Annotated in this window: 206 protein-coding genes, 5 tRNA genes and 3 pseudogenes (1 of these 214 cut by a window edge); 123 read left to right on the forward strand and 91 right to left on the reverse strand. The window is 59.0% G+C overall.

Features of this window, described 5'->3' with window-relative positions; translation table 11 throughout:
• Nucleotides 1-16: 16 nt before the first annotated feature.
• On the reverse strand, nucleotides 17-892 hold the full coding sequence (locus BHU62_RS08345; RefSeq protein WP_073531499.1) for a LysR family transcriptional regulator: 876 nt from the start codon (nucleotides 890-892) through the stop codon (nucleotides 17-19).
• 288 nt (nucleotides 893-1,180) lie between these two features.
• Here BHU62_RS08345 and BHU62_RS08350 point away from each other — a divergent pair, with 288 nt between their 5' ends.
• Together BHU62_RS08350 and BHU62_RS08355 are read left to right on the forward strand one after the other, a co-directional pair.
• Nucleotides 1,181-2,416, forward strand: coding sequence for an MFS transporter (locus BHU62_RS08350; protein WP_073531500.1), 1,236 nt, complete (start codon nucleotides 1,181-1,183; stop codon nucleotides 2,414-2,416).
• Nucleotides 2,417-2,546: 130 nt separating this feature from the next.
• A complete protein-coding gene (locus tag BHU62_RS08355; RefSeq protein WP_073531501.1) occupies nucleotides 2,547-3,056 on the forward strand; it encodes a DUF1097 domain-containing protein in 510 nt (169 codons plus the stop codon).
• Here BHU62_RS08355 and BHU62_RS08360 read toward each other — a convergent pair.
• A complete protein-coding gene (locus tag BHU62_RS08360; RefSeq protein ID WP_073531502.1) occupies nucleotides 3,036-4,025 on the reverse strand; it encodes a LacI family DNA-binding transcriptional regulator in 990 nt (329 codons plus the stop codon). The two genes, BHU62_RS08355 and BHU62_RS08360, sit on opposite strands and share 21 nt — an antisense overlap.
• Nucleotides 4,026-4,292: 267 nt before the next feature.
• On the opposite strand from BHU62_RS08360, the gene idnO reads away from it, so the two are divergent.
• From idnO to menE, 8 genes and pseudogenes are all read left to right on the forward strand, one after another.
• A complete protein-coding gene (idnO, locus tag BHU62_RS08365) occupies nucleotides 4,293-5,057 on the forward strand; it encodes a gluconate 5-dehydrogenase (RefSeq protein ID WP_073531503.1) in 765 nt (254 codons plus the stop codon).
• 67 nt (nucleotides 5,058-5,124) lie between these two features.
• Nucleotides 5,125-5,277, forward strand: a pseudogene (locus tag BHU62_RS08370) (alcohol dehydrogenase catalytic domain-containing protein); the annotation flags it as partial.
• 141 nt (nucleotides 5,278-5,418) lie between these two features.
• Nucleotides 5,419-5,730 (forward strand): stress response protein ElaB, encoded by a 312-nt coding sequence (gene elaB / locus BHU62_RS08375; RefSeq protein WP_073531504.1) that lies wholly within the window; start codon nucleotides 5,419-5,421, stop codon nucleotides 5,728-5,730.
• Between the two features lie 392 nt (nucleotides 5,731-6,122).
• Nucleotides 6,123-7,799: a 2-succinyl-5-enolpyruvyl-6-hydroxy-3-cyclohexene-1-carboxylic-acid synthase gene (gene menD, locus BHU62_RS08380; protein ID WP_073531505.1), complete on the forward strand. Its 1,677-nt coding sequence runs from the start codon at nucleotides 6,123-6,125 to the stop codon at nucleotides 7,797-7,799.
• Nucleotides 7,796-8,566 carry a 2-succinyl-6-hydroxy-2,4-cyclohexadiene-1-carboxylate synthase gene (gene menH, locus BHU62_RS08385; protein WP_073531506.1) on the forward strand — a complete coding sequence of 257 codons (771 nt, stop codon included), beginning with the start codon at nucleotides 7,796-7,798 and terminating at the stop codon, nucleotides 8,564-8,566. The genes menD and menH overlap by 4 nt, the downstream gene beginning before the upstream one ends.
• An 11-nt stretch (nucleotides 8,567-8,577) precedes the next feature.
• Nucleotides 8,578-9,435, forward strand: a complete 858-nt coding sequence (gene menB / locus BHU62_RS08390) for a 1,4-dihydroxy-2-naphthoyl-CoA synthase (protein WP_019453706.1) — start codon at nucleotides 8,578-8,580, stop codon at nucleotides 9,433-9,435.
• On the forward strand, nucleotides 9,435-10,418 hold the full coding sequence (menC, locus tag BHU62_RS08395) for an o-succinylbenzoate synthase (protein ID WP_073531507.1): 984 nt from the start codon (nucleotides 9,435-9,437) through the stop codon (nucleotides 10,416-10,418). The genes menB and menC overlap by 1 nt, the downstream gene beginning before the upstream one ends.
• Nucleotides 10,406-11,791: an o-succinylbenzoate--CoA ligase gene (menE, locus tag BHU62_RS08400; protein WP_073531508.1), complete on the forward strand. Its 1,386-nt coding sequence runs from the start codon at nucleotides 10,406-10,408 to the stop codon at nucleotides 11,789-11,791. The genes menC and menE overlap by 13 nt, the downstream gene beginning before the upstream one ends.
• Before the next feature lie 43 nt (nucleotides 11,792-11,834).
• Here the strand turns inward: menE and katA are convergent, their stop codons facing one another.
• Complete coding sequence (gene katA / locus BHU62_RS08405) at nucleotides 11,835-13,271, reverse strand: catalase KatA (protein ID WP_073531509.1); 1,437 nt, start codon at nucleotides 13,269-13,271, stop codon at nucleotides 11,835-11,837.
• 338 nt (nucleotides 13,272-13,609) lie between these two features.
• On the opposite strand from katA, the gene BHU62_RS08410 reads away from it, so the two are divergent.
• Nucleotides 13,610-14,149 (forward strand): YfaZ family outer membrane protein, encoded by a 540-nt coding sequence (locus tag BHU62_RS08410; protein ID WP_073531510.1) that lies wholly within the window; start codon nucleotides 13,610-13,612, stop codon nucleotides 14,147-14,149.
• 49 nt (nucleotides 14,150-14,198) lie between these two features.
• On the opposite strand, the gene tyrP is transcribed toward BHU62_RS08410, so the two are convergent.
• Nucleotides 14,199-15,407, reverse strand: a complete 1,209-nt coding sequence (gene tyrP, locus BHU62_RS08415) for a tyrosine transporter TyrP (protein ID WP_073531511.1) — start codon at nucleotides 15,405-15,407, stop codon at nucleotides 14,199-14,201.
• A 245-nt stretch (nucleotides 15,408-15,652) separates the two neighbouring features.
• Here tyrP and BHU62_RS08420 point away from each other — a divergent pair, with 245 nt between their 5' ends.
• Nucleotides 15,653-16,849 (forward strand): nicotinamide mononucleotide deamidase-related protein YfaY, encoded by a 1,197-nt coding sequence (locus BHU62_RS08420; protein ID WP_073531512.1) that lies wholly within the window; start codon nucleotides 15,653-15,655, stop codon nucleotides 16,847-16,849.
• Here BHU62_RS08420 and BHU62_RS08425 read toward each other — a convergent pair.
• Entirely contained in the window at nucleotides 16,839-18,062 is a 1,224-nt protein-coding gene (locus BHU62_RS08425) for an FAD-dependent oxidoreductase (protein WP_236720653.1), read from the reverse strand. The two genes, BHU62_RS08420 and BHU62_RS08425, sit on opposite strands and share 11 nt — an antisense overlap.
• A 116-nt stretch (nucleotides 18,063-18,178) precedes the next feature.
• Here BHU62_RS08425 and BHU62_RS08430 point away from each other — a divergent pair, with 116 nt between their 5' ends.
• Nucleotides 18,179-19,000: an AraC family transcriptional regulator gene (locus BHU62_RS08430; protein WP_073531676.1), complete on the forward strand. Its 822-nt coding sequence runs from the start codon at nucleotides 18,179-18,181 to the stop codon at nucleotides 18,998-19,000.
• A gap of 247 nt (nucleotides 19,001-19,247) precedes the next feature.
• Nucleotides 19,248-19,400: a Hok/Gef family protein gene (locus BHU62_RS25510; protein WP_004935921.1), complete on the forward strand. Its 153-nt coding sequence runs from the start codon at nucleotides 19,248-19,250 to the stop codon at nucleotides 19,398-19,400.
• 59 nt (nucleotides 19,401-19,459) lie between these two features.
• Here BHU62_RS25510 and yfaE read toward each other — a convergent pair whose 3' ends face one another.
• From yfaE to ubiG, 4 genes are all read right to left on the reverse strand, one after another.
• A complete protein-coding gene (yfaE, locus tag BHU62_RS08440) occupies nucleotides 19,460-19,720 on the reverse strand; it encodes a class I ribonucleotide reductase maintenance protein YfaE (RefSeq protein WP_033653779.1) in 261 nt (86 codons plus the stop codon).
• Nucleotides 19,721-19,723: 3 nt separating this feature from the next.
• Entirely contained in the window at nucleotides 19,724-20,854 is a 1,131-nt protein-coding gene (gene nrdB, locus BHU62_RS08445) for a class Ia ribonucleoside-diphosphate reductase subunit beta (RefSeq protein ID WP_073531514.1), read from the reverse strand.
• 67 nt (nucleotides 20,855-20,921) lie between these two features.
• Complete coding sequence (gene nrdA / locus BHU62_RS08450; RefSeq protein WP_073531515.1) at nucleotides 20,922-23,210, reverse strand: class 1a ribonucleoside-diphosphate reductase subunit alpha; 2,289 nt, start codon at nucleotides 23,208-23,210, stop codon at nucleotides 20,922-20,924.
• A gap of 439 nt (nucleotides 23,211-23,649) precedes the next feature.
• On the reverse strand, nucleotides 23,650-24,375 hold the full coding sequence (gene ubiG, locus BHU62_RS08455; RefSeq protein ID WP_073531677.1) for a bifunctional 2-polyprenyl-6-hydroxyphenol methylase/3-demethylubiquinol 3-O-methyltransferase UbiG: 726 nt from the start codon (nucleotides 24,373-24,375) through the stop codon (nucleotides 23,650-23,652).
• A gap of 212 nt (nucleotides 24,376-24,587) precedes the next feature.
• On the opposite strand from ubiG, the gene gyrA reads away from it, so the two are divergent.
• Complete coding sequence (gene gyrA / locus BHU62_RS08460) at nucleotides 24,588-27,230, forward strand: DNA topoisomerase (ATP-hydrolyzing) subunit A (RefSeq protein ID WP_073531516.1); 2,643 nt, start codon at nucleotides 24,588-24,590, stop codon at nucleotides 27,228-27,230.
• 166 nt (nucleotides 27,231-27,396) lie between these two features.
• The gene (gene rcsC / locus BHU62_RS08465; protein ID WP_073531517.1) at nucleotides 27,397-30,252 is read left to right on the forward strand and encodes a two-component system sensor histidine kinase RcsC; all 2,856 of its coding nucleotides are present in this window, start codon (nucleotides 27,397-27,399) and stop codon (nucleotides 30,250-30,252) included.
• 61 nt (nucleotides 30,253-30,313) lie between these two features.
• Here the strand turns inward: rcsC and rcsB are convergent, their stop codons facing one another.
• The 4 genes from rcsB to BHU62_RS08485 are packed head-to-tail and all read right to left on the reverse strand — an operon-like array spanning nucleotide 30,314 to nucleotide 35,300.
• The gene (rcsB, locus tag BHU62_RS08470) at nucleotides 30,314-30,964 is read right to left on the reverse strand and encodes a response regulator transcription factor RcsB (RefSeq protein WP_019453689.1); all 651 of its coding nucleotides are present in this window, start codon (nucleotides 30,962-30,964) and stop codon (nucleotides 30,314-30,316) included.
• Nucleotides 30,957-33,662: a phosphotransferase RcsD gene (gene rcsD, locus BHU62_RS08475; RefSeq protein WP_073531518.1), complete on the reverse strand. Its 2,706-nt coding sequence runs from the start codon at nucleotides 33,660-33,662 to the stop codon at nucleotides 30,957-30,959. Before rcsD ends, rcsB begins: the two co-directional genes overlap by 8 nt.
• A gap of 21 nt (nucleotides 33,663-33,683) precedes the next feature.
• Nucleotides 33,684-34,838: an MFS transporter gene (locus BHU62_RS08480; RefSeq protein WP_073531519.1), complete on the reverse strand. Its 1,155-nt coding sequence runs from the start codon at nucleotides 34,836-34,838 to the stop codon at nucleotides 33,684-33,686.
• Nucleotides 34,839-34,892: 54 nt separating this feature from the next.
• Complete coding sequence (locus BHU62_RS08485; RefSeq protein ID WP_088776046.1) at nucleotides 34,893-35,300, reverse strand: DUF4186 domain-containing protein; 408 nt, start codon at nucleotides 35,298-35,300, stop codon at nucleotides 34,893-34,895.
• Nucleotides 35,301-35,999: 699 nt separating this feature from the next.
• Here BHU62_RS08485 and ompC point away from each other — a divergent pair.
• On the forward strand, nucleotides 36,000-37,130 hold the full coding sequence (gene ompC, locus BHU62_RS08490) for a porin OmpC (protein WP_073531520.1): 1,131 nt from the start codon (nucleotides 36,000-36,002) through the stop codon (nucleotides 37,128-37,130).
• Between the two features lie 149 nt (nucleotides 37,131-37,279).
• Nucleotides 37,280-37,696 carry a VOC family protein gene (locus BHU62_RS08495; protein WP_073531521.1) on the forward strand — a complete coding sequence of 139 codons (417 nt, stop codon included), beginning with the start codon at nucleotides 37,280-37,282 and terminating at the stop codon, nucleotides 37,694-37,696.
• Here the strand turns inward: BHU62_RS08495 and BHU62_RS08500 are convergent.
• Nucleotides 37,690-38,268: a TetR/AcrR family transcriptional regulator gene (locus BHU62_RS08500; protein ID WP_073531522.1), complete on the reverse strand. Its 579-nt coding sequence runs from the start codon at nucleotides 38,266-38,268 to the stop codon at nucleotides 37,690-37,692. The genes BHU62_RS08495 and BHU62_RS08500 overlap by 7 nt on opposite strands.
• A 108-nt stretch (nucleotides 38,269-38,376) precedes the next feature.
• Here BHU62_RS08500 and BHU62_RS08505 point away from each other — a divergent pair, with 108 nt between their 5' ends.
• The 4 genes from BHU62_RS08505 (at nucleotide 38,377) to BHU62_RS08520 (ending at nucleotide 39,626) form a co-directional block, all read left to right on the forward strand.
• The gene (locus BHU62_RS08505) at nucleotides 38,377-38,844 is read left to right on the forward strand and encodes a DUF1348 family protein (protein ID WP_073531523.1); all 468 of its coding nucleotides are present in this window, start codon (nucleotides 38,377-38,379) and stop codon (nucleotides 38,842-38,844) included.
• Between the two features lie 125 nt (nucleotides 38,845-38,969).
• Complete coding sequence (osmE, locus tag BHU62_RS08510; RefSeq protein ID WP_004935874.1) at nucleotides 38,970-39,299, forward strand: osmotically-inducible lipoprotein OsmE; 330 nt, start codon at nucleotides 38,970-38,972, stop codon at nucleotides 39,297-39,299.
• 157 nt (nucleotides 39,300-39,456) lie between these two features.
• Nucleotides 39,457-39,544 (forward strand) — tRNA-Ser (locus BHU62_RS08515).
• 6 nt (nucleotides 39,545-39,550) lie between these two features.
• Nucleotides 39,551-39,626, forward strand: a tRNA-Thr gene (locus BHU62_RS08520).
• 107 nt (nucleotides 39,627-39,733) lie between these two features.
• Here BHU62_RS08520 and BHU62_RS08525 read toward each other — a convergent pair.
• Together BHU62_RS08525 and BHU62_RS08530 are read right to left on the reverse strand one after the other, a co-directional pair.
• On the reverse strand, nucleotides 39,734-40,882 hold the full coding sequence (locus BHU62_RS08525; RefSeq protein WP_073531679.1) for an acyltransferase family protein: 1,149 nt from the start codon (nucleotides 40,880-40,882) through the stop codon (nucleotides 39,734-39,736).
• A gap of 458 nt (nucleotides 40,883-41,340) precedes the next feature.
• Nucleotides 41,341-42,030, reverse strand: a complete 690-nt coding sequence (locus tag BHU62_RS08530; RefSeq protein WP_073531524.1) for a S24 family peptidase — start codon at nucleotides 42,028-42,030, stop codon at nucleotides 41,341-41,343.
• A gap of 243 nt (nucleotides 42,031-42,273) precedes the next feature.
• On the opposite strand from BHU62_RS08530, the gene BHU62_RS08535 reads away from it, so the two are divergent.
• The 17 genes from BHU62_RS08535 (at nucleotide 42,274) to BHU62_RS25390 (ending at nucleotide 57,786) form a co-directional block, all read left to right on the forward strand.
• Nucleotides 42,274-42,636, forward strand: a complete 363-nt coding sequence (locus BHU62_RS08535) for an antiterminator Q family protein (protein ID WP_073531525.1) — start codon at nucleotides 42,274-42,276, stop codon at nucleotides 42,634-42,636.
• A gap of 688 nt (nucleotides 42,637-43,324) precedes the next feature.
• On the forward strand, nucleotides 43,325-43,645 hold the full coding sequence (locus BHU62_RS08540) for a phage holin family protein (protein ID WP_019453678.1): 321 nt from the start codon (nucleotides 43,325-43,327) through the stop codon (nucleotides 43,643-43,645).
• Nucleotides 43,632-44,072, forward strand: a complete 441-nt coding sequence (locus BHU62_RS08545; RefSeq protein WP_073531526.1) for a lysozyme — start codon at nucleotides 43,632-43,634, stop codon at nucleotides 44,070-44,072. The genes BHU62_RS08540 and BHU62_RS08545 overlap by 14 nt, the downstream gene beginning before the upstream one ends.
• A gap of 57 nt (nucleotides 44,073-44,129) precedes the next feature.
• A complete protein-coding gene (locus BHU62_RS08550) occupies nucleotides 44,130-44,519 on the forward strand; it encodes a hypothetical protein (RefSeq protein ID WP_073531527.1) in 390 nt (129 codons plus the stop codon).
• A 5-nt stretch (nucleotides 44,520-44,524) separates the two neighbouring features.
• Nucleotides 44,525-44,908, forward strand: coding sequence for an HK97-gp10 family putative phage morphogenesis protein (locus BHU62_RS08555; protein ID WP_236720657.1), 384 nt, complete (start codon nucleotides 44,525-44,527; stop codon nucleotides 44,906-44,908).
• 42 nt (nucleotides 44,909-44,950) lie between these two features.
• Nucleotides 44,951-45,406, forward strand: coding sequence for a phage tail protein (locus BHU62_RS08560; protein ID WP_073531529.1), 456 nt, complete (start codon nucleotides 44,951-44,953; stop codon nucleotides 45,404-45,406).
• Nucleotides 45,407-45,532: 126 nt separating this feature from the next.
• A complete protein-coding gene (locus BHU62_RS08565; protein ID WP_025160180.1) occupies nucleotides 45,533-45,898 on the forward strand; it encodes a phage tail protein in 366 nt (121 codons plus the stop codon).
• 17 nt (nucleotides 45,899-45,915) lie between these two features.
• The gene (locus BHU62_RS08570; RefSeq protein WP_004935830.1) at nucleotides 45,916-46,137 is read left to right on the forward strand and encodes a hypothetical protein; all 222 of its coding nucleotides are present in this window, start codon (nucleotides 45,916-45,918) and stop codon (nucleotides 46,135-46,137) included.
• On the forward strand, nucleotides 46,130-48,421 hold the full coding sequence (locus BHU62_RS08575; protein ID WP_073531530.1) for a phage tail tape measure protein: 2,292 nt from the start codon (nucleotides 46,130-46,132) through the stop codon (nucleotides 48,419-48,421). The genes BHU62_RS08570 and BHU62_RS08575 overlap by 8 nt, the downstream gene beginning before the upstream one ends.
• Nucleotides 48,421-48,759, forward strand: coding sequence for a phage tail protein (locus tag BHU62_RS08580; protein WP_033639815.1), 339 nt, complete (start codon nucleotides 48,421-48,423; stop codon nucleotides 48,757-48,759). The genes BHU62_RS08575 and BHU62_RS08580 overlap by 1 nt, the downstream gene beginning before the upstream one ends.
• A gap of 12 nt (nucleotides 48,760-48,771) precedes the next feature.
• Nucleotides 48,772-49,521, forward strand: a complete 750-nt coding sequence (locus BHU62_RS08585; RefSeq protein WP_070915341.1) for a phage minor tail protein L — start codon at nucleotides 48,772-48,774, stop codon at nucleotides 49,519-49,521.
• Between the two features lie 9 nt (nucleotides 49,522-49,530).
• Complete coding sequence (locus BHU62_RS08590; RefSeq protein WP_073531531.1) at nucleotides 49,531-50,235, forward strand: C40 family peptidase; 705 nt, start codon at nucleotides 49,531-49,533, stop codon at nucleotides 50,233-50,235.
• 39 nt (nucleotides 50,236-50,274) lie between these two features.
• Entirely contained in the window at nucleotides 50,275-50,634 is a 360-nt protein-coding gene (locus tag BHU62_RS08595; protein WP_073531532.1) for a hypothetical protein, read from the forward strand.
• A gap of 53 nt (nucleotides 50,635-50,687) precedes the next feature.
• Entirely contained in the window at nucleotides 50,688-51,314 is a 627-nt protein-coding gene (locus tag BHU62_RS08600) for a tail assembly protein (protein WP_078062034.1), read from the forward strand.
• A 53-nt stretch (nucleotides 51,315-51,367) separates the two neighbouring features.
• On the forward strand, nucleotides 51,368-54,949 hold the full coding sequence (locus BHU62_RS08605) for a phage tail tip fiber protein (RefSeq protein WP_073531533.1): 3,582 nt from the start codon (nucleotides 51,368-51,370) through the stop codon (nucleotides 54,947-54,949).
• 45 nt (nucleotides 54,950-54,994) lie between these two features.
• Nucleotides 54,995-56,152 (forward strand): tail fiber domain-containing protein, encoded by a 1,158-nt coding sequence (locus BHU62_RS08610; RefSeq protein WP_073531534.1) that lies wholly within the window; start codon nucleotides 54,995-54,997, stop codon nucleotides 56,150-56,152.
• Nucleotides 56,149-57,786, forward strand: coding sequence for a prophage tail fiber N-terminal domain-containing protein (locus BHU62_RS25390; RefSeq protein ID WP_236720654.1), 1,638 nt, complete (start codon nucleotides 56,149-56,151; stop codon nucleotides 57,784-57,786). Before BHU62_RS08610 ends, BHU62_RS25390 begins: the two co-directional genes overlap by 4 nt.
• A 167-nt stretch (nucleotides 57,787-57,953) precedes the next feature.
• Here BHU62_RS25390 and BHU62_RS08625 read toward each other — a convergent pair whose 3' ends face one another.
• Both BHU62_RS08625 and BHU62_RS25515 read right to left on the reverse strand, forming a co-directional pair.
• Nucleotides 57,954-58,196, reverse strand: a complete 243-nt coding sequence (locus BHU62_RS08625) for a DinI family protein (protein WP_073531535.1) — start codon at nucleotides 58,194-58,196, stop codon at nucleotides 57,954-57,956.
• 299 nt (nucleotides 58,197-58,495) lie between these two features.
• Complete coding sequence (locus BHU62_RS25515; RefSeq protein ID WP_265341099.1) at nucleotides 58,496-58,618, reverse strand: hypothetical protein; 123 nt, start codon at nucleotides 58,616-58,618, stop codon at nucleotides 58,496-58,498.
• 453 nt (nucleotides 58,619-59,071) lie between these two features.
• Here BHU62_RS25515 and BHU62_RS08635 point away from each other — a divergent pair, with 453 nt between their 5' ends.
• Both BHU62_RS08635 and BHU62_RS08640 read left to right on the forward strand, forming a co-directional pair.
• A complete protein-coding gene (locus BHU62_RS08635) occupies nucleotides 59,072-59,725 on the forward strand; it encodes a S24 family peptidase (RefSeq protein ID WP_073531537.1) in 654 nt (217 codons plus the stop codon).
• Entirely contained in the window at nucleotides 59,726-60,214 is a 489-nt protein-coding gene (locus BHU62_RS08640; RefSeq protein ID WP_073531538.1) for a hypothetical protein, read from the forward strand.
• Here BHU62_RS08640 and BHU62_RS08645 read toward each other — a convergent pair.
• The 4 genes from BHU62_RS08645 to ttrS form a co-directional block, all read right to left on the reverse strand.
• A complete protein-coding gene (locus tag BHU62_RS08645; RefSeq protein ID WP_073531539.1) occupies nucleotides 60,207-60,938 on the reverse strand; it encodes a metallophosphoesterase in 732 nt (243 codons plus the stop codon). The genes BHU62_RS08640 and BHU62_RS08645 overlap by 8 nt on opposite strands.
• A 17-nt stretch (nucleotides 60,939-60,955) precedes the next feature.
• On the reverse strand, nucleotides 60,956-61,618 hold the full coding sequence (locus BHU62_RS08650) for a VUT family protein (RefSeq protein WP_073531540.1): 663 nt from the start codon (nucleotides 61,616-61,618) through the stop codon (nucleotides 60,956-60,958).
• 341 nt (nucleotides 61,619-61,959) lie between these two features.
• Nucleotides 61,960-62,559 carry a tetrathionate respiration response regulator TtrR gene (gene ttrR, locus BHU62_RS08655; RefSeq protein ID WP_073531541.1) on the reverse strand — a complete coding sequence of 200 codons (600 nt, stop codon included), beginning with the start codon at nucleotides 62,557-62,559 and terminating at the stop codon, nucleotides 61,960-61,962.
• The gene (gene ttrS, locus BHU62_RS08660; protein ID WP_078062035.1) at nucleotides 62,534-64,285 is read right to left on the reverse strand and encodes a tetrathionate respiration histidine kinase TtrS; all 1,752 of its coding nucleotides are present in this window, start codon (nucleotides 64,283-64,285) and stop codon (nucleotides 62,534-62,536) included. The genes ttrR and ttrS overlap by 26 nt, the downstream gene beginning before the upstream one ends.
• A gap of 196 nt (nucleotides 64,286-64,481) precedes the next feature.
• Between ttrS and ttrB the strand changes: the two genes are divergently transcribed.
• The 11 genes from ttrB (at nucleotide 64,482) to BHU62_RS24880 (ending at nucleotide 74,456) form a co-directional block, all read left to right on the forward strand.
• The gene (gene ttrB, locus BHU62_RS08665; RefSeq protein WP_073531542.1) at nucleotides 64,482-65,219 is read left to right on the forward strand and encodes a tetrathionate reductase subunit TtrB; all 738 of its coding nucleotides are present in this window, start codon (nucleotides 64,482-64,484) and stop codon (nucleotides 65,217-65,219) included.
• Nucleotides 65,216-66,241: a tetrathionate reductase subunit TtrC gene (gene ttrC / locus BHU62_RS08670; RefSeq protein ID WP_073531543.1), complete on the forward strand. Its 1,026-nt coding sequence runs from the start codon at nucleotides 65,216-65,218 to the stop codon at nucleotides 66,239-66,241. Before ttrB ends, ttrC begins: the two co-directional genes overlap by 4 nt.
• On the forward strand, nucleotides 66,234-69,305 hold the full coding sequence (gene ttrA / locus BHU62_RS08675) for a tetrathionate reductase subunit TtrA (protein ID WP_073531544.1): 3,072 nt from the start codon (nucleotides 66,234-66,236) through the stop codon (nucleotides 69,303-69,305). The genes ttrC and ttrA overlap by 8 nt, the downstream gene beginning before the upstream one ends.
• A 163-nt stretch (nucleotides 69,306-69,468) precedes the next feature.
• Nucleotides 69,469-70,470, forward strand: coding sequence for a tyrosine-type recombinase/integrase (locus tag BHU62_RS08680; RefSeq protein WP_236720655.1), 1,002 nt, complete (start codon nucleotides 69,469-69,471; stop codon nucleotides 70,468-70,470).
• Between the two features lie 168 nt (nucleotides 70,471-70,638).
• Nucleotides 70,639-70,992 carry a hypothetical protein gene (locus tag BHU62_RS24865; RefSeq protein ID WP_139282259.1) on the forward strand — a complete coding sequence of 118 codons (354 nt, stop codon included), beginning with the start codon at nucleotides 70,639-70,641 and terminating at the stop codon, nucleotides 70,990-70,992.
• A 1,269-nt stretch (nucleotides 70,993-72,261) separates the two neighbouring features.
• The gene (locus tag BHU62_RS24870; RefSeq protein WP_139282260.1) at nucleotides 72,262-73,005 is read left to right on the forward strand and encodes a hypothetical protein; all 744 of its coding nucleotides are present in this window, start codon (nucleotides 72,262-72,264) and stop codon (nucleotides 73,003-73,005) included.
• Between the two features lie 13 nt (nucleotides 73,006-73,018).
• Nucleotides 73,019-73,231, forward strand: a complete 213-nt coding sequence (locus BHU62_RS24875; RefSeq protein WP_139282261.1) for a hypothetical protein — start codon at nucleotides 73,019-73,021, stop codon at nucleotides 73,229-73,231.
• Nucleotides 73,232-73,240: 9 nt separating this feature from the next.
• Nucleotides 73,241-73,468: a recombinase family protein gene (locus BHU62_RS08690; RefSeq protein WP_071890258.1), complete on the forward strand. Its 228-nt coding sequence runs from the start codon at nucleotides 73,241-73,243 to the stop codon at nucleotides 73,466-73,468.
• Nucleotides 73,458-73,616, forward strand: coding sequence for a hypothetical protein (locus BHU62_RS25215; protein WP_171971304.1), 159 nt, complete (start codon nucleotides 73,458-73,460; stop codon nucleotides 73,614-73,616). The genes BHU62_RS08690 and BHU62_RS25215 overlap by 11 nt, the downstream gene beginning before the upstream one ends.
• Nucleotides 73,616-73,993, forward strand: coding sequence for a hypothetical protein (locus BHU62_RS08695; RefSeq protein ID WP_073531547.1), 378 nt, complete (start codon nucleotides 73,616-73,618; stop codon nucleotides 73,991-73,993). The genes BHU62_RS25215 and BHU62_RS08695 overlap by 1 nt, the downstream gene beginning before the upstream one ends.
• On the forward strand, nucleotides 73,944-74,456 hold the full coding sequence (locus BHU62_RS24880) for a hypothetical protein (RefSeq protein WP_139282262.1): 513 nt from the start codon (nucleotides 73,944-73,946) through the stop codon (nucleotides 74,454-74,456). Before BHU62_RS08695 ends, BHU62_RS24880 begins: the two co-directional genes overlap by 50 nt.
• 560 nt (nucleotides 74,457-75,016) lie before the next feature.
• Here BHU62_RS24880 and BHU62_RS08700 read toward each other — a convergent pair.
• The 3 genes from BHU62_RS08700 to BHU62_RS08710 form a co-directional block, all read right to left on the reverse strand.
• A tRNA-Pro gene (locus BHU62_RS08700) sits at nucleotides 75,017-75,093 on the reverse strand.
• Nucleotides 75,094-75,171: 78 nt separating this feature from the next.
• A complete protein-coding gene (gene yejM / locus BHU62_RS08705; RefSeq protein ID WP_073531548.1) occupies nucleotides 75,172-76,953 on the reverse strand; it encodes an LPS biosynthesis-modulating metalloenzyme YejM in 1,782 nt (593 codons plus the stop codon).
• Between the two features lie 9 nt (nucleotides 76,954-76,962).
• Nucleotides 76,963-77,190, reverse strand: coding sequence for a YejL family protein (locus tag BHU62_RS08710; RefSeq protein WP_004935782.1), 228 nt, complete (start codon nucleotides 77,188-77,190; stop codon nucleotides 76,963-76,965).
• Between the two features lie 212 nt (nucleotides 77,191-77,402).
• Here BHU62_RS08710 and yejK point away from each other — a divergent pair, with 212 nt between their 5' ends.
• The gene (gene yejK / locus BHU62_RS08715; protein ID WP_073531549.1) at nucleotides 77,403-78,410 is read left to right on the forward strand and encodes a nucleoid-associated protein YejK; all 1,008 of its coding nucleotides are present in this window, start codon (nucleotides 77,403-77,405) and stop codon (nucleotides 78,408-78,410) included.
• Between the two features lie 84 nt (nucleotides 78,411-78,494).
• Here yejK and rplY read toward each other — a convergent pair whose 3' ends face one another.
• Both rplY and BHU62_RS08725 read right to left on the reverse strand, forming a co-directional pair.
• Nucleotides 78,495-78,779, reverse strand: coding sequence for a 50S ribosomal protein L25 (gene rplY, locus BHU62_RS08720; protein WP_019453645.1), 285 nt, complete (start codon nucleotides 78,777-78,779; stop codon nucleotides 78,495-78,497).
• 162 nt (nucleotides 78,780-78,941) lie between these two features.
• Nucleotides 78,942-80,699, reverse strand: coding sequence for a DEAD/DEAH box helicase (locus tag BHU62_RS08725; RefSeq protein WP_073531550.1), 1,758 nt, complete (start codon nucleotides 80,697-80,699; stop codon nucleotides 78,942-78,944).
• A gap of 319 nt (nucleotides 80,700-81,018) precedes the next feature.
• On the opposite strand from BHU62_RS08725, the gene rsuA reads away from it, so the two are divergent.
• From rsuA to BHU62_RS08740, 3 genes are all read left to right on the forward strand, one after another.
• Nucleotides 81,019-81,732 carry a 16S rRNA pseudouridine(516) synthase RsuA gene (gene rsuA / locus BHU62_RS08730; protein ID WP_073531551.1) on the forward strand — a complete coding sequence of 238 codons (714 nt, stop codon included), beginning with the start codon at nucleotides 81,019-81,021 and terminating at the stop codon, nucleotides 81,730-81,732.
• A 41-nt stretch (nucleotides 81,733-81,773) separates the two neighbouring features.
• Entirely contained in the window at nucleotides 81,774-82,970 is a 1,197-nt protein-coding gene (locus BHU62_RS08735; RefSeq protein ID WP_073531552.1) for a Bcr/CflA family multidrug efflux MFS transporter, read from the forward strand.
• Between the two features lie 595 nt (nucleotides 82,971-83,565).
• A complete protein-coding gene (locus BHU62_RS08740; protein ID WP_073531553.1) occupies nucleotides 83,566-83,910 on the forward strand; it encodes a YejG family protein in 345 nt (114 codons plus the stop codon).
• A gap of 7 nt (nucleotides 83,911-83,917) precedes the next feature.
• Here the strand turns inward: BHU62_RS08740 and yejF are convergent, their stop codons facing one another.
• The 9 genes from yejF to BHU62_RS08785 all read right to left on the reverse strand — a co-directional run bounded on the left by yejF (nucleotide 83,918) and on the right by BHU62_RS08785 (nucleotide 94,274).
• Entirely contained in the window at nucleotides 83,918-85,519 is a 1,602-nt protein-coding gene (gene yejF, locus BHU62_RS08745) for a microcin C ABC transporter ATP-binding protein YejF (RefSeq protein WP_073531554.1), read from the reverse strand.
• A gap of 1 nt (nucleotide 85,520) precedes the next feature.
• A complete protein-coding gene (locus BHU62_RS08750; RefSeq protein ID WP_073531555.1) occupies nucleotides 85,521-86,546 on the reverse strand; it encodes an ABC transporter permease in 1,026 nt (341 codons plus the stop codon).
• Nucleotides 86,543-87,634, reverse strand: a complete 1,092-nt coding sequence (locus BHU62_RS08755; protein ID WP_073531556.1) for a microcin C ABC transporter permease YejB — start codon at nucleotides 87,632-87,634, stop codon at nucleotides 86,543-86,545. Before BHU62_RS08755 ends, BHU62_RS08750 begins: the two co-directional genes overlap by 4 nt.
• Nucleotides 87,635-87,643: 9 nt before the next feature.
• Nucleotides 87,644-89,452: an extracellular solute-binding protein gene (locus BHU62_RS08760; RefSeq protein WP_073531557.1), complete on the reverse strand. Its 1,809-nt coding sequence runs from the start codon at nucleotides 89,450-89,452 to the stop codon at nucleotides 87,644-87,646.
• Nucleotides 89,453-89,541: 89 nt separating this feature from the next.
• On the reverse strand, nucleotides 89,542-91,128 hold the full coding sequence (locus tag BHU62_RS08765) for a cyclic di-GMP phosphodiesterase (RefSeq protein ID WP_073531558.1): 1,587 nt from the start codon (nucleotides 91,126-91,128) through the stop codon (nucleotides 89,542-89,544).
• A 92-nt stretch (nucleotides 91,129-91,220) separates the two neighbouring features.
• Nucleotides 91,221-91,442: a hypothetical protein gene (locus BHU62_RS24885; RefSeq protein WP_139282263.1), complete on the reverse strand. Its 222-nt coding sequence runs from the start codon at nucleotides 91,440-91,442 to the stop codon at nucleotides 91,221-91,223.
• A gap of 88 nt (nucleotides 91,443-91,530) precedes the next feature.
• A complete protein-coding gene (mepS, locus tag BHU62_RS08770; RefSeq protein WP_073531559.1) occupies nucleotides 91,531-92,106 on the reverse strand; it encodes a bifunctional murein DD-endopeptidase/murein LD-carboxypeptidase in 576 nt (191 codons plus the stop codon).
• Between the two features lie 409 nt (nucleotides 92,107-92,515).
• Entirely contained in the window at nucleotides 92,516-93,226 is a 711-nt protein-coding gene (locus BHU62_RS08780; RefSeq protein ID WP_073531561.1) for a phosphatase PAP2 family protein, read from the reverse strand.
• Between the two features lie 73 nt (nucleotides 93,227-93,299).
• Entirely contained in the window at nucleotides 93,300-94,274 is a 975-nt protein-coding gene (locus BHU62_RS08785) for a CobW family GTP-binding protein (RefSeq protein WP_073531562.1), read from the reverse strand.
• Nucleotides 94,275-94,593: 319 nt separating this feature from the next.
• Here BHU62_RS08785 and BHU62_RS08790 point away from each other — a divergent pair, with 319 nt between their 5' ends.
• The gene (locus BHU62_RS08790; protein ID WP_073531563.1) at nucleotides 94,594-94,902 is read left to right on the forward strand and encodes a type 1 fimbrial protein; all 309 of its coding nucleotides are present in this window, start codon (nucleotides 94,594-94,596) and stop codon (nucleotides 94,900-94,902) included.
• Between the two features lie 190 nt (nucleotides 94,903-95,092).
• Here BHU62_RS08790 and yeiP read toward each other — a convergent pair whose 3' ends face one another.
• On the reverse strand, nucleotides 95,093-95,665 hold the full coding sequence (yeiP, locus tag BHU62_RS08795; RefSeq protein ID WP_004935725.1) for an elongation factor P-like protein YeiP: 573 nt from the start codon (nucleotides 95,663-95,665) through the stop codon (nucleotides 95,093-95,095).
• A gap of 125 nt (nucleotides 95,666-95,790) precedes the next feature.
• Nucleotides 95,791-97,035 (reverse strand): tryptophan permease, encoded by a 1,245-nt coding sequence (gene mtr, locus BHU62_RS08800; protein WP_073531564.1) that lies wholly within the window; start codon nucleotides 97,033-97,035, stop codon nucleotides 95,791-95,793.
• A 261-nt stretch (nucleotides 97,036-97,296) separates the two neighbouring features.
• On the opposite strand from mtr, the gene BHU62_RS08805 reads away from it, so the two are divergent.
• The gene (locus BHU62_RS08805) at nucleotides 97,297-97,551 is read left to right on the forward strand and encodes a YkgJ family cysteine cluster protein (protein ID WP_019453627.1); all 255 of its coding nucleotides are present in this window, start codon (nucleotides 97,297-97,299) and stop codon (nucleotides 97,549-97,551) included.
• Here BHU62_RS08805 and BHU62_RS08810 read toward each other — a convergent pair.
• From BHU62_RS08810 to BHU62_RS08825, 4 genes are all read right to left on the reverse strand, one after another.
• Nucleotides 97,548-98,723, reverse strand: coding sequence for a sugar efflux transporter (locus tag BHU62_RS08810; protein ID WP_073531565.1), 1,176 nt, complete (start codon nucleotides 98,721-98,723; stop codon nucleotides 97,548-97,550). The genes BHU62_RS08805 and BHU62_RS08810 overlap by 4 nt on opposite strands.
• 155 nt (nucleotides 98,724-98,878) lie before the next feature.
• Nucleotides 98,879-101,353 carry a trimethylamine-N-oxide reductase TorA gene (gene torA / locus BHU62_RS08815; protein WP_073531566.1) on the reverse strand — a complete coding sequence of 825 codons (2,475 nt, stop codon included), beginning with the start codon at nucleotides 101,351-101,353 and terminating at the stop codon, nucleotides 98,879-98,881.
• 12 nt (nucleotides 101,354-101,365) lie between these two features.
• Nucleotides 101,366-102,526 (reverse strand): NapC/NirT family cytochrome c, encoded by a 1,161-nt coding sequence (locus BHU62_RS08820; RefSeq protein ID WP_073531567.1) that lies wholly within the window; start codon nucleotides 102,524-102,526, stop codon nucleotides 101,366-101,368.
• 243 nt (nucleotides 102,527-102,769) lie between these two features.
• Entirely contained in the window at nucleotides 102,770-103,192 is a 423-nt protein-coding gene (locus BHU62_RS08825; protein WP_073531568.1) for a nucleotide triphosphate diphosphatase NUDT15, read from the reverse strand.
• A gap of 248 nt (nucleotides 103,193-103,440) precedes the next feature.
• Between BHU62_RS08825 and fruB the strand changes: the two genes are divergently transcribed.
• The 4 genes from fruB to BHU62_RS08850 all read left to right on the forward strand — a co-directional run bounded on the left by fruB (nucleotide 103,441) and on the right by BHU62_RS08850 (nucleotide 107,959).
• On the forward strand, nucleotides 103,441-104,574 hold the full coding sequence (gene fruB, locus BHU62_RS08835) for a fused PTS fructose transporter subunit IIA/HPr protein (RefSeq protein WP_073531570.1): 1,134 nt from the start codon (nucleotides 103,441-103,443) through the stop codon (nucleotides 104,572-104,574).
• Nucleotides 104,571-105,512 (forward strand): 1-phosphofructokinase, encoded by a 942-nt coding sequence (gene fruK, locus BHU62_RS08840; protein WP_073531571.1) that lies wholly within the window; start codon nucleotides 104,571-104,573, stop codon nucleotides 105,510-105,512. The genes fruB and fruK overlap by 4 nt, the downstream gene beginning before the upstream one ends.
• Before the next feature lie 11 nt (nucleotides 105,513-105,523).
• A complete protein-coding gene (gene fruA, locus BHU62_RS08845; protein WP_073531572.1) occupies nucleotides 105,524-107,197 on the forward strand; it encodes a PTS fructose transporter subunit IIBC in 1,674 nt (557 codons plus the stop codon).
• A 162-nt stretch (nucleotides 107,198-107,359) separates the two neighbouring features.
• Nucleotides 107,360-107,959, forward strand: coding sequence for a DJ-1/PfpI family protein (locus BHU62_RS08850; RefSeq protein WP_073531573.1), 600 nt, complete (start codon nucleotides 107,360-107,362; stop codon nucleotides 107,957-107,959).
• 23 nt (nucleotides 107,960-107,982) lie between these two features.
• On the opposite strand, the gene nfo is transcribed toward BHU62_RS08850, so the two are convergent.
• Nucleotides 107,983-108,822, reverse strand: coding sequence for a deoxyribonuclease IV (gene nfo, locus BHU62_RS08855; protein WP_073531574.1), 840 nt, complete (start codon nucleotides 108,820-108,822; stop codon nucleotides 107,983-107,985).
• A gap of 98 nt (nucleotides 108,823-108,920) precedes the next feature.
• A complete protein-coding gene (locus BHU62_RS08860; RefSeq protein WP_073531575.1) occupies nucleotides 108,921-109,994 on the reverse strand; it encodes a YeiH family putative sulfate export transporter in 1,074 nt (357 codons plus the stop codon).
• Between the two features lie 192 nt (nucleotides 109,995-110,186).
• On the opposite strand from BHU62_RS08860, the gene BHU62_RS08865 reads away from it, so the two are divergent.
• The 3 genes from BHU62_RS08865 to BHU62_RS08875 all read left to right on the forward strand — a co-directional run bounded on the left by BHU62_RS08865 (nucleotide 110,187) and on the right by BHU62_RS08875 (nucleotide 113,055).
• Nucleotides 110,187-110,384 carry a hypothetical protein gene (locus tag BHU62_RS08865; protein ID WP_073531576.1) on the forward strand — a complete coding sequence of 66 codons (198 nt, stop codon included), beginning with the start codon at nucleotides 110,187-110,189 and terminating at the stop codon, nucleotides 110,382-110,384.
• Between the two features lie 108 nt (nucleotides 110,385-110,492).
• Entirely contained in the window at nucleotides 110,493-111,359 is an 867-nt protein-coding gene (gene yieE, locus BHU62_RS08870) for a DNA-binding transcriptional regulator YeiE (RefSeq protein WP_073531577.1), read from the forward strand.
• Nucleotides 111,360-111,576: 217 nt separating this feature from the next.
• A complete protein-coding gene (locus BHU62_RS08875; RefSeq protein ID WP_073531578.1) occupies nucleotides 111,577-113,055 on the forward strand; it encodes an amino acid permease in 1,479 nt (492 codons plus the stop codon).
• A 45-nt stretch (nucleotides 113,056-113,100) separates the two neighbouring features.
• Here the strand turns inward: BHU62_RS08875 and BHU62_RS08880 are convergent, their stop codons facing one another.
• On the reverse strand, nucleotides 113,101-114,201 hold the full coding sequence (locus BHU62_RS08880; RefSeq protein ID WP_073531579.1) for a GGDEF domain-containing protein: 1,101 nt from the start codon (nucleotides 114,199-114,201) through the stop codon (nucleotides 113,101-113,103).
• 363 nt (nucleotides 114,202-114,564) lie between these two features.
• Here BHU62_RS08880 and BHU62_RS08885 point away from each other — a divergent pair, with 363 nt between their 5' ends.
• Complete coding sequence (locus BHU62_RS08885; RefSeq protein WP_073531580.1) at nucleotides 114,565-115,647, forward strand: FecCD family ABC transporter permease; 1,083 nt, start codon at nucleotides 114,565-114,567, stop codon at nucleotides 115,645-115,647.
• The gene (locus BHU62_RS08890; protein ID WP_073531581.1) at nucleotides 115,644-116,432 is read left to right on the forward strand and encodes an ABC transporter ATP-binding protein; all 789 of its coding nucleotides are present in this window, start codon (nucleotides 115,644-115,646) and stop codon (nucleotides 116,430-116,432) included. The genes BHU62_RS08885 and BHU62_RS08890 overlap by 4 nt, the downstream gene beginning before the upstream one ends.
• 345 nt (nucleotides 116,433-116,777) lie before the next feature.
• Here the strand turns inward: BHU62_RS08890 and BHU62_RS08895 are convergent, their stop codons facing one another.
• From BHU62_RS08895 to puuR, 5 genes are all read right to left on the reverse strand, one after another.
• Nucleotides 116,778-117,731, reverse strand: coding sequence for a siderophore ABC transporter substrate-binding protein (locus BHU62_RS08895; protein WP_073531582.1), 954 nt, complete (start codon nucleotides 117,729-117,731; stop codon nucleotides 116,778-116,780).
• Nucleotides 117,732-117,786: 55 nt separating this feature from the next.
• Nucleotides 117,787-119,775: a ligand-gated channel protein gene (locus BHU62_RS08900; protein ID WP_073531583.1), complete on the reverse strand. Its 1,989-nt coding sequence runs from the start codon at nucleotides 119,773-119,775 to the stop codon at nucleotides 117,787-117,789.
• A gap of 242 nt (nucleotides 119,776-120,017) precedes the next feature.
• Entirely contained in the window at nucleotides 120,018-121,013 is a 996-nt protein-coding gene (locus BHU62_RS08905) for an ABC transporter permease (RefSeq protein WP_073531584.1), read from the reverse strand.
• The gene (locus BHU62_RS08910) at nucleotides 121,010-122,521 is read right to left on the reverse strand and encodes a sugar ABC transporter ATP-binding protein (protein ID WP_073531585.1); all 1,512 of its coding nucleotides are present in this window, start codon (nucleotides 122,519-122,521) and stop codon (nucleotides 121,010-121,012) included. The genes BHU62_RS08905 and BHU62_RS08910 overlap by 4 nt, the downstream gene beginning before the upstream one ends.
• 156 nt (nucleotides 122,522-122,677) lie before the next feature.
• Complete coding sequence (gene puuR / locus BHU62_RS08915; RefSeq protein WP_055317221.1) at nucleotides 122,678-123,235, reverse strand: HTH-type transcriptional regulator PuuR; 558 nt, start codon at nucleotides 123,233-123,235, stop codon at nucleotides 122,678-122,680.
• Between the two features lie 395 nt (nucleotides 123,236-123,630).
• On the opposite strand from puuR, the gene BHU62_RS08920 reads away from it, so the two are divergent.
• Nucleotides 123,631-125,049, forward strand: a complete 1,419-nt coding sequence (locus tag BHU62_RS08920; RefSeq protein ID WP_073531586.1) for a glutamine synthetase family protein — start codon at nucleotides 123,631-123,633, stop codon at nucleotides 125,047-125,049.
• A gap of 535 nt (nucleotides 125,050-125,584) precedes the next feature.
• Nucleotides 125,585-126,952, forward strand: a complete 1,368-nt coding sequence (locus BHU62_RS08930; protein ID WP_073531588.1) for an APC family permease — start codon at nucleotides 125,585-125,587, stop codon at nucleotides 126,950-126,952.
• 64 nt (nucleotides 126,953-127,016) lie between these two features.
• On the opposite strand, the gene sbcB is transcribed toward BHU62_RS08930, so the two are convergent.
• From sbcB to BHU62_RS08945, 3 genes are all read right to left on the reverse strand, one after another.
• Nucleotides 127,017-128,444: an exodeoxyribonuclease I gene (gene sbcB / locus BHU62_RS08935; protein ID WP_073531589.1), complete on the reverse strand. Its 1,428-nt coding sequence runs from the start codon at nucleotides 128,442-128,444 to the stop codon at nucleotides 127,017-127,019.
• A gap of 90 nt (nucleotides 128,445-128,534) precedes the next feature.
• Nucleotides 128,535-128,723, reverse strand: coding sequence for a DNA polymerase III subunit theta (locus tag BHU62_RS08940; RefSeq protein ID WP_073531590.1), 189 nt, complete (start codon nucleotides 128,721-128,723; stop codon nucleotides 128,535-128,537).
• A 54-nt stretch (nucleotides 128,724-128,777) separates the two neighbouring features.
• The gene (locus BHU62_RS08945; RefSeq protein WP_073531591.1) at nucleotides 128,778-128,981 is read right to left on the reverse strand and encodes a hypothetical protein; all 204 of its coding nucleotides are present in this window, start codon (nucleotides 128,979-128,981) and stop codon (nucleotides 128,778-128,780) included.
• A 258-nt stretch (nucleotides 128,982-129,239) separates the two neighbouring features.
• On the opposite strand from BHU62_RS08945, the gene BHU62_RS08950 reads away from it, so the two are divergent.
• Nucleotides 129,240-130,349, forward strand: coding sequence for an SDR family oxidoreductase (locus BHU62_RS08950; RefSeq protein ID WP_073531592.1), 1,110 nt, complete (start codon nucleotides 129,240-129,242; stop codon nucleotides 130,347-130,349).
• A 36-nt stretch (nucleotides 130,350-130,385) separates the two neighbouring features.
• Here the strand turns inward: BHU62_RS08950 and BHU62_RS08955 are convergent, their stop codons facing one another.
• On the reverse strand, nucleotides 130,386-131,132 hold the full coding sequence (locus BHU62_RS08955; protein WP_019453597.1) for a helix-turn-helix transcriptional regulator: 747 nt from the start codon (nucleotides 131,130-131,132) through the stop codon (nucleotides 130,386-130,388).
• Between the two features lie 176 nt (nucleotides 131,133-131,308).
• Between BHU62_RS08955 and BHU62_RS08960 the strand changes: the two genes are divergently transcribed.
• The 3 genes from BHU62_RS08960 (at nucleotide 131,309) to tmaR (ending at nucleotide 133,716) form a co-directional block, all read left to right on the forward strand.
• Nucleotides 131,309-132,076: an N-acetylmuramoyl-L-alanine amidase gene (locus tag BHU62_RS08960; RefSeq protein ID WP_073531593.1), complete on the forward strand. Its 768-nt coding sequence runs from the start codon at nucleotides 131,309-131,311 to the stop codon at nucleotides 132,074-132,076.
• A 94-nt stretch (nucleotides 132,077-132,170) separates the two neighbouring features.
• Nucleotides 132,171-133,238, forward strand: a complete 1,068-nt coding sequence (locus BHU62_RS08965; protein WP_073531594.1) for an FUSC family protein — start codon at nucleotides 132,171-132,173, stop codon at nucleotides 133,236-133,238.
• A gap of 160 nt (nucleotides 133,239-133,398) precedes the next feature.
• Nucleotides 133,399-133,716 (forward strand): PTS system regulator TmaR, encoded by a 318-nt coding sequence (gene tmaR / locus BHU62_RS08970; RefSeq protein WP_004935612.1) that lies wholly within the window; start codon nucleotides 133,399-133,401, stop codon nucleotides 133,714-133,716.
• Nucleotides 133,717-133,874: 158 nt separating this feature from the next.
• On the opposite strand, the gene BHU62_RS08975 is transcribed toward tmaR, so the two are convergent.
• On the reverse strand, nucleotides 133,875-134,663 hold the full coding sequence (locus BHU62_RS08975; RefSeq protein WP_073531595.1) for an ABC transporter substrate-binding protein: 789 nt from the start codon (nucleotides 134,661-134,663) through the stop codon (nucleotides 133,875-133,877).
• A 1-nt stretch (nucleotide 134,664) separates the two neighbouring features.
• Complete coding sequence (locus BHU62_RS08980; RefSeq protein WP_073531596.1) at nucleotides 134,665-135,867, reverse strand: M20 aminoacylase family protein; 1,203 nt, start codon at nucleotides 135,865-135,867, stop codon at nucleotides 134,665-134,667.
• A gap of 139 nt (nucleotides 135,868-136,006) precedes the next feature.
• Here BHU62_RS08980 and BHU62_RS08985 point away from each other — a divergent pair, with 139 nt between their 5' ends.
• The 8 genes from BHU62_RS08985 (at nucleotide 136,007) to araD (ending at nucleotide 144,933) form a co-directional block, all read left to right on the forward strand.
• On the forward strand, nucleotides 136,007-136,960 hold the full coding sequence (locus tag BHU62_RS08985; protein ID WP_073531597.1) for a LysR family transcriptional regulator: 954 nt from the start codon (nucleotides 136,007-136,009) through the stop codon (nucleotides 136,958-136,960).
• A 283-nt stretch (nucleotides 136,961-137,243) separates the two neighbouring features.
• Entirely contained in the window at nucleotides 137,244-138,311 is a 1,068-nt protein-coding gene (locus BHU62_RS08990) for a zinc-binding dehydrogenase (protein ID WP_073531598.1), read from the forward strand.
• A 135-nt stretch (nucleotides 138,312-138,446) separates the two neighbouring features.
• Nucleotides 138,447-139,364, forward strand: a complete 918-nt coding sequence (locus BHU62_RS08995) for an ABC transporter substrate-binding protein (protein ID WP_073531599.1) — start codon at nucleotides 138,447-138,449, stop codon at nucleotides 139,362-139,364.
• Between the two features lie 54 nt (nucleotides 139,365-139,418).
• Nucleotides 139,419-140,909: a sugar ABC transporter ATP-binding protein gene (locus BHU62_RS09000; protein ID WP_073531600.1), complete on the forward strand. Its 1,491-nt coding sequence runs from the start codon at nucleotides 139,419-139,421 to the stop codon at nucleotides 140,907-140,909.
• Entirely contained in the window at nucleotides 140,906-141,895 is a 990-nt protein-coding gene (locus tag BHU62_RS09005) for an ABC transporter permease (protein ID WP_033647979.1), read from the forward strand. The genes BHU62_RS09000 and BHU62_RS09005 overlap by 4 nt, the downstream gene beginning before the upstream one ends.
• An 8-nt stretch (nucleotides 141,896-141,903) precedes the next feature.
• Entirely contained in the window at nucleotides 141,904-143,391 is a 1,488-nt protein-coding gene (locus tag BHU62_RS09010; RefSeq protein ID WP_073531601.1) for an FGGY-family carbohydrate kinase, read from the forward strand.
• Nucleotides 143,378-144,247: an L-ribulose-5-phosphate 3-epimerase gene (locus BHU62_RS09015; protein WP_073531602.1), complete on the forward strand. Its 870-nt coding sequence runs from the start codon at nucleotides 143,378-143,380 to the stop codon at nucleotides 144,245-144,247. Before BHU62_RS09010 ends, BHU62_RS09015 begins: the two co-directional genes overlap by 14 nt.
• Complete coding sequence (gene araD, locus BHU62_RS09020; protein WP_073531603.1) at nucleotides 144,241-144,933, forward strand: L-ribulose-5-phosphate 4-epimerase; 693 nt, start codon at nucleotides 144,241-144,243, stop codon at nucleotides 144,931-144,933. Before BHU62_RS09015 ends, araD begins: the two co-directional genes overlap by 7 nt.
• A 6-nt stretch (nucleotides 144,934-144,939) precedes the next feature.
• Here araD and BHU62_RS09025 read toward each other — a convergent pair whose 3' ends face one another.
• Complete coding sequence (locus BHU62_RS09025) at nucleotides 144,940-145,944, reverse strand: LacI family DNA-binding transcriptional regulator (RefSeq protein WP_073531604.1); 1,005 nt, start codon at nucleotides 145,942-145,944, stop codon at nucleotides 144,940-144,942.
• Between the two features lie 277 nt (nucleotides 145,945-146,221).
• On the opposite strand from BHU62_RS09025, the gene BHU62_RS24890 reads away from it, so the two are divergent.
• Together BHU62_RS24890 and BHU62_RS09030 are read left to right on the forward strand one after the other, a co-directional pair.
• Nucleotides 146,222-146,467, forward strand: coding sequence for a hypothetical protein (locus BHU62_RS24890; protein ID WP_139282264.1), 246 nt, complete (start codon nucleotides 146,222-146,224; stop codon nucleotides 146,465-146,467).
• Between the two features lie 26 nt (nucleotides 146,468-146,493).
• Nucleotides 146,494-147,144, forward strand: a complete 651-nt coding sequence (locus BHU62_RS09030; protein ID WP_139282265.1) for a hypothetical protein — start codon at nucleotides 146,494-146,496, stop codon at nucleotides 147,142-147,144.
• A gap of 32 nt (nucleotides 147,145-147,176) precedes the next feature.
• Here the strand turns inward: BHU62_RS09030 and BHU62_RS09035 are convergent, their stop codons facing one another.
• The 14 genes and pseudogenes from BHU62_RS09035 to BHU62_RS09100 form a co-directional block, all read right to left on the reverse strand.
• Entirely contained in the window at nucleotides 147,177-147,923 is a 747-nt protein-coding gene (locus BHU62_RS09035) for a PP2C family protein-serine/threonine phosphatase (RefSeq protein WP_073531606.1), read from the reverse strand.
• Between the two features lie 6 nt (nucleotides 147,924-147,929).
• Nucleotides 147,930-148,700: a protein kinase domain-containing protein gene (locus BHU62_RS09040; RefSeq protein ID WP_073531607.1), complete on the reverse strand. Its 771-nt coding sequence runs from the start codon at nucleotides 148,698-148,700 to the stop codon at nucleotides 147,930-147,932.
• 670 nt (nucleotides 148,701-149,370) lie between these two features.
• Nucleotides 149,371-149,799, reverse strand: a pseudogene (locus BHU62_RS09045) (LysR family transcriptional regulator); the annotation flags it as partial.
• 130 nt (nucleotides 149,800-149,929) lie between these two features.
• Nucleotides 149,930-150,277 (reverse strand): DUF3088 domain-containing protein, encoded by a 348-nt coding sequence (locus tag BHU62_RS09050; RefSeq protein WP_073531608.1) that lies wholly within the window; start codon nucleotides 150,275-150,277, stop codon nucleotides 149,930-149,932.
• Nucleotides 150,278-150,442: 165 nt separating this feature from the next.
• Entirely contained in the window at nucleotides 150,443-151,858 is a 1,416-nt protein-coding gene (locus tag BHU62_RS09055; protein ID WP_073531609.1) for a Na+/H+ antiporter NhaC family protein, read from the reverse strand.
• Between the two features lie 21 nt (nucleotides 151,859-151,879).
• Nucleotides 151,880-153,040: a trans-sulfuration enzyme family protein gene (locus BHU62_RS09060; protein WP_073531610.1), complete on the reverse strand. Its 1,161-nt coding sequence runs from the start codon at nucleotides 153,038-153,040 to the stop codon at nucleotides 151,880-151,882.
• Between the two features lie 22 nt (nucleotides 153,041-153,062).
• Complete coding sequence (locus BHU62_RS09065) at nucleotides 153,063-154,373, reverse strand: serine dehydratase subunit alpha family protein (protein ID WP_073531611.1); 1,311 nt, start codon at nucleotides 154,371-154,373, stop codon at nucleotides 153,063-153,065.
• A 604-nt stretch (nucleotides 154,374-154,977) separates the two neighbouring features.
• Nucleotides 154,978-156,057, reverse strand: coding sequence for an LPS export ABC transporter permease LptG (gene lptG / locus BHU62_RS09070; RefSeq protein ID WP_073531612.1), 1,080 nt, complete (start codon nucleotides 156,055-156,057; stop codon nucleotides 154,978-154,980).
• Complete coding sequence (lptF, locus tag BHU62_RS09075; RefSeq protein ID WP_073531613.1) at nucleotides 156,054-157,124, reverse strand: LPS export ABC transporter permease LptF; 1,071 nt, start codon at nucleotides 157,122-157,124, stop codon at nucleotides 156,054-156,056. Before lptF ends, lptG begins: the two co-directional genes overlap by 4 nt.
• A 28-nt stretch (nucleotides 157,125-157,152) precedes the next feature.
• Nucleotides 157,153-157,719: a YtfJ family protein gene (locus tag BHU62_RS09080; protein WP_073531614.1), complete on the reverse strand. Its 567-nt coding sequence runs from the start codon at nucleotides 157,717-157,719 to the stop codon at nucleotides 157,153-157,155.
• A gap of 20 nt (nucleotides 157,720-157,739) precedes the next feature.
• Nucleotides 157,740-158,609 carry a hypothetical protein gene (locus BHU62_RS09085; RefSeq protein WP_073531615.1) on the reverse strand — a complete coding sequence of 290 codons (870 nt, stop codon included), beginning with the start codon at nucleotides 158,607-158,609 and terminating at the stop codon, nucleotides 157,740-157,742.
• The gene (locus tag BHU62_RS09090; protein ID WP_073531616.1) at nucleotides 158,609-159,943 is read right to left on the reverse strand and encodes a lipopolysaccharide biosynthesis protein; all 1,335 of its coding nucleotides are present in this window, start codon (nucleotides 159,941-159,943) and stop codon (nucleotides 158,609-158,611) included. The genes BHU62_RS09085 and BHU62_RS09090 overlap by 1 nt, the downstream gene beginning before the upstream one ends.
• A gap of 72 nt (nucleotides 159,944-160,015) precedes the next feature.
• On the reverse strand, nucleotides 160,016-160,801 hold the full coding sequence (locus tag BHU62_RS09095; protein ID WP_073531617.1) for a hypothetical protein: 786 nt from the start codon (nucleotides 160,799-160,801) through the stop codon (nucleotides 160,016-160,018).
• Between the two features lie 30 nt (nucleotides 160,802-160,831).
• Entirely contained in the window at nucleotides 160,832-161,557 is a 726-nt protein-coding gene (locus BHU62_RS09100; RefSeq protein WP_073531618.1) for a hypothetical protein, read from the reverse strand.
• 371 nt (nucleotides 161,558-161,928) lie between these two features.
• On the opposite strand from BHU62_RS09100, the gene BHU62_RS09105 reads away from it, so the two are divergent.
• Nucleotides 161,929-162,660 (forward strand): ATP-binding protein, encoded by a 732-nt coding sequence (locus tag BHU62_RS09105; RefSeq protein ID WP_073531619.1) that lies wholly within the window; start codon nucleotides 161,929-161,931, stop codon nucleotides 162,658-162,660.
• A gap of 70 nt (nucleotides 162,661-162,730) precedes the next feature.
• Here BHU62_RS09105 and spt read toward each other — a convergent pair whose 3' ends face one another.
• The 4 genes from spt to BHU62_RS09125 are packed head-to-tail and all read right to left on the reverse strand — an operon-like array spanning nucleotide 162,731 to nucleotide 166,832.
• Nucleotides 162,731-163,903 carry a serine palmitoyltransferase gene (gene spt / locus BHU62_RS09110; protein ID WP_073531620.1) on the reverse strand — a complete coding sequence of 391 codons (1,173 nt, stop codon included), beginning with the start codon at nucleotides 163,901-163,903 and terminating at the stop codon, nucleotides 162,731-162,733.
• Complete coding sequence (locus tag BHU62_RS09115) at nucleotides 163,890-164,150, reverse strand: acyl carrier protein (protein ID WP_019453571.1); 261 nt, start codon at nucleotides 164,148-164,150, stop codon at nucleotides 163,890-163,892. The genes spt and BHU62_RS09115 overlap by 14 nt, the downstream gene beginning before the upstream one ends.
• Nucleotides 164,151-164,181: 31 nt before the next feature.
• Nucleotides 164,182-165,096, reverse strand: coding sequence for an NAD-dependent epimerase/dehydratase family protein (locus BHU62_RS09120; protein WP_073531621.1), 915 nt, complete (start codon nucleotides 165,094-165,096; stop codon nucleotides 164,182-164,184).
• Complete coding sequence (locus BHU62_RS09125; protein ID WP_171971305.1) at nucleotides 165,093-166,832, reverse strand: fatty acyl-AMP ligase; 1,740 nt, start codon at nucleotides 166,830-166,832, stop codon at nucleotides 165,093-165,095. The genes BHU62_RS09120 and BHU62_RS09125 overlap by 4 nt, the downstream gene beginning before the upstream one ends.
• A gap of 739 nt (nucleotides 166,833-167,571) precedes the next feature.
• Here BHU62_RS09125 and BHU62_RS09130 point away from each other — a divergent pair.
• From BHU62_RS09130 to BHU62_RS09145, 4 genes are all read left to right on the forward strand, one after another.
• Nucleotides 167,572-168,696: a GNAT family N-acetyltransferase gene (locus BHU62_RS09130; RefSeq protein ID WP_073531623.1), complete on the forward strand. Its 1,125-nt coding sequence runs from the start codon at nucleotides 167,572-167,574 to the stop codon at nucleotides 168,694-168,696.
• A gap of 206 nt (nucleotides 168,697-168,902) precedes the next feature.
• On the forward strand, nucleotides 168,903-169,268 hold the full coding sequence (locus BHU62_RS09135; protein ID WP_073531624.1) for a diacylglycerol kinase: 366 nt from the start codon (nucleotides 168,903-168,905) through the stop codon (nucleotides 169,266-169,268).
• A gap of 321 nt (nucleotides 169,269-169,589) precedes the next feature.
• On the forward strand, nucleotides 169,590-169,943 hold the full coding sequence (locus BHU62_RS09140) for a type II toxin-antitoxin system RelE/ParE family toxin (RefSeq protein ID WP_073531625.1): 354 nt from the start codon (nucleotides 169,590-169,592) through the stop codon (nucleotides 169,941-169,943).
• Nucleotides 169,944-169,947: 4 nt separating this feature from the next.
• The gene (locus tag BHU62_RS09145; protein ID WP_049200011.1) at nucleotides 169,948-170,250 is read left to right on the forward strand and encodes an XRE family transcriptional regulator; all 303 of its coding nucleotides are present in this window, start codon (nucleotides 169,948-169,950) and stop codon (nucleotides 170,248-170,250) included.
• Nucleotides 170,251-170,311: 61 nt separating this feature from the next.
• Here BHU62_RS09145 and BHU62_RS09150 read toward each other — a convergent pair.
• Nucleotides 170,312-170,387, reverse strand: a tRNA-Asn gene (locus tag BHU62_RS09150).
• A gap of 581 nt (nucleotides 170,388-170,968) precedes the next feature.
• Here BHU62_RS09150 and BHU62_RS09155 point away from each other — a divergent pair.
• From BHU62_RS09155 to BHU62_RS09175, 5 genes are all read left to right on the forward strand, one after another.
• Nucleotides 170,969-172,087: a branched-chain amino acid ABC transporter substrate-binding protein gene (locus tag BHU62_RS09155; protein ID WP_073531626.1), complete on the forward strand. Its 1,119-nt coding sequence runs from the start codon at nucleotides 170,969-170,971 to the stop codon at nucleotides 172,085-172,087.
• Between the two features lie 125 nt (nucleotides 172,088-172,212).
• Nucleotides 172,213-173,127 (forward strand): ABC transporter permease subunit, encoded by a 915-nt coding sequence (locus BHU62_RS09160; protein ID WP_073531627.1) that lies wholly within the window; start codon nucleotides 172,213-172,215, stop codon nucleotides 173,125-173,127.
• 10 nt (nucleotides 173,128-173,137) lie between these two features.
• Nucleotides 173,138-174,424, forward strand: a complete 1,287-nt coding sequence (gene livM, locus BHU62_RS09165) for a high-affinity branched-chain amino acid ABC transporter permease LivM (protein WP_073531628.1) — start codon at nucleotides 173,138-173,140, stop codon at nucleotides 174,422-174,424.
• A complete protein-coding gene (locus tag BHU62_RS09170; protein WP_073531629.1) occupies nucleotides 174,421-175,296 on the forward strand; it encodes an ABC transporter ATP-binding protein in 876 nt (291 codons plus the stop codon). The genes livM and BHU62_RS09170 overlap by 4 nt, the downstream gene beginning before the upstream one ends.
• Entirely contained in the window at nucleotides 175,293-176,009 is a 717-nt protein-coding gene (locus tag BHU62_RS09175) for an ABC transporter ATP-binding protein (protein ID WP_073531630.1), read from the forward strand. Before BHU62_RS09170 ends, BHU62_RS09175 begins: the two co-directional genes overlap by 4 nt.
• A gap of 29 nt (nucleotides 176,010-176,038) precedes the next feature.
• Here the strand turns inward: BHU62_RS09175 and BHU62_RS09180 are convergent, their stop codons facing one another.
• Nucleotides 176,039-176,725 carry an aspartyl/asparaginyl beta-hydroxylase domain-containing protein gene (locus BHU62_RS09180; protein WP_073531631.1) on the reverse strand — a complete coding sequence of 229 codons (687 nt, stop codon included), beginning with the start codon at nucleotides 176,723-176,725 and terminating at the stop codon, nucleotides 176,039-176,041.
• Between the two features lie 265 nt (nucleotides 176,726-176,990).
• Between BHU62_RS09180 and BHU62_RS09185 the strand changes: the two genes are divergently transcribed.
• From BHU62_RS09185 to BHU62_RS09205, 5 genes are all read left to right on the forward strand, one after another.
• The gene (locus tag BHU62_RS09185) at nucleotides 176,991-178,181 is read left to right on the forward strand and encodes a sugar transporter (protein ID WP_073531632.1); all 1,191 of its coding nucleotides are present in this window, start codon (nucleotides 176,991-176,993) and stop codon (nucleotides 178,179-178,181) included.
• 151 nt (nucleotides 178,182-178,332) lie between these two features.
• Nucleotides 178,333-179,163 (forward strand): alpha/beta fold hydrolase, encoded by an 831-nt coding sequence (locus BHU62_RS09190; protein WP_073531633.1) that lies wholly within the window; start codon nucleotides 178,333-178,335, stop codon nucleotides 179,161-179,163.
• Nucleotides 179,164-179,172: 9 nt separating this feature from the next.
• Nucleotides 179,173-179,598 carry a DoxX family protein gene (locus BHU62_RS09195; protein ID WP_073531634.1) on the forward strand — a complete coding sequence of 142 codons (426 nt, stop codon included), beginning with the start codon at nucleotides 179,173-179,175 and terminating at the stop codon, nucleotides 179,596-179,598.
• A complete protein-coding gene (locus BHU62_RS09200; RefSeq protein ID WP_073531635.1) occupies nucleotides 179,591-181,198 on the forward strand; it encodes an MFS transporter in 1,608 nt (535 codons plus the stop codon). Before BHU62_RS09195 ends, BHU62_RS09200 begins: the two co-directional genes overlap by 8 nt.
• Nucleotides 181,199-181,294: 96 nt before the next feature.
• Complete coding sequence (locus tag BHU62_RS09205) at nucleotides 181,295-182,359, forward strand: NAD(P)H-dependent flavin oxidoreductase (RefSeq protein WP_073531636.1); 1,065 nt, start codon at nucleotides 181,295-181,297, stop codon at nucleotides 182,357-182,359.
• A gap of 92 nt (nucleotides 182,360-182,451) precedes the next feature.
• Here BHU62_RS09205 and katG read toward each other — a convergent pair whose 3' ends face one another.
• From katG to BHU62_RS09220, 3 genes are all read right to left on the reverse strand, one after another.
• Nucleotides 182,452-184,647 (reverse strand): catalase/peroxidase HPI, encoded by a 2,196-nt coding sequence (gene katG / locus BHU62_RS09210; protein ID WP_073531637.1) that lies wholly within the window; start codon nucleotides 184,645-184,647, stop codon nucleotides 182,452-182,454.
• Nucleotides 184,648-184,906: 259 nt separating this feature from the next.
• The gene (locus BHU62_RS09215) at nucleotides 184,907-186,358 is read right to left on the reverse strand and encodes a coniferyl aldehyde dehydrogenase (RefSeq protein ID WP_236720656.1); all 1,452 of its coding nucleotides are present in this window, start codon (nucleotides 186,356-186,358) and stop codon (nucleotides 184,907-184,909) included.
• Nucleotides 186,359-186,401: 43 nt separating this feature from the next.
• Nucleotides 186,402-186,821 (reverse strand): MerR family transcriptional regulator, encoded by a 420-nt coding sequence (locus BHU62_RS09220; protein WP_073531638.1) that lies wholly within the window; start codon nucleotides 186,819-186,821, stop codon nucleotides 186,402-186,404.
• A gap of 258 nt (nucleotides 186,822-187,079) precedes the next feature.
• Between BHU62_RS09220 and hchA the strand changes: the two genes are divergently transcribed.
• A complete protein-coding gene (gene hchA, locus BHU62_RS09225; protein ID WP_073531639.1) occupies nucleotides 187,080-187,955 on the forward strand; it encodes a glyoxalase III HchA in 876 nt (291 codons plus the stop codon).
• Nucleotides 187,956-188,007: 52 nt separating this feature from the next.
• On the opposite strand, the gene BHU62_RS09230 is transcribed toward hchA, so the two are convergent.
• A complete protein-coding gene (locus BHU62_RS09230) occupies nucleotides 188,008-188,898 on the reverse strand; it encodes a LysR substrate-binding domain-containing protein (RefSeq protein ID WP_073531640.1) in 891 nt (296 codons plus the stop codon).
• A 129-nt stretch (nucleotides 188,899-189,027) separates the two neighbouring features.
• On the opposite strand from BHU62_RS09230, the gene BHU62_RS09235 reads away from it, so the two are divergent.
• The 4 genes from BHU62_RS09235 to BHU62_RS09250 all read left to right on the forward strand — a co-directional run bounded on the left by BHU62_RS09235 (nucleotide 189,028) and on the right by BHU62_RS09250 (nucleotide 194,205).
• Nucleotides 189,028-189,600, forward strand: coding sequence for a hypothetical protein (locus BHU62_RS09235; RefSeq protein WP_073531641.1), 573 nt, complete (start codon nucleotides 189,028-189,030; stop codon nucleotides 189,598-189,600).
• A gap of 194 nt (nucleotides 189,601-189,794) precedes the next feature.
• Nucleotides 189,795-190,058 carry an integrase catalytic domain-containing protein gene (locus BHU62_RS09240; RefSeq protein WP_415915706.1) on the forward strand — a complete coding sequence of 88 codons (264 nt, stop codon included), beginning with the start codon at nucleotides 189,795-189,797 and terminating at the stop codon, nucleotides 190,056-190,058.
• Nucleotides 190,059-190,297: 239 nt separating this feature from the next.
• Nucleotides 190,298-192,499, forward strand: a complete 2,202-nt coding sequence (locus BHU62_RS09245; RefSeq protein ID WP_073531642.1) for a dynamin family protein — start codon at nucleotides 190,298-190,300, stop codon at nucleotides 192,497-192,499.
• Nucleotides 192,499-194,205, forward strand: a complete 1,707-nt coding sequence (locus BHU62_RS09250; protein WP_073531643.1) for a LeoA/HP0731 family dynamin-like GTPase — start codon at nucleotides 192,499-192,501, stop codon at nucleotides 194,203-194,205. The genes BHU62_RS09245 and BHU62_RS09250 overlap by 1 nt, the downstream gene beginning before the upstream one ends.
• Before the next feature lie 326 nt (nucleotides 194,206-194,531).
• On the opposite strand, the pseudogene BHU62_RS09255 reads toward BHU62_RS09250, so the two are convergent.
• The 4 genes and pseudogenes from BHU62_RS09255 to dpiA all read right to left on the reverse strand — a co-directional run bounded on the left by BHU62_RS09255 (nucleotide 194,532) and on the right by dpiA (nucleotide 198,951).
• A pseudogene (locus BHU62_RS09255) lies at nucleotides 194,532-194,769 on the reverse strand (PTS cellobiose transporter subunit IIB).
• A 113-nt stretch (nucleotides 194,770-194,882) separates the two neighbouring features.
• Nucleotides 194,883-194,958, reverse strand: a tRNA-Asn gene (locus tag BHU62_RS09260).
• Between the two features lie 114 nt (nucleotides 194,959-195,072).
• The gene (locus BHU62_RS09265; RefSeq protein WP_073531644.1) at nucleotides 195,073-198,162 is read right to left on the reverse strand and encodes a beta-galactosidase; all 3,090 of its coding nucleotides are present in this window, start codon (nucleotides 198,160-198,162) and stop codon (nucleotides 195,073-195,075) included.
• A gap of 102 nt (nucleotides 198,163-198,264) precedes the next feature.
• Nucleotides 198,265-198,951: a two-component response regulator DpiA gene (gene dpiA, locus BHU62_RS09270; protein WP_021505854.1), complete on the reverse strand. Its 687-nt coding sequence runs from the start codon at nucleotides 198,949-198,951 to the stop codon at nucleotides 198,265-198,267.
• A 313-nt stretch (nucleotides 198,952-199,264) separates the two neighbouring features.
• Between dpiA and citC the strand changes: the two genes are divergently transcribed.
• The 11 genes from citC (at nucleotide 199,265) to dhbA (ending at nucleotide 210,429) form a co-directional block, all read left to right on the forward strand.
• Complete coding sequence (gene citC, locus BHU62_RS09275; protein WP_073531645.1) at nucleotides 199,265-200,335, forward strand: [citrate (pro-3S)-lyase] ligase; 1,071 nt, start codon at nucleotides 199,265-199,267, stop codon at nucleotides 200,333-200,335.
• Nucleotides 200,335-200,643, forward strand: coding sequence for a citrate lyase acyl carrier protein (gene citD, locus BHU62_RS09280; protein ID WP_073531646.1), 309 nt, complete (start codon nucleotides 200,335-200,337; stop codon nucleotides 200,641-200,643). The genes citC and citD overlap by 1 nt, the downstream gene beginning before the upstream one ends.
• Nucleotides 200,627-201,547 carry a citrate (pro-3S)-lyase subunit beta gene (gene citE, locus BHU62_RS09285; protein WP_033651847.1) on the forward strand — a complete coding sequence of 307 codons (921 nt, stop codon included), beginning with the start codon at nucleotides 200,627-200,629 and terminating at the stop codon, nucleotides 201,545-201,547. Before citD ends, citE begins: the two co-directional genes overlap by 17 nt.
• Nucleotides 201,547-203,052: a citrate lyase subunit alpha gene (gene citF, locus BHU62_RS09290; protein WP_073531647.1), complete on the forward strand. Its 1,506-nt coding sequence runs from the start codon at nucleotides 201,547-201,549 to the stop codon at nucleotides 203,050-203,052. The genes citE and citF overlap by 1 nt, the downstream gene beginning before the upstream one ends.
• A gap of 3 nt (nucleotides 203,053-203,055) precedes the next feature.
• Nucleotides 203,056-203,604, forward strand: coding sequence for a citrate lyase holo-[acyl-carrier protein] synthase (citX, locus tag BHU62_RS09295; protein WP_073531648.1), 549 nt, complete (start codon nucleotides 203,056-203,058; stop codon nucleotides 203,602-203,604).
• On the forward strand, nucleotides 203,585-204,469 hold the full coding sequence (gene citG, locus BHU62_RS09300) for a triphosphoribosyl-dephospho-CoA synthase CitG (RefSeq protein ID WP_073531649.1): 885 nt from the start codon (nucleotides 203,585-203,587) through the stop codon (nucleotides 204,467-204,469). Before citX ends, citG begins: the two co-directional genes overlap by 20 nt.
• 25 nt (nucleotides 204,470-204,494) lie before the next feature.
• Complete coding sequence (locus tag BHU62_RS09305; RefSeq protein ID WP_004940821.1) at nucleotides 204,495-205,958, forward strand: anion permease; 1,464 nt, start codon at nucleotides 204,495-204,497, stop codon at nucleotides 205,956-205,958.
• Between the two features lie 146 nt (nucleotides 205,959-206,104).
• Nucleotides 206,105-207,334, forward strand: a complete 1,230-nt coding sequence (agp, locus tag BHU62_RS09310; protein WP_073531650.1) for a bifunctional glucose-1-phosphatase/inositol phosphatase — start codon at nucleotides 206,105-206,107, stop codon at nucleotides 207,332-207,334.
• 162 nt (nucleotides 207,335-207,496) lie between these two features.
• Nucleotides 207,497-208,189, forward strand: coding sequence for a 4'-phosphopantetheinyl transferase family protein (locus BHU62_RS09315; RefSeq protein ID WP_078062037.1), 693 nt, complete (start codon nucleotides 207,497-207,499; stop codon nucleotides 208,187-208,189).
• A gap of 188 nt (nucleotides 208,190-208,377) precedes the next feature.
• Nucleotides 208,378-209,568, forward strand: coding sequence for an isochorismate synthase MenF (locus tag BHU62_RS09320; protein ID WP_073531652.1), 1,191 nt, complete (start codon nucleotides 208,378-208,380; stop codon nucleotides 209,566-209,568).
• A gap of 102 nt (nucleotides 209,569-209,670) precedes the next feature.
• Nucleotides 209,671-210,429: a 2,3-dihydro-2,3-dihydroxybenzoate dehydrogenase gene (gene dhbA, locus BHU62_RS09325; protein ID WP_073531653.1), complete on the forward strand. Its 759-nt coding sequence runs from the start codon at nucleotides 209,671-209,673 to the stop codon at nucleotides 210,427-210,429.
• Nucleotide 210,430: 1 nt separating this feature from the next.
• Here the strand turns inward: dhbA and rarD are convergent, their stop codons facing one another.
• Nucleotides 210,431-211,309 (reverse strand): EamA family transporter RarD, encoded by an 879-nt coding sequence (gene rarD / locus BHU62_RS09330; RefSeq protein WP_073531654.1) that lies wholly within the window; start codon nucleotides 211,307-211,309, stop codon nucleotides 210,431-210,433.
• 139 nt (nucleotides 211,310-211,448) lie between these two features.
• Here rarD and alkB point away from each other — a divergent pair, with 139 nt between their 5' ends.
• Nucleotides 211,449-212,096 (forward strand): DNA oxidative demethylase AlkB, encoded by a 648-nt coding sequence (gene alkB, locus BHU62_RS09335; RefSeq protein WP_073531655.1) that lies wholly within the window; start codon nucleotides 211,449-211,451, stop codon nucleotides 212,094-212,096.
• Here alkB and BHU62_RS09340 read toward each other — a convergent pair.
• Entirely contained in the window at nucleotides 212,079-213,020 is a 942-nt protein-coding gene (locus BHU62_RS09340; protein WP_073531656.1) for a LysR family transcriptional regulator, read from the reverse strand. The genes alkB and BHU62_RS09340 overlap by 18 nt on opposite strands.
• 85 nt (nucleotides 213,021-213,105) lie before the next feature.
• Between BHU62_RS09340 and BHU62_RS09345 the strand changes: the two genes are divergently transcribed.
• Nucleotides 213,106-213,735 carry a hypothetical protein gene (locus BHU62_RS09345; RefSeq protein WP_073531657.1) on the forward strand — a complete coding sequence of 210 codons (630 nt, stop codon included), beginning with the start codon at nucleotides 213,106-213,108 and terminating at the stop codon, nucleotides 213,733-213,735.
• A gap of 16 nt (nucleotides 213,736-213,751) precedes the next feature.
• On the opposite strand, the gene BHU62_RS09350 is transcribed toward BHU62_RS09345, so the two are convergent.
• Nucleotides 213,752-213,994, reverse strand: coding sequence for a hypothetical protein (locus tag BHU62_RS09350; protein ID WP_073531658.1), 243 nt, complete (start codon nucleotides 213,992-213,994; stop codon nucleotides 213,752-213,754).
• A gap of 298 nt (nucleotides 213,995-214,292) precedes the next feature.
• Between BHU62_RS09350 and BHU62_RS09355 the strand changes: the two genes are divergently transcribed.
• Nucleotides 214,293-215,201 carry a sugar glycosyltransferase gene (locus tag BHU62_RS09355; protein ID WP_073531659.1) on the forward strand — a complete coding sequence of 303 codons (909 nt, stop codon included), beginning with the start codon at nucleotides 214,293-214,295 and terminating at the stop codon, nucleotides 215,199-215,201.
• Nucleotides 215,179-216,402, forward strand: a complete 1,224-nt coding sequence (locus tag BHU62_RS09360; protein WP_073531660.1) for an O-antigen ligase family protein — start codon at nucleotides 215,179-215,181, stop codon at nucleotides 216,400-216,402. Before BHU62_RS09355 ends, BHU62_RS09360 begins: the two co-directional genes overlap by 23 nt.
• Here BHU62_RS09360 and BHU62_RS09365 read toward each other — a convergent pair.
• The gene (locus tag BHU62_RS09365) at nucleotides 216,341-217,441 is read right to left on the reverse strand and encodes a glycosyltransferase family 9 protein (RefSeq protein WP_073531661.1); all 1,101 of its coding nucleotides are present in this window, start codon (nucleotides 217,439-217,441) and stop codon (nucleotides 216,341-216,343) included. The genes BHU62_RS09360 and BHU62_RS09365 overlap by 62 nt on opposite strands.
• A gap of 349 nt (nucleotides 217,442-217,790) precedes the next feature.
• Here BHU62_RS09365 and BHU62_RS09370 point away from each other — a divergent pair, with 349 nt between their 5' ends.
• Nucleotides 217,791-218,378, forward strand: a complete 588-nt coding sequence (locus BHU62_RS09370) for a nitroreductase family protein (RefSeq protein ID WP_073531662.1) — start codon at nucleotides 217,791-217,793, stop codon at nucleotides 218,376-218,378.
• A 130-nt stretch (nucleotides 218,379-218,508) separates the two neighbouring features.
• On the forward strand, nucleotides 218,509-218,802 hold the full coding sequence (locus BHU62_RS09375; protein ID WP_073531663.1) for a DUF2623 family protein: 294 nt from the start codon (nucleotides 218,509-218,511) through the stop codon (nucleotides 218,800-218,802).
• 13 nt (nucleotides 218,803-218,815) lie between these two features.
• On the opposite strand, the gene BHU62_RS09380 is transcribed toward BHU62_RS09375, so the two are convergent.
• Nucleotides 218,816-219,385, reverse strand: a complete 570-nt coding sequence (locus BHU62_RS09380; protein WP_073531664.1) for a helix-turn-helix domain-containing protein — start codon at nucleotides 219,383-219,385, stop codon at nucleotides 218,816-218,818.
• A gap of 38 nt (nucleotides 219,386-219,423) precedes the next feature.
• Between BHU62_RS09380 and BHU62_RS09385 the strand changes: the two genes are divergently transcribed.
• On the forward strand, nucleotides 219,424-219,942 hold the full coding sequence (locus BHU62_RS09385; RefSeq protein WP_073531665.1) for a GNAT family N-acetyltransferase: 519 nt from the start codon (nucleotides 219,424-219,426) through the stop codon (nucleotides 219,940-219,942).
• A gap of 17 nt (nucleotides 219,943-219,959) precedes the next feature.
• Nucleotides 219,960-220,400 carry a DMT family transporter gene (locus BHU62_RS09390; RefSeq protein WP_073531666.1) on the forward strand — a complete coding sequence of 147 codons (441 nt, stop codon included), beginning with the start codon at nucleotides 219,960-219,962 and terminating at the stop codon, nucleotides 220,398-220,400.
• 713 nt (nucleotides 220,401-221,113) lie between these two features.
• On the opposite strand, the gene BHU62_RS09395 is transcribed toward BHU62_RS09390, so the two are convergent.
• Nucleotides 221,114-221,326 (reverse strand): helix-turn-helix domain-containing protein, encoded by a 213-nt coding sequence (locus BHU62_RS09395; RefSeq protein WP_073531667.1) that lies wholly within the window; start codon nucleotides 221,324-221,326, stop codon nucleotides 221,114-221,116.
• Nucleotides 221,327-221,896: 570 nt separating this feature from the next.
• On the opposite strand from BHU62_RS09395, the gene clbB reads away from it, so the two are divergent.
• A protein-coding gene (gene clbB, locus BHU62_RS09400) for a colibactin hybrid non-ribosomal peptide synthetase/type I polyketide synthase ClbB (protein ID WP_073531668.1) crosses the window boundary here: on the forward strand, nucleotides 221,897-226,678 show its start. Its footprint extends 4,830 nt past the window's final position; only the first 4,782 of its 9,612 coding nucleotides appear in the window; it begins with the start codon at nucleotides 221,897-221,899; its stop codon lies beyond the right edge, outside the window.

Genomic DNA, 226,678 nt, shown 5'->3' on the forward strand with positions numbered 1-226,678 from the left:
ATGGGCGAAATGGCAGTCAGCCGTAATGAGCGCTAAACGCGGTTTCCAGCGCCTGTATCACCGCGCGCACGCGAGCGGCGCGCTGCACATCGGGGTGTAGCACCAGCCAGATATCCACCCAGTCTTTATTCTCCGGGAACAGGCGCACCAGTTCAGGATCCCTGTCGGCCAGGAAGGCGGAGAGCAGGCCGATGCCCAGTCCGTTGCGGGTAGCGGAACGCAACAGCAGCTGTGAATTGCATTGCAGCACGACGTTGGGATCGTGCAGGGGCTCGCCGCCGAAGTTATTCCAGTGGCGTGGCACCAGTTCGCGCGGGAACATCAGCAGATCGTGGCCGCGTAGCTGCTCGCCCTTGACCGGCATGCCGCGCCGCGCCAGATAATCCTGACTGGCGTACAGGCCCATTTCGATGGTGGCCAGCCGCTTGATGATCAACTCATCGTCATCGGGGCGAGCGCCGCGGATCGCCAGATCTGCGCCGTGGTAAGCGATGTCGGCGATGTTGACTGCCGTCAACAGCGTCACGGTGATCTGCGGGCTGCTTTCGCGCAATGCCGTGAGCGCCGGCATCACGAAGGCCTCCGCCAGAGTGTCGGTGGTGGCGATGCGCACGTTGCCGCTTAGGCTATCGTCGCCGCTGGCGGCTTTACGGCCGATCGCCTGCACCGCATGTTCCATCTTCATCACGTCCGTCAGCATGGCATCGCCCAGCGGGCTGAGGGCGAAAGATTTCGGCGTGCGGATAAACAACTTTGAACCCAGCGCGCTTTCCAGCGCGGTGATGCGGCGGCCTACGGTCGCCTGGTCGACCTGCAGCGCATTGGCGGCTTTACGCAAGGTGCCGCAGCGCGCGACGGCCAAAAAGAAGCGCGCGTCATCCCAATTCATCATGCCATTTCCTCTCTGCGGGCGGGGCCGACACCGCGGGGAGCGCGCCGTGGCCGAGCGATAACAGCCTATATCATAAAGAGTTCTTCCTTCTGTGGGGAAGAGGGAGGCGGCTAACCGCCAACGCATCGCCGGTTATTTCTCCGATGATGCAAGAATGAATCACCCTGATGCATTCTTGACGATACTTCTCCAACGGCCGCAACGCTATGATAAGCGCCGTTCCCGGCCAGACCGGGTGAGACAAGACGTTGATGGCAGGCTGCGTCTGCCGGCTTTGGGAGTTGAATCATGTCAGAAAACACCGCCCTCCAGGATGTTGCGGCGAAAAACGTTCAGACGTCGCGCGCGGCCATTTTAGTGTTCCTGGCGCTGGCGTTGATGTCGGCGTTGCTGAACAGCAGCGCACCGACGCCGCTTTATCCGCTGTATCAACAGCAGCTGGCGCTGAGCTCCGTCAGTCTGACCATCATTTATGGTGCCTATGCCGCCGGCGTGCTGATCTCGCTGTTCGGCGTCGGCAATCTGGCCGGTAAGGTGAAGGATTTGCGCAGCATGATCGTGCCGGCATTGCTGGTGGTGTTGAGCGGCGCGTTGCTGTTTGCACAGGCAGACACCTTTGCCATGATGTTCATTGCGCGGCTGCTGGCCGGCGTGGGCACCGGGGCGTTAACCGGCGCAGCGAACATCGCGTTGGTGCGTTTTGGGCCGCGGGACGGCGGTAAAAATGCCGCGCTGATCGCCACGCTGTCGTTCACTACCGGTTTGGCGCTGGGCCCGATCTTTAGCGGCATCGCATTGCAGACCGGCTTTCACCCGACCTCGCTGCCGTTCATTATCATCATGGCTGTCGCCGCCGTCGCTGCGTTGGGCGTGATGCTGTCGTGGCCGCGCGGTACGGCGCGGACCATGGCCAACGCGACGCCGATTACAGCGGAAAAGAGCGCGCTGCTTGACGGTCTGCGCGCCACCGGCGGCAAATTCTTTGTGTGTGCGGGAGCCTTGTTTATCTGCTGGGCTCTGGCTGCCAGCATTCTGGTGATCGGCCCCGGCGTGGCGGAAACGCTGCTAGGGATGCACGATCGTGGCCTCTTTGGCTATGCGATTGCGGTTTATCTGCTGATCGCCGGCATCAGCCAGATATTGAGCCGCCGGCTCAACGCCCGTCATTCGTTGCTGTTCGGTTGCCTGGCGCAGGCGCTGGCGGTGGCGGTATTCGCTGCGGCGATTCAACTGCACTCGTTGGGGCTGGCTGCGGTGGGGCTGGCGATCGCCGGCTATGCTTACGGCGCCATTTTCGTCGGCAGCGCGACCCTGGTGAACCTGATTTCGCCACCGGCCAGCCATGCGCGCTTGCTTTCACTGTTTTACGTTATCGCTTATATCGCCAACTGGGTGCCGATCTTGCTGGGTGTGGTGATCGACCGTGTCGATCTGCGCCAGGCAACCCACCTGCTGTTCCTGTGCTGCGCCGCAGTGTGCTTGCTGTTGGGATGGATGACGGCCCGCGTGGGTTTCCCGCGCTAATAATTTTGTGACTAAGATCTGTTTTTAATAAAAGAACATTCTTTAATTACATTTATGATGTGATTTTTATCACATAAATTGACCTGCTTTCGGGTAAACTGCGCGCTTTCTTTTTGCTGCGGGTCACTTTATGAACGTTCTTTTCGCCATTGCTGTCACGACCGGTATCCTCTCCGGCGTTTGGGGGTGGGTAGCGGTCAGCCTGGGATTGATAAGCTGGGCCGGTTTTCTCGGCTGCACGGCGTATTTCGCCTGTCCGCAGGGCGGTCTGAAAGGGCTGTTGATCGGTGCGCTAACCTGCTGCAGCGGCGTCTTCTGGGCGATGACGATCATCCATGGCAGCGAGCTGGCACCGCAGTGGGATCTGCTGGGGTATCTGTTGACCGGCGTCGTGGCGTTCCTGATGTGCATTCAGGCCAGGCAGCAGTGGTTGGGGTTCGTGCCCGGCACCTTTATCGGCGCCTGCGCGACCTTCGCCGGCGGCGGTGACTGGCCGCTGGTGACGCTCTCTTTGCTGGTGGGGCTGCTGTTCGGTTATGCGATGAAAAACAGCGGACTGTGGTGGGCGGCGCGCAGCGAGAAAGCCCGTGCAGAGCAGCCGATCGGCCCTAATGCCGGCTCAAACGGTGCCGCCGAGTGAGAGGCGATAGCCCAGATTGTGGCGTTCGGCGCAGGGTTCGCCCGCAATCCGCCGCAGCAGCATTTCACTGGCGGTTTTCCCCATCTCAAAGCGCGGCGTGATCACGCTGGCGATGCCCGGCGTGGTCGCCTGGCCGATATCCAGGCCGTGAAACCCCGATAGCGCAATTTCTTGCGGCACATGCAGGCCAAGACGCAGGCAGGCGTGCAAAACGCCCACCGCCAGATCGTCGTTGGTGCACAGAATGCCGTCCAGCTGCGGGTAGCGCTCGCGCGCCATCGCCAACATGTCGGCGCCGATCGAAATCGAAGAGACCCGATGCGGCGTGATCTGGCGCGGCGTTCTCCCCTGAGCCGCCATGGCGCGGCAATATCCCCGATAGCGTTTATTGTCGCGGGCGTCCGACATGGCGCCAAAGTAGACGATATGCCGTTTGCCGCTGGCGAGCAGCGCTTCGGTCATGTCATACCCCGCCTGTTCATTATCGAACCCTACCGCAATCCGCCCCGGTGGCGCGTCTAAATCCATTACCTGCGCGAGGGGGATTTTGGCGGCGGCGAGGTAGGTCTCCGCGCGCAGGGTATGCGCCGAATCGGTGAGGATCAGCCCGGCGATCGGGTAGCTCAGCAGCTGTGCTATCTGTTCTTCTTCCCGTTGAGGGCTGTAATCGTAGTTTGCCACCAGCGCTTGGTAGCCCTGGGCCTGGGTAACAGATTCGATGCCGGCCAGCAGATCGGCGAAGATCTGGTTGTTAAAGGAGGGGATCAACACGCCGATGCGTGGTTTTCTGCCGGCCTGTGTGGCATCGGCATCGGCGTCGGTGACGTTCAGTTCCCGCATCACCTGCGCAATGCGTTCGGCGGTGCCGGCAGCCACCTTTTCCGGCGTGCGCAGGAAACGGCTGACGGTCATTTTGGTCACGCCGGCCAATTGCGCGATGTCCTGCAACGTAACGCGGGGATGTCTCATTCGGTGGCCTTAACGGGCAGCGCGGCAAGGGTGGATAGCGGTATGTTAACAAATCGATTTGGCGATAACAATGAATGCATTTTCATTAAAAAATACACTTTATCAATTAGATAGATGTTATTCCCCCCGGGTGGCCTGCGTGAGTTCACGTTAAGGGTAACAGGGATTTGTAACATGATTTTCAGTGATGTTGGTCACGTTTTTACCGGTAACAATCAGATGAGATAAGGGCCTGTCCGATGAGAGGCCCGATGGCCGGGAAGTACCATGAACAATCTGTTTTCACTGGATAACAAGACCGTTTTGATCACCGGCGCCTCGCGCGGCCTCGGTTTTCTGCTGGCGCGCGGCCTGGCGCAGCAAGGCGCGCATATTCTGGTCAACGCCACCACCGAAGCGCATGCCCGGCATGCGGCTGACCGCCTGCGCGCCGAAGGGCTGCGTGCCGATGCGGCGGCGTTCGACGTTACTGATTCTCAGGCGGTGCATGCCGCTATCGACCGCGTCGAAGCGGAAATCGGCGCGATAGACGTGCTGATCAACAATGCCGGCATCCAGCGCCGCCACCCGTTCACCGAGTTTCCGGAGCAGGACTGGGACGAGATCATCGCCGTCAACCAAAAGGCAGTATTCATCGTGTCGCAGACCGTGGCGCGTTACATGGTGCAGCGGCGGCGCGGCAAGATAATCAACATCGGTTCGATGCAAAGCGAGCTGGGCCGCGACACCATCACCCCTTATGCGGCGTCCAAGGGTGCGGTGAAAATGTTGACGCGCGGCATGTGCGTGGAACTGGCGCGCTACAACATCCAGGTCAACGGCATCGCCCCCGGTTATTTCAAAACCGAGATGACCCAGACGCTGGCCGACGATCCGGCCTTTACCGCCTGGCTGACCCAGCGCACGCCCGCCGCGCGCTGGGGCGATCCGCAGGAGCTGATCGGCGCAGCGGTGTTTCTGGCCGCCGACGCCTCTGCCTTCGTCAACGGGCAGTTGCTGTTTGTCGATGGCGGCATGTCCGCTGCGGTGTAATCTCTCTTTTGTGGAGCCTTGAAATGAAAATTCAAACCCAGTCCTGCGTGGTCAACGGCAAACATGACGTGGCGGCATCTGCGGCTCGGATCTGCATTACTTTCAGGAGGGCAAGGTCGGCAATTTTCAGGTGCGCCAACCGATGGTGCTGGGACATGAAGCGATCGGCGAGGTAGTCGCCAGCGATTCGCCGCAGCTGCCGGTCGGGCAGAAGGTGGCGCAGGCGCTGACGTTTGCCGGTGGCAAGCGCCTGGTCGCCAAGGTGCAATTGGTGTTTTAGGGCAAAAGTCCGATGGTCGCGGGCGGCGATCCTTGTCTATAGTGTAGGAACGCTTAATTTTTCATCTACGGAGATCTCACGATGGCAAGACATACGGATGCGGAGCAAACTACGCTGGATGACGATCTGAGAATGCTGGCCGAGACGTTGGAAGAGGTGCTGCAATACACCGGCGATCGCGCGGATCAGGCCTACATCGACATCAAGTTACACGCCGAGCAAGCGCTGAGCGAGGTCAAGGCGCGCTGGGTGAATACCGGCGAATCCTACTATGCACGCGCCAAAGAAGCGGCTCATCGCACCGATGACTATGTGCGGGATAAACCGTGGCACAGCGTGGGCATCGGTGCCAGCGTGGGGCTGGTACTGGGGTTGCTGCTGGCTCGGAAATAAATCATGTGGGCGGCGCAGGGCAGGCCGCCTCGTTCTTTTCCTCAGACGATGTTCTCCGCCACGCTTCACTCGGCTGTTTCTTCGATGGCTTTTCCTTATCCCGCCTATACTTCCCGCTAGTCGCCACGAGCAGGCGCCGCTATTCCCCTTGTTTTTGTACGGGCGGATTGAGCCAATGCCGCCGCAGGTGTAAAGTGTTTGTGTGAAAATTGTTTATTTTTTGTGCTAAATCAAATAATTATCTAGTGTAAACACCCAGGGATATACGGCGTTCTTGCGCTGGCGCAAAAGCCGTGAAAATAACACCTCATATAATACAGAGCGTAACTACAGGCGCGGCATCCGTCGGCGGCGCCGGAGACGATCTCTGCTAACTGACTTGTGAGCGAACTATGTCGACAAGTGTTTTTAATCGCCGGTGGGCGGCTGTGCTGCTCGAGGCATTGGCCCGCCATGGGGTGCGGCATGTTTGTATCGCTCCGGGATCGCGCTCCACGCCGCTGACGCTGGCCGCTGCGGCCAACCGATCTTTTATCTGCCACACCCATTTTGATGAACGCGGGCTCGGCCATCTGGCGCTCGGGCTGGCGAAAGCGGCGCGTGAGCCGGTGGCGGTGATCGTCACGTCCGGCACCGCCGCGGCGAACCTTTACCCTTCCTTGATCGAAGCCGGCCTGACCGGCGAGCGGCTGGTGTTTCTCACCGCCGATCGGCCACCGGAACTGATCGACTGCGGCGCCAATCAGGCGATTCGCCAAAGCGGCCTCTACAGCAGTCACCCTACATTGGCGATCGATCTGCCGCGTCCGACGCCGGATATTCCGGCCGCCTGGTTGGCCTCCAGCGTCGACAGCGCGATGGCGCGCTTGCAGCACGGCGCTTTGCATATCAACTGCCCGTTCGCCGAGCCGCTGTACGGCGGCGATGAGCGTCACTATGCCGACTGGTCTGCCGCGCTCGGCGACTGGTGGCAGAGCGATCGTCCGTGGCTGCAGGAGAGCGAGGCGCGCGTGGCGCCGCAGTCACAGCCGGACTGGTTCTTCTGGCGGCAAAAGCGCGGCGTGGTGCTGGCCGGGCGCATGAGCGCGGAAGAGGGCGCGCAGGTGGCCGAATGGGCCGAGACGCTGGGCTGGCCGCTGATCGGCGACGTGCTGTCGCAAACCGGGCAACCGCTGCCCTGTGCCGATTTGTGGCTCGCTCAGCCGCAGGCGCAGCGCATACTGCAAGACGCGCAGCTGGTGGTGCAGTTCGGCGGCAGTCTGACTGGCAAACGCCTGCTGCAGTGGCAGGCGCAGTGTCGGCCGGAAGAGTATTGGCTGATCGACGGTTTGCCGGGGCGGCTCGATCCGGCCCAGCACCGCGGCCGGCGCCTGCGCGCCGACGTGGCGCAGTGGTTGGCGCTGCATCCGGCGCAGCCGCGAATGCCGTGGGCCGCCGGGTTGGCCGTGCTGGCTGATAAGGCGCTGACGGCGGCATGCTCGCATTTGCACGATCGCTTTGGCGAAGCGCAGCTGGCGCACCGCTTGCCGGAACTGCTGCCGGAGAATGGCCAGCTGTTTCTCGGCAACAGCCTGGTGGTGCGGCTGATCGACGCGCTGACGCCGTTGCCCGTCGCCTATCCGGTGTTCAGCAACCGCGGGGCCAGCGGCATCGACGGCCTGATCTCCACCGCTGCCGGCGTGCAGCGCGCGACCGCCAGGCCGACGCTGGCGGTAGTGGGCGACCTTTCCGCGCTGTATGACCTCAATGCGCTGGCGTTACTGCGCCAAGGTTCGGCACCGACGGTGCTGATCGTCGTCAATAACAACGGTGGTCAAATTTTCTCGCTGCTGCCGACGCCGGAAGAGGAGCGTCAGCGCTTTTACTGCATGCCGCAGAACGTCGAGTTCAGCCACGCGGCGGCGATGTTCCAGCTGGGCTACGCGCGGCCGGAGAACTGGGGCCAGCTGCAACAGGCGGTTGAGCAAGGTTGGCGGCGCGGTGGCGCCACGATTATCGAACTGCAGGTGCCGCCGAGCGAGGGGGCCGAGAGCCTGCAATTCCTGGTGCAACAGATGGCGGTGCAATGATGCTGGCAACGCGAATTTTGCAGCAGGGCGAAGCGGGCCGTCCGTGGCTGGTATGGCTACATGGCCTGCTCGGCAACAACAATGAATGGCGAGTGATCGCCGCGCGCTGCCCGGAGTGGCCGTCGCTGGCCATCGATCTGCCCGGCCACGGCGATTCCGTGGCGGTGAGCTGCCGTGGCTTCGACGACATCAGCGCGCAGATCGCCGCGACGCTGCAGCTGCGCAATATCGAACGCTATTGGCTGGTGGGTTACTCGCTCGGCGGGCGCATCGCCATGTATCACGCTTGCCATGGCCGCCGTGACGGCCTGCAGGGCGTGATCGTCGAGGGCGGCAACCCGGGGCTGGAGGACGAAGAACAGCGCCGCCAGCGTTGCGAGCAGGATGCGCTGTGGGCGGCGCGTTTTCGCAGTGAGCCGATCGCTGAGGTCCTGGCGGACTGGTATCAGCAGCCGGTATTCAAAGAGCTCAACCACGTGCACCGTCAGGCGCTGATCGCCGCGCGCTCGGTCAACAGCGGCCCGGCGATCGCCGACATGCTCGAAGCCACGTCGCTCGGGCGGCAGCCTTATCTGGCGCCGCAGCTGCGCCAACTGACGGTGCCGCTGCGGGTGTTGTGCGGTGAAAACGACCCCAAATTTCAACGGCTGGCGCGCGACGCCGGGTTGCCGTTGCGCATCGTGCCGCAGGCCGGGCACAACGCGCACCTGGCCAATCCGCAGGATTTCGTCGCCGAGCTGCAGACCTTTCTCGTTAACCCTGGTTAAAGGAACCGAACATGCTTTATCCGAATGAAGAACAGCTGTATGCCGCCATCGCCTGGCAGGATTGCACCGGCGATTTTGAAGACATTCTGTATCACAAGTCCGCCGACGGCATCGCCAAGATCACCATTAACCGGCCGCAGGTGCGTAACGCGTTTCGCCCGCAAACGGTCAAAGAGATGATCGACGCGCTGGCCAACGCCCGTTACGACGACGGCATCGGCGTTATTATTCTTACCGGCGCCGGCGATAAGGCCTTCTGCTCCGGCGGCGATCAGAAAGTGCGCGGCGACTACGGCGGCTATCGCGACGACAGCGGCGTGCATCACCTCAACGTGCTGGACTTTCAGCGCCAGATCCGCACCTGCCCGAAACCGGTGGTGGCGATGGTGGCCGGCTACTCGATCGGCGGCGGCCACGTGCTGCACATGATGTGCGATCTGACCATTGCGGCGGATAACGCCATCTTCGGCCAGACCGGTCCGAAAGTGGGGTCGTTCGACGGCGGCTGGGGCGCGTCTTACATGGCGCGCATCGTCGGCCAGAAGAAGGCGCGCGAAATCTGGTTCCTGTGCCGCCAGTACGACGCTGCCGCCGCGCTGGACATGGGCCTGGTCAACACCGTGGTGCCGCTGGCCGAGCTGGAAAAAGAGACGGTGCGCTGGTGCCGCGAAATGCTGCAGAACAGCCCGATGGCGCTGCGCTGTCTGAAGGCGGCGTTGAACGCCGACTGCGACGGCCAGGCCGGTTTGCAGGAGCTGGCGGGCAACGCCACCATGTTGTTCTACATGACCGATGAAGGGCAGGAAGGGCGCAACGCGTTCAACGAGAAGCGTCAGCCGGACTTCAGCAAATTCAAGCGTAATCCGTAATGAGCGGGGCAAACCGCAGCGCGGCGCTTTACCGTTACAGCCTGCCGATGGAGGCGGGCGTGGTACTGCGCAATCAGCGGTTGAAAACGCGTGACGGATTGGTGGTGCAGCTGCGTCAAGGAGATGGCGAAGGCTGGGGTGAGATCGCGCCGCTGCCGGAATTCAGCCGAGAAACGTCGGCGCAGGCCGAACAGGCCGCGCTGGCGTGGCTGCAAGCCTGGCTGGCGGGCAACGAACCGGATGACAGCGCGCTGCCCTCGGTGGCCTTTGGGCTCAGCTGTGCGCAGGCCGAACTGGAACAGCGCTTGCCGATGCAGGCGGATTTCCGCAAGGCGCCGCTGTGTACCGGTGATCCCGACGAGCTGTTCGAGATATTGAGCGCCTTGCCGGGCGAGAAAGTCGCCAAGGTGAAAGTGGGGCTGTATGAGGCGGTGCGCGACGGCATGATCGTCAACGTACTGTTGGAGGCGCTGCCGGATCTACGGCTGCGGCTGGACGCCAACCGCAGCTGGACCCGCGCCAAAGCCGACGGCTTCGCCAAATACGTCAACCCGGCGCTGCGCGATCGCATCGCCTTTTTGGAGGAACCCTGCAAGACCCGCGATGAATCGCGCGATTTCGCGCGGGAGACCGGTATCGCCATCGCCTGGGATGAGAGTGTGCGCGAGGCGGACTTTGTGGTGCAGGCCGAGCCGGGCGTGGCGGCCATCGTGATTAAGCCGACGCTGGTCGGCAGCCTGGCGCGTTGTCGAACGTTGGTGGCGCAGGCGCACGCTGCGGGGCTGACGGCGGTGATCAGCTCCAGTATCGAATCCAGCCTGGGGTTGACCCAACTGGCGCGCATCGCCCGCTGGTTGACGCCGGACACCGTGCCGGGGCTGGACACGCTGGGGCTGATGCAGGCGCAGGTGCTGCGCCCGTGGCCGGACAGCGCATTGCCGCTGCTGGATGTCTCGGCGCTGGAGTGCCTATGGCGCCGTTAAGCGATTGGCCGTGGCGGCACTGGGCGCGTCTTCAGCCACAGGCGACGGCGCTGATGCTCGGCGAACAGCCGCTGAGCTGGCTGGCGTTGCAAAGCCAGGTGGATGAGCTGGCGGCGGATTTCCAGCATCAGGGCGTGGAGCCGGGCTGCGGCGTGGCGCTGTGCGGCAAAAACAGCTATCCGCTGCTGTTGGCCTATTTGGCGCTGCTGCAATGCGGCGCGCGCCTGTTGCCGCTCAATCCTGCCTTGCCGACCCCGCTGCTGGCGCAGCTGTTGCCGGAATTGGACATGATCTTTGTCTTCGGCCCGGATCCGTTACCGGCGTTGCCGGCCAAGCTTATCCGGTTGACGCCACCTTCGACCGAACCGCGTTGGCCACATTTGCCGGTGTGGGATGCGCAGCGCCTGGCGACGCTGACGCTGACCTCCGGTTCCAGCGGTCTGCCGAAGGCGGCGGCCCACAGCTACGCCAATCATCTGGCCAGCGCCGCCGGGGTGTTGCAGCTGATGGATTTTCAGCGCGAGGATTGCTGGCTGCTGTCGCTGCCGCTGTTTCACGTCTCCGGGCAGGGTATCGTCTGGCGTTGGCTGGCGGCGGGCGCCCGGCTGGCGGTGCGCGAGATGCAGCCGCTGGCGGAGGCGTTGGCGGGATGCACCCATGCCTCGCTGGTGCCGACGCAGCTCTGGCGGCTGCTGGCGCAACCGTTGGCAGGCGTGACGTTGAAGGAAGTGCTGCTCGGTGGCGCGATGATCCCCGTGGATCTGACCGAACGGGCGGAAGCGGCGGGGATCCGCTGCTGGTGCGGCTACGGCCTGACCGAACTGGCTTCCACGGTGTGTGCCAAACGCGCCGATGCGCGGCCGGGGGTTGGCCTGCCGCTCGGCGGCCGCGAGATCAAACTGGTGGACGAAGAGGTCTGGGTCCGTGCCGACAGCCTGGCGCTCGGCTACTGGCGCCATGGTCATCTGCAGCCGCTGGCCGATGAACAGGGCTGGTTTGCGACCCGCGATCGCGGCGTGATGTCCGAGGGGGAGCTGCGCATTCTCGGCCGACTGGACAATCTGTTTTTCAGCGGCGGTGAGGGGGTGCAGCCGGAGGATATCGAACGCGTGCTGGCCGCGCATCCGCAGATCACGCAGGCGTTTGTGGTGCCGGTGGCGGACGCCGAATTCGGCCAGCGCCCGGTGGCGGTGTTCGACGGCGAACCGTCGTTGTCGCTGGCGGCGCTGCTCGACTGGTCACAGGATAAGCTGGCCAATTTTCAGCGTCCGATGGCGCTGTTCCCATTGCCTGATGAGCTGAAAAACGGCGGCATCAAGATTTCTCGTCGTCAGCTGCAACAGTGGGTGACGGAACAGATATCCCAGGCATAAAAAAGCCGCCCGATAGGGCGGCTGGGCAGATGACGGCGACGGGTTATTTCAGCCCCAATGCCTTGGCGACGCCGGCGCCGTAGTCCGGATGCACTTTGGCGAACAGATCGACCTGACGGCGCTGGATCTGCTCCGGTACCTGCGACAGTTCGCCGGCGATGCGGGTGAACATGCGCTGGTGCTCTTCGGCGCTCAGCAGGTTGAACAGTGCGCGCGGCTGGCTGTAGTAATCGTCGTCTTCACGATGATTCCAATGGTCGGCTGCGCCTTCAATACTGAGCGGCGGCTCGCTGAAGTCCGGTTGCTCCTGGAACAGGCCGAAGCTGTTCGGTTCGTAGGTGGCGCCGTTGCCGCTGTTGCCGTCCACGCGCATCGCGCCGTCGCGATGGTAGTTGTGGAACGGACATTTGGCGCCGTTCACCGGGATCTGGTGATGGTTGACGCCCAGGCGGTAACGGTGCGCGTCGCCATAAGAGAACAGGCGGCCCTGCAGCATCTTATCCGGTGAGAAACCGACGCCCGGCACGACGTTGGCGGGGTTCATCGCCACTTGTTCGACTTCGGAGAAATAGTTGGCGGGGTTGCGGTTCAGCTCGAAATAACCGACGTCGATCAACGGGTAGTCGCCGTGCGGCCACACTTTGGTCAGATCAAACGGGTTATATGGCGTTTGCGAGGCTTCGCGTTCCGGCATGATCTGGATCTGCAGCTTCCAGCGCGGGAAGTCGCCGCGCTTGATGGCGTCGAACAGGTCGCGCTGCGAGCTTTCGCGATCCTTGGCGATGATCGCTTCCGCTTCTTCATCCATCAGGTTTTCAATGCCTTGCTCGCAGCGGAAGTGGAATTTCACCCAGAAGCGCTCGTTGGCGGCATTGATAAAGCTGAAGGTGTGGCTGCCGAAGCCGTGCATGTGGCGATAAGACTTCGGAATGCCACGATCGCTGAAGTCGATGGTCAACTGGTGCAGCGACTCCGGCAGGTGGGAGAAGAAGTCCCACTTGTACACCGGGTTGCGCAGGTTGGTGTGCGGGTCGCGTTTCACCACGTGGTTGAGATCGGGGAATTTGAGCGGGTCGCGCAGGTAGAACACCGGCGTGTCGTTGCCGACCAGATCCCAGTTGCCTTCTTCGGTATAGAACTTCATGGCGAAGCCGCGAATGTCACGTTCGGCGTCGGCGGCGCCGCGTTCACCGGCCACGGTGGAGAAGCGGATAAACATGTCGGTCTGCTTGCCGACTTCGGAGAAGATCTTCGCACGCGTGTAGCGGGTGATGTCGTGAGTGACGGTAAAGGTGCCGTAGGCGCCGGAACCCTTGGCATGCATGCGGCGCTCGGGGATAACCTCGCGGTCGAAGTGGGCCAGTTTTTCCAGGAACCAGACGTCCTGCAACAACATCGGGCCGCGTTTGCCTGCGGTGATCACGTTATTGTTATCGACAACCGGGGCACCGGCTGCGGTGGTCAGTCCTTTCTTGCTCATCACTTGCTCCTTATCGTAGTGCACTTGAGTAAAGACTCGGGCGGTTTAAGCGTTCATTAGCATAGTCCCTTGGCGGGGCTTCTTCCCCTGACCTTGGTCAAAGCCACTACTAGTTCTAGCCCTATTGCAAAGTGGCGGCAAATAGGTCTCGGTTATCGTTGGCATCGCCGTGGTGCATGGAGGGATTTATTTGCAAAAATTTACATTTATTTGATTATTGAAGAATTTTTTCTTAATTAGTCCTTAAATCCTCATTGCGCTTTGGTATAGACTCGTGACGTTATTATTATGCGTTGATTCGATCATTCGGTACGGATGACAAACCAGAGGGAAAGAAGATGAAAAAGACTTGGGTCGCGTGCGCGGCAGGATTGCTGTTTGTGACCGGCGCGGCGAACGCCATCAGCGTGTCGGGCGAGGCCGGGCAGCACTACACCAACCTGGGTGTTGGCATGAGCACCGGCTCTTCCGGCCTGGGCCTGACCGGCAACTGGGTGCGCAGCGACCACGACGGCAACGTCGGCAGCCTGGGGTTGAACTTCGGCGTGCCGTTGGGGCCGTTGACGGCGACGGTGGGCGCCAAAGCGCTGTACCTCAGCCCGAAAGACGGGAAGAGCGGCGGGGCGGTGGCACTGGGCGGCGGCCTGGATTGGGAGATTAACCGTTACTTCAGCCTGCACGGCGAAGGTTACTTTGCCCCTGAATCCTTCACCAGCGGCGTGAAAGCGTATAGCGAAGCCAGCGGCGGCTTGCGCTGGAAGTTCCGTCCGCTGAGCGTGGACGTGGGTTACCGTTACATGCAGATGGAAGGCAAAGACGGGCGTCGCGATAATACTCTGGCCGACGGCCCTTACGTCGGCGTCGGTCTGAGCTTCTGACGCTACGAAAAAAGGGGCCATTTCGGCCCCTTTATCCTTTCTGTTTCGCTTACCCGACCGCCGGCAGCATGCCGCTGGCGATGCCCAATTGGATGGCGATCACCGTAATCCCGCAGACAAACACCAACGCCAGTGCAGGGGTACCGCCCCAGACGCGATACTGCGCCTGATGCTTTTGGCGCGTTTTCCACACCAGCAGTGAAGGCAGCAGCAACGCCAGCACCGACAGGGCGATGGCGGCGAATCCCAGTGCCAGCACGAAGCCGCGCGGGTAAAACAGCGCGAAGGCCAGTGGCGGCAGGAAGGTGATGGCACCGGTTTGCAGGCGGCCGCGCACGTTGTCTTGCCGCTTGAACAGGTCGGCCAGGAAATCGAACAGCCCGAGCGCCACGCCGAGGAACGAGGTCGCCAGCGCCAGATCGGCGAACAGGTGCACTGCCAGTTCAACATGCGGCGAAGCCACCGCGTCGCGCACCGCCTGCAACAGGCCGTTTAGCCCCGCTTGCTGTGCCAGGATGCCGACGAAGGTGTCGGAACTGATGCTACCCAGCGTCGCCAACTGCCAGAAGATGTAGGCCATCAGCGGGATCGCGCTGCCAATGATGAACACCCAACGCAGTTTGCGAATATTGCCGCCCATGTAGTTGACGACGCTCGGCACGCTGCCGTGGAAACCGAATGAGGTGAAGATCACCGGAATGGCCGACAGCGCCAAACCTTGTTCCAGCGGCAGCGTCATCAGATTGGTTTGGTGGATGTTCGGCAACATCAGGCCAAGCATCACCACCAGAAACACCACCTTGGCGCTAAACAGGATACGGTTGAACAAATCGACCGAATGGGTACCGATGCACACCACGCCGCCGGCCACCAGGGTGAACAGCAGGACGCCGAGCGAAACCGGGAAGTCCTGTGAAGTCCATTGGCTGATGCTGGTGGCGAGCAGTTCACCGGCGCCGCTGATATAGGCGGCGGTGAGGGCGTACATCAGAAACATCATGCTGAAGCTGGTCAGCCACTGGCCGCCGCCGCCGAGATAACGTTTGGCGAGCGTGCCCAGACCGGTATCCGCTTGCTCATGCTGATAAACCTCTACCAGTAGCAGCGCGGTGTAACACATCAACAGCCACAGCCCGACCAGTAAGGCCAGCGTAACGCCGAAACCGACGCCGGCCGCTGCCAGTGGCATCGCCAGCATCCCGGCGCCAATGGTGGTGCCCGCCACGATAAAAACACTGCCAAGAGTGCGATTCTTCACGTTTTTTCTCTATCAGCCAAAAGATTTGGGAAATTATAGGTAACGATTTCTGAGGATGGCAGGATAGTGGAAGCCCTAATTTGTGTCAAACCGACGTTACGCAAGGTGTAATTTAATGTTTACATCTCTGGGTGCGGCATCGCGTGTGAGGTGCAGGCCGATGACTGAAATTATCCGACGGCAGCTAGTGAAAAGTTATTTACGGGCTTCTATAGTGGAATGACCAAAAAATGTGGGAGAGATCAATGTTAAGGGTGGAGATGCTCAGCACCGGCGATGAGGTGCTGCACGGGCAAATTATTGATACCAACGCCGCCTGGCTGGCGGACTACCTGTTCCAGCAGGGCGTACCGATGAGCGGGCGTGAAACGGTAGGGGACAGCCTCTCCGCTTTGATCGAAATCCTGCAGGAACGGAGCCATATCGCCGATGTGCTGATCGTCAATGGCGGCTTGGGGCCGACCAGCGACGATCTCAGCGCGTTGGCCGCCGCCAAAGCCTGCGGCGTGCCGCTGGTGGAACGGGCGGACTGGCTGGCGCGCATGGAAGCCTATTTCGCCGAACGCGGGCGGCCGATGGCCCCTTCCAACCGCAAGCAGGCGCAGATCCCGGCCAACGCGGAAATGCTGGATAACCCGGTGGGCACCGCCTGCGGTTTCGCGTTGCAGCTGAACAAATGCCAGATGTTCTTCACCCCTGGCGTGCCTTCCGAATTCAAAGTGATGGTCGAGCAGCAAATTGTGCCGCGCTTGCGTCAGCGCTTCACCTTGCCGGCACCGCCTCTGTGCCTGCGTCTGACCACTTTCGGCACGTCCGAAAGCGATTTGGCCGCCGAGCTGGACGGCATGCCGCTGCCGCCGGAGGTGGTGCTGGGTTATCGTTCATCCAGCCCAATCATCGAACTGAAGCTGACCGGGCCGGAAAGCCGGCGTGCGGAAATGGAGCTGGCCTGGCAGCGCGTGCGCGAGGTGGCGGGGGACAACTGCATCTTTGAAGGCACCGCCGGGTTGCCGGCGACGCTGACACAGCGCCTGAATCAGCAAGGGCTGAAGCTGGCGTTGAGCGAGCAATTCAGCGGCGGGTTGATCAATCTGCAGCTGCAGAGCGAAGGTGCCCCGCTGGCAGGGGGCGAGCTGTTGCCGGCGCACTGTATCGAAACGCTGGAAACGACGCTGGCGCGCGCCCGCTCGCTGGCGGAGCTGACCGGTGCGCCGTTGGCGTTGGCGGTCAGCGCCATGCGTGATGAGCAGGTGAGCATCGCGCTGCATACGCCGCGCGGCGGCATTGGCCAGACCGTGCGTTATCGCGCGTCGCGCCACGGCCTGCGGCTGCGTCAGGAGTCGGTGGCGATGCTGGCGTTGGATATGCTGCGCCGCTGGCTGAACGGCAGCCAGGCGTGCGGTAAAAACGCCTGGCTGGAGGTGGTGGAAATTATCGAGTGACGGTGGTCGGCGCTGAGCTGCCGGCTTCACTGCTCTGCAGCAGCCGTTCGGACGCCAGGCGTGACAGGCGTATCGCCGCCGCGCCCCGCGTTTGCAGATCTGCGGCATAGGCCCTGAGCGCCAGCGCGGCACTGCCGGCCTGCGCCAGATGCGTCGCCAGGCTGGCGGCGTCCGCCAGCGCGGTGTTGGCGCCGAGCCCGCCCGCCGGACTCATGGCGTGTACGGCGTCGCCGAGAAAGGCGATACGTTCGCTGTGCCACACCGGCATCTCCGCCGTGACCTGCACCGCCCGCAGGCTGAGCGACAGGGGATCCGCCAGCGCTAACGCCGTTTGCAAAGCCGGGGCCCATCCCTGCGAGATATGCCGTACGCGCGCCTGCAGCGCGGCACTATCTTCCGTTCGCGCCGGCCCGCCTAGCCGCTCGGCCGATCCGATACAGGCCCAATAGAGGTAGTCGTCGACCGGCGAGAGTTGGCAATCGGGCGCGTAGTCGGCCGCCAGCTGCACCATGGGTGCCTGAAAGCGCATCGGTTCAACCACCAGCGATAAACCGTCGGCGAAGATGACCGACACGCCATGCAGCAGCTCGGGTGCCAACCGGGAGCGGGTCATCGCATCGAGCGGCGTTTTACCGTAGAGGGTGACCGCGCCGCTGTCTTCAGGCTCTGCGGCGGGCAAACAGCGCCGCCGCACCAGCGAGTTGACACCGTCGGCGGCGATCAGCACATCGACCCGCACTTGCTCGCCGTTGGCGAACTGAAGTTCCACGCCCTGCGGCGTTTGTGCAAATTCACGCAGGGTATAGCCGAAGCGCACCCGGTCTTGCAGACCGGCTAGCAGGATTTCGCGCAGCGTTTGCCGATGCACGCCGAGATCGCCGCTCGGTTCCTGCGCCTGCCGCGGGCTGGAGGGCAGCCAGTGCTCGGGGCGTCGGGCGTTGAGCGGGGCAAGCTGCGGATCCCATAGATTGCTCTCGCCGCTGTTTTGCGCGCTGGCGGCGCAGAGCAACCGGAAGTGCGCCGGCGGCAGACAGGCGGCTAGCGCCTGCTGGCCCGACGGATCGATGCGCAGCCGGTAGCCCTGACCGCGTGCCTGCGGCGTGGCGTCGCGTTCAAACACCGTGGCGTGGATACCGAAGCGGCGCAGCCCCTGAGCCAGACACAGACCGCCGGGCCCGGCGCCGATAATGCCAATGCTGAGTGTTGTCATCATGTTTCCTCGTGAGTCAGTGGCCACAGACGGTTGCGGCCGGAAGCATTTCATTATGTCGGTGCGGGGAAAGGCAGGTATAACGGTACCTGGACTAAAAATAGTGATTAGTGGCCAATATGCGCGATAACCCTCAACCTACCCACGATGACTGCAGCGAATGGCGGGCGGGCCCCTGGCTGATTGCCCTTGGTGGCCGCGATACGGCAGGCCGGGAGTACCGGCTGGGCACGCGTGAATACGACTGGCATCAACATATACGCGGGCAGTTGCTGTGCGTCGAAAGCGGTTTGCTGCATGTACGCACGGCGCAGGGCGATTGGGTACTGCCGCCGCAGCGGGCGGGCTGGATCCCGCCGGCGACGGAACATCGGGTGCAGGTCTGCGGTGCGCTGAGCGGCTGGAGTTTGCTGCTGGCGCCGGCGGCCTGCGCCGACCTGGCGAATAAACCGTGCGTTATCGGCATCAGCGCCGTGCTACAGGCGCTGGCTCGGCGGGCGGAAACCTGGGACAAGCGCAGTGCGCTCACTCCGGAACAGGAGCGAATGGCGCAGGTGATGCGGGATGAGATACGTCTGGCGCCGACGGAACCGCTGCATTTGCCGATGTCGCCCCATCCGCGCCTGGCCGGCGTTCTGCAGGCTTTGCTGGCGCAGCCGGGGAGCGAACGTTCGCTGGAAGCCTGGGCCAAATGGGGGGCGATGTCGCCACGCACGCTGCGGCGGCTGATGATCGTTGAAACGGGGCTGAGTTTTGCCCAGTGGCGTCAGCAGGCACGGTTGTCATATGCATTGGCGAAGCTGGCCGAAGGTGAAACGGTGCTGCAGATCTCAGAAACGCTGGGATATGCCTCGCCGAGCAATTTTATCGCCATGTTTCGCAAAGCCTTTGGCGATTCTCCGGCGCGTTATTTTTCCGCATCGGCAGGAAAGGGGGGCTAAACAGACCGGTGGTGAGGGGGGATGCTGTAGTGACGGTTATATATCCCTGATTAATCATAATCTTATAGGGGATATTCGCGGCGAGGGAATGCTGTTACTCTTTTGGCGGGTGCTTGAGACTGTTCGTCTTGGGCATTGTGTGACAAGGCGGATAGATGAAAGCCCCAGACTGACTCTCAATCAGAATGGGGCTGCACATACCGCCTAGACACCGGTATGGTAGCCCCTTCACAGCAAGGAGGCAAGCATGCGCTTAAGGCATGTGTTTCATTCGTTAACCGTTGTATGTATTACGGTTTTGTTATTTATCTGGATGATAAGAGACTCGCTGTGCGAGCTGAAAATCTACCAGGAAAATATCACTATCCTGATCAGGTTGGCGTGTGAGGTGAAGCGGTAATCATAGGGCGGGGGCAACCCCGCCTTCTGGTCTCCAGGCGCGGTTTCCGGCACCCGACTTTACATTTCCAGCTCGATATCCGTCAGTGGCATACAGCAGCAGGGCAGGATCTCGCCGGCGTTGATAAACGCCAGCGGCTGTTGGCGGTAGGCCACTTCGCCTTTCACCAGTTTCAGGCGGCAGGCACCGCAATAGCCGGAGCGGCATTGGTACTCCACCTGCACGTCGTGCAGTTCCAGCACGTCGAGCAGGCAGTTTTCACTGTTGGGGCAGGAGAGCTGCGTGCCGGCGGCGCGCAGCGTTACGATTGGCGTCGCCATCGCTTACAGTTCGAAGTCGCTCAGGTCGTCGGCGTTGATCTCCGAGTCGATCTGGCCAACCAGGTAGGAGCTCACTTCCACTTCCTGCGGTGCCACCTGTACGTTGTCAGACACCAACCAGGCGTTGATCCACGGGATCGGGTTGGAGCGGGTCTCGAACGGCAGACCGAGGCCGACCGCCTGCATGCGGATATTGGTGATGTACTCCACATACTGGCACAGGATGTCTTTGTTCAGGCCGATCATCGAGCCGTCGCGGAACAGGTATTCCGCCCACTCTTTTTCCTGCTGGGCGGCCAGCACGAACAGATCGTAGCACTGCTGCTGGCATTCCTCGGCGATCTCCGCCATTTCCGGATCGTCGGCGCCGGAACGCATCAGGTTCAGCATGTGCTGGGTGCCGGTCAGGTGCAGCGCTTCGTCGCGGGCGATCAGCTTGATGATCTTGGCGTTGCCTTCCATCAGTTCGCGCTCGGCGAACGCGAAGGAGCAGGCGAAGCTGACGTAGAAGCGGATCGCTTCCAGCGCGTTGACGCTCATCAGGCACAGATACAGCTGCTTCTTCAGCGCACGCAGATTGACGGTGACGGTGTTACCGTTCACCTGGTGGGTGCCTTCACCCAGCAGGTGATAGTAGCTGGTCATCTCGATCAGATCGTCGTAGTAGCCGGAAATGTCTTTCGCGCGCTTCTTGATCTCTTCGTTGGTGACGATGTCGTCAAACACCAGCGCCGGATCGTTGACGATATTGCGGATGATATGGGTGTAGGAACGGGAGTGGATGGTCTCGGAGAACGACCAAGTTTCCACCCAGGTTTCCAGCTCAGGGATCGAGATCAGCGGCAGCAGGGCGACGTTCGGGCTGCGGCCCTGGATGGAGTCCAGCAGCGTCTGGTATTTCAGGTTGCTGATGAAGATGTGCTTCTCGTGCTCCGGCAGTGCCTGGTAATCGATGCGATCGCGGGAGACGTCAACCTCTTCCGGGCGCCAGAAGAAGGAGAGCTGTTTTTCGATCAGTTTTTCGAAGATTTCATGCTTTTGCTGGTCGAAACGCGCAACGTTTACCGACTGGCCGAAGAACATCGGCTCTTGCAGCTGGTCGTTTTTGGTCTGAGAAAAAGTGGTGTAAGCCATAAGCCTGAATCCATCGTAACGTGGCTAAATGAAGGGGCCGGAAAATTCCGGCCCGCTAGGTCAAACTTTAGATCTTGCAGGCGCCGCTTTCGCAGTCGTCATCACCGGCTTTGGCAGGCTGCAAATCTTCCTGGGCGTCTTCCGCACCGTCGCGGGTATTTTGGTAGTACAGCGTTTTTACGCCGAACTTGTAGGTGGTGAGCAGGTCTTTCAACAGCTGCTTCATCGGCACCTTGCCGCCCGGGAAGCGACTTGGATCGTAGTTGGTATTGGCGGAGATCGACTGGTCGATGAATTTCTGCATCAGGCCGACCAGCTGCAGATAACCGTCGTTGCTCGGCATTTCCCACAGCAACTCGTAGTTGTCTTTCAGGCGCTCATACTCCGGCACCACCTGGCGCAGGATGCCGTCTTTCGACGCTTTGATGCTGATGTGGCCGCGTGGCGGCTCGATGCCGTTGGTGGCGTTGGAAATCTGCGAAGAGGTTTCCGAAGGCATCAGAGCGGACAGCGTCGAGTTGCGCAGGCCGGTTTCCTGGATCTCTTTACGCAGGGTTTCCCAGTCGTAGTGCAGCGGTTCGCTGCAAACGACGTCCAGATCTTTCTTGTAGGTGTCGATCGGCAGGATGCCCTGCGAATAGGTGGTTTCTTTGAACCACGGGCAGGCGCCTTGTTCCTGAGCCAAACGGTTGGAGGCTTTCAGCAGGTAGTACTGAATGGCTTCAAACGTTCTGTGGGTCAGGTTGTTGGCGCTGCCGTCGGAGTAACGCACGCCGTTCTTCGCCAGGTAATAGGCGAAGTTGATCACGCCGATGCCCAGGGTACGACGGCCCATCGCGCCGCGGTGGGCGGCCTTGATCGGGTAATCCTGGTAATCCAGCAGGGCGTCGAGAGAACGCACCGCCAGGGTCGCCAGCTCTTCCAGATCGTCCAGGCTGTCGATTGCGCCCAGGTTGAAGGCGGACAGGGTGCACAGCGCGATCTCGCCGTTTTCGTCGTTGACGTCATCCAGCGGCTTGGTCGGCAGCGCGATTTCCAGGCACAGGTTGGACTGACGCACCGGCGCGATCTGCGGATCGAACGGGCTGTGGGTGTTGCAGTGGTCGACGTTCTGGATGTAGATGCGGCCGGTAGAGGCGCGCTCTTGCATCATCAGCGAGAACAGCTCAACCGCTTTCACGCGTTTCTGGCGAATGCTGTCGTCTTTCTCGTACTGGGTGTACAGGCGCTCGAATTCGTCCTGATCGGCGAAGAACGCATCGTACAGCCCCGGCACGTCGGACGGGCTGAACAGGGTGATGTCTTCGCCCTTGATCAGGCGCTGGTACATCAGGCGGTTCAGCTGCACGCCGTAGTCCATGTGGCGCACGCGGTTGCCTTCAACGCCGCGGTTGTTTTTCAACACCAGCAGGCTTTCCACTTCCAGATGCCACATCGGGTAGAACAGCGTCGCAGCGCCACCGCGCACGCCGCCCTGCGAGCAGGATTTGACGGCGGTCTGGAAATGTTTGTAGAACGGGATGCAGCCGGTATGGAAGGCTTCACCGCCACGGATCGGGCTGCCCAGCGCGCGGATGCGGCCGGCGTTGATGCCGATGCCGGCGCGTTGCGAAACGTATTTCACAATGGCACTGGAGGTGGCGTTGATGGAATCCAGGCTGTCGCCGCACTCGATCAGCACGCAGGAGCTGAACTGGCGGGTAGGGGTGCGCACGCCGGACATGATCGGCGTAGGCAGCGAAATCTTGAAGGTGGAAATCGCGTCGTAGAAACGTTTGACGTAATCCAGACGGGTTTCACGCGGGTAGTTGGAGAACAGGCAAGCAGACACCAACATGTACAGGAACTGGGCGCTTTCGTAGATCTCGCCGCTGACGCGGTTCTGCACCAGATACTTGCCTTCCAGCTGCTTGACGGCAGCATAGGAGAAGTTCATGTCGCGCCAGTGATCGATAAAGGAGTCCATCTGCTCGAACTCTTCAGCGCTGTAGTCTTCCAGCAGATGTTTATCGTACTTGCCCATCTCTACCATGCGGATCACGTGATCGTGCAGCTTTGGCGGCTCGAACTGGCCGTAAGCCTTTTTACGCAGGTGGAAGATCGCCAGGCGAGCGGCCAGATACTGATAGTCCGGCGCATCGCGGGAAATCAGGTCGGCAGCGGCTTTGATGATGGTTTCGTGAATGTCGGCAGTTTTGATGCCGTCATAAAACTGAATGTGTGAACGCAACTCTACTTGAGAAACCGAGACGTTGTGTAATCCTTCTGCGGCCCAATCGATGACCCGGTGGATTTTGTCGAGGTTGATGCGCTCTTTACGGCCATCGCGTTTAGTTACAAGCAGACTTTGGTTCATGTGGTGTTTTACCTGTCCGTATGGTGCCCCTAAGCAGAAAGTGTAGTCGCTCTGCTCAGTATGTAAACACTATATATAGGGGTTGTATGTCGGTGAGGTAACAAGATAGTGAGAAAAAAGGGCGTTTGCAAGTGAACAAAACCGGCCTAATTTGTGGATAACTTGGGGGTGAAATGTAACTTGCCGCGCGAAGCGCGCGCCGTGACTGGCGCGACAAGCTTGTCAATATCCGCATTCAGATTTTACTGAAAAACTGAAAAAGCCGATCGTTTGGCGCTTTATTAAACGTTAGAAAAAAACGGCATATTGATCTGATTTAATATTCTAAAAAACTGTTTACAACGGCTATTTTGATCGAAGTTGCGGAAATTAGGCATTTTTCCTAATGCGCCGCTGGCGCCGTACCCCGGCAAGGCAGGGCCGGCGCGGTTTACAGCGTTCAGCCTTCGTGCTGGGTATGTACCATGTAGTTCACGTCAACGTTGCGCCCAAGCTTGAAATGATCGGTGATCGGGTTGTAATGCAGGCCGATCATGTGCTTTTCGCGCAGCGGCGTGCCGTCAATCCAGCCGATCAGTTCGGAAGGGCGAATAAACTTCTTATGATCGTGGGTGCCCTGTGGCACCATCTTCAGCACGTACTCCGCGCCGATTACCGCCATCAGCCAGGCTTTGGTGTTGCGGTTGATGGTAGAGAAGAACACGTGGCCGCCCGGTTTCACCAGCTGGGCGCAGGCGCGTACCACCGAGGCAGGATCGGGCACGTGCTCCAGCATCTCCATGCAGGTGACCACGTCGTAGCGCTGTGGGTTGGCCTGCGCGTGGCTTTCCACCGTTTCCTGTACATAGGTGACGCTCATGCCGCTTTCCAGCGCGTGCAAACGGGCGACCTGCAGCGGTTCCGCACCCATGTCCAGGCCGGTCACCTGTGCGCCCTCGCGCGCCATGCTTTCCGCCAGAATGCCGCCGCCGCAGCCCACGTCGAGCACCTGCTTGTCAAAAATGCCGCCGGCACGCTGCATGATGTAATTCAGGCGCAGCGGGTTGATGCGGTGCAGCGGTTTGAACTCGCCTTCCAGATCCCACCAGCGGGAGGCGACGGCCTCGAACTTGGCGATTTCCTGGTGGTCAACGTTTTGCACTTGGCTGGATGATTCTGCGTTCATGGGCTGGTCTGGCTCCTTGTTCTCGTTGCGCGGATTATACATGTTCCGGCGCGGCATCGTCTGCGCCGATGCGTTTTTAGCGCACTTATCTGCACAATTTCCGTGAAACAGCGGCGGTTATTTCCCCGTAAAGCGCGCTTTGTGATATAGTTTTACACCTTTGCCACTATGGCAGCGGGCAGATGAATCATTAGTAGAGGGATAGCAGCTCCATGAGCGACCTTGCCAGAGAAATCACACCGGTAAACATCGAAGACGAGCTGAAAAACTCGTATCTGGACTACGCGATGTCCGTTATTGTCGGACGTGCGCTGCCAGATGTTCGTGATGGACTGAAGCCGGTTCACCGCCGCGTTCTGTACGCGATGAGTGTATTGGGTAACGACTGGAATAAACCATACAAGAAATCGGCCCGTGTCGTCGGGGACGTGATCGGTAAATATCACCCGCACGGTGACAGCGCGGTTTACGACACTATCGTGCGTATGGCTCAGCCGTTTTCACTGCGCTACATGCTGGTGGACGGTCAGGGTAACTTCGGCTCCGTCGACGGCGACTCCGCCGCGGCGATGCGTTACACCGAAGTGCGCATGTCCAAGATTGCTCACGAACTGCTGGCGGATCTGGAAAAAGAGACCGTCGACTTCGTGCCTAACTATGATGGCACCGAGCAGATCCCGGCCGTGATGCCGACCAAGATCCCGAACCTGCTGGTCAACGGCTCGTCGGGCATCGCCGTGGGCATGGCCACCAACATTCCGCCGCACAACCTGTCTGAAGTCGTCAACGGCTGCCTGGCCTATATCGACGATGAAAACATCAGCATCGAAGGGTTGATGGAGCACATCCCGGGGCCAGACTTCCCGACGGCGGCGATCATCAACGGCCGTCGCGGCATTGAAGAGGCCTATCGCACCGGGCGCGGCAAAATCTACCTGCGCGCGCGCGCGGAAGTGGAAGCAGACGCCAAAACTGGTCGCGAAACCATCATCGTTCACGAGATCCCGTATCAGGTGAACAAGGCGCGTCTGATCGAGAAGATCGCCGAGCTGGTGAAAGAAAAGCGCGTGGAAGGCATCAGCGCGCTGCGTGACGAGTCCGATAAAGACGGCATGCGCATCGTGATTGAAGTGAAACGCGACGCGGTCGGCGAAGTGGTGCTCAACAACCTGTATGCGCTGACGCAACTGCAGGTTACCTTCGGCATCAACATGGTGGCGCTGCATCAGGGCCAGCCTAAGCTGCTGAACCTGAAAGACATTCTCGAAGCCTTCGTGCGTCACCGCCGCGAAGTGGTCACCCGTCGCACCATCTTCGAACTGCGTAAGGCCCGCGACCGCGCCCATATCCTGGAAGCGCTGGCTATCGCGCTGGCCAACATCGATCCGATCATCGAGCTGATTCGCCGCGCGCCGACCCCGGCCGAAGCGAAAACCGCGTTGGTGGCGCAGCCGTGGGATCTGGGCAACGTGAGCGCCATGCTGGAGCGCGCTGGTGACAACGCCGCCCGCCCTGAGTGGCTGGAGCCGGAGTTCGGCATTCGCGACGGCAAATACTACCTGACCGAGCAGCAGGCTCAGGCGATTCTGGATCTGCGTCTGCAGAAACTGACCGGCCTGGAACACGAGAAGCTGCTGGACGAATATAAAGAGCTGCTCAACTTTATCGCCGAGCTGATCTTTATTCTGGAAAGCCCAGAGCGCCTGATGGAAGTGATCCGCGAAGAGCTGGTGGCCATCAAAGAGCAGTACAACGACGGCCGCCGCACCGAGATCACCGCCAATACTTCCGACATCAACATCGAAGACCTGATCAATCAGGAAGACGTGGTGGTAACCCTGTCGCACCAGGGCTACGTGAAGTATCAGCCGCTGTCCGACTATGAAGCGCAGCGCCGCGGCGGCAAAGGCAAGTCCGCCGCGCGTATTAAAGAAGAAGACTTTATCGATCGTCTGCTGGTGGCCAACACCCACGATACGATCCTGTGCTTCTCCAGCCGTGGCCGTCTGTACTGGATGAAGGTGTACCAACTGCCTGAAGCCAGCCGCGGCGCGCGCGGTCGCCCAATCGTCAACCTGCTGCCGCTGGAAGCCGATGAGCGCATCACCGCGATTCTGCCGGTACGCGAGTACGAAGAAGGGCGCCACGTGTTCATGGCAACCGCCAGCGGTACCGTGAAGAAAACCGCGCTGACCGAGTTCAGCCGTCCGCGCAGCGCCGGCATCATCGCCGTCAACCTCAACGAGGGCGACGAACTGATCGGTGTCGATCTGACCGACGGCAGCAACGAAGTGATGCTGTTCTCCGCTAACGGTAAAGTGGTGCGCTTCCCGGAAACGCAGGTGCGTTCGATGGGCCGTACCGCCACCGGTGTGCGCGGCATCAACCTCGGCGAAGGCGACAGCGTGATCTCACTGATCGTGCCGCGCGGCGAGGGTGACATCCTGACCGTCACGCAAAACGGCTTCGGTAAGCGTACCGCCGTGACCGAGTATCCGACCAAGTCGCGCGCCACCCAAGGGGTTATCTCCATCAAGGTGAGCGAGCGCAACGGCCAGGTCGTGGGCGCTGTGCAGGTGGAAACCAGCGACCAGATCATGATGATCACCGATGCCGGCACGCTGGTGCGTACCCGCGTGTCGGAAGTCAGCGTGGTGGGCCGTAACACCCAAGGTGTAACGCTGATCCGCACCGCGGATGACGAGAACGTCGTCGGTCTGCAGCGCGTGGCCGAGCCGGTGGAAGACGAAGAGCTGGACAGCCTGGAACCGGGTGCGGAAGCCGTGGAAGAAGACACCACGCCGCTGGACGATGGCGACGACGCGGCTGAGCCGATGGACGACGACAACGTCTAAACAAGGTGAGGGCGTCGGCATGCCGACACCGTAATGCACTGAGACAAAAGGGCCTGGCAGCGATGCTAGGCCCTTTTTCAGTTATATGGTTTAATTGGCGCACCGAGCCGCCGGCCGCTGCGCCGGCGACAACGCGCGCCGCCCCTGACTTTCGTATGGTATCCGATTGAAATACTTAGCCTCTTTTCGAACTACGCTGAAGATATCCCGCTATCTGTTCCGGGTGCTGGCGATTTTGCTGTGGTCGTTGGGGGCGCTGCTCACCACTTTCTACATTCTGAATATCCTGCATCAAAAAGAGTCGGACATCCGGCAGGAGTACAATCTCAATTTCGATCAGGCGCAGGGTTACATTCGCCATTCTGCCGACATCATTCGTGATATCAAGTATATGGCCGAGAATCGACTCAACGGCTCGGTCAGCAGCATGGACATGTTCAGCGGGATGTTTCCCGGCAAGAGCAGCCCATCGCAATTCTTTCCGCTGTACCCGGAATCCAACTGCGCGCTGAGCACCACCTACCGCAGTTCGCTCGATTCGCTGAGTGGCCTGATCCAGTATTGGAAAGAGAACTTCGTGGCGGCCTACGATCTCAATCGGGTGTTCTTCATCGATGGCGACAGCCTGTGCATGGCGGAGTTCGGTGGCGGTAACGCGACCGCCAATCGGGAGAACGTGCTGAAGTCGCTGCACGAGCGCATTCTGAAATACCGCAACGCCAAGACACTGGACAAAGACAATAACCTGTATTGGATCAGCCCCAGTGCGCAGCGGCCGGACGTGGGTTACCTGTATGTGCTGACACCGATTTATATCGGCAACAAGCTGGAGGCGCTGCTGGGCATCGAGCAAACCGTCCGGCTGGAGGATTTCGTCACCGCCGGCAACCTGCCGATCGGCGTCACGCTGCTGGATGAAAACAACGAACCGGTGCTGCGCCTGGCGGATGGCGATCGCTATGCCGCTTCGCTCAACAGCTACCCTGCCGAGCATGCCTACTTCGGCTATGTCGACAATTACCGCGACCTGATCCTGAAAAAAGCGTTGCCCCCTTCTTCACTGAGCATCGTTTATGCGCTGCCGGTGAAAAGCGTGGTAGAACGTTTCAAGATGCTGATCCTCAACGCGCTGTTGTTGAACCTGCTGTCGGCCATTGTGCTGTTCACGCTGGCGTGGCTGTTTGAGCGCAAGATGTTCCTGCCGGCAGAGGACAACGCCTTCCGGCTGGAAGAGCATGAGCAGTTCAACCGCAAGATAGTCGCCTCGGCGCCGGTGGGTATCTGCATACTGCGCATCAGCGACGGCACCAATATCCTGAGTAACGAATTGGCGCACAACTACATCAACCTGTTGACCCATGAAGACCGCGATCGCATTACGCGCATCATTTGCGAACAGCAGGCGAATTTCGTCGATGTGATGACCAGCAACAACAACAACCTGCAGATCAGCTTTGTCCACTCGCGCTACCGTAACGAAGAGGTGGCGATCTGCGTGCTGGTGGACGTCAGCGCGCGCGTGAAGATGGAAGAGTCTCTGCAGGAGATGGCGGCAGCGGCGGAGCAGGCCAGCCAGTCTAAATCGATGTTCCTGGCCACCGTCAGCCATGAGCTGCGCACGCCGCTGTACGGCATTATCGGCAACCTCGACCTGTTGCAGACCAAGGCGTTGCCGCAAGGGGTGGATCGGCTGGTCAACGCGATGAACAACTCTTCCGGCCTGCTGCTGAAGATCATCAGCGATATTCTCGACTTCTCCAAGATCGAATCCGAGCAGCTGAAGATCGAACCGCGTGAATTCTCTTGCCTGGAGGTGATCACCCATATCGCCGGCAACTATTTGCCGCTGGTGGTGAAGAAGCGTCTGGGATTGTACTGCTTTATCGAACAGAACGTGCCGGAGCGTATCTTCGGCGATCCGGTGCGCTTGCAGCAGGTGCTGTCCAATCTGGTGAACAACGCCATCAAATTCACCGATACCGGCTGTATCGTGTTGCAGGTTTGCACCCGCGGCAGCTACCTGGAGTTCAGCGTGCGTGATACCGGCGTCGGCATCCCGGAGAAGGAGATCTCGCGCCTGTTCGATCCGTTCTTCCAGGTCGGCACCGGCGTACAGCGGCACTTCCAGGGCACCGGCCTGGGGTTGGCAATCTGTGAAAAGCTGATCAACCTGATGGACGGCGATATCTCCGTCGAGTCCGAGCCGGGGTTGGGCAGCCTGTTCAGCATCCGCATTCCGCTGTTCAACGCCCAGTTCCCGATCCCGCAGGCCAGCGATACCTGGCAGGGCCGTCGGCTGTGGCTGGCTATCCGCAACCAGCGGCTGGAAAGCTATCTGATGGCGATTCTGGGCGGCTATGGCGCCGATATCCAGCGCTATGACGGGCAGGAGACCGCCGCCGGGGAAGTGATGCTCAGCGATTACCCGCTGATGTTGGACATGCCGCTGCTGGCCCAGATCCAATTCTCTACCGAGCACATCGGCCCGTCGCTGGAAACCCGGCCGGGCTATTGGATGCACAGCACTTCCACGCCGCGTGAGACGCTGACCTTGCTTAACCGATTGTTCGGCGTCGGCGCGGCAGAGGCGCTGGTGCAGCTGCCGGTGCCCGCCAAGGCCAGCGCGGCGGACAACGGCGATATTCATCTGCTGGTGGTCGATGATCATCCTATCAACCGCCGCCTGTTGTCCGATCAGTTGGGATCGTTGGGGTATCAGGTGGTGACCGCCAACGACGGCGTCGACGCGCTCGGCGTGCTGAAGCAGCACCACGTCGATATCGTGCTGACCGACGTCAATATGCCGAATATGGACGGCTATCGCCTGACGCAGGAACTGCGGCAGATGCAGTTCAGCGCGCCGGTGATCGGCGTGACGGCGAACGCGTTGGCGGAGGAAAAACAGCGCTGTATCGAGGCAGGCATGGATAACTGCCTGTCGAAACCGGTCACGCTGGAGACGCTGGAGCAGACGTTGGCCTATTACAGCCAACAGGTGCGCCGCAGCCGCAGCGGGGCCTGAAAAGCAAACAGGCACGGCGAATGCCGTGCCTGTTTGGCGTTAACCTGCCGTGAGGCGGGATTTACTCTTTGTCCAGCGGCGTCATGCTGACGGAGGAGAGGTAGTTGAGCAGGGCGATGTCGTTTTCGACGCCCAGTTTCATCATCGCCGATTTCTTCTGGCTGCTGATGGTTTTGATGCTGCGGTTGAGTTTCTTGGCGATTTCGGTAACCAGGAAACCTTCGGCGAACAGGCGCAGTACTTCGCTCTCTTTCGGCGACAGACGTTTGTCGCCATACCCGCTGGCGCTGATTTTCTCCAGCAGTTTGGAGACGCTTTCCGGCGTGAACTTCTTGCCTTTCTGCAAGGCGGCCAGCGCCTTCGGCAGATCGGTCGGCGCGCCCTGTTTCAGCACGATGCCTTCGATATCCAGATCCAATACCGCGCTCAGGATCGCCGGGTTGTTGTTCATGGTCAGCACGATGATCGACAACTGCGGATAGTGGCGCTTGATGTATTTAATCAGCGTGATGCCGTCGCCATACTTGTCACCCGGCATCGACAGATCGGTGATCAGTACGTTGGCGTCCAGCTTGGACAGATTGTTGATCAGTGCGGTTGAGTCTTCGAACTCCCCAACGACATTCACCCATTCAATTTGCTCAAGTGACTTCCGGATGCCAAACAGTACGATAGGATGGTCATCAGCAATAATTACGTTCAGGTTATTCATGTTGTTGGCTACCTTGCTTCAGCAGTCTGCTGACGAAAAAATCAATCTGACTGATGTTATTCTCGATCTCGGGCGCATCACCTTCTGCGATACGCTGTTCTAACGATTCGCACAGCTGCTTGCCGGGAAGCAGATTTAACATGGCAAACACGCCTTTCAGGCGGTGTGCGGTTTGCGACAGCGCATTGAAATCACTGCTGCCCGCCTCAGTATACAGTTTTTTGACATCATCGGGTACTGTATCGACAAACAGCCCATAGTAATCGCTTGATTTCAATTGTTTTTCATAGAGTTGGATATCTTCTGCGCTCAATGAAAGCGGGCTTTCTTCCTGTTCCAGCGCGGCCATTTGCTGTTCGATCAGCATCAGCACGGCGTCGATTAATGCGCCGTTCAGGTTATAGTTCACTCGAATGTAGCGTTTGTCCAGCGCTTGCCAACCCGGTTCATCGGTCGCCAGCAACAGCGTGTAATCATCGGCGCGCTGCGGGTTATCCGTCAGCAGCACATCATAATCGCGATTGACCGCGCGATCTTCGGCGACGAGGCAGTCGGCACCGTAGGCCTGTAGCAGGCGGGTCACGATGCCACGCACTTCATCCGAGGTGACATCCAGCAGGGCAGTCACGCCGTCGAGCAGCTTTTCCTGATCCTGCGGCTCTTTTTTCTCCATTTCCATGGCGACGCGGATGGTATAGCGGGTGCCGATATCCACTTTGCTGCGAATGTCCAACTGGCCGTTAAGCTTCTTGCACAGCTGATTGCACAGGAAGAAGGTGAGGCCGGAACCGTGGTTGAAGCGATCCACCAGCGTCTGGCTGAGGAACGGATAGTTGAGGTTGCTGATCTCCTCGTTGGAGATGCCGGAGCCGGTGTCGTTGATTTGGAAGATCAGACGGTCCGGGCGCTCGGGCTCATGATCGATCACCAGGGAAATCTTGCCGCACGCGGTGGTGATAATCGCATAGTGCACCAGCAGCGAAATTACCTTGCGCAGCGCATTGGCGTCGCCGATGTAGTTTTGATCGACACCCAGCTGGAAATGCTTGAACAGCGCCAGCCCTTTTTGGTTGAGGGCCGGCAGGGCCTCCAGCAGCACGTCGTCGAGCATCGCTGCCGGGTTGAACGGTTCACGCGTAGGTTGCCAGTCCTGGGTTTCCAACCGGGTCAGCAGGGTGATGTTATCGATCAATCCCAGCACCGAAGCCGACTCCGCCGTCAACTGGTTCAGCAGCGCTTGCTGTTGCTCCTCATCATCCGGTTGGCTGCGCAGGCGATCCACCAGATCGTGCATTTGGCGCACCGGCTGATTCAACTCGATGCCCAGGTTGTGCAGCATCAGCTTGCGTGCCTGAACGTTTTTGTCGTATTCGCGCCGCGCCTGTTGCAAGCGCTTGTTCACCATCACCTCTTTATCCTGATCGTGCATCAGGAACAGGTAAGTGTCCGGCGACAGCTGGCTGCGGAAAATGCGGATTTCATACACCTCATTGTTGACCGTCGCCTGGATCACGCCGTGGTGCTGTTCGGCCATATGAGCGATTTTTTGCAGGCTGAGGTGCGGCAGCAGGTGTTCGGCGATTTTGTTGCTGGCGATCACCGTATTGCTGGCGAAGCTGTAGACCAGCAGGCCGGAGGGCAGGCTGGAGACGATCTCCTGGTTCAGCGCGCGTTCGGCCTCCAGTTCGACCGCCATGTTTTCGCTCGGACGGATGTACTGACGGCGGATAAAGTAGATGCTCAGCATCGACAGCGCCAGCAGCAGCAGGTTGATCGCGATCAGCCAGATGTTGTTGCGCAGCAGATCGATGGCCAGGTTAATGACCGAAACGCGATACACCACCTTCAGCGGTGCATTGGGCAAGGCGGCGCTGAACTCCACCCAGCCGCCGCTCATCACGGCATGGGTACCGAGAGCGGTTTCCGCCGGGATGGCGTTGTCATCGATGTCGATGTCGTCCGGCAGCAGCAGGAAATTGGCGCGGGCCAGATTGGCCGGAATGATGTCGTTGATCGGCAAGTCGAAGGCGATCACCGTCGCCAGATGCCCCGGCTGGTTGAAGGTGGTACGGATCGAGAACGAATAGGCGTTCTGGAAGCGTTGTTTGCGCAGATCGGAAAAGCTCTCGCGCTCGTCGAGCATATTGGCCTGTTGCAGCATCTCGGCACGGCGTTCGTCCGCCGAGGTGGTCAGGTAGCTTTCCCGAAAGCGCGAAGCCAGCTCTTTAAGCGGCTGCGTCGTGATCAGACTGAGGCTGTTGTCCTGGCCATTGAGGTAATACATGGCGTAGTTCTCGGTCTTGGCGCCCCAGCGGGTGTCCAGGTAGTCCGAGATGTTGGCGATCATCGCCAGCGTGTTATCGTCATGGCTGCCGAAAATCACCGCATCGGTTTTCTTGTGCGGTTTCTCGACATAATAGACGTCGGGCCGCAGGCGGGTTTCCTGCAGGCTGGGATCGGCGTTCGGCGCGGAGGCATTGCCGAATTTTTCATAGACCTGATAGGTAATGTAGCGGTAGCTGTCGATGCGCCTTTGCAGCGAACCGGCGATGCTGTTCAGCGTGTACTTCTTTTCCGCCAGCCAGGCGTTGGTGTAGTTGTAACCATACAGGCCGACGCCAATCGTCAGCAGCACGATAAACAGCAGGAAGCAGCGTGTGATGTTGCTGGAGCTAATGGTCAGTTGTTTATTTTGCATAGTGGGCTGCGCATTCCTGAATCAGCGAGTGACGGCCTTGGCGCTGGCCGTCACCGCCAACAGCAGGGCGGCAACGCAGGCGAAGGCCATCGTCAGGCTGGAAAACTGGGCGATAAAACCGATCAGCGCCGGGCCGGCCAGAATTCCGGCATAGCCGACGGTCGTGACGGAGGCGATCGCCAGGTTGGCCGGCATGTCGCGCTGGTTGCCTGCGGCGCTGAACAGAATCGGCACGACGTTCGAGGCGCCCAGGCCGACCAGCATGAAACCGACCAATGAAACGGTAGCGTGATTGAAAGCGATGGCCAGGCTCAGGCCGAGCGCCGCGCACAGACTGCCCAGCAGCAGCACCCGGTAGCGGCCCAGCGAGTTCACCACCCGATCGCCATTGAGCCTGCCGAGCGTCATGGTAATGGAAAACAGCGCATAGCCCAGGCCCGCCTGGCTGTGTTCGACGTCGCGCAGGGTGGTGAGGAACAGCGCGCTCCAGTCGAGCATCGATCCTTCCGCCAGAAACATGATAAAGCACAGAATGCCGATAAACATCACCCAACCGCGCGGCAACACGAACATCGGCCCGCCGTCGTCGGCGCCGCTCTCGCGCAGCAGATGGCGGCTGGCGAGCGCCAGCAGCGCGATCACCGCCAGTACGGTGAGCAGGGTGGAGTGCAGCGGGGTCAACCCCAGCCACAGCAGCGCGCTGACGCCCCCGGCGCCGGCAATGCCGCCGATGCTGAAGAAGCCGTGAAAGCCGGACATCATCGCCTTGCCGCTGGCGCGTTCGACGATCACCGCCTGAACGTTCATCGCCACATCGATCATGCCGATCGCCGCACCGAACAGCAGCAGCGCCACGGCCATGCCGCTGAGGGAATCCATCAGCGCCAGCAGCGGCAAATCGATGCACAATCCCAGCCCCGCCATCAGGATCACCGCGCGGCAGCCCAGTTTACCGGTCAGAAAACCGGTCAGCGGCATCGCCAGCATGGAGCCGGCGCCGATGCACAACAGCAGCAAGCCGAGTGAGCCGTCATCGATGCCGATACGCGTTTTGGCGAAGGGGACCAGCGGCGCCCAGGCGGCCATGCCGAGGCCGGCGACGAAGAAGGCCAGGCGGGTGGCGATCTGTTGAGGAACGCCGGGCGTTTGCTGTTCATTGCACAAGGTGGCTGTCATGTAAGCGTCAGGATCTAGGGTCAAAAAGGGGCTGAAAGTTACTGACAGTTTTTATCACAATCCGCGATCCGGGTCGAAAAGATTCGCGCCTTGTTCATCCCTGGCACCGCCTCTGCGCACCAACCACAGGGCGATCACCCGGGCAATATAGTCCTTCTGCCGTTGGTCCAGCGCGACGCCCTGCGGCATGCCGTGCCATTTTTCCAGACAGCCGCGGCAGCAGGTAGCGGTGGCGTGCTGGGCGACGAATACCGGATGGCCGCGCATGGGCGTCTGCTTGCCATCATTTTTAGGGTGGGCTGCGGCCAGGCGACGGTCGATAAAATCGCGGGCATGGCTGAGGATCAGCGGTAAACCTTTGTCGTCGAGATAGGCCTGGTCTTTGGGATTCAAACGAAATCTGGCGCGGAATGGGGAACTTTGCAGCCGCCGCCACAACGCGTCGGGTTGAAATGGCATCATGACTTATTTGTTCTGGTTGAGAGCGTGCTTTTATTCAGGTTACCAGAAGTGAATCTCTGCGGCGAATTTTGCCTGTGATGGGAAATATCGGGGGAGTAAAGCACGAAATGAAAAGCAAGCTCAATTTGTAGACTAAAATAAGGAAAAAGATTAGCAATTAGTGCGGAAGTCAATTAATGAAACTATATCATGATGTTATTTGTTTGCCTGCTATTTGTGCGAGTTGAAATTGTGAGGGAAGTATGGAGGGAAATAAAAAACCGGCCAGAAGCCGGTTAAAGGAATGCAGAAATTATCTTCGGATAATGAAGGTAATAATGAAAATAATGATGATAGCGGGATGATTATAGCGGCTGTGCATGGACGGCGTTTTGGCACAATGTGCTTATTGCTCGGCCCAATTGTATGGCTGGCTTGTTTTTCTTAAAGATATGTATAACTAGATGATTTTTTATCAATTAATCTATTCTTTGTCTTTAAGTGCTTTATTTTGTTTGTCGGTAATGTTTTGTGAAAGTTCGCGCGTATTTACATTTTGAAACCTTTATTAATTACAATGAAACACTATCGGATACTTGGTATCATTTTCTTTCTGGATTAATATAACCCTTGTTACCAGAATGGTAATGCACAGTCGTGCTAATAATGCTCGAAAAGGGCAGTGGCCGTAGCTCGACATAATTAACGAGGATAATAACGATGAAACTTCGAGTACTCTCTCTGATGGTACCCGCACTGCTGGTTGCAGGCACAGCAGGCGCGGCGGAAATCTACAACAAAGACGGTAATAAACTGGATTTGTACGGTAAAGTCGACGGTCTTCACTATTTCTCCAGCAACAACGGCTCCGATGGCGATATGTCCTATATGCGTTTTGGCCTGCGCGGCGAAACGCAAATCAGCGACCAGCTGACCGGCTACGGCCAGTGGGAATATCAGGCGAACCTGAACCACGCTGAAAGCCAGGACAACAAGAACTTCACCCGTTACGGCTTCGCCGGTCTGAAATTTGGCGACTACGGCTCCTTCGACTATGGCCGTAACACCGGCGTGCTGTACGACGTCGCGGCTTACACCGACTTGCAGCCTGAGTTCGACGGCTCGACCTACGGCGCCGATCAGTTCATGTTCCAGCGCTCCAGCGGCCTGGCGACCTACCGCAACAACGGCTTCTTCGGCTTGGTTGACGGCCTGAACTTTGCCCTGCAGTACCAGGGTAAAAACGGCAGCAGTAAAGAGACCAACAATGGCCGTGACGTGCTGGGCCAGAATGGCGAAGGCTACGGCATGTCGATGAGCTATGACATGGGTTACGGCATCAGCGCCGCGGGTGCCTTCTTCAACTCTCGTCGTACCAGCGAGCAAAACGGCGGTGGCGGCTACCAAAACATCATGGGCCGTGGCGACAAGGCGGAAGGTTACTCCGGCGGTCTGAAATATGACGCCAACGATACTTACCTGGCCGTGATGTTCACCCAGTCCTACAACGCGGCGCGCTTCGGCAGTTCTACCAGTGATGTGTTCGGTTACGCCAACAAGGCGCAGAGCTTCGAAGCCTATGCGCATTACCAGTTCGACTTCGGTCTGCGTCCGTTCGTGGGCTATAACCAGACCAAAGGTAAAGACCTGGGCCGTGCCGGCAACGGTAAGGACTATGGCGATCAAGATCTGGTCAAATTCGTCGATCTGGGCGCGACCTACTTCTTCAACAAAAACATGTCCACCTATGTTGACTACAAAATCAACCTGCTGGACAACAACGACTTCACCCAAGCTGCCGGTATCAACACCGACAACGTGGTTGCCGTGGGCCTGGTTTACCAGTTCTAAGCATCAGCGTGTGAATGTCATAGCGCGGCCTTCTGGCCGCGTTTTTTTTGCCTATAAAGCACGGATTGATCCGTTGTCGGCACGGGAAGCGATTCGGATCGCCTCCGCTCGGCCTACGCTGTCCGTACAGCAAACAGAGTGGAGGTGATATGGAACTCAAGATCGATAAGGTGATAGAAACGGTGCTGTACGTCAGCGATATTGAACGCGCGCACGCTTTCTATCGAGAGGTGCTGAATTTGCCGGTGATGGTCGCCAATGAGCGGTTTCGTGCCTATAACGTCGGCGATCAAAGCGTATTGCTGCTGTTTATCGAAGGTGATTCGCTGCGCGGGGCGCACTATCCGACCGGGTTTATTCCCGCGCACGATGGTGTGGGGCCGGCGCATATCGGGCTGGCGGTGGCGAAAGAACAACTGCCGCACTGGGAGCGGCATCTGGCGGCGAACGGTGTGGAGATTGAAGGGCGGATGCGCTGGGAGCACGGCGGAGAGAGCATTTATTTTCGCGATCCCGATGCCCATCTGTTGGAACTGGTAACGCCGGGCATCTGGGCCAATTATTGATCGAATCCGCTTTGCGCCAGCATTTCCAGTGTGGCATTCAGCACCTGTAGCGTTGCCTGCGGTTGCCGCTCTATCTGCACCCTGACGATGGCACCGTCGATCAGCATCGCCAGCATCGACGCCCGCTGTTCCCGTTGCGGACCGGTGGGCAGGTGACGCGCCAGTTCATCCGCCATCTGCCGCTTATGCTGACTGGCGATTGACAGACTTTCCGGCAGCAGGTCGGCGATTTCCACCGCCGTATTGATAAACGCACAGCCGCGGAAGCGCGGATCGGCGAACCATTCCGCCAGGCAGGGCGCCAGCGCCGGCAACAGCCCACCGGTCTGCGCCACATGGCGCGCCAACGAGGCGCTGAACCAGGTTAGCCACTGCTGATGGCGATAGGCCAAAAATGCCGTAATCAAGTCGTTCTTGCTGGGAAAATGGCGATAAAACGTTACCTTGGTCACCCCCGATTCCTTGATGATGCGATCGATGCCGGTGGCGCGGATCCCTTCCTGATAAAACAGATCGTGCGCCGTCAGCAGAATGCGCTGGCGGGCGGGCAAGGCGTTGAGCTCGGCGGTCATCATTTTTCTCCCGGGATATTTGCATGCGATTGTAGACAACTCTGTCTACCTGCGCTAGCGTAATGATGTAGACAGAGTTGTCTACATGCGTTCACTCAGGAGATGAATATGAGCATGAAACCCCCATTGCCGCCTTTTACCCGTGAGTCGGCAGTCGAGAAAGTGCGGCTGGCGGAGGATGCCTGGAACAGCCGCGATCCCGAGCGCGTGTCGCAGGTGTATTCCCTCGATACCCATTGGCGCAACCGCGCAGAGTTTGTCGATGGTCGTGCGGCGGTGGTCGGCTTTCTGCAGCGCAAATGGGCGAAAGAGCTGGAATATCGGCTGATTAAGGAACTGTGGGCGTTTGACGGCGCGCGCATCGCGGTGCGTTTCGCCTATGAATGGCGCGACGACTCCGGCAACTGGTATCGCAGCTTCGGCAACGAGAACTGGGAGTTCAATCAGGACGGGTTGATGATCAACCGCCATGCCTGCATCAACGACATGCCGATCCACGAACAGGACCGGCGTTTTCATTGGCCGCTCGGTCGGCGCCCGGACGATGTTCCGGCCCTGAGTGACTTCGGATTCTGAATCCGTTGCCGCGCAAAGGGTGCCCACCGAAGGGAAAGCGCACCGATCGACAAAGGAGAATTTGTAGAAAAGCCTTCCCACTTCTAGACTTAGGGGACAGCAAACGCACTCCAAGAGGACAAGCTATGACGAAGAAGTTGGTTTTGGCCGTCGGCACTGCGGCGGTATTTTCCATTCTTGCCGGCTGCACCGCCTATGACCGCGCAACCAGTTATGTCAATGAACCGGTGGTCAGCGATGTCAAAGTCGGGATGACCAAGCAGCAGGTGCGGGCGATTGCCGGTCCGCCGTCGACTTCCGCCACGTTGATCCATGCGCAGGGCACCTGCGATACCTATGCGGTGGCGCCGCGCGACGGCAAGGTGCAAACGTACTTTGTCAGCTACAACGATACGGGCCATGTGATGAACAAGGGCTATCAAACCTGTTCAGACTACGATTCGCAGCCAAAATAATCGCGTTTTGGTCGAACAAAAAAGCCTCGCTTGCGCGGGGCTTTTCATTTTTTAAGCGTTTAAGGCCTGAAGTTTAGGCAAATAGACCATCGATGCCATTTTTTTGCATGAAAACGATAGACATTTCATAACGGTATCGCTAATATCAGCGCCCATTGGAAGGATGGCCGAGTGGTTTAAGGCAACGGTCTTGAAAACCGTCGAGTGTAACAGCTCCCAGAGTTCGAATCTCTGTCCTTCCGCCAAATTCAGCCGGCTTAGCTCAGTAGGTAGAGCAACTGACTTGTAATCAGTAGGTCACCAGTTCGATTCCGGTAGCCGGCACCATGACAGAGGCCCCAGCAGAGATGCTGGGGCTTTTTGTTATGGATTTTTTTGGGAAAGCGCCACGGGAATGAATTCCACTGGTGGCGCTGAAATCAACCGATAAGCAATTACGGCAGAACGACGGCTTTTGTTTGGTTGCTTCTGAGCAGCATCTTGCCGAGCTTGATGCCTGGTTTCTCAACAAAGTGATACAGCAACGTTGCGATACCATAGGTGACCGGGAGAATGATCCCAGATGCAACAATGAACCTCATTACTGAAGAGAGTTCGGCAAACGATGTGTTTGAGAGCAAATAGGCGACGACCGGTATCACTATCAATAAGTGAAGCAAGTAAACTGAGTATGAAACATCCCCCAGGAATACGCTGAAGCGGTTTGTCAGGAACCACCGAGGCAAGCGCAATGCATGCCCCCATTTGCTGTCTTCGCTCCGAGCCCAAAGAATCATGACCATCATTAAGGTCATACCTATCTGAGCGAGCAAATAGAATTTATAAAATTCTTTTGGCAAATAGGCGCTGCCCAGTACCGCCAACAAAGCAAAAGCGACATATCTAACGCTCTGTCTGCGAACGGACTCAGCAATCAGCATGCCTGCGATAAACACGTTCAGCTTGATGAGGATCATGGAGGGCATAGGGAACGCAGCAAAATAGCCCGGTAGTAAGAACTTGGCCAGCCCGCACAGCAGAACTATGGCGAGACATGCACGAGCAAATCCCAGTTTCAAGACGGCTAACATGATGAATGGGAAAAGAAAATAGAACTGCATTTCCAATCCGATACTCCAGTCGGGTAGTGCCGTATTGAAAGAGTAATCAGGCAGGAAGCCAAACATAAAGGTGACGTGTGTGAACACGTTCAAAAATGTATGGTCGCTATAGCGTGAAGCGTTGGTTTGCGTTTCGCTGTAGAAGTGGCCGATGATGTCTCTGGCCTCACCAAAATAGCTACCAAGAGCGATCGCCAGTACGAGCAAAACATAGTAAAGCGGCGCGATGCGAAAGAACCGCCGAGTCCAAAATTTTTTAAACGTCGACGCGTCGGTCCAGGGTTCATGTTCCTTACGCTCAACATAATTCTTGGCCATCAGATAGCCGGAAAGCAGGATGAAGAGATCTACGCCGATAGCCGGGTCAGAAAGAATGGGGAGGTGGAAGCTGGTTAAAATACAAATATGGCCCAAAACAACCCAGAGTGATGCCAGGCCGCGTAATCCTTCAAGTTCCTGTGACCACTTTTTAGCAGGTTGCATCATAAGGATAAATCTCTAAATGGTTTTTCATTAGTTATTCCAATGGGTTAGTGAATTTTTGCTATTGTAGCATGGGATATGTGACGAGTTTAGCGTCGGATTCTGAATGTAAACGGCGGATAACGCGGGCTTTTTTTCAAAATGCGCCAATATATTGAAATTATTGAATTATTTTAGCAATATCGGTGTGCATCATAGTTAATAATTGTCTATGAAATAGTAACATATTGTTTTTAGCTGTCGATGCTTTGAGGGGGAACAGCAGTGAAGCCGGCAGACAAAGTATGGCCATGCTGCCTTGCTGGTATAGAAAGGGGCTGTTGGCGTGAGGCTCAAATTTGGCCATTGCAGGGGGTTACGGTTGACGCCGCTTATCAAATATCAGTGGCCTGCCACTGATCCGCTTCTTCGAACATCTCTTCCAACATCCGGTTCAACTCGCTGTCGGCGCGGCCTGCTCACAACCTTGCGGAAGGTAACCAGGCACCGAGCACTATCCCGATAATCTCGTACTCATCGGCATTCAACGCCGGATAACCGGGCATGGCCGTTGTAAGCCATCGATGCCCGGCGTCTTCGACATACGTTTTAAAGGTCAGCTCTGCACTGTGGCTGTGTTTCGCTATCACCTTATCGCCGGATACAAATTCGGTTACGCCGGCGGTGACGGGTTCTACGAGTATCAATGCGCCTTTTGGGTAATTGGCACAGGCAGAGCCGCTCATCGTGTCATCTTGCACCGGCAGCCAGTAGGCCTGAGCGCTGCACTGCACCATAGCAGGGTAGTGGACGGTAGCGCCTTTGCGCTGCTGTTCGTGAGACAACGGCAATGTCCACGTCAGCAGCGGAAGCGTTTTAACATGGGCTTTTGTGGCCTTCGGCCTGATGGCGCGTTGCTCGGTTTTTTCCAGACCGTCCAGCCAACCGATTTGCACGGCGAAGTATTGTTCAATCCTTCGCGCCATGTCGCCACTGATGCCTTTTTTTCCTTTCTTGCCAGGCGGATAGAGCAGACGGGAAACATAGTCTGCGGCAATGCCAAGCGCCTCGGCAAGGCGCTTTTGGCCCCCTACGCCAAGGTTATCGATCAGGATAGCCAGGCGTTTTCGCCGCATCTCCTGCATGTGCATTTTCTGCTCGTCGTTCATGAGGCCATCGTACCTAAATTTACCTGTGGGTAAACGGCTTTTTGGTATTGAAAAAAAAATACCTCTGGGTATACTTAATACTGTTTATTTATACAGTATTCAGAGCGATATCCCTCGACGAGTGTTCTGGGTGGACCGGCTGTTGCGCGTTAGCGCACAGCGAACAGCAGGGCGGCTCGACCGACGTCGATAGTCGACACGGAGTCGTTGGCGATGTGGCAAACGCCCGAAGGAGGCGGAAACATGCGAGATGTGAACGAAGTTTTAGAACGCTGGGGCGTATGGGCCAGGGACAACAGCGGCATTGATTATTCCCCCATTGCCGCCGGGTTCAAAGGGCTGTTGTCCTACAAATCGAATGGTGAGCTCTCCTGCTGCGATGATGATGGCCTGGTGATCGACGGCTGCGTTGGCAGATTGAAGAAATACAAACCGGAAGAGTTCGACCTCGTCATCGCACACCATGTTTATGGCATATCCCTGCGCAAGATTGCCCTGAAGAGAAAGTGTTCAGACGGCACGATACGCAAAGAGATGCAAACGGCGGAGGGATTTATCGGCGGATGCCTGGCAATGTTGGATATAAAGTTGAGTATGGATCGCTGAAACTGCTGCCGTTGAAATTGATGGCTTATTTCTCATTTCACTATGACATCAGGAATAGCAATGGCGGATGACATTTCTTGCGTGCCGCAATAATTTAAAAAAAGACTCACGCGTACGCAAATAAGTCTGTAATCTGATAAAACTGAGTTGTTACCGGCGCCGCCGCACGATAAATAAAACCTCGCTCCGGCGGGGTTTTATTTTTTATCATAAAAGACTCACGCGTACGCAAATAAGCCTGTAATCTGATAAAACTGAGTTGTTGCCGGCACCGCTGCACGATAGATAAACCTCGCTCCGGCGGGGTTTTATTTTTTTCATAAAAGACTCACGCGTACGCAAATAAGTCTGTAATCTGATAAAACTGAATCGTTGCCGGCACCGCCGTACGATAAATAAACCTCGCTCCGACGGGGTTTTTCATTTTTAACCTCCTTGTCAAAACGGTCAATCACTCACTGCATAATGACTGCCATTGAATGACCACGACGGGAGGCTAATCCCTCTTCTTTATAAAACAGTGCAACCTTATTTACCTGCCCAGGTTGAGCAGGACGGATAAGCCATTTTCGACAGCGGTAATGGCCGTTTTTTAAATAGAACAGGAATGACTGATAGGGGCGCCGTATTTAGCCGCTCTTTTCCATGACTCCCGAAGATCGGGCTATGCCCCGGTAAGGGGAGGGTGATGATTATGCCTTGGAAAAATGAACCAAACATCCTTTCAATGCTGCTTGCTTTCGGCATGACGCTGCTGGGGGCGATCGCCAGTTATTCCTTCAAGGTTTTGAACGGCGAAACCTTTAGCTGGAGGACGCTGTTCTTGCAGCTGTTCGTCTCTATTTTCGCCGGTTTGACCATGGTGATGATTGCACTGCATTACGACTGGCCTTCGGAGGTGATGGGCGGCGTATGCGGCATGGCGGGGTGGTCGGGAGCATCGCTGATTAAGGCATTGGAACGCCGATTTCTCAATAAAGCGTCAGGAGGAAATCATGAAGATAAGTGACGATGGCATGGCGCTGATTAAGCGTTTCGAAGGCTTGCGGTTGCAGGCTTATCAGGACTCGGTCGGCGTTTGGACCATCGGCTACGGTTGGACCCAGCCGGTAGCAGGACGAAAAGTAGGGGCCGGCATGGCGATCGATGCCGCAACGGCCGAGCGTTTGCTGGTATGCGGCGTCGCCCAATTCGAGCAAGGCGTCGAACGGCGGGTGGCGGTGACGATCACGCAGGGGCAGTTCGATGCGCTGGTGAGCTTTGCCTATAACCTGGGCCTGCGCGCGCTGGAGAACTCGACGTTGCTGCGCCGGCTGAACGCCGGCGATCGGCAGGGGGCGGCCGACGAGTTCGGCCGATGGGTGAACGCGGGCGGCGTGCGGCTCGATGGGCTGGTTGCCCGGCGCGCGGCGGAACGCGCGCTGTTCCTTTCCTGATGCCCGAATGCGTCGGCAGAACGATTCAACCCTCAAAACGACGGAGATCTTGCCCAAATGATTGAAGATGAAATCCAACGCTCGCTGGCCGCGCTAACCCACCTGGCGGTGCATCCGCTGATCTTGCCTGATCCGCAGCAAGAAGGTGTGACCTATCAGAAAATCAGCGATCTGAAGGTGAACACCGGTCTGGTTGACAGCTCGCTGGTGCAGAGCCGTTTTCAGATCGTGCTGTACGTGATCGACGATTACTCCCGGCTGATCGCTCTGGATAAGGCGGTTTTGAACGCCTGGGAAGGGGTTCGGCATGGCCATATCGGCCAATGGCCGGTGCAGGCGGTTACGCGCAGCACCCTTTTGCAGAGCGCCACGCCCCTGGCGGATAACCGCGTTCAGTATCGGATGGCGCGCGATTACCTCATTACCCATTCCGAGGTGGCGGTGTGATCGCCATGAACGTTTCCGGCATGGCGGAATTGGCTCGCCGATTGGAAACGATTCGGCGCGAGGTCACCAACCACATTCTGCCGGAGGCCGGCCACGCCGCGTTAGCCCCGGTCCTTGGCACTATGCGGCAGTGCGCCGATCGTGGGGTGCCAAAAAGCGAGCCATCGCTGAGCGCCGGTATCGCGATACGGCCGATCGTTACCGGATGGAACGCGGTGACGTTGCGCGTCGGCCCCAGTAAACAGCATTACCACAGAGCTCTGGCGCAGGAGTACGGCACGGCAACGCAAGCTGCCGCCCCGTTTATTCGCCCTGCGCTGGATCACCATAAGCACCAAGTGTTACGCATCCTGGCGGCTAACGTCCGCTATGGCATCGAAAACCGGTAGCGACCGCTACCATCCTTCATCAAAAAGAGAGAGAGAAAAACTATGGCTGATAAAACTTCGCCAGAATACGCCATGCTGCCTGCCGGCACTATCGTCAAATGGGGCACCGTTGGGGTGGCTCCCACGGCCATGAAGGCGCTGACCAACTGTAAAGCGGTGGGTGAAATGGGGCAGACCGGCGGTTTTGTCGATTGCACCACGCTGCTGGATACCGCCAAGCAGTTTATTTCCGACCTGCCGGAAGGCGCGGAGAAATCCATCGGTTTCATCGACGATCCGTCCAACGCTGATTTCGCGGCGCTGCTGAATGCGGCGGACAAGCGTGAAACGGTGCAGTTCTACGTCGAGCTGCCGAATGGCCGTACCTCCACCTCCATCCTGTCGCTGTCCGGCTGGAAAATGAATGAGATCACCGCCCCGGCGAGCGAAGTCATTCAGATTACCGTTCAGGGCAAGCAAAACAGCAACACCTGGGGCTCGATCACCCCAAAGGTGTGACGCACCGACGGATCACGCTGGGTTAACGCCTGAGGGCGTGCGGCGCGATCGCTTCCGCCGCGGGCCACGTGGCCTGCGGCAACCTGCTTATATACAGAGTAAACCGAGTTGAACAAGGAAAAACCGATGACTGAGAAATACGATCTGAAAGCGCTGAAAGCGGCGTTGCTGAAATCCGACGACCACGTGATCGAAACGCAGATCTTTGGCGCCAAAGCCTTTATCCGCCGCCTGAAAGCCGCGGAACTGCAGGAAAATGAAGACGGCATGAAGGCCGCCATCGACAGCGGCGACATGAACAAAGCCGCACAGCTCAACGTGCAGCTGCTGCTGTCTTGCCTGATGACGCCGGACGGCAAACGCATCCCGGCCGGCGCCTTACCGAGCGTAGACGATCTGCTGGCGGCGCACGACAACCCGACGCTGGTCGAAGCCATCGGCGCCGTCAAGCGCCATGCGGTCGGCAGCCTGGAGGAAGCGGAAAAAAACTGACTGACTCGCCCTGGCTGATGTTGGTGTTCCAACTGGCCGATCGCTGGGGTGAGTCGGATCCTCGCAAGATCGCCGCGATGCCGGCGCATATCCTGAATCACTGGCGGGCATACTTCAAACTGCAAGGCATGACGGCCGATGCGGCGGAGAGTGCCCCCGTTCATCAATCCGGTCAGCCCGCGCAAAGCAGTATTGATATGCAGTGTGCTGACGTTATGCGAGTGCTGGGAAATGGCTGATACCGCACAGTTGGTCGTCGGGTTGCAACTGAATGACACCAACTTTAAAAACAAACTGACGGCGGCTTACCGTACCGCCGGGGAACAATCCGCCAAATTTAACCGCCAGGCTCAGCAGGATGCGAAGAAGACCGACGAGTCGTATCAACGCATCGGCGGCACGCTTGGTGGCCTGGCGGGGAAACTGGCGGGGCTGGCCGGCGTTGAGCTATCGCTGCAGGGGCTCGCCGCCACCTCGCGCCAGTATGGGCAGGTGCTCACCGAACTCTCTTCCATCACCGTCGCCGCGACGGCGCAGATGAAGCAGCTGGACGACGCGGCCCGTCAGGCGAGCAGTGCTTCCGGCGATGGCGGCAGCCGCGCGGAGGAGATGCTGAAGCTGGCCGGCGGCCTGAATGACAGCGCGGCGGCCTGGCGCGATCAGGCGGCGGCGGCGCGCGGGGCGGCGCAGGCGACGGCCGGCGTCGGTTCTGCCTCTCGCGTCGCCAACATCGCGCTGGGTGCGCTTGGTGGCCCGGTCGGTGTCGCCATTCAGGCGGGGTTGGCGATGCTGTACTTCCATGAGCAAAACAAATTGGCCCGCGAGTCGGCTTTGGCATTGAAAGATGTGGCGGCCGAGACGGGCGAAGATCTCAGTAAACTCTCCAAGGCAAAGCTCGCCGTCAAAATTGATACCTTCGACGATCAGTTAAAGACGCTCAGTGAGGAAAAAACCAAGATCGAGAACCAGCTGGCGCGTAGGAGCGATATCCGACTTGCTCTCTTAGAGCGCCGAAGCAAAGGGATGTTGGGATTCCTCTACTCTGATCCAAAAGAGGTGAGAAAAGAACGAAACGCCTTGCAAGCGCAGTTGGAAGATATCATTAAGGGCGAGAAAGCGATCCGGCTCCGGCGAAACAACGCCGTCAATGCACAGAATGGCAACGACAGCCATGTTGAGACCAAACCTGATAAGCCTAAGAGCCATCAAGCAAGCGTCACTCCTGTCGGTCGTATTTTTAGCGATAACGGCAAGCAGCAGTCTCTTGAGCAGTACCAACAGCTGCGTCAGGAAATCGAGCAGGCGCATCTGAGCAGCCTCGACAAAATCACTCAGGATGAACAAAGCGCGCAGGCCAAGCTGGTGTCAGCGGCCAAGGCGGCCGGTGCCGGGCAGGCCGATGTGCAGCGGGCGATGGCGCTGAACGCCGAGAAGTATCAGCGGCAGCGGCAACAGCTGGCTGAGCAGTACGCACCAGGGCAGGCGGCGGTACGCAAAGAGCAAGAGGTCGGCAAGGAGCTGAAGGCGTTGTATGACGGGCGGCTGTTGACCGAACGCGAATACCAGACTGCCAGCCGGATGCAGCAGCAAGATACGATGCGCCAGCGGCTGAAGGCTGAAACCGACGCGCTCGCCGCGCCGCGTATGAACATTGCCGGTGATGTGGATCCTGCCGTTCGCCTTAACAACCAACTGGCGCAGCAGCAGGCGCAATACCAGGCCTACTACCAGCAAGGTATTCTGGATAAACAGCGCTATGAACAGCTGATGCAGGCGGCGACGCAGGAATCGTCGGACGCTCAGTACCAGCAGGCGCTGAGTCTGTTCGGCGGGCAGAGCCGCGTGCACAAGATGGCGCTGGGGCTGGTGGATATGACGCGGGAACGGACCTCCGGCATGATGTTCGATCTGCTGACCGGGACGCAAAACTTTAAGCAAAGCATTCTCGGTTTGATGACCTCCATGACGCAGTCCATCATTCAGCAACTGATCGATCTGGCGATGCAGGCGCTGTTAACCAGAACTTTTCTCTCTACCTTTATGAACATCGGCGGCGGTTTGCTGGGCGGGGCGGCAAGCGCTGGCGCGGGCACGGCCGGTTCAGGCGCGATGGGTATGCCGACCGGTTGGCAAGGCTATGTCCCTAACGCCAAGGGCGGCGTGTACGCCTCGCCTTCGCTGAGCGCATTCAGCGGCCAGATCGTCAGCAATCCCACGTTGTTCGCGTTTGCCAGAGGCGCCGGTTTAATGGGCGAAGCCGGGCCGGAGGCCATCATGCCGCTCAAGCGCGGCGCGGATGGTTCGCTCGGCGTGCGGGCGATCGGCGGTGGCCAGCAGTCTGCGGCGGCGCCGAATGTCTACATCACCATCGAGAACGGCGGCAACTTCAGCTCGCAGGCCGATCCGGGATGGGGCGAGTTCGGTAAACAAATGGGCAATATCGCCGCGCAGGAAAGCCAGAAGGTGATCAACCGTAACCTGATGCCGGGCCAACCGATTTGGAAAGCAATCAAGGGGATGTAATGGGCATTCAGACATTTGAATTTCCGGCGCGCGTCAATGCCGCCGGCGATACGCGTTTTCGCGTCAGAAAGGCGCAGTTCGGCGACGGCTATGCGCAGGTTTCCGGCGATGGCATTAACCCGATCGTGCGCTCCTGGGATCTGACCTTTGTCGGCAAGTATGACTACATCACGCCGATCATCGTCTTTCTGGAAAACCATCACGGGGTGAAGTCCTTCCAATGGACGCCACCAACTCAGGTTCCCGGCCTGTACCGCTGCGAGGGCTATAAGCCGGTCGCCATGGGCGGGGACAACTATTCACTGACGGCCACGTTTACCGAGGCCTTCCACGTTTAACCGGGGGAGACGATGCTGAATTCAGATTTGCAAAAGCTGGAGCCGGGCAACCGCATCCGCCTGATTGAGGTAGACGGCACCCGGTTTGGCGCCGATATTCTGCGCTTTCATTGCGATACCCTGCCTTTTACGCCGCAAGAGTTGGCTGCCGCCGGCGGTGATGAAACCAAACTGCCGGCGAAATCGGTCTGGTGGCAGGGGCAGGAGTACGGCCCGTGGCCGTTTAGCGTCGAAGGGCTGGAGATCTCCGCCGACAGCCAGGGCAATGCGCCGAAGCTGTCAGTCGCCAATATCAATGGCCTGATCAGTGCGCTCTGCCTGCAGTTTGAGGACATGGCGCAGGCCAAGGTGCGGATCCACGACACGCTGGTGCACTACCTTGACGCCCGCAACTTCCCGCAGGGGAACCCTTCGGCCGATCCGCTGCAGGAAAAGCTGCAGGTGTTCTACATCGATCGCAAGGCGACGGAAAGCGACGAAGCGGTGGAGTTCGAGCTCTCCAGCCCGGCGGACCTGCGGGGATTGCGCATCCCGACCCGGCAAATCCACAGCCTGTGCACCTGGTGCTCGCGCGGCGGCTATCGCACCGGCAAGGGCTGCGATTACGCCGGTAGCCGTTACTTTGACGACAAGGGAAACCCGGTGGATGACCCGAGCCTGGATCGCTGCGGCGGGCTGCTGAGCGACTGCCAAAAACGCTTTGGCGAGCACGAGCCGCTGCCGTTCGGTGGCTTCCCCGGCGCGGCGTTAATCCGGCAGTAGGGGGCGAGCATGAAAGAAAAAACCTCGGCGGCCATTATGGCGCACGCCAGGGCCGAGTACCCGCGCGAATGCTGCGGCGTGGTGGCGCAAAAGTCCCGCGTGGAGCGTTATTTCCCGTGCCGCAACCTGGCGGACAACCCCACCGAGCAGTTTCATCTGGCACCGGAAGACTACGTGGCCGCCGCCGAATGGGGCACCATCACCCTCATCGTGCACAGCCACCCGGACGCCACTACGCAGCCGAGTGAACTGGACAAGGCGCAGTGCGACGCGATGGAGCTGCCCTGGGCGATCGCCAGCTGGCCGGAGGGGGACCTGCGCACCATTTTTCCGCGCGGCGAACTGCCGCTGGTGAGCCGCCAGTTCGTGCTGGGGCATACCGACTGTTGGGGGCTGATCATGAGCTACTTCCGGCAGGAGCACGGCATAACGCTTCAGGATTACCGCGTTGATTATCCGTGGTGGGAACGGGGTGAAAACCGCTATCTGGATAACTGGCATGCGTGCGGCTTTCGCGAGTTCGATGGCCCACCGCAGCCAGGAGATATGGCGATCATGCAGGTTTCGGCGCCGGTGGCCAACCACGCCGGCATTCTGCTGGCTGATGGCCTGTTGCTGCACCACATGTACGGCATGCTCAGTCAGCGGGTGCCTTACGGCGGCTACTGGAAGGAGAGAACGGTGAAGGTGTTGCGGCATAGAGAAATGATGTAATTCTCTGTTAAGATGAAAAAAATAACAGAGGGAATACTGATGAAAAAAATACTCTTGCCCATCACGTTGCTGATGCTGACAGGTTGCGCAAATCCAGAACTAACAAAAAAGGTTACTGCTGAATTTACATCTAAAAAGGATGTGAAGAATTTATCCGTTTGCATCGCTGAGAAATCAGACATGAGAACATTTAATGGTATGCGCATTGAAACAACAGAAAAGCCAGCCAGGGACGGTGGTGTTTCTTTAGCTCTGATTAATGGTGGTGGGTATATCGATATTCTTGATAAAGGAATGCAGCGTCAGGTTATTTATAGAGGTGAAGCTGCAGAAACCCCGTGGGGTAAGCTTACAAACAGGAAGAATGATGTGATTTCAGACATTAATTCGTGTTTGTAATTTAATGAATGTAAAACTGACCCGCGAACAGGCGGGTTTTTTATGGAGTGATTATGGCCTTCGTTAACGTCTCAGTAAGAACGGTTAAATTCCACGGGCCGATGGTTAAACTGTTTGGGGGAGAGTTTAAGTATCGAGCCATGACGGTTCCGAAAGCGATTGATGCAATGAGGAATTTACTTCCAGGGTTTGAGCGCTACATGCTTGAAGCTCATAATCGTGGATTAACATTTTCTATATTTGTTGGGAAGCGAAATGTAAGCCAGGATGAGTTGGAGTTAACCCAAGGTACTGATGATATTCATATTGTTCCGGTGGTTATTGGCAGTAAGAGAGCCGGGTTATTTCAAACAATATTGGGGGTGGCGCTGGTTGCCACTGCTGCATATTTTACTGGAGGCGCTGCTATTGGAATGGGAGCGGGGTTTTCTAGTGCTGGTGCATGGGGGTCTGCTTCATTAGTTGGCGCTTCCCTTGCTCTCGGCGGCGTCGTCCAAATGCTCTCCCCGCAAATGGGCGGGCTGCGCATGCGGCAAGGCCCGGAAAATAAACCGAGCTATGCCTTTGGCGGGCCAGTCAACACCACGGCGCAGGGCAACCCCGTCGGCGTGCTGTACGGCACGCGTGAAATTGGTGGGGCGATTATCTCCGCAGGTATTTATACCGAAGACCAGCAATAACGACATCCGTTTGAACAGACAGCCGCAATAGCGGCTTTTTTTATGGGCGAAATATGGCACAGAAAATTATCCGTGGGCGAAAAGGTGGCGGCGGTGGCGGCCACACGCCGGTAGAATCGCCGGACAGCATTCAGTCGATCGCCAGAGCGAAGATGTTGTTCGCATTGGGCGAAGGGGAGTTTGCCGGCGGGCTGGATGGCACAAACATTTTTGTTGACGGCACGCCGGTATTGGGCAGCGACGGAACGGAAAACTTTCCCGGTTTCCGCTGGGAATTCCGCCCTGGTTCGCAGGCGCAGGAATATATCCAGGGCATTCCCGCCGTTGAGAATGAGATCTCGGTCGGCAGCGAACTGAAAAGCGGCGCGCCGTGGGTGCGTTCCGTCTCTAACCTGCAACTTTCCGCCGTTCGCCTGCGCCTGGGGTGGCCCATGCTGCAAAAGCAGGCGGACAACGGCGACGTCAACGGCTATCGCATCGAGTATGCCATCGACGTGGCGACCGACGGCGGCAGCTACCGGGAGGTGTTAACGGCGGCGATTGACGATAAAACCACCTCGCTGTATGAACGCTCGCACCGTATCAACTTGCCGAAGGCCAGCACGGGATGGCAGCTGCGCGTGCGCCGGTTGACGCCTAACGCCAACAGCGCCCGGATCGCCGACCGTATGAACATCGAGGCGCTGACCGAAGTCATCGACGCCAAGCTGCGCTACCCGAACACCGCGTTGCTGTACGTTGAGTTCGACTCAAAGCAGTTCCCCAACATCCCGAAGATCAGCTGCAAACCGCGCGGCCGCCTGATCCGCGTGCCGGACAACTACGATCCGCAAACGCGCAGCTATACCGGCATCTGGAGCGGCGGCTTTAAGTGGGCCTACAGCGATAACCCGGCGTGGGTGTTTTACGACATTATTTTAGCCGAGCGCTTTGGCCTGGGCGATCGCATCGATGCTTCCCAGGTCTCCGAGTCCGAACTGTATCGCATCGCGCAGTATTGCGATCAGCTGGTGCCGGACGGGCGAGGCGGCGAAGGCATGGAGCCGCGTTTTACCTGCAACGTTTATCTGCAGTCGCGGGAAGAGGCCTGGACGGTGCTGAGCGATTTGGCTGGCATCTTCCGCGGCATGACCTATTGGGGGCAAAACCAAATGGTCGCCCTGGCGGACATGCCGCGCGATATGGATTTCACTTACACCCGCGCCAACGTCATCGACGGCAAGTTTACCTACTCGTCCGCCAGCGAACGCACCCGCTACAGCACCGCGATGGTCAGCTGGTCCGATCCGGGCAACCATTACGCCGATGCGATAGAGGCTGTATTCGACAGCGATCTGGTGCGCCGCTACGATGTGAATCAGACCGAACTGACGGCCATCGGCTGCACCACACCGAGCGAAGCGAACCGCCGTGGCCGCTGGGCGCTGTTGACCAACAGCAAGGATCGCACGGTCAGTTTCTCCGTGGGGCTGGACGGCATGATCCCCATGCCCGGGCACATCGTCGGCGTGGCGGACCAGATGCTGGCCGGGCGGGTGATTGGCGGGCGCCTCAGCGGCGCGGACGGTCGCAAACTGACGCTGGACAGGAAGCCGGGTGCCAAAGCCGGCGATCGCCTGATCGTCAACCTGCCATCCGGCCGGGCGCAGGCGCGCACCGTGCAGGCGGTGAATGAACGTGTGGTGACCGTCACCACGGCCTACAGCGAGGCACCGGCGCCGGAAGCCGCCTGGTCCATCGACGCGGACGATCTGGCGGTGCAGCTTTACCGCGTAGTGGGCATTGCCGATAACGGCGACAACACCTATACCGTCAACGCTGCGGAACACGATCCGAACAAGTACGCCCGCATCGATACCGGCGCACGCATCGACGATCGCCCGATCTCCATCATTCCGCCCGGCGTGCAGGCGCCGCCGAAAAACATCACCATCGACAGCTACTCCTCCGTGAGCCAGGGTATCGCCATTACCACCCTGCGCGCCGCCTGGGGCGCGGTTGAAAATGCCATCGCCTATGAGGCCGAGTGGCGCAAAGATAACGGCAACTGGGTGTCGGTGCCGCGCACCTCGGCGCTCAGCTTTGAAGTGCCGGGGATTTACGCCGGTCGTTATCGGGTGCGCGTGCGGGCCATCAACGCCAGCAATGTGTCGTCTGTCTGGGCAACGTCGGTGGAAACTGACCTCAAGGGCAAAGAGGGTAAGCCGCCGATGCCGCTCGGCTTCAAGGCATCGCCTCTGTTGTGGGGCATCCAGCTCGACTGGGCGTTCCCCACCGGCGCAGAAGATACGCTGAAAACTGAAATTCAGTATGCGGACAACGCCGCCGGGAATAACGCGATGCTGCTGGCCGATATCCCGTATCCGTTGCACACCTACGCCATGACTGGGTTGAAGGCGGGGCAGGGCTTCTGGTTCCGCGCGCGGCTGCAAGACCGCACGGGCAATCAGGGGGACTGGACCGGCTGGGCCGCCGGACAAGCGAACGCAGACGCCGGCGATTACCTCGAGAACATCGGCGACGATCTCCTGACCGCGAAAGACGGCGAGCGGCTGGTGGGCGATATCGACACCAACATCGACGCCATCTTGCAGAATGCGCTGGCCAACAACGCGACGGTGGATCACCAGTGGGCGCAGTACGGCACGGTGCGCGCCGATATCATGGTGGTGAAAACCACCATCGCGGAGGTCGATCGCGGGCTGGCCGAGATGAAAACCCAGGTGCAGGCACAGATTGACGACGTAGCGGCGGTGCTGGAAGACAAACTGACGGCGACGGTAGACGCCGACGGCGCCACGGCCATCCACACGCTGAAAGCGGGCGTGCGGGTAAACGGCACCTTCTACAATGCCGGCATGTCGATCGCGGTATTGGCGGAAAACGGCAGGCCGGTCACCACCCGCGTGGGCTTTAACGCCAATCAGTTCGTGCTGATGAGCGGCAACAACAGTAATCAGTATTCGCCGTTTGCCGTGGTGGATGGGCAGGTGTTTATTAGCGACGCGTTTATTCGCAATGGCACTATCGATAGCGCCAAGATCGCACAGCATATCCAGTCTTCTAATTGGATTAACGGGCAGCGCGGCTGGGCGATAAATAAAGATGGTGGAGCACAATTCCATAACATTACTGCCCGCGGGGCAATATATGCCGACACTGGTGAGTTTAAAAATGGTGTGATTGGTAACTGTCGAATCCTCGAAAACTGTTCTATTGAGGGGAAACTATCCGCTGCAAATATCGAAGGTGCCATTATGGATGGCTCAATGCTAAGCTGGGGAAGTGGTTATACTAACGATAGTAGAGTGTTGCGGTTTGCTGGCAACAATGTCATCCCTGTTCGTATCTATGGGCAAATAAAGATAACTCGAGGTGGTAGAGGTTCGCCACATATTTATGGTGGGATTAGGAAGAATAAAACGTCTGGCCGTTTCTTACCCGAGTCATCTGATGGTTTATCTTATGATAAAAGCTCGGTTTCTTTCGTTTATATAGATGAGTTGGTGGGTAAATCTGAGTCTGTATTTTGGCAGCTTGCGGTTGGTGAAGTTGATCAGGGAAATTACCAATCAACAAGTTTTGCGGTAAATATATTCTCAACACCTCAGTATACAGCATTCGGATTGGAATGATTGCCATTGTATATTCGAACTTTTCCCTAGAAATCAGGAGGCATCATGCCATTAGGCAGCATTACATTAATGAATAATTCCCCCCTCATTCGTGGGACAGGAACAACATTTAACACTGAGCTAAAAAGCGGTGACTTCATCGTCAGCACCGTTGGTGGCATTACCTACACACTGCCGGTAAAAACGATTGATAGCGCCGCACAAGCAACGCTGGTTAAAGCCTATGACGGCCCAACGCAGGCTGGCGCAGCATGGTATGCCGTGCCGCGCGATGCGATGAACTCGATTACGGCCCAACTGGCCGCCGAGACGGCGAAAGCCTTGCGAGGGCTGAACCTCGATAAAGAGAATTGGCAGCAGGTCTTCAGCAATACCGGGAATATTACCGTTAAGTTGCCGGATGGTAGCACCTATAGCGGCCCGGCTTGGAATAATATTGAAGCTTCACTCAATAATAAGTTAGACAAGACGATTAGCACTGCCCAGGAAATTAAAGGCTCACTGTCTTTACAGGGATCTGTTGTGACGGGGCAAACGGCAAATCTTGATGTGGGTGGATATTCACGCTTCCGTAGGTCAACGACATTTGATGATGCAATTTTTTCTCCTAAAGGACTCATTGCGGATGGGAAAAATAATGAATCCCCCTCAGTCATCTGTAATCGCACATCAACTGCCATGGCAGGACAAGTAACAGGAGGTACTTTTTTATCAACGCTGACGCAAAACGGTTTGAAAACCGCAATGGTCATGGCGTTACGTCGAGAAATTGGCATTGAAGACTATGGGTATATTTCATATCAGGACTATGCCGGGAATTGGCATGAGGCTCGCTGGTTGGCTAGTGGGCACATTAACAACATGACAGGGAGTTGGGTGACAGGGTCCGATCGCCGTATCAAAACTGATATTGAAGTTATTAGCGATCCAATTTCACTTATCCGAGATTTGAAACTTTATTCTTTCAATCGTGATGGTAAGCCATTGATAGGAGGGATTGCTCAGGAAATTGAAAAAACGATGCCTTTATTAATCAGTGATGGCGGCTCTATCACCTTGAAAGATGGTAGAAATATCGAAAATGTAAAGTCTGTCGATTATTCAACGCTGGGGTATGTGGCCCTTGCTGCACTGAATCAGGCTCTGGACAGAATTGATCGCCAGGATGAGTTAATCAAAGAACTAATGGAGAAAGTGCAATGACAATAATCAGCGGCGTATTAAAAGGGCCTTACGGCGATCCTCGTTCTGGCGTGGCCATTACTATGCGCGCAGTAAAAACTTCGTCAACGGTATTGAGCCTGGCCAAATCCCAATCGGTGACTGATGATGGCGGTAAATACTCTCTGGCCATGGAGCCGGGTGCTTACGAGGTCATCATCTCTGTGTATGGCGCGCAACCGGAGCGGGTGGGAACCATCGAGGTTTATAACGACTCTTTGCCCGGTACGCTCAATGATTTCCTGCGTCGTCCCGGCGAAAGCGACATCACACCGGAAATTGTGCAAACCGTCGATCGCTTGCGTGCTGAGGCTGCGTTGTCAGCAGATAACGCAGCCGCATCTGCAGCGTTGGCAAAAGTCAGTGAAAACAACGCGAGTAAAATAGTGGCTGATGCTCTGACAAAATCGACGTCATCAGCGCAAACAGTGGCGAGCGCCGTGGAGTTCAAGCAGGGTATTACATCTACCGGCGATCAGCAGATGCGAGCAGGGAACACGACGGCAAATGTTTTATTACGATTCCGCGATGTAAATAACGCTGAAAAGGGAGCGGTATACTGCAATACGGAGTCAGGGGATATGACTATTCGCTTTGGCGGGATGGCGTATTCAATGGTTTGCAAAGGGGATGGATCGGTAAATATTCCAAGCACATTGTCGATCGCTGGAAAAAAAGCAATTCGAGCGGGAGATTCTGTTCAAATTATGCCGCCCCGCATAAATGGCCCTACTGGCGGGCGGCGATACTGTAAAATTGCAGAGAGCCCTATAACGGCCACTGGATCTACAGGTGTTCACTTTGCCATCGTCGGTGGGCGAAATTACGGTGCACCTGGTATGGACATCAAATATGTGTCTTTTACTGCGCGGGGAGCTTCAACGACAGCGCTACATGTACGCGGTCTTGAAGTGCTTTCTTTAGGACTTACCCCCAGCAGCGGGGATATCGAATTGGGAGCAATGTATAACGCAACGAGCGCCCGTTGGGAGCTATGGGTTTCAGGCCCGGCATTTAATATCCCCAATATCATGTTGCTCGCTAGCCTTCGTGATAACCCCATGTTGGACGTTATCCCCATGGAAGACTACAAATGGCAGACAGAACGGCCTGAGGGCTATAAATCCTACGCTATAAAAAACACTTACTCAGATTATAACGTTACCGTAGACGCCAATGGGTTCCTGAAGGCGGCCTCGCCGATCGCCAGATTGTCCGCTGCGCCTGAGCATATGCAGGCCGATTATCTGGGCGGTGGCTTTGCTCAGGCAGGGTGCGTGGCCGTTAACGGCGAGGCGGCAGGGGTGAGCGCGGAGCGAATCTCCACCGGCGTTTATCAGCTGAATGGTTCGCTGGGGTTGGCAGAGGAGGGCTGGACCATCGAGGTGCCGCAGGATGTCAACGGCAACCGCCTGTGCTTTGTGGAAACCGCCACCGATAGCGATGGCGTCATTACGGTGAAGGTCAGCAAACGCCGTTTCGACATCGATACCGCAGCGATCGTGGCCGGCGAAGCGATGGATATCCCTGAAGGGCGCTGGATCGATCTGCGCCTCGCCATGCCGGTGTGCGGCGAGACGGAGGCGCTGCCGCCGGAAACCGACGCGGTTTCATAAGACAAAGCGGATGCCAGGCAAATAACGCCGGGGCAATAGGCCATCCGGCGGCTATCGCACCGGTGCCGGCATTATCGCCGGCAGGTTCGGGCGGACGCACCGCCCGTTCCGCTCTGCAGGGTTCTCGCTGAGTGAGAGTTTTCCCCTGAGCATACCGTGATTTCCCGTCAAATATCAGTGACCAGCCACTGATCCGCTTCTTCGAACATCTCTTCCAACATTCGGTTCAACTTTTCACGGTCGCTTTTGCTGGCGTCGGAGTTCAGGCCGTTGGCCTGCATCGGCTTCACGCGCACTTCGGCTTCAGGAAACAGCGCATGCACGCGTTTTTCCAGCTCGTTGCGGATAATCTCGGCGGCGTTGGGCAGCCCATCGACGTTGCGTTTGTCGTACACCAATTCTACAAACATGACTCACCTGTAAACACTGATTTAATATACAGTATTCTGGCCTGAGCCAAGCAGGTTGGCAAGAGGGGGGAACGGAATTTTGCATCGCGCATTATTCCTGTGCAATGAGTGGCAAATGGATCCCCCGTTCCGTCAGGCTGGCGCCGGCATTATCATGAGCGACGCAACTTTCCCCCTTGTTCAATACCCAAGGCGGTGGCGCCAGGCTGGGGGGGCCCTGGTGTTGGAAGCCCGACGCCACCTGTCTGCTCACTGTCTTGGTGGTAATCTTCCCCCTGGATACCGGCAAGCTTTTGTGTTCACTGTCCCGTATTGTTCAGCATGCCGATCTTGATGCGGTGGGGGCGGCCCTTCATAACCTGGCGCAGGTCAACCAACCCGCCGTTGATGCATGGCAAGCGGTAGGTTCGGGGGGCGGTCATTAATCGCGCGTCGATAGAGGGGCCGTTTGCGAAGAGAAAAATCCCTGGTGTTGGGTATAGCAGCTTCCTGATCGCTCCATGAAGCATTCATTTTTCTTTACCTTTAAAAGCACAGATCCCGGATAGGTTTTAATACCCTGGTTGACTTCTCAGCTTTAAATAGCTGTAGGCTAATTATTTAAATCTTGAGCTTCTTTCCTCGCTGACCATGCCGCGAACAGGGCAGTGTGCATGGCAAATTGATAAATAACTCAAATCATTTATTTGGCAACCAATCCCGCTCCATGAAGTTCTGCTTTGCTTTTAAATGGTTTTAAATCATGATTTTATGTATTTTTATGCGAGCCTGCTGTATGCAATGCGTGCAGTATTATTGTCATGAATGCCATGAAAATGGTTTAATGCTCTTTAGTTAACTTTAATGATGCTAAAGTATAGGTTTGAAATATTATAATGCAACAAAACAACATTAAAATATCAGAAGAAAATGGTATGTCATTGAAAATGATAGGGGAAAACCTAACTTATCTCATGCGTATGCATGGGGTTGACGCCAGCCGACTTAGCATTGAAACAGGGATCGGTATTGCCACTATCAACAATCTGAGGAAAGGCGTCGGGAATCCCACGATCGCAACGCTTGCGTCAATTGGTGAATTTTTCAGCGTAAAAATAGGGGAGCTGACTGACAAGGATTTAAGCGTCACAGGGGAGACCAAACACAATGTGAGATCGCTACCACTCATTAGCTACAGTGATATAGAGCGTTTTCTGGCCAACGCGATCAGCACGACAGATACCTATACGACAGAAGTGGATGACAGTACAGACGATTCACTGTTTGTGGTAGAGATAACGAATAATTCACTGTCGCCTGAATTAGATCGCGGAACGTATTGTGTTATTTCCCTCAATGAACAATTTTGTGATGGCGATATCGTTTTGGTTAAGCTGAAAAATTATCCAATCTGTTTAAGACGAGTTTTTGTTTCTGACGACGACTTGTTGTTTACAAACATCTCATTAGATTCAGATAGCAGTGTAAAATCCTATAGCGATTATGCGATCGTCGGTGTTTTATTGAAAACGATAAAGAGGCTGAAATAAATGGATTTATTTAACATAATGAGAAGGTTAAGAAAGATATACTCTCCCAGTTATCTATATACGTTAGACCGAAGTGTGACGCGAACCGCTGATGGATATTGGCTGTTCAAAGAGTTTGGCACCCATACTTTCGTGAAAAAAAACTGGCGGCAACTCGTTGAGGGTGACTTCCTAAGGCACGTTAATCCGAAAGACATTGCCTTTATCGCCGAAACCGAGTCTAAAATAAAAATCGCCTCGGCCAAACTGTCGATTCATGAAGAGAAACGGAACTGTATGTGGACGTTGAAAAACGATGTTGACTCGATATCAATATCAGGTGCGGACTTTCTAAGGGATCGCGAACTTGTCGACAAAACCGAGTCATTAGATGCGACAAAAATAGCATTCTATGCCGGAGTAAAGGAAGGCAGAGCACTCTCTGCCTCATTAAAAAATGCCAAGCAAACTGATAAAGCTAAAAAAACGATACTGACTTTGATTAAATAAACCAGGGTTCGACGTGTATATGCTCATCGAACGTAATCACGCTAAACGCCGAATTGTCTATGCTGCTGACATCGCTTGTGCCATTTTTCCATTGCGAACAAATCGCAGGGGAAACAGAGACTAAGGTTTCCCCCAGTTTTCTTTGGAATAACGTATGTGCATGGCCTGAACCGATAAACTTAACGTTTAACCGTTGGCAGAGGCTCAACAGATCTTCGGCATTGCTTAACATACAGCTATCAACGATGGGTGTGCCTACAGGAATGGGGTGATGGTGCAAGAAGACGGCGACCTTTTTATTGCCACTCGCGGTTATGGCTTTTTCAAGCGTTTCGAGCGACTGCTGCGAGACCCTGCCGAAATCTTCATTATCAACCACCGAGTCGATGCTGAGAATGCGCCATTCTTCATCTTCAAACGCGTTTATATCATAGTTGCCACCCTGTTTGCGGCCCACATCGGCCAGGTTCTTTTTGCTGTCGTGGTTGCCTGGGAACAGATAAAAAGGTAATGAAGCGCGGTTCATTATCTTAAAGAAGCTTTCATAAGAAGGGATGTCGCCATCATGAGAGATGTCACCCGTCACAATGATTAAGTCAGCATTTATTTTATTGGCATTGGCGTTAATGAAATCAATGGCTCTATCGAAATTAGCAAGATGCTTCGAAGCCAGTGCGCTTTCATTCGGCATAATATGTATATCACTAATCTGAATTACTTTCATGCTATGACCTGTCGATGTTATTTAAATGGGTTGTACGACGTGCCCCAATCATAATGATCGGTGTTTTCTATTCTTTTAACGAACTCGACTAAGGTAATAGCGAGCGGCAGTAATACAATGGAGACGACAACCTTATAAGACCAGGTTGTACTTATAATGTTAACCAACTCCATGAAGGTGTATTTTCCTGAAAGGCTGATCGGGTAGGCCGTTAACAACAATGCGGCCTGTGTAGACATGGAACCCACAATATATCGGATAAAGAAGTACTTGCCGGAGAAGATAATCTTCATCTTGGAAATGATAAAGCCATTGACGAAATACGAGATAGGAACGGACACCCAGGTGCCTATCATAACACGCCAAAACTCATGATATAAAGCGTGGTAGTTTGTCGCTATCGCGTTGTTCTCCGGCTGAATCAGGGCAGAGAGGTTAAGTATTATGACATATAAGCTTTGGCAAAACACCATGATCCATATTGCTCTTACCGATAATTTATAGCCGTAAACCTCAGTAAGCAGTGTTGATATCAAAAAACACAGGGAGAATACAATGCCGCTTGCGGTTATTTTGAAGCCATATATATCAAAAACTTTATAAACTAAAGTGTCGCAGGTGATCATGATGGTTACGGTCAGGCCAACAAAAAAGCCATAGAGCTTGAGATTTCCTTGCATCCTTATTCCTTTATGTAGTCCGTGTTCTTCTGTTATTAATTATCCATGCCTATTTAAAGCGTAAACTCGGTGGCCAGATAGCGGCGTAATGATGTCCGGGCAATGCCACATAGCCATCATTTCTCTTCATTCGAAATAAAATGTCCTCTTTCCCACTCGTGTTCCCGGCAGGCGAAAGCGCCATGCTGGGTTTTGCGTAGAATGCTGATGGCCTGTTCGCCGGAAAGAGGCTATCCTACCGCAAATCATTAATATTTTTAATGAATATATTACCTGGGTCGCGCTGTGTCAATCAAGGAAGGTGGGACACAAGATGTGCGTTTGATGAGGGCCTTCTGCATTCATTCCTGAGTCGTGAGCGGCAAAGCCTGCAGCTGAATCACCAGCTCCGCCAGGCTGGCGGCCTGCATTTTTTCCATCACTTTCGCCCGATGGACTTCAACGGTGCGCAGCGCAATATTCAGCCGCTCCGCCATTTCCCGATTCATCATGCCACGCACCACCAGATGCGCGATCTCACGCTCCTTAGGCGTGAGCGTCCGGTAGCGGCCGAAGGTTTCATGGCGGTGCCAGGCCTCGGTCGAGATGCTCTGCGCCCGTTCGAGGGCGGCAACCAGCGGCTCCGCGGCGATCGGTTTTTGCAGGAAGTCCACCGCGCCGTACTTCATCTGTTCCACCGCCATCGGCACGTCGCCATGGCCGGACAGGAACACCACCGCCAGCGTGCTGCCGCGGCGGCGCAGCTCGCCGTAGGTCTGGTGGCCGTCGAGCTTCGGCATCCGCATGTCCAGCAAGACAACGCCGGGCTGAAACAGCTCGGCCTGCGCCAAAAAGTCGACGCTGTCATTCCAGCAGCGCGCGGCGTAGCCGAGGCTGGTCAGCAAAAAGTGGCAGGCGTCGGTGACGGCAACGTCATCATCCACCAGATGAATTAGCGACATGGTTTTCCTTATTGTTCAATATGAAATGCAGCGTTACGCGCAGCCCGTTACGGCTGTCGGGGGCGGGGTGATTCATCAGGCGGATCTCGCCGCCGGCATAGCGCACCAGGCGCCGACAAATGGCTAGCCCCAAGCCCATACCGGTGGTTTTGGTGGTGTTGAAGGGACGAAAAGCCTGTTCCAACCCGGCCGGCGTCATGCCGCCCGCATTGTCCTGCAGATGCAGCTCAAGCGCCCGTTCGCCCTCGGCGGCGGAAAGCCAGACGGCATCGGCACCGGCCTGCGCCGCATTCAGCAGCAGGTTCGCCAACAGCTGTTCCAACAGCGCCGGCGGCAGTGTGAGCGTCAGCGAAGGCGGCACGTTGGCGAACAGCCTCAGGTTGGGGTAGCGTTGCGTCAGGCGCAGCAGCGACCACACCCGCTCGGCGGTCTCGTTCAGCGCGGTGGGGCGCCAGCTCGCTTGGTCTACCGCCTCAGTCGGGGGCTGTATCCACTGGCGCAGGTTATGAATCGTCTCACCGCCGCGCTGCGCCTGTCGGTCGATATTTTCCAACGGGACTATCAATGGATGCCCGGCGTCCGCCCGGCGCAGCTGGATCAGGCACCCTTGCGCATAGTGGCGAATGGCCGCCAGCGGCTGGTTGAGCTCGTGTGCGAAACCGGAGGCCATCTCCCCCAGCACGTTCAGCTGCCGGGCATTTTCCAATGCCTGTTCCTGATGGCGCAACTGTTCACCGGCGCGGAGCAGCTGTTGCCCGCGCCGCCGCACCAGCAGTGCGATCCAGATATGATTGACGATCAACAGCGCCAGCGTCGCCAGCGTCAGGCCGACGGCCAGCTGATGCTGGATCAGCCAACTCTTGATATCCAGCCACAGCCGTCGCTGTTCCGGGTGTTGATTGACGGCGCGCAGCAGTGCCTCTACCTCGCTGGTCGAGGCCGGCGCGCCCCACAGGAAGGGGGACTGCGGTGGCGCGGTCAGCAACGCTCTCGCCACGGCATCCACCAACGGGTTATCCAGGCCGGGCAGGGCGGCGAACGACCAGTTGGGGTAAAGCGGCGTGCTGGTGACGCAGGGAACTGACGTGGCCTGTTGCAACAGCGGGCGAAAATCTGCCTGGTTGATCAGGCCTTCCCGGTCCATTTTCTCCACCAGGCAGACCGGCACGATGGCGGCCTGAATGGCGCGCTCGCGCAACAAATAGAGCAGGGCATCGGCAGGAAAGCCGGTAAAGCGCAGGTGGAAATCGCGTTCGGGCCGCATGCCGGCGTCGCTGAGCGCCTTATAGCCGGTCAGATAGCCACCGAAGGCCTGCGGATCGATAGCGCCCACCGTTTTGCCCATCAGCGCCTGTGGCGTCGTGATGTCGCTGTCACGGCGCACCAAAATTACGCTGCCGATGATATTGCCCGTTTCCCGATCGCCGTTGGCGGCGCGCAACGACGCCAGCCAGCGCAAATGATAGTGGCTGTTCAGTTGCACAAACTGTGCCGGATTGGTGACCACAAACTGCACGCTGCCCTGATTGACCGCCTCGCGCATCTGCGCCAGATCGAGCGGCTGCAGGCGGAAACGTTCGCCGCTGACGCTGCCGTTGAGCCTGTCGATCAGCGGCTGCCAGTCGCGGACGGTCGCCGCATCGCCGCGCATGGCCAGCACGCCGACTGACCATTCCCCGCCCTGCGCCGTCGCGCACAGCCCGAGACTCAACAACAGTAATAACACGACCCTCACGGCCCCTCCTGATGGGCAATTTGCCTACCGACACTTGTTTTAGATCAACGTTGGGTTCGGTATGTGGTTAACCACAATAGAGCTGAGCCCGGCGTCATTTTTACACTGTAAATCATCGACATTGTTTATTCATCTAACGGGTATCAATAGCGTGACCGAGGTGATGCCCAGGGTGTGGGAGAGGCGAATGGACGTCAGTAAACGGCAGTTTTTGCAACGGTTGGGGGTGTTGACCGCGGGGGCTTCGCTGATCCCCGTGGCGGAGGCGGGTCTGGCGCTGGCGCCGGCCCGGCGCGAGGGGGATAGCCGCCGCCGCTACGCCATGTTGATCGATCTGCGGCGCTGCATAGGGTGCCAGGCCTGTACCGTGAGCTGCGCCATTGAAAACCAGACGCCGCACGGCGAGTTTCGCACCACGGTGAATCAATACCAGGTCAGCCTGGAAGGCGAAGAGGTGGCGACCAACGTGCTGCTGCCCAGGCTGTGCAACCACTGCGACAACCCGCCCTGCGTACCGGTGTGCCCGGTGCAGGCCACCTTCCAGCGCGAGGATGGGATCGTGGTGGTCGACAACAAACGCTGCGTGGGGTGCGCCTATTGCGTGCAGGCTTGCCCGTACGATGCCCGGTTTATCAATCACGCCACTCAGACGGCAGACAAATGCACCTTCTGCGTGCACCGGTTGGAGGCGGGATTGCTGCCGGCATGCGTGGAGTCATGCGTGGGGGGGGCGCGGATCATCGGCGACATGCGCGATCCGCACAGCACGCTAAGCAAGATGCTGCGGCGTCACGAGGCCGAGATCAAAGTCCTCAAACCGGAGAATCAAACCGCGCCCCACGTGTTTTATCTGGGGCTGGATGACGCCTTCGTCACGCCGTTGCCGGGAAGGGCGCAGGTCGCTTTGTGGGGGGAAGGAATATGAGCCGCCAACTGATGATTGCAGAGGTGCTGAGCCAGCCGCAGGCGATTAGCTGGCTGCCGTGGGCCGTGCAATATTTCTTCTTTATCGGCATCGCCGCCTGCGCCGCGTTGCTGGCCTGCGTATGGCGCTGGCGCGGTGGGGACAACGCCGCACGCCTGGAGCGCACGGCGCTGTTTATCGGGTTGACGTGCGCCATCACCGCGCCGCTGGCGCTGACCGCCGATCTGCATCAAACCGCCCGTTTCTGGCATTTCTACGCCTACCCGACGCCCTGGTCGTGGATGCCGTGGGGCGCGCTGTTCTTGCCGCTGTTTACCCTGTTGATCGGCCTGTGGTTTATCGCGATCGAATTTACGCGGCTGACGGGCAGACCGCTGGCGTTGCTCTGTGGGATCGCGCCAGCCTGCGCGTTGGTGGCTATCGGCCTGCTGTTGTACACCGGGCGTGAGGTTTCCGTCGTGCGTGCCCGTCCGATCTGGTTCAGCTACGGCTTCCCGATCGTGATGTTCCTTAGTGCGCTGCAGGCGCTCTTGGCCCTGTTGCTGTTGGCGATGCGCGATCGGCCTGGTCTGCAAGCATCGCTGGCGCGCGGATCGCTGCTGACGTTGTTGTTGCTTGGCGGTGCGGTCCTGCTGTGGATTGGCGGCGATACGTTATCCGGTGAGGCAGTACGCCACTGGCTGCATACGCAGGCGATGGCGCGTCATTACGCTGCCGGGTGGATTGCGCTGTGGGCGCTGACGCTGGCGTGCACGGCCTGGGCCGGCTATCGACGCTTGCCGCGCGGCGGCGCGCCGTTGCTGGCCGCTCTCGCGCTGGGGCTGAGCTGGCTGATGCGCTGGACGCTGTTGATCGAAGTGCAGACCATCCCGAAATACAACGCGTCTTACAACCCCTACAGCCTGCCGCTTGGCACCGATGGCTTACTGGCGATCGTCGGCACCTTCGGACTGTGGCTGGCGTTAATGATTATGGTGCACGAAGCACAGGCGTTTTTACTGCGGAGAAAACAACATGGCTAAACTCACCCGGCGTCAATGGTTGAAAGTCGGTCTGGCCTTCGGCGGGCTGTCCGCCTTCGGCCTGAGCTATCGCGACGTCGCCAAACGGGCGATAGACGGCCTGATCCACGGCACCTCCGGGCGCGTGACGCTGGATCGCATCAACGGCAACTCCCTGCCGCCTGAAGGGCGAGTGATGTCTGAATGGCAAGGCAATCCGCAGCAGGCCATCTCGATGACCCAGTGTTTCGGCTGTTGGACGCAATGTGGCGTGCGGGTGCGAGTAGATAGGCAGGCCGACCGGGTATTGCGCATCGCCGGCAACCCTTATCACCCGCTGTCTCAGGAACGGCACGTCGACTATGCGTTGCCGCTGCAAGCGGCGCTGGCGCAGCTGGGTGGCGAAAGCGGCCTCGATGCCCGCTCCACCGCCTGCGCGCGCGGCGCGACGCTGCTGGAAGGGCTTTACAGCCCGTTGCGCGTGCTGGAGCCGATGAAGCGCGTCGGCAAACGCGGCGAAGGCAAATGGCGGCGCATCAGCTTTGAACAACTGATCGCCGAAGTGGTGGAGGGCGGCGATCTGTTCGGCGAGGGCCATGTGGACGGCCTGCGGGCGATCCGCGATCTGGAAACGCCGATCGACGCCCGACAGCCAGGGTTGGGGCCGAAAGCCAACCAGCTGCTGGTGACCAACGCCGGTGACGACGGGCGCGACAGCTTTCTGCGGCGTTTTGCCCAGAACAGTTTCGGCAGCAAAAACTTTGGCGCGCACGGCGCGTACTGCGGGCTGGCCTACCGCGCCGGTTCCGGCGCGCTGATGAACGATCTGGACAAGAACCCGCATGTGAAACCGGACTGGGAGCAGGTTGAGTTCGCGCTATTTATGGGTACCTCGCCGGCGCAGTCCGGTAACCCGTTCAAGCGCCAGGCCCGACAGTTGGCCAGCGCCAGATTGCGTGGCGAGTTCCGCTATGCAGTGGTGGCGCCGGCACTGCCGCTGACTACTACGCTGGCGGACGATCATGGCCATTGGATCCCGGTGCTGCCGGGCACCGACTCGGCGTTGGCGATGGCGATGATCCGTTGGATCATCGATAACCGGCGCTACCAGGCTGACTATCTCGCCATCCCGTCGGAGGCCGCCATGCAGCGCGCCGGTGAGAAGAGCTGGACCAACGCCACGCATCTGGTGATCGCCGACAGCGAGCACCCGTTGGCGGGCCAGCATTTGACGCGCGCTCATCTGAACGGCGCCGAGTCGGCGTCGCCGCTGGTGGCCAACGGCGCGGGGGAACTGGTGGCGGCCGACGAGTGCGATAGCGCTGAACTGCTGGTGACCCGCACGGTGGCGCTGCATGACGGCACGCAGGTGGTGGTGAAGAGCGGTTTCCAGTGTCTGAAAGAGGCCGCCGACAAGCTGTCGCCGGAGGCGTACAGCCGGGAATGTGGCGTGCCGGTGGCGCGTATCGCAGCGCTGGCCGAGGCTTTTACCGCCCACGGGCGCAAGGCAGCGGTGATCGCGCATGGCGGGATGATGGCGGCGAACGGCTTTTACAATACCTGGTCGGTGATGATGCTCAATGTGCTGATCGGTAACCTGAGCCTGGAGGGCGGGGTGTTCGTCGGCGGCGGCAAATTTAACGGCTTCGCTGAGGGGCCGCGCTATAACCTGGTTGATTTTCCCGGCATGGTAAAACCGAAGGGGCTGAATATCGCGCGCAGCAAGGCCGCTTATGAAGCCTCCGACGAATACCGCGAGAAAGTGGCGGCGGGCGTTTCGCCTTGGCCGGCCAAGGCGCCTTGGTATCCGTTCGTCGCCGGGCAGCTGACCGAACTGCTGACGTCGGCGCTGGTGGGTCATCCGTATGGGCTGAAGGCCTGGATCTCGAACATGACCAACCCTTTGTACGGTATCGCCGGGTTGCGCGGCGTGGCGGAGGAACGGCTGAAAGATCCGGCGCGTTTGCCGCTGTTTATCGCCATCGATGCCTTTATCAACGAAACGACGGCGCTGGCCGACTATATCATTCCGGACACCCATAACTTTGAGAGCTGGGGATTCAGCGCCCCCTGGGGCGGCGTCGCCAGCAAGGCCACCACCGCGCGCTGGCCGATAGTGACGCCGGCGACCGCCAAAACGGCGGAAGGACGGCCGATTTCCATGGAGGCGTTTTGCATCGCCGTCGCCAAACGCCTGGCGCTGCCAGGGTTCGGCGATCGTGCCATCGGCGACGCTCAGGGCGGGCTGTTGCCGCTCAACGGTGCTGAGGATTACTATCTGCGCGCCGCCGCCAACGTCGCGTTTGCCGGCAAGGCGCCGGTACCGGCCGCGAGGGCGGAAGAGCTGGCGCTGAGCGGCGTCGATCGCTTGTTGCCGCAGCTTGCGCAGACGCTGCACCCCGATGAAATCGACCGTGTGGCGTTTATCTACAGCCGCGGTGGCCGGTTCGCCAGTCATGACACCGGTCGTCGCGACGGCAGCGTGGGCAATCGCTGGGAGAAACCGCTGCAGATCTGGAATGCGGAGGTGGCGAAACATCGGCATGCGATCACCGGCGAACGTTTCAGCGGCTGCCCAACCTGCTATCCGGCACGTTTGTCGGACGGCCGTGCGGTGGAGGAACTCTATCCTGAACGGCAGTGGCCGCTGCGGCTGATGTCCTTCAAATCCAATGTGATGAGCAGCTCCACCGCCGTGATCCGGCACTTGCACGACGTGAAGCCGGTGAATCTGGTGGCGCTGAACCCGGCGGATGGGGCGCGTTTCGGCATTCAACACGGCGACCGGGTACGCATCAGCACACCGGGCGGCAGCCGGGAAGCGCGCATCAGTTTGCTGGCCGGGGTCATGCCCGGCGTGATCGCGGTGGAACACGGCTACGGCCACCGGGAGATGGGGGCCAGCCAGCACTACCTGGACGGCGAGCCGTTGGCGATGGATGAGCGCATTGCCAACGGCATCAACCTCAACGATCTGGGGTTTGCCGACCCGACGCGCGAAGTGCCGAACACTTGGCTGGATTGGGTGACTGGCGCCGCGGTGCGCCAAGGCATTCCGGCGGCGATTGTCAAACTGTCCGCGTAAACGACAGACGAAAAAAAACCTGCTGTAACAGCAGGTTTTCTTAAATTTGGTCGGCATGAGAGGATTCGAACCTCCGACCCCCGACACCCCATGACTCATAAAACTCATGGAATGGTTAGTACATTCATATAGATAGGTCATGTATAAAGCAGGATTAATGCACATGGCTACCATCCGTAAACTCCCTTCTGGTAAGTGGAACGCTCAAGTAAGAATCAAGGGACACCCTACACAAACCAAAACATTTTTCACGATAGAAGAGGCTGAGCAGTGGTCATCTGATTGTGAAAAGAAGTTTAAGAAGTCAGAAAGCACTATCAAAGCGCTGTCCCCTGTCTATCTCGAAGAGGTGTTAACCAAGAATGGAAAGCAAAGGGGGGGCTATGACTCCATCCGAAACCGGTTGATGAATCTTGATAGGTTCTTTGACTCCACTCCCCTTGAGAAGATTACCAGTGAGAATGTAGCTACATACAAAGTGGAACGTTTGAAGAAAGCAGCTAATGGCACTGTACGGCTTGAGTTACAGCTTCTTTCAAGATTCTTGCGTTGGGCTGCCTCAGAGAAGGGAGTAGCCTGCAATGATGTTGTGAAGCCTGTTCGACTACCGGAAGCGGGTAAGCCAAGAGATAAGATACTTACGCCTATGCAATACCAGATGATCCTTGAGCGGGTGGATACTTGTAGGAGTAGGTTGCAGGGAATGAGTGAGGCTAAAGCTATCATCATTCTTGCGTGGGAGACGGCTATGCGTAGAGGAGAGATCTTAGCGTTAACGCCTGCCATGATTGACTTTAGGCAGAGGGTGATACATCTGGCCGATCATCAAACAAAGAACGCAGAAGCAAGGGATGTGCCTCTCTCTTCTGCTGCGCTGGATTTGCTGAAATCTCTGTGTGAAGGGAAGGAGGGGGAAAGGTATCGATATATCAAGTTGTTTAGCTTACGCCCTTACTCTGTGAGCCAAGCATTCAGGAGAGCATGTAAGGAGTCAAGAATTGAAGGTGTATGCTTCCACTCCCTGCGTCATACATGTATCACTAGATACGCAGAGAAAGGGCTTAACACAATGCAGCTACAGTGTATCTCAGGACATAAGGACATCACTATGTTAGCCAGATATAGCCACATCAAGGCGAGTAGCGTTGCTGCGTTGATGGAGTAACTTATTGATATAAAAGGGCAGGGTGATTCCTGCCTTTGTTTTACCTGTAGCAATGTGATCGATTTCAACGATCGGTTTTGCGTTATCGATCTATTAATCCTATTTGACCAGAATGAATCCTATACTTGATCCTAATCCTTTAAGTCAGTTCATTGGGTTATGTTGCTTATGATTAACATTTTGTTGTACTTGTTATCTGGTTTGTCTGTGTTGTATGCATTCCCTGCTATGTTTATGAATGTTGGCGTGTTGGCTAAATCAAAACGAGTTGAAGAAGATGATGCTAGGTCGTTTCTTAGATGGAATGCATTTAAATCAGTGATGATGGGAATAGCATTGCTGTGCTTTGGCCTTTATATCAATCCTTCATTTAACTCTATTGGGGTTATAAATTTCATAGGGGCATTGGGAGTAATAATAGGAGTGTCTTCGCTGATTTCTTTTATAGAAACAAAGAATAGATCTGTAGGCGTAATTACATTGGTTCTACTGGTGTTCGGCTTATGGGGCTTATACCGATGAATATCAAGCGGTATGAGTAATGTTGGGGGAAATACAATGCTAAAGCGTGCTTCATTCCTTATTGGTTTTTTGTTAGGCATTTTTTTGAAAAGGTGGAGGGTTGTCTTTGTGATTGTCCTGCTCCTGATTGGTATAGCGCAAATGTTAACAGTGGCGCAGATGGGAGAATTGAGATGCTCAGGACTGGATTACATCATTCTTGGTGATTTTAATGACGCTTGTAAAATGCATAGGGCATGGCGTAGCAATTAAATATTGCCTTGATTTGATCTTTATAAAGTGTTATCCATGAATGCGTAGTTCGTGACGCGGAGTGGTGCAGGAAGTAATCACGCTGATAGTTAGTTGGCTCTCATCCCCTAAGAATGCTAGTTGCGACTGAGGAGGAAGGGGAGTATCTAGGCTCTAGAGCGGTGAACCCTCAAAATACCATAGCCCACAGAAAGAGGTCGTCTCTTAAAGGCACTCATATAATTGCAGCAAACTACATGCTCTTTGACAATGTGAGGTAGTGTTTCCCGTTAGCCGTAGGCTTGAACGGAACAACTCATTCATTCAATGATTACTAGCATCGTAGGAGAAGAGAGGGTTTTTTAGGGAATAAGCTTCTGAATGAGCTAACATTACCTCTGTTGTCATCTGGCTTCTGTAAGCCCCTCTATTGAATTTAAAATACAAATCCATCCTACAACCCTGGGTTAGGCTTAAAACCTTGCTATGGCCTTTATATGAGGTTTACAGGGTTGAGCCTAATCCCAGTGTGCGCAGCCATGCTGCGGGACAAACATAAGCATACGCAAGTAAAAAAATATCTTAAAGATTTACATCTAAGACAACAAGTTACAGTAAGAACAGCTAGACACTAACAAAAATATTTCTCTACGCATACACATTTTTCTTAAAAAAAGACTTATATATAATATGGAACTATTAATTTTCCTACTCATGCCTTTAAAGTACATACTGACTATCATGCTTATAACAGCGTTAATACGCTTAGCTATTCATTATTGATTCATTTAGCGAAGCCTTGCAGGCTGAGTGTTTTTCATGCGTTCTTTTATTTCTTTGATCTTTGCCGCTAGCGAGTTACCGGGAGGTAATGAGCAAGGCGTTATCTTCACGCTATCCCTTTATGCATTCACATCACGTTAACGTTTCACGTTCCCGTCTCTGTTCATGCGAGACTTGTTGTTAACGCCAGTTAACAGTGAACGCAGAAAGTAAATCACTTATAATACTACATCCGAAATAAAATAGGATATAACAATGATAAAATGGTTAGGTGATATAGCTGTAGATACAACAACGGGAGAGATCTTAGATTATAATCTATCACTTTGTACAAATGAAGATGTTAGCACAATAGCTAAAAGTGTTGTAGATGAGCTGTTTTTGAATGGTGTATATACTACATCCGAAATAAATAGAGAGACTAGGGGTAGAAAGCCTAAGCAGATTGATAACCCTCTCATGGGTTACTTTTCTGGATTACATTGGAATGAAGATATAGGTAGGTATGATATGCCATATCTATTGGATGACATCATCTATGGTGCCTGCAATAACCATGCAGTGAATACAAGGATTCCTGTTAATCAGCTGATTACAGTGATGGCGCATCTGTCTCTATTATCTACCCAATCTATACAAGAGATGTTAAGTAAACGCAGGGTGATAAAAGATCAGGGTGTTCTAGGAGATCGTTATTGTAGGAGTATCCTCGCTGCATGTGAGTCATTGATTAAGTCAATGCATTATTACATAGAGCAAGGGAAGTTAGATCTGTCTGGTAATGCTACATTCTCCTTTGATATGGACGCTAAGAATTATAATAAATATCAATATTCTCCTACATATACTATCGGGTTGCGCCCTTTTACTCGAGGGGAGCGGGAACATATTAGACACCTATCTTATATAGGGATGACGTCAAAAATAAAGATGTTTATTGAGGTGTTGAGTCAACAGACTAAGCAATGGATAGATAGGTCTGGTCATTTGTTTAAATAATTAATGGTGAAAAATGTTTACTGAACAATGTAGGGCACGAACTAAGAAGTATGATGAGAAACTAAAACCCATTATAGAAGAGCTTCTTGAATACGGTTTTGGTGTAACAGCTTTAGCAAATGCGCTTAATAAAAAAGAAATTCCTTCTCCACAAGGGAGAAAGCAAACTGCTGCGTCAGTAAGACTTATGCTAAAGAGAATGGGACTATCTGTTATCAGGGACTAAGGAGGGGGGATGTATAAAGAAATACGCAATAAGAAAATGCAAGTTTATGATGCGAAAGTGAGAGTAATACTTGAAGAGTTGATTGAGTATGGATATGGATATAAATCCCTTGCTAACGCTCTAAATGAAAAAGGTGTTCTAAGCATAAAGGGGAAGCGTTGGACTCCTGATAGTGTGAGACATACTTTATCTCGACTAGGGCTAAGAACATTAGGAGGCGTTCTCAATGATTTATAATGAGTGGCCAATAGCGTCTCATCGCTTTAAGAAGTTTATCACACCTGTTGATGCTTTTGCTAATTACTGGCGAGAGGAGTATATGCAAAAGCTTTCAATTGTTGGTGTTTATAATATAAATAAAAAATATTCATTGGTAACTAAATAATGACTGATATTTTTGAATCTAATAATCAAGAAAGTTTTGTTGATGGCGTTAAGCGAGATTTAATCTTTCAAGGATATTCTGAGGAAGACGCCGAAGCAATCATTGCGGACACATTGAAGCGTGTAGAAGAGCAGAACAAGGCGAAAGAATATGCTCCTTTGAAAGAAGGTGTTAATGATAAAAAGATGGCAGCCTATTGGGCAGCCTTACGCCAACAAAATCTTCAAAACTTCGGTATTACTGAAAGTGTCTCACCTTCAAAGAGTGCTGTTGAAACCTTTAAAGCAAATATGAAGGCAAAAAACTCTGCATCTTTGCTGCGCAATAATGCAAAAGCTGCTGAGTGGTTTAGGAATCAAAAGCAAAAAAACACTTAACTTCTTTGGTTGTTTGATGAATAGAAACTATATGGTTAACACTCGCTTTGGAAAGAAGAAGACGCTGAAACCCGATAGTAATGATAAAGTTTTTACATCGTTCAGCGGCACAAATACTTTCAGTTATAAAGGTATTGTTGTTGTAAAGAAAGGGGGATGCTACACAGCTAAAGAAGCAAAGCTACAAGGTTACGCATCAAGATTTTTATCAGGAGTGTTCACCGATGCACGTTCTTTAGCCCTCGCTTTTGATTCAGCCCTCTCTGATGTGGACAAAGATAAGCACTACGCTCTGCGTGCTAAGAACCAGAACATACAATGCCCACATTGCCGGTCAATCTACCTGCTCTACAAATCAATGCAGTCTGAGCAGTATGGGGAAGTTTATATTGAATGCCCCCATTGTCAGGAAGTCCATCCTTCGGATAGCGTGAGCAGAGTGACTGACGATAAAATTTACTAGAAAGCAAGAGGGTGCAATGTCCTTTCGCCGTTGTATGCTCTGATACTCCACCTAACCGCTCCATTTGTTCAGTAATTTCTCATCTCCCATAAAGGCTATGGAGAATGCTACGGCGTTCTCTATGCCTTACCCCATCATTAGTAGTATTCCCCCGATAGGCTAATTTCTGCTAGATACATTTAAGGCAGAATGCACTGTAGATGCTTCCCCCCTAGTCCCCCTTATCCCCCCGTAGACAATCCTTCCCTACAAATTTAATGACCCCGTGTCTCATGTAGTCTGTATTACTTGCTTTACCTTCAATGCGTTAGGTTGATTCGTTCACATTGCGTTAGTGCATATGGCATGTAGCGCAGCCTGGTAGCTGCCTATGAGCATAGCGAATAGGAGGAGACTGGAGCAGGGCGACAGGCGAGACAGGGGAAGGAACTTGTGACGCTCCCTGTTAACCGTCATGGATTGATATGAGCATGTGCATTTGGCTATTGCACATGTGCAGTGTTCTGCATAAAGTAAAAGGGCTAACCTTTCGATTAACCCCTTGACCTATTTGGAATGTTTGGTCGGCATGAGAGGATTCGAACCTCCGACCCCCGACACCCCATGACGGTGCGCTACCAGGCTGCGCTACATGCCGACGCTATGGCAAATCATACTACCGATTCCCGATGTTAATGCAAGCGCCTCGCCACTTGATTGCTTTAGTTTTAAGCAGTTAGTTGGCGATAAAACGTTTTACATCGGTCAGCACCTGTAGCAGCAGGGCAAGCTGCGGTTTCTCGCCTTTTATTTCCTCGCCGTTCTGATCGTAGACGCGATAGTTGCCGTTGTTGTCCAGCATCAGCGTCTGCGTTGGCGTGGTGATCACCAGCTGGTTGTTGTCACCGGTGGCGATCCAGTTATTGCGGCGCTGGGCGGTGAACAGATCCTCGCCCTGTGAATAATCTTTCGGGGCGCTCTTCACGTGCAGCAACCGTTGCATCAGCGTGCGCATCACGTCGTTATGGCCGGTCAGCTTGTTGATGGTCTGCGCCGGCGTGCCCGGCCAGTGGATCACCAGCGGCACCTGCAGCTGTGCCTGGTTGAAGCCGGTGCCGGCGCCCCATTGGTCTTTGCCGCTGTCGTTGAATTCGACGCCGTGCTCGGCGGTGATCACCACCACGGTTTTATCCAGCAGGCCGCGTTGTTTCAGGGTGCTCAGCACCTGGGCGATCTGAGCGTCCACGTCTTGCGCACCGCGGCGGTAGCGTTGGATAAAGTCGGCCGGTGCCGGGGTTTTCTCGCCTTCGGCCGGCTCGGCGCCACTGAAGTTGATATAGGAGAACCACGGCTCTTTGTCGCCCTGATCCGTCAGCCAGCGTTGCCACTGCTGCGTGGTTTGCGCATCGCTTTGCGGCGCCGGCGTCGGCAGCGAGAAATCGGTCAATAAAGCCTGGCGATACAGGCTGGCGTTGAAGCCGTCGGAGGAGAACAGCCCCAGTTGGTAGCCTTGATCGCCGAGCGCATTGATCAGCGCCGACGGCTTGCGGCCGGCGAGCACGCTGTCCAGATAGGTCGGGGAAATGCCGTAGAACAGGCCAAACAGCCCGGTATCGGCATGGTTGCCTGAGCTGTAGTGATCGTTGAAACGCACGTTTTCCTGCGCGAAACGCGTCAGCGCCGGCATGTCCTGCGCCACGTCTTTGGCGCGAATACCGTCCACCACGATCATCAGCAGGTTATAGCCGCTGCCTTTATCGCCGTAGCTGAGATCGCTGAGCGGGTATTCCACCGCCACCGCTTCCGGGTTGCCCTGTTGCACCAGGCGGCGCTCATATTCTTGCTGATCGAGCAGGCCGTGTTTTTCGAGGAACTTGCGCGCAGTCATCGGGTACGAAAGCGGCAGGTTGGCGCGCTGCATGGTGATGGGGCGATAGAAGTTGGCGTCGGCCCAGATGTAAATCAGGTGCGAGGCGAAAAAGGCGCTGATAAACAGCGCCGCCAGCGGCTTGCCGAAACGGCGGCGGTTCAGGCTGCGCAGCTTCTGCCAGCTCCAGGTGCCGAACAGCATCTCCACCAGGAAGATCACCGGCACGCAAATGAACATCAGCTGCCAGTCGCGCGACAGCTCGCTTTGGTCCGGGTTGACCACCAGATCCCACACCACCGGATTGAGGTGCAGGTGGAAATGGGAAAACACCTCGCTGTCGACCAGCAACAGCGTAAGCCCGGCGGTGGCCAACGCGGCGGAAATAAATCGCAGCAGCCGCTGCGACATCACCACGAAGGTGAGCGGGAAGATCACCAGCAAATAGCCGGCGAACACGATAAAGCTGAAATGCCCCAGCAGGCTGACCAGAGCATAGACCCGGCCCAGCAGGGAGGAGGGCCAGTCGGTGACAAACAGGTAGCGGCTGCCCAGCCCAAGGGCGAGCAGGATGTTGAATAAGGCGAACCAGTGCCCCCAGCTGATCATCTGGGAGACTTTTTCACGATAACGCTGACGGTTTGTCACCATAAGTCAATATTAATGCGCTTTATCTTCACGGACAGAAGCCTGCAGGGCTTCCGCGAACGATCTCGCCAGGGTTTTCCGCTGCGCGGGGGCAACGCTGGTGTTGATCAAATTAGTGACCATGTTGCCCAGCACCATCAGGGAAAGATCGGTGGGGGTATGGTGTTTTTCCAGAACATTGACCAGCTCTGAGAGCAGTTGTTCAACGTGTTCGTCACTGTAACGGGATGATTGTGGCATAAAATTGCGCTTAGTAATCTGCAAAGTGCTCTATCTTACCGTATAGGACAGTGATTTTCCGCTCTTTTATCACTTCCCTTTATTCGCGTAAGGGTTCGCCCGCAGCGGCGCGGCTCATCGTTGCGCCGTTCCGGTTTGCCGCGGTTTTTTTAGTATTGCAGGGCGGGGCCTTCAGTGTTTGAATACGCGCCTAAAGAACAGGAGGATTTACCATGAGTCTGGATATCGACCAGATCGCTCTGCACCAGTTGGTGAAACGCGACGAGCAAACGCTGGACGTGGTGCTGCGCGATTCCTTGCTACCCGCCAACGCGGCGGTGGAAGAAATGATGGCGGAACTGCATCGCGTCTATAGCGCCAAGAGCAAGGCCTTCGGCTTGTTCAACGAAGGCAGCGAACTGGCGGAAGCGCTGCGCACCTGCCGCAAGGACGATAAAGACTTTCTGGCCTTCAGCCGCGCGGCAACCGGCCGTCTGCGCGACGAACTGTCGAAGTATCCCTTCGCCGAAGGCGGCGTGGTGCTGTTCGGGCAATACCGTTATCTGGCGGTGGAGTACCTGTTGATCGCGGTGCTGAACAGCCGCAACAGCATGCGCGTCAACGAAGAGCTGGATATCAACACTACGCACTATCTGGACATCAACAACGCCGACATCGTCGCGCGCATCGATCTGACCGAGTGGGAAACCAACCCGGAATCCACCCGCTACCTGACCTTCCTGCGCGGGCGCGTGGGCCGCAAGGTCGCCGACTTCTTCATGGATTTCCTGGCGGCGGCGGAAGGGCTGGACACCAAGGCGCAAAACCGCGGCCTGCTGCAGGCGGTGGACGACTACTGCGCCGATGCGCAACTGGACAAGAATGAGCGCCAGTCGGTGCGCCAGCAGGTGTACAGCTACTGCAACGAACAGCTGCAGGCGGGCGAAGAGATCGAACTGCAGGCGCTGTCGCAGGAGCTGTCGCCGGTGGGCGAGAAAGACTTCATGCAATTCTCCAGCGATCAGGGGTATCAGCTGGAAGAGAGCTTCCCGGCGGATCGCGGTACGCTGCGCCAGCTGACCAAGTTCGCCGGCAGCGGCGGCGGCATCAGCCTGAACTTCGACGCGATGCTGTTGGGCGAGCGCATTTTCTGGGACGCGGCCACCGACACGCTGACCATCAGAGGCACGCCGCCGAACCTGCGCGATCAGCTGCAGCGCCGGACCGGTAGCGGCAAGTAAGTTTGCCGAACCGCAGACAATAAAAAACGCCGCAATTGCGGCGTTCTTTATTTCGGCGTCCCGAAAGGTTCGAAAACGTAGCGATTAAACGCGAACGAAGTCGATGTGAGCCAGTTTTGGCTTGAACGGGTGACGCTGTACAGCCTGAACCTTAACTTTGGTTTCTTTACCGTCGATAACCAGAGTTACTGCTTCGCTGTAGAATTCTGGTTTAGCTTCCATGTTCTTAACAGAATCATGGTCCAATTCGATGGAAACTGCAGCTTCTTTGCCACCGTAAACGATAGCTGGGAATTTGTTTGCTGCACGCAGGCGGCGGCTCGCACCTTTACCCTGGTCTTTACGTACTTCTACATTGATAGTGAACATTGTTTTTTCTCTTAAAAGAAAATTTACCCTGCTACAGGCGACCCAAGTAGCAAGTTCGGAAACCCGCTTTAACACTGGGCAGGCCCAGGTAAAGCGCGCGGCATTTTAACGGAAAGCCGCCCGTAGGGCAATGAAAACCTGCCCGAGATCGCCGCGTTCCGCTCAGGCCAGCTGGTTGGCGCGGCGGAAACGGCCTTGATAATCGAACACTTTCTCGCGCACTTGCCAGAATTGCCCGCGTTTGCGCGCCACCACGAAATCCGGATGGCGCAGCGCCTGCTGTTGCGCCAGCACGTCGGCGGCGGTGTGCCAGGCGAACGGCACGCCCGGCGCGCGCTGGTGCGGGCGCAGGAACAGCATCTCAAACGCTTTGCGCTGCGCCGGCGTCTGCAGGCGGAAGCGCTCGCTGGTGCTGGTGCCGTCTTCATCGTAATAGGTGGCCTTCAGCCATTCGCCCTTGTCGTCGCGGCCGCTGTGCAGTTCCATGCCGCCGCAGCGCAGCACCAGGGCATCTTTCAGTTTCAACGCCGCCTTCAGCATGTCGTCCGGGTCGACCAGCACCTCCTGGCACTGATGGCAGCGGCGCGCGGCGATGTCGTTCTCTGCGCCGCAGTGCGGACAGCTCTTGAAACGGAAGCGGTAATCGCACTGCTCGCGGTGGCCGTCGTCGTCTTCCAGCCAACCCTGACAGCGGCGGCCGTAGTGCTCGATGATGTCGCCGTTTTCGGTACACTTGCCCCAGAACAGGTTGGCGAAGCCGCAGGCCGGGCAAAACACCTGCACCGGTTGGCTGTCGCCGTGCGGCTTGCTGACACCGACCTCCGGCGTGAACAGGTCGTGCGGGTTGCCGGCGTAGTCGAGGATCAGGCAATCCTGCTTGCCGGGCGCCAGCCGCAGCCCGCGTCCGACGATCTGCTGGTACAGGCTGACGGATTCGGTCGGGCGCAGGATGGCGATCAGATCGACGTGCGGCGCGTCGAAGCCGGTGGTCAACACCGCCACGTTGACCAGATAGCGCAGTTGCTGCTGTTTGAACGCCTCGATCAGCGCATCGCGCTCGGCGGGCGGCGTTTCGGCGCTGACCAGCGCGGCCTCGCCGTTCGGCAGCAGGCCGTGGATCTCGCGGGCATGCTCGACGGTGGCGGCGAAAATCATCACCCCTTTGCGGTCTTCGGCGTACTCCACGATTTGGCTGATGATGTGCGGCGTGACGCGGTTTTGCCGCTTCAGCTCGCGGTTCAGATCCGCTTCGCTGAACAGACCGTTGCTCCTGGCCTCCAGCCGGCTGAAATCGTACTGCACGATCGGCATGTCCAGCCGCTCCGGCGGCACCAGAAAGCCGTTTTTAATCATGTAGCGCAGCGGCAGCTCGTAGATGCAGTCGCGAAACAGGCTGGTGCCGTCACCGCGGGTAAAACCGTGGTAGTGGTACTGATAGATCCAGCCCTTGCCCAGCCGGTAAGGCGTGGCGGTTAGCCCCAGCAGCCGCAGCTGCGGGTTGGTTTTCTGCAAATGCTGGATGATTTGTTGGTATTGGCTGTCGTCGTCGTCGCTGATGCGGTGGCATTCATCGACGATCAGCAGCGAAAAGGCGCCGTCGAACAGCGGCAGGTTGCGCGCCACCGATTGCACGCTGCCGAACACCACCTTGCCGGCGCTCTCTTTCTGCTGCAGGCCGGCGGCGAAGATGTCCGCTTCCAGACCGTAGGCGCAGTATTTGGCGTGGTTTTGCGCCACCAGTTCCTTGACGTGTGCCAGCACCAGCACCCGTCCGCGGGCGCGCTTCGCCAGCTCGGCGATCACCAGGCTTTTGCCGGCGCCGGTCGGCAGCACGATCAACGCCGGTTCGGGGTGCCGCCGGAAATGATTGATGGTGGCTTCGACCGCTTCCAGTTGGTAAGGGCGTAGGGTAAAGGCCATAAATTAACGCCGTGGGTTGAGATGGGCCGCCGGGAGCACGTTTTGTAACCTTTGATCCCGCAGAAACAGTGACATTTTACTCCCCAGACGGCCGAAAAATTTCTATTATTATGCCTTCTGAGCGCACGCGGTGCGAGAAGCGCGAAAATTACCCCTGTTGGGAGACGCTTTCCGCCGTTATACTCGTGTGACAGCAATCGCTGTTCCCCCACGCGATTTCCCCCTCGAACCTGCCATTTGCACCCGGTGCAACGGTGGGGCGTCATATTTTGGCAATACGATCAATGCGATCATAACAACGACAGGCAAAACAGATCCAATGCGACTGGACAAGTTTTTATCTCAGCAGTTAGGCATCAGCCGTGCGCTGGTAGCGCGCGAACTTCGGGCTAAACGCGTCACCGTGGACGGTGAAGTGGTGAAAAGCGGGGCGCTCAAACTGGCCCCGGAACAAGAGGTGGCGTTCGACGGCAACCCGCTGCAGCAGCAGAACGGCCCGCGCTACTTCATGCTCAACAAGCCGCAGGGCTATGTCTGTTCCACCGACGATCCCGATCACCCGACGGTGCTGTACTTCCTCGACGAGCCGGTCGCGTACAAACTGCACGCCGCCGGGCGTTTGGATATCGACACCACCGGTTTGGTGCTGATGACCGACGACGGCCAGTGGTCGCACCGCGTCACTTCGCCGCGTCACCATTGCGAGAAAACCTATCTGGTGACGTTGGAGCACCCGCTGGCGGAAGACACCGCGCAGCGCTTCGCCGAAGGGGTGCAACTGCACAACGAAAAGGACCTGACGCGCCCGGCAACGCTGGAGCAGATCGAAGAGCGCGTGGTGCGCCTGACCATCAGCGAAGGGCGCTACCACCAGGTGAAGCGTATGTTCGCTGCGGTCGGCAACCGGGTGATCGAGTTGCACCGCGAGCGTATCGGCGCCATCGTGCTGGATGACGACCTGGCGCCGGGGGAATACCGCCCGCTGACCGAAGAAGAGATCGCCAGCGTGGGCGCGCCGCACCTGCGGGACTGATAACCGATCATTGATTGCGGCCGATTAAGGAGTCGTCGAACGTGCAACAGAACCGAACCTCTCATCTCGGTTTGATTTTCATTCTGGGCCTGCTGTCCATGCTGATGCCGTTGGCCATCGACATGTACCTGCCCAGCATGCCGGTGATCGCCGCCCAGTTCGGCGTCGAGTCCGGCAGCGTGCAGATGACGCTCAGCGCCTATATGCTCGGCTTCGCCTTTGGGCAGCTGTTCTATGGGCCGATGTCGGACAGCATCGGCCGCAAGCCGGTGATCCTGTGGGGAACGCTGATCTTCGCCATCGCCGGCTGCGCCTGCGCCATGGCGCAATCGATCGATCAGCTGATCGGCCTGCGCTTCCTGCACGGTCTGGCCGCCGCCGCCGCCAGCGTGGTGATCAACGCCCTGATGCGCGATATGTTCACCAAGGACGAGTTCTCGCGCATGATGTCGTTCGTCATTCTGGTGATGACCATCGCGCCGCTGCTGGCGCCGATGATCGGCGGCGCGTTGTTGCTGTGGTTCAGCTGGCACGCCATCTTCTGGACCATGGGCGCTGCGGCGTTGATCGGTTCGCTGCTGGTGGCGCTGTTTATCAAGGAGACGCTGCCGAAAGAGCGGCGGCAGCGGTTCCATCTGCGTACCACGCTGGGCAACTTCGGTTCGCTGTTCCGTCATAAGCGGGTGCTGAGCTACATGTTGGCCAGCGCCTTCTCGTTCGCCGGCATGTTCTCGTTCCTCAGCGCCGGGCCGTTCGTCTATATCGAACTGAACCACGTTTCGCCGCAGCACTTCGGCTACTACTTCGCGCTGAACATCGTCTTTTTGTTCCTGACGACGCTGATCAACAGCCGCAACGTACGGCGGCTTGGCGCGGTCAAGATGTTCAAGCTGGGGTTGCTGGTGCAGCTGGCGATGGGGTTGTGGCTGCTGGCGGTGAGCGCCGTCGGCCTGGGGTTCTGGGCGCTGGTGATCGGCGTGGCAGTCTACCTGGGGTGCATCGCGATGATCTCTTCCAACGCCATGGCGGTGATCCTGGATGATTTCCCGCATATGGCGGGCACCGCGTCTTCTCTGGCCGGCACGCTGCGCTTCAGCATTGGCGCGCTGGTGGGCGCAGTGCTGTCGATGGCGCCAGGCAAAAGCGCCTGGCCGATGGTCACCTCGATGGCGCTGTGCAGCATCGTGGCGGTGCTGTTTTATCTGTATGCCAGCCGGCCGCGCGATCGCGCGGTCTGACGTTCTCCGGGGGCGGGGCGCGATGTGCAGCCCCGCTTCGTCAAAGGGTTGCGCCTGGTCATTTTTCGGTACAACCGGCAATAAAAAATTTGCTGCTAAATATATGCGTGCTAATTAATGCGGCATTTCCTCGCCTGTGTGCTTTTTGTTAAATAATTCCGCCGCCGCATCGCCCGATATAGACCGGGAAGTGCGGCGTTCTGTCGGCTGGCCGATGCGAACGGTTTGCATTAGGGTTGATGCAAATCAAGGCATTAGCACGGACAGATACGCTAACGTAGCAGGCCAAATGTTTCGTCAATGTAAAAATATGGCGACGAAAAAGTAGTCGCATTGCAAGAAAAAAGAGTTGAGATCGCTGCGGGAAAGGGTTACATATAACGCAAAAATGCGAGCTGAGTCGCAAAATGCCGTGAAATAACACCGCACGGCGCGCCAAAAACGGCACGACATCAGCGCGCACGGGGTCAGGTTAATTGCTTGCGACAAAATTTACATTTAAATAACATTTGTGCGCGGCAGAGTCGGTGGTCAACGGCTATAACTTAACCCTGTCAGGTAAACGTGTTTCACCTTTTCAAACTAGGGATTTCATGTGGAGAGTATCCAACTTTCGGTAGTGCATCGCTTGCCGCAAAGTTATCGTTGGCTATCCGGTTTCACCGGCGTGAAGGTAGAACCGATTCCGTTTACCGGAATAGACGAGGATAACAACCTGATTGGGCTGAAGTTACTCAGCCATGAAGGGGCTGCGGCCTGGCAGGTGATGCAACAGCTCAATCTGTCGCTGCAGGAGATTCAGGTCGACTGCGCGATCGTGGAATGGGAAGGGGAACCTTGCCTGTTCGTGCAGCACAGCGACGAGAGCGCCACCATGTGCCGCCTGAAAAACGTCGGTGCGGCGATCGCCGAACCGCTCAGCGCGCAATACCCTTTCTGAATCGCCGCTAATCCGCCAACTGCAGCAGTTGACGGGTATAGTCGGCCGCCGGCGCTGCGAAAATCGCCTGGCAGTCACCCTGTTCAACCACTTCCCCCTGTCGCAGCACGATGACCTGGTGGCATAGCGAACGCACCACCTGCAGGTCATGGCTGATAAACAGATAAGCCAGCCGATGGCGTTGCTGCAGCGATTTCAGCAGCGTCAGGATCTGCGCCTGCACCGATTTATCCAGCGAAGAGGTCGGCTCGTCGAGGATCAGCAGCTGCGGCTGCAGGATCAGCGCGCGCGCGATGGCGATGCGTTGGCGCTGGCCGCCGGAAAACTCGGTGGGGTAGCGGTGGCGCAACTGCGGATCCAGGCCGACCTCCTGCAGCGCCTCGATCACCCGCTGTTCCCGTTGTTCGGCGCTCAGCCGCTGATGCACTTCCAGCCCTTCGGCGATGATTTGCTGTACGTTCAGACGTGGATTCAGGGCGGAATAGGGATCCTGGAAGACGATTTGCATCCGGCTGCGGTACGGCAGCATCTGCTTCATGTTGAGCTGATGCAACGGCTCGCCGTCGAACCAAATGGCCCCCTGCGAAGCCAGCAGGCGCAACAGCGCCAGCCCGGTGGTGCTTTTACCCGAGCCGGACTCGCCCACCAATCCCACGCTTTCCCCGGCGCGCAGCTCGAAATTCAATGATTTCAGCGCATAGTGATAATCCACCGTGCGGCGCAACAGGCCGCGCCGAATGGGAAAGCGCACCTGCAGATCTTCCACCTTGAGCAGCGGCCGCTCGTCGCCGGGGCGCCCGTTAGGCAACGGCAGCGGTTCGCCGACGTCCTCGGCGGCCAGCAGTTGCTGCGTATAGGGATGTTGCGGTTGGTTGAACAGCTGCGCGCGGCCGTTTTGCTCCACGCAGCGCCCCTGGCGCATCACCGCCACGTTGTCCGCCAGGCGGCGCACGATATTCAGGTTGTGGGTGATGAACAACAGCCCCATGCCCATCTCTTGCTTCAGCTCTTGCAGCAGCGTCAGGATCTGCGCCTGGATAGTCACGTCGAGCGCGGTGGTGGGCTCGTCGGCGATCAGCAGTTTCGGGCGGGTCAACACCGCCATGGCGATCATCACCCGTTGGCGTTCACCGCCGGACAGCTGATGTGGGTAGTCCTGCAGCCGGCTTTTGGCCTGGCGGATGCCGACACGCTCCAGGCAGTCGACGATCTCTGCGCGCGCGGCTTCGCGCCGCAGGCCACGGTGCAGCATCAGCACTTCCGCCAGCTGTTTCTCGATGGTGTGCAACGGGTTGAGCGACACCATCGGTTCTTGAAAGATCATCGCGATCTGGTTGCCGCGCACCTTGCGCAGTTCTGCTTCCGGCGCGTGCAGCAACGAGCCGCCGTTAAACAGGATATCGCCGGCAGGGTAAACCACCGGCGGTGCAGGCAGCAGGCGCAGTATCGACAGTGCGGTGACGCTTTTGCCGGAGCCGGATTCACCCACCAGCGCCAGCGTTTCCGCCGGCGCTATTTGCAGCGAGAGTTCGTTGACCACCGGCGTGACGGTGTCGCCCTGGCGGAAGGCGATGCTGAGATCCTGGATTGCGAGCAGAGGAGTGGCCATATCAATGCGCCTTGCTGGGGTCAAAGGCGTCGCGCACCGCTTCGCCGATAAAGATTAATAATGACAGCAGCACCGCCAGCACCAGGAAGGCGGTGATGCCGAGCCACGGCGCCTGCAGATTGTTTTTGCCTTGCAGCAGCAGTTCGCCGAGCGACGGCGAACCGATCGGCAGACCGAAGCCGAGGAAATCGAGCGATGTCAGCGTGGTGATCGAACCGCAGAGGATGAACGGCAGGAAGGTCAGCGTCGCCACCATGGCGTTGGGCAGCATGTGGCGCGACATGATCACGCGATCCGGCACGCCCATAGCGCGCGCGGCGCGGATGTAATCGTAGTTGCGGGTGCGCAGGAACTCGGCGCGCACCACGCCCACCAGGCTCATCCAGCTGAACAGAATGGTGATGCCGAGTAGCCACCAGAAATTGGGCTGGACGATGCTCGACAGCAAAATGATCAGAAACAGCGTCGGCATGCCCGACCACACCTCGATAAAGCGCTGCCCCCACAGGTCGAAACGCCCGCCGTAATACCCCTGCGTCGCGCCGACGCACACGCCGATCAGGCTGGAAAACAGCGTCAGCGCCAGACCGAACAGCATTGAAATGCGAAAACCGTACAGTACTCGGGCCAGCACGTCGCCGCCGTTGCTGTCGGTGCCCAGCAGATTGTGGCGCGTGGGGGGCGAAGGGAACGGCACCTCGGTGGCGAAGTTGATGGTGTCGTAGCTGAAACGGATCGGCGCCCAGACCGCCCAGCCGTGCCGTTCTATTTGCTGCTGGACGAACGGATCCTGATAGTCGGCTTCGGTGTTCAGTTCCCCGCCGAACGTGGTTTCGCTGTAGTTGATCATAAACGGCAGGTACAGCCGGTTTTCGTAGCGTACCAGCAGCGGTTTGTCGTTGGCGATCAGGTCGGCGGCCAGGCTCAGAGTGAACAGCACCAAAAAGATCCACAGCGACCCGTAGCCGCGGCGGTTGCGGCGAAAGCGTGCCCAGCGCGCCTGGTTGATCGGGCTAAGGCGGCTCATTGGCGGGCCTCGAAGTCAATGCGCGGATCGACCAGGGTGTAGGTGATATCGCTGAGGATGTTCAACAGCAGGCCGATCAGCGTGAAGATATACAACGTGCCGAACATCACCGGGTAGTCGCGCTGCAGCGTGGCGTCGTAGCCCAGCAGCCCCAGGCCGTTGAGCGAGAACATCACCTCGATCAGCAGCGAACCGGTGAAGAACATGCTGATAAAGGTGGCCGGAAAACCGGCGATCACCAACAGCATGGCGTTGCGGAACACGTGGCGGTACAGGATCTTTTTCTCATCCAGCCCCTTGGCGCGAGCGGTGGTGACGTACTGCTTGCGGATCTCGTCGAGGAACGAGTTCTTGGTCAGCATGGTCAGGGTGGCGAAGCCGCCGATCACCGTCGCCAGCACCGGCAGGGTGATGTGCCACAGATAATCGGCGATCTTCGCCGGCCAGGAGAGGGTGGCGAAGTTGCTGGACACCAGGCCGCGCAGCGGGAACCAGTCGAGATAACTGCCACCGGCGAACAGCACGATCATCAGGATGGCGAACAGGAAAGCCGGAATGGCGTAGCCGATGATGATCAGCGTGCTGCTCCAGGTATCGAACGCGCTGCCGTTGTGGACGGCCTTGCGGATGCCGAGCGGGATCGACACCAGGTAGATGATCAGCGTACTCCAAAGGCCCAGCGTGATGGAGACCGGCAGGCTCTGGCCGATCAGCTGCATCACCGACGCGCCGCGAAACAGGCTGTCACCGAAATCGAAGCGCATATAGTTCCACAGCATGGTGAAGTAGCGCTCGTGCAGCGGTTTGTCGAAGCCGTAGCGTTGGGTGATCTCGGCGATCACCTCCGGATCCAGGCCGCGTGAGCCGCGGTATTGGCTGTCGCCGGCCGCGACGTTCGCCCGGGTGTGGCCCAGACCTTCACTTACCCCGCCACTGCCGAAGCCACTGCCCTGGCCCAGCTCGATGGTGGCGATGGCTTGATCGACCGGGCCGCCGGGGGCGATTTGCACGATAAAAAAGTTGATGGTGATGATCGCCCACAGCGTGGGGATCACCAGTAACAGTCTGCGTATCAGATAGGCCGCCATCCCGACTCCTTATTGCCGCTGAGCCGGTAAGCGCGCCGCCTTGTTGACGTCGTACCACCAGTTGTCGAAGCCGATCGCGTAGGCCGGGCGGATCGGCGGCGTGGAGAATTTGTCCCAATAGGCGTAGCGATCGTGGTTGGAATACCACATCGGCAGCATGTATCGGTTCCAGGTCAACACCCGATCCAGCGCGCGGCCGAGCGGCAGCAGGGCTTTCTCGTCGCCCTGGTGGGCGGCGATTTGCCTGACCAGGCTATCGACCGCCGGATCTTTGACGCCGGCCGTGTTGTAGCTGGAATCGATATACTGCGAATCCCACAAAATCTGCAGATCGGCGCTAGGGAATGGCATCGCCATGTACACCGTCGACATCATGTCGAAATCGCGCTCGCGCATGCGGCGGGTGTACTGCGATGCGTCGATCTCGCGAATTTGCATATCGATGCCCAGCCGTTGCAGGTTGTGGCGGAACGGTAGCACGTACTGGAAATTGCTGCCGCTCAGCAACATCAGTTCGAAGGTGAACGGCTGACCGGTTTTGGCGCTGACCAGCTTTTGATTTTTGACCACCCAGCCGGCCTCTTTCAGCAGTTGGGTCGCCTTCAGCAGGTTTTGCCGGTCGTTGCCGCTGCCGTCGGATGCGGGCGGCTGGTAAATGCTGGTGAACACCTCCGGCGGCACCTGAGCCTTGAGGGGCGCCAGCAAGGCCAGTTCGGCGGCGTCCGGGTAGCTGCGGGCGGCGTAGGCGGTGTTTTGGAAATAGCTGTCGGTGCGTTGATAGGCGTTGTAATACAGCGCCTTGTTCATCCAGTTAAAGTCGAAGGCCAGGCCGATCGCTTCCCGCACCCGCCGATCGGCGAACAGCGGCTTTTGCAGGTTAAACGCCATCCAGCGGGTGTTCTGCGCCGCCTGATTGACCTCGTCTTGCTTGATGATGTAGTTGCGCGCGAAGTTGCCGCCCTGATACTGGGTGGCCCAGCTCTTGGGGGAGGGCTCGATGCGGAAATCGTAAGCGCCGGCCTTGAAGGCTTCCAGTGCCACTTTATCGTCCAGGTAATAGTCGTAGCGAATGCTGTCGAAATTGTAGCGGCCGCGGTTCACCGGCAGGTTGGCGGCCCAGTAGTCGCGTACCCGTTGGTAGGTAATGTACTGGCCGAGGCGGTAATCGCCGATTTTGTACGGGCCGCTGGCGAGCGGCGGAGTGCTGAGCGGCTCGTTGAGCTTATGATTTTTCCAAAAGCTTTCCGGCAACACGCGCAGGCTCAGCAGGCTGAGGATTTGCTCGCGGTTCACCTTTGGCAGCTCGATGCGTACCGTTAATCGGGAAATGGCCTTGACCGTGACACCTTTGTAATAGGAACGAAACTGCGGCACGCCTTCCGCCATGAATTTGTTGAAGGTGAAGGCCACGTCGGCGGCGGTGATTGGGCTACCGTCCTGGAAGCGGGCGCGCGCGTTGATATCCAACTCCATCCAGCGCATATCGGCCGGGAAGCGGGCCGACTCGGCAATCAGCGGATAATAGCTGCCGGGTTCGTCATCGGAGTTGGTGAACAGCGTATCGTACAGCTCCAGGGTCCGCTCGCCGGGCACGCCGCGGGTGGCGAAGCGGTTGAAGTTGTCATAGGTGCCGATGGCCGCCAGCCGCACGTCGCCGCCTTTGGGCGCCGCCGGATTAACGTAGTCGAAATAGCTGAAGTCGGTGGCGTATTTCGGCTCACCAAGAAGGGCGAAAGCGTAGCTTTCGTTGAGGGCTTCGGCCTGCAGACCGAAGCTCAGTGCCGAGAGCACCAAAGCAGCGAAAATGCGCACGGACATCAGACGGTAAGCTCCTGCTGTGGAATGAAGTACAACCTGCGCCCAGCATAACATTCTTCGGGCGGGCGCAGGGTAAAGATGCTCAAAGATTAACTATTTTTCGCCTGATAATCAAAGACCTGATGGGCATTGCAGTAAGCGGCGAAATTGTCGATGCTCAACGGCTTACTGAAGTAGTAACCCTGCATGAAGTTGACGCCGTGTTCTTGCAGGAACTGCATCTGCTCGGCGGTCTCCACGCCTTCGGCCACCGTCAGCATCTTCAGCTTCTTCGCCAGCGAGATCACCGCATCCAGCACCGGCGCGGTGACCGTGTCTTGGCCGATGGTATTGACGAAGCCGCGGTCGATCTTCAGGTAATCCATGGTAAAGCGCTCAAGATAGATCAGCGCGCTATGGCCGGTGCCGAAATCGTCTACCGCGATCTCGATGCCTTGTTTATGCAGCCAGTCGAACTCCGCCAGCGCGCTTTCTTCTTCCACCATGCCGCGTTCGGTGATTTCAAACACCAGCGTAAAGTAGTGGCACGGCAACTGTGCCAGCAGCTCAAACACGTCCTGATGGAACGACGGCTCGCTGAGATGGGCAGGCGAAATATTGAGGCCGAGCTTGGCACCCTGCGGCAACGCGTTGGCGAGCTGTGGCGCATCTTCGGCGATCAGCTTGAACAGATGGCGGGTGAGCGGCACGATCAGGCCGTTGCTCTCGGCGTAGGGGATAAAGACATCGGGCGGGATGCGCCCCTCGATCGGGTGTTGCCAGCGGATCAACGCTTCCAGCCCGCCGATGCTGTTGCTGCCGGTATGAAACACCGGCTGGTATTCGATAAAGAACTCGTTGCGTTTGATGCCGCGCAGCAGCGCGCGTTCCGGGCTTTGTCGCAACAGCAGCATATAGTAGCAGAGTACGCCGATCATCATCGACAGCACCAGGCTGCCCAGTAGCGTCAGGCGAATGTCGTTGGGCCGCAGCTTTTCGTTATAAAACATGATGGTCAGCGGCAGATTGGGCAGCGTCAGGTAATCCGCCTTGCCTTTCGGCAGTTGAGCGACCGGCATCAGGTTCGGGCTGAACGTGGTTAGCGCGCGGTCGCCCATAACGATAGCGATGCCCGGCGCCTGTTCGTCATGCGAGGTGAACAGCAGGTAGGGCATCAGATCGATATCCAGCGTGGCGAGAATGCCGGTGGCCTGATCGCCGGGATGCCGCAGCCAAACGGCGACCGCCGGTTTGTTAGGCACGATCGGTGTACCCTGCTGCAGCTTGAAGTCCAGGCGCAGCGTCCAGTCGATGTCTTGGTACAGGGTTTTCATCGGCAGCATCATGTCGCCGGTGGCGGAGGAGCAATAAGCGTAACCGTCTTTCACCAACAGGAAGGTGCGCACGCCGCTGGTAAAGGCCGCCTGGTAAGTAATGTCCGACTGGCTGGAGAGACAAGGTTTGTCCAACAACGGCATCATCTTCTGCATGACGTCCATCAGGTGCGAGATATAACCCTGCGTGAATTTTTGCGTACGCGCTTCCACTTTGTGCTGATATTGCGTGCGCTGATGGTTAATCAAAGAAAGTGTGACTGTTGTGAATAACGTAAAAAATACCAGGGCGGCGATGCCGCTTTTAGCCAGGCTGCGCTGTCGGTGCGACACGCTGCGGGCGAATGCCCTTTTCAAGCCCATAACCGAGCCCTCAGCAACAGGTCTTCATGATTATCGCGCAGCAGCTTAATGGATTGTGCCAACGGCTTTTTTTTCATTTTTGCCTTTTTATCCTATACCCAGCCGGCGGCGCTGTTTAAATGTGACGCGTCGCCGACAAAAATATATTGCGCATATTTTAAGCGGCAACAATTTAAATAACGCCGGGGCGTCATTGCCGTCATCTGACGATAATAGGCGAGTTTTTCCTCGCCGGGGTGATTTCCTGTCAACAGTTTATCAAAATAATGGCGGGCGGCGGCGTTCAGCAGAGAGGGGAGAGGGAGGATGCGCACTCCAGACCTGTACGACAGCCAAAAAAAACGCCGCCCGTAGGCGGCGCTTATCGCTCGTTTGGTATTCAGGATCTTCAGGGATGCGCCGTCAGCCGTTACTCAGCACCCGGCGCGCTTCTCGATAACGCTTATCCCAGTAGTTATCGGTCAGCTTGGAAATCATGACACCACTGCTGGTGGAGGCATGAACGAATTGATCGTTACCTAAATAGATGCCGACATGCCGCCCGGTGGAACCGGCACGGAACAGCACCAAATCACCGGCGCGCAGCTTGGTGCGCTGAATTTTCTTGCCGAGATCTTCCTGTTCATAGGTTGAGCGCGGTAAATCCATACCAAATTGTTCGCGGAAGGTGCGCTGCACAAACGCCGAGCAATCGATGCCGCGTTTGGTGTCACCGCCTAAGCGGTAGCGAACGCCTTTCCAGTCCGCGTACTGATCCATAATCTTTGACTTGACGTCAACGTTGCGGACCATTGCTTCGAATTCATCCTGAGAGGCTTGCAGTAAAAGACCGTCTTTGTCATTAACTGCACGCATCTCAGTTTGTGCGTTACTCAAGTTCGAAGTGTGGGTCGAGCTACACGCTGAGAGCATAATCGCAGCGGCGATTGCAGGGACTACCCGCAAAAAATATCTCAGAAACGGTTGAGATTTGACCATTGTTGTTGTTTTCCCTTGAAGTCCTTAACGACGAAAGTCGCTACCTGAAAAATGCCAAACGGAACGAGCCTAATCTGCACCTGTCGCATCGACAATCAGTTACCGTTGAAAACGTGCAGGAACGCACATTTTTATCGGATTCCGTACTGATTCGACTTAAACCAGGCACAAACGCATCCGAGATTACCGGAACAAATAGGGGATTGCGAGTCTTTTTCCCGTCTTTTTTATATGAATTTGTGATGTAACATAATGTAAATCTTCATATAAAAAGCGCCAATTGTCTGATGTATGAATCTGGCGTGAAATCAGGTTGCAAAAGCGTTAACGGACAGTGGCGGAAATTTGCCTGCGGCGGCGGGGCTGCGGACGGGAGGCAGCGCCTCCCGGGATAAGTCATAGATGCAGGTTATGGCTGGCCGGGGCAGTGCGTGCCGGGCAGCAGACGGTTCAATCGATTAACAATCCGGTCGCTGCAAGGCGTCATCAGCACCCAACTGGCGCCGACCAGGACAACGGACAGCGAGCCTACGGCGATATCGGTAAACCAGTGTGCGCCAATCATCACGCGGGGCAATGAAAAGACCAGGGTGATCAGCAGGGCAACGGCGAAGGCGCCGCGGCCGAAATAACGCAGCATAAAGCAGGAAAAAATAATCAGCATCATGCCGTGATCGCCGGGGAAGCTGTCGCCGGACGCGTCCTTGGTGGGGATGCCGGTCAGCTCGCTGACGCGATTGATATTGTCGAAGGTCAGCGTTGGGCTGGGATGCTTCACCGGCAACAGGTGGCCAAGCTGGTTCAGCACCACGGCGGTCAGCAGCATTACCACGCCGGTGATCACCAGACGGCGGCGGCCGGCGGCGTCCTGTTTCAGGTAGAAGTACAGATACAGCAGGCCCATGGCGAGCAGTGAGATCGCATCGAACGCGCGGTTATTGGTGATGGCGACCAGATGTAAAAATGCCGGGTCGGTGGCCAGATGGCGGTTAAAGAAGAAGAAGATTGCCGAATCCAGCGTAAACCAGCCGCCGTGATTGGCCGGCAGGAACCAGGACAGAAACAGCGCAACGCCCAGTAAGTTGAAGAAGAGAATGAAGGGTAAATTGCGGCGTGTCATGAAATAACCTGTTGGAAAAAATGAAAACAAAACCCGGCCGCCCTGCAGCGACCGGGGGGCAACGGTACGGGGTTTAACTTAAACGAATCTTAAACAAGGCGGATTGCAGGGCGTTCCAATCGGCATTTTCGCTGTGGATCAGCTCAATTCGGCTGTCGAGCGGCGCTACCGGGCGGGTTTCGATGCTGAGATCCTGCCCCTGGCGGTTGATGAGCAGCGTGCCTTCGGCGATGCGTACCACGCCTTTGGCGCGTTCGACCGGCGCCAGCCGCACCCATTCCATAAAGCCAACGGTGTCGAACTGGGTGTCGCCGTCAAAAATCCAGCCGCAGCTGGTGAAGCCTTGCCCCTGGTTCAGCGCACGGCGCCAGCGGGCGTTCTCCGGCAGCCGCAGCGCCGCCAGCCCTTGCGTTTTCGCCTGCCCATGATGATGCTGCGCGTCCGGCAATTCTGTGCGATTTGTGCGTGGACGCGCCAACAGCGCGACATCCGCCTCGCCTTGCGCGATGGCGTAGCAGGGGCGCTGCAACGGATCCTGCGCCGCCCACGCCTCTAGCGCCAGCCGGTCTTCCGGCTGATAGGTATCGCTTTTGCTGGCTAAAATAATGTCGGCCGCGGCCAACTGATCGCGGAAGTTTTCGTTGTCGCGGTAGCGGGGCTGGCTGAGCTGACGGGCATCCAGCAGACATAACGTGGCCTGCAGATCGATCCAGCCGGCATAGCTCTCTTGGGTCAGTAGCGCCAGGATTTGCTTCGGGTGCCCGAGCCCGGTCGGCTCGATCAACAGCCGGTCCGGTTTGGCCTGTTGCAGCAGCATATTCAAGCCCACCTGCATCGGCAGGCCGTTGACGCAGCACATGCAGCCGCCGGGGATCTCTTTCAGCACAGCGCCGCTGTCCGCCAGCAGCGCGCCGTCGATGCCGATCTCGCCGAATTCGTTGACCAATACCGCCCAGCGTTCGTGCTCGGGTTTATGGGCCAGCAAATGGCGGATGGTGGTGGTTTTACCGCTGCCGAGGAAGCCGGTAATCAGATTGGTTTTGGTCATCAATAATTCCTGAATGCAATAATTAATCTGCTTGATAAATGAGCGATATTGCGTGGGCAGCGACGCGGCCGCTATTTAATTTGTGCTCCATCTCGCAAATTCTGCACGTCAACATGCGCTTTTCAAACGACAAAATCCATCTTTAGTGGCAAGAAAATTCGTAGATAAAACCATGCATTAGACAGGGTTAAGGCTTGTTAGTAGCTTGTTTTTACTTTGTTAATTACCCGATTAACGATCAAATCGTTCCCCTTTCCTTGCGATTATTCCGAACAAGATCCTCTATGGTTAAATTGGCTTAACTAAAAATGAGGTTGCCATGAATACCTTTCGGTTATTTTTGATCGTAGGAATGTTGTTTTCATGGACGGCAGTGAGTCATGCAGGAGTTGCCGGCGGGGTAATTCGCTTCGTCGGTTCTATCGTTGAAAGTCCTTGCACGGTCAATATTGCAGATTCTAAGGCGAATACGCAATGTTACCGCAACGGCCGGCATTATCAGGCCCAGCAAGCGTTGTCAGGTTTTGATACTACACGCAAAGAACTTCCGCTCAATCTAGGCACAACCGAAATGAAGTGGGTAGACCAACAGAAAAAACTTGCTGTTATGACGGTCGTTTATCGTTAAGTCGTTCCGCCATGCCGGCGTAACGTTACGCCGGCATGGTTATCCTCAGACCTGCAGGCCCCTCACCGCACCGCCCACACCTTCGACCGTCACCACTTATGCAAACGCAGTAGGCTCCGCCTGCCGTGCTTTCACCGCATTGCCGTAGCGGAAAATGAAACGGGGCCGATATCGGCCCCGTTGGCGTCGACTAGTCGGCGCGGCTCATATAGCGGCGTTCGGCGATATGAATGCGGATTTTGTCGCCGGCACTGAGGTATTCCGGCACGTGGATCACCAGGCCGGTCGCCATGGTGGCCGGTTTGTTGCGGGCGCTGGCGGAAGCGCCTTTGATGCCCGGCGCGGTCTCGACGATTTCCATATCCACGGTCTGCGGCAACTCCAGCGCCAGCACCTGGCCGTCCAGCGTCAGCACCTGCATGCCCGGCAGGCCACCTTCCGGAATGAACAGCAGCTCGTCTTCGATCTGGTCTTTCTTGAAGATGTACGGGGTGTAGTCCTCGTCATCCATAAACACGTATTCTTCGCCGTCGATATAGGAGAAGTTCACCTTGCGGCGCGACAGGGAAATGGTGTCCAGGATATCGTCGCCCTTGAAGCGCTCTTCCACTTTCAGGCCGGTACGCACGTCGGAGAAGCGCATTTTGTACAGGGTGCTGGCGCCGCGGGCGCTCGGGCTCTGCACGTCGATGTCTTTCACCAGCAGCAGCTTGCCGTTGTAGCTGATCGCCATGCCGCGTTTAATTTCGTTAGCTCTTGCCATTTCAATTCATCCGCAATGAAGAGTATTAGAGAAGTTGCGACAAGGTACTCGCGCCGCCGATTTCAGGCAATAGCCCGGCGTAAAAACAGTGCGGGAAAGGGGGGCGAGCGCCCTCCCGTCAAGGATTACTGGAATACCGGCAGCAGGCCGAACAGCGACAGAATATGCGCAGCGGCGTTGATCAGCCCGAACAGGATGACGAACAGGATCACGCCGTTGCCGCCCGGAGCACGGTAGCCCGCCTGCGGATGGCGGCGGCGGCTGGCGCGCGCCATCAGCGCCGGCACGATCACCGCCCAGACGGTGGCCGCCAGCCCGGCGAAGCCGATGGCGTACAGGAAACCGTTCGGGAACAGCAGTGCGGCCAGGGTCGGCGGCACGAAGGTCACCAGCGCGGTCTTGCTGCGCCCGACGGCATCGTCCTTGAACTTGCAGAAGTCAGCCAGGTAGTCGAACAGGCCGAGCGACACCCCAAGGAACGAGCTGGCCAGCGCCATATAGGAGAAGGCGTTCAGCAGTTGGCTGACGGCCTGGCTGCTGGAGACGTTGCCCATTTGCTTGAGCAGGCTGCCGATGTTTCCGCCTTCGGCGATCACCTGCTTAAAGGCGTCGCGCGCGATATTGCCCTGAATCACATACTGCCACAGGATGTAGATCGCCAGCGCCAGCAGGGTGCCGTATACCAGGCTGCGCACCACGGAGCCGCTGTCCTTGTGGTAGTACTTCACCAACCCGGGAATGTTGCCGTGGTAGCCGAACGAGGTCAGCAGGTAAGGCAGCGCCGCCAGGGCGTAAGGCAGATAGCTGGCCTGGTCATCGCCGGTGTTGAACAGCACTGCGGGCTGCACGTGGGTAAACATGTCGCCCACCGACATCACGAAGGTGATCACCATGCCGCCGATCAGAATGGTGCTCAGGCGGTCGACCGCACGGGTGGAGAGCCAGACGATAAACGCCACGACCAGCGCGAACACCAGGCCGGCGGTGGTCTGGCCGACGCCGACGACGCCTTCCAGCGTGTGGGCGATGATCGAGCCGCCGGCGGAGATATAGGCGTAGGTCAGGATATACAGCACGAACGCCACCGACAGGCCGTTCACGGCGTTCCAGCCTTTACCCAGCAGGTCCTTGACCATGGTATTGAAGCTGGCGCCGCTCGGGTAATGCAGCGTGGCTTCGAGGATCATCAGGCCGGAAAGCAACATGCAGGCCCAGGTATACACCAGCAGCGCGACGGAGCCGCTGAACCAGACACCGGAAGTGACGATCGGAATGGAAAACATGCCGGCGCCAACGGCGGTACCGGCAATGATCATCGCGCCGCCGAGTACTGAAGGGCGGGACAGCTTCTGGATGGTGTCCGTAGACATGCGTGCTCCTGGGATGGGTTCTTTTGTACTAGCTCAATGGTACATGGGTGTATGACGCATGTAAAGCAGGGGAGTTGCACGTTTCACGCGTTTTTTTCTTTAAATCAAGGTTTGTTGGGCGTTTTTTCACCATGGTGTGAAGCCGGCCGGCGCAGGGTGATGCGTGTAAAGATCGCCGGGATGCAGGGATTCTGCTGGCGGCCGCTGCGCGCGGCTGCTATTGTCGCGCTTCTTTTCCCCAGCCCACCAGGAGTAGCGCTGATGGACTGTCGCAGCGACTGCGGCGCCTGCTGTATCGCGCCGTCAATATCCAGCCCGATCCCCGGCATGCCGAACGGCAAGCCCGCCAATACCCGCTGCATTCATTTGGATGAACAGTTGCGCTGTGGTCTGTTTCATTCGCCGTTACGGCCGAAGGTGTGCGGCAGCCTGCAGCCGAGTCGCGACATGTGCCACGATCACCGCGATCAGGCGTTGATCTACCTTGCCAGGCTGGAAGCGGACACCGCACCCTAAGCGTCTTTCAACCGCCACAGGCACAGCGTGGCACCCACCGTCATCGCCAGTGCGGCGTAAAACACCGCATGGTAGTTCCAGATTTCCGCCACCGCACCGGCGATCGAGCCGGCGATGATCCAGCCCACCCGGGTGGTGTTGGTGAACAGCGTGGTGGCGGCCCCGGCCTGGCCGGGCATCAAATCCTGAAAATAGAGCATGCCGATCCCCGCCAGCACGCCGATAAACGCCGCATTCAGCAGTTGCAGGGCGATGAGCTGCCAACTGCCGGTGATAAACAGCAGGCCGCAGTAGAACAACACGCCGGCGATCACTGCCACCCGCATCAGGAAACGCTTGCCGCAGCGCTTAGCCACCAAGCCGGCGAGCAGCATAATCGGGATCTCCAGCCCGGCGGCGGCACCCATCAACACCCCGGCCAGCCGCTCCGGCAGCCGCAGTTCGTGCACCACGTACAGCGGCATGTTGATCAGATACATGCTGTTGGCGGTCCACATCAGGGTGCAGGCGGCGAACAGCAGCAGCGAATCGCGACGATGCTGCCGCGGGGCGGCCAGTGGGGCGCCCGTCGCCGCGCTTTTCGGCATCGAAGGCAACAGCTTCCACACCAGCAGACCGCACAGCACGAAGGCTGCCGCACCCGCCAGATACATGGCCTTAAAGCCGAAACCCAGCGCCAACGCGAAGGCGATCGGCGGGCCGATCACCCAGGCGAGGGAGACCTGCGCGCGCATCACGGAAGTGAACATCACCGCCTCGCGGCCGGTGCGGTCGGCATGCTCGCGCGCCAGCGCAAACATCTGCGGGTTGGCGGTGGAGCCGAAGCTGGTCAGCACCACGCCGACGATCAGCAGCAGGTAATAGTCGCGGTTCCAGGCGAACAGGGTGAAACCCAGCGCGCCCAGCATGCAGCAAAGGAAGATCAGCGATTTGCGATCGCCTTTTTTATCCGAACGGCTGGCGAGAAACTGGCTGACCAGAATGCCGATCACCGCGCTACCGGTAAAGAACAGCCCGACCAGCGCCGGCCGCACCTTGACCTCGGTCTCCAGAAACAGGCTCAGCGTCGGGGTTTGCAAGGCGCCGGCGATGCCGGTGAGAAACGCCACCGCCAAAAAGGCCAGCGAGGTGAAATCGGGCGCGCGTCGCGTTACTGCTGAGGAAGTTGGCATGGCGGTCGAGAAATCGTCAAAAGTGGGAGGTCGCGCGCATCATACGCCCGTTGAAATGAAACGCAAACCGCTATCCCTCAGCGAAGGGTAAACGGATATTGCGTGCGGCGGCGAGAAAAAAGGGGCGCGTTGCGCCCCCCTTGCTTGCCGGTAAATCAGGCGCCTTCCGGCACCGCGTGTGCGGTATTTTTCAGCACTGGCCCCTGATACTTCTCGATCTGCAACTGTGCCATCTGCCCGCAGTTGCCCTGCGCCAGGCTGGAAGAGCCGATGTCGAAGGTCAGGCAGTTGACGTTGCCGTTCTTGCACAGCGAACCGGGCTGCGCCGGATCGGCCGGATCGAACCAGGCGCCTTCGCTGATGCGCACCACGCCGGGCCGTACGTCTTCGCTGACTACCGCGCCCACCAGGATCTGCCCGCGATCGTTGAATGCCCGCACCAGGTCGCCGCCGGTGATGCCGCGCGGCTGCGCGTCCTGCGGGTGGATCAGGATCGCTTCACGATCCGCCACCGCGTATTTCTCGCGCAGCGGCGTGTTGTCGAGCTGGGAGTGCAACCGGTTGGTCGGGTGCGCGGTATTGAGCGACAGCGGATATTTGGCCGCTTCCGGCCCGCGATACCACTCGTGCGGCGGCATCCAGGTCGGGATGCCGGGGCAATCCTCATAATGCATTTTGGCGATGGCGTCGGAGTAGATCTCGATCTTGCCCGACGGCGTGCCCAGCGGGTTCAGCAGCGGGTTGTCGCGATAGTCGGCGAAGCGCACCCACTGCTTGTTGGCCTCCGGCACCGGGAAGCGCACGTAGTTGTTGGATTGCCAGAACATGTCGAACGGCGGCAGCGCCACCCGGGCGGCGCGCGCCTGGTTCTTCATGTCGTCATACATGCCTTTCAGCCACTGGGTTTCGTCCTTGCCTTCGGTAAAGGCCTCCTGCACGCCCAGTTTCGCCGCCATCGCCGCGAAGATGTCGAAGTCGCTGCGCGACTCGTGCTGCGGCGGTACGCATCGGTGCATCGGGAACACATAGAGCTGCGAATAATCGCCGCCCATCTCCAGATCGTTGCGCTCGTAGCTGGTGGTGGCCGGCAGCACGATGTCGGCATGCTTGGCGGTGGCGGTCCAGTAAGGCTCGTTGACCACGATGGTGTCCGGCCGCTGCCAGGCTTTGACCAGGTTGTTGGTGTCCTGATGCTGGTGGAAGGTGTTGCCGCCCGCCACATACACCATTTTCACCTCGGGGTAGGTGACTTTGGCGCCGTTGAAGTCGATGGTTTTGCCCGGGTTGCTCAGGCATTCGGCGATGCGCGCCACCGGGATCGGCGCCGGCGAGTTCTTCGGCGCGTTGCCGGCGGAGATGCCGGCGATGATGCCGCCCTTGGCGGTCGGGCTGCCGCCGGACGAATAGTGGTAGCTGAAGCCGAAGCCGCCGCCCGGCAGGCCGATCTGGCCGAGCATCGCCGCCACCGTCACCAGCAGCCAGTGTTGCTGTTCGCCGTGGTGCTGGCGCTGAATGCCCCAGCCGCCCATGATCATGGTGCGGTGCTTCGCCATCTCGCGCGCCAGTCCGCGCAGCGTGTCGGCATCGACGCCGCTGATGTCGGCCGCCCATTCGGCGGTTTTCTCTACGCCGTCGCTCTCGCCCAGCAGGTAGGCCTGGAACTTGTCGAAGCCGACGGTATAGGTGTTCAGGAAGTCCGGATTATGCAGCTTCTCGGTCAGCAGCGTATGGGCGATGCCGATCAGCATGGCGCCGTCGGTGTAAGGACGCGGGGCGATCCACTGCGCGTTGATGAACTTGGCGCTGTCGCTGTGCACCGGATCGATGCTGATCACCCGGGTGCCTTTTTTCTTCAGCGCTTCGAAACCGGTCTGGCCGACGTGATCCGGCACGTTCCAGCTGTTTTTCAGCGTGACCATCGGGTTGCAGCCCCACAGGATCACCAGCTCGCTGTTCTCGATCACGTTCGGCCAGGCGGTCTGCTGTTCGTAGACCTCCATCGAACCGACCACGTGCGACATGATCACCTGCGCCGCGCCGGTGGAGTAGTCGCCGGCGTAGCCGAGGAAGCCGCCGGTCAGGTTCATCAGGCGCTGCAGCAGCGTGCGGCTGTTGTGCAGCATGCCGACGCTTTTCCAGCCGTAGGAACCGGCGTAGATCGACTGCGGCCCGTGGTCTTTTTGCAGGCGAGTGATCTCATTGCACACCAGTTCAGTCGCTTTGTCCCAGCTGACGCGCACCCACTCGTCGCGGCCACGCAGCTCGGTGCGGCTGCCGGGGCCGCCCTCCAGCCAGCTTTTACGCACCATCGGGTATTTGATGCGGTTCTCGGCGTGCACTTGATAAGGCGCCATGGTGATCAGTTCATTGGGGTACGGATCGTCCTGCACCGGCTGCACGCCGACCATCTTGCCGTCTTGCACGATGGCTTCAAATGCGCCCCAGTGGGCGCCGGTCAGAATACCTTTCTGCGCCTGGCGCAAGACGATGAACTGCGGCAGCGCTTCGCTGATGGCCTGCGCCAGCGCCGCTTTGGGCCATAACCCCGCCAACAGCGGGACGGCGGTCAGCGCGGCGGCGCCGGTCAGGAAGCGGCGACGGCTCATTTTTAACGGTTGTTGGTTGCTCATTGCGCTTCTCCCTTAAAGCTTGGCCGGTGCGGCAGGTGGCATGTCGCTGGCGTGTTTTTGTACGTATTGCGTCAGTACGCGCAGCTGTTCCTGCGTCAGCGAGGTGCGCGGCGCCATGCCTTTGATAACGCCGATCCATTGGTTGGCGTTGAAGCGATCGAGCGCGGTCAGCCCGTGGCAGCCGGTGCAGTTGGCCGACATCATGTCCGCGGCGTAGCGCCAGATTTTTTGCTGATCGTCGATCAGCTGTTTGCGCGGCAGCCACACCTGCAGGGAGACCTGATGCCAGACCAGGCCGGTTTCGGCATCGGTCTGGGTGGAGGTGGTCTTCAGCTGTTTGCGCGCGTCTTCACCCAGCAGCACGCTGAGGATGCGTTTGCCCTGCGCGGCGTAGAACACTTCGCCGACCCCGTCTTGCTGCCAGCCGCTCACGGTGGCCAGCACGTTGTCGCCATCCTGTTTCACCACCTGCACTTCGGTGGACGGCATCAGGTTGCCGGCGTTGTGGCTGTCGCCTGCGTTGAGGAAGAACGGCTCGGTGGCGATGGTGTAGAGGGTGGTGGCGCCCGGTGCGGTCAGCGCCGCGGCCTTCGCCAGCTCGGCGGCGCCGGCCTGGGTTTCGCCGCTCATGTCCGGCAGGATGTGGGCCACGCCTTTATGGCAGTCGATGCAGGTTTCGCCTTGCTTGATCGCCACCGGGTGCTGCAGGCGGGCTTCAGGGCGCTGGGCGGTGATGTCCATGGCGTCGAAGCTGTGGCAGGAGCGGCAGGTGGCAGAGTCGTTTTCTTTCAGGGTTTTCCAGACCGATTGCGCCATCGCCAGCTTGTGCGCTTCGTATTTTTCCGGCGTATCGATGGTGCCGACCATCTCGCCGTAAATGTCTTTCACCGCGCGGATTTTGGTCCACAGGTAATCGATCGGCTGATGAGGCACGTGGCAGTCGGCGCATTCGGCGCGAATGCCCTTGGTGTTTTGGAAGTGGACGCTACCCTGATATTCGGCCAGCGGCTGTTGCATGGTGTGGCAGGAAACGCAGAAGGCGGTATCGCTGGTTTTATGGAAGACGGTGGCGGTGCCGGCCAACAGCGCCGCACCAAGGATAATCCCCAGCAACAAGAGCCAAAGCCATCCCCACCGGCGCTTTTTTTCAAAGCCAGTCAGTTTTTTGCTCATGATAAACCCGTTTATAATTATGAATTTAACGTAAGATCTTGCCAAAAGGCCGCCGACCGGAGGTCAGAATGCCGCGTCGATTGCAGGGGTAATGATAGAAGAGGGTTAACCCCATAGGGTTATCCGTAGTCAAAAAAAGGGCATATATCGCAAAAAATAGCGTTATATTCTGAGTTATATAGCGGTTGGGCTGTACGGCAGAGGAAGCGAGCGCAGAGAGGGGGGAGAGCGCTCGCGCTGGGGTCAGGCCGCCGGCTGGTAGGGGTGGCCGCTCAACCACAGGCGAATGGCGGTGCGGCTGGCTTCGAAATGCGGCTCCGGCAGGGCGTCGGGCGCGCACCAGCGCCACTCGGCGCATTTCTCGGGCTCCTTCAGCTCGGCTTCACCGCCGGGGTGCTCCACCAGCAGGCAAATAGACACCGTGTGTTTGCCTTCGGCGCGCCAGGTTTGCAGGTTGTTGCTGACACCGACGAAGCGCGGCGGATCGATGCGCAGCCCAGTCTCTTCGGCGATTTCACGCTGGGCGCACTGCTCGAAGGTTTCGCCGGGATCCAGATGCCCGCCGGGGATCGACCAGAAGGGCGCGTGCTGGCCGCAGCGTTTTCCCAACAAAATCTCGCCTTGCGGGTTGACGATGATCACCCCGACGCCCGTCACTACGTTCATGCTTTTCTCCGTCAGCAAAGTTTCAGCAACAGTATGTCATTTTGCCCCGGCGCTGGCCAATGCGCTGGCGAAAGTGTGCGTAAGCTCAAAAATCTGCAATGGAGAAAGGGAGAAAGCTTGCTTTCGTCCCGCGCTGCTCACACACTCCTTGAAACGTTTCAGCGTTATCCGGCCGCTTTGGGCGAGCGGGTAACGCTCCTTTTTCTCAATAAAGCTGAAACGATTCAATTCAGCAGGAGAGGAGAATCATGTTCCAGTTGTCACCGCAAGACATTCATCTGGGCGCCGCTGCCGCCGGCAAGCAGGAGGCCATCCGTCAGGTGGCCGCCGCCCTGACCGAATCCGGCTGCGTCAGCACCGGCTACGTGGACGGCATGCTGCAGCGCGAACTGCAGACCTCCACCTATCTGGGCAACGGCATCGCCATCCCGCACGGCACCACCGATACCCGCGATCTGGTGTTGAAAACCGGCGTGCAGGTGTTCCAGTTCCCGCAGGGCATCGCGTGGGGCGAAGGCCAGACCGCCTATGTGGCGATCGGCATTGCCGCCCGTTCCGACGAGCATTTGGCGCTGCTGCGCCAGCTGACCCATGTACTGAGCGATGACGGCGTGGCGGAGCGATTGGCGAAAACCACCTCTGCGGAAGAGCTGCGCAGCCTGCTGATGGGCGAGCAACAGAGCGCCGAATTCCAGTTCGACGTTTCGCTGATTGCGCTCGACGTCGCCGCCGACAGCCTGATGACGCTGCAGGCGCTGAACGCCGGCCGGCTGCAAAAGGCCGGTGCGGTCAATGCGCAGTTCGTCAGTGATGTCATCACCCGCAAGCCGCTGAATCTGGGGCAGGGCATCTGGCTGAGCGACAGCGTCGAAGGCAACCTGGCCAGCGCGGCCACCGTCAGCCGCCCGGCGCAGGCTTTCGAGGAAGACGGCGAGCCGGTGGCGCTGCTGCTGACGGTGTCGGTCGCCGACGCGCAGCCGCTGGCGGTGCTCAACTACCTCAGCGATTTGCTGCTGGCCAACAAAGCTGAACGTTTGCTGAAGGCGGATGCCGCCGGGGTGCTGGCGCTGCTGACCAGCGAAGTAGCCGAGGAGAGCAGCGTGCTGAGCGCCGAGTTCGTGATCCGCAACGAGCACGGCCTGCATGCGCGGCCGGGCACGGCGCTGGTCAACGTGATCAAAAGTTTTAACAGTGACATCACCGTCACCAACCTGGACGGCAGCGGCAAGCCGGCCAACGGGCGCAGCCTGATGAAGGTGGTGGCGCTGGGCGTGAAGAAAGGGCATCACCTGCGCTTTACCGCCAATGGAGAAGATGCTGAAGCCGCGCTGAAGGCGATCGGCGAAGCGATTAATGAAGGACTGGGCGAGGGCGCAGCATGAGCAGAAGAGTAGCAACGATCACCTTGAACCCGGCGTACGATCTGGTGGGCTTTTGCCCGGAGATCGAGCGCGGGGAAGTCAACCGGGTAAAAACCGCCGGCCTGCACGCCGCCGGCAAGGGTATCAACGTCGCCAAGGTGTTGAAAGATTTAGGCATCGACGTCACCGTCGGCGGCTTCCTGGGCAAAGACAATCAGGACGGTTTCCAGTTGCTGTTCAGCGATCTGGGGATCGCCAACCGTTTTCAGGTGGTGCCGGGCCGCACCCGCATCAACGTCAAGCTGACGGAAAAAGACGGTGAAGTGACCGACTTCAACTTCTCCGGTTTTGAAGTGACGCCGCAGGATTGGGATCGCTTCGTCAGCGACTCGCTGAGCTGGCTGGGTCAGTTCGATATGGTGGCGGTGAGCGGCAGCCTGCCGGCCGGCGTCGATCCTGACGCCTTTACCGACTGGATGACCCAGCTGCGCGCCAAATGCCCGTGCATCATTTTCGACAGCAGCCGCGAAGCGCTGGTCGCCGGGCTGAAGGCCTCGCCGTGGCTGGTCAAACCGAATCGCCGCGAGCTGGAAATTTGGGCCGGCCGCCCGTTGCCGACGCTGGCGGACGTGGTCGAGGCCGCACATGCGCTGCGCGAGCAGGGTATCGCTCACGTGGTGATCTCCCTCGGCGCGGAAGGCGCGCTGTGGGTCAACGCCTCCGGCGCCTGGATCGCCAAGCCGCCGTCCTGTGAGGTGGTCAGCACCGTGGGCGCCGGCGATTCGATGGTCGGTGGCCTGATTTACGGCCTGCTGATGCGCGAATCCAGCGAGCACACCCTGCGTCTGGCCACGGCGGTGGCGGCGCTGGCGGTCAGCCAGAGCAACGTCGGTGTGACCGATCGTCCCCAGTTGGCCGCGATGATGGCGCGCGTCGATCTGAAACCTTTCAATCAATAGCAGGAGGCAGAATGAAAACGCTGCTGATGGTAGACAGTTCGCTGGGGCAGGCCCGTGGCCACCTGGCGAAACGCATGCTGGAGGCCGCCGCGGCCAAAACCGGCCTGACGCTGGTCGAGTCGCTGCAGGACGCTGAACGGGTGGTGGTGGCGGGGCAGGCTGCTCCTGCTGACGCCGGGCTGAACGGCAAATGGGTGTATGTGGGCGATGTCGAGCTGGCGGTGCGCGAGCCGGAAGCTTTCCTGGCGCGGGCCAACGCCGAGGCTGAAACCTATCAGGCACCGCAGGCGCAGGCCGCCGGGCAAAAACGCATCGTGGCGATCACCGCCTGCCCGACCGGCGTGGCGCACACCTTTATGGCGGCTGAGGCCATTGAAAGCGAAGCGAAGAAGCGCGGCTGGTGGGTGAAGGTGGAAACGCGCGGCTCCGTCGGCGCCGGCAACGCCATCACCCCGGAAGAAGTGGCGGCGGCAGATCTGGTGATCGTCGCGGCGGATATCGAGGTGGATCTGGACAAGTTTGCCGGTAAGCCGATGTATCGCACCTCCACCGGCCTGGCGTTGAAGAAAACCGCTCAGGAACTGGACAAGGCGCAGGCCGAAGCCGAGGTGTTCCAGCCGCAGCAGCGCGGCGGCGCGGCGCCGGCGGGCAAGAAGAAAGAGGGCAACGGCCCGTACCGCCACCTGCTGACCGGTGTCTCCTACATGTTGCCGATGGTGGTGGCCGGCGGCCTGTGCATTGCGCTGTCGTTCGTGTTCGGCATCAAGGCGTTTGAGGTCAAAGGCACGCTGGCGGCGGCGTTGATGCAGATCGGCGGCGGCTCCGCCTTTGCGCTGATGGTGCCGGTATTGGCCGGTTTCATCGCCTTTTCCATCGCCGATCGTCCGGGGCTGACGCCGGGCCTGATCGGCGGCATGCTGGCGGTGAGCACCGGCGCCGGGTTCCTCGGCGGCATCATCGCCGGTTTCCTGGCGGGCTACGTTGCCAGGGCGATCAGCAGCAAGCTGCGCTTGCCGCAGAGCATGGAAGCGCTGAAGCCGATCCTGATCATTCCGCTGGTGGCCAGCCTGATCACCGGTCTTATCATGATTTACGTGGTCGGCACGCCGGTCGCGAAAATCATGGAAGGCCTGACCCATTGGCTGCAATCGCTGGGCACCGCCAACGCGGTGCTGTTGGGCGCGATTCTCGGCGCGATGATGTGCACCGATATGGGCGGCCCGGTGAACAAGGCGGCCTACGCCTTCGGCGTGGCGCTGCTCAGCTCCTCGGTGTATGCGCCGATGGCGGCGATCATGGCCGCCGGTATGGTGCCGCCGCTGGCGATGGGCCTGGCGACGCTGCTGGCGCGCAGCAAGTTCGAGAAATCCGAACGGGAAGGCGGCAAAGCGGCGCTGGTGCTGGGCCTGTGCTTTATCTCTGAAGGGGCCATTCCGTTCGCGGCCCGTGACCCGATGCGCGTGCTGCCGTGCTGCATTGCCGGCGGGGCGTTGACCGGTGCGCTGTCGATGGCGTTCGGCGCCAAGCTGATGGCACCGCACGGCGGGCTGTTTGTGCTGCTGATCCCGGGCGCGATCACGCCGGTGCTGCTGTACCTGGTGGCGATCGCCGCCGGAACGCTGCTGGCGGGCGTGGCTTACGCCCTGCTGAAACGCGCTGAAACGTCGGCCGCCGCCGCGGCGTAACTGACGCTGATACCGCCAAAACGCGCAGCCTTGAGCTGCGCGTTTTTGTTTGTGCGATAAGCAGTTAGCACGATTTGCTCCTGGCTAAAAATCACAATGATTTCTAAGATGGAAGCTCGGCGTTGCGCCTGAGAACCAAGCATGAATCAAGGAGATTAATCAGTGGCTACAGCTAAAAAAGTTGCGCTTATCCTGACGCCCGGTTTTGCCGACTGGGAATATGCGCTTATCGCCGGCGTTGGCGGGCCGTTTTATGGGCTGGACGTGGCATTTTTTGCGCCGCAGGTCGGAAAGTTTCGCTCCCAGGGCGGGCTGACGGTAGAGGTTGAAAAAAGCGTAGCCGAATTGGCGGATTGGCACCCTGATGCGGTCGTGGTGGTCGGCGGCACCCTGTGGGAAACCGAACGGGCGCCGGATATCAGCGCGTTGCTCAACGAGCAGCTGCAACGCGGCGCGACTCTGGCGGGCATTTGCGGTGGGACGTTGGCTCTGGCGCGGGCCGGCCTGCTGAACGGCAGGGCGCATACCTCCAACGACGCCGCTTTCTTAACGCGCCATGCCGAGAACTACATTGGGGAACGTCATTTTGTCGCGAGCGCCGCCGCCGTCGTGGATGACCGTGTCATTACGGCACCGGGATCGGCACCGGTCAGCTTTACCACCGCCGTGTTCAGGGCTGCGGGCCTGGATGAAGAGACGCTGCACCAGTTCTGCGCCATGCTGGCGGCGGAGCACGCGGTGGGGGAAACCGCTCGCGCTTAGGCGAGCGGCGAGGCATTTACGCTTTACTGTTGCGCCTTCAGCCAGGCGATCTCTTCCGCCCAGATATCCGGGTTCACCGTCTCCAGAATCAGCGGGATGTTGTCGAAACGCGGATCGCGCATGATGTAGCTGAACACCGTTTTGCCGATGTTGCCTTCACCCAGGCTGTGGTGGCGGTCGACGCGGCTGTTGAATTCGCTTTTGGCGTCGTTCAGGTGCATGCCGCGCAGGTAGTTGAAGCCAACGATGTCGCCGAGCTGTTTAAAGGTGTGCTCGCAGGTTTCTTCGGTGCGCAGATCGTAACCGGCGGCGAAGGCGTGGCAGGTATCGATGCAGACGCCGACGCGGCTCTTGTCTTCCACGCCGTCGATGATCGCCGCCAGATGCTCGAACTTGAAGCCCAGATTGCTGCCCTGGCCGGCAGTGTTTTCGATCACCGCCGTTACGCCGGCGGTTTTATCCAGCGCGATGTTGATCGACTCTGCGATGCGCGCCAGGCACTTGTCTTCATCGATTTGCAACAGGTGGCTGCCCGGGTGGAAGTTCAGCAGCGTCAGCCCCAGCTGTTCGCAGCGTTGCAGCTCGTCGATGAACGCTTCGCGCGATTTTTCCAACGCGTCGGTCACCGGGTGGCCCAGGTTGATCAGGTAACTGTCGTGCGGCAGGATTTGCCCCGGCCCGAAGCCGTACTGCGCGCAGGCGCTCTTGAACTTATCGATCACGTCGGCGGCCAGCGGTGCGGCCTTCCATTGACGCTGATTTTTGGTGAACAGGGCGAACGCGGTCGCCTCCAATTCGTGCGCGCGGATAACCGCTTGATCCACGCCGCCTGACGCGCTGACATGTGCCCCGACAAACTTCATCTTCATTCTCCTGTGTTATCGGTGACATTATGGCATTGATGGCGGGCGGATTGAATGGCGGAAAAGAATCGGCCCGCTGAAGCGGGCCACCGAGGGGATCAGAGCAGGTGTTGCACCAGCTGGTTTATCGCGCCACCGCCGACCAGCAACCAGACGAACAGCAGCGTGGCCAGCAGAATCGGTTTCACCCCGGCCTGGCGCACGGCGCTGATGTGGGTGGTCAATCCCAGTGCCGCCATCGCCATCGCCAGCATCCAGGTGTCGGCGGTGATCAGGTGCCGTACCAGCGTGGCCGGCAGCAGGTTGAAGGAGTTCAGCCCGGCGACGGCGATAAACAGCACGGCGAACCACGGGATGGTGATGGCGGATTTTTCCGCCTTGCCGGCGTTGCCGCGGCTGATGTAGCCCGACAGCAGCAGCAGGAACGGCGCCAGCATCATCACGCGGATCATTTTGGCGATCACCGCGGCATTTTCGGCGTCAGGCCCGATGGCGTGCCCGGCGGCGACCACCTGAGCCACTTCGTGGATGGTGGAACCGGCGTAGATGCCGAAGGTTTCCTGGCTGAACGGCAGCCACTGGAAGTGTTCATTCAGCTGATACAGCCACGGGTAGGCGAAGATCGCCAGGGTGCCGAACACCACCACGGTCGAGACCGCCACCGCCACTTTGCTGGAATCGGCCTTCAGCACCGGCTCGGTGGCCATCACCGCCGCCGCGCCGCAGATGCTGCTGCCGGCGCCGATCAGCATCGCGGTCTGGCTGTCGATGCCGAACACTTTCTTGCCGAGCCAGCAGGCCAGCAGGAAGGTGGTGGTCAGGGTCAGCGCGTCGATGATGATGCCGCTGGCGCCCACGTCGGCGATCTGTTGAAAGGTCAGCCGGAAACCGTAAAGGATAATACCCAGGCGCAGCAGGCGCTGTTTGGCCAGCTGTACGCCGCTATGACAAGCGGTCTGCAGCCGGGGATACAGCGTGTTGCCCACCAGAATGCCGAGCAGGATTGCCAGCGTCAGCGCCCCCAGGCCCAGCTCCGCCACCCAGGGAATGTCGCCGGCCCAGACGGCCAGCGCGGTGAGCGCGCCGGTCAGCAGTAGCCCCGGCACCAGCCGCGGCAGGCCGAACAGCGGAAAGCGTCGCTCGGGATAAGTATGAGTGGTATCAGTCGCCATAAAGTCAGTCCTTCAGTCTGTTTCTTGCCGCTAAGAGTACGTTTGGGCTGAATAAAAGAGAAATTGATTATATATTTATAACCTATCTGAATAAGTGGTATTGGGTCAGGCATTGGCATCAGGCCGCATTGTGGCTAGGGTGAGGAGGAACGGCGAGCTGCCGTCAATTTTCCAACTGAACAGGAGCAGGCGATGGATACCGACGATCAACGCAGAGAGCAGGTCGATCAGGAAGTGGGGCGCGCGGTGCGACGTTTGATTGAAGAAAACAAAACGCTCGATCGCGACAATCTCGTGGCAATGCTGCGATTAATACTGCGAGACGAAACCGGCACGCCGCGCGAGGCGGTGCTGGCCGCCGCGTCGCAGCTGGTCGCTTTGGGCAAGTAGCGCGCCGCTCTAGGCCACAAACGGGGCAGCCTTTGCCGGGCTGCCCACGCATTGTTGACATCATGTTGTGGTTCTCTTGCAGGACCCTCTTTCAATACCGGGACGGCTATGCATATCACGTTGCGTCAACTGGAAGTCTTCACCGAAGTGCTGAAAAGCGGTTCGACCACTCAGGCCTCGGTGGTGCTGGCGCTGTCGCAGTCGGCGGTCAGCGCGGCGCTGGCGGATCTGGAGGGGCAGCTGGGCGTGCAGCTGTTTGACCGCGTCGGCAAACGGCTGGTGATCAACGAGCACGGCCGGTTGTTGTATCCCAAGGCGCTGGCGCTGTTGGAACAGGCGGGGGAGATCGAGCAGCTGTTTCGCCATGACGGTGGGGCGTTGCGCATCGCCGCCAGCAGCACCATCGGCAACTATATGCTGCCGGAGATGATCGCCCGCTATCGCCGGGACTTTCCGGCTGCGCCGCTGGAGCTGAACGTCGGCAACAGCCAGGACGTGATCGTGGCGGTGGCGGATTTCCGCGTCGATCTGGGGCTGATCGAAGGGCCTTGCCATATGCCGGAGCTGGTGACCCAGCCGTGGCTGGAGGATGAGCTGGTGGTGTTCGCCGCGCCCGACAACCCGCTGACCCGGCAGCCGCCGACGTTGGCGGCATTGGCCGATGCGCCGTGGATCCTGCGCGAACGCGGCTCGGGCACCCGCGAGGTGTTGGATCACCTGCTGTTGGCGCACCTGCCGCATTTCCAGCTGGTGATGGAGCTGGGCAACTCGGAGGCGATCAAACACGCGGTGCGGCACGGCATCGGCATCAGCTGCTTGTCGCGGCGAGTGGTGGCTGAACAATTGGCCAGCGGCGCGTTGGTGGAACTGCCGGTACCGCTGGCGCCGCTGCGGCGCACTCTGTACCTGATTCGCCATCGCCAAAAGCACGTCTCCAACGCGTTACAGCGTTTTCTCAGCTATTGCGCCCTGTAACCGCCGTCGCGCAAATTCCTCTGTCGCCGCGCAGGCCGGCAAAAGCATAAAAACCTGCGCGCGCTCACATTAATGAGAGTAAGTAAGGCCATAAGGGCCGCGGCTAATAATTGCCTCTGAATTATGAAGCTATCTTATATCAGTGCAATGTTGCTAGTTCACCGGCGGGTATTTGTTACAATCCGCCCTCATTTTTCAAAGAGCAGATAGGGTACGAATGGCTCAGCAGGATATAAAAACATCGGGGCAGCAAGCACCCGGATTGCGCCGCGAGCTGAAAGCCCGGCATTTGACCATGATCGCCATCGGCGGCTCCATCGGCACCGGCCTGTTCGTCGCCTCGGGGGCCACGGTTTCTCAGGCTGGCCCCGGCGGGGCGCTGCTGTCTTACGCCTTGATCGGTTTGATGGTGTACTTCCTGATGACCAGCCTGGGCGAACTGGCGGCCTTTATGCCGGTTTCCGGTTCATTCTCCACCTACGGCGCCAAATACGTGGAAGAAGGCTTCGGCTTCGCGCTGGGCTGGAACTACTGGTACAACTGGGCGGTGACCATCGCCGTTGACCTGGTGGCCTCACAGTTGGTGATGAACTACTGGTTCCCGGACACCCCCGGCTGGATCTGGAGCGCGCTGTTCCTCGGCCTGATGTTCCTGCTGAACTACATTTCGGTGAAAGGGTTCGGCGAGGCAGAATACTGGTTCGCGCTGATCAAAGTCAGCACCGTGATTATCTTCATCGCCGTCGGCGTGTTGATGATTGTCGGCATACTGAAGGGCGGTGAGCACGCCGGTTGGCAAAACTGGACGGTGGGCGACGCGCCGTTCGCCGGCGGCTTCTCGGCGATGATCGGCGTGGCGATGATCGTCGGCTTCTCGTTCCAGGGCACTGAACTGATCGGCATCGCGGCCGGCGAATCGGAAAACCCGGGTAAAAACATCCCGCGTGCGGTGCGTCAGGTGTTCTGGCGTATCCTGCTGTTCTATATCTTCGCCATTCTGATCATCAGCCTGATCATCCCTTATACCGATCCGAGCCTGCTGCGCAACGACGTGAAAGACATCAGCGTCAGCCCGTTCACCCTGGTGTTCCAACATGCCGGGCTGCTGTCGGCGGCGGCGGTGATGAACGCGGTGATTCTGACGGCGGTGCTGTCTGCCGGTAACTCGGGCATGTACGCCTCCACCCGCATGCTGTATACCCTGGCTGCGGAAGGCAAGGCACCGCGCATCTTCGCCAAGCTGTCGAAAGGCGGCGTGCCGCGCAATGCGCTGTACGCGACCTGCGTGGTGGCCGGGCTGTGCTTCCTGACCTCGATGTTCGGCAACCAGTCGGTTTACCTGTGGCTGCTGAATACCTCCGGCATGACCGGCTTCATCGCCTGGTTGGGCATCGCCATCAGCCATTATCGCTTCCGTCGCGGTTACATGCTGCAGGGGCGCGATCTGAATGACTTGCCGTACCGTTCCGGGTTCTTCCCGCTGGGGCCGATCTTCGCCTTCGTGCTGTGCCTGATCATTACCCTGGGCCAGAACTACCAGGCCTTCCTGCAAGACAAGATCGATTGGTACGGCGTGACCGCGACCTATATCGGCATTCCGCTGTTCCTGCTGATCTGGTTCGGTTACAAGCTGTCGCGCGGCACTCGTGTCGTGAAGTACAGCGAAATGGAATTCCCGAAGATGAACGTGAAGTAATTTTCGGTGCATGACGCGCGGCGGGGATCCCCGCCGCGTTTGGTTTTACTTTCTCCCGCCTTTCGCTTCCGCCAGCGCCTGCTGCGCCGAGCTCATCAAGCCGTCCACCGTCGCGTAATCCTGCGTCAGCGCCAGAATGCCGGCGTTAAGCTGCATGTTCACCTCGCCGAACGCGCCAAAATCGTAGGGCGCCTCCAACGGCGGCACAATGCGCGCCAGGAATTCGCTTTCCGCGCCGTAAGGCAGATCGTGCACCAGAATCAAAAACAGGCCGCCGGTATAACGGCAGACGTAGTCGCTGGGGCGGATCAGCGTCTTGAGACGCACGCCGACGGTACGCAGCACGTCGTCGCCGATCTGGACGCCGTGGCTTTGGTAGAGCGCCGCCAGCGGGCCGAACTCAAGAATGAACAGGTGGGAGATCGGTTGCGCCGTGCCGGGGCGACAGATGTCGCGCATCACCGCCTCGCCGCCCGCGCGGTTGAGGAAGCCGGTCAGGCGATCGCGGTGGGACGCCTGCTGTTTTTCCCAGGCCAGCGTGACGCGTTGCACCAGTTGGCGGTGGTAGCGAACGATGATGCCGTGCGCCAGCACCAGCCACAGCGGCGCGAGGTCGGCGAGGAGAAACAGGTTTTGCACGCGCGACAGCGGCGCTGCCAGCAGGTAGGGCAAGGTCAGCGCGATGACCTCCAACAGCGCAAAGCGTGGGGCGGCGGCGTGGCGCTGCATCAGCCAGCAGGCCAGGGCGGTCACCGTCAGCCCGGCGAACAGAATCAGCACGAAACGGCCCGACAGCATCGCCAGAGCGGCGCTGGCGCCGACCAGCACCGCCCACAGCAACACCATCACCAGCATGGCGTTCGGCCAGGTGGGTTGACGCCGGCGCGCCAGCCAGCCGCGCCCGGCGGTCAGCAGCAGCAACAACAGCAATAGGCCGATGCCGAGCAGCCGCTGGTTCAGCCAGGCGTAACCGACCAACAGCGCCGCCGGCGCCGCGGCGTTCAGCCAGGGCGTGAGCGGAGAGGGGGTCAGCGTGAGCCGCAGCTGGCGTTGAAACGGCTCGTCATCGGCATGCAGCGGGCTGTGCAACAGCCAGTTCAGCAGAGCCGGGCGTTTGGGCGTTATCGCCGGAGATGGACTTCTCATTACAGCCTCGTCAATAAGGCCGCCCTTGCGGCGGCCTGAAAGTTTTTTGCACGCGCGGTGCTTTGGTTTTGGATTCTATGTGGTTTTTTCATCATTTGTCAGAGTCTGGTCGGATCAGGAATAATTTTCAGAATAATGAACCTAATGGCCGTTAACGAGAGAAAAGCGACGGGCTGAAAAATGGCGAGTAAAAACAAATTATTACATTTTGACAACGCCGTTTTTACCTATAGATATGATTGATAAGTATTATCGTTTGCTTTATTGTTAACGGCTGCGCGCAGGCTGTCGCCGCGCACTTTCCGGTTTACGGCGGGCGTTTTCGCGCCGCTGTCATGATGGTTGTAACAGGTATCCTAACTAATGAGCGTATCCACCGATCCCATGACTGAAGCCAAGGGGCAATCCGACGCCGGCGTGATGGGGCGTTATCAGCATATTCTTCGCCATCGCCTGTTGATGATGGGCGTGTTGGCATTGGCGATCATGGGGTCGCTGCTGCTGGACTTCACCATGGGGCCGTCTGGCCTGTCGCTGTCCTCTTTGTGGCAAACGTTGCTCGATCCCGCCGCGGCCGATGCCGGTACGCGGGTGATCGTCTGGGACATCCGCCTGCCCTATGCGCTGATGGCGGTGGTGGTGGGCTTTGCGCTCGGCCTGGCCGGTGCGGAAATGCAAACCATCCTGAATAACCCGTTGGCCAGCCCCTTTACTCTCGGCGTGTCTTCCGCCGCGGCGTTCGGCGCCGCGTTGGCAATCGTTCTGGGCATCGGCATTCCGGGCATTCCCGATCAGTGGTTTATCTCCGCCAACGCCTTTATCTTCGCGCTGTTCGCCGCGCTGATGCTGGACGGTATCACGCGCTGGACGCGGGTCGCCACCTCCGGTGTGGTGCTGTTCGGCATCGCGCTGGTGTTTACCTTCAACGCACTGGTGTCGATGATGCAGTTCATCGCCAGCGAGGACACGCTGCAAGGGCTGGTGTTCTGGACGATGGGCAGCCTGGCGCGCGCCTCGTGGGACAAACTGGGTATCCTGTTCGGGGTATTCGCCGTACTGCTGCCGCTGTCGATGATGAGCTCGTGGAAACTGACCGCGCTGCGTCTGGGTGAAGACCGGGCGGTGAGCTTCGGCATCGACGTGCGCCGTCTGCGGCTGGCCACGCTGCTGCGCATCAGCATTCTTTCCGCGCTGGCGGTGGCGTTCGTCGGGCCGATCGGCTTTATCGGCCTGGTGGCGCCGCACATCGCCCGCATGATCTTCGGCGAAGATCACCGCTTCTATCTGCCGGCCAGCGCGCTGATCGGCGCGTTGGTGCTGTCGATGGCCTCGGTGGCGTCGAAGAATTTGGTGCCCGGTGTGATCATCCCGGTGGGTATCGTCACGTCGCTGGTCGGGGTGCCGTTCTTCCTGAGTATTATTTTGCGTCACCGGGGGAACGTATGAGCCAGGGCTTGCGGATAGAAAATTTCTCGGCGGGTTACCCGAAACGCCAGGTGATCGCCGATCTCTCGGTGCCGATGCTGCCGCGCGGGCAAATCACCGTGTTGCTGGGGCCGAACGGCAGCGGAAAATCGACGCTGCTGCGCTCGCTGGCCGGGCTGAACCCGGCGCAGGGCAAGCTGTGGCTGGACGACGGCGATCTGATGCAGATGCCGTTCGCCCGCCGGGCGGAGAAAGTGGTGTATCTGCCGCAGTCGCTGCCAGCCGGGGTGCATCTGCACGTGCTGGAATCGATCATCGTGGCGCAGCGCGCCTCGGGCGGCCGCAGCAACGCCGGCAGCGAAGCGGAAGTGATGGCCCTGCTGGAACAGTTGGGCATCGCCCATCTGGCGCTGAGCTATCTCGATCAGCTGTCCGGCGGCCAGAAACAGCTGGTGGGGTTGGCGCAGTCGCTGATCCGTCAACCGTCGCTGCTGCTGTTGGATGAGCCGCTGAGCGCGCTCGATCTCAACTATCAGTTCCACGTGATGGATTTGGTGCGCCGCGAAACCCGCAAGCGCAATATCGTGACGGTGGTGGTGGTACACGACATCAACATCGCGCTGCGCCACGGCGACCACGTGCTGATGCTGCAGGATGGCGATCTGATCGCCGACGGCGCGCCGGAGCAGGTGATTACGCCGCAGAGCCTGGCGCGGGTCTATGGCGTGCGCGGGCGCATCGAGCGCTGTTCGCAGGGTTCGCCGCAGGTGTTGATAGACGGCCTGGTGAATCAGCCGACCATTTAACCCAAGAAAAAGCCCGGCATGGCCGTAATGCTTGTCAGTTAGCTTTTTTCTGAAGATGTCGGTGATGTTTTCGGTCGATAAAAGTGAGATGCTCCATGAGACTCATGCGCCTCGACCGAGCAAGGGAGCGTAGGTGCGATCCCTTGCAACCTGTGCCTTTGCCAACGTTACTCAGCCCATCCCTGGACCTCGCCCCTTCGGGGCCCCTCCAATTGCCGTTCATCGGAGTTGCAGAGAAATTCGGGATATTTACGGCAATTTCTTCTGCACTGAACGTACAGAGACCGGATAAAAAAATGCCAGTCAGGCTTAGCTGACCAGCATTGCGGCATCGCCGGGCTTTTTTTATCGCGCAGCGTGGTTCAAGGCCTCACTCACGCGTTCGACGACGTGCTGGGCGGTGACGATGCCGCCGGACAGATAAACTTCGGCCGCCGGTAGGTAAACCACCTGGCCTTTTTTCACCGCCGCGGTCTTCTTCAGCGCGGTGGTGGTGAGAACCTTCTGCGGCGCTACCGCGTTCGGCCGCCCAGTCGCCGCATCGCGATCGATGATGAACAGCCAGTCCGGGTTCAGCTTGGCCACTTGTTCAGGCGTCAGCTTGTTGCCGCGCACGTCTTTTTCGTCGGACTGCAGTGCGGACGAGAAGCCGAGGGTGTCATAGACGAAGCTGAAACGGCTTTTGGGGGCGTAGGCGCTGATTTTGCCGCCGGAGAACAGTACCACCAGCCCGCGCCCGGCCTGGGCGGCCTGCGGTTTGACCGCTGCGATCTGCGCATCCAGCTTATCTACCGCCGCCTGCGCCTGCTGCTGTTTATCGAACAGCTCGCCCAGCTGCAGAGTACGCTGTTTCAGGCTGCCCAACTGATCCTGCTGATCGACGGACATATTCAGCGTTGGTGCCAGCGCGTTCAGCTCGTCATAGGCTTTGGATGCGCGGCCGGCGATCAGGATCAGATCCGGTTTGGCGGCGCGCAGCACGGCCATATTCGGCTCGAACAGGGTACCGGCATTGAGGTATTTGTCGTCCTGATAGCGCTTCAGGCTATCCGGCAAATTCTTGCGGTTGCCGGGCAGCGCCAGCGGCTCGACGCCCAACAGCTGCAGCGTTTCCAGCGAAGCGTAATCCAGCACGACGATGCGCTGCGGGTGTTTCTTCACCTCGGTGCTGCCGTTCAGGTGCTGGACGTTGACCGTCACCGGCGTCTGGGCTATCGGCGTGTCGGTTTTGCTATGGCAACCCGCCAGCGCCATAGCGGCCAGCAGGGCGATCATCAGGGGGGATCGGCGTAATGTCATGGGGCTTCCTCAGTGTGATGGAATCAAAAGGGCGCGCAGCGCGCGCCCAGGGGCATCAGAAGTTGTAGGTCATGCCGACGGTGTAACGGCGGCCGTCCAGCGTGGTGCGGTAGTGGTCATAATCCACGGTTTTGTCGAGGATGTTGTAGACCCCGCCGGTCAGCTGCAGGTTCTTCGCCGCCTGATAGCTCAGGCCGGCATCGACGAAGGTGTAGGACGGCGTGCTGGTCTCCATCGAGGTGCGGCTCAGATAGTCTGAGGTGCGGCTGCGGAAGTTGACGCGCGACCACAGGCTGAGGTCTTGCGTGGCCTGCCAGTCCAGCACGGTGTTCAGCATGTGCTTCGGCATCTGGTTGAGCGCTTTACCCTGGAACTCGCCGCTCTTCTGCTCGGAGGCGGTGTAGGTATAGTTGGTGTTCCACTTCCAGTCTTTATTGATCTGCCAGCCGAAGGTGGCTTCTACGCCGCGCATATTGGCTTTGTCGACGTTGACGCGATCGCTGATAAAGTCATAGACATCGTTGCCGATCTTGCAGTCCGGCGTGTCTTCGCAGCGGCGCACTTCGGTGATCTTGTTTTTGAAATCGGTGTTGAAGACCGTCACGCCGGCGTTGACGCCTTTCAGGTTGTCCCACATCAGGCCGATCTCTTCGCTCAGGCTCTTCTCTGGCTGCAGATCCGGGTTGCCGACGATAATGCCGTTACGCACGCCGCCGCCGGTGACCTGGCCCCAGCTGGCGGAGGATTGGCGCAGATCCGGCGAACGGTAGCCGGCGGACACGCCGCCTTTCATCGTCCACTGCTCGGTCAGGTGCCACACGCCGTACATGCGCGGCGACCAGTGGCTGCCGAAGTTCTGATCGCGGTCCATACGGATGCCGCTGGTCAGGCTGAAGTCGTTGGTCAGCGCCCATTCGTCTTCGGCGAACAGCGCCCAGCTCCAGCGCGTCAGCTGGTTGACGTCTTTTGCCGAGCTGAGCTGGTTGCCGCTGTCGCCCAGTTTTTCGTAGCGGTACTGGCCGCCGAGGTTCAGCATGTGGGAGCCCAGCTCGAACTGGTTCTGGGTGTTGAAGATGGTGTTGTACATCTTCATCTTGCGCCCCGGGTTATTGGTCTCTTCCCGCTGAACGTAGCTGGTGGAGTTGCCGAAGTCGTAATAACCGTTGTGGGTCAGTGAGTAGTTGGTGCGCGTGTAGAGATCTTCGCCGCGAGAGGTCGGCTTGCACTTGCCTTTGCTGCAGCGTTCCGTCACCACCGATTTGCCCGGCGTGCTGTTACGATCCTGCAGCGAGCGACCGATTTCGAAGTCGAATTCGTTTTTCTCGTCCGGCGTCAGCGTGAACACCGCGGTGCCGCTGCGCATACGTTGTTCGTTGTAACCGTTGGCGATTTTATCTTCGGCGCGGCGCGACAGCAGGCCGTTGACCCGCAGGCCAAGCAGGCCTTCAATCAGCGGGCCGGCCGCGTAGGCGTTGGTCTGGAACAGATCGCCGGAGTCGCGGTTTTCCTGAAGGGTGGCGTCGCCGTGCAGCGAGCCTTTCCACTCGGTGCGGGAGGTCTTGCGGGTGATGACGTTGATGACGCCGCCCATGGCGTCGGAACCGTACAGCGAAGACATCGGCCCGCGCACCACTTCGATGCGCTCGATGGCTTCCATCGGCGGCAGCCAGCCCTGTTCGATGCCGGCGTTGTCGCTGTTCGGACGGGTACCGCGGGTGTCAACGCGTTTGCCGTCCACCAGGATCAGCGTGTACTTGGAGGACATGCCGCGGATGCTGATGTCGCTGCTGCTGGCGCCGCCGGTGACGACAACGCCCGGCACGTCTTTCAGCGCGTCGGTGACGTCGCGGTAAGCTTTATCTTCGATTTGCTGGCGTGGGATCACCGAGATGGAGGCGGCGGAATCCTGAATTTTTTGCTGGAAGCCGGAGGCGGTGACGACCATGGTGTCCTGGGCGCTGTCCTGCGGCGCGGCCAGTGCGGCGGTGGCGCTGAAGGAGGCGATCACCAAGGCGGCGAGTTTGCTGTAACGTGGCGTTTCCATGAGGTAAACCTTTCCTGGTTTGAAGTGAAAGTAATTAACCAACTGAATTTCTAATGAAATTATTCATAGTTCGCTGAGAAATTCATCGCTTCGTCAGCGTTGCGTGAGGCTATTGTAAGGATTTTTTACTGAATGTAAACGCTAATGATAATTCATATCATTTGTATGCTGGTTTGAGTGGCGGGAAAGGTAACCGGATGAATTAAAGGGAAAAGCGGCGCAACGAGCGTGCGCCGAAGGGATTAACGTTTTTGGATGTAGGTGATGGCCAGCGCCAGCGCCAACACCAGGCCTTTGATAATGTCCATGGCGTAGTAGGGGACCGACAGCATCACCAGGCCGTTTTGCAGCACGCCGAGGATCACCGCGCCGATCAGGGTGCCGAGCGCATTGGGTTTGCCGGCGCCGGCCAGGGAGAAGCCGATATAGGCCGCCGCCACCGCATCCATCAGATAGCCGCTGCCGGCGTTGACCTGCGAAGAGCCGATACGTGACGCCAGCAAGATGCCGCCAAGCGCCGCCAGCCAAGCAGAAATGACGTAAGCGGCAACCCTGTAACGCACGGTGCGGATACCCGACAGGCGCGCGGCCTCGGGGTTGCCGCCGATGGCATACATGCGGCGGCCATGCTTGGTCAGCGACAGGAACAGCTGCACCGCTACGGTGACCGCCAGCATGATCAGCACGATCACCGGCACCTGGCCGAGGGCGGAAAACACCTCCGGGATCAGGCCTTCAGCCATGTCGCCATTCGGCAGCACCATGTTTTGGGTGATGGAACCGCCGTAGCTGTAGGTCATCGCCACGCCCTGGATCACGAACAGGCTGGCCAGCGTCGCCAGCATATCGGGGATTTTGAACACCACGATCAGCAGGGCGTTGAACAGGCCGACCAGCGTGCACAGCAGCAGCGTCACCACGATGGCGCCGGTGGTGCCGAACCCGTGCCAGACGAACAGCGAAATCACCAGCGCGTTGGCCAGCGAGGCGGTCGAGCCGACCGACAGATCGAAACCGCCGACCGACAGCGAAATCGACACACCGATGGCGATCACCGTCACGATGGCGATCGAGCGCAGGATATTGATGATGTTGCTGGCATCGAGAAAGTTGTCCGACGCCAGGCCAAACAGGGCGATCAACGCCGCGACGGTCAGCAGCATGCCCCATTTGTAGAGGAAATCGAACAGCTGTTGACGCCAGGGCAGCGCAGGCCGCAGGGCTAATTCTTTACTCACGCAGGGGTTCCTCCGGTGGAATAGAGCAATAAGGTGTCTTCGTCGATATCGGCGGCGTTCAGCTCCGCCACGATGCGGCCGTCCCACAACACGCAGATGCGATCGCACAGGCCGATCAGCTCGGCGAACTCGCCGGAGGCGTAAATCACGCCTTTGCCGGCGCGCGCCAGGCCGTCGATCAGGCTGAACAGCTCCTGTTTGGCCTTGATGTCCACGCTCTTGGTCGGTTCGTCAAAGATCAGCACTTCGGCGTCGCCGCGCAGCCATTTGCCGATCGCCACTTTTTGCTGGTTGCCGCCGGACAGGCGCGCTAACCGCTGTTGCGGGCCCGAGGCGCGAATGTTCAGGCGCTGCATGACTTCGCGCGCCCAGCGCAGCTCCTGCCGCCGGCTGAACAGGCTCCAGCGCGAGAAGCTGTCGTCGGCGCTGACGCTCAGGTTCATCGGGATCGCCTCATCGATAAAAATGCCTTCTTTACGGCGTTCTTCCGGCACCAGCGCCAGCCCCTGTTCGACTGACAGGTGCGGCGCGCGTGGCGCCCAGGGCTGCCCGCGCAGTTCGCCACGCTCAAGTTGCGCGGCGCTGGCGCCGAATAGCGCCTTGCACAGCTCGGTTTTGCCGGCTCCAGCCAGCCCGGCGATGCCGAGGATCTCACCCTCATGCAGCCGCAGCGAAACGTCGCGCAGCTTGTGGCGATCGTGCAAACCCTGCACCTGCAACAGCGTTCGCTCGGCGTGCGGCGGGCGCGGCGGCGGGAAAATGTCGTCCAGCCGATGGCCGAGCATCTTCTCGACGATCTGCTCGCCGCTCAGCCCGCGCATGGCGTCTTCGCTGACGCGGCGGCCGTCGCGCAGCACCGTCAGCCGATCGCAAATGTCGCTCAGTTCGTGGATGCGGTGGGAAATAAAGACGATGCCGATGCCTTCGTATTGCAGGCGACGCACCACGTTAAACAGGCGTTCGCTCTCGGCGCGATCGAGCGGCGCAGTCGGCTCGTCGAGCACCAGAAAACGGCAGCGGTGTGACAGCGCGCGCGCCAGCAGCACCTGCTGTTTTTCCGCCAGCGTGCAGTCCGCCATGCGCCTGCGCGGGTTGAGCGGCAGTGCCAATTGCTGCAACAGCTGCGCGGCGCGGCGATGCAGTTCCGCCCAGTTCAACCAATGGCCCGGCTCGTTCAGCCAGTCCAGCATGATGTTTTCCGCCACCGACAGCGTGGGGATCAGCGCGACGTCGACCTCTTGCTGCACCACGTGAATGCCGTGGCGGCGTGCCTGCAGCGGGGAATGGATATTCACCGCACGGCCGTCGATCAGGATCTCGCCGCGGTAGTGGTCGTGGGCGCCAGAAAGGATCGCCATCAGCGTCGACTTGCCTGCGCCGTTGGCGCCGACCAGCGCATGGGTTGAGCCGCCGCGCAGCGTGAAGTTCACGTCTTGCAGCGCGTTGAAGCCGGCGAAGGCGATCGAGATATTGCGCATCTCGAGGCATGAAGGCGTTACGGTTGACATAGCGTATCGAGGCCGTTTAGATGTTTAGATGGCTGTTTTGCTCTGTTGTAACACAGATTGCGCCGTTGGCAACCAACAAAATGGCATAACGGCGATGAAAAAAGCGTTGGCGGGCAGGGCGCAACCCGCGTCAGGCTGCGCCGGAACGATAAGTGGTCAGAAGGTGGTGGGCGTGTGTGCGCTGACGATGCGGCAGATGCGCGCCGAGGTATTGCTGAAGCTGTGTGGAATGCCGGTGTTGATGGCGTAGCTCTGGCCGGCGCTCAGGCAGTAGCTTTGGCCGTTGATGGTCAGCACGATCTCGCCTTCCAGCAGGGTGCCGATCTCTTCGCCCTGATGCTTGATCTTTTCACCGGTGGTGGTGCCGGGCTGGTAGGTTTCCAGCATCATCGCCAGGTTGCGCGTCGGGCTGCCGTTGTGCACCAGTTTCATCGACACCCCCTGGCTGCCGATCTCAATCAGGTCCTCGGCGTCGATCACCACGCGCGGCTCGTCGGCGGCTTCCGGTTCGGCAAAGAATTCCGACAGCGACAGGCCATATACCTTCAGCAGCTTTTGCAGCGTGCTGATGGCCGGGCTGACCTTGTCCTGTTCGATGGTGCTGATCGCACTGTGGGTTAACCCGGACAGTTCGGCGACCCGGCGCTGCGACAAACCCAACTGCTGACGGATCTGCGACAGGCGTTTGCCCGGTGCCAAGCTGGCTTCGCTCATAGCGGTACTTCCTTCTGGTAGGGGCGACAGGCAGAAATGAATATCGGTATCGGACGCCTGCCCGGGCGATAACGATGCTGCATGATATCGGTAGTTAGGGCGGCTTTGGAAAATATATTGCCCATGTTCACCCTCGGTGCGGCGGAAGAAATACTTGACGTGAAAATGGCGGCAAGGCCTTTTCGGTCAATATTTTATCAATTTAGCAGCCGCTGGCGAATAATCAAACAGGATTGTAACATTTGCAAACCATTTGTGTTAAGGCTATGTTTCATATTGTGGATGTTATTTTGAGCGCCCAACGGCGGCGCGGCCTGGCAAGAAATCCAATCCTGTGTTGAATCGAACGGCGAACGGGCGCCAACGCGCCTTCAGAGCATAATGGCGGGTGACGTATGCAAACCAATAGCGCAGCAGTTGAACATTTTGCACAGCATCATGAAGAGAGGCGAAGTAGCGCGTTCCAAAATGAGGTTGCTCATTATTTGGAACGCCATCCCGCCACGCAGTATGTCGATATCCTTCTCACCGATCTCAATGGTTCCTTCCGCGGCAAGCGTATACCCGTCTCAGGGTTGAAAAAACTGGAAAAAGGCAGCTATTTCCCAGCGTCAGTGTTCGCCATGGACATCCTCGGCAATGTGGTGGAGGAGACCGGCCTTGGGCAGGAGCTCGGGGAGCCGGACCGTATCTGCCTGCCGGTGCCCGGCTCGCTGACGCCCTCGGCTGCCGATCCGCAGCATATCGGCCAGGTGCTGCTGACCATGCTGGATGAAGATGGCACTCCCTTTGACGTTGAACCCCGCAATGTGCTGAACCGCGTGTGGCAGGCGCTGCGCAAGCGCGGCTTGTTCCCGGTGGCAGCGGTAGAGCTGGAGTTTTATCTCATCGATCGGCAGCGGGACGCGGAAGGCGACCTGCAGCCGCCGTGTGCGCCCGGCACCCAGGAGCGCAACACCCAGAGCCAGGTGTACTCCGTCGATAACCTGAATCACTTCGCCGAGGTGCTGAACGACATCGACGCGTTGGCGCAGCTGCAGGGGTTACCGGCGGACGGCGCGGTGGCGGAGGCGTCGCCGGGGCAGTTCGAGGTCAACCTGCGCCATACCGACGACGTCTTGCTGGCCTGCGACCACGCGCTGGCGCTGAAACGGTTGGTGCGGCTGGTGGCCGAGAGCCACGACATGCACGCCACCTTTATGGCCAAACCCTATGAAGATTACGCCGGCAGCGGCATGCATGTACATGTCAGCATGCAGGACGGCGCGGGCAATAACCTGTTCGCCGACGCCGCAGGCGAAGATTCGCCGCTGATGAAGCAGGCGTTGGCGGGGATGATCACCCTGATGCCGGCGTCGATGGCGCTGCTGGCGCCGAATGTCAACGCCTATCGCCGTTTCCAGCCGGGGATGTATGTGCCGGTCCAGGCCTCCTGGGGCCACAACAACCGCACCGTGGCGCTGCGCATTCCCTGCGGCGAACCGGAGAACCACCGGGTGGAGTACCGCGTGGCCGGTGCCGACGCCAATCCCTACCTGGTGATGGCGACGATCCTGGCCGGCATGCTGTACGGGCTGGACAACGCGCTGCCGCTGCCCGAACCGGTGACCGGCAACGGGCTGGAACAGGAGGGGCTGCCGCTGCCGATCCGCCAGAGTGACGCGCTGTACGAATTCGAGCATCAGCATGCGCTGACGCACTACCTCGGCGAACGTTTCACCCACGTCTATCACGCCTGCAAGACCGATGAACTGCTGCAATTCGAGCGGCGGGTGACGGAAACCGAGATCGACTGGATGTTGAAAAATGCCTGAATGGGCGTATAAAGTAAGAGGTATGTGCGGGAGACTGGCCTGCCGGTAGCGGATTAATTCGCCCGCCGGGCTGGTTTTCCGTTCGATCGACAAAAAGAATTTGTATTTGAGGGCTTCCGGATCTTGTCATCCGGAGGCATTCTGGTGCAAAATATCTCAAATGCAGATAGCCGACGTTTTGAAAGCGTCGGTTATTTTTTTTGCATTAAGTTTTACCAACGTAGCGTTTCATACACCAAGCGAGGCCGGACACCGATCCGGATAGATAAATAGTTTCGTGCGCGATCAAACAAAACTTTATGGTCGTGACTCATGAGGATAAGAAAGATGGGGCAATTTTTCACTTTAGCACCGGTGCCCGCCGGTTTCCGCTGTGGCCGCAGCGACTATGGAGCAGCCGAGGCTTCCTCGACCCGCTATCCAGCTTACAATCCCCTTCTTTTAGAATTAAGTCGCTCGTTGCGAAGTTTCCCCGCAACCTTAAGTCTTGGCGTGTCCGCCATCCGCAAGGCTCAAGGTAAGGGGGGGCTGAACAATGTCCGATAACGCCATCAACGCCGCTCCGGCTCAACGCACTCAGCTGCGTAAAACCCTGACGTTAGTTCCGGTAGTGATGATGGGCCTGGCTTATCTGCAGCCAATGACCATCTTCGATACCTTCGGCATCGTATCCGGCCTGACCGATGGTCACGTCGCGACCGCGTACGCCTTCGCTCTGCTGGCGATCCTGTTTACCGCCCTGAGCTACGGCAAGCTGGTGAAGAAGTTCCCTTCCGCCGGTTCCGCCTACACTTACGCCCAGAAAGCCATCAGCCCGCACGTCGGCTTTATGGTGGGCTGGTCATCGCTGCTGGACTACCTGTTCATGCCGATGATCAACATTTTGCTGGCCAAGATTTACCTGGAAGCGATCTTCCCGGGCGTGCCGTCCTGGATCTTCGTGGCGGTGCTGGTCGGGTTGATGACGATTTTCAACCTGCGCGGCATCAAACTGGTGGCTAACCTGAACTCCATCATCGTGGTGGTGCAGGTGGCGATCATGATCGTGTTCCTCGGCCTGGTGATCAACGGTATTTACCACGGCGAAGGTGCCGGTACGCTGGTCAGCAGCCGCCCGTTCTGGTCCGATAATGCTCACGTGGTGCCGATGATTACCGGTGCGACCATCCTGTGCTTTTCGTTCCTGGGCTTCGACGGCATCAGCTCGCTGTCCGAAGAGACCAAAGACGCGGAAAAAGTGATCCCGAAAGCCATCTTCCTGACGGCGCTGATCGGCGGCATCATCTTTATCGTGGTGTCTTACTTCGTGCAGCTGTACTTCCCGGACATCTCGCGCTTCAAGGATCCTGACGCGTCGCAGCCTGAAATCATGCTGTACGTGGCGGGCAAGTTCTTCCAGTCGGTGATCCTGGTGTTCTCCTGCGTGACGGTATTGGCGTCAGGTATGGCGGCGCACGCGGGCGTTTCGCGTCTGATGTACGTGATGGGCCGCGACGGCGTGTTCCCGACCCGTTTCTTCGGCTATGTGCATCCGAAGTGGCGTACCCCGGCGCTGAACGTGCTGCTGGTTGGCGCCATCGCGCTGTCCGCGGTGTCGTTTGACCTGGTGACCGCGACCGCGCTGATCAACTTCGGTGCGCTGGTGGCCTTCACCTTCGTCAACCTGTCGGTGATTTCGCAGTTCTATATTCGCGACAAGATGAACCGCACCGTGAAGGACACGTTCAACTACCTGATCCTGCCGGTGATGGGCGCATTGACCGTCGGCGCACTGTGGATCAACCTGGAAGCCAGCTCGATGACGCTGGGCCTGGTTTGGGCGACCATCGGCCTGATCTACCTGGCCGTCGTGACCCGCAGCTTCCGTCTGCCGGTGCCGCAAGCGAGCGAAGACGCCGCCTAAGCGCGAGCCGTCTCCTCAGCCATAAAAAAGGCCGCATTCGCGGCCTTTTTCTTTGCTGCGGGTTTTACCCCACCAACTCCTTGCCGTAATCGAACAGCGCTTTTAGCAGGGCGGTCTTCTCTTTGTCACCTTCGTGCAGGTTATACAGCGCTTCCAACTGCAGCAGATAATTTTGCACGCGCTCCGCGCTCAAGGCTTCCTGGCGGTGTTGCAGCCAGCGGCGCTGCTCGGCGTCGTCCAGCGTATTCGGGTAGTTGCGTGCGCGGAAGCGGAACAGCAGCTCTTTCATACGGCCGTCGTTGAAGGCCAGATCCAGCGCCGGCAGATTTTGCGGCTTGGTCTGCTGGATGATTTTCATCGCCGCCTTGTCGGCCTCGCTGAAGAAGCCGTCGTACAGCCGGGCGTCGACGTCGTCGGAACCTTTGAACGGTTCGGCTTCGGCGAACAGCGCCACCACTTTCTCGCGTACTTCCGGATGTTGTTTCAGCAGCTGCAGGTTTTGCAGACAGGCCTGACGATCGATGCCCAGCCGTTCGGCGTTCTCCGGCAGCAGAGTTTTGGCCGGCGCCAGCACCGGGCATTTGTTGATGTGCACCAGCTTGATCGGCACCGGCGCCTGATCCGGCGCCAGATCGTCGCGGCGGGTGTACAGCCGTTCCCGCAGTTGGTCGGCGCTCAGCGTCAGCAGTGGCGTCATGTCGCCGGCCAGATCGCACATGATCACCGCGTTCTTGTTGTCCGGGTGCCAGGCCAGCGGCGACACCCAGTTGGTGTTGCCGCGCGCCGCGCCGAACATGCCGGAGACGTGCACCAGCGGCGTCATCTCGGCGACGTCGATCAAGGCGTTCAGCTTATGCTTGTTGCGGTGCTGCAACAGGAAATCAAACAGCCGCGGCTGCGCCTGTTTGACCAGCTTGGCCATGGCGATGGTGGCGTAAACGTCCGACATCGCGTCGTGGGCCTGAGTGTGCTCGACGCCGTTGGCGCGGGTCAGGTGTTCGAGGCGGAAGCTGGGGAAGCCGTCCTCGTTTTCCGGCCAGACGATGCCGTCCGGGCGCAGAGCGTAGCAGGCACGCATCACATCCAGCAGATCCCAACGCGAGTTGCCGTTCTGCCAACTGTAGGCATAGGGATCGTAGAAGTTGCGGTAGAGAATATTGCGGCTCACTTCGTCGTCGAAGCGAATGTTGTTGTAACCGAGAATACAGGTGCCGGCCACGCTGAAGGCCTGGTGGATTTGGCGGGTGAACTCGGCTTCATTGACCCCTTTGGCGCGCGCCAGTTGCGGTGTGATGCCGGTGATCATCACCGCTTCAGGCTCCGGCAGGTAGTCGTCGGCCGGGGCGCAGTAGATGACCAGCGGCTCTTCGATAATGTTGAAATCCATATCGGTGCGCACGCCGGCGAACTGCGCCGGGCGATCCAGCGACGGGCTCTTGCCGAAGGTTTCGTAATCGTGAATATAAAATGTGGCCGTTGCCTTGCTGCTCAAAATCGCGTCTCTTCAGTGGCGGATACAATATGCCCCTATTGTAACGGCGCAATGAGCGATGCCAAGCGGCGGTTAGCGAAATGCGCGCAATTACGCACGGCGATAATAATCCAGTCGTTGATGAAAGTAGGGAAGCAGGTGGTCGGGGATCTGTTGTTCTGTTTCCGCCTGGGTTGAGGCGATACCATAGCGCTCGTTGTAGATCACGCTGATGGCCAGCAAATCGGTTTCTATTTTCTCGCGTTGCGCTTGCGGTAAGCTATCCAGCTTTCGAACCATCGTTATCTCCCTGTTGACCTTAGGGCATAATAGGATCGTTAACGGATATTGTCCCTACCCATTCCGGGGGGCGGTCAGCGCCTGAGCGCTTTGTTGCGCGTTAGGTGCCTGGCCGTGGCGGGCGGCGAACTCGCTTTTTTGGTGGGGCGCATTGGGGCGTTCCGCCTTATACAGTGAACTGGCGCCGCCGATCACCGCCGCCCAAAACAGGCCGCACAGTAGCACAACCCCCAACCAGGCTTTTTGGTTATAGGTCATAAGTCCTCCACGGACGCTAAGAGAAATAACATTGACGGTTAAATTAAATCAGCCGCTACATCAATGGTATTTAAACCGTGGGGCTTAAGCACAATGCGGGCGCGACTCTTTTGTTACCAAATACACGCGGGATGTTTCAAAACATTCCTTAAGATAATATTAAGAAAAACGGGGAAGGGCGCCGTAATTCTATTTAATATTTGTTTAATTATCCGCAGATACAATCTTCCACATTCAATACCAATGTGGGTGACAATTATGAAAACGCTACTGTTGACCGGCGCTACCGGCTTTCTCGGTGGTGCAGTTCTTGAGAAGTTATTGATTGAAAATCAGTCTATTAATTATCTTTTACTGGTGCGTGGCGATGATGCGCAGCAAGGGTTGGCCCGTATTCGCGCGAATATGGAAAAGTTTAATATCGATGCGAACCTGCTGTCTAAAATCACGATAGAAAATATATTGTTGGGTGACCTTTCCGAGCCGGCCGACTTTTTAACTGACGCACGTATTAACAATGTCACGCACGTTATTAACTGTGCAGCCGTTGCTTCATTTGGTAATAACCCGCTCATTTGGAAGGTCAATGTAGAAGGCACCCTGGCCTTTGCCGAAAGAATGGCGCAGGTGCCGGGATTAAAACGCTTCCTGCACGTCGGTACCGCCATGTCCTGCTCGCCGGAGCCGGGTTCGCTGGTGGCGGAGAGCGGCGAGTTCGAGGAAGACGCCGATCACCTGGTGGAATATACGCGTTCCAAATCCACCATCGAACAGCTGATGCGCCAGCGTTGCCCGCAGCTGCCGCTGACCATCGCCCGTCCGTCGATCGTGGTGGGGCACACTCGCCTGGGTTGCCAGCCTTCCAGCAGCATTTTCTGGGTGTTCGGTATGGCGCTGATGCTGCGCAAGTTCATGTGCTCGCTGCAGGACAATATCGACGTGATCCCGGCGGACTACTGTGCGGATGCGTTGGTGATGTTGATGAACAGCGAAACGCTGGAGAACGACGTTTATCACATCTCCGCCGGCCTGGAGAGCAGCGTCAGCTTTGCCGAAATTGACAACGCCATGGCGGCGGCCCTGGAGAAGGCGCCGGTGGGTGATGAGTATGCGCAGGTGACCTATGACGCGCTGGTGAAAATGCGCCGGCAGCTGAAAGACATTTTCGGCCCGTGCAACGAGCGGCTGATGCTGAAGGCGATGCGCCTGTATGGATCGTTCGCCATGCTCAACGTGCGTTTCAGCAACGAGAAGATCCTCAAGCTGGGCATGCCTAAACCGCCGCGCTTCACCGATTACATCGCCGGTTGCGTGCAGTCTACCCGCGGGCTGTCGATCCAGCAGCAGATGGTGGTGGACTTCAAATAACCGCCGGGCGCAGCGGGCGCCCGACGTTGTTGCCCGTTACCAGGACGAAGACGACCAGAACACGCGGCCGAGTACCACCAGTTGCTCTTTGCGCTGCTGATAGCTGAGATGCTCGTCCTGATACTCTTCCCGGTTGAGGGAACGGATGATGACGCCGCCGTCCGGCTGCTCGATCAGCACCTTCACCCGCAGCAAATTGCCGTGGCGGATGGCGTAGGTCTTGCCCTCGCGGATGCGCGTGTCGTCGGTGTTGATGCCGACCACGTCGCCGTCCTGCAGGCGCGGTTCCATGCTGGAGCCGGAGATGCGGATGATGCGCGCGGCGTTGACCGCCACCCCCATCTTGTGCAGATAGTAACGGCGGAAGATCAGCGAAAACTCCTCGCGATCGACGATTTCGTAGCAGCCGTCGCCGGCGGAAAAATCAATATCCAGCAGCGGGATCTCCACAAACTCTTCCTTGTCTTGTTCGGTATCTTCCCATACCACCGGTTTCAAACGGGCGGGCTGGAAGTCCGACTCCGCCGCCACGTTGTCAAACGGGCGCACCAGCTGCTTTTCATGAAACACGTCGAACCAGCCCTTGGGCAAATTCAGCCTGGCCTCGATCCGCCTGGCCAGATTGTCGCCAAGATTGCGTGAGGATTTTTCCCCGATGATTTGGCTCAGCGTGGGCGCGGAAGACTCAACCAGCGTGGCGAATTCATTCTGGTTGACGCCTTGCCGGGCGTAGCGGGCCATCAATTCGCGCAGATTGTTGCGCCTGATTTCTTTAGTTTCCATCGTTCAATGATCGCACTCTTTAGCAAAAAGGTAAATAACGGTTTTGCTAAAAATCGCTTGCGCATAATTTAGCAATTAGCTAAAACAAAAAGAGTGGGCCGAAGGTTCACCTGTGCGGGGCGGCCTGTCATGATGAGGGGCCGCTCAGTGAAATCAAACGAGAGAGGGACTTTACGATGTACAAGATTGATTACAATAGCTACCGATCGGTCGCCAGCTTCGGCCACCGCGTGCGCTTTCTGGTGCTGCACTACACGGCGCAAAACTTCGCCGACTCCGTGCAGTCGTTGACCGGAAAATCGGTCAGCGCGCACTATCTGGTGCCGGATCCGACCGACGCCACCTATCAGGCCGCCGGCTTCAGCGGCGTGCGTATTTTCAACCTGGTGGACGAAAACGAGCGTGCCTGGCATGCCGGCACCAGCCAATGGGGCACTCGCAGCAATATCAACGACACGTCAATTGGTATCGAGACCGTTAATCTGGCGAGCGGCGACGGCGAAGACATCACCTTCCCGCCGTTCAACCCGCAGCAGATCGAGGCGGTCATCCAACTGGCGCAGAACATCCTGCAGCGCTATCCGGACATCTCGCCGGTGAACGTGGTGGCGCACTCCGACATCGCGCCGGGCCGCAAGAGCGATCCGGGCCCGCTGTTCCCGTGGCGGCAGCTGTATCAGGCCGGCGTCGGCGCCTGGTATGACGAAGCGACCAAGCAGCAGCGCCAGCAGGAATACTGCCGCCAGGGGCTGCCGGCGCAGGCCGAGCTGCTGAAACTGTTCGCCCAATACGGCTACGACACCTCGGCGGCGAACACCGCGGAAGGCTATCGCCAGCTGGTGCGTGCGTTCCAGCTGCACTTCCGCCAGCAGAAGTATGACGGCGTGATGGATGTTGAAACCGCCGCTGTCCTGCACGCGCTGGTCGACAAGTACGCAGCCTGAGCCTGACGGCGAATGGGGGACGCCTCATTCGCCTTTTCCTCGTCTCTTGTCCTCCGCTAAAATAAGGGTCTGGCTTGCATTGACCGGATACCTCGTGCGTCTCGACCGAAAAATCTCGCCCCTTGAACTGCTGACCTATCGCCACTATCGCATCGTTCACGGCGTGCGTATCGGGCTGGCGTTTATCCTGACCTTTCTGCTGATCCGCTTGCTGGCGGTACCCGAAGGGACCTGGCCGCTGATCACCCTGGTGGTGGTGATGGGGCCGATCTCGTTTTGGGGCAACGTGCTGCAGCGGGCGCTGCAACGCATTGCCGGCACGGTGTTCGGCGCCGCCTCCGGCCTGATCGCCCTGTATCTGGAACTCTATTCGCTGCCGCTGATGCTGACGTGGTGCGGCGTGGTGATGTTCGTCTGCGGTTACCTGACGCTCGGCAAACGGCCGTATATGGCGCTGCTGGTGGGGATCACGCTGGCGGTGGTGTGCGGTGCCGGCGCCGGCGATATGCACACCGCGTTGTGGCGCAGCGGCGACGTGATCTTCGGCTCGCTGCTGGCGCTGCTGTTCACCAGCCTCTACCCACAGCGCGCCTATATTCTGTGGCGCATGCAGATGGCGGACTGCCTGCAAACCGCCGGCCGCATCTACGGCGCGTATTTTTCGCCGAACGTCATTGAGCGACCGCGGCTGGAGCCGCAGCTCAAGGATCTGTTGAATCAGGTGGTGAAGCTGCGCAGCCTGATCGTGCCCGCCAGCAAGGAAACCCGCATCCCCAAAGCGGTGTTCGAGGCGGTGCAAACCCTCAGCCGCAATCTGGTGTGCACGCTGGAGCTGATGGCCGACGCCTACTGGGCCTCGCGCGAAACGCACTTCATCATGTTGAACGCCCGCACGCTGCGCAGCACCCAGCTGCTGACGCTGAGCTCGCTGGAATCGCTGGCGGTGCTGATGCGCGAAGGGCCGCAGGCGCAGCGGCAGGCGGCGGCGGGGCAGCTGGCGGAGATCGCCGGCGAGCTGAAAACGCTGATGCAGGAGGTGAGCCTCGGCCAGCACGGCGAAGCGCCGATTTACGGCTATGTCTGGCTCAGCATGGAGCTGGCGCAGCAGCTGGAAGAGCTGGGGGATCTGCTTCAGGTCTGCACCGCCGCCGGGCGCGAATAAGGGGTCAGATCATGAAGGCGGCGCTTTGGGTTTTGGCCGCCGGGGCAAAGTGAGTAAGATAAGGCAATCACTGTTGTGCCGGACCGCCACAAACCTGTATCTTGGTGCCATGTGGCCGTAAGCAAATGAATCTGTGTATTACTAAAGCAAGGGTATAAAGATGGATAATGCAAATAAGCCGAGTTTCCAGGACGTGCTGGAGTTTGTGCGTATGTTCCGCCGCAAAAACAAACTGCAACGCGAGATCGTCGACAACGAAAAGAAAATTCGTGATAACCAGAAGCGCGTGCTACTGCTCGACAACCTGAGTGAGTACATCAAGCCCGGCATGAGCATTGAAGACATTCAGGGCATCATCGCCAACATGCGTAGCGACTACGAAGATCGCGTTGATGACTACATCATCAAAAATGCCGATCTGTCCAAAGAACGCCGCGAGCTGTCCAAAAAGCTGAAAGCGATGGGCGAAGTGAAGTAATCCGCTTTAGCGGGCCGGGCGTCCTGCCTGGCCCGCATCCTTATCCCGCCTGATTTTCCGTTCTTGCCGACACTGCCGTTTCCGTTGGGGCGTTCCCCGGCGGCCGAAGGCGCCTCCCCATCCTGCAGGATCTGCAGGTGACCGCCGGGGAACGCTGGTTACTGCTCCGCGCCGTACATGTCGAAGTCGAAATACCTGTCGTTGATTTTCTTGTAAGTGCCGTTGGCGCGGATCGCCTGCAGCGCGGCGTTGAAGGCGTTCAGCAGCGCGGTATCGTCTTTGCGCACCCCGATGCCGTCGCCGACGCCGAAGTATTTGCTGTCGGTCAGCTCGGCGCCGATAAAGGCGAAATCTTTGCCGCCGGGCGTTTTGAAGAACTCGCTGGCGCTGACGCTGGCCAGCAGCGACGCATCCAGCCGGCCGTTGGCCAAATCTTCGTTCACTTCCTGTTGGCTTTGGTAAGCCACCACGTTAACGCCGGCCGGGCGCCACAGCGCGTTGGCGTAGGCCTCCTGGCTGGAGCCTTGCTGCACGCCGACCGATTTGCCCTTCAGCGAGGCAACGGTAGGCTGCAGGTTGCTGCCCTTATGCGCCACCAGCCGGGCCGGGGCGTTGGAGACTTTGCTGGAGAAGGCGATCTGCTGCCGGCGCTGCGGCGTGATGGTCATCGACGAGGCGATGGCGTCGAACTTCTTCGCCTGCAGGCCGGGGATCATGCCGTCCCAGCTGCTTTCCACCCATACGCACTTGGCCTGCATCTGGTCGCACAGCGCCTGGGCGATATCGACGCCGAAGCCGGTCAGCTTGCCCTGCGGATTTTTATACTCCAGCGGCGGAAAGGTGGGATCGATGCCCAACTTGATCACTTTGCCGCTGAATTCACCGCTCAGCGCGGGAAAACTCGCGGCCAGCGGCAGTAGCAAAAACAGCCCTTTGATAGTTTTCATGTCATTTCCTCAGCGTTGGTGATGAAACCGCGGGGCGAGCCAAAAAGCGCTCGACCAATTTGACCCAGTAGGTGGCACCCAGCGACAGACTGTCGTCGTTGAAGTCATAACCGGGGTTGTGCAGAGAATTACCCGGCGTGGCGGGGCCGTTGCCGATCGAGATGTAGCTGCCCGGGCATTTCTCCAGCATGAAGGCGAAATCTTCACTGGCGGTGAACGGCCGCAGCGTGGGGATAACCCGGCTCTCTCCAGCCCATTCCAGCGCCACCGCGCGCGCCAGCTCGGTTTCTGCCGGGTGGTTCACCAGCACCGGGTAACCGTGCTGGTAGTCGATCTCCGCGCGGGCGCCGAAGCTGGCGGCCTGCGCGGTGACCAGCTCGGTGATGCGCTGCTCCAGCCGCTCACGCACCGCCGCCGTCAGCGCACGCACGCTGAGCGTCAGGGTGGCGGTCGCCGGGATCACGTTGGCGGCCTGGCCGGCCTGCATCGCCCCCACGGTGACGATCGCCGTTTCCTGCGGATCGATATTGCGCGCCACGATGGTTTGCAGGCTCATGACGATGGCCGCGCAGGCCACCACCGGATCGACGGTGCTCTGTGGCACTGCGCCGTGGCCGCCGTGGCCGTGCAGGGTGATGTGTACCGTATCGGCCGAGCACATGAAGGGGCCGCTGGCGAAGCCCAGGTGGCCGGTGGGAAAGCCGGGCACGTTGTGCATGGCGAACACCGCGTCGCAGGGGAAGCGCTCAAACAGGCCGTCTTCGAGCATCACTCTGGCGCCGCCGCCGCCTTCTTCCGCCGGCTGAAAGATCAGGTGCAGCGTGCCGCTGAAGTTCGGCTGCCGCGCCAGACAGCGCGCCGCCGCCAGCAGCATGGCGGTGTGCCCGTCGTGGCCGCAGGCGTGCATCACCCCGGAATGGGTGCTGGCGTGCGGCAAACCGGTGGTTTCGGCAATCGGCAGGGCGTCCATGTCGGCGCGGATACCGAGCGATTTTCCCGGCCCGCGCTGCAGTGTAGCGACAACGCCGGTTTGTCCTACGCCACGCGTGACGCGGTAACCCCACTCCTCCAGCCGCTGCGCCACCAGATCCGACGTCGCGAACTCCTGGAAGCCCAGTTCCGGGTGGGCGTGAATGTGGCGGCGAAGCGCGACCATCTCATCATGAACGGCGGCGATCTCAGGCAGTACGAGTGAAGGGCTCATCACGGTCTCCGGCAAAAGGGTCCCGGCCAACGGGCGGGGAACGGGGCAGAGGGGTAGGCATCGAGACTAGCAAACTCCGTTTTTGCCGGGTAGCCGCCGTTCGGTTATGCTGACAACCAATGATTGTCAGGAGGTGAACATGAAACTGCACCAACTGCAGGCGCTGGTGGCCAGCGCCGACAGCGGCAGCATTCGCGCGGCGGCGCGGCATCTGGGGCTGTCGCAGGCGGCGGTGACCCGTGCGCTGCGCGAACTGGAGCAGGAGCAGGCGCTGCCGCTGCTGATCCGCACCCCGACCGGGCTGGGCTTTACCCCCTACGGCAAAACCCTGCTGGCGCACGCCCGGCTGGTGTTGAATCAGCTGGAGCAGGCGCAGGGGGAAATGGCGGCGCTGCGCGGGCGGACGGCGGATCTGGTCAAGGCGGCGATCACCCCCTGGCTGATGCTGACGGTGCTGCCGCCGGCGGTGATGGCGTTTCGCAGCAAGGTGCCGGCGGTGCGGCTGGAACTGTCGGAAAGCCTGATGGCCAACGCCCAGTCGCAGCTGCGCGAGGGCACGATGGATTTCGCCATCACGCCGCTGCCGGCATCGTCGGCGCCGCAGGAGTTCCACTGCGAGCCGCTGCTGGAGTATGAAACGGCGTATATGGTGCGGCGCGGCCACCCGCTGGCGCACAGCACCTCGCTGCATCAGCTGCTGGAGCAAGATTGGGTGATGAGCTATACCCAGGAAAGTTTCGATGCGCTGCTCGACGCGGTGTTCCACTGCCACGGCGTGCGCCTGCCGCGCCAGCGCATTATCCAGGCGCATTCGTTCGGCATGCTGCAGGCGCTGGTGGAATCCGCCGAGATGTGTACCTGGTGCCCGCGGCCGATCGCCGCGCTGCCGCAGTTCGCCCCCCGCCTGCAGCCGCTGGCGCTGCGGGAAAATTGCCAACCGGCGCAGCTGAATATCGTCACCCGGCGCAACAGCATTCTGAGCGCCGCCGCCCATGCGTTTATCGACACGCTGGTGCGCACCCTGCGCCAGCAGACGCGATCGTCGCGGCCGGAAGATCGCCAGATCTACGATCGCGTGCGCCTGTTGATTTAGCGGATCCCTCGGAACGACGATCCCGTAAATGGGATCGCGATCCGCATTTGTAGCATTTTTAGCCGCAATGTTAACGATATGTGACTTTGCTCAAATAATTATTTTTGCAGCTTTGGTTATATATCGTTCTATGTTCACGTTGTCATTTCTAATTATTGGGATGTGTGATGATTAATCTATTGAAATTTATCATTTTATAACGTTGCTTGTTTTTTGTTAGATAAAAATGACAACGTCAACATTAAGAAAATTCAAGCGTTTAACGAGTGTATTGGAGGAAGAGATGAGCCAGTTGCCGGAAAAAATGCGTGCGGTCGTTTGCCACGGCCCGCAGGACTATCGTTTCGAACAGGTGCCCACGCCGCTGCCGAAGGCGCGCGAGCTGGTGATCAAGGTGGAAGGCTGCGGCATCTGCGCCGGCGACTGCAAGTGCAAGAACGGCGCGCAGATGTTTTGGGGGGAGAACCCGTGGGTCAAACCGCCGGTGGTACCGGGGCATGAGTTCTACGGCCGCATCGCCGCGCTGGGCGAGGGCGCGGAAAGCAAATACCGGCTCGGCGAGCGGGTGATCGCCGAGCAGATCGTGCCGTGCTGGGAGTGCCGCTACTGCAAATCCGGCAGTTACTGGATGTGTGAGACGCATAACATTTACGGTTTCCAAAAAGACGTGGCGGAAGGCGGCATGGCGGAGTACATGCGCTTTTCCGAGAACGCCATCGTGCACAAGATCCCGGAAAGCCTGAGCCATGAAGACGCGGTGCTGATCGAGCCGATGGCCTGCGCCATCCACACCGTGGCGCGTGGCGACATCCAGCTGGATGACGTGGTGGTGCTGGCCGGCGCCGGGCCGCTGGGGCTGTGCATGGTGCAGGTGGCGCGCCTGAAGACGCCGAAAAAACTGATCGTGATCGACGCCATCGACGAGCGGCTGGCGCTGGCGAAGGAATTTGGCGCCGACGTGGTGATCAACCCGCTGAAGGAAGACGCCGACCAGATCGTCAAATCGCTGACCGGCGGCTACGGCTGCGATGTCTACATCGAGGCCACCGGTGCGCCGATCGGCGTCACCCAGGGGCTGCAGATGATCCGCAAGCTGGGCCGCTTCGTGGAGTTCAGCGTGTTCGGCAAGGAAACCACCGTCGACTGGTCCATCATCGGCGATCGCAAAGAGCTGGATATTCGCGGCGCGCACCTGGCGCCCTACAGCTATGAAATCGCCATCGATCTGTTCGAGCGCGGGCTGGTGACCTCCAATGGCGTGGTTACCCACAGCTATTCATTGAACGACTGGGACCAAGCCTTCGCCCTGGCGGACTCGACCGACTCCATCAAGGTGATCCTGGTTCCCTGACCCTCCCGCCGTACCGCTGTTGCCGTCACGATCGCCGGCCCGCTCGCAATGGGGGGCCGGTTGGTCGACCAAACGTAAAGACATGCTGTTGCTCTGATAACCACAACAAGAAGCTTCCCTACAGGAGAATTGGCTATGTTTTCATTATTCAAAAAGACCCTGCCTTTTATCGTCGCCGGTGGAATGTTGGCGGCCAGCCATGGGGCGCTGGCCAAGCAAATCACTATCGGTATGTCGTTCCAGGAAATGAACAACGACTACTTCGTCACCATGAAGCAGGCGCTGGATCAGGCGGCGGCGGATATCGGCGCCAAGGTGTACGTGGCCGATGCGCGCCATGACGTCGCCAAACAGATCGGCGACGTGGAGGACATGCTGCAGAAGAAGGTAGACATCCTGCTGATCAACCCGACCGATTCGGTGGGGGTGCAGTCGGCGGTGATCTCCGCCCATAAGGCCGGCGCGGTGGTGGTGGCGATCGACGCCCAGGCGGAAGGGCCGCTGGACTCGTTCGTCGGCTCGGAAAACTACGACGCCGGCTTCCAGGCGGGCGAGTACCTGGCGAAAGCGCTGGGCGGCAAAGGCAAGGTGGCGATCCTCGACGGCATCCCGGTGGTGCCGATCCTGGAGCGCGTGCGCGGCTTTGAAGCGGCGATGAAGAAATACCCCGACATCCAGATCGTCACCAAGCAAAACGGCAAGCAGGAACGCGACACCGCGCTGACCGTGACCGAAAACATGCTGCAGTCGGCGCCGGATCTGGCGGGCATCTTCAGCGTCAACGACGTCGGCGCGCTCGGCGCCCTGGCGGCGATCGAAAGCAACGGCGCCAAGGTCAAGCTGGTGAGCGTCGACGGCCAGCCGGAAGCCATCAAAGAGATCCTCAAGCCGAACTCGCCGTTCATCGCCACCTCGGCGCAGTTCCCGCGCGACCAGCTGCGCATCGCGCTCGGCATTGCGCTGGCCCGCTACTGGGGCGCCACGGTGCCGAAAACCGTGCCGGTCAAAGTGAAGCTGATCGACCGCAGCAATGCGGCCGGCTTTAGCTGGTAACAGCGGCCGGGTTCGCCCCGCTGCGGCGGGGCGTTCGGCGCGGAGGGCAATGCGGTGACACCTTTACTGGAACTGAAGCGAATAAAGAAGCGCTTTCCCGGCGTGAAGGCGCTGGACGGCATCGATCTGGCCATTCAACGCGGCGAGGTGCACGCCCTGCTGGGCGAAAACGGCGCCGGCAAATCGACGCTGGTGAAAATCATGTGCGGCATCTATCAGCCGGACGAGGGCGATATTTTTATCGACGGCGAGCAGCGCCGCTTTAACAACTATCGCCAGGCGATCGAGGCCGGGGTCGGCATTATTTTTCAGGAATTCTCGTTGATTCCCTACATGAGCGCCATCGACAACATCTTCCTCAACCGGGAGATTAGGAACCGCTGGGGCCTGCTGGATCGGCGGGCGATGCGGCGCAAGGCCGAGGCTATTTTCAAGCGGCTGACGGTGGCTATCGATCTCGATTGCCCGGTGGAGCAGCTGAGCGTGGCGCAGCAGCAGTTCGTTGAGATCGCCAAGGCGCTGTCGCTGGAGGCGAGGGTGCTGGTGCTGGATGAGCCGACCGCCACGCTGACGCCGGGCGAGGCCGAGCACCTGTTCAGCGTGATGAACGATCTGCGGCTGTTGGGCGTCGGCATGGTGTTTATCTCGCACCACCTGGACGAGATCTTCACAATCTGCGATCGCATCACCGTGCTGCGCGACGGTGCCTACATCGAAACGCTGGCTACCGGCGACACCAACGTGGAAGAGCTGGTGCGGCTGATGGTCGGGCGCAAAATCGAGAACGCCTTCCCGGTGAAACAACACCCGGTCGATACCGCGACGGTGCTGCTGGAGGCGGAGATCCAGCGCGAGAAGCACGGCGCGACCGACCGCTTCCACCTGCACAAGGGTGAGATCCTCGGCTTCGCCGGGCTGGTGGGCTCCGGGCGCACCGAGACCGTCTCGGCGCTGATCGGCGCCGGCCGCTGCCACCGCAAACGCGTCAGCCTCGGCGGCCAACCGGCGGCGCTGCGTTCCCCGGCGCAGGCGCTGGCGCAGGGCATCGGCCTGCTGCCGGAGAGCCGTAAAACCGAGGGCCTGGTGCTGCCGTTCTCGGTGGCGCAGAACATCACCCTCAACCGGCACCACCGGCGCGGCAAAATCTTCGTCAGCGCCCGCAAGGATCGCGACGTGGTGCAGCGGCTGATCCGCGCCGTGGGGGTGAAAACCCCGGACGCCGAGACCGCCGTCAGCACCCTGAGCGGCGGCAACCAGCAGAAGGTGGTGATCGCCCGCTGGCTCAACAACGACTGCAACATCCTGATCTTCGACGAACCGACGCGCGGCATCGACGTGGGCGCCAAGGCCGAGATCTACCAGCTGATGCAGCAACTGACCCAGCAGGGTATCTCCATCATCATGATTTCTTCCGAACTGCCGGAGATCATCGGCGTGTGCGACCGCGTGCTGGTGTTTCGCGGCGGCCACATCGTCGCCGAGCTGACCGGCGACGACATCGAATCCAACCACATTATGCTTCACGCGACCGGGAGTGCCTTATGATCGGAATTGAACAACCCGCCGTGGCGCGCCGCGCCGCCGGCCCCAGCCTCGGCAAGCGCTGGGAAAAACTGCTGCATCACCCGGCGGTCTTGCCGTTTATCGGCTTCGCTGTCCTGTTCGTATTGATGAGCCTGCTGAACGACAGCTTCCTCAGCGTCAACAACCTGACCAACGTGGCGCGCCAGGTGTCGATCAACGCCATCATCGCGGTGGGCATGACCTGCGCCATCCTGACCGGCGGCATCGATCTCTCGGTGGGGCCGGTGATGGCGCTGGCCGGCTCGGTCGCCGCCGGGCTGATGCTGGCGGCGGTGCCTATCCCGCTGGCTATGGTGGCGGCGCTGGCGGTCGGCGCGCTGTTCGGCCTGGCTAACGGCGCCTGCATCGCCTACCTGCGCATGCCGCCGATCATCGTCACCCTGGCGTCGATGGGCATCGCCCGCGGCCTGGCGCTGCTCTATACCGGCGGCTACCCGATCTCCGGCCTGCCCGACGTGTTCGCGTTCTTCGGCCGCGGCACGGTGCTGGGCATTCAGGTGCCGATCCTGATCATGCTCGGCGTGTATGTGCTGGCCTGGCTGATGCTCAATCAGCTGCCGTTCGGCCGCTACGTCTATGCGATGGGCGGCAACGAAGAGGCGGCGCGCCTGAGCGGCATCCGCGTGCCGCGCTACAAGATGCTGGTGTACGTGATCAGCGGCCTGACCGCCGCGCTGGCCGGGCTGGTGCTGACCTCGCGCCTGATGAGCGGGCAGCCCAACGCCGGCGAAGGCTTCGAGCTGGACGCCATCGCCGCGGTGGTGCTGGGCGGGGCGGCGATCTCCGGCGGGCGCGGCGCCATCGTCGGCACGCTGGTGGGGGCGATGATGCTCGGGGTGCTCAACAACGGCCTCAATCTGATGAACGTGTCGCCATATATCCAGAACGTGGTGAAGGGTGGCATCATCCTGGCTGCCATCTACCTCAGCTCCGTGCGGCGCAAATAGGGGGCGCGATGGCAGTCTTTCTTGGCATAGACGTCGGCGGCACGGTGATCAAGGCCGGGCTGTACCGGGCAAGCGGCGAAGAGCTGGCAATCGCCGAGCGCGACGGCGCGGCGATTGCCGCCCAGCCGGGCTTCAGCGAACGCAATATGGACGCGCTGTGGGATGACGTTTGCGCGGCAATCCGCCAGACGCTGCACGCGGCGGGGCTGGAGGCCGGCCAGGTGCGCGGCGTCAGCTTTTCGGCGCACGGCAAAGGGCTGTACGCCATCGACCGCCACGGCAAACCGGTCGGCAACGGCATTCTCTCTTCGGACAACCGGGCGGCGGAAATGGCGGCTGAGCTGTGCCGCGCCGGCGTGGACGCGCAGACCTACCCGCGCAGCCTGCAGCCGCTGTGGCCCAGCCACCCGGCGCTGCTGCTGCGCTGGCTGAAGCAGCAGCAACCGGCGCAGTACGCCGCCGTCGATCGCATCCTGATGGCGCACGACTACCTGCGCTTTCGCCTCACCGGCGAGGCGGCGGCCGAGGTGACCAACATCTCCGGCAGCAACCTGTTTAACCAGCACAGCGGCACTTACGATCCGGCGCTGATGGCGGCCTTCGGCATCGAAGAGGTGCAGGAGAAGACCGCGCCGGTGATCGGCTCGGCGCAGCTGGCCGGGCGGGTGACGGCCGCGGCGGCGGCGCAGTGCGGCCTTCGAACGGGCACCGCGGTGTACGGCGGCCTGTTCGACGTGGTGGGCGCGGCGCTCAGCTCCGGCGTGGCCGACGATCGCACGCTCAGCGCGGTGGCGGGCACCTGGTCGATCGCCACCTGCGTAACCGAGCGCATCATGCCCGCCGATTACCCCTACGCCTGGGGGCGCTACTGCATCGACGGCCGCTATTTCGTGCACGAAGGCAGCCCGACCTCGGCTGGCAACCTGGCCTGGTTCCTGCGCCAGTTCTGCGCCGACGACCGGCAGCGCTACGCCCAGTTCAACGCCTGGGTGGCCGAGCGCCGCGAGCAGCCCAGCGGGCTGCTGTTCCTGCCTTATCTGTACGGCTCCAACCTCGGCGGCAACACGCCGGGCGGGCTGATCGGCCTGAGCGCCCACCACGAGATGGCGGACGTGGTGCAGGCGATCTACCAGGGCATCGTGTTCTCGCACCTGATCCATCAGGAGCGCATGGTGCAGCTGAACCCGCGCATCGAGCGGGTGCGCATGACCGGCGGGCCGACGCAGTCCGAGGTGTGGATGCAGATGTACGCCGACGCCGGCAACCTGCCGCTCGAAGTGGTGGAAACCCGCCAAAGCGGCTGCCGCGCCGCCGCCCTGTGCGCCGCCGTCGGCGCCGGGGAGTACGCCGGGTTCGCCGAAGCGATCGCCGCTGCGCCGCCCAAACTGCGCTGTTATTATCCCGCGACCGCCGCCCATCGGCGCCTGCGCGCCCAGCAGGCGCGCTATCTGGCGGTCGCCCAGGCTTTGAGTGAGGTGACTGATGCAAACGACTAACGCCGCCTGTCTGGGGCTGTATGAAAAGGCGCTGCCCGCCGATCTGAGCTGGCCGCTGCGGCTGGCCACCGCCGCCGAGCTGGGCTTTGAATTTGTGGAGATGTCGATCGACGAGCAGCCGGCGCGCCAGCAGCGGCTGGACTGGGATCGCCGCCAGCGGCTGGCGTTTATCCAGGCGCGGCTCGACAGCGGGGTGACGGTGCCGAGCCTGTGCCTGTCGGCGCACCGGCGCGAGCCGTTCGGCAGCCATGACGCTGCCACCCGCGAGCGGGCGCGGGGGCTGATGAGCAAGGCGCTGGAACTGGCGACGGATCTCGGCATCCGCAACATCCAGCTGGCGGGCTACGACGTCTATTACGAACCCGCCGATCGCCACAGCCGCGAACGCTTTATCGAGGGCATGCAGTGGGCGGCGGCGCAGGCCGCCAGGGCGCAGGTGATGCTGTCGGTGGAGGTGATGGACACGCCGTTCATCAACAGCATCAGCAAATGGCGCGACATCGCCCGCCACGTCAACAGCCCGTGGTTCACGGTGTATCCCGATCTCGGCAACCTCAGCGCCTGGGGCAACGACGTCGCCGCCGAGCTGGCGCTGGGCATCGGCAGCATCACCGCCGTGCACCTCAAAGACACCGTGGCGGTGGGGCCGGGCAGCGCCGGGCAGTTCCGCGACGTGCCGTTCGGCGAAGGCTGCGTGGATTTCGCCCACGCCTTTTCCGCGCTCAACGCGCTCGGCTATCGCGGCCCCTACCTGCTGGAGATGTGGGCGCGCGAAGACGGGCAGGATAAGCAACGCATCGCCCAGGCCAAGGCCTGGATCGAACAACAAATGAATGAGGGAGGTATCGCATGCTGAACGAACTCAAGCGGCAGGTGTTGGCCGCCAACCTCAGCCTGCCGGCATACGGGCTGGTGACCTTTACCTGGGGCAACGTCTCGGCGATCGACCGCCAGAGCGGGCTAGTGGTAATCAAGCCTTCGGGCATCGCCTACGAGGCGATGACGCTGGAGGATCTGGTGGTGGTGGATCTGGAGGGCAAGGTGCGCGAAGGGCACCGCAAGCCCTCATCCGACACCGCCACCCACCTGGCGCTGTACCGCGCCTTCGCCGACATCGGCGGCGTGGTGCACACCCACAGCCGCAACGCCACCATCTGGGCGCAGGCCGGGCAGCCGATCCCGGCGCTGGGCACCACCCACGCCGACTACTTTTACGGCGACATTCCCTGCACCCGGCCGATGAGCGAGGCGGAGATCGCCGGCGATTACGAGGGGGAAACCGGCAAGGTGATTATCGAGACCTTCAAGCTGGCGGGGCGCGATCCGCAGCAGGTGCCGGGAGTGCTGGTCTATTCCCACGGCCCGTTCGCCTGGGGCAAGAGCGCGGCGGATGCGGTGCACAACGCGGTGGTGCTGGAAGAGGTGGCGATCATGGCGATGGCGACACGCCAGCTGGCGCCGGCCATCGCCCCGATGCAGCCGGAGCTATTGGACAAACATTTCCTGCGCAAGCACGGCAAACACGCCTACTACGGGCAATAGCGCCCGTCAGCGATTCAACAGCGAGCCGGTGAAGAACTCTCTGCGCACCGGCAGCTCGCCGCGCGGGCTGTGAATGGCGCTGAACAGCAGCTCCGCGGCGATCTCCCCCAGTTTCTGCGTATCGTGATACACCCCCGGAATGTGCAGGCCGTAAGCGCCGGCGCGCGGCGGCTCGTCTATCGAAAAGAACTTCACCTGCTCATAAAGCCCCATCTCGTGGCAGATGTCGATGGCGCCCAGCGTGATGATGCCGTTCAGGCCGATGATGTAATCCGGGCGGTTCTCCGGCTGCGCCAGATAGGCGCGCACCTCGCTTTCCTGCGAGGTGAAATCATAGTCGCCGTTGATAATATGAATCTCACGCCCGCTGCCCTGCAGCGCCGCGACAATGCCGGCGGTGCGCGTTAAGGTGATCTCCGAATCCGCCGGGCCGCCGATGATCAGCAGCTTCTGCTCCGGCTGCTCCGCCAGATAGCGCCCGGCCAGCACGCCGATCTCGCGGTTATCGAGGAACACGCCGCTCAGCTGCTGATCGTAAAGGTCACGGTCGATCAGGATCAGCGGCACGCCATACACCTCGGCCAGTTCGAGATAGGCGGGGCGGTAGCGCTTGTCGTCGCGCACCGCCGACAACAGGATGCCGCGCGCCTTGTAGCCGAACAGCGCCTGAATGGCGCGCATTTCCGCCTCTTCGCTGCCGTCGGTGTCGAACAGCATGATCTGGTAGCCCTGCTGACGCGCAATGCGCGACACGGTCTTGATCAGGCCGGAATAGAACGGGTTGTACATGCTGCTGGTGACGATGCCGATAATCTGGCTGCTGCTGCTTTTCAGCCCCTGCGCGAACGCATTGGGCACATAGTTCAGCTCTTTGGCGATGGCGTGAATGCGCTCGCGGGTTTCCGGCTTGACCAGCTCGGGCTTATTGAAGGCGCGGGAAACGGTGATATTGGTCACCCTGGCGCGGCGGGCGATATCCACGATAGTGGCATTGGGATTGGCTTTCGACACCGTCTTTCCTTGCGTTATGCCTCAACAGATCCCTTATTGTAGGGAAAGGGCGGGGGCGGTGCTAGGGGGGAAGGGAAGTCAGGCATAGAGGACCGCTTTATGCCTGGAGCGGACGTTGCTAAATTACACGGTAATCAACATTATGTTGAAGGTTAAGCCTGAACATCATCGAGGTTAAATGCCAGTCTCATTTGCTACCTACCGGCCACTTCCTTCGTCGAAACCGTGATATAAAAATTTTTTGGTGGTAAACTAAAAGTCAGAACAGGAGGTAATCATGCCTACATCACTTAAGCTTTCAGACAAACAGTTACGACAGATTTCCGCATCAGTCTTAGAGAGCGTAAAAGCTAAATCTATAGTGACCTCTCCTAGCGGAGAAGTATTGCGTAAAAATGTTGACAGTTCTAATGAGTTAACAATTACAGCAAAAAATAGTAAAACAGGCTCGACCGTTATTACTAGTAAACAGGCTACTAAAATATTTGATAATGCTTTTAAGAAAGTAGTCTCAACAAAATAAAATTTAAAGCCTCATATGAGGCTTTTTTGGCAAAAAATATGACGCAGCTAAAAGAGAGATGGGTTTTCAAAGAGTTAGTTACCTCCGGTGATGATGCACAAGAGTTAATGGCTTATGCAATTTACAAAGTCAAGAAGAATCAACTTGCGGAAACTCGCCGAAGTCAAGGTTGGACTGAAGAATCGATTCAAGATGAACTTGATAGATTCCATGAAATAACTTTGCAAGTTGGTCTTGATGATTACCGAACCAAAGCTCAAGCTCTTTTTCTTGAAGTTACTCAAGGTGCTGCGGAACATGTAACACCTTTTTATCAGGCTGAGATAGAAAAGCTAAAGAAAGAGCATAATGACGCTATTAAAAGATTAAAATCACAAATTAGCGATTTAAGAAATAATGCCGTGAAGCATTACATGGAAAAAGTTGATGAGTATAATTTAAGTCAGAAAACATGGAAAGATCGCTATCTGATTAGACCGGTAAAATGGGCATTTAGTGGATTGCCCGGCATTTTTGCTTCGGCTTTCACGTTAGGTGTTATAGTGGCTGTCATGGGATACTTTGCAGGTCCTGAAAAACGTACTTTGATTATTTCGGAAGGTGCTAAAAATGTTCTTGAGCTACTAGCGCCAAATCAAGTAGTCCCCGGACTCCCTGAGTCACTCGATAAAAAATGATTGAGTTATGATAGGGCTTACGCCCTATCTAGTCAAAGTGATATACTTAGTGCTATAAGTGTGTAATCATCTTCTGCATCGACTTTCTCTATTCTTTTTTTAAGACTAGAAGCAAAAGATACAGGACTTGACATGGTTTTCTCTGATAAGGTGGGCCGCTTATCCCAATAATTATATGCACCATCAGTCATAGCATATAAAAAAATACAGCCTTCATGCTTAGGTATCTCATTTAAATTAATTGAGTAAAAATCATATTGCAAATCATGATCTTTACTGAGTGCTTTTGTCAGAACTCGAGATAATCTAGCTTGATGTTCTTTGAGTTTTTTACGGCTAAACTCTCTAGAGTCAAGGAGTTCCTGATATTTAGTATGATCTTGGGTCAATCGCTTAAGCTTGTGGTTTGTATCTTTATAATAAATTCTACTATCACCGATATGAGTAATTTCTAATTTATCATTTTTAATAATTACAATCGATAAAGTTGTTGCTGCTTTAGAGAGTTGACTATGATTATGTGAAAGTTCGCTCAGCTTTAATTTGGTTGCATCAAAAACACTATTCATTGACACTTCATTGTTTTCTAACTCGTTTGATAAACACTCCATAGCGATTGTTGAAGCATTATCAGCACCGTCATACGAGCCGACCCCATCGGCAACAGCGAATACTAAGTTACCACTTTTGTGCATGAAAGGTACAAAAAAAGCATCTTCGTTGATTAATTTTCCTGGCTTTGCTAAGCAGAAAGAAGCTAATTCTTTAATCTTTAACATATAGCATTACCTAATTGAGTTAGAATAGTCAATAAACAACGAGTCGATATCTCTATATCGTTCATCATAAAAATAAGCAGTGCATTTACTAATGACCTTTTTAAGTGCAGCACTTGGGTTTGGGTATAACTCTTTCAAAATCTTTCCGAAAGCATAGATATCAGACTCTTTAAAAAACTCACCACTTTCTATACTTTCTGGAGCTCTATAACCTTCTGTACCAAGCTCATTGGGAGCAAATCTGGTTTTTACTTGGGCTCGTAAGGAATCCTGATCTTTAACGAGACCGAAATCAGTTAACTTATAAATTCCACCGGAAAATCGTATTATGTTTGCCGGTTTTAGATCGCGATGAATGTAATTTTTTTCGTGAACAGTTTTCAATCCACTTAAGATTGAAAAAACAGCTTGGCATTTTTTATACTCATCAAGATTATTTTCGAGAATATCTTTCTCCAAAGATGATTCACCTAGCTCCATTACAAAGAATGGATTTTCTAACGCTGTTTCATATAAGCAAATGTGTACTATCGAATCATGATTTAATAAGTTAAGCTCACATTGGGTTTCGATTTCAACTAGAAATCGCTCTCTGAGGTTTGCAACTGCTTTTACTTCGGTTGTGTTATTATCAGCGCTGGGAGAAAACGTTTTCCTAGCGTACAATGTATAGTGATCTTTTGTTGAATTATAAACTTTAACTTTGTCTACAATTCCACACCCCCCGGATCCGATTTCCTCAATGCTGTCAATAAAGTAATTACCTTTTTCAATCATTTACTCGTTCTCTGCGGAGGTAGGATACTGTTTCGAAAACACTTCCGACTATTTTACGGATGAATGCTTGAAAAATCAAATGCTACAATGATTTATTTGTTGTTCTATCTACATAAAGAAGCGACTCGGTGTAGGTTTGTTATCTAATCCATTGTTAACATCATTGATATGGTCTATTCAGCATCCCGCCTATCTGATTAGTAAATTCGATATGTAGATGGCTGTTTTCATCACGATTGAGATTTAATTGACTCCCTTTAGCGTAATTGTTGGAACAGACATATTTCTACATGATGATTCTTAATGGAGAATATAGTAAAAAATTGGAACTTTTACCGGGCATTCATAACCAATCTTATACGACTGCATGTTAGTAGCGAACTTTATTGTCGGCTGTTTCAACAAGTTACTAAAAGCTATCCGTCCGCTTTTTGTTCAAAGCCGCCCCTCTCATGCCATCAGTCAAAGCAATAATCCAGCGCCAGCAGCGGTGGGGCGAAGGCGTTGAGGAGGCCGTGGGGAAAACAACAATCTCTGCTTAAGAACGATCGGATAAACAATGCAGGTGATGAGTTCCACGATCGACTACCGGTAACAGCACCGCTAATCAGGCAGCGACGTTACACACCCAATCCAAATACACCGCTTACCTGGCCCAGCCTTCTAGCAATCACCCCCCAACCTCCCGCCACAACCCCGGCAACAGCGCCAACGTCTCATCAATCAGCACCCGTCGGTCATTACCCGGCTTCCAGATGGTCACCATGGTTTGGCTGATCCCCTGGCTGCCCACTTCGGTACGCCGCGTGTTGACGTTTTTCCACTGAGTTGCGTTCAGGTGCGTCGGCAGGGATCCCCAGCCGCATCCTTGTTCAAGCAGGCCGCGCAGCATCTTAAATATGGTGTGCCCGGAAATTTGCAGGCGGCGCGCCACGAGTTCGTCAGAGTCCGGGTGCATAATCACCTGCGGCGTGAGCGAAAGTTCCAGCAGTGAAAGCGGCGGTACGGCGTCTGGGAAAAGCGCTTCGGTGGCGTAAAAATCCATCGCTATCGCCCTAAGGCGCCACGCTATGGCGTTACCCACGCTGAGGTTATTCGCCCCGTCTTTCCCGGCATTATGCCTCAACAGTTCCAAACGCAGCAGGGGGGCTGTTCGGGTGAGCGATATGGCCACGTCCTTGTGGCCCGCCTCCGCCGCTATCCTCTGCGTGGATAGCGATCAGAGCGTACTAGGGGTGCTTTTTAGGGAAGGCGTGCCGTGTCGATAAGGCGGCAATAATGCTGTTCAGATCCGACAGGCACTCTCTGCCGTGGTATTCCGCCGCGGGCAGTCCCGAACGTTCATCCTGCGGCAAAACCAATAACGGCAGTGACTGGTTTTGCTCGTCGGTCAGTTCGATAACGGCGTGTCTGGGTTTCTCAAAGCGGACGTAGGTCACTTCTATGGCGTTTGCCAATTCAGGGTTTTTCGCCAGCAGCCCTTCGAGCAACGTGCAGTCGGGGCAGAAAAACGGCTCCCCCGGATACTGGTCATCGTGAAATCCCATATTGAGTAAAAACAACCGATCTTTTTCCATAAACTTCTCCGTTTGTAATGGAATAGGTTCGCTATTCCGCGATGCGATGCCGTTAATGGCCTGGCTTGCAAAACGTTAAACGCCGAATTTGGCCTCTTCCTGTCACACTGGCTTGCCACTGGGGCCAGACTTGAGGCGACCCCAGATTGCGCCTGGTTTGCGGGCTTAAAGAGAGAAGCCGATCGCCAGGTAAACCAGCAGCGCCAGCCCGCCGGTCACTAACGCGTAGGGGAACTGCGTCCTGATATGCTCGATATGCTCACAGTTGGTCGCCATGGAGGCCACGATGGCATCGCTGGATATCGGGGATGTCATGTCGCCGAAGATAGAACCGGCAATGGCTGCGCCGATCATATATTCCACCGGGATCCCCAGGGAGACGCCCAGCTGCACGCCGATAGGGATCATGATCGCGAAGGTGCCCCACGAGGTGCCGGTGGCCAGCGACATCACGGCGCTGATCAGGAAAATGAAACCGATCGAATAGCCGGAGGGGATCACGCCGGAAGTGACGGCGGCAATGTATTGCCCGGTGTTGAGCTCTGCGGAAATGTGCCCCATCAGGAAAGCCAGGATCATGATAGAGCTAATTTTCACCATGCTGGCGTAGCCGATATATAACTCTTTGAAAAAGTTCTCGATGTTCAGAACGCCGCGCAGGGTAAACCAGATAAAGGAAACCGCGGTGCCGAACATCACGCCGGAGTAAACGGACATGGAGCCGCTGCCCCGGGAGAACTGGCCGTCACCGGTAATATAGAGCGCGACGGGCACCATCAGTACGGTGGATAGGATGGGTATGAAAAAGTTAAGCAACGAATTGCATGCCGGGTGATCGATGACGTCATCCTCCGGCTCGCTATCGTCATCGTCGAGAGCGTCGGCATTGGCCTCAAAGCGGAGCTCCGCCTTTTTCATCGGGCCCCATGAAAAACCGGAAAGGATATAAAACAGCACCGAGGCCAGAGAGAACCAGGCCATGATATTCCACACCATGGCGCCCGCTAAAATTTCAAAAGGCTCCCCGTCGATATATCCCTTGGCGATCTGCACGCCAATAACGCCCATCATTGCGGCGCCCCAGCCGTTGATCATGACCGAGGAGCAGACCGAAACGCAGGATGTCTGGATAATGTAAGACATCTTCTCGGGAGACACCCGGTAGCGTTTGGCCAGGTCTTTGGTGGAGGCGCCGGCAATGAGCTGATTGATGGAGCTTTCAATAAAAATCAGTGCGGTGACGATCATCGCCAATAACTGCACGGAGCGCTTATTGGTGACATAGTCGTTCTTCTCGGTTAAAAACTGCACCAGCCTTCTGACCCCGCCGGTAACCACAATGAGCCGCATAATACCGCCGATCATCACCATAAAAACGACGGTTCGGGCATTGCCCGCAGAGGCGAAGGTATCGATGATGCCGTTCAGCGTGGCGCCAACCCCGCCGAGCAGGCTGTGATTGATAACGACGAAGCCGACAAAAATACCGGCCAACAGCGACAGGATCACTTGCCGAGTAAAGATCGCCAGAAAAATAGTCACCAAAGGCGTGATGACGGTCCATATCCCGTAATCGTGCATTTTTCGTCTTCCTTATGATCGTCAAGAAATGCAGGAGAGAGCATGGTCGAGATCGCCGATCAGATCGCCGGCATCTTCGATGCCGATCGACAGGCGAAGCGTCGTGTCATAGATACCGATGGATTCCTTTTCTTCGCGGCTCATGGCGCCATGCGACATCGAGGCGGAGTGGTTAACCATGCTTTCGACACCGCCAAGGGATTCGGCCAACACGAAATATTTCAGGCGTGGCAGGAAGGCTTTCACACTCTGAATGTCGCCTTTCAAACGGACGGTGACCACGGCGGCCCCCGAACGCATTTGCTTTTGACACAGGGCGTATTGAGGGTGTGATTTAAGCCCCGGGTAGCAAACGCCGACAATGGCGGGATGGTTTTCCAGAAATTCGGCGATGGCTTGCGCATTTTGGCATTGCCGCTGCATGCGCACATCCAGGGTTTTCAGGCCACGCAGCGCCAGGTAAGCATCGAACGGCGAGGCGATGGCGCCGACGGTCGTTTTGATGAAATCCAGTTTTTCGGCCAGATGTTGCCGGTTAGTAATTACCGCGCCGCCGATCAGATCGGAGTGCCCGCCAATATATTTGCTGGTGGAAAGCATCACCATATCGGCCCCCAAGGTCAGTGGGCGCTGATTCCAGGCGCTGGCGAAGGTATTGTCCACGCAGGTAGCGATATTCCGCGCTTTGGCGAGCTGGCAGACTTCCTGAATATCGACCAGCTCCAGCAGTGGATTGGTCGGCGTTTCAATCCAGATCAAACGTGTATTCGCCTGAATGGCGGCGCTGACCGCCTGAGGATCGTTGAGATCGACATAGGTGAATGTCATTCCCGACGTTGTTTTCCGCAGTTTTTCAAAGAGCCGCCAGGTGCCGCCATAAACGCCGCACATCGCGATCACGTGTGAATCCCGGGGCAGCAATTCGAGTATCAGCGACGTCGCCGCCATCCCGGAGGCGGTCGCCGTGCAATAGATACCGTCTTCAAGCTCGGCCAGCGCGCTTTCATAGGCGTTTCGCGTTGGGTTCGCCACTCTGGAGTAACAGAAATCGCCGCCTTCACCGAGGTTGGGTTGAATAAACGAGCTGGCGGTGACGATGGGAGTAAATATGGCGTTATGCCCTGGGTCGGTTTGGTTGCCGGCGTGTACGGCCAATGTCGCAATAGAGGGTACGGATTTCATAAATGGGCCTTTTTTGGTCTGATTATAGAGAGTGCGTTTTTTGGACTGTTTTATCCGACATGATTTGAATAATTTGTCTGTCGGTGTGTTGCATGGCTGATGCGGCCAGGCTGCACAGGGCGTCGATCGTGGCTTCAACATCCTCATGTACGATGCCGTCATGCCGATTTGCCACCCAATGCTGCCGGGCCATCAGGACTGATCTAACGGCGCTTTCGGTCGTGCTGGAAACCTTCATGGCGCAGGTGGCGGATGCCCCGTCGCAGAGAATGCCGCTGATGTCGCCGATCATGTTTTTAATGGCGTCGCCGATGGTGGCGTAATCCTTGCTCAGTAGCCAGGCCATGCCGGCGGCGGCGCCCATTGCGGCCGTGGATGCCGCGCACAGGGCCGACAGGCGCGCGTAACGCGAATGAATGGAGATCGCGACCAGATGGGACAGGGTGACGGCCCGCACCAGTTCTTCTTCGCTCCGCTGCAGGTGTTTGGCCAGGGTCACGACCGGCATCGTGGCGGCGATGCCTTGATTGCCGGAACCGAAATTGGTCATGGCCGGCATGGCGGCACCGCCCATTCTGGCGTCGGAAGCGGCGACCGTATCGATAACGATCTGATCCTTAAGCGTGGTTTGATGAAAGAGTTCGAAACCGGCCAGGCGCAGGGCACCATTGACATTCAACCCGTAGGGCGTGCTCTGCCCCTCTGCGGACAACGCGCTATTGAGCTGGACGGCTTCAAGCATGAAGGCGATATCGTCGTAGGCGACGTGCTGAATAAAATCCACCGCTTCCTGAATTGAAAATCGCGGCGGCGTGGCCGAATGGCGATGGTCAACACTCGCTTGCGGCGCCAGATTATCTGTCACGCCGTCGACAGATAAATGAGTAATCTGGGTATGGGTATCTTCGATAACGACCCGGCAACGTTTTATATCAGTGACGACGGTAATCTCGACGTAAATAAGCGCATCGCTGTCCAATGTTTGAATGCATACTTTATTTTCATCGATTAATCTTTTGGCAAGCGTAATATGCTCAGGCCTGATGTCGCGTAATACTTCCAACGCCAGCGACGCGTCACCACCGACGGCGCCAATGGCCGCCGCAAGCTGTACGCCGTTGCCGGGTATGTTCGGCAGGCGGACGCCATCGGCGTTTTTATAGAGGTTTTTGGATATTTTCCCGAATACTTCAATAATATTTCCTTCGGCATGCCGGGCCGCGGTTGCGGCGGCAAACGCGATGGCGATAGGCTCCGTACAGCCTAATGCCGGCCTGACTTCCCGCTTGAGCCAGGCGAGAAGAGCGCAAGGGAGAGTTATGTTTTCTGTCATGGCAGAGACTCGTTTTAATATTTTTTTTAGGATATTACTGGCATTGGAGAAAAGCTTACCTTTTTTATCATTAATTTTATGTGTAAATAGAAAATTTTTCTCTTTTGTTCTTTGATTTTGTTTTGATGTTTGTTGTTTAAATTATTGATTTTAATTAATTTGTATTGATTTTGATGTAAATCTTGTGATTTGCATCACAAAGATATTGGAGAATTTTTTGCCAAACAATGGCGTCATGGCGGGATTGTTTCACTGATTTTCGTTGATGCGGGGCAACCTTTATCGAAAAAATGAAAGGCATGTTGATTGAAAATAGAGTCAGGTTTGATATTGAATGGTTATGCGCATGAGGGTTAATTGTAAAGAATAAGCTAAATTCGCATTCGTCAGCATATATAATCTGCTTTATTTCACGCAAGAGAAGCAAATAATGTCTGGGGATATTGCGGTAGGTAAGGGTAATAACCTGTATCGAGCCTATAAAAGCCGTAGGTTGCCAGTTGCTTGCCGCTCTTTTGGCGGCGCAGGCGAAAAACGTTCGGTTTTCCCTGAGCCCGCTCCTGTAACGGCAAGCTATTGTGCACGCTGTCGGCGAGTCTAAACCCTAACCCCGCCGATCAAACCGATAAACCAGCACTAACGCCAGCGCCAGGATCAAAAGCGGCGGGGCGAGGGCGGTGAAGGGCGCGTTGAGGGCGAACAGCAACCCCAGGTTGAGGACGATCTGGTAAGCGATGTAGGTCAGCAGTCCGACGATCACGCCGAGCGCTAATCGGCTGCCCATGCCGGGGGCGCGCGGGGCGGTAAAGGTAAACGGGATGGCCAAGAGAATCATCGCCAGTACCAGCAGCGGCTGGCCGAGTTTTTTCCACAGCGCCAGGCGGTATTCGGTGCTGGGCTGCCCCGAGCCTTGCAGGTAATCGATATAGCGATCCAGCTGTTGGAGCGAGAAACTGCCGGCCGGCAGGGTCAGCTCTTTCAGGCTCGGCACGGCGAACAGCGAGCGCCACGGCAGGCTGCTTTGCCGCGCAATCGTCTCCTTTCCGCCTTGCCAGCGTTTCTGCATCACGTTGTGCAACAGCCAGCTGCCGTCGGCGGTGGTGCTGGCGCTGTCGGCGTAAATGTAAGATTCCAGCGCGCGGTTGGCCTGATAACGAAAGATCTCAATGCCGTGGGGCTGGTCGTTCTCATCGACGGTTTTGACCGTCACAAACTCGTTGCCGCGCCGCGCCCACAGTGGGTTAACGGTGACGTCGTTATCGTTCGACTGCGCCAGCGCGTTGTTCTTCATCTGCAGCGCGCGTTGCTGCAGCGGCGAGGCCGCCCATTCATCGAGTGCGCCGAGCGAGAGGTTCATCAGCAGCCCGGCGGCGAGCATCACCAGCGCGATACGGAATATCGACATCCCGGCGGCGCGGATCGCGGTCAGTTCCAGACTCTTGGAAAGCTGCCCCAGCCCGACGATGCCGCCGAGCAGCGCGATAAACGGCCCCAGATCGACCAGGCTGCGCGGCAGGGTCAGCACGGTCACCAGCAGCGCCTGCTGCCAGCGGTAGCCGCCCGGGGCCACGTCCTCCAGCTCGTTGATCAGCGTAAAGGTGGTGAACAGCGGGATGAGCAGCCCGGCCGCGGCGGCGAAGCCGATGAACACGTTGCGGATCAGGTAACGGCTAAAAATAGTCATCGGGAGGGTTTCCGCAGCAGGGATAAGTCGCGCGCCAGCAGCAGGGCGATGCCGGCAGCCATTGCTATCGGCACCAGCCAAACGCCGGGGATCGTCGGCAGAGAGCTGTTGGCCACCAGCGTGCGGCAAATGTTGCCGCCATAGAAAATCACGGTAAACAGCACCGTCAGGGGCAGTAGCGCGGCGTAGCGGCCCTGTCGCGGCTTGATGCGGCTAAAGGGGATCGCCAGCAGCACCATCAGCACGGTGGTCAGCCCGCGGCTCTCGCGCCATTGCAGTTCAGCGGCGTCGCCCGGATCGGCGGAGCGCGCCAGCTCCGCCGGCGAGGCCGACTTGTGCCGGCTCTCGGCGCTGGGCACGAATGGTTTGAGCGCGATGTCAAAGCTGTCGTAGTTTTGCCCGTTGTCGTCGGTGCCCTGGCGATCCAGCACATAGGCGGTGCCGGTTTTCAGCCGCACGGCGGGGCTGGCGGGGGAGGCGTCGAGCACCTCCACCGACTGCGCGCGGTACAGGTTGGTGTGATGGCCGCCGCGCACATAAATCAGGGCATCCGTCAGATGATTGGCCGTTTTGTCGACGTGATTGGCGAGGATCATGCGGCCGTTGCCGCTCACGTTGAATTTGTCGGCCTGCAGGTGGCTCACGTCCAGCACCGACTGCGACTCTTGCTGCAGCTGATAAATATTGGCGTATGCCCAGGGCCTGCCATACAGCGAAAGCAGCGTGACCGCTATCGCCAGCGGCACGGCCAGTATCAGCACCGCCTTATACAGCCTCAGCGGGCTGGCACCGGCGGCCAGCATGGCGGTGATCTCCGCATCGCTGTACAGCTGGCTCAGCGCCACCGCCACCGAAACATACAGCGCGACGGGCAATATCATCTCCAGCGCGATCAGCGATTTATAGAAAACCACCTCGGCCACCACCCGCAGCGCCAGCGTGCCGTTGGCGGCGTCGGTCAGGTAGCGCTGGGCGGAGTAGCTGGCGAACATAAAGATCAGAAACCCGGCGATCATCATCACCAGGCGGCGGATCTCAACCGTGATATAGCGTTCAATCAAAGACATGCGTCATCGGCTCCCGGCGGCGTGCGCTTCATGGCGTCTCCCGGTCGATCAGGGTGCGCAGCAGGGCGATCACCTGGTCAACTTCCTGCGGGGTGAGTGCGCCGTCCTTCGCCCACTGCACGCGCCCGGCCTTGTCCAGCACCACGATGGTGGAGCCCTCCTCCGGCAGCCGCCAGGCCATGCGCCCCAGCCCGTCGCTGTCGACGATGAACTGCGCCCAGGGGTAATGCCGCTTGTTTTTCTCGATCTTGCCGCGCACGAAAAAGCCGGAGCCCGGTATCGCGTCGTCGGTGTTGACGATGGTGGTGGGCTGGAAGCGATCGCCCGGCAGGTTCGCGTCCTTGACGGCGTTGATCAGCAGCGAGTTCTTCTTTTTGGCGGAGGTGCGCCCGGCGATGTACTGGATCACCCGCACCTTGCCCGCCAGTTTTGCGCTGTTCCACGGCCGATAGTGGAAATCGCCGTTGCGCAGCAGCAGCTCGCCGCGATCGGCGATGGCGATCGGCGCCACCGGCCGGCCATGCACGAAGTTATGCGCAGGCGCCGCCAGCGGCGGCAGCAGCAGTGCGAGGGTCAGCAAGCGGCGTAACGTCATCATGGCTCCGCGCAACGCGCTTATCTGCCCGCCGCGATGGCCGGCGGGGAAAACGACAGCGGAAAGCGCGCCAGCAGCAGCTCCAGGCGCTGGCGGATGTCGATATCCAGGATCGCCGGCCGGTCATAGCTATCGCCGCCGGCCAGCTTGTCCGCCACCATCACGTCATGCCGGTCGCCCATCAGGCCGTTAATCGCCGCCAGGAAGCGCGAGATCTGCCGGGCTTCGCGGTTATCGGGATCGATCGATCTCAGCGTGTCGTAAAACGACACCTGGCGGCTGACGATTTTGCGCACGTCGTGGAACTGATGCCCGGTCAGCGCCGGGTTGGCGATCAGCGCCTGCAGCTGGCGCATTTGCTCCTGGCGGTAGGTGATAAAGCCCCGTGGGCTTTCCAGCCGGGCGTGGCGCAGCGCATAGCGCACGTAAGCCCACACCGGCTTGCTGAGCAGCAGCCGCAGCAGGTTGCCGTACAGCGTCAGGTTCTTCTGGTTGCCGTTGCGAAACGCGTCCTGAAAATGGCCGAGCACCACGGTGGTTGTGTGGAACAGGCGGTTGGCGCGGTGGGGCGCGCCGTACAGCTGCTGGGCGAAGCGCAGGTGCTTATAGCGGGCGCGGATATATTTGTAGCGCATGCGGGTGGCCGCCGCCAACTGCGGGTCTTGCAGGAAACCGTTCACCAATTGCAGCAGCTCGCGGCGGGAAAAGCCGTCTTCCCAAAACTGCAGGCACAGCGCGTAGTTGTCCCGAATGCTCTCGGGGGAACACTGCAAATCAATCTGCTGCGGCAGGCTGATATTCGCCTCAACCAGGTCGTCCTCTTCCACTGCGACAAACAGCGCCTGGGTGGTCTCGGCGGAGAACTTCTTCCAATTATTGTTAGCGGTCATTAATTACTCTCTTTGGGCACATTCAGCCCCAACGTAAAGCGATTGCGGTAGGCGCCGATCGTCGGTATCAGGGATAACAGAACGTCTAAACATTGCCCCAGTAAATAAGCGAAGGCGGCGCCCTGCACGCCGAAGGCATACGCCATCGACACCAGCAGCGCAATGTAGGCCGCCGAGGCCGTCGCCTGCGCGATCAGGAAGGCGCGCTGCTTGCCTGCCATAAACAGTAAGGATTCCTGCGGGAAGCCCATCATGGAAACGATGATCGCGCCCAGCATGATTTGAATCAGGTCATAGGCTTCCAGGTATTGCTGCCCGAAGACGGCGGAAATGAGCGGCTTGCCCACCAGCAGCATCAGCACCGCAACGGCCAGGCCGATGCCGCCGGCCAGCAGCGAGGAGCGCAGGCCCAGCAGCCACGGGGTCTTGGTGCGCGGATCCAGGCGCATGATCTCGGGGTAGAAGCTTTTCTCCAGCAGCTTGGCCGGGGTGCCCGTCGCATCGAAGAAGGTCATGGCGATCTTGAACAGCCCGGCGGCGGCCGGCCCGAGCACCACGCCCACCAGCACGGTGGTGCAGGAGTTGCGCGCGGCCCAGATGGTATGGGCGATGTTGGTGGTCCAGACGAAGTTCCAGGCGCCTTCGATGCGGCGCGCGGCGTTGAACAGCCGTGGCCTCAGCGCGCCGTGGATAGCGCGGCGGCGCAGCTCGCGCGCGGTGAACCACCAAAACAGCGTGCCACCGATCAGGTTAGAGGCGTACCAGGTGACGATAAAGCCGGGGAATCCCAGATCGAAATAATAGGAGATGACGCTGCCCACCGCCTGCAGGAACGGCTTGATCGCCTGCTGGATGGCGATGAGATCGAAGCGGTTGAAGGCGCGCAGCACGCCGGTCGGCGTGGACGAGGTCATCGACGGGATCAGCGTGCAGTACAGCATGGCGAGCCAGAAGCTTTCGCTGTCCAGCCCCAGGGCATGGGATAAGAACGGCAGCATGACCATGCCGCCCAGCACGGCGATGACGCCGCTGGCGATATCCAGCCCGAAGGAGAAGGCGACGACGTCGCGGAAGCGCCCGGTATTTTGATGCTCCAGCGCCGGGGTGCCGAATTGCACCACAAACTGCCAGGTCTGGAATTTGATGAAATCGCTGACCGCCTTGGTGTAGGCCTGGATCACCACCAACACGCCGAACATTTCAGGCGACATGCCTTTACCGGCGCAGGAGAGCGCCAGCAGGCCGAGCAACGCACTGGCCACGCTGCCGGAGCCTAAGTAGGCGGCATTACGTAAAATGGAGCGAAACGCGCCATCGGAAAACCAGCGTTTCATAATCTAAACCAGCCGTTGTCGTTGTTTTTCTGCATCTTGTGTTCCGCAGTCATGCGCTTGCCCTGTATCCGTTTAATAAACCTGAGTTTCTTCGCCGCCGGGTTGCCCGGTGCCGCTCTGTGGGCGCTTCGCGGGGTTCACCACGGCGGAAATGGCATTGAGCGCGTTGCTCAGCACCTCGTCGTAGGGGGCTCTGGCGTCCAGTTCGATGATGCGCGCGCCGTTGTATTGCAGGCGCACCATGGCGGAGATCTTGTCTTTCAGCTCTTCATAGCTGTGATCGGGCTTGCGGGAAAACGCCGTATCGACGTCGATATCGAGGCGAATGATCAGTTCCGGCCGATAGACGGCCATGTGTTGATATAAACGGCGTTCGCGCGCCGCCAGGCGGCTCAGTAGCCAACCTTTTGCGCGTTCCACGCCGATGCCGGGCCCGTCGTAGTAAAAACCTGAGATTTCCGCCTGCGGGTAGCGATCGCTGATCACCAGCACGCCGCTCTGCGCCAGCCGCCGCACCTTGCGCAGGTTGGATGCGCGCCACAGCGAAAAGCCGTACATGATCAGCGCCGCCCACAGCGCCGGCGGTTGGTTGCTCATGCGCTGGGTTTTATCGGATTTGGCCGCCAGGCGCCGTTCCAGCCATACGCCGATGAACGGCAACTTCTTGATTTTGTCGCCGTCTTCGCCGGAGATCAGCCCTAAATAGCGCCGCTCCGTGGGGCAATGCTGCTGCAGGTTCTTGACCAGATCGGCGGTCAGCGTGGACTTGCCCGTGCCGTCGCTGCCCACCACGGCAACCAGCCCGTTAATGCAGGCGGAAGAGGCGTGCTGTTCGGCAGAAAGTTTATTTTTTTTCATTTGTTTCGGTACGAAAAGGTTATTTGTCGGTTAGACATTGGCGGCCCTCAACGATATTTGAACGGCGCGCAGCGATTCGTCAAAAATATGGCTGGCCGGTTCGCGGCCGTCTAAATCCAGTATGTTAGCGCCGTTAAACGTCAGGTGCGGGATGACGGCGATCTTTTCACGCAACGCCGCCAGCGAGTGATCGGGTTTGCGTGAATAGGCCGTTTGTTCGTCAATATCCAGCCGAATTAATAATAGGGGCTGATAAGATGCCATCCATTGGTACAGACTTTGTTCGCGCTTTCTCAGCCAGCGTACCCAGCGATTGCCGCCGGCGGTTTTCGCCAGCTGCGGGCCATCGAAACGAAACCCTGCCACTTCGGCCTGCGGATAACGATCGGTAATCAGTAATGCGCCCCGGCGACTTTTCGCCAACATGCGGCGGAATTTATAAACTCGCCAATAGGAAAGTAAAAAAATTACCAGTGCCGTGGCATTATCCGGCGGCGTGGAAGGGCGCTCGTGCACGCGTTGCGATTTCTTCAATAAATAATTCCCGAAGGGGGCGCCAATAATCGGCAGCGCGCTGATCCATTCGCCGATACGCCCTGAAGACTGGCCGAGATACAGCAGTTCTGCAGGTTCTTGTGGCGATAAGGCGTCGACCAAGCTGGCGGCCAAGGTGGATTTTCCCGAGCCGTCACAGCCGGTTATCGCTATTACGCGCACGGGCGAGCGATCAGACGAAGGTCTTATCTGCTGACTCACAATAATTGATCCAATGCGAAAAAAACTATTGTATTCCAATACGCCTTGGGTTCAAGATATTTATTGTGCTTTGCCGCGATAAAATAATTGAATGTGTATTTTTGTTCGTTATTTGAATTAATATTTATGACGTTCGTTCTTGTTATTTTGTGCTAATTGTCTGCGCGTGGGGCGGTTTCGCTTTTTATGTTAATTTTCGGCATGGCTCACGGCAAAAAAAGAGCAGAGGTTTTCAATTCTCGCTTAATCTTTTGTGCTGTTTGGCGCTGCGTTACGGCAATTTATTTTGCGCGGTGGCCACGGCAACGTTAAGCGCGATTTCGCTTCAAACATGGCACGCCGTTTCTGGTGTATTGAAAGAGAGTCTTATTATGAGTGCAAAATTTCCGCCGTTGATTGCGGTTATCGGCAGCGACGGATCGGGTAAGTCCACCGTTTGTGAACATCTGATCGAATATGTGAAACATTATGGCCCGGCGGTTCAGGTGCATTTGGGCAAACAGGCGGGCAACGTTGGGCGCGCGGCGGCGAAATTGCCGTTGCTCGGGCGCTCGGTGGGCAAGGCTATCGAGAGCAATACCAAAAAAGTCAAAACGAAAAAATCCCGGATTGGCCTGTTGCCGTCGGCGGTGATCATCGCCTTCGTGGGGCGGCGGCTGCTGCGTTTTCGGCGCATGCTGGCGTTTCGTCGGCAGGGGTTCATCGTGTTGACCGACCGTTTTCCGCAGGCGCAAATTCCCGGCGCTTATGACGGCACGGTATTTCCCGCCGACGTCGAAGGGAGCCGTTTCGTTCGTTGGCTGGCGGCGCAGGAGCGGGCGGCGTTCCAATGGATGGCGGGGCAAAAACCGGATCTGGTTCTCAAGCTGAATGTCAGTCTAGACGTGGCCTGTGCGCGCAAGCCCGATCACCGCAAAGCGGCGCTGGAGAAGAAGATCGCCGTCACGCCGTTATTGACGTTCGAAGGTGCCGACATCGTGGATCTTGATGCCGATCGGCCGATCGAGGAGGTGCTTTCGGCGGCGGAAAAAGCCATCGCAGAATTTATGGTGGCGCAGGGATATCGTTATTCGGTGAATGAGGCATCAACCGCTGCGCACTAGGGTGCGCATGGGTTCGGCAGGGCGGCGATGCCGTTTTCGGCACCGCCGCCGCGGCCGAGAGGGAAAGACTTTATTTTTTCAGCGCCGCAAAGGCGCGCACGATGGTGTCGATCTCTTCATCGCTGTGCGCGGCATTGACGCTGCAGCGCAGCAGGGTGACGCCCGCCGGCGCTGCCGGTGGCAGCACCAGGTTCACATACACGCCGTGGGCGATCAGCTCACGCCAGAAACGCAGCCCTTCTTCCTTCGAACCGATCATCACCGGCACCACCGGGCTGATGCGCGGCCCCAGGGTATACCCCAGTTCGGCGAGGCCGTGGTACAGGCGGTGCGCGTTGCTCCACAGTTTTTCCCGCAGTTCGGGATGGCGCGCGATTTTTTGCAGCGCCGTGCGCACCGACGCGATGCTGGAAGGCGACGGCGAAGCGGTAAAGATATACGGCCGGCTGCTGTAGCGCAGCACGTCCATCCCCTTGCCGCCGACGGCGAAACCGCCGATCGAGGCCAGGCTTTTGCTGAAGGTACCCAGGATAATATCCACGTCTTGCTCGACGCCCAGCGCTTCGGCCAGGCCGCGGCCGTGCTCGCCCATCACGCCGAACGAGTGCGCTTCGTCAACCAGCAGATACCCGCCCAGCCGCCGCTTGATGTCGACGATTTCCACCAGCGGGGCGACGTCGCCCAGCATGCTGTAGATGCCTTCCACGATAATGATCGCCTCGCGGGCGCGTTCGCCCAGGCGCACCATGCGGCGCTCCAGATCGGCGGCGTCGTTGTGGCGGAAGCGAATAATCTCCGCGCCGCCGAGGGCGCAGGCGTCGTAAATGCTCGCGTGGCTGTCCGCGTCGATCAACACCACGGAGCCCGGCCCCGCAAGGGTGCTGATGACGCCCAGGTTGGCGGTATAGCCGGTGGAGAACACGATGGCGTTGGGGCGATCGAAGAATGCCGCCAGCTCCCGTTCCAGCGTCAGGTGCGATCCGTAGCTGCCGTTTGCCATGCGCGAGCCGGTGGTGCCGGTGCCGAGCGCGGCCAGGGCCGATTGGCCGGCGGCGATCGCCTGCGCATCGAACGTCAGGCCAAGGTAGTTATTGGTGCCGGCGAGGACAATCTTTTGATCGCCGATGCGGCCCTGGGTGGCGGAATACACTTCGTCGATACAGGTGCCGAACGGATTCAGACCGGACGTTTGAAATTGTTCACGGTCATTGGCGAGCCGCGCAAACTTATCATACAGTCCCATGGCTTTTCTCCAGATAAGGGCGCAGCGCGTCAAGCAGTTGCTCAGGCGTTCTGACATCAAGCAATATATTGATAGGAATGGAGATATCTAATTCATCTTCCAGCATCATCAGCAGATCCAAGACTCTGATGGACTCCAGGCCAAGATCATTGACGAGATCGCTATCAGGTTTTATTTCCACTCCGCCTTCGACGATACCTTGCAAACACGTCAGGATATAATCCATTACAGCATCGCGATTTAGCATAAGAACGTTGACACACCTCTACTTGGAATAATTAAAACAGCCCTTCACGCAGCGCGCGCTCCAAACTCACCTGTGGAAACCAATTAATCTGTTGCGACAGCGCGTGATTACTGGCGGACCAGTCGTGATGGGTTAACTCGCGTATTTTGCTGCGCGTCAGCATCGGCTCTTGTTTGACCAAGCGGTTCCACAACACGCTGATATCCGCCAGGGCTTTCAGCAGCGGCAGCGGAATGCCTACCAGACGCACCGGCCCGTGCCGCACGGCGGCGCCGATGTCCCGCAGGCGCAGCCAGTTATAGCCCTCGGCCACGCCGTCGCACAGTTCGTAAATATTCGGCTGCGCGGGTTCGGCCTGCACCCATTGGCTCACCGCCTTGGCCAAGTCACTCACGTGCAGAAAAGAGAGCCTGGCGTCAGGCGCGCCCAGCCGGGGCAGCACGCCGCGCAGCAGGCCGTTGAACAGCGGTTTCAGCTCTTTATCACCGGGCCCGTAAACCGCCGTCGGGCGGAAAATCCCCAGCGCGATATCGCCCGTGGCGGCGATGAGTTGCTGTTCGGCGGCCTGTTTTGAATGGGCGTACCAGGACAGCGCCGGATGGCGGGCCGCCAGCGACGACATGAACAGGAAGCGATGGCAGCGGCCGTTCTGCCTGGCGGCCTGCATCAAATTCAGGCTGCCGGTCACGTTGCAGCGGGTGAACACCGCTTCCGCATGCCCGCGCACCTGGCCCGCACAATGCACCACGCACTCTGCGCCGCGCACCAGCTCGGTGAGCGAGGGCCGATCTTCCAGCGCGCCGGGGATCCACTGCAGGTTGTCGGCGGTGGCTTTTCCGGCGCGCCGCGTCAGGGCGCGCACGCTAAACCCTTGCGCCAGCAGTTCCTGGACGATGTGCCGGCCGATAAAGCCGGTTGCGCCCGTCACCGCCACGGTGCCGCTCATTGCGCGAAACCGGCCAGCTGCGGCATGTGCGGGTAGAGCGAAGCGCTCAGCCAGCGTTTTTTGGCCTCGGCGCGGGCGGGTTTGCCCGACGACGTACGGGGAATGCTGTGCGGCGGCAGCAGCTCGATGTCCACCGCGATGCCGAACTCGCTTTGAATGCGCGCGCTCAGCGAATGCACGATTTGCTCCCGGCGTTCTTCCGAGCTGACTCGGCACTGGATTTGCAAAATAATCCTGGCCGCTTCGTCGTGTTCTTCGGTCACGAAGGCAATCGCATCGCCGGAACGGATTTCCGGTTCGGATTCCGCGACGTACTCGATATCCTGCGGCCAGATATTGCGGCCGCGAATAATGATCAAATCCTTCTTGCGGCCGGTGACGTACAGATAGCCGTCCAGCAGATAACCGAGATCGCCGGTGTCCATCCAGCCGGTCACCTGGATCTGCTGTTGGGATTCGTCGTCGCAGAAATAGCCGTTCATCAGGCTGGGGCCGGAAATCGTGATATGGCCGACCTGGCGTTCCGGCAGCGGTTGCCCGGTTTCGCTGCGGATCTCGATGCGGTGGCCGGGCAGCGCTCGGCCGCAGTTGACGAAGGTCGAGACGGCGCGGGTCTTCTTGCCCGGCGCAACGGCTTTACCCTCGTACTCCAGAATATCGCGGTCGACCGCGTTGGTTTGCGGGCCGGAGCAAGGGTCGGAAAAGCTCACCGCCAGGGTGTTCTCGGCCAGGCCGTAGCAGGGCATGAAGGCTTTGCTGTCGAAGTTGATGTGGCTGAAGTGTTCGCCAAACTGGCCGAGCAGTTCGGCCGGGATCGGCTCGGCGCCGACGCCTGCGACCCGCCAGCTGGAGAGATCCAGATCGGCCAGCTCTTTGGCGTTGCTGCGGCGCAGGCACAGGTCGTAGCCGAACGGCGGGGCGACGGAGACCGTGCCGCGATTCTTGGCGATCAGTTTTAGCCACTGCATCGGGCGCATGGCGAAATCTTGCGTGCGCAGGTAGTCGACGGACAGCTGGGTCGCCACCGGGGTCAGCAGGAAACCGACCAGGCCCATATCGTGATAGAAGGGCAGCCAGGAGACGCAGCGGTCGCCCGCGCGCAGCTTGATGCCGTCGCGGCTGATCGCGTTCAGGTTCGCCATGGCCGCCCGCTGGGTAATGATCACGCCGCGCGGAAAGCGGGTGCTGCCCGAGGTGTATTGGAGATAGGCGACATCGTCGGGCGAGGGCGCCGGCAACGCGATCTCCGGCTCAGGCAAGGCGTTAAAGTCCGCATCGCTGAGGATGTGCAGCGCTGGCGCGCTTCCCGTGGCCGATGCGATCAGCGGCGTCCACTCTTCGCTGCTGATGATTGCCGCGGGGTTACAGCTGGCGATCAGCCCTTTCAGTTTGGTGGTGTAGGAATCGCGCTGGCCCACGCCCATCGGGATCGCCAACGGCACCGCCACCAGGCCGGCATATTGGCAGGCGAAGAAGGCTTCGACGAATCCCGCGCTGGTTTCGGCGATCAGCGCCACGCGATCGCCTTTCTTGAGCTTCAGGGACAATAAACGCCGCGCGCCCGCGATCGCTTTTTGTTGCAGCGTGCGGTATTCGAGAACGGTCACGAGTTGATTGCGACGGTCGTAAAAATTCATTCCCGTATTGCCCAGCGCCGCGTAATCCAACGCGGCCACTAAAGTGGGGAAGTCCGCATAGCGCATGGGAAGAGAATGAACGGAACTTGTTTCAGACATAGACAAACTAGCCATAGATTAAAAATCACCAAAAGAGATAAATCACTCTTGGCGAGGTAATTGATATTTTACTATGAATAGGTTTTGAATAAGTTTGTTATTCAACCATCTTCATTCCGCGAACAGCGTATATTGCCGTGCTTATTCGGCACGCAGGTTATTACCCAGGTAGAGCGTGAGTGACCCGCGTTATCAGCCTTGAACGGCGCCTTCGAGATATACGGGCGGCCAGGGTAATAGCCGGGTTTCGCCGCTCTTTAGTCTGCATCTGCCGGGCAGGAAATAACTGTCGGCTCATAGGTTATGACCTCGCGCATGGCTATTTTCTAACTTAAACACTTCCTAAACAGTATGCCGCAAGAAATTCAAAAGTGAACGGCTCATTTAACCTGAATCTTAAAAAGAGCATTAAGTGGTAAAAATGGCGGTGCCCCTCCTGATTAAAGTCGGTACACTGAAAGCGGCGGATTTATTTTGCCGAAACAGCACTAAATAATAAAAATAGGCTATTAGCGTAGCGTGTGAGCGCCGCTTTCGGCTTCCCTTTTTTCGAACAATCGTGGAAACCATAGGGCGAGTGTCGGGCAAATAATACGCTGATTTACCGGGGGTAATATTCGGTTTTTCTTATCGTTAAACCGAAGGCAGTACACAATCCAATAAAAGAGAACAGCATAAAAAATGCTAAAGGCGTTGTCGCGCGCTTATTTAATTGCTTCATGAAAACGTAAGGCTATTTATGATCAGTATTGAGAAAGTTCTGGATAAACGCGAACTTAAAGAATTTATTGCTTTCCCTTCGTTACTGTTTCGCGATGATCCGAACTGGATTGATCCGCTGTATTTAGAGCGCGAGGAGCACCTGTCAAAGAAGAATCCCGGTACTGACCATATCGAATGGCAGGCGTGGGTGGCCAAAAAGCAGGGGAAGGTCGTTGGGCGCATCACCGCACAAATTGATTCCCTGCACCGTGAGCTGCATGGTGAGGATACCGGCCACTTCGGCATGATCGACGCCGTTGACGATCCCGCCGTTTTTACCGCGCTATTCAACGCGGCGGAAGCGTGGTTGAGGTCGAAAGGCGCGCGGAAAATCACCGGGCCGTTCAGCCTCAATATCAATCAGGAAAGCGGCCTGCTGGTCGAGGGGTTTGACACCCCGCCGTCGGCCCTGATGACGCATGCCAAACCCTATTACGCGGCCCGGATAGCGCAGCAGAGCTACAGCGAAGGGATTGATTTGTTTGCCTATTGGATGAAAAGAACCGACCTGCATTTTTCGCCGTCGTTAACCCGGATGATGGATCAGGTGCGCAAAAAGGTGACCGTCCGGCGCCTCAACCGCAAGCGCTTTCGGGAGGAGATGCAGGTGCTGCGGGAGGTGTTCAACTCCGGGTGGCAGCATAACTGGGGGTTTGTCCCGTTCACCGAGCACGAGTTCGCCACCATGGGGGATCAGCTGAAATTCCTGGTGCCCGACGATATGATCCATATCGCCGAGGTGGATGGCGCGCCCTGCGCCTTTATCGTCGGCTTGCCGAACATTAACGAAGCGATTGCCGATCTGCAGGGGCGGTTATTGCCGTTCGGCTGGGCGAAGTTATTGTGGCGGCTGAAGGTCAGCGGCGTGCGCACCGCGCGCGTGCCGTTGATGGGCGTGCGCCAGGAATATCAATTCAGCCGCATCGGGCCGATTATTGCGCTGCTGCTGATTGAGGCGCTGCGCGAGCCTTTCGCGCAGCGCAATATCGACGCGCTGGAAATGTCGTGGATCCTGGAAACCAATACCGGCATGCGGACGATTTTAGAACGCATCGGCGCGGTTCCTTATAAGCGCTACCGTTTGTACGAGAAAACGCTTTAACCGGCTGATAACGCATCGCCTTTTAACGTCATCAGAAGAATAACCGCGCCAGGGTATGGTCGGGCGGTTGTTTGGTGGTGCTGCGCGAGTGAATTACGTTTCTCCCGAGGGGAACGGTTAGCATCTTTAATTAATAAATCCGAGATAAATTCACGGCACGTGACTTATTTACGGGGGCCGTCGTGATATTGATGAGAGCAGAATGTATGCCTGTGAAAAAGAAAAAGGGAATAAGCCGATTAACCTACAGCATAAGGAACTCATGGGCCGGTTTGACTGACGCCGTGCTTACCGAAGATGCGTTTCGCCAATTATTGGTTATTAACGCCATTTTACTGGTTGTTACATTTACTTTAGATATTCCAAAAATGGAGCGGCTGTTATTAATCGCCTGCAGCTTCCTGCTATTGGTGGTGGAGCTGCTTAATACGGCGATTGAAACCGTGGTCGACCGCATTTCGCTGGCGTTGCATCCGTTATCCAAACGCGCCAAAGATTTGGGCGGCGCAGCGCAGCTGGTGGCGGTGGTGATGACCGTCGTTGTTTGGGCAACGGTGCTGCTGGGGCGATAGGGGCAAGGCTCGCTTAGCCGTAACGCGGATGTCACGTGTCGCTCACCCATAGCCCGCTTGGTGCCTGTTACATCAGGGGCTAAAAACGGCATGCGCATTTTGTGACAGGGTTTATAACGGGGCCGGGGAAACGCCCCGTGCCTCTGCTCGATTGTTCGGCACTGCTCGTAAAAAGATGAATACCGCGCACGGCAGTTGCAAAATGCCCGGATGTACGTTCAGCCTTGCAGTCACAACGCATGCCTTTGCATGTCATCCCTGCGCCTCTCTGCTATAGCTTTACATCTATATAGTTGTTGATCTATATTGCAGGGAGGTCCCGTGTGGGAAATTAAAACAACGGATGCGTTTGATTACTGGTTTAGCTCACTCAACGATGCCGATCGGGCCGGTGTGCTTGCTGCATTGATGGTCCTACGGGAAAAGGGGCCCGGTCTGCCCAGACCCTATGCCGATACGGTTAAAGGCTCACGTTACAGCAATATGAAAGAGTTGCGCATTCAGAGCCGTGGCGAACCGTTGCGGGCATTCTTCGCTTTCGATCCGTACCGTATTGGCATTGTGCTTTGCGCGGGCAATAAAGCCGGCAATGAAAAACGCTTTTACGATCGAATGCTTCAGATTGCCGATCGGGAATTTACGAACTGGCTGAACACATTAAACGAGAAGGAGTGACGCGATGGGCAGAACGCTGGAACAGCTTATTGCGGATGAAAAGCCCGAGGTTGTGGCCAACGCGCAGGCGCTGGCGGCGGACATCATGCTGAACATTCACCTTGCCGAGCTGCGCGAAAAAGTACAGAAAACGCAGGTTGAAATGGCGCAGGCGCTGGGGATCCGGCAGCCGACCGTGGCCGTGATGGAAAAACCGGGCCGCGATCTAAAACTGTCTTCGCTCAAACGCTACGTTGAGGCGGCAGGCGGCAAACTGCGCCTGGATGTCGAGTTGCCGGACGGCTCTCACTACGAAGTTGTGCTGTAAACGCTAACGGCAAAAAAGCAAAAAGCCCGCTCGGGTTTCCCTGAGCGGGCTTCTCTAAATATGGCTCCTCTGACTGGACTCGAACCAGTGACATACGGATTAACAGTCCGCCGTTCTACCGACTGAACTACAGAGGAATCGTGTGAACGGGGCGAATAATAGCGGGGTGCTTGGGGTTTGTCAAAGCGCTAAACTGCAAAAAAAGTGCGTTTGCTGAGGGAGTGAGCACTTTGCGCTGTTTTTCGGCATTTTTCACCGCCAGGCGGTGATTTTTCCCGCCTGTCTCGTTGTCGCGTCGCTTGCACAAGCCCTTGCACGGCGATGGTGCAGGGCCACTCTTCCTCTCATATCTCCTTTCACGTTAGCCGCTCGGCCCTGGCTCCGTTATCCCCGCCAAACGCCGCGCCGCAACTGATATGTAGGATGAATAAGCAAAGAATATGTATTCGTCGTCACAATGGCTGGATTTTTGCTTACCCATTTTTGGGGAATGCGACTGCGCTCTCAAGAAAATTATTTTCCCCGTCTACACATAAAGTGAAAGTTCCGCGCCCCCGGGCGTTCCGCTATACCCGTCATATTTGACGCCGCCTCGGTGTTGGCTGCGAGCATTCACCCCGGTCACTGGCCTTGAGCCAGCTCCCGGCGTTCATGCCCTTGCCGCCTTGAGGCAGCGCCGCTTATCCAGGGTATGAAAACAGTGCTGAGGAAGATAACAATGTCATCGAAATTGATAAAAAGTCCGCTCGCTGCTTTGCTCATCGGTTGTTTAGGTACGGCGTTTTCCGCGCAGGCCGATATCGTCATCGGCGTCGCCGGGCCGTTCTCCGGGCCGAACGCCACCTACGGCGATCAGTATTGGCGTGGCGCTTCGCAGGCGGCGGCGGACATCAACGCCGCCGGCGGTATCAAAGGGGAAAAAATCAAGCTGGTGCAGGGCGATGACGCCTGCGAACCGAAACAGGCGGTCGCGGTCGCCAACCGGCTGGCGGATCAGGACAAGGTTTCGGCGGTGGTCGGCCACTTCTGCTCCTCTTCCACCATGCCCGCCTCCGAGGTGTATGACGAAGCCGGCATCATCGCCATCACCCCCGGCTCCACCAACCCGCAAATCACCGAGCGCGGCATGAAGACCATGTTCCGCATGTGCGGGCGAGACGATCAGCAGGGCGCGATCGCCACCAACTACATGCTGGACACCCTGAAGGCCAAGCGCATCGCGGTGATCCACGATAAAGACACCTACGGGCAGGGGTTGGCGGACGCCGCCAAGGCGGCGATGAACAAGCGCGGAGTCAAAGAGGTGCTGTATGAGGGGCTGTCGCGCGGCGAGAAAGACTTCAACGCGCTGGTGACCAAGATCGCCTCGGTCAAGCCGGACGTGGTCTACTTCGGCGGCTGCCATCCGGAAGCCGGGCCGCTGGTGCGCCAGATGCGCGAGCAGGGCGTGACCGCCAAGTTCTTCTCCGGCGACTGCGTGGTGACCGAAGAGCTGGTGACCGCCGCCGGCGGGCCGCAGTACACCAACGGCGTGCTGATGACCTTCGGCAACGATCCGCGCCTGATCCCGGAAGGCAAGGCGGTGATCGCCAAGTTCCGCGCCAGCGGCTTTGAACCGGAAGGGTACACCCTCTACTCCTATGCCTCGATCCAGGCGATCGCCGCCGCCTTCAACGCCACCGGCGGCAAAGACAGCGCCAAGGCCGCCGAATGGCTGAAGTCGCACGACGTGGACACCGTGATGGGCAAGAAAGCCTGGGACCAGAAGGGCGACCTGAAGGTATCGGACTACGTGGTCTATCAGTGGGATGACAAGGGCAAATATCACCAACTGTAAAACGGCGAACATTGAAGTTGTGACCCTATGACCGACGGGTTCGCCGCCCTGGCGAGCCCGTTCCGCGATGACCTTTGGGCCGCGTCGGACTGCGTTGGCGGCCTTACCAGGCGAGACTGCTCATTATGGATGTATTCTTTCTGCAACAGCTGATCAACGGCCTGACTCTCGGTGCGGTGTATGGCCTGATCGCCATCGGCTACACCATGGTTTACGGCATCATCGGCATGATCAACTTCGCCCACGGCGAGGTGTACATGATCTCCGCCTACCTGTGCGCCATTGGCCTGGCGCTGCTGTCGTTCTTCGGGCTGCACTCGTTCCCGCTGCTGATCCTCGGCACGCTGGTGTTCACCATCGTCATCACCGGTGTGTACGGCTGGGTGATCGAGCGCATCGCCTATAAGCCGCTGCGTAACTCTACCCGCCTGGCGCCGCTGATCTCCGCCATCGGCATGTCGTTAATCCTGCAAAACTACGCGCAGATCAGCCAAGGCCCGCGCCAGCAGGGTATCCCGACGCTGCTCAGCGGCGTGTTCCGCCTGGAGTTCGACGGCGGCGTGGTGCAGATCACCTACACCAAGGTGTTTATCCTGGTGGCGTCGCTGCTCGGCATGGCGATCCTCACCTACATCATCCAGCACACCCGGCTGGGGCGCATCTGCCGCGCCACCCAGCAGGATCGCAAAATGGCCTCGATTCTCGGTATCAATACCGATCGGGTGATCTCGCTGGTGTTCGTGATCGGCGCCGCCATGGCCGGGCTGGCCGGGGTGTTGATCACCATGAACTACGGCACCTTCGACTTTTACGTCGGCTTTATCATCGGCATCAAAGCTTTCACCGCCGCGGTGCTGGGCGGTATCGGCTCGCTGCCGGGCGCGATGCTGGGCGGGCTGCTGCTCGGGGTGGCGGAGGCGCAGTTCGCCGGCATGGTGAACTCGGATTACAAGGACGTGTTCTCCTTCGGGTTGCTGGTGGCGATCCTGATCTTCCGTCCGCAGGGCCTGCTCGGCCGGCCGCTGATCGCCAAGGTTTAAGGAGAACGCCATGTCGCAATCCGTGATCAACGGCGGGCTGGACGTTAAACGCAGCCTGCTGGACGCCGTCTTGGCCGGGCTGATCGCCCTGATCGTGTTCGGGCCGATCGTCGGCATCGTGCTGAACGGCTACAGCTTCAACTTCGAGCCGCACCGGCTGGTGTGGATTATCGTCGCGGTGATGGCCGGGCGGCTGCTGCTGAGCCTGTTCCTGCAAACCGCGCCGGGGCGCAAGGTGCTGGCGCGCTTCGACGGCGGCAACGACGGCGTTTATGTGCGGCCGCTGGGCTATAAATCCAACCTGCGCTGGATCCTGCCGCTCATGGCGGCGATCGCGCTGCTGTTCCCGTTCGTCGCCACCAAATACCTGCTGACGGTGGCGATCCTCGGCCTGATCTACGTGCTGCTCGGCCTGGGGCTGAATATCGTGGTCGGGCTGGCGGGGCTGCTCGATCTGGGGTACGTGGCGTTTTACGCCATCGGCGCCTACGGCCTGGCATTGGGTTATCAGTATCTCGGGCTGGGGTTCTGGGCGATGCTGCCGCTGGGGGCGCTGATGGCGGCGTTGGCCGGCGCGCTGCTGGGCTTTCCGGTGCTGCGCATGCACGGCGACTACCTGGCGATCGTCACGCTGGGGTTCGGCGAGATCATCCGGCTGGTGCTGAACAACTGGATGTCGCTCACCGGCGGGCCGAACGGCATCTCGGTGCCGGCACCGACGGTGTTCGGCCTGGAGTTCGGCCGGCGCGCCAAAGACGGCGGGGTGCCGATCCACGAGTTTCTCGGCATCGATTACAACCCCAACCTCAAGTTCATTTTCATCTACGCAGTGCTGTTTTTGGTGGTGCTGCTGGTGCTGTACATCAAGCACCGGCTGACGCGCATGCCGATCGGCCGCGCCTGGGAGGCGCTGCGCGAGGATGAGATCGCCTGCCGCTCCCTGGGGCTGAACCACGTGCTGGTGAAGCTGTCGGCCTTTATGCTGGGCGCTTCCACCGCCGGGCTGGCGGGGGTGTTTTTCGCCACCTATCAAGGCTTCGTCAACCCGACTTCGTTTACCTTCTTTGAGTCGGCGCTGATCCTGGCGATCGTGGTGCTGGGCGGCATGGGTTCCACCCTCGGCGTGGTGCTGGCGGCCTTCGTGCTGACGGTGGCGCCGGAGCTGCTGCGCAGCTTCGCCGAATACCGGGTGCTGCTGTTCGGCGTGCTGATGGTGGCGATGATGATCTGGCGGCCGCGCGGGCTGGTACGCATCAGCCGCGCCAGCTTTGCCGCACGCAAGGGAGTGGTGCCATGAGCGACGCCATTTTGCGGGTGGAGCACCTGATGATGCATTTTGGCGGCATCAAGGCGCTGAACGACGTCAATCTGGAGGTGGAGCGTGGCTCCATTACTGCGCTGATCGGCCCCAACGGCGCCGGTAAGACCACGGTGTTCAACTGCCTGACCGGCTTTTACCGCGCCACCGGCGGCGCGATCTTGCTCAATACCCATAAGCGGCCCACCGACGTGATCCGGGTGCTGGGGCAGAAGTTCCGCGCCGGCGACTGGATACGCCCGAAGCGGCTTGGCTCGCGCCTCTATTACAAGATGTTCGGCGGCACCCACCTGGTCAACCGCGCCGGGCTGGCGCGTACCTTCCAGAATATCCGCCTGTTCCGCGAAATGTCGGTGGTGGAGAACCTGCTGGTGGCGCAGCACATGCAGAGCAACCGCAACCTGATCGCCGGGGTGCTGAATACGCCGGGCTACCGCCGGGCGGAGAGCGCCGCGCTGGATCACGCCTTCTACTGGCTGGAGGTGGTGGATCTGGTGGACTGTGCCAACCGGCTGGCGGGGGAGATGTCCTACGGCCAGCAGCGGCGGCTGGAGATCGCGCGCGCCATGTGCACCGCGCCGGAGATGATCTGCCTCGACGAGCCGGCCGCCGGGCTGAACCCGGTGGAAACGGCCACGCTGAGCCGCATCATCCGCTTCCTGCGGCAGCATCACGGCATCACGGTGCTGTTGATCGAGCATGACATGGGGATGGTGATGGAGATCTCCGATCGGGTGATCGTGCTCGATCACGGCGACGTGATCGCCCGCGGCACGCCGCAGGAGATCCAGCACAATGAGGCGGTGATCGCCGCCTACCTGGGCGCGGACGAAGAGGAACTGGCGGGATGAGCGAAGCGATGCTGGAATTTCGCGAGGTGGACGTGTTTTACGGGCCGATCCAGGCGCTGCGCAAGGTGTCGCTGCAGGTCAACGCAGGAGAGACGGTGGCGTTGATCGGCGCCAACGGCGCAGGCAAATCCACGCTGTTGATGTCGATCTTCGGCCAGCCGCGCATCGCCGGCGGGCAGATCCTGTTTGGCGGCGAGGACATCAGCCGCCGCTCCACGCACTACGTGGCCGCCGGCGGCATCGCGCAGTCACCGGAGGGGCGGCGCATCTTCCCGGACATGAGCGTGGAGGAGAACCTGCTGATGGGTACCATCACCGTCGGCAATCGCTATCTGGCGGAAGATCTGCAGCGCATGTTCGAGCTGTTTCCACGCCTCAAGGAGCGGCGCAACCAGCGGGCGATGACCCTGTCCGGCGGCGAACAGCAGATGTTGGCGATCGCCCGCGCGCTGATGAGCCGGCCGAAGCTGCTGCTGTTGGACGAGCCGAGCCTGGGGCTGGCGCCGATCGTGGTGCGGCAGATCTTCGGCGTGCTGCGCGAGCTGACCCGCAGCGGCATGACGCTGTTTCTGGTGGAGCAGAATGCCAACCACGCGCTGAAGTTGTCCGATCGCGGCTATGTGATGGTCAACGGCCAGATCCGCCTCACCGGCAGCGGCCAAGAGCTGTTGAACGATCCGGAGGTGAGAAAGGCCTATCTGGGCGGCGGCTGAGCGCCGCCCAAGGGCAGGGACGCCCGCGTTCAAAACTGGCGCTGCATCCAGCGCACGTTCAGCCGCACCAGCGCGATGATGGCACTGGAGAGCAGCCGCAGCCCGCCGGGCATGTCGCGGCGGCGAATGTCCAGCAGCAGCACGGTGCGCACCTGCGCGCTGTCGTTCCACACCTCGTGTTCGAAGGTATCGTCCCACAGCATGAACTCCCCCTCGTGCAGCCGGTATTCGCGGCCGTCCACTTTCAGCACCGCCGCGGGTTCACCGTCGGGGCGTTTGGGCATGTCCAGCACCAGATAGCCGCGCAGGATGCCGCGGAACGGCCCGCGATGGGGCGGAACCTGTTTGCCGGGCGCCAGGAAGGAGAGCGAAGCGGACAGCACGTCCGGCGACGAGGCGATCAGCGCCGCCAGCGTCGGGCAGCGCGCCAGGTTGCGGGCGATCGGCTGGCCGTAGGCCTTCATGATGAACATGCGCCAGTCGCGCGCATCGTTGGCGGAGATCGACGCCTGCTGGCTCATGATCTCGTGAAAGCGCGGGATATTGTGCAGATCGTGGGCGACGGTCAGCGCTTCTTCGCGGATCTGCCGCCACTGGGTGGTGAAACGTTCGGCGTCGGGGAACAGTGCGGCGCTGTCGAGCACCGGTTGGCCCTGGATGCGACGATCGTAAACATTGCGCAATGCGAGCACGGACCAATCATAAATTGCGGACATAATGACCTCGCCTCAGGAAACGCCAAATGGACACTGCGCGGTGCTTCGGCGTGGCGCGTCGTCTGCGGTGGCCAGGCGGAACAGCGGCAGGAAAAATTGGTACGCTTCAATAGATTAGCACAGCATTTGTGCAAACGTGTGTCTGCGAATGTGTCGAAATGCGGCGAAAAAAACCACATGTTTAAAGTGTGATGGATATCGCATTTGGCGCGCGGCTTGGTTAAAATATCGCTACTTGCCCGCACCTGCCCGGATTTTGTTTACCATGGAACATGCTGCCGTTTCGCGCTCAACCGCCTGGTTGCGCGTGGTCATCCTCGCCGTCTCGGCCTTTATCTTCAACACCACCGAATTTATTCCGGTCGGTCTGCTGAGCGATATCGCCGCCAGCTTTTCGATGCAAACTGAACAGGTCGGCCTGATCATCACCATTTACGCCTGGATCGTCGCCGCCGCCTCGCTGGTGTGTATGCTGCTGACCAGCAAAATTGAGCGCCGCAAGCTGCTGATCGGCGTGTTCATACTGTTCATCGCCAGCCACGTGCTGACCGCCGTGGCCTGGAACTTCACCACGCTGGTCATCTCGCGCGCCGGTGTGGCGCTGGCGCACTCGGTGTTCTGGTCGATCACCGCCTCGCTGGCGATCCGCGTGGCACCGCCGGGCAAAAAAGCGCAGGCGCTGAGCCTGCTGGCGGGTGGCACCGCGTTGGCGATGGTGCTCGGGTTGCCGCTCGGGCGGGTGGTCGGGCAACTGCTCGGCTGGCGCATGACCTTTATCGGCATCGCGGTGTGCGCCACTCTGGCGCTGGTGCTGCTGTGGCGCTTGCTGCCGGTGTTGAAAAGCGAGCATTCCGGTTCGTTGGCCAGCGTGCCGCTGCTGTTCAAACGCCCGGCGCTGGTGGCGCTGTACATGCTGACCATCATCGTGGTGACGGCGCACTTCACCGCCTACAGCTACATCGAGCCGTTTATCCAGACCGTGGCCGGGCTGTCGGAGAACTTCACTACGCTGATGCTGCTGCTGTTCGGCGCCGCCGGCATCGTCGGCAGCCTGCTGTTCAGCCGCTACAGCGAGCGTTTTCCTTCCGGCTTCTTTATCGGCGCCATCGCGCTGCTGGCTTTGAGCCTGCTGCTGCTGTTGCCGGCCGCCGGCAGCGAAAACCACCTGACGGTGCTGTGCATCTTCTGGGGCATGGCGATCATGGCCATCGGCCTGTCGATGCAGGCCAAGGTACTGAACCTGGCGCCGGACGCCACCGATGTGGCGATGGCGATCTTCTCCGGCCTGTACAACTTCGGCATCGGCAGCGGCGCGCTGCTGGGCAACCAGGTGAGCCTGCATCTGGGCATGGGCAACATCGGTTTCGTCGCCGCGCCGCTGGCGCTGATCGCCCTCGGCTGGTGCCTGTTGAGCTTTTACCGCAGCGAACGGCTGCAGCAACACCATAGCCGTTAACCGGCATCCCTGACTGAGCCGGCGGCCACGCCGGCCTCTCCAGCAAAAAAACTCGCGATCATGCGAAAATTATTCCGTTATCACTGCTTTTACGCCTGCCGTACTGTTATCCCGTACAAAATCCAATTCGATACCGAGCGGGGAACATGTCATGAGCATCCTCACCGCGCCCGACGGCGCGCGCATTTTCTATAAGGATTGGGGCCGCGGCAGGCCGATCCTGTTCTCTCACGGTTGGCCGCTGTCCGCCGACGCCTGGGACAACCAGATGCTGTTTTTCGGCCAGAGCGGATTCCGCGTGATCGCCCACGATCGCCGCGGCCACGGCCGGTCGGATCAGACCTGGCACGGCAACGACATCAACCAATACGCCGACGATCTGGCTCTGCTGATCGAAACGCTGGATCTGCGCGATCTGATCCTGGTCGGCCATGCCACCGGCGGCGGTGAAGTGGCGCGCTATATCGGCCGCCACGGCAGCGAGCGGGTGGCAAAGGTGGTGCTGGTGGCGGCGGTGCCACCGCTGATGTTGCAAACGCCCGCTAACCCGGAGGGCTCGCCGATGGCGGCCTTTGACGGCATTCGCAGCGGCGTGGCGGGCAACCGCTCGCAGTTCTTCAAAGATCTGGCGGTGCCGTTCTACGGCTTCAACTGCGATGAAGTCGAGAGCAACGCGGGGCTGATCGACAGCTTCTGGCTGATGGGCATGCAGGGCGGGGTCAAGGGGCAGTACGACTGTGTGCGCGAGTTCTCCGAAGTGGACTTTACCGCCGATCTGCTGGCGATCGATAAACCGACGTTGCTGGTGCACGGCGACGCCGATCAGATCGTGCCGATCGGCGCCTCGGCGCTGAAAGCCGCTAAGCTTATGCAACAGGCGGAGCTGAATGTTTACGCCGGCGGCGCTCACGGTTTGGCGCAGGCCGATCCCGATCGCTTCAACGCCGATCTGCTGGCTTTCATTCAGAATTCGCCGTTTTAAGGGGGCGCGATGAACCTGACTACTATCGCCACCCGCTGCGCGCGACGGTTGCATGCGCCCGCGGTGCGCGGGTTGTTGTTGCTCGCCATTTGCGCCGCCTACATTCAGGGCGGGCTGGTCAAGGCGCTGAACGTCGAGGGCGCGATCGCCGAGATGATCCACTTCGGCCTGCAGCCGGCTGCGTTGTTTGCCGTGCTGGTGACGCTGTTCGAACTGGCGGCGTCGGCGCTGATCCTGAGCGGCTTTTATCGCTGGCTCGGCGCGTTGGCGCTGGCCGGTTTCACCCTGATGGCGACGCTGCTGGCCAATCCGTTTTGGCAGTTTGACGGGGCGGAGCGCGGCCAGATGATGAACGGATTTTTTGAACACCTCGGGCTGGCCGGCGCGCTGTTGCTGGTGGCATTCAACGATTTGAAGGAGCGAACGGATGGCTGAACAGACGGAAAACAAGGCGGCGGGCGGCTTCGCGCCGCTGAGAATCCCATTATTTGCGGTGCTGTGGGGCGCGACGGTGCTCGGCAACGTCGGCAGCTTCATGCGCGACGTCGCCAGCTCGTGGTTGATCACTGACCTGTCGAGCAACCCCTCGGCGGTGGCGCTGATGCAAACCGCCGCCACGCTGCCGGTGTTCCTGCTGGCGATCCCGGCCGGGGTGCTGTCGGACATTCTCGATCGGCGGCGCTTTCTGATCTTCGTGCAAATTCTGCTGGCCTGCGTCAGCGGCACCTTATTGCTGCTGTCGCAGACCGGCGCGTTGACGGTGGAATACCTGCTGGCGCTGACCTTTGTCGGCGGCATCGGCGCGGCGTTGATGGGGCCGACCTGGCAGGCGATTGTGCCGGAGCTGGTGCCGCGCACTGAGCTGAAAAACGCCGTGGCGCTGAACTCGCTGGGTATCAACATTGCCCGCTCCATCGGCCCGGCGGCCGGCGGCCTGCTGCTGGCCAGCTTCGGCGCCGGCGCGGCCTACGGCGCGGACGTGATGAGCTATGTGCTGGTGATCGCGGCACTGCTGTGGTGGAAGCGGCCGAAGGTGGAGGACAGCGGCCTGTCGGAGCACTTCTTCGGCGCCTTCCGCGCCGGCCTGCGCTATGCCCGTTCCAGCCGTGAGCTGCACGTGGTGCTGCTGCGGGCGGCGGTGTTCTTCGCCTTCTCCAGCTCGGTCTGGGCGTTGCTGCCGCTGGTGGCGCGCCGCATGCTGGGCGGCAGCGCCGGTTTCTACGGCGTCCTGCTGGGGGCAGTGGGCGCCGGGGCGATCCTTGGGGCGATAGCGCTGCCGCGCCTGCGCCAGCGGCTCAACGCCGATGGGCTGGTGTTGCTGGCGGCGGTGCTCACCGCCGCGGTGATGGCGGCCCTGTCGCTGGCGCCGCCGCAGTGGCTGGCGGTGGTGCTGCTGTTGGTGCTGGGCGCCGGCTGGATCGTCGCGCTGACCACGCTTAACGGCGCAGCGCAGGGCGTGCTGCCCAACTGGGTGCGCGGCCGCGGCCTGGCCATTTACCTGATGGTGTTCAACGGCGCGATGGCGGCGGGCAGCCTGCTGTGGGGGCTGGTGGCGCAGGAGCTGGGCGTGGCCGCCACGCTGCTGGTCGGCGGTGTCGGCCTATTGGTGGCGGGGCTGCTGTTCCACCGCCTGCGCCTGCCGACCGGCGAGGCCGATCTGCAGCCGTCGAACCATTGGCCGGAGCCATTGGTCAATACGCCGGTCGAGAACGATCGCGGCCCGGTGATGATTCAGGTGGAGTACCGCATCCGCGAACAGGATCGGCCGCAGTTCTTGCGCACGCTGCTGATGCTGGAGCGGGCGCGCCGCCGCGATGGCGCCTATGCCTGGGGTATCACTGAGCACACCGGCGATCCGGAATGCATCATGGAGTGGTTCCTGGTGGAGTCCTGGGCAGAGCATCTGCGACAGCACCAGCGGGTGTCGCACGCCGACGCCGATCTGCAGCAGGAGGCGCTGCGCTTCCATATCGGCCCGGAGAAACCGGTGGTGCATCACTTCCTGTCGCTGGACAGGCGGCAGGTGAAGCATTAACTGCACGGTCAGGTGCTGAGAAGGTGCTATGCTTTTGGTCGGTTCGGCGGCGCGGCCGCCGTAAGACGAATGTAGTCAGCACAGGGAGACACATTGATGACGGCACCTTCTGCTTTTGCCCGCGAGCTTGGGCTGCGCTATCCGATCGTTCAAGGGCCGATGAACGGCGCGTCGCCGCCGGCGTTGGCGGTGGCGGTGAGCAATGCCGGCGCGCTGGGATCGTGCGCGGCGGCGCTGTTTTCACCGGCGGTGATCCTCGAACGGGTGCAGCAGATCCGCGCGCAGACCGCCGCGCCGTTCAACGTCAACCTGTTTCTGCTCGATGAACAACACCCGGATCTCGCCGAATTGAAGCGCGCCCAGCACCTGCTGCGCCCGTTCCGCGAAGCGCTGGGGCTGAGCGAGCCACCGATTCCCGCCAAATTCGCCGAAAATAACCGTGACCAGATCGCGGCCTTGCTGGAGGCCGCGCCGCCGGTAGCCAGCTTCACCTTCGGCGTGCTGCCGCGCGCTACGGTCACGCAGTTCAAGAAGGCCGGCTCGCGGGTGATCGGCACCGCCACCACGGTGGCGGAAGCCCGCGCCTGGGAAGAGGCGGGCGCCGACTTTGTTTGCGTCTCGGGCGCGGAGGCGGGCGGCCACCGCCCGACCTTCCTCGGCGATATTGAGCAATCCTGCGTCGGCCTGATGGCCCTGCTGCCGCAGGTGGTGGCGGCGGTGAAGATCCCGGTGATCGCGGCGGGCGGCATTATGAACGGGCGCGGCATCGCGGCAGCGCGCTTGTTGGGGGCGCAGGCGGCGCAGCTGGGCACCGCGTTTCTGTGCAGCCCGGAGTCGGGTATCGCCGAAGCCTGGCGGGCGGCGTTGCGCAGCGCCGGCGATGACAGTACGCGCCTGACGCGCGCCTTCAGCGGCCGCCCGGCGCGCGGCATCGTCAATGATTTCATGCGGCAGATGCGCGCGGAAGAGGCGCAGATCCTGCCTTATCCGGTGCAGAACGCGCTCACCGGCGATATCCGCCAGGCGGCGGCCAAGGCTGGGCGCGGGGAGTTTATGTCGCTGTGGGCCGGGCAGGGCGTGGGCCTGGCGCGGCCGATGCCGGCGGCGGAGCTGGTCGCCACCCTGGCGGCGGAGTTGGAAGCGATTTGCGGCGTGGATTAACCGTTTCTGTCGCGTCGTGGGAAGGTCTGTATCAATGATTGAAAAAGCCCGCCGGGATTTCCCTCGGCGGGCTTTTTGTTGTTACCGCTAATTTACGCCAAATCGAAGCGATCGAGGTTCATCACTTTGTTCCAGGCGGCGACGAAGTCGTGGGCGAACTTCTCCTGCGCGTCGGCGCTGCCATAGACTTCGGCCAGCGCGCGCAGCTGCGCGTGCGAGCCGAACACCAGATCGACGCGGGTGCCGGTCCATTTGACCGCGCCGCTGCGGCGATCGCGCCCTTCGAACAGGCCATCCTCACCCACCGGGTGCCAGGTGGTACCCATATCGAGCAGGTTGACGAAGAAGTCGTTGGTCAGCGCCTGCGGCCGCTGGGTGAACACGCCGTGCTGTGTGCCGCCGACGTTGGCGCCAAGCACCCGCAGCCCGCCGACCAGCACCGTCATTTCCGGCGCGGTCAGGGTCAGCAGCTGCGCCTTGTCGACCAGCAGCGTTTCGGCCGGCACGCGGTATTTGCCCTTCAGGAAGTTGCGGAAACCGTCGGCGAGCGGCTCCATCGCCTCGAAGGAGTCCACGTCGGTCTGTTCCTGCGAAGCGTCCATGCGGCCCGGCGCGAACGGCACCGTCAGGGGCAAACCGGCGTTCTTCGCCGCCTGCTCCACGCCCGCCGCGCCGGCCAGCACGATCAGATCCGCCAGCGAGACGCGCTTGCCGCCGGTCTGCGCATCGTTGAAGGCGCGCTGGATGCTCTCCAGCTTGGCCAGCGTCGCGGCGAGTTGCGCAGGTTGGTTGGCCGCCCAGTCTTTTTGCGGCGCCAGGCGAATGCGCGCACCGTTGGCGCCGCCGCGTTTGTCGGAACCGCGGAAGCTCGCCGCGGAAGCCCAGGCGGTGGAGACCAGCGCCGACACCGGCAGGCCGGAAGCCAGCACGGCGTTTTTCAGCGCGGCGATGTCCTGCTCGTCGATCAGCGGATGATCGACCGCCGGGATCGGATCCTGCCAGATCAGCTCTTCCTGCGGCACTTCCGGGCCGAGGTAGCGGGCGCGCGGCCCCATATCGCGGTGGGTCAGCTTGAACCAGGCGCGGGCGAAGGCGTCGGCCAACTCTTCCGGGTGCTCATAGAAGCGGCGCGAAATCTTCTCGTAGGCCGGATCGAAGCGCAGCGACAGGTCGGTGGTCAGCATGGTCGGACGGCGCTTCTTGTTTGGATCGAAGGCGTCGGGAATGGTTTCGCCGATGTCTTTCGCCACCCACTGGTGCGCGCCGGCCGGGCTTTGGCTCAGCTCCCATTCGTATTCGAACAGGTGGCGGAAGAAGTCGTGGTTCCACTGGGTTGGGGTGGTGGTCCAGGTGACTTCCAGGCCGCTGGTGATGGCGTCTTTGCCGACGCCGGTGCCGAAGGTGCTGTGCCAGCCGAGACCTTGCTGTTCCAGCCCGGCCGCTTCCGGATCGGCGCCGACGTTAGACGCCGGGCCGGCGCCGTGGGTCTTGCCGAAGGTGTGGCCGCCGGCGATCAGCGCCACGGTTTCTTCGTCGTTCATCGCCATACGGGCGAAGGTTTCACGGATGTCGCGCGCGGCGGCCACCGGATCGGGGTTGCCGTCCGGGCCTTCCGGGTTGACGTAGATCAGGCCCATCTGCACCGCCGCCAGCGGGTTTTCCAGGTCGCGGTCGCCCGAGTAGCGGCTGTTCGACCCGCCGCTCAGTTCCAGCCAGATCTTCTCCGAACCCCAGTAGACGTCGTCCGGCTCCCAGGTATCGGCGCGGCCGCCGGCGTAGCCGAAGGTTTTGAAGCCCATCGATTCCAGCGCCACGTTGCCGGTCAGGATAATCAGGTCGGCCCAGGAGAGGTTGCGGCCGTATTTCTGCTTGATTGGCCACAGCAGGCGGCGCGCCTTGTCGAGGCTGACGTTGTCCGGCCAGCTGTTGAGCGGGGCGAAGCGCTGCTGGCCTTCGCCCGCACCGCCGCGGCCGTCGCCGATGCGGTAGGTGCCGGCGCTGTGCCAGGCCATGCGGATGAACAGGCCGCCGTAGTGGCCGAAGTCCGCCGGCCACCATTCCTGCGAGTCGGTCATCAGGGCGTGCAGATCCTGTTTGACCGCTGCCAGATCGAGGCTGTTGAAGGCGTCGGCGTAGTTGAAGTCTTTATCCATCGGATCGGACAGGGGGGAGTGCTGATGCAGCGGTTTCAGGCTGAGCTGATTAGGCCACCAATCCTGATTGGTGGGGCCGCTCTGCGGTGCGGGCTGTTTGCCGCCCGAAAACGGGCATTTGCTTTCAGTTGTCATAATGCGCTCTCTGCTTCCGTAAAGGTGCTCCAGCCGCCGGGCGTGGAGCGGTTAACAAGGCATGCGGGTAAGGCGTGCGTCGGGTGTTGCGCTAAATAACTGAACTCAATGGAATCACATCGCCCCGGCCGCTAACGGGCAAAAGGCGACTCATGGCTAAGCTTAGTCAGCGGCGGCGGAGAGATAAAATAGGAATGATTGAATACTGTGATAGTTTGCGACGATTCAAGGCGTTGCCGTTGATAGGCGACGCGGCGCCTTAGCGGCGCCGCAGCATGACCTTGAGCACCGCGTCCGCCAGCTTGCCGAACGGCGCGCGCAGCAGATCGGTGAAGCGCCAGCGGCTTTGGATAAAGACGCCCTTGGCATGGCTCAGCGCCCGGAATCCTTCGATGCCGTGATAGGCGCCCATGCCGCTGGGGCCGATGCCGCCGAACGGCAGATCGTCCTGGGCGAAGTGCAGCAGGGTGGCGTTGACGCTAACGTTGCCGGAGGTGGTGCGCGCCAGCAAACGATCCTGCTCTGCGCCAGCCGGGCCAAAGTAATACAGCGCCAGCGGGCGCGGCCCGGCGTTGATGAAATCGATCGTTTCATCAAAGGTGGCGTAGGTGCGCACCGGCAGCAGCGGCCCGAAGATCTCCTCTTGCATGATCCGGCTGTCGTCGGGGGCGCCGACGATCAGCGTGGGGGCTAGGGTGTTCGGCCGTTCAGCCGCCGAGCCCGGGCGGTGGCCCACCGGGATGATGCGCGCGCCCCGCGCTTGCGCGTCGGTGAGCAGATCGTGCAAACGGCGGCAGTGCTTGTCGTTGATGATGGCGCCGTAGCCGCTGTCCGTCGGCCCGTCGGGGTAAAACGCTTTGACCGCCGCGTCGTAGAGCGTAATGAAGTTTTCCACATCGTCCTGATGGAGCAGCAGGTAATCGGGCGCGATGCAGGTTTGGCCCGCGTTCGACAGCTTGCCGAACGCCAGGCTGTTGACGTCTCGGGCGGTGAGCGCGCCGCGCGCCGCGACGGCGGGGCTTTTACCGCCCAGTTCGAGCGTCAGCGGCACCAGATTTTTACCGGCCGCCTGCATGATCTGGCGGCCGATCGCCGTGCTGCCGGTGAACACCAGGTGATCGAACGCCAGTTCGCTGAACCTGGCTCCAACCTCCGGCCCGCCGGTCACCACGGCAACCTCATCGGCGGGAAACAGCGCCGCCAGCATCGCTTCGATGAGCCGGCTGGTGCGCGGCGTGAGCTCCGACGGTTTCAGCATCACGCGGTTACCGGCGGCCAGGGCGGTGGCCAGCGGGATGAAGGTCAACGAGAACGGGTAGTTCCACGGTGCCATGACGCCAATCACGCCCTTGGGCTGGTATTGCACGTAGGCGCGCCCGGCCTGGTACGGCAGGGCGACATGGCGGCGTTCCGGCTTCATGAAACGCTTCAGGTTGCGCAGCAGATAATCGATCGCCTGAACGGTGACCAAAATCTCCATGATTTCGGTTTCGTAAGGTGAACGGTGGCCGAAATCCGCGCTGACGGCCGCCGTCAGCGCGCTGCGCTGGGCCAAAATGGCGCTCCGCAGGCGGCGCAGGGCGGCCTTGCGCTGAACTCTCGTCGGCGCGCCGTCACGCAGGAAGGCGTGGCGCTGGGCGGCAAGCCGTTGCTCCATCGTTAGGGCGGCGTTGTGTTCCTGAAAGCGATCGGTATTGATAAGAGGATCCATTGTGGCTCCGGCATGAGGCGTTAAGATCGGGAAAGCGGGTCACTCAATCGCCGGAGGCGGCGGTATCCGGCAGCTGGCCAACCAGACGCTGCATGTTGTCTTCACAAGAGAGGTCGTCGGGACGGTTTTCGATATTGGCGATCAGAGCCAGCAGATCTCTCTTGTTCTGCGCGAGCTGGTGTTGCAAACGTTCTATTTCCGCTACGCGCGTCTTGAGTGATTGCATTAATCCTGTGTGATCCCAGTTTTCCCGGCCGCGTGGCAGGAAGTGGCGGATCTGTTCCAGAGAAAAGCCGGCGCGTTGGGCGTTGTCGATGATTTTCAGTACGCCGGCGGTGTCGGGCGAATAGTTGCGATAGCCGTTGGCCTGGCGCGGTGGGGGATTGATCAGGCCTTCCGCCTCGTAGAAACGAATACGGGAGGGCGAGAGCCCTGTCGCTTTCGCCAAATCACCAATCTTCATGTTGCCTGTCGAGCCTCTATTGACCTTCAAGTTAGCTTTAAACCTATACTCGTTAAGCGATCAACGCAAGATCGTCGGCCAACCGGTATGAGGGCGCTTGCCATTCCGGTGCTGGTGATCCACGGCGACGCCGATCTGCTGGCGTTGGTGAACAGCTAAGAACCGCACTCGGGCGGAATCTCCGCCGCCTCTCATTGCAGCCCCGCTGGCGGTTATTTAAGCTGAAAGGGCAATGCAACGGTGAATATGGAGATAATCATGACTGATTCAATATCCAACGATCGTAATCCCACCCCGGATGTGGCGGAAGACAACGCGTTCTTCCCATCGCCTTACTCCCTCAGCCAGTACACCTCGTCCAAAACCGACTTCACGGGTGCCAGTTACCCGAACGCCTATCGCGGCGGCAAATGGAAAGTGCTGATGATCGCCTCGCAGGAGCGCTATCTGCTGATGCAAAACGGCAAGTTCTTCTCCACCGGCAATCACCCGGTCGAGATGCTGCTGCCGATGTACCACCTGGATCTGGCCGGCTTTGAGATCGACATCGCCACGCCGTCCGGCGATCCGGTGAAGCTGGAGATGTGGGCGTTTCCGCATGAAGACGACGCGGTCAAGGCCACCTATGAGAAGTACCGCAGCCAGCTCAAGCAGCCGAAAAAGCTGACGGAGGTGGTGAAGGATCTGGATGGCGGCAACTACCTCGGCGTTTTCATCCCCGGCGGCCACGGCGTGCTCAACGATATCCCGTTCAGCGAAGAGGTGAAAAAGACCCTGCACTGGGCGCATGACAACGATCGCTATGTGATCTCGCTGTGCCACGGGCCGGCGGGCCTGCTGGCGGCGGGGCTCGGCGAGAGCAAAGACGATTTCCTCTATCGCGGCTATGAGATGTGCGTGTTCCCGGACTCGCTCGATACCGGCGCCAACATTGACATCGGCTACATCCCCGGCCCGATGCCCTGGCTGGTGGGCGAACGCCTGCGTGAGCGGGGCGTTAAAATCATCAATGCCGATATCACCGGCAAGGTGCATAAAGATCGGCGCCTGCTGACCGGCGACAGCCCGCTGGCTTCCAACCGCCTCGGCAAGCTGGCGGCCGAGACGCTGCTGGCCGACGTCGCCGTGCGATGAGCGACGAGATCGCGCAGCGCGCTTTCCAGACGGCGCTGGCGGGCCAGGCCCGTCAGCCAGCCGCCATTTTCTGCAGCAACCACGCGCGCAGCGCGATGATATCGGGGCGCTGCGCGGTTTCTTCGGTGGCCACCAGATAGTAGTTGGCGCCGGGTAACGACATCTCGAACGGTGCGGCCAGCACGCCGCGCTGCAACAAATCGCGCGCCAACAGCCGGCTGGCGATCACTACCCCCTGGCCCGCCACCGCCGCCTGCAGCGCATGCGTCTCGTCGCTGAAGGTCAGCCCCGCGTCCACATTCAACCCTTCCGGCCCGTAGCGCCGCCGCCAGTTTTCCCAGGTTGGCGAGTCGGCGGGCACCTGCCGATGCTCCACGTGAAACAGCGTCACCCGTTGCAAATCTTCGATGCGCTTCAGCGCCAGCGCCGGGCTGGCCACCACGATAAAGCGATCCTCATGCAGCAGGGTACAGTGCAGATCGGTTTCCGGCGTTTCGCGATAGCGGATGGCGACGTCTACGGTGCGCTGGCGGAGATCCATCCGCTCGACGCTGGTGTGCAGGCGCAGATCGATTGCCGGGAACTCCGCCTTGAAATCCGCCAGGCGTGGCACCAGCCAGTGGGTGATAAAATTGGAGGTGGTGGTGACGGTCAACGCCGGCGGCTGCTGGGCGCGGGTGATTTGGGCGACGGACTGCTCCAGCGCGGCGAAGGCGCGTTGAGTACCGGCAAACAGGATCTCGCCGATCTCGGTCAGGCTGACGCCCTGCGCGCTGCGCTCGCACACCCGACACTCCAGCACCGACTCCAGCAGCTTGATCTGATGGCTGACCGCCGTCGCGCTGACGCCCAGCTCCTCGGCGGCCAGTTTGAAGCTGCGGCAACCGGCCACGGCATGGAAGGCGCGCAGCGCGCCCAGCGGCGGCAAACGGGGTTTTCTCATGGCTGAGTTATTCTCATCTAAGGCTGAAAACTATGAGTTTGTCTGACCGATTATACAAGAGATAGGCTACTGACATGTGAACAGGGGAATGAATTTATTTCATCATTTCCACCATGTCGGGAGTTAACAATGAGCATTTATGTCAACAACGGCGCCCTGGGCGCCATAGAACATTCGGGCGCGGCGGCGAGCGCCATCGCGCTCAGCGTGCCGGTAGCGGCAGGCGCTTTGCTGCTGGAGGCGGAGAGCCTGCTGGGCATCGGCGCCACCCTGATGCTGCTGGCGGCATTGGCGCTGGCGTTTCTCGGCGGCGCCACATTGGCCCATTGGCAGGTGCTGCGGTACCGACCTGCGCTGGTCATTCTCCGCTACGGTTTTTTGCTGGCGGCGGCGGGGTGGCTATTCACGCTGCTGATGCTGTTCGGCGGCCACGGCGGGGTGAGCCTGCTGCCGGGTATCGCCCTCGGCGGCTTGGGGCAGGGCGTGGCCTACCGCACGGCGGTGGGGGAGAAAACGGCGTTCGCCGTGGCGTGCAGGCTGGCGACGGTGGTGAGCATCGTGGCCGTGGTGGTTGCCGCGTTGCTGATTCAAACCTACGCCGCGCCAGGCGCGAGAGGAAGCTGTTTCGCGCTGGCGTTGCTGGTCGATCTGGCGCTGCTGGGGGCGCTGATGGCGCGGATTGCGGAGCGGGATGGGGAGTGAAAAGGCTGGGAAATTGCTGAGGGTAAAAGGCCCGCTCGGGGGACTGAGCGGGCCTTTGTGTTTGGGGGATCGTTGGAGTAGGCAATCTGACGGTCGGTTTTGTGCCAGAAGTGGGTGTGCTTACACTGGCAACTGAGCGACTTCCGCCTCTGCACCCAGATGCTCCGAACGTGACGTGATCGATGGATTTTGTCATGGATGCACTCGCCAGTGGCTGCTGGATTAAGTGCCTGACCTGTGTGGATGATTTCACGAAAGAGTGCTTGGCGATCACCACCGCTTTCGGGATTTCATACATATACGTATCACGCATTCTGGACAGTACTGTTGCATGGCTATCCGGCGACGATAAGAACCGAACAGGGCCGGAATTTACCTGTCGTGTGCTGGATCAATGGGCCTTTGAGCATGGCGTGGAGCTACGTTTAATACAGCCGGAAAAAAGCACTCAGCACTGAACTATCCAACGCCATCAGAGTTTGCAGCGCGGTGGCGCGACAGGTGATTAAATAGCAAACAAACCGACATTACTAACTGACGGTTGTATCTAATCCTGGGGCCGGTCACCATCTCTAAAGTTTTATGTGGGGGGGACGATAACTTAAAGTTAATCCCGTATTGCTCTGGCGTACTCGTCTTGTCACTAGATGGGCAAGTTAGGATGTACCGCTTTACATCCTCAGAAAGGAATCTTGTCATGATTGCTGTTGAAGCCCTGCCTGAAAGCTTGTATCTCAAGCTGCTACAACACGTTGGAACCTTGCTCGATAGCATAGAGGGCGACAGCGAAGACCCAATGTTGACTAGTGCTCAGGCTCTGGCGCGCGCGAAGCTGAATGCTATCAAAGTGGCTATCACTCACGCCGTGGATGAGTTACGTCGTAATGCAGAACATAAGACATTTACTATTGCGTTTTACGGCGAAACCAATGCAGGTAAATCCACACTAATTGAAACCTTGCGTATCCTGCTCAAGGAAGGCAGCAAGCAGACGCAGCGCGCGCAGTTTATCGCCTTGCAGCAGCAGTCGGGGCTAAACGAGGAGACGTTACAGGCACTGGAAGCTGAGATTTCGACATGTCGTGAGCAGTATGAGTTGGTGTTGAGAGATATCTCTCAATCAACCGCGCGCCACGACGACCGCCAGCAACGCCATTTATTGCAAGAAGCTTCACTGGTTGAGCTGATTGAGCAAATTAAAACGGGGGCGAACTTTTTCCAGCGCCTGTTCAACTTGCTGCGAAAGCTGCCCGAAGAGAGAGCTTTGCTGCAACTGCAAGCCAGTACAGCGGTTTTGTCCACTCAACGTGAAGCGGAGCTTGGGCAACTGCACCAATTGAGCGAGAATATTAAGGAAAAATTGGCAGAAAAATGCCTGCGTCATGCCACCGTGCTTGATAACCATCACTTGCTGGAGGCTTATGAAGACGGCGGTATTATTGGTGATGGGCGCGCAGATTTCACTCGGCAAACACAGGCGTATGAATTTGAGTTCAATGGACAGGCCTTCAAGCTGCTTGACGTACCGGGTATTGAGGGCGATGAGAGCAAAGTCAGCGAGCAGATCAATAATGCAGTAAAACGTGCTCATGCCGTATTCTATATAACGGCTAAAGCTGCACCACCGCAAACCGGAGACAGCGGCCGACTGGGGACACTGGAAAAAATCAAGGCGCAACTCTGTGATCAGACCGAAGTCTGGGCTGTTTATAATAAGCGCGTCACCAATCCCCTAGCGTTTCAAAAACCAGCATTAGTTAGTTCCGATGAGCAGGCCGGCTTGGGAGACTTGGATCGCATCATGGCTGAACAATTGGGCGGACATTACCAGGGGAGCGTCACCCTCAGTGCTTTACCTGCCTTTTATGCCATAGCTACCTGCCTGGTACCACGTTCGACCGCGGCCGCTGGTCGTAAGAAATTCCTTGATGCCATAGCCCCTGATGCTCTGCTGGAAAAAACTGGGGTGAAGAAATTTTATCAGCACCTTACCCAGGACCTGGTCACTGACGTGAAGGCTAAGATTCGGCGCGCAAACTTGAACAAGGTTCAGCAGGCATTTAACAACGTTTGTTCTGGGGTCAAGGTGTTACAAGCCGAAAACTTTGCACCGCTTGCAGCTAAGCTGGATGAAGAAGCCCAGAGTGCTAAGCATCAGCTCGCCATGGCATTCAGGGGCCTCAATGCTCGCCTGCGCACCACCGGTGAACAGTCCATTGATACTTTCGAAGCAGCCGTACGTGAGCGGATCTATGGCTGTATCGAAAGCGACATTAGCAACGACCAGTTCAAGGCTGCGCTTGAACAGTCGTTGCAAGAAGAAAGTGCAACGTTGCAACACCAGCTTCCAGCGGCGCTTGATAAACAGGTAGCACGCTTTCAGGCTGACGTCAGTGACATCATCGAGCGATTTGAAGCCCATGCCATCGAGTTGTTGGAAGGTTACTCACAGATGAGCAAGACCCGGGTAACCGGTGAGTTTGATCTGAAAATCGATATCGACAATGGCATCAGTGTCTGGGGAGTGCTGGGTAGTCTGGCAGGTGCTGCGGCGATGGTATGGAATCCAGTGGCTTGGCCACTGATGGTGCTGGGTGGGGCGGGGATAATTATTAGTCTCGCCAAAGCGATCTGGAGCTTCTTTGACAGTGACTTCAAGAAAGGTCAGCAATGCAAAGCCGCTGACGAAAACCTCGAAAACGCCTGTAATGCAATACGTGAGGAATTCTCTAAAACTTTGTCTCAAGCACTCCCTCAGCTTCAGGGGACTATCGTTCAGATTGAGCACGTGCTTGAACAACCTGCAGTGCAAGCTCGCCATATTAACCAAAAACTCGATGTCGCTTATCTCGGCCTGAAAAAGATGGCACGCGACTTGACTGCCAATGGAGATGAATAATGAAATCTACCCTAGAGCTCTTTCTGAACCAGAATACTAAGGCTATGGCATTGCTGGGCAAGCTACGCACTTTTCTCGAACAGGGCTTCGCGCTTGGTGTGAACATCGACCCTTCCTTGTTGGGCAAGCTCGAGCACATGTGCGAGAGTTTTGCTGGCGAAAAACTAAAGATTGCTCTGATAGGTGGTTTCTCTGAAGGTAAAACATCGATCGCCGCAGCTTGGATGGAGCGCCTGGACAAGACAAGCATGCGCATTAGTCAGCAGGAGTCTTCTAATGAAGTGAAGGTTTACGAAGTGGGTGATAACTTCGTACTGATCGACACGCCAGGGTTGTTCGGTTTCAAGGAGCAATTCAACGCTGACTTGCAGGCGATGGAAAAGTATAAGGACATCACCCGTAAATACGTCAGCGAAGCTCATCTGGTGCTGTACGTAATGAACTCAACCAATCCGATCAAGGACAGCCACAAGGAAGATCTCAACTGGTTGTTCCGTACCCTGGATCTTCTACCGCGTACTGTCTTCGTGCTCAGCCGCTTCGATGAAGTGGCTGATGTAGAAGACGAGGCTAATTATGTGCAAAACCTTCAGATCAAACGCAGCAATGTTGAAAGCCGCTTGCGTGAAGCCATAGTAGCAAGCGATGCCGAGGTGGCAGCTCTCAGCATCGTGGCCGTTGCCGCTAACCCGTTTGATATGGGTACGGAGTATTGGCTGGAACGGCTTGAGCAGTTTAAGGCGCTTTCACACATTGCTACATTGCAACAAGCTACAGCACAGAAAATCCAGTCTAGCGGTGGTCCTGAGGCGATTGCCGAACAGGCACGTAAAAGTGTCATTCTTGACGTGCTGCATAAGGAACTGCCGGTAGCAGTAGAAAACGATCAACGCCTTGGGACTGAACTAGAGCGTTTGACGGGGGTGAGTCAGCACCTGACCCGCCAACTCGCTGGGGCTGACCAGCAGATTAATGAAGCGCGTAGAGGCCTTCGCGAGTTTATTGCACGGTATTTTTCCGGACTGATCCTGCGAACCCAAGGTCTTACTCTGGAAACATTCGCCAACTTCTATGAACGCGAAATCGGCAAGGAGGGGGTGATGGTGACCACTCGCCTTCAGAATGAGTTTGACCGCCAGCTTAGCGGTGTCAGCCATGAATTGGGCCGAATGCGTTTAAGCTTCGATGCGGAAATCGAACATTTCAATAGCACCGTGGTTAATTTCGGCAAACAAGGTATAAGCCACGTGATAAAGGGTAATTACATCAATAACGGCAGTGTTTTGGCCGCACGTGACGGGATTGCCACTGCAGCGAAAACACTGGGGTTGGATTTGAGCAAGACGCTTAAATTCAAGCCTTGGGGGGCAGTTAATATGGCGAAAAATATCAATGGCGCACTGGCGATCGTAGGCTTGGCTTTGGAGGCTTATGATTCGTACAAACGCCATGAGCGAGATGAAACTTTTCGCGAAGCTGTCAAAGACATTGTTGCTAACTTCAATTCGCAACGTGAAGAGCTTCTGGCGATGATTAACAGTGACTCGTTCCAGGAGAGTTTCTTCCCTGACTATGCTGCTCTAAAAACTAATGCTGATGACGTTCAGGAGGCGATCAATACCCAAACACAGCTTCGCATGAATTTCCAACGATGGCGCGAAAGTGGTGAGCTGATTGAAGCGGAGTTTACTCGCGTCAATCATTGACTCTGGAGTGACCTGGGCGACCAGACAACAAGGCAAGAAAGATTTTCCCATGTTCATTTATTGAGTATGTATGATGATGAACCTGATTTGAATCGCCGTGGGTTTAAACGAACTCTCTGATAAATGGCAGGATGAACTCTACGGACGTTAGCTGCCAACGTCCACTTCTGGCTCACTACGACCCTTGTGCTCCCACTGGGCCAGAAGTTGGGGCTACGCGCATCGCAGTGTTTATTTGTGGATGCAGGTTTTACGGTGCGGCGTACAAACTCCATACATGAGAGGGGCTGTATATGAAATGCGGCCTTTGGTGTCAGGCTGCCAGTTCAGGCATCTATCACAAACTCTACAATTTTCTTCGCGTCGAGTGACGCATAGGGCAGACTTTCAATGATTGCAATTGAACGAGAGTCGCCAACAATACTTCCAATCTCAGCGACCTTATACTGAATGTGCGGCGCAATCAGAAAACCGCCGAAAGCGGGAGCCGCACTGGCAAAATTATCCGGACCCACAGCGCTAATAATGAGATGGTAGCCCTTACTTGTCTGCAAGCAATTGCATCTTTTTTGGAGCTAAAGTTTGAGGTCGTTAACTTCCGCTTTTTGCTCATAACCGACAGAACCCCAAAAAGCAAAAAGCCCGCTCAGGTTTCCCTGAGCGGGCTTCTCTAAATATGGCTCCTCTGACTGGACTCGAACCAGTGACATACGGATTAACAGTCCGCCGTTCTACCGACTGAACTACAGAGGAATCGTTTGAACGGGGCGAATAATAGCGAGGCGCCGTCGGCATGTCAAAGGCGGATTACACATTCTGTGACTGTTTGCTTACAGAATGCGCAACCCGTTGAGTTTTTTGGCAGATCTAGCCCTCAAGCGCCCGCTGCAGGCGCAGCTGATAGCGGTAAACGCCGGCGGTGAGCAGGTAATCCCGGTGCACGCTTGGGCTCCAGGAATCGTCGCCGCCCACCCCCATATGGAAACCGTCCAGGTGCAGCCAGGTGCCTGCTTCCGGCTGCAGCAGATGCTGGTGGCTGCAAGCCATCAGCTGTTGCAGGCCGTAGCGGCTGAGCGAGAAGTGGAAGCGGCCGTCGATGCGCCAGCCGCCGTAGCGCAGGCTGCGGGTGTCGCAGCGCAGGCCGTTTTCGCCGGGGAAAATATACGGCGTGTGCAGCTCGGCCAGCGGCAGGCGCCAGCGCCCGTGCTGCGCGGCCAGGCGGCGATCCGGGTAGTTCTCGTGCGGGCCAAGGCCCAGCCACTCGGCCTGCGCCTGCACCGTCGCCAGTTGGCAGTTGAGGCCGATGCGCGCCGGCGGCGGCAGGGCGTCGGCCACCTCGACCTCCACGTTTACGCTCACCGCGCCCAGTGCGTCGAACAGCCACTGTTTGCGGCTGATCAGCAGAATCTGCCCGTCCACGCCGAACTGGTGTTCGCTCACCACCCGCACGCCGCCCCGGATCGTATCGGCCTGCAGTTGCGTGCAGCGCTCTTCCAGCCGGTACAGGCCCGCCAGCTTCCAGCGTTCGACCCAGGCGTTGGGATCGATATGGTCCGCCTCGCTGACGCCGATGTCGTTATCGATCGGCGCACGCGTAAAGCCGTCGCGCAGCGGCGTCAGCAGCTGCGGCTGCTCGTTCTGCCACCACTGCGTCAGGTGGCCGCTGCTGCGCTCGAAGCGCCAGCGCTGGTCGCCGTGGGTGAGGGCCAGCCCCCGATCATCGTCAATGAGCGTTGGCGGCACGCCCTGCGCCGGCGGCGGCGCGGGATGCAGCGCGCGCGGCACCCGCCACTGATCCCAGGCGCAGCGGTGATGCGCTTCGGACCAGTCGGTGGCCTGCGGCTGCACCACCTCCACGTTTAGCCACAGCTCGCCGGGCTGATGCAGCATCGGCAGACGATCGAGCAGGGTGAAGCGATGGCTGCCCTGCGGCGGCAATGTCAGATCGAGGCTGCCGCTGGCGCGCTCCACGCCGTCCAGTTCCAGCCGCCAGTTGAGTTGTTCGTTGTCGGTGTGGCGGAACAGATAGTCGCTGGTGACGGTCAGCGTCAGCGAGGCGGCGTCGAAGGCGAAGCGGAACAGCTGCTGCGCCCGCTGCGCTTCGAACAGCGCCGGGTGCGGGGTACGATCCGCGAACACCAGCCCGTTCAGGCAGAACTGGCGATCGTTGGGGGTATCGCCAAAGTCGCCGCCGTAGGCCCAGTACTCTTTTCCCTGGGCGTCGCGGCGGATCAGCGCCTGATCGACCCAGTCCCAGACAAATCCGCCCTGCAGGCGCGGATAATGGTGGAACGCGCGCCAGTAGCGCTCAAAGCCGCCGAGGCTGTTGCCCATCGCATGGGCGTATTCGCACAGGATCAGCGGCCGCTGTTCCTCCGGCAGGCCGATCCACTTGCCGATCGCCCATTTGGGCACCGCCGGGAACGGCTGATCCTGATCCACCCGCGCATACATCGGGCAGATGATGTCGGTGGCGGCGGTGTCGGCGCCGCCGCCCTCATATTGCACCGGGCGGGTCGGATCCTGGCTTTTCACCCAGCGGTACAGCGCGTCGTGGTTCACGCCGTGGCCGGACTCGTTGCCCAGCGACCAGATAATGATGCAAGGGTGGTTGCGATCGCGCTGCACCATGCGGGTAACGCGCTCGCTCATCGCCGGCAGCCACTGCGGATCGTCAGCCAGGCGGTTCATCGGCTGCATGCCGTGGGTCTCGATATTGGCTTCGTCCACCACGTACAGCCCGTAGCGATCGCACAGCCGGTACCACAGCGGGTGGTTGGGGTAATGCGAGCAGCGTACCGCGTTGAAATTGTGCTGTTTCATTAGCAGGATGTCGTGGCGCATCGTCGCCTCGTCCATCACCTGGCCGTGGCGCGGATGATGCTCGTGGCGGTTAACGCCGCGGATCAGCAGCGGTTGCCCGTTGAGTTTCAGCAACCCGCCGCTGATTTCCACCTGGCGGAAGCCGACGTCATAGGCCTCTACCTCGATAATCTCCCCCTCGGACGAGAGCAGGGCGACGGTGGCGCGATACAGCGCGGGCGTTTCGGCGCTCCACAGCGCCGGGCGTTCTACCGGCAGGCGCAGCGTGACGCGATCGTCATAGGCGCCGCGCTCGTCCACGATCTCGCTGCCGAGCGGCTGGGTGCGTTCGGCCACCCGCGCGCCATCGCGCCACAGCTGAACCTGCACCTGCAGCGGGCCGGGCCGGCAGGTGCGCGCCGTCACCACCAGTTCGCCGCGGGTAAAGCTATCATGCAGCGGTGTGGTGATGCGCACATCGCTCAGGTGCGCGGCGGGTTTATGCAGCAGGCTGACGTCGCGGAAGATGCCGCTCATACGCCACATGTCCTGATCTTCGAGATAGCTGCCGTCGCACCAGCGCAGCACCATCACCGCCAGCCGGTTTTCGCCCGGCTGCAGCCACGGGCTGAGATCGAACTCCGCCGGCAGGCGGCTGTCCTGCGAATAGCCGATCCAGTGGCCGTTGCACCACAAATAGAACGCCGAGTTGACGCCGTCGAAGATGATGCGCGTCTGGCCGGCGGCCAGCCAGGCCGGATCGACGCTGAAGGTGCGCGAGTAGCAGCCGGTGGGGTTGTCTTCCGGCACATGCGGCGGATCGACCGGGAACGGGTAGCGCACGTTGGTGTAGATCGGCGCGTCGTAGCCGGCGAGTTGCCAGTTGCCCGGCACCGCCAGCGGGGCGGCGTCGGGCAGATCTTGCTGTAACCAGCCTTCCGGCGCCGCCTGCGGGCGGGGGAAATAGCTGAAGCGCCACTCGCCGTTCAGCGACCGGCGGCTGGCGCTGGGGGCATCGTCGCGCGCGTCTTCCACCGTGCGCCAGCTGGCGAACGGCGGGTGGGCGTCCAGCCGGCGGTAGTGGGTGCAGGCCGGGTTTTGCCAGTCACGGCGGGCGAGGATCTCGGTCAGGGAAGCAAGGGGCGCAGCAGGCATCGGCGATCGTCCAGTTGGCTAGGTGATGCTCACCAAGATGCTGACCGGCGCATAAAAAGTAAAGCGGTTACACGCAACCTTGCAAGGGCGATCAAATAACCGTTAATGCGGTTCGCCGGCGCGGTAGATCCGCTGCGGGCGGCCCACCTTGCCGTAAATGATCTCGGCGCGCAGCTGCTGCGCAGCGGTGCAAAACTCCAGGTAACGGCGCGCGGTGGTGCGGCTGAGCCCCATTTTTTGCGCAACGCTTTCAGCGGTGTGGCGCGCGGCGGGTTCGGCAAACAGCGCGCGGACCTTGCCCAGCGTCAGCTCGTCGATGCCGGCGGGTAGCGCCGCCTGCTGTTCGCCGCGGGCGTAGGTGTTGAACATCTCGTCGATGCGGCGCTGGTTGAGGCGCGCTTTGTCCTTCAGCGCTTCACGGCGCTGGCTGAAGCGCTGCAGGGTCTGGCTCAGCCGGTCATAGGCCAGCGGTTTGATCAGGTAGTCGAACACGCCGTAACGCAAAGCCTCGGCCACGGTGGCCATGTCGCTGGCGGCGGTGATGAACACGATGCCGCCACGGTAGCCGCTCAGCGTCAGTTCGCGCAGCAGGGTGATGCCCTGGCCGTCGGGTAGAAAGTTGTCCAGCAAGATCAGGTCCGGCTTGAAGCGTTCGGTCATGGCGCGTGCCTGCGCCAGGGTGCCGGCCAGCCAAATCTGGCGGCAGCCGCCGTTCTGGCGGATAAACTCCGCGTGCATCTCCGCCAGCGGCGTTTCGTCTTCAACGATCAGGATGTTCAGCCATTCCATAGTGCGACCCGTAATTGCAATAAAAATGCTAAGTGAATGTAAGTGAATTGCGGCGTCAAATAAAGATTATCTCAATAATAAACACCATAAGATTAATTAAGCAAATAAAGAACATTAAATAACTTATTAACCGGAATCGGTTTGTGAAATAGGTCAATAATCGGCGTTTTTTTTCTGTTTACCATTAATTTATCGAACGCGAGGTGGTGTTTATCTTCATGGTTTTTAAGGTTTTAATTACCCATTCTGATGTTAATTAAAATGCACTTTTGTATTTAATTTGTTGTTTGTCAGTTAACCCAGAGAGCGTGTTATGTTAGGTGATGCCGTATTTAATCGGGTAAAGCGATCGGATCATAAAGCGATTTCGGAAATAAGCGCCTTCTTGCGCAGTAACGATCTGAATATCGACACCACGGTTGAAATATTTATTACCGTTACCCAGCACGACAAATTGGTCGCCTGCGGCGGCATCGCCGACAATATTATCAAATGCGTCGCCATCAGCCCGCTGATGCGCGGCGAAGGGTTGGCGCTGGCGCTGGCGACCGAGCTGGTGAACCTGGCCTACGAGCGCCACCACACCCAGCTGTTTATCTACACCAAGGTGCAGAACGAGCCGCTGTTCCGCCAGTGCGGTTTCTACCCGATCGCCACCGTGCCGGGCATCGTGGTGCTGATGGAAAACAGCCCGTGCCGCCTGAAGCGCTACGCCGCCCAGCTGGCGAGCCAGCGCCGGCCGGGCGACACCATCGGCAGCATTGTGATGAACGCTAACCCCTTTACCCGCGGGCACCAGTATCTGGTGCGCCAGGCGGCCAAGCGCTGTGACTGGCTGCACCTGTTTCTGGTGAAGGAAAACACCTCGCGCTTCAGCTATGACGATCGGCGCCGGCTGGTGCTGGCCGGCACCGCCGATATCCCCAATCTCACGGTCCACGAAGGCTCGCAGTACGTGATCTCGCGCGCCACCTTTCCCTGTTACTTCATCAAGGATCAGGGTGTGGCCGACGACTGTTACACCGAAATCGATCTGAAGATCTTCCGCCAGTATCTGGCGCCCGCGCTGGGCATTACGCACCGCTTCGTCGGCAACGAGCCGTTCTGCGCGGTGACCGCGAAATACAACCGCGACATGCGCTACTGGCTGGAAACGCCGGCGCTGCCCAGCCCGCCGATCGCGCTGGTGGAAATCGAGCGTTTGCAATATCAGGGCACGGCGATCTCCGCCTCCTGGGTGCGCAAGCTGCTGGCGGCGGGGGACTTCCACGCCGCCGCGCCGCTGGTGCCGCCGGACACCCTGTACTACCTGCAGGATCTGCAAACGCAGCGCCGGGTCAAGACGGCCCCGCATCCTTTTGAGTCCGCACAATCAGGTGAATGATGAAAATTATCCGAGAAGCAATGGCCGGCACGCTGGAATCCAGCGATGTCATGGTGCGCATCGCGCCCGCCGAGGGGCCGCAGCACGATCTGTTGATCGCCAGCAGCGTGGAAAAACAGTTCGGCACGGCGATTCGCCACACCCTGCTGGAGGTGCTGCAGCGCTATGACGTGGAGCCGGTGCAGGTGATCGTCGACGACAAGGGCGCGCTGGACTGCGTGCTGCGCGCCCGGCTGGAAACCGCGCTGATGCGCGCCTGCGAGGGCGGCCAACTGCCGTGGGAGGCGAAAGATGAAAACGCTGAATAAAACCCGGCTGCGCCGCAGCATGTTGTTCGTCCCCGGCGCCAACGCGGCGATGGTCAGCAACGCCTTTATCTACCAGGCCGATGCGCTGATGTTCGATCTGGAAGACTCGGTGATTCTGCGTGAAAAAGACGCGGCGCGCCGGCTGGTGTATCACGCGCTGCAGCACCCGCTGTACCAGGAGGTGGAAACCATCGTGCGCGTCAATGCGCTCGACTCCGCCTATGGTCTGGCGGACTTGCAGGCGGTGGTGCGCGGCGGCGCGGACATCGTGCGCCTGCCCAAAACCGACAGTGCGCAGGACGTGGTCGACATGGAGCGCGAGATCGCCGCCATCGAAGCGGCCTGCGGCCGGCCGGTCGGCAGCACCGGGCTGCTGGCGGCGATCGAATCGGCGCAGGGCATCACCCACGCGGTGGCGATCGCGCACGCTTCGCCGCGGCTGATCGGCATCGCGCTGGGGGCGGAAGACTATGTGCGCAACCTGCGCACCGAACGCTCGCCGGAGGGCATCGAGCTGCTGTTCGCCCGTTGCTCGCTGCTGCAGGCGGCACGTGCCGCCGGCATTCAGGCGTTCGACACCGTTTACTCCGACGCCAACAACGAGGCCGGCTTCCTGCAGGAAGCGGCGCTGATCAAACAGCTCGGCTTCGACGGCAAATCGCTGATTAACCCGCGCCAGATTGAGCTGTTGCACAACCTGTACGCGCCGACCGCCAAAGAGGTGGCGCACGCGCAGCGGGTGGTGGACGCCGCCGAAGCGGCGGAGCGGGAAGGGCGCGGCGTGGTGTCGCTCAACGGAAAAATGGTCGACAGCCCGGTGATTGAACGCGCCCGGCTGGTGCTGGAGCGCGCCGCGCTGTCCGGCTTACGGGAAGAACCGGCGCAGCACGGGGAGGAAGCATGATGAACCGCCAACAACGATTGATGACCTTCAGCAACCCGGCGGATCTGCCGGGCTATCAGGAGGTTTCCAAGGCCAATCTGCAGGCGCGTAAACCGCGCGATCTCAAGCTGTGCGACTCCTTGCAGGAAGCGGTGCGCCGCAGCGGGCTGCAGGACGGCATGACCATCTCCTTCCACCATGCGTTTCGCGGCGGCGATCTGGCGCTCAACCAGGTGATGGAGACGCTGGCGGCGATGGGGTTCCGCAATCTGACGCTGGCCTCCAGTTCGTTGACCGATTGCCATGCGCCGCTGGTTGAGCATATCCGCCACGGCGTGGTGAACCGCATTTATACCTCCGGGCTGCGCGGCCCGCTGGCGGACGCCGTTTCGCGCGGCCTGCTGGCGGAGCCGGTGCAAATTCACTCGCACGGCGGCCGGGTCAACCTGATCGAATCCGGCGAGCTGAAGATAGACGTGGCCTTCCTCGGCGTGCCGGCCTGCGATGAGTTCGGCAACGCCAACGGTTACAGCGGCGAAGCCTGCTGCGGCTCGCTCGGCTATGCGCGGGTGGACGCCGAGGCGGCGGGCACCGTGGTGCTGCTGACCGAGCAGCTGGTGCCGTATCCGCATCATCCCGCCAGCCTGGCGCAGGATCGGGTGGATCTGATCGTGCAGTTGGAGCGGGTGGGCGACGCTGACAAGATCGGCGCCGACGCCACGCGCATGACCTCGAACCCGCGCGAGCTGCTGATCGCCCGCCGCGCCGCCGAGGTGATCGCCGGTTCCGGCTACTTCACCGAAGGCTTCTCGCTGCAAACCGGCACCGGCGGCGCCTCGCTGGCGGTGACCCGCTTCCTGGAGGACAAGATGCGCGCCCGCGGCATCCGCGCCGCGTTCGCCCTCGGCGGCATCACCTCGACCATGGTGGATCTGCATGAAAAAGGGCTGATCGGCAAGCTGCTGGACGTGCAGAGCTTCGATCGCGCGGCGGCGACCTCGCTGGCACGCAACCCGCGCCATATCGAAATCAGCGCCAACCAATACGCCAATTTCAGCTCCAAGGGCGCCTCGGTCGATCGGCTCGACGTGGTGGTGCTGAGCGCGCTGGAAATCGACACCGGCTTCAACGTTAACGTGCTGACCGGCTCCGACGGCGTGCTGCGCGGCGCGTCCGGCGGCCACTGCGACACCGCCGCCGCCGCGCGGCTGGCGATCATCGTTGCACCGTTGGTGCGCGGGCGCATCCCGACGCTGGTGGAGCAGGTGACCACCTGCGTCACGCCGGGATCCAGCATCGACATTCTGGTGACTGACCACGGCATCGCCGTCAACCCGGCGCGGCCGGAGCTGGCGCAGCGCCTGCAGCAGGCGGGGCTCGAGGTGGTGAGCATCGACTGGCTGCGCGCCCGCGCGCTGCAGCTGACCGGCGAACCGCAGCCGATCGCGTTTACCGACAAGGTGGTGGCGGTGGTGCGCTATCGCGACGGCTCGGTGATCGACGTGGTGCATCAGGTGGCGGAGTAACCGATGGCCGCCGTCGATCCCCGGTTGGCCGCCGAACGCGCGGTCAGCCTGCCGGAGCTGCTCACCAGCCGCGAATGCCGCCAGGCACGCCAGCAGGCGTGGCTGGCGCAGCACGAATGCACGCTGCTGGTGCTGACGCTGGTGGTGCCCGGCCCGGTGAAAGACAACGCGCTGACGCGCGGCATCTTCAACCTGGGCTGGGCGGCGTTGCTGCGGCTGAGCGTCGAACAGGGGTGGTCCAGCCCGCAGGCCGAGGCGCTGGCACTCTCTACCGGCTGCGAAGGCTTTCTGGCGCTGCGCGCCGACGCCCAGCGGGTGAAGGATTGCGCCATGCAGCTGGAGGTGAGCCGCCCAATCGGCCGGCTGTGGGATATCGACGTGCTGGATACGCAGGGGCGCATTTTGTCGCGCCGCGACATCGGCCTGCCGGAACGGCGCTGCCTGCTGTGCGGCCAACCGGCCAAGATCTGCGCCCGCCAGCGGCGGCATAGCAGCGAGCAGTTGCTGCATGAAATGGAAAGGATGTTCAACGATGCGATCTCTGCCGATTAACCTGCCCGCCCGCCGTGCTGAACCGGCCTGCGACTTCGCCCGCGCCGCCTTTCGCGCGCTGCTGGTGGAAGTCAACCTCACGCCCAAGCCGGGGCTGGTGGATCGCCATAACACCGGCGCCCACCGCGATATGGATCTCGGGCACTTTTACCGCAGCGCCCGCGCCATCGGCGTGTGGCTGCCGCGCTTTATCCAACGTGGGCGCGAAGACGCGGCTTTGCCGGTAGAGCAGCAGCTGGCGCGGTTGCGGCCGCTTGGCCTGGCCTGCGAAAACCAGATGTTCCGCGCTACCGGCGGCATTAACACCCACAAGGGCAGCGTGTTCTCGCTCGGTTTGCTGTGCACCGCCTTCGGTCGCCTGCAGCAGCAGGGGCGCGCCATCGGCGCCGAAACGCTGTGCGCCGAGGCGGCGGCGATGTGCCGGGGGCTGGTGGATCGCGAATTGCGGCGTAATAACGCCGGGCAGACCGCCGGCCAGCGGCTATTCGCCGCTCACGGGCTGAGCGGCGCGCGCGGCGAGGCGGAGTCCGGTTTTCGGTTGGTGATTGACGGCGCGCTGCCGCTGTATCGGCAACGGCTGGCCGCCGGGTACGACGAACAGCGGGCGCTGCTGGACAGCCTGCTGTGGCTGATGGCCCACAACGACGACACCAACGTCGCCTCGCGCGGCGGCATGCTCGGGCTGCGCTGGCTGCGGCACCGGGCGGTATTGCTGCTGGCGCAGGGCGGCTCGGCCGGGGAGGCGGGGCTGGCGCGACTGCGGCGCTTCGACGCCGACTGCATCGCCCGCAACCTCAGCCCCGGCGGCAGCGCCGACCTGTTGATAGTGACCTGGCTGCTGGCGCAGCTGGGTGCCCAAGAATAATAACCAAGCCTTCAGGAGAGTCCCTATGTCCCAAACCCAGGAAAAGATCTGGAAAGCGATAGCGCCGCTGGCGGTGCTCGCGATCCTGTTATTGATACCGGTGCCCGACGGCATGCCACCGCAGGCGTGGCACTACTTCGCCATCTTCGTGGCGATGATCGTCGGCATGATTCTGGAGCCGATCCCGGCCACCGCCATCAGCTTTATCGCGGTGACCGTCAGCGTGCTCAGCGCCAACTGGGTGCTGTTCGGCGCGCAGGAGCTGGCCGAGCCGGGCTTCAAGGCTGGTAAAGAGGCGCTGAAATGGGGGCTGGCAGGCTTCTCCAGCACCACCGTCTGGCTGGTGTTCGGCGCCTTTATCTTCGCGCTGGGCTACGAGGCCACCGGGCTGGGGCGGCGCATCGCGCTGTTCCTGGTGAAATTCATGGGCAAGCGCACGCTGACGCTGGGCTATGCGGTGGTGATCATCGATATCCTGCTGGCGCCGTTTACGCCGTCCAACACCGCGCGCACCGGTGGCACGGTGTTCCCGGTGGTGAAAAACCTGCCGCCGCTGTTCGACTCTTTCCCTAACGATCCCTCTTCACGCCGCATTGGCGGTTACCTGATGTGGATGATGGTGGTCGGCACCAGCATCAGTTCCTCGATGTTCGTCACCGGCGCCGCGCCGAACGTGCTGGGCATCGAGTTCGTCGGCAAGATTGCCGGGGTGCACATCAGCTGGATGCAGTGGTTCCTGGCGTTTCTGCCGGTCGGCCTGCTGCTGCTGATCATCGCGCCGCTGATCTCCTACTACCTGTACAAACCGGGCGTGACCCACAGCAGCGAAGTGGCCGCTTGGGCGGATACCGCGCTCGGTGAAATGGGCAAGCTGACGCGCAAGGAATACACCCTGATCGGCCTGGTGTTGCTCAGCCTGTGTCTGTGGGTGTTCGGCGGCAAAATGCTGGACGCCACCGCGGTGTGCCTGTTGGCGGTGTCGCTGATGCTGGCGCTGCACGTGGTGTCGTGGAAGGAGATCACCAAATACTCCAGCGCCTGGAACACGCTGGTTAACCTGGCGACGCTGGTGGTGATGGCCAACGGTCTGACGCGTTCCGGTTTTATCGACTGGTTCGCCCAGACCATGAGCACCCACCTGGACGGCTTCTCGCCGAACATGACGGTGGTGGCGCTGGTGCTGGTGTTCTACTTTGCCCACTACCTGTTCGCCAGCCTGTCGGCGCACACTGCCACTATGCTGCCGGTGATCCTGGCGGTCGGCAAAGGGTTGCCGGGCGTGCCGATGGAACAGTTGTCGATGCTGTTGGTGCTGTCGATCGGTATCATGGGTGTGCTGACGCCGTACGCCACCGGGCCGGGGGTGATCATCTACGGCTGCGGCTACGTGAAATCGAAAGACTACTGGCGCCTGGGCGGCATTCTCGGCGTGGTGTACATCGCCGCGCTGCTGCTGATCGGCTGGCCGATCATGAGCCTGTGGTACTGAGTTGAAGCAGAGCGGCCACCGCCCGGTGGCCGCGGGTACGATCTTTTCCCGTGAGCCCTGTCACATACTTGTCACATCAACCCCGCCATCATACTCAGGCAAACGCTAACACCTTAAAAATAATCATTTTCCGGGAGCCTCTGCGGATGAGAAAAAAAACGTTATTGTTATGCCTGCCCTTGTTATTCACCGGGAACGCGCTGGCGGAAGCCGGCGGTTATCAACTGGAACAGGTGCTGGTGATGAGCCGCCATAACCTGCGCGCGCCGCTGGCCAACAACGGCAGCGTGCTGGCGCAGTCTACGCCGAGGGCCTGGCCGGCCTGGGAAACGCCGGGCGGCCAGCTGACCACCAAGGGTGGGGTGCTGGAAGTGTATATGGGGCACTACTTCAACGCCTGGCTGAAGCAGACCGGCCTGTTGCCGCAAGAGGGCTGCCCGACCGCCGGCAGCGTGTACGTCTACGCCAACAGCCTGCAGCGCACGGTGGCCACCGCGCAGTTCTTCAGCAACGGTGCGTTCCCCGGCTGCGACGTCAGCGTGCACCATCAGGACAAGATGGGCGAGATGGATCCGACCTTCAACCCGATCATCACCGACACCAGCGAAGCCTTCAACCAGCAGGCGCTGGCGGCGATGAACGCCGCGCTGGGATCGCTGAAGCTGGACGCCTCTTACCAACAGCTGGCGAAGATCATCGACTACAAGGATTCCGCCGCCTGCAAGACCGACAAACACTGCGACCTGACCAAAGAAGCCAGCGTGATGAGCGCGGTGCCGGGCAAAGAGCCGGGCGTCTCCGGCCCGTTGCGGGTGGGCAACTCGCTGGTGGACGCCTTTATGCTGCAGTATTACGAAGGTTTCCCGATGAAAGAGGTGGCCTGGGGCAAAATCGCCACCCCGCACCAGTGGAAGCAGTTGGCGCAGTTGAAAGACGGCTATCAGGATTCGCTGTTCACCTCGCCGATGGTGGCGCAAAACGTCGCCAAACCGCTGCTGACCTACATCAACCACGCGCTGCTCGGCGAGCGCAAGCCGGACGCGCCAAAGCTGACGGTGCTGGTCGGCCACGACTCCAATATTGCCTCGCTGCTGTCGGCCATGCAGTTCCAGCCGTATCAGCTGCCGCAGCAGTATGAGAAAACGCCGATCGGCGGCAAGCTGGTGTTCCAGCGCTGGCGCGACGCACAGAACGACCGTGAATTGCTGAAGATCGAGTATGTCTATCAGTCTACCGAACAGCTGCGCAAAGCGACGCCGCTGACGCTGCAAACCCCGCCGCAGCGCGTGACGCTGGCGCTGAAAGGTTGCCCGATCGACAAGGACGGTTTCTGCGCCTGGAGCGATTTCGAAAAGACCATGAAAGGCATTCTATAATGCCCACGCCTCTCTCCCGACCGCGGGGGAGAGGCCTCTCCCCATCCCGGCTAACGCGCCGTCGTGCGGGCGTTAACGCCATTTATTTTGCCCAGGGTCATTGTTGCAGGCCGTTTCGGGGGCTAACATCATCAGCCTGCCTGCTTATCATGGATACCGCCGTTGCCCACTTTTATCCGCAATATCGAATTTTTCGCGCCGGAAGGCTATCCGGGCCAGGTGGTGCGCTGCCATTTTGCGCTGGCGGAGTATCGCGACGACAGTTATCCCGAGGCGGGTTTTGCGCTGCCGGATCATCTGGCGCGCGCGGTACCGAAACGCCGTGCGGAGTATCTGGCCGGGCGTTTTCTGGCGCGGCAGCTGTTGGCGCCGCTCGGCTTTGCCAACTTTACCTTGACGCGTGGCGAAGATCGCGCGCCGCAGTGGCCGGCGGGCATCGCCGGCGCGCTGAGTCATAATTCGGATACCGCGCTGTGCGCCGTGCACCGCGAGAGCGGGCTGGGCGGCGTTGGGTTGGATGTGGAAACGCTGCTACCCGACGTGCGGGCGGAGGAGTTGTGGGGCGCGATCGTCTCGGCGGCGGAGCGCGAGGCGTTGCTGCAAGAGGCGTTGCCGTTCAACGAACTGCTGACGCTGACGTTTTCGGCCAAAGAGAGCCTGTTCAAGGCGCTCTATCCACAGGTGCGCCGTTACTTCGATTTTCTTGATGCGCGAATGGTGGCGGTGGATGCGCAGCGGCAGATGTTTGTATTAGAGCTGCTTACGACATTGACGCCGCATTGCCCCGCCGGCCGGCGGTTTGCGGGGCGTTATTGGCGAAGAGGTGACGACGTAACGACCTTTATTTTTTGTTAAAGCATAACAATAACAAAGCGTTATATTTTCCACGCCGCCGTGCGGGGTGACCGCCGCGCGCGGAAAGATTCCTTCATCGGTGATTGACCCACGGTGGGGATCCGGTGTAATTTACCATCCTTTTATGGCTAATGATAATTATTCGCATAACCATTATCATTAGTGAGGCGAAACAAAGGAGTGGTCTTGTGGCGACACTGACGACAGAAAATCAAACCTTCCCCGGGTTTGTTTACGCCGAGCAATCGACCTTTTTGTTCCGGTCCGAGTTCCGCTCACTTTCCGCCAGCGGCATGTTCGAACGGATTGAAACGCCGGCGTTCGGCGGCGAGCAGGAAGGTAGCGCATTGGCGCGGCATATCCGCCAGGCGCTGGCGCGCGCCAAAGCCGCCGGCCAGGAGACGCCGGTGGTGGTGGGCGCCATTCCGTTCGATACGCGTCGGCCTTCCAGCCTGTATGTACCTGAAAGTTGCCAGTTTGTCGCCAATGACAGTTTTATCCGCGCCGCGCGCCCGATGCTGCAACAGCCGCATCGCCTGGCCGCCTGCACCAGCATTCCGGACGAGCCGCGCTTCAAGCACGCGGTGGCGGAAGCGGTCAGCCGCTTTAAACAGGGCAAATTGGATAAGGCGGTGCTGTCGCGCATCCTGGAGATAGAATTGGAGCAGCCGGTGGCGGGCCACCAGATCCTCAATAACCTGATGGTGCAGAACCCGACCGGTTACCACTTTTCTCTGCCGCTGGCCGATGGCGGCGTGCTGATCGGCGCCAGCCCGGAATTGCTGATCCGCAAGCAGGGCGGAGAGATCCATTCCAACCCGTTGGCCGGCTCTGCGCGCCGTCAGGACGACCCGCAGCAGGATCGGCTCGGCAGCGAGCGCCTGATGCGCTCGACCAAAGACAAATATGAACACAAGCTGGTGATTGACGACATTCGCCGGCACCTGGCACCGCTGTGCGCCAGCCTGCGCGTGCCCAGCGGCCCATCGCTGCTCAGCACCGGCACCATGTGGCATCTGTCCACCCGCATCCGCGGCGAGCTGCTGAACCCGAATCTCAACGTGATGCAGCTGGCCTGCCTGCTGCATCCGACGCCGGCGTTATGTGGCTTCCCAACCGAAAGCGCCCGTCAGCTGATCGCCGATCTGGAGCCGCACGATCGCGGTTTGTTCAGCGGCATCGTCGGTTGGTGCGACGCCAACGGCGACGGCGAGTGGGCGATCGTTATCCGCAGCGGCCTGTTGCGCGGCAACCGGGTGCGGCTGTTTGCCGGCGCAGGCATTGTCGCCGCCTCGACGCCGCAGTCTGAATGGGCGGAAACCGCCGCCAAACTGGGCACCATGCTCAACGCTTTCGGCCTGAACAGCGGCGCGCTGTAAGGGCTCTTTGCGGCGCGTTTGCGCGCCGCGTCACACGCTTTCGCAGGAGATAACGATGAACAACAACACGAACCGGCAGCGTGCCCGGATGGCGGTGCGCGCATGAGCATTCAGATGGATTTCACCGGCAAACGGGTGTGGGTGACCGGTGCGGCGCGCGGCATCGGCGAGCAGATCGCCCGGCATTTTTTGACGCAGGGCGCCGAGGTGGTGGGTTTTGACCGCGAGTTCGCCAACCCGGATCTGCCTTACCCTTGCGTGACGCTGGACATCAGCCGGCCGGAGCAGGTGGAGGCGGTGTGCCGCCAACAGCTGGCGGAGAACCCGCAACTGGACGTGCTGGTCAACGCCGCCGGCACGCTGCGCATGGGCAATACCGAAGATCTGAGCGTGGATGACTGGCACCAGTGCATCAACGTCAACGCCTCGGGGGCGTTTTACCTGTTCCGCGCCGTGCTGCCACACTTCAAGGCGCAGCGCAGCGGGGCGATCGTCAGCATCGGCTCCAACGCCGCACACGTGCCGCGCGCGCAGATGGCGGCTTACTGCGCCTCCAAGGCGGCGCTGACCAGCCTGAACCACTGTGTGGGGCTGGAGATGGCGCCGTTCGGCGTGCGCTGCAATCTGGTGTCGCCGGGCTCGACCGATACGCCGATGCAGCGCGGCATGTGGCAGACCCGCGATGCGGAACAGCGTACCATCGCCGGCTTCCCCGAGATGTTCAAGCTGGGGATCCCACTGGGTAAAATCGCCCGTCCGGACGAAATCGCCAACGCGGTGCTGTTCCTGGCCTCCGATTTGGCCAGCCACATCACCATGCAGGACATCGTGATCGACGGCGGCGCCACGCTGGCCGCCTGAGTCAAACCCGCTGGCGGCGCAGCAGGTGCTGTGCGCCTTCCGCCGCCAGCAACAGCACCGCCAGCCAGATCGCCAGATAGGTTGGCCATTCGCTTTGGCTGATGCTCTCGCCGAGCAGCAGCGCGACGATCACCAGCAGCACCGGTTCCACATAGCTCAGTAAGCCAAACAGGCTGAACGGCAGCAGGCGGCTGGCGAGGATATAACACACCAACGCCACGGCGCTGATGACGCCGAGCAGCGGAATGCGCCAATACAGCTCGGCATTGATCTGCAGCGCCGCCGCGCCGCCGTCGCCGAAGGCGAACCAGGCCGCCGCCGGCAGCATCAGCGTCAGTTCGCACCACAGCCCGCCGAGATTGTCGGTGCCGAAACGCCGCCGCAGAATAAAGTAGAGCGGATACCCCAGCGCCACCACCAGCGTCGGCCATGAGACGCCGCCCGCCTGATACAGCTCGTTACCCACGCCAATCACCGCGCACGCTACCGCCAGCTTTTGCAGCAGCGACAGCCGATCGCGGTAGATCAAACGGCCCGCCAGCACCATGGTCAGCGGCAGCAGAAAATAGCCGAGCGACACGTCGAGCGCCTTGCCGTGCAGCGGCGCCCACAGGAACAGCCACAGCTGCACCCCCAGCAGCGCCGAGGTGAGCAGCAGGCCCAGCAGCCGCCGCGGCCGTTGGCCGATCCAGGCCAGCGTGTCGCCCACCTTGCGCCAATCACCGGACAACGCCATAAACAGCGTCAGGAACGGTAGCGTCAGCAGTGTGCGCCAGCCGTAGACCTGTTCGCCGTTCAGCGGGGTGAGGGTGGAGGTGAAATAATACATCGCGCCGAACAAGATGGAGGCGACGACCGAAAGAGTGATGCCCTTAATCACACGCATTCCTGGTGAGTGATTGATTTTATGGCGGCTACTGTAGAGAAATTTGCCGCCAACGACAATGGCGTTGCCGGGCGCTGGACAATCGGCGGCGGCGGGTTACAATGGATACTGTGTATTCATACAGGTTTTGGCGATGACAATCGATCTTTTTGAAGACGCGCTGCCGCCGCCGTGGCGCGAAGAGATCGCCCCCGGCGCGGTGGTGATGCACGGCTTCGTGCGCGATCACGGGCCGGAACTGCTGGCGGCGGTGCGGGGCGTGGTGGCCCAGGTGCCGTGGCAGCATCTGACCACCCCCGGCGGGCACGTGATGTCGGTGGCGATGAGCTGGTGCGGCAACGGCTGGACCAGCGACAGCCGCGGTTACCGCTATTCGGAACGCGACGCGCGCAGCGGCAAACGCTGGCCGCCGATCCCCCCGATCCTGATGGCGTTGGCGGACGAAGCCGCGCAACAGGCGGGCTTCGGCCCCTTCGTGCCGGATTCCTGCCTGATGAACCGTTACGATCCGGGCAGCAAGCTGTCGCTGCATCAGGATAAAGACGAGCACGATTTCGGTGCGCCGATCGTCTCCGTCTCGCTTGGGTTGCCGGCGGTGTTTCAGTTCGGCGGTTTGCAGCGCAGCGACCGGGCGCGGCGCATTCCGCTGGCGCACGGCGACGTGGTGGTGTGGGGCGGCCCGTCGCGGCTCTGTTTCCACGGCATCCTGCCGGTCAAAGAAGGCTATCACTCGCTGGTGGGGCCGCACCGCATCAACATCACGTTACGCAAGGCGCTTTAGCTGCGGCTCCTGCGCCAGGCAGGCGACGAGATAGTCGATGAACACCCGCAGCTTGGGCGGCAGGTGCTGGTTGGGGACGTAGAGCAGCCACAGACCGCCATGATAGCTGCTGAGGAAATCCCATTCCGGCAGCACCTGCACGATCTCACCGTCGTCGAGCGCCTGGCGGGCGGTAAAGTACGGCAGGCTGCCGATGCCGATGCCGATATGCCGTTTCACCGCGTCCAGCCGCACGCCGGTGTGGTTGGCGGCGTAGCGGCCGCGCACGTTCACCCTCACCGTTTTGCCGTCTCGGCGGAATTTCCATTGCGAGTCATCGGGCGTTTCTCCCAAATAGATGCAGCAGTGCGCCGCCAGATCGTGCGGGCGCCGCGGTGTGCCGTGCTGCGCCAGATAGTGCGGCGTGGCGCACAGCAGATGGTCTACTCTCATCAACTGACGGCCGATCAAGCCGGGTGACGGGCGATCGGTAATGCGCAGCGCCAGATCGACCCGATCGTCAATCAGATCCATATAGCGATCTTCCAGCCGCAGCCTCACGTCCACCTTCGGATAGCGCCGCAGGAACTCCGGCATGTGCGGGTGCAGCACGAAGCTGCCCACCGCCTTGGGCACGCTGACGCTGACCAATCCTTCGGGCTCTGCCGCGCCGCGACCGCTGACCGCCATGACGGCTTCGGCCGCCGCCAGCATGTTGCGGCAGTGCTGAAACACCTCTTCGCCGCTTTCGCTCAGGCGCAGTTTGCGGGTGGTACGGTGCAGCAGCTGCAGCGCCAGCGCCTGTTCGAGCTTCGCCACGCTGCGGCTGACGGCGGAAGGCGAAGCGCCCAGCCTGCGGGCGGCGGCGGAAAAGCTGCCGCTTTCCACCACCTGAACGAAAACGGCCATTTCGGCCAACAGCGCGTAAGAAAGATTTGTGCTCATGGCGCAAAAGTCCATTGTGATGATGACGGATTATCCCGTGATTATGGCACGAATATAATAACCCTCCGAACCGAGGAGAAAAATGATGACCGAACGACGTTATTACTACAGCGACGATTTACAGGGCCAGGCGCAGGTGTTGAGTTGCGTGCCGGCCGAGGGGGGCGTTTACGCCGTGGAACTGGACGCCACGCTGTTTCACCCGCAGGGCGGCGGCCAGCCGTCCGACGTGGGGACGTTAGGCGGCGTCACCGTAGTGCGGGTGCATCAGCAGGGGGATAGGGTGATGCACTTTACCACCGCGCCGGTGCCGATCGGGCCGGTCACGATGCAAATCGATGAAGCGCAACGTCGGCTGCACGCCCGCTGGCACTCTGGCGGGCATTTGATCGGCTGGCTGGGAGAAACCCGGGGTTGGCGGCCGGTCAAGGCCCATCATTGGCCGGGGGAAGGGCGCATCACTTTCATGCCGGGGCCGGAGGCGCAGACGGTAGACATGGACTTTTTGCAGGTGGAGCTGGCGTGCGTGATCGCCGCCGATTTACCGCGCCGCCAGCAGGCGGTGGACGGTATGCGCCAGATCGGTTTCGGCGAGCTGCCCGCCTACGGCTGCGGCGGCACCCATGTCGCCACGCTGGGTGAGGTGGGGGCGGTGATCGTCACCGGTGTCAAAATGAAGAAAGGTCAGCTGATCGTGCAGTATGAGCTGGGGTGAACAAGAGGGGGGAAGCTCAGCGCCCGGCCTGCCGCAGCTGGGTGCAGAACGCGCATTGGCATCCCGCTACCGGCACCGCCGCGCAGCTGCCGATGTTCACCGGCTGGGCGTCCATGGCGTGAAAGCCGTAAAACAGAGTTTCGATGTTTTGTTCCGCCGCACGCGCCTGCTCGGGGCGCGGTGCGGGCACCGTTGATTGAAACGCCGCGGCCTTGCCGGCCAGCAGGCTGAGAAACAGCAGCGACAGCTGGATTTTCATCATCGTCTTCCTTTGGCTGAGATTTTGATACGTTATAACAAAACGTCATCAGTGCCAAGCGGCGGCGCCGTTAACGTTATTTTTACGCGGCGTAACAATTTCTCATCCGGTTAATATTCAGACACATCTCTTGTCGATTTGTTGGCGAATACTTCAAATTACAAAAATTGCCTACCTAAACGAATATTTAGATACTCGCTGTGCGGCCTGGCCAGTGCTGACACGTTGTTAAATTTTGAGCATACGGAAAGATGCCTCTGTAGGTATCGTCACGCACTCTGGACAGGATATCGCCACCATGGGCTCCTTTTTTAAGCAAATCTATCGCTATTCCCACGCGCGCCCTTATCGACATAACGAAAATCTCTGGCCTTACGTGAAGATCGCGCGCGGCGAAGGCGGTGAAATCACCGCCTTGTGGTACAAACATCTGCCGGTGCCGATCGTGCCGCTGAGCGAACTGCGCAACAGCTGCCGGGGGGAGGCGTTGTTGACGGCCACCGGCCCGTCGGTGAAGACGCTGCGCTTCGAAAATATTCCCGGCATGCCAGCCATTGGGGTCAACGGCGCCTATTTTTTGCATCGGCAGGTGGATTTTCGCTTTTATGTCATCGTGGATATGGGCTTTATCGATAGCCGCCCGGAGGTCGTGCATGACGTCATTCAGCGGCCTGAGCTGACGCTGTTCACCACCGTGCACGGCGTAGCCCGCATCCTTGAGCGATTTGGCCAGGCGGCGATCGGCTGCCGCCTGGCGATCGTCGAGGATGCAGCCTGCAAAATTTACCGCCCCCGGATCGACAGCGGCGCGCTGTGGGAGCACTATTGCCGGGAAAGCGGCGTGGTCTTCGCCACAGAGTGCCGCACGCTCGGCTTCAGCCAGGATATTCGCTGCGGCATTTTCGACGCCGGCACCGTGGCCTACTGGGCGCTGCAAATCATCGCCTATCTCGGCTTCAGGCAGCTGTTTATCGCCGGGCTGGACATGAACAATTTCCACCAGCCGCGCTTTTACGAAACGGAGCAGGATCGGCTGCCGACGTTCTTGCCGGACAAAGTGGAATCGCTGGTGATCCCCGCCTTCCGGCACGCCGGCGCGATCATGAAGCGCCGGCGGATCGCGATAAAAAACCTCTCCCTGCACAGCGCTATCGACAGCGAGATCTTTGAGAAGGTGGACGCCGATGTTTACTTTCAGCAAGCCTGAGCGGCTTTATCGCCTTGGCAGCGCACTGTTTTTGGCCTTCGCGTTTTTCAGCGCGATATTCTGCGGGCAAACCCGCGTCAACAACCTGTTTCACCTGGCGGCGCTGCTGTGGCTGGGCGCCGTGTTCACCTGGCCGCCGTTGCGGCGGCAGTTGCTGACCAATCGCCAGGCGTTGCGAGGCGGCGGGCTGGCGCTGATGTTCCTGCTTTATTATTCCCTCAGCGCGCTGTGGGGCGAGACGCCGGGGGATATGTCGTCGGCCCTGACTCACAGCGCCTATATCCTGCTGTATCTCGCCTGGCTGGTGACGCTGCTCGACGGTGAGCGGCGTCACCAACTGCAATGGGCGATGCTGGCCGGCATTACGGCGCTGTGCCTGTATCTGACGCTGGTCGACGCCCCGTCGATTTATCATCTGCGGGAAACCACCGCCCGCAATCCGGGGCCGAGCAACGTGATCGATCTGGCCGGTTACGCCGCCCTCGCCATTCTGTTGAGCCTGATGATTTTCCGCGATACCGGGCAAAAAGCGGCGCTGTGCTTCATCCCGCCGCTGCTGGCGTTTATGGTGCTGACCCAAAGCCGTGGCCCGTTGATCGCGCTGGCGCTCGCAGTGGCAGCGGTGACGCCCTATCGGCAGAGGCCGGGAAGGTGGCTATGGGCTTTGCTGGCCGGCGCGTTGGTTGTGGCCTTTGTCATCGTTTACAGCACGGTCGGCGAAATGTTGATCGCCCGTTTTGGCGAACTGTATCAGCAGAGTTTTGTCCGCATCAGCATTTGGCGGCACAGCCTGGCGCTGATCGAACAGGCGCCGTTCTTCGGTTACGGCTTTGATAAGCAGCTCAACTTTCTCAATTACACCGGCGAGCTGAACCACACCACGCACAGCCTGTATCTCGGCGCGTTGCTGAAGGGCGGCGGCGTGGGTTTCCTGTTGTTGCTGGCGTTGCTGGGATACGGCGCACGGCTTGCCTGCCAACATGGGCGCGAAGGGCGGCGTTGGGAGGCGGCCATGTTTATCTTTATGCTGGTGTTCTACTGTTCGCAGGGGATGTTTGTGATCGCCAATCCGGCGGAGTTCTGGTACCTGTTTTGGCTGCCGCTGGCGATGCTGTGGTCGCAACCCAAACGGCCGCCGTTCAGCGGCACGCGGGCGGCAGCGCCGCCAGGGTCTTCTCCAGCACCTGTTCCGCCGCGATGATGCCGAGCGGCTGACGGCGCCGGGTGGCATCCAGCGCGGCGCCGTCAAGCGGCACATGCATCACCTGGTGCAGCTCGCCGTTCTGATAGGGGCCGGTATGCTGCGGATTGGCGGTGACGAACAGGCTGACGGTGGCGATTTTCAACGCTACGGCGAGGTGCAGCGGGCCGGTATCGCCGGTCACCAGCACCTGCAGGTTGGCGATCACCGCCAGCAGCTGCGGCAGGGTGGTCGTGCCGATATGGCTCACCACCCGCCGTTGCTGTTCCGCGCTTAAGCCCGCCATAAACTCTCGCTCGATGTCGCGCTCCGCAGCGCTGCCAATCAGCTCGATCTGATAGTCGGCGGAATGCGCCAGCAGCCGCTGTGCCAGTTGCACGAAGCGTTCGACCGGCCAGCGGCGCAGCGTTTCGGAAGCGCCCATCTGAAAGCCGATGAGAATTTTGCCCGCCGGTTTTGCGCGCGGCGGAAAAGCGACGGGAATGAACATCTCCGGATTATCGGTACGGCAGCCCAGTTGCCCTACCATGTCCAGCTTGCGTTGGATCAGGTGGCCGCCGGTGCTGCGGCTGACGCCGGTCAGCCAGCGTTCCATCCCGCTTGGTTTGTTGCCGTAAAGGTCTTTAAACAGATAGCGGCAACCGGCGGCGATGGCGACCAGCACGTCGTAAGGCGCCTTCGAGTGCAGGATGACCGCCAGCTGTGGCCGGTTTTCTCGCAACCGCTGAATAACGCTCAACATGTCCTTGGCCTTGTGGTCCCAATAAATCACGTCATGAAAGCAGGGGCTGCCCTCGACCAATTGCCGGTTCTTGTAGCTGGAGACTAACGTGATTTTTGCGTTGGGGTAGCGTTCGCACAGCGCGCGGATGGCGGGCGTGTTGAACATCAAATCGCCGAGGGCGCTGGTGGAGAAAATCACGATACGCTCAAAGGATTGCTGCGGATCGAAGCTCGCTGCGGGCCGGAGATTGCCCGCCAGGCGGGTGTAGAGACGCAAACCGGCGTTGGCCGCCGCTATTTTCCACTGTTTAGACATTGCAGTTCGTTTCCGCTTGAGATCGGCGGCCACCGTCTGGCGCCACGTCGTATCATACAAGCGCGGCAACGGCGGGCCAATGGCCCGCAACAGATTGCGACAGATGCTAACGTTATGTTTGCAATTGCCGCCGGGCGCCGCGCTTACTCCTCCCAAATCTGATAATCCGAGTAGGGGCGAGTGAAGATTTCGCGTCCCAGCGCGCGAGCGGCATCCGCCGGTCAAAGCGTTTTTCGCCTGGTTGCAGCGGGAATTGCCGCCATAAAATGGCACAAAATAAAAGTTTTACCGGCCTAAGTTATGGGAATATCAGCAAACTTTTGTTTTTACTTCACTGCGAGAACCTATCATGAGCCAGCCAAGAACTTCCGATTACCCGATTGACGCGCAATTTATCGAGCGCTGGTCACCGCGCGCGATGGCTAATGACGCCATCGACGATCACACGCTGCTGAGCTTCTTCGAAGCGGCGCGCTGGTCGCCTTCGGCCTACAACATTCAGCCGTGGCGCTTTGCCTACAGCAAGCACGGTTCCGACAGCTGGGAGAACTACCTGGAGTTCCTGATCGACTTCAACCGCGGCTGGGCGCAGCACGCCTCGGCGCTGGTGGTGATCGTCTCCAAAACCACCAGCCTGAACGGCGAGCGGCTGGTGGACAACCCGACGCACGCGTTCGACACCGGCGCCGCCTGGGCCAGCCTGGCGCATCAGGCGCACCTGAAAGGCTGGTTGACCCACTGCATGAGCGGCATCCATCACGACAAGATCAAAGCGGCGCTGCAGCTGCCGGACGACTATGCGGTGCACGCCATGGTGGCGATCGGCAAGCCGGGCGACAAAGCCAGCCTGCCGGATTTCCTGCAGGAGAAAGAGGCGCCTTCGGGCCGTCTGCCGCTGGGCAAGACCGTCAGCGAAGGGCTGAATTTCACGCTGTGATTGCCCGCTTTCCCTCAGGCCCGCTTAGCGGGCCTTTTTTATGCGGCGAGTAAAACTTAAGGAGTATGTTCTCGTTCGCTCATTCGCTGTATATTTTGTTATATAGCGATAGCGTAATGAGGAGGATACCGTGGGGGATCACTTTGGCAAAGGGCTGTTGGCGGGGTTAAAGGCGGAGAACCTGAAGCCGGAGGCGGAGCTGGCGCGGTTTTGCTCCGACTATAAGCGTGGCTTCGTGCTCGGCTATGCGCACCATTTGGCGCAGCGCTGCGGTGATGAGAACCGCGCGGCGTTCGAAGCCGGGCAGCTGAGCCGCGCCTATGGCCTCGGCAGTGAGCCGATGAGCGAGTTCTTTTCCGGCGGCGACAGCCGGTTGGCGGAGAAGTTTTTCCGCGCCGGTTATAACCGGCCGACGCAGGGCTAGCGCGGGCGGGGCGTCAGGCGGCGCTCAGCACCGCCACCATATACACGCACGGTTGGTCGCTCTGGTTTTCAAAGCGGCAGTCAGCCGGCGGGCCAAGCTCCAGGCAGTCGCCCTCGGTCATCTCGTGGCGCGCGTCACCCTCAACAAAGACCAGTTCACCGGATAAGACCCAGATCAGCTGGCGTTTGAACGCATACACCGAAGCCGGCATCGGGATCGTCGCGCCGGCCGGCAGTTCGATACGCACCAGATCGAGCGGCAGATCGGTGCGGGGCGAGACGTGGCGCCGCACGTAGCCGCTCTCGGGATCGACCCACTCCGGTTGATCTGCCCGGCGCAGCAGCCGGCCTTCCTGCGTTTCCGCCCGGGCGATCAGCTTGGACATGCTGAGGCCGAACGCCCCCGCCAACCTACCTAACAGCATCGCCGTCGGGCTGCTCTCGCCACGCTCGATTTTGTGCACCATCGCCCGTGAGACGCCCGCCCGCTCGGCCAGATCGGACAGCGACCAGTGGCGTGCCTCGCGTTCAATGCGAATGCGTGCGCCGATCAGCTGATTTAGATTGTCTAATTTAATGTTCATATCGTAGTATTATAGTGGACAATTGGCCGGGGTAAACCATGATTATACGAAATGCGACGCTCAACGATAGCGCGGCGATTGCCGCTATCTATAACGACGCGGTGTTGAACAGCACCGCCATCTGGAATGAACAAACCGTGGATGCGGCCAACCGCGCGGCGTGGATCGTCGAACGACAGGCAGCGGGCTACCCGGTGCTGGTGGCGGTGAACGCCGCGGACGAGGCGCTCGGCTACGCGTCGTTCGGCGACTGGCGCGCCTGGGACGGCTATCGCCACACCGTAGAACACTCGGTGTATGTCCATCAGACGCATCGCGGCGAAGGGATTGGCAAGGCGCTGTTGGTCGCGCTGATCGCACGCGCGCGGGAGATCGGCAAGCACGTGATGGTGGCCGGTATCGAATCCGGTAATCAGGCTTCCATCAAGCTGCATCTGGCGCTGGGGTTCCGCGAGGTGGGGCGCATGGAGCAGGTGGGCGCCAAATTCGGCCAATGGCTGGATCTCACTTTCCTGCAGCTGAAGCTGGACGAGCGGGCGGCGCCGCCTGCGCGCTGATCTCGGGAGACAGGGCGATGAATATGCTATTGCTGCTGATCGCGGCGGGAATGGGGCTGGTGGTACAGAACCTGCTGATGGTGCGCATTACCGAAAGCGTCTCGACCATCCTTATCACGCTGGTGATCAACTCCAGCGTCGGTTTGCTGCTGCTGGTAGGGCTGCTGCTGGCCAAAAACGGCCTCGGCGCGGTGGCGGAAGTGACCGGCGCCGCCAGGTGGTGGATGCTGTTGCCGGGGCTGCTGGGATCGCTGTTCGTGTTCGCCGGCATTCTGGGTTACCAAAAACTGGGTGCGGCGACCACCATCTCGATCCTGGTCGCCAGCCAGCTGTGCATGGGGTTGCTGGTGGACGTCTACCGCGCCGGCCCGGCGGCGCTGCGCGAGAACCTGCCGGCGCTGGTCGGTGCCTTGTTGCTGGTGGCGGGCGCCTATCTGGTGGCGAAACGCAGCTTTTGAGGGGGGCATAAAAGCCCAAAAACCGTTCGGAGCGCAGTGTGTCAGCAATGACTTTTTCAAGAGATTATCGAGCTTACTCATTGAACCAAGCCCGATAACGCCAGTTTGCTCCGCGCATTGGGCTTGAGCTAGCAAATGTATGCTATTTGACCTGGTATTGACGGTATCAAAATGAACGATGTGGTCGTATTCACTATGCAAAGTGCAATAAACACACCCTAAATGACAGCCCCGATAGTGGTTTATAGTCTATTGAGTACTGAATTATTGGTGATATTTTGATGTCGTCAGGATCCTTTACCCGCCCAAAACCCATCTTCATCGCGTCCTTGGGGCTGAAGAAAGAGCGAGGAAATACGTGGATATGTATAAAATATAGTCGTGTAGCGAGTTTAAGGCTGAGAATGGAATGGATTGCGCTGATTTAAAACAGGTAATCCGAGAGGCGAAAGCGAAGTTTGAACCGCGTGTTTCCATTGAAATAAAACTGTACCCGTTCGTACTCAGTCTCCATGATTGCAATAGCGCATCAGGCTACCATCCTTCTGGTTGTTTTTTTGAACGCCTCACGATTTAAAATATAAATTTCTGTCTCTTTAACAAGGCAACGCTGCTGATAGCGTCTTATCTTTCTTCATTGAACTAGTCAAGAAGGCCACCCATATTCTTTCGAAGGAAAAAACTGTATGGCCAACGAGTAGGTCTACGCTAATTTAGATAATCTCACCCTTATCAGCAATGTGTATTGCATGGTTGATATTCTTGGCTTGTATTTTATGCTTGATGTTCTTCACATGAAATTTTATCGTGTTTACAGATATGTTAAGATTGCGTGATATTTCAGTGTACTCATCGCCTTGTGCTAGCATGCGCAACACTTGCCTTTCACGCAGAGACAATGTGTTGTTTTCCAGGTCTTTTTTCATATTACATTCCGTTGTTTGAAAACATGTCATGAATATGGTTAGGTTTTGCGGCTTCCGAAAAAAGAAGAATGCAGGATACAACATTTCTTAATGTAAGGAAGTGTCATACATAATTAATGTTATATGCGTCATATTTCCAGGCCGTAAGGGAGTGCCTGTATTCCTTCACACCAATCATGTGGTTGTGCTCTGCAAGATGTCTGGTTTAGCGGCTTATATACAGACTGAATAGTTCAGTCTATGAGTTAATTACTCACTTATTATTAGCGTTTCATATTGTCTGCAACATGAAATGGAAAATGTGGTTGCCCACGTGAACTCGTGTGGAACGTTGACAATGAATCACACCGCTTGAAATGGGAAATGTCTTTAATATTAGTGAGATGGACTGCCGTGTTAATGCTTATTCTAATTGGTGATTAAATGTAGGTGAATTATATGATTGTACGATAAAAAACTATCCTTGTGGGTAGGTTTGCGATTGGTAAGGCTATGTTAAGTTTAGTTGTAATAAATCCCAGTAGTTATTATTCACTTGAAATATTTGAATTATAAATAAGGTAGTGAGTTATGGATAACACCTCTGGATATTCTCTGTGCACTGACAAGGTCATACGTAATCACTTTCCGTTAACACCTAGTCAACAAGGGTTCTTATTCCATTCGTTAAACGAAGAGGTGAAGCATAACTATCATGAGCAATTTACGTGCATTTTTTCCCAGTGTGTAGAAAGCGTCCACTTTCAGTGGGCGTTGGAAGCGCTATTTCGCAAGCATGAGTGTTTCCGCACGGAATATCATTGGGATATTGACGAGCATCCCTGTCAGGTGGTGAACACGGATGTGTTGCCGGAAATATATGTGTTAAACGGTGAGGGGGGGGAATTACGTTGCCCACTCAATGAAGGCATCATCTCGATCCCTCCGGATGAAGGTATTGATGCCATAATCCCCCAACTGTTACAGACTGATCTACGTTATCCTTTCGCCTTAAATTCGATACCGCTCCGCGCCTATCTTATTCAGTCAGCGAAAGAGAGTGCCTTTATCCTCTCTTACCACCACATAGTGATGGACGGCTGGAGCTTATCCCTTTTTATGACACAGTTGCTCCAACTCTATGGCGTTGCCGTGGCTAGTGGTGTGAGGGATGACAGTGCCATTTCCCCCTCATCCCTGAAACTCCTTGTAGACGCTTTGTCAGCCCGACGACACACCTTTCAACGGGACTATTGGGCTAAATATCTTCAAGGGGGAACTCCAACCAACATCGCGCGACTGGCACAACCTCATACCGACACTGAGGCCGAGAATAATCCTTATTTGAACCAAAAACATCGAGCAGAGATCACCCTATCGGCGGATGTGTGTCAGAAAATACAGGCCCTGTGCAGCGAGCACCGTATCACCCCCGCACCGTTCTTCTATGTGGCGTGGGGCATTATGCTACAACGCTGGTGTTATGCTGACGATGTGGTGTTCGGCGCGACGGTATCGGGGCGAAACGTGCCGATTGACGGCATAGAAGAAACGCTGGGGCTATTTATTAACACGTTGCCGCTACGCCTGCGCGATGATGGCGCAACGCTGTTGCAACATGTACAGCGTATGCATCAGACATTAATGACGCACTACGACTGTGAGCATGATGCCTTAGCCAACATACAGCGACTGGCGCAGGAAGAGAGCCAGGTCGGCGACCTCTTTAATACTTTGGTGGTACTGGAGAATTATCCAGTCGATGCGGCCTTGCTGTCAGGTACGTCGTCCGTGGCGATTCGCCATCTCGGCGTACAGGAACAAACTCACTACCCGCTGACCTTGACTGTTACCCAGCAGGAGGGATTCCGTTTCAGTCTCGCCTACGCCACCCGCTACCTGACCGACGGCATGGCGCGTGCGTTGCTTACGCACCTGAGTTACCTGCTTGAACAACTGGTGGAGGATCCGCTGCGGCCCATCGCCGCGTTGGTAAACCTAACCCCACACCAGCAGACGCAGGCACTTCAACCCTATGTGGACCGCATGGCGTGCAGGGATTGGGATAGCCAATCTCATGTCATCGAACAATTTCATCGGGTTGTTGCGGATTCGCCAGAGCAGATCGCCGTGGTGGATGAGCAGTGCGCGTTGACCTATCGTGAGTTGGCAGCAAGGGCCGAACGGCTTGCGGCCTATTTGGTACAGCAGGGCATTACGGTTGGCGATGCGGTAGGTGTTATTAGCGAACGCCAGGTAAACACCGTGGTTGCCATCATCGCCATCATGACGATCGGCGCCGCTTATGTGCCCATGAGTCCCGACTACCCTGTGGGCCGGATGCAGGAAATTATTGACGACAGCGGTTTGACACTGCTGCTGGTGCATGGCAAATCACTGGACGCATTGCGGGTTGCACAGGGTGATCTGTGTGCATTCCCCGCCGCGCCGCCAGTGGAATTCCCGGCTATCACGCCGGATTCTCGCGCTTATGTGATTTACTCATCGGGTTCGACGGGCAAGCCCAAGGGCATCGCGGTGGCGCACCGCAGTTTGCTGCGCCTGATGCAAGGCGACAGCCCGCTGAAGGTGATGACCAGCGAGACAACGCTGCTGACCTGCCCGTTCGAGTTTGATGTTTCGGTGTTTGAGATGTGGTCTACCTTGCTCAACCACGGCAAGCTGGTATTGCTCAGCAAATTGGCGTTACTCGATGTTGATCGCATTCGCCGCACGATCGCCCATGAACAGGTGACGCGCGCCTGGTTTACCTCATCTTTGTTTAACACCTATGTGGCGGAAGGCGGCGATTTCTTCGGTCTGCTACAACGTATAACGGTGGGCGGCGAGGCAGTATCCGCGCGGCACATCAACGACGTGATGCAGAAATACCCGCATCTGGCGGTGACGAACGGCTACGGGCCGACGGAAAACACCATCTTTACCACTGCATACCGCTTCAACGGACCGCAACCCGCCCGAGTGCCGATTGGCCATGCTGTGCCGGGCACCTCGCTCTACATTACCGATCTCCACGGGCATTTGTTGCCCATCGGTGCCCTCGGCGAACTGGTGGCGGGGGGAGAGGGGGTCGCTCTCGGCTATCAGAACAATCCGGCACTGAGCGCAGCGGTCTTTATCCCCGATCCTTTCATTCCCGGCGGCATGATGTACAAAACCGGCGATTATGCCCGGTTGCTGGATGATGGCTGTGTTGACTGTTTTGGCCGCAAAGATGGTCAAATCAAGATCAACGGACAACGAATCGAAACCGGAGAGATCGAGCAACGCTTGCTGGAGTGCGCCGACATTGTCGAGGCGGTGGTGGTTCCTCACCGAGTGCGCGATACGCTGCATATTGCGGCGGTGGTCTGCGTCAATGATGGCTATGACGAGGCGGAAGTACGCGGACAATTGGCTGACACACTGCCGCCATTTGCCATCCCGGAATCATTGGTGGTGGTGACGGAGATTGCCAAAAGTCACAGCGGCAAGGCCAATCTGGCGCAGTTGCGGCATCTCTTGCCAGTCGCACAGTGCCATGCAGCGCCAGCCACGACTTCAGTGGCGCATGGCGAAGTGGGGCGTGCGCTGCATGCCATCTGGCAACGCGTGCTCGATAGACAAGACATTGATGGCAACGCCTCCTTTTTCGCGCTCGGCGGCACCTCACTGGATACCATTAGGGTGAAAGGGGAGGTTAAGCGGCAACTTGGTCTAGAGATTGATATTACCGATCTCTTTAAATATCCCACTCTGGCGGCGCTCACGCGTTTTCTCAGTACTGCGGTGCCGCCGGAGGACGCGGCGCCAACGCACGTTGTTGCCTACAGCGATATGCCGGTGGCGATTGTCGGGATGGCGGGTCGCTTCCCCGGCGCGGCGAATATTGCGGCGTTGTGGTCGCTGGTCGCTGGCGGAGAATCAGGGTTAACCCTGTTCAGCGATGAGGAATTGCGTGCGCATGGCCTGGCGGCAGAGAAGCTCAAGCAAGCGAATTACATAAAGGCCAAAGGGGTTATTGACGACCACGAATGGTTTGACCCGGATTTCTTTGGATATACCCCCAACGACGCAGAGCGTATGGATCCGCAAATTCGGCTATTGCATCAGTGCTGCTGGCAAACGCTGGAACACGCCGGGTGCGATCCTGTGACTTTTACCGGCGCGATTGGCCTTTATGCCGGGTTGCTGACATCGCCCCACTGGCTCAATGCGGTGATGCAAGACACCTCCGACTCCACCGCCCTGTATAAGGCCAGTATCCTGAATATCCACGCCGTCACGGCGTTGATTGCCCATGCGCTCAACCTCACGGGGCCCGCCGTGACGCTGGACACGGCCTGCTCCACTTCGGCGGTGGCAATCCATCAGGCCTGCAACGCGCTGCGTAACCGGGATTGCGATGCGGCGTTGGCGGGCGGTGTCTCCATCGAAATGCCGGCTTACCGGGGCTATGAATACCATGAAGGCATGATCAATGCGCGAGATGGCGTCTGTCGTCCCTTCGATAGCCAAGCATCTGGCACCGTCACCGGCGATGGCGTGGGGATGCTGCTGCTGAAACGTCTGGATGACGCGCTGGCGGATCGGGACTGCATCTATGGGGTGATAAAAGGTTCTGCGGTCAACAATGATGGCAATAACAAGATCGGCTATACCGCGCCGAGCGTGACCGGGCAGACGGCGGTGATCCGCGCCAGCTTGCGCCGTGCCGATTTTGATAGCGACAGCATCGGATTGGTGGAAGCGCACGGCACTGGCACGATGCTGGGCGATCCTATCGAGTTGCGGGCGCTCAATGAGGTGTTTGGCCCCGCATCGGCCCCAGTTTGTGCGGTATCGGCGCTAAAAAGCAACATCGGTCACCTCAACTCGGCTGCGGGGGTGGCGGGCGTCATCAAAACGACGCTCGCCCTGCATCATCAGGTGCTGCCGCCAACGGCGCACTTTCGTCAACTCAATCCCGCTATCGATCTGTCGCGTTCCGCACTGTACGTTAACCCGCAAGCGCAACCGTGGCCACCGACGCGACCGCGCCGTGCATTGGTGAGCGCCTTCGGTATCGGCGGCACTAATGCCAACATCGCGCTGGAAGCGCATCAGCATGAGGGCGACCCTTCAGCGGCGCGGGTGCGCGACGACTACCTGTTGCTGTTTTCCGCTAAAACGCCCGCCGCGCTGGACGCGCGCGTGGTCTCAACGCTGGAATATGTCAAGCACGGGGTGGGCGTGCGTCTGCCGGATGTCGCTTATACATTGCAAACTGGACGCACGGCCTTTGACTATCGGCGGGCCTATTTGGTGAGTCGAGGATCAAAAATCGATCTCTCTTGCACCACGGTATTGCAGGCGGACACTTTCAGCGGCCGG

It is taken from the genome of Serratia marcescens, assembly GCF_001902635.1.
Taxonomy (GTDB): domain Bacteria; phylum Pseudomonadota; class Gammaproteobacteria; order Enterobacterales; family Enterobacteriaceae; genus Serratia; species Serratia marcescens_F.

What these genes read in the sequence shown, in the direction of transcription:
- BHU62_RS08505 (WP_073531523.1), top strand. Translation starts at nt 38,377, where the DNA reads ATGAGCATGAAACCCCCATTGCCGCCTTTTACCCGTGAGTCGGCAGTC.
- BHU62_RS08680 (WP_236720655.1), top strand. Translation starts at nt 69,469, where the DNA reads ATGGCTACCATCCGTAAACTCCCTTCTGGTAAGTGGAACGCTCAAGTA.
- BHU62_RS08900 (WP_073531583.1), bottom strand. Translation starts at nt 119,775, where the DNA reads ATGGAAACGCCACGTTACAGCAAACTCGCCGCCTTGGTGATCGCCTCC.
- BHU62_RS08765 (WP_073531558.1), bottom strand. Translation starts at nt 91,128, where the DNA reads ATGGGCTTGAAAAGGGCATTCGCCCGCAGCGTGTCGCACCGACAGCGC.
- katA (WP_073531509.1), bottom strand. Translation starts at nt 13,271, where the DNA reads ATGAGCAAGAAAGGACTGACCACCGCAGCCGGTGCCCCGGTTGTCGAT.
- BHU62_RS08410 (WP_073531510.1), top strand. Translation starts at nt 13,610, where the DNA reads ATGAAAAAGACTTGGGTCGCGTGCGCGGCAGGATTGCTGTTTGTGACC.
- BHU62_RS08495 (WP_073531521.1), top strand. Translation starts at nt 37,280, where the DNA reads ATGGAACTCAAGATCGATAAGGTGATAGAAACGGTGCTGTACGTCAGC.
- BHU62_RS09185 (WP_073531632.1), top strand. Translation starts at nt 176,991, where the DNA reads ATGGAACATGCTGCCGTTTCGCGCTCAACCGCCTGGTTGCGCGTGGTC.
- BHU62_RS09080 (WP_073531614.1), bottom strand. Translation starts at nt 157,719, where the DNA reads ATGACGTTACGCCGCTTGCTGACCCTCGCACTGCTGCTGCCGCCGCTG.
- BHU62_RS09040 (WP_073531607.1), bottom strand. Translation starts at nt 148,700, where the DNA reads ATGATTGAAAAAGGTAATTACTTTATTGACAGCATTGAGGAAATCGGA.
- yieE (WP_073531577.1), top strand. Translation starts at nt 110,493, where the DNA reads ATGCATATCACGTTGCGTCAACTGGAAGTCTTCACCGAAGTGCTGAAA.
- BHU62_RS08640 (WP_073531538.1), top strand. Translation starts at nt 59,726, where the DNA reads ATGGATTTATTTAACATAATGAGAAGGTTAAGAAAGATATACTCTCCC.
- BHU62_RS09095 (WP_073531617.1), bottom strand. Translation starts at nt 160,801, where the DNA reads ATGAAAAAAAATAAACTTTCTGCCGAACAGCACGCCTCTTCCGCCTGC.
- BHU62_RS08420 (WP_073531512.1), top strand. Translation starts at nt 15,653, where the DNA reads ATGTTAAGGGTGGAGATGCTCAGCACCGGCGATGAGGTGCTGCACGGG.
- BHU62_RS08590 (WP_073531531.1), top strand. Translation starts at nt 49,531, where the DNA reads ATGAAAGAAAAAACCTCGGCGGCCATTATGGCGCACGCCAGGGCCGAG.
- nrdA (WP_073531515.1), bottom strand. Translation starts at nt 23,210, where the DNA reads ATGAACCAAAGTCTGCTTGTAACTAAACGCGATGGCCGTAAAGAGCGC.
- BHU62_RS08995 (WP_073531599.1), top strand. Translation starts at nt 138,447, where the DNA reads ATGTTTTCATTATTCAAAAAGACCCTGCCTTTTATCGTCGCCGGTGGA.
- araD (WP_073531603.1), top strand. Translation starts at nt 144,241, where the DNA reads ATGCTGAACGAACTCAAGCGGCAGGTGTTGGCCGCCAACCTCAGCCTG.
- rcsD (WP_073531518.1), bottom strand. Translation starts at nt 33,662, where the DNA reads ATGCAAAATAAACAACTGACCATTAGCTCCAGCAACATCACACGCTGC.
- citX (WP_073531648.1), top strand. Translation starts at nt 203,056, where the DNA reads ATGGCCGCCGTCGATCCCCGGTTGGCCGCCGAACGCGCGGTCAGCCTG.
- BHU62_RS08530 (WP_073531524.1), bottom strand. Translation starts at nt 42,030, where the DNA reads ATGAACGACGAGCAGAAAATGCACATGCAGGAGATGCGGCGAAAACGC.
- BHU62_RS08360 (WP_073531502.1), bottom strand. Translation starts at nt 4,025, where the DNA reads ATGAGACATCCCCGCGTTACGTTGCAGGACATCGCGCAATTGGCCGGC.
- citG (WP_073531649.1), top strand. Translation starts at nt 203,585, where the DNA reads ATGCGATCTCTGCCGATTAACCTGCCCGCCCGCCGTGCTGAACCGGCC.
- citE (WP_033651847.1), top strand. Translation starts at nt 200,627, where the DNA reads ATGAAAACGCTGAATAAAACCCGGCTGCGCCGCAGCATGTTGTTCGTC.
- elaB (WP_073531504.1), top strand. Translation starts at nt 5,419, where the DNA reads ATGGCAAGACATACGGATGCGGAGCAAACTACGCTGGATGACGATCTG.
- BHU62_RS08480 (WP_073531519.1), bottom strand. Translation starts at nt 34,838, where the DNA reads ATGACAGCCACCTTGTGCAATGAACAGCAAACGCCCGGCGTTCCTCAA.
- rcsB (WP_019453689.1), bottom strand. Translation starts at nt 30,964, where the DNA reads ATGAATAACCTGAACGTAATTATTGCTGATGACCATCCTATCGTACTG.
- BHU62_RS09195 (WP_073531634.1), top strand. Translation starts at nt 179,173, where the DNA reads ATGAACCTGACTACTATCGCCACCCGCTGCGCGCGACGGTTGCATGCG.
- BHU62_RS08860 (WP_073531575.1), bottom strand. Translation starts at nt 109,994, where the DNA reads ATGGCGACTGATACCACTCATACTTATCCCGAGCGACGCTTTCCGCTG.
- BHU62_RS25390 (WP_236720654.1), top strand. Translation starts at nt 56,149, where the DNA reads ATGACAATAATCAGCGGCGTATTAAAAGGGCCTTACGGCGATCCTCGT.
- BHU62_RS08535 (WP_073531525.1), top strand. Translation starts at nt 42,274, where the DNA reads ATGCGAGATGTGAACGAAGTTTTAGAACGCTGGGGCGTATGGGCCAGG.
- BHU62_RS08645 (WP_073531539.1), bottom strand. Translation starts at nt 60,938, where the DNA reads ATGAAAGTAATTCAGATTAGTGATATACATATTATGCCGAATGAAAGC.
- BHU62_RS08595 (WP_073531532.1), top strand. Translation starts at nt 50,275, where the DNA reads ATGAAAAAAATACTCTTGCCCATCACGTTGCTGATGCTGACAGGTTGC.
- BHU62_RS09370 (WP_073531662.1), top strand. Translation starts at nt 217,791, where the DNA reads ATGAGCCAGCCAAGAACTTCCGATTACCCGATTGACGCGCAATTTATC.
- menC (WP_073531507.1), top strand. Translation starts at nt 9,435, where the DNA reads ATGAGCGGGGCAAACCGCAGCGCGGCGCTTTACCGTTACAGCCTGCCG.
- alkB (WP_073531655.1), top strand. Translation starts at nt 211,449, where the DNA reads ATGACAATCGATCTTTTTGAAGACGCGCTGCCGCCGCCGTGGCGCGAA.
- BHU62_RS09220 (WP_073531638.1), bottom strand. Translation starts at nt 186,821, where the DNA reads ATGAAGATTGGTGATTTGGCGAAAGCGACAGGGCTCTCGCCCTCCCGT.
- BHU62_RS08920 (WP_073531586.1), top strand. Translation starts at nt 123,631, where the DNA reads ATGCAAACCAATAGCGCAGCAGTTGAACATTTTGCACAGCATCATGAA.
- yejF (WP_073531554.1), bottom strand. Translation starts at nt 85,519, where the DNA reads ATGGCCACTCCTCTGCTCGCAATCCAGGATCTCAGCATCGCCTTCCGC.
- BHU62_RS08750 (WP_073531555.1), bottom strand. Translation starts at nt 86,546, where the DNA reads ATGAGCCGCCTTAGCCCGATCAACCAGGCGCGCTGGGCACGCTTTCGC.
- ttrA (WP_073531544.1), top strand. Translation starts at nt 66,234, where the DNA reads ATGGCTAAACTCACCCGGCGTCAATGGTTGAAAGTCGGTCTGGCCTTC.
- BHU62_RS08725 (WP_073531550.1), bottom strand. Translation starts at nt 80,699, where the DNA reads ATGGCCTTTACCCTACGCCCTTACCAACTGGAAGCGGTCGAAGCCACC.
- yfaE (WP_033653779.1), bottom strand. Translation starts at nt 19,720, where the DNA reads ATGGCGACGCCAATCGTAACGCTGCGCGCCGCCGGCACGCAGCTCTCC.
- nfo (WP_073531574.1), bottom strand. Translation starts at nt 108,822, where the DNA reads ATGAAGTTTGTCGGGGCACATGTCAGCGCGTCAGGCGGCGTGGATCAA.
- spt (WP_073531620.1), bottom strand. Translation starts at nt 163,903, where the DNA reads ATGGGACTGTATGATAAGTTTGCGCGGCTCGCCAATGACCGTGAACAA.
- BHU62_RS09390 (WP_073531666.1), top strand. Translation starts at nt 219,960, where the DNA reads ATGAATATGCTATTGCTGCTGATCGCGGCGGGAATGGGGCTGGTGGTA.
- BHU62_RS09120 (WP_073531621.1), bottom strand. Translation starts at nt 165,096, where the DNA reads ATGAGCGGCACCGTGGCGGTGACGGGCGCAACCGGCTTTATCGGCCGG.
- BHU62_RS08760 (WP_073531557.1), bottom strand. Translation starts at nt 89,452, where the DNA reads ATGTCCGTGCGCATTTTCGCTGCTTTGGTGCTCTCGGCACTGAGCTTC.
- BHU62_RS08875 (WP_073531578.1), top strand. Translation starts at nt 111,577, where the DNA reads ATGGCTCAGCAGGATATAAAAACATCGGGGCAGCAAGCACCCGGATTG.
- rsuA (WP_073531551.1), top strand. Translation starts at nt 81,019, where the DNA reads ATGCGACTGGACAAGTTTTTATCTCAGCAGTTAGGCATCAGCCGTGCG.
- BHU62_RS09005 (WP_033647979.1), top strand. Translation starts at nt 140,906, where the DNA reads ATGATCGGAATTGAACAACCCGCCGTGGCGCGCCGCGCCGCCGGCCCC.
- BHU62_RS09205 (WP_073531636.1), top strand. Translation starts at nt 181,295, where the DNA reads ATGACGGCACCTTCTGCTTTTGCCCGCGAGCTTGGGCTGCGCTATCCG.
- menH (WP_073531506.1), top strand. Translation starts at nt 7,796, where the DNA reads ATGATGCTGGCAACGCGAATTTTGCAGCAGGGCGAAGCGGGCCGTCCG.
- BHU62_RS08485 (WP_088776046.1), bottom strand. Translation starts at nt 35,300, where the DNA reads ATGATGCCATTTCAACCCGACGCGTTGTGGCGGCGGCTGCAAAGTTCC.
- BHU62_RS09240 (WP_415915706.1), top strand. Translation starts at nt 189,795, where the DNA reads ATGGATGCACTCGCCAGTGGCTGCTGGATTAAGTGCCTGACCTGTGTG.
- BHU62_RS09035 (WP_073531606.1), bottom strand. Translation starts at nt 147,923, where the DNA reads ATGTTAAAGATTAAAGAATTAGCTTCTTTCTGCTTAGCAAAGCCAGGA.
- BHU62_RS08960 (WP_073531593.1), top strand. Translation starts at nt 131,309, where the DNA reads ATGTACAAGATTGATTACAATAGCTACCGATCGGTCGCCAGCTTCGGC.
- BHU62_RS08945 (WP_073531591.1), bottom strand. Translation starts at nt 128,981, where the DNA reads ATGACCTATAACCAAAAAGCCTGGTTGGGGGTTGTGCTACTGTGCGGC.
- menE (WP_073531508.1), top strand. Translation starts at nt 10,406, where the DNA reads ATGGCGCCGTTAAGCGATTGGCCGTGGCGGCACTGGGCGCGTCTTCAG.
- BHU62_RS09060 (WP_073531610.1), bottom strand. Translation starts at nt 153,040, where the DNA reads ATGAAATCCGTACCCTCTATTGCGACATTGGCCGTACACGCCGGCAAC.
- yeiP (WP_004935725.1), bottom strand. Translation starts at nt 95,665, where the DNA reads ATGGCAAGAGCTAACGAAATTAAACGCGGCATGGCGATCAGCTACAAC.
- BHU62_RS09355 (WP_073531659.1), top strand. Translation starts at nt 214,293, where the DNA reads ATGGGCTCCTTTTTTAAGCAAATCTATCGCTATTCCCACGCGCGCCCT.
- agp (WP_073531650.1), top strand. Translation starts at nt 206,105, where the DNA reads ATGAGAAAAAAAACGTTATTGTTATGCCTGCCCTTGTTATTCACCGGG.
- BHU62_RS09380 (WP_073531664.1), bottom strand. Translation starts at nt 219,385, where the DNA reads ATGAACATTAAATTAGACAATCTAAATCAGCTGATCGGCGCACGCATT.
- lptG (WP_073531612.1), bottom strand. Translation starts at nt 156,057, where the DNA reads ATGACTATTTTTAGCCGTTACCTGATCCGCAACGTGTTCATCGGCTTC.
- BHU62_RS09130 (WP_073531623.1), top strand. Translation starts at nt 167,572, where the DNA reads ATGATCAGTATTGAGAAAGTTCTGGATAAACGCGAACTTAAAGAATTT.
- ompC (WP_073531520.1), top strand. Translation starts at nt 36,000, where the DNA reads ATGAAACTTCGAGTACTCTCTCTGATGGTACCCGCACTGCTGGTTGCA.
- BHU62_RS09115 (WP_019453571.1), bottom strand. Translation starts at nt 164,150, where the DNA reads ATGCTAAATCGCGATGCTGTAATGGATTATATCCTGACGTGTTTGCAA.
- BHU62_RS08895 (WP_073531582.1), bottom strand. Translation starts at nt 117,731, where the DNA reads ATGACATTACGCCGATCCCCCCTGATGATCGCCCTGCTGGCCGCTATG.
- BHU62_RS08565 (WP_025160180.1), top strand. Translation starts at nt 45,533, where the DNA reads ATGACTGAGAAATACGATCTGAAAGCGCTGAAAGCGGCGTTGCTGAAA.
- ttrR (WP_073531541.1), bottom strand. Translation starts at nt 62,559, where the DNA reads ATGTCGCTAATTCATCTGGTGGATGATGACGTTGCCGTCACCGACGCC.
- BHU62_RS09265 (WP_073531644.1), bottom strand. Translation starts at nt 198,162, where the DNA reads ATGCCTGCTGCGCCCCTTGCTTCCCTGACCGAGATCCTCGCCCGCCGT.
- BHU62_RS08575 (WP_073531530.1), top strand. Translation starts at nt 46,130, where the DNA reads ATGGCTGATACCGCACAGTTGGTCGTCGGGTTGCAACTGAATGACACC.
- BHU62_RS25215 (WP_171971304.1), top strand. Translation starts at nt 73,458, where the DNA reads ATGATTTATAATGAGTGGCCAATAGCGTCTCATCGCTTTAAGAAGTTT.
- ubiG (WP_073531677.1), bottom strand. Translation starts at nt 24,375, where the DNA reads ATGAACGCAGAATCATCCAGCCAAGTGCAAAACGTTGACCACCAGGAA.
- BHU62_RS09350 (WP_073531658.1), bottom strand. Translation starts at nt 213,994, where the DNA reads ATGAAAATCCAGCTGTCGCTGCTGTTTCTCAGCCTGCTGGCCGGCAAG.
- BHU62_RS09090 (WP_073531616.1), bottom strand. Translation starts at nt 159,943, where the DNA reads ATGAAACGCTGGTTTTCCGATGGCGCGTTTCGCTCCATTTTACGTAAT.
- dhbA (WP_073531653.1), top strand. Translation starts at nt 209,671, where the DNA reads ATGAGCATTCAGATGGATTTCACCGGCAAACGGGTGTGGGTGACCGGT.
- BHU62_RS09395 (WP_073531667.1), bottom strand. Translation starts at nt 221,326, where the DNA reads ATGAAAAAAGACCTGGAAAACAACACATTGTCTCTGCGTGAAAGGCAA.
- BHU62_RS08910 (WP_073531585.1), bottom strand. Translation starts at nt 122,521, where the DNA reads ATGTCAACCGTAACGCCTTCATGCCTCGAGATGCGCAATATCTCGATC.
- BHU62_RS08755 (WP_073531556.1), bottom strand. Translation starts at nt 87,634, where the DNA reads ATGGCGGCCTATCTGATACGCAGACTGTTACTGGTGATCCCCACGCTG.
- BHU62_RS09170 (WP_073531629.1), top strand. Translation starts at nt 174,421, where the DNA reads ATGAGCGACGCCATTTTGCGGGTGGAGCACCTGATGATGCATTTTGGC.
- lptF (WP_073531613.1), bottom strand. Translation starts at nt 157,124, where the DNA reads ATGTCTTTGATTGAACGCTATATCACGGTTGAGATCCGCCGCCTGGTG.
- citC (WP_073531645.1), top strand. Translation starts at nt 199,265, where the DNA reads ATGTTAGGTGATGCCGTATTTAATCGGGTAAAGCGATCGGATCATAAA.
- fruA (WP_073531572.1), top strand. Translation starts at nt 105,524, where the DNA reads ATGAAAACGCTGCTGATGGTAGACAGTTCGCTGGGGCAGGCCCGTGGC.
- ttrB (WP_073531542.1), top strand. Translation starts at nt 64,482, where the DNA reads ATGGACGTCAGTAAACGGCAGTTTTTGCAACGGTTGGGGGTGTTGACC.
- BHU62_RS09365 (WP_073531661.1), bottom strand. Translation starts at nt 217,441, where the DNA reads ATGTCTAAACAGTGGAAAATAGCGGCGGCCAACGCCGGTTTGCGTCTC.
- BHU62_RS08890 (WP_073531581.1), top strand. Translation starts at nt 115,644, where the DNA reads ATGAGCCAGGGCTTGCGGATAGAAAATTTCTCGGCGGGTTACCCGAAA.
- BHU62_RS24875 (WP_139282261.1), top strand. Translation starts at nt 73,019, where the DNA reads ATGTTTACTGAACAATGTAGGGCACGAACTAAGAAGTATGATGAGAAA.
- BHU62_RS09065 (WP_073531611.1), bottom strand. Translation starts at nt 154,373, where the DNA reads ATGACAGAAAACATAACTCTCCCTTGCGCTCTTCTCGCCTGGCTCAAG.
- BHU62_RS09200 (WP_073531635.1), top strand. Translation starts at nt 179,591, where the DNA reads ATGGCTGAACAGACGGAAAACAAGGCGGCGGGCGGCTTCGCGCCGCTG.
- BHU62_RS08695 (WP_073531547.1), top strand. Translation starts at nt 73,616, where the DNA reads ATGACTGATATTTTTGAATCTAATAATCAAGAAAGTTTTGTTGATGGC.
- BHU62_RS09155 (WP_073531626.1), top strand. Translation starts at nt 170,969, where the DNA reads ATGTCATCGAAATTGATAAAAAGTCCGCTCGCTGCTTTGCTCATCGGT.
- BHU62_RS08985 (WP_073531597.1), top strand. Translation starts at nt 136,007, where the DNA reads ATGAAACTGCACCAACTGCAGGCGCTGGTGGCCAGCGCCGACAGCGGC.
- BHU62_RS08605 (WP_073531533.1), top strand. Translation starts at nt 51,368, where the DNA reads ATGGCACAGAAAATTATCCGTGGGCGAAAAGGTGGCGGCGGTGGCGGC.
- fruK (WP_073531571.1), top strand. Translation starts at nt 104,571, where the DNA reads ATGAGCAGAAGAGTAGCAACGATCACCTTGAACCCGGCGTACGATCTG.
- BHU62_RS09360 (WP_073531660.1), top strand. Translation starts at nt 215,179, where the DNA reads ATGTTTACTTTCAGCAAGCCTGAGCGGCTTTATCGCCTTGGCAGCGCA.
- BHU62_RS09015 (WP_073531602.1), top strand. Translation starts at nt 143,378, where the DNA reads ATGCAAACGACTAACGCCGCCTGTCTGGGGCTGTATGAAAAGGCGCTG.
- BHU62_RS09010 (WP_073531601.1), top strand. Translation starts at nt 141,904, where the DNA reads ATGGCAGTCTTTCTTGGCATAGACGTCGGCGGCACGGTGATCAAGGCC.
- BHU62_RS08880 (WP_073531579.1), bottom strand. Translation starts at nt 114,201, where the DNA reads ATGAGAAGTCCATCTCCGGCGATAACGCCCAAACGCCCGGCTCTGCTG.
- dpiA (WP_021505854.1), bottom strand. Translation starts at nt 198,951, where the DNA reads ATGGAATGGCTGAACATCCTGATCGTTGAAGACGAAACGCCGCTGGCG.
- mepS (WP_073531559.1), bottom strand. Translation starts at nt 92,106, where the DNA reads ATGGTCAAATCTCAACCGTTTCTGAGATATTTTTTGCGGGTAGTCCCT.
- BHU62_RS25515 (WP_265341099.1), bottom strand. Translation starts at nt 58,618, where the DNA reads ATGACCGCCCCCCGAACCTACCGCTTGCCATGCATCAACGGCGGGTTG.
- BHU62_RS08345 (WP_073531499.1), bottom strand. Translation starts at nt 892, where the DNA reads ATGATGAATTGGGATGACGCGCGCTTCTTTTTGGCCGTCGCGCGCTGC.
- BHU62_RS08865 (WP_073531576.1), top strand. Translation starts at nt 110,187, where the DNA reads ATGGATACCGACGATCAACGCAGAGAGCAGGTCGATCAGGAAGTGGGG.
- BHU62_RS09190 (WP_073531633.1), top strand. Translation starts at nt 178,333, where the DNA reads ATGAGCATCCTCACCGCGCCCGACGGCGCGCGCATTTTCTATAAGGAT.
- BHU62_RS08610 (WP_073531534.1), top strand. Translation starts at nt 54,995, where the DNA reads ATGCCATTAGGCAGCATTACATTAATGAATAATTCCCCCCTCATTCGT.
- BHU62_RS08980 (WP_073531596.1), bottom strand. Translation starts at nt 135,867, where the DNA reads ATGAGCCCTTCACTCGTACTGCCTGAGATCGCCGCCGTTCATGATGAG.
- BHU62_RS09385 (WP_073531665.1), top strand. Translation starts at nt 219,424, where the DNA reads ATGATTATACGAAATGCGACGCTCAACGATAGCGCGGCGATTGCCGCT.
- BHU62_RS09305 (WP_004940821.1), top strand. Translation starts at nt 204,495, where the DNA reads ATGTCCCAAACCCAGGAAAAGATCTGGAAAGCGATAGCGCCGCTGGCG.
- ttrC (WP_073531543.1), top strand. Translation starts at nt 65,216, where the DNA reads ATGAGCCGCCAACTGATGATTGCAGAGGTGCTGAGCCAGCCGCAGGCG.
- BHU62_RS09250 (WP_073531643.1), top strand. Translation starts at nt 192,499, where the DNA reads ATGAAATCTACCCTAGAGCTCTTTCTGAACCAGAATACTAAGGCTATG.
- fruB (WP_073531570.1), top strand. Translation starts at nt 103,441, where the DNA reads ATGTTCCAGTTGTCACCGCAAGACATTCATCTGGGCGCCGCTGCCGCC.
- BHU62_RS08500 (WP_073531522.1), bottom strand. Translation starts at nt 38,268, where the DNA reads ATGACCGCCGAGCTCAACGCCTTGCCCGCCCGCCAGCGCATTCTGCTG.
- BHU62_RS08560 (WP_073531529.1), top strand. Translation starts at nt 44,951, where the DNA reads ATGGCTGATAAAACTTCGCCAGAATACGCCATGCTGCCTGCCGGCACT.
- menB (WP_019453706.1), top strand. Translation starts at nt 8,578, where the DNA reads ATGCTTTATCCGAATGAAGAACAGCTGTATGCCGCCATCGCCTGGCAG.
- puuR (WP_055317221.1), bottom strand. Translation starts at nt 123,235, where the DNA reads ATGAGCGAAGCCAGCTTGGCACCGGGCAAACGCCTGTCGCAGATCCGT.
- BHU62_RS08940 (WP_073531590.1), bottom strand. Translation starts at nt 128,723, where the DNA reads ATGGTTCGAAAGCTGGATAGCTTACCGCAAGCGCAACGCGAGAAAATA.
- BHU62_RS09235 (WP_073531641.1), top strand. Translation starts at nt 189,028, where the DNA reads ATGAGCATTTATGTCAACAACGGCGCCCTGGGCGCCATAGAACATTCG.
- BHU62_RS09160 (WP_073531627.1), top strand. Translation starts at nt 172,213, where the DNA reads ATGGATGTATTCTTTCTGCAACAGCTGATCAACGGCCTGACTCTCGGT.
- BHU62_RS08930 (WP_073531588.1), top strand. Translation starts at nt 125,585, where the DNA reads ATGTCCGATAACGCCATCAACGCCGCTCCGGCTCAACGCACTCAGCTG.
- BHU62_RS08525 (WP_073531679.1), bottom strand. Translation starts at nt 40,882, where the DNA reads ATGCAACCTGCTAAAAAGTGGTCACAGGAACTTGAAGGATTACGCGGC.
- BHU62_RS25510 (WP_004935921.1), top strand. Translation starts at nt 19,248, where the DNA reads ATGCGCTTAAGGCATGTGTTTCATTCGTTAACCGTTGTATGTATTACG.
- BHU62_RS08580 (WP_033639815.1), top strand. Translation starts at nt 48,421, where the DNA reads ATGGGCATTCAGACATTTGAATTTCCGGCGCGCGTCAATGCCGCCGGC.
- BHU62_RS08990 (WP_073531598.1), top strand. Translation starts at nt 137,244, where the DNA reads ATGAGCCAGTTGCCGGAAAAAATGCGTGCGGTCGTTTGCCACGGCCCG.
- BHU62_RS09085 (WP_073531615.1), bottom strand. Translation starts at nt 158,609, where the DNA reads ATGACCGCTAACAATAATTGGAAGAAGTTCTCCGCCGAGACCACCCAG.
- BHU62_RS09135 (WP_073531624.1), top strand. Translation starts at nt 168,903, where the DNA reads ATGCCTGTGAAAAAGAAAAAGGGAATAAGCCGATTAACCTACAGCATA.
- BHU62_RS08350 (WP_073531500.1), top strand. Translation starts at nt 1,181, where the DNA reads ATGTCAGAAAACACCGCCCTCCAGGATGTTGCGGCGAAAAACGTTCAG.
- BHU62_RS09230 (WP_073531640.1), bottom strand. Translation starts at nt 188,898, where the DNA reads ATGAGAAAACCCCGTTTGCCGCCGCTGGGCGCGCTGCGCGCCTTCCAT.
- hchA (WP_073531639.1), top strand. Translation starts at nt 187,080, where the DNA reads ATGACTGATTCAATATCCAACGATCGTAATCCCACCCCGGATGTGGCG.
- BHU62_RS09215 (WP_236720656.1), bottom strand. Translation starts at nt 186,358, where the DNA reads ATGGATCCTCTTATCAATACCGATCGCTTTCAGGAACACAACGCCGCC.
- yejK (WP_073531549.1), top strand. Translation starts at nt 77,403, where the DNA reads ATGAGTCTGGATATCGACCAGATCGCTCTGCACCAGTTGGTGAAACGC.
- BHU62_RS08540 (WP_019453678.1), top strand. Translation starts at nt 43,325, where the DNA reads ATGATTATGCCTTGGAAAAATGAACCAAACATCCTTTCAATGCTGCTT.
- BHU62_RS08950 (WP_073531592.1), top strand. Translation starts at nt 129,240, where the DNA reads ATGAAAACGCTACTGTTGACCGGCGCTACCGGCTTTCTCGGTGGTGCA.
- menD (WP_073531505.1), top strand. Translation starts at nt 6,123, where the DNA reads ATGTCGACAAGTGTTTTTAATCGCCGGTGGGCGGCTGTGCTGCTCGAG.
- BHU62_RS09125 (WP_171971305.1), bottom strand. Translation starts at nt 166,832, where the DNA reads ATGTCTGAAACAAGTTCCGTTCATTCTCTTCCCATGCGCTATGCGGAC.
- BHU62_RS08805 (WP_019453627.1), top strand. Translation starts at nt 97,297, where the DNA reads ATGGACTGTCGCAGCGACTGCGGCGCCTGCTGTATCGCGCCGTCAATA.
- BHU62_RS09180 (WP_073531631.1), bottom strand. Translation starts at nt 176,725, where the DNA reads ATGTCCGCAATTTATGATTGGTCCGTGCTCGCATTGCGCAATGTTTAC.
- livM (WP_073531628.1), top strand. Translation starts at nt 173,138, where the DNA reads ATGTCGCAATCCGTGATCAACGGCGGGCTGGACGTTAAACGCAGCCTG.
- BHU62_RS08555 (WP_236720657.1), top strand. Translation starts at nt 44,525, where the DNA reads ATGAACGTTTCCGGCATGGCGGAATTGGCTCGCCGATTGGAAACGATT.
- BHU62_RS08785 (WP_073531562.1), bottom strand. Translation starts at nt 94,274, where the DNA reads ATGACCAAAACCAATCTGATTACCGGCTTCCTCGGCAGCGGTAAAACC.
- BHU62_RS08710 (WP_004935782.1), bottom strand. Translation starts at nt 77,190, where the DNA reads ATGCCACAATCATCCCGTTACAGTGACGAACACGTTGAACAACTGCTC.
- BHU62_RS09245 (WP_073531642.1), top strand. Translation starts at nt 190,298, where the DNA reads ATGATTGCTGTTGAAGCCCTGCCTGAAAGCTTGTATCTCAAGCTGCTA.
- BHU62_RS08625 (WP_073531535.1), bottom strand. Translation starts at nt 58,196, where the DNA reads ATGTTTGTAGAATTGGTGTACGACAAACGCAACGTCGATGGGCTGCCC.
- BHU62_RS09145 (WP_049200011.1), top strand. Translation starts at nt 169,948, where the DNA reads ATGGGCAGAACGCTGGAACAGCTTATTGCGGATGAAAAGCCCGAGGTT.
- BHU62_RS08600 (WP_078062034.1), top strand. Translation starts at nt 50,688, where the DNA reads ATGGCCTTCGTTAACGTCTCAGTAAGAACGGTTAAATTCCACGGGCCG.
- BHU62_RS24870 (WP_139282260.1), top strand. Translation starts at nt 72,262, where the DNA reads ATGATAAAATGGTTAGGTGATATAGCTGTAGATACAACAACGGGAGAG.
- yejM (WP_073531548.1), bottom strand. Translation starts at nt 76,953, where the DNA reads ATGGTGACAAACCGTCAGCGTTATCGTGAAAAAGTCTCCCAGATGATC.
- BHU62_RS09050 (WP_073531608.1), bottom strand. Translation starts at nt 150,277, where the DNA reads ATGGAAAAAGATCGGTTGTTTTTACTCAATATGGGATTTCACGATGAC.
- katG (WP_073531637.1), bottom strand. Translation starts at nt 184,647, where the DNA reads ATGACAACTGAAAGCAAATGCCCGTTTTCGGGCGGCAAACAGCCCGCA.
- BHU62_RS08430 (WP_073531676.1), top strand. Translation starts at nt 18,179, where the DNA reads ATGCGCGATAACCCTCAACCTACCCACGATGACTGCAGCGAATGGCGG.
- BHU62_RS08650 (WP_073531540.1), bottom strand. Translation starts at nt 61,618, where the DNA reads ATGCAAGGAAATCTCAAGCTCTATGGCTTTTTTGTTGGCCTGACCGTA.
- BHU62_RS08355 (WP_073531501.1), top strand. Translation starts at nt 2,547, where the DNA reads ATGAACGTTCTTTTCGCCATTGCTGTCACGACCGGTATCCTCTCCGGC.
- BHU62_RS08790 (WP_073531563.1), top strand. Translation starts at nt 94,594, where the DNA reads ATGAATACCTTTCGGTTATTTTTGATCGTAGGAATGTTGTTTTCATGG.
- BHU62_RS24890 (WP_139282264.1), top strand. Translation starts at nt 146,222, where the DNA reads ATGCCTACATCACTTAAGCTTTCAGACAAACAGTTACGACAGATTTCC.
- BHU62_RS09340 (WP_073531656.1), bottom strand. Translation starts at nt 213,020, where the DNA reads ATGAGCACAAATCTTTCTTACGCGCTGTTGGCCGAAATGGCCGTTTTC.
- idnO (WP_073531503.1), top strand. Translation starts at nt 4,293, where the DNA reads ATGAACAATCTGTTTTCACTGGATAACAAGACCGTTTTGATCACCGGC.
- BHU62_RS24865 (WP_139282259.1), top strand. Translation starts at nt 70,639, where the DNA reads ATGATTAACATTTTGTTGTACTTGTTATCTGGTTTGTCTGTGTTGTAT.
- BHU62_RS09105 (WP_073531619.1), top strand. Translation starts at nt 161,929, where the DNA reads ATGAGTGCAAAATTTCCGCCGTTGATTGCGGTTATCGGCAGCGACGGA.
- citF (WP_073531647.1), top strand. Translation starts at nt 201,547, where the DNA reads ATGAACCGCCAACAACGATTGATGACCTTCAGCAACCCGGCGGATCTG.
- BHU62_RS08885 (WP_073531580.1), top strand. Translation starts at nt 114,565, where the DNA reads ATGAGCGTATCCACCGATCCCATGACTGAAGCCAAGGGGCAATCCGAC.
- torA (WP_073531566.1), bottom strand. Translation starts at nt 101,353, where the DNA reads ATGAGCAACCAACAACCGTTAAAAATGAGCCGTCGCCGCTTCCTGACC.
- BHU62_RS08975 (WP_073531595.1), bottom strand. Translation starts at nt 134,663, where the DNA reads ATGAAAACTATCAAAGGGCTGTTTTTGCTACTGCCGCTGGCCGCGAGT.
- BHU62_RS08585 (WP_070915341.1), top strand. Translation starts at nt 48,772, where the DNA reads ATGCTGAATTCAGATTTGCAAAAGCTGGAGCCGGGCAACCGCATCCGC.
- citD (WP_073531646.1), top strand. Translation starts at nt 200,335, where the DNA reads ATGAAAATTATCCGAGAAGCAATGGCCGGCACGCTGGAATCCAGCGAT.
- BHU62_RS08550 (WP_073531527.1), top strand. Translation starts at nt 44,130, where the DNA reads ATGATTGAAGATGAAATCCAACGCTCGCTGGCCGCGCTAACCCACCTG.
- BHU62_RS08545 (WP_073531526.1), top strand. Translation starts at nt 43,632, where the DNA reads ATGAAGATAAGTGACGATGGCATGGCGCTGATTAAGCGTTTCGAAGGC.
- rplY (WP_019453645.1), bottom strand. Translation starts at nt 78,779, where the DNA reads ATGTTCACTATCAATGTAGAAGTACGTAAAGACCAGGGTAAAGGTGCG.
- BHU62_RS08955 (WP_019453597.1), bottom strand. Translation starts at nt 131,132, where the DNA reads ATGGAAACTAAAGAAATCAGGCGCAACAATCTGCGCGAATTGATGGCC.
- BHU62_RS09055 (WP_073531609.1), bottom strand. Translation starts at nt 151,858, where the DNA reads ATGCACGATTACGGGATATGGACCGTCATCACGCCTTTGGTGACTATT.
- BHU62_RS09345 (WP_073531657.1), top strand. Translation starts at nt 213,106, where the DNA reads ATGACCGAACGACGTTATTACTACAGCGACGATTTACAGGGCCAGGCG.
- BHU62_RS08820 (WP_073531567.1), bottom strand. Translation starts at nt 102,526, where the DNA reads ATGAGCAAAAAACTGACTGGCTTTGAAAAAAAGCGCCGGTGGGGATGG.
- nrdB (WP_073531514.1), bottom strand. Translation starts at nt 20,854, where the DNA reads ATGGCTTACACCACTTTTTCTCAGACCAAAAACGACCAGCTGCAAGAG.
- BHU62_RS08810 (WP_073531565.1), bottom strand. Translation starts at nt 98,723, where the DNA reads ATGCCAACTTCCTCAGCAGTAACGCGACGCGCGCCCGATTTCACCTCG.
- gyrA (WP_073531516.1), top strand. Translation starts at nt 24,588, where the DNA reads ATGAGCGACCTTGCCAGAGAAATCACACCGGTAAACATCGAAGACGAG.
- BHU62_RS08780 (WP_073531561.1), bottom strand. Translation starts at nt 93,226, where the DNA reads ATGACACGCCGCAATTTACCCTTCATTCTCTTCTTCAACTTACTGGGC.
- BHU62_RS08635 (WP_073531537.1), top strand. Translation starts at nt 59,072, where the DNA reads ATGCAACAAAACAACATTAAAATATCAGAAGAAAATGGTATGTCATTG.
- BHU62_RS24880 (WP_139282262.1), top strand. Translation starts at nt 73,944, where the DNA reads ATGCAAAAGCTGCTGAGTGGTTTAGGAATCAAAAGCAAAAAAACACTT.
- BHU62_RS08690 (WP_071890258.1), top strand. Translation starts at nt 73,241, where the DNA reads ATGTATAAAGAAATACGCAATAAGAAAATGCAAGTTTATGATGCGAAA.
- BHU62_RS09175 (WP_073531630.1), top strand. Translation starts at nt 175,293, where the DNA reads ATGAGCGAAGCGATGCTGGAATTTCGCGAGGTGGACGTGTTTTACGGG.
- BHU62_RS08825 (WP_073531568.1), bottom strand. Translation starts at nt 103,192, where the DNA reads ATGAACGTAGTGACGGGCGTCGGGGTGATCATCGTCAACCCGCAAGGC.
- tmaR (WP_004935612.1), top strand. Translation starts at nt 133,399, where the DNA reads ATGGATAATGCAAATAAGCCGAGTTTCCAGGACGTGCTGGAGTTTGTG.
- BHU62_RS08425 (WP_236720653.1), bottom strand. Translation starts at nt 18,062, where the DNA reads ATGATGACAACACTCAGCATTGGCATTATCGGCGCCGGGCCCGGCGGT.
- mtr (WP_073531564.1), bottom strand. Translation starts at nt 97,035, where the DNA reads ATGTCTACGGACACCATCCAGAAGCTGTCCCGCCCTTCAGTACTCGGC.
- BHU62_RS08570 (WP_004935830.1), top strand. Translation starts at nt 45,916, where the DNA reads ATGTTGGTGTTCCAACTGGCCGATCGCTGGGGTGAGTCGGATCCTCGC.
- osmE (WP_004935874.1), top strand. Translation starts at nt 38,970, where the DNA reads ATGACGAAGAAGTTGGTTTTGGCCGTCGGCACTGCGGCGGTATTTTCC.